Source organism: Amycolatopsis echigonensis, from assembly GCF_002846615.1.
Classification (GTDB): domain Bacteria; phylum Actinomycetota; class Actinomycetes; order Mycobacteriales; family Pseudonocardiaceae; genus Amycolatopsis; species Amycolatopsis echigonensis.
In genome coordinates, this window is record NZ_PJMY01000003.1 from 4,401,677 (window position 1) to 4,626,193 (window position 224,517).

Consider the following 224,517-nt stretch of genomic DNA (forward strand, 5'->3'; position numbering starts at 1 on the left):
GGGCAGTGCTGGCTACCTGGCAGCGCGGCGGTTCGGCGATGCCCGCGGCGTGGTTGCCGAAGGTGCTGGCCGTGGCTGGCGTTGTGGTGGTGGCCGCGCTGGCTGCCGGTGCGGTCGCGACTGGTTCGGAGGGACCGCTGACTGCAGGGCCGCGTCCGCAGCTCGCGCCTGAGGTGGCCGCGGATGTCGCTGCGACGGGGCGGTCGGTGCTGGACGTCAGTTCCGCGCAGGTGCGGCAGACCGGTGGCCGGCTGGCGCTCTTCGGCGACGACGAGCTCGCGCCGGTCAAGGGCACGCCGGAGCGGCTGGCCGAGTGGCGGCGCGGGCTCGGCCAGGGCGACGTCGCGGCGCTCAAAAGGGTTTACGCGGCTGCCGCGGCGTCTGGGGTCCAGTACGTGGTGTTGCCGGTCGGGACGGACGCGCGGGCTTTTGCCGCGGCGGCCAGTGACCTTGCCGCGGTGGCGGCGCCGATGTCGGACGGGCGTCCGACGTTGCGGTTGCTGCCTAAGTCCGGACAGGTGGCGTTGATTTCGCCGGAGCTGGCCAAACAGGCGGTGACCGGCGGGGGCGCACCGGGGACGAATCCGGGGATTTCGCCGGTGACCGCGCAGTTGCCGGATGTGCGGGTGCGGGCGTCGGAGGGGCCGACTGGGCGGTTGCTGGTGCTGGCCGCGGAGCAGGAGGCTGGGTGGCAGGCGAGTGTGAACGGGAAGGCCGTGCCGATCGTGCCTGCTTGGGGGCATCAGGTGGCGGTGTCGGTGCCTGCGCAGCCTTCGGAGGTCTCGGTGACTTTCCCGGGGACTGAGCGGGGATTGTTGCTTTTGGTGCAGTTGGCGGCGGTGTTGTTTACGGCTTTGACTGCGATTCCGTCGCGGAAGCGGGTGGGGTAGTCGCGGGCGGCTCGTCGCCTGGCGGCGACATCGCCCGGTCCTCGCGTGGGGCACCCCGAAGCTTGATTGTGCAGGGAGGCTTCGTATCGGGGTGCAGGGCGGGGGCTGGGCGCCTCGTTGTGCGTGGGTCAGTCGCCTTCGATGACGTCTGGTTCTACGCCTAGGTAGCCGGCGACTTGTTCTACCAGGACGTCGTGTACTAGGTCTGCTAGTTCTGAGGGGTCTTTCGCGCGTGCTTCCAGGGGGCGCCGGTACAGCACGATGCGGGCTCGGGTGGGCAGGCCGGATCGGTCGACTCCTGCCGGGACCAGGCGTGACAGCGGGACTGCGCCGTCGTGGAGTACGCCGTCTGCCGGGGCTCGGCCGTCCAGGGGGACTTCGGGTACGTCGTCTACTGCGACGTCCAGTTTCGTCAGCTCGTGCCGCCAGCGCGCTTCGATCGGCTCCAGTGCGTCCAGCACCAGCGCGTCGAAGCGTTCCGCCCGGCTCGCGGCCGCGGGCAGGGACGCCGGATAGAGCGTCCCGCGCAGGCCCCGGCCATGCCGGTCCCGCCGCATTCGCTGCCGTTGTCGGTAGTCACGAGCCGTCGCCACCGCCCAAGTCTATGCGGTCGCCAGGACGACGCGCGTGTCGCCGGTACTTCGCTCGCGGCGACGCGCTATCGTTTCCGATCGTGCGGAGCGTACGGAAATGTTCGCGAACGGGTTGCCTCGAACCCGCTGTCGCCACGCTCACGTATGCCTACCAGGACTCGACCGCGGTCGTCGGACCGCTGGCCACCGCTTCCGAACCGCATTCCTACGATCTCTGCGAGGCCCACGCGCTGCGGCTGACCGTCCCGAAGGGCTGGGAAGTCGTCCGCCACGAGGGGGCCTTCGCCGCTCCGGAACAGTCCGCCGACGAGCTGACCGCGCTGGCCGAGGCGGTCCGCGAGGCCGGTCGCTCCGACGTCCCGGCCGTGCAGCCCGAGCCCGAAGGGCCCTCCGGCAGGCGCGGCCATCTGCGCGTCCTCCCGGGGCGCGCCTGAGCTGTCCTCCCGCCCGGTAGGCTTTCGCCCGCGGCGCGAGTGGCGTCGCCACGGAACTAGCGGCGGGGAGAAGGCGTGCCAGACCTTTCGGGCATCGTGAAGGCCTACGACATTCGCGGCGTGGTCGGCGACCAGCTCGACGCCGCCCTCGTCCGGGACTTCGGGGCCGCGTTCGCGCTGCTCATCAAACCCGAGGCACCGGCTGTGGTGATCGGCCACGACATGCGCGATTCGTCGCCGGGCCTGGCCGAGGCGTTCGCCGACGGGGTGACCTCTCAGGGCCTCGACGTGGTGTCGATCGGCCTGGCCAGCACCGACCAGCTCTACTTCGCCTCCGGTTCGCTCAACCTGCCGGGCGCGATGTTCACCGCGAGCCACAACCCCGCGAAGTACAACGGCATCAAGATGTGCCGCGCCGGAGCCTCGCCGGTCGGACAGGACACCGGACTCGCGGAGATCCGCGACACCGTCGAGCAGGGCGTTCCCGCCTTCGACGGCCAGCGCGGCACCGTCTCCGAGCGCGACGTCCTCGGCGATTACGCCGCCTACCTGCGCAACCTCGTCGACCTCTCCGGCTCGCGGCCGCTCAAGATCGTGGTCGACGCGGGCAACGGCATGGGCGGGCACACCGTCCCGACCGTTTTCGAGGGCCTGCCGATCGAGATCGTGCCGATGTACTTCGAGCTCGACGGCACCTTCCCGAACCACGAGGCCAATCCGCTCGACCCGGCGAACATCGTCGACCTGCAGGCCAAGGTGCGCGAGGTCGGCGCGGACGCCGGGCTGGCGTTCGACGGCGACGCGGACCGCTGCTTCGTCGTGGACGAGCGCGGCGAGCCGGTGTCGCCGAGCGCGATCACCGCGCTGGTCGCGGTGCGCGAGCTGGCCAAGGAGCCGGGCGGCACGATCATCCACAACCTGATCACGTCGAAGGGCGTGCCGGAGATCGTCTCCGAACACGGCGGCAATCCGGTGCGCACGCGGGTCGGGCACTCGTTCATCAAGGCCGAGATGGCTCGTACCGGGGCGATTTTCGGCGGCGAGCACTCCGCGCACTACTACTTCCGCGACTTCTGGCGCGCCGACACCGGCATGCTGGCCGCGCTGCACGTGCTCGCCGCGCTCGGCGAGCAGAACGGCCCGCTGTCCGCGCTCACCCAGGACTTCTCGCGCTACGCGGCGTCCGGCGAGATCAACTCGACGGTCAGCGACCAGGTGGCGCGGATGATCGCGGTGAAGGACGCCTACGCGGACAAGCCCGGCGTCGAGATCGACGAGCTGGACGGGCTCACGGTGCAGCTGCCCGGCGGCGCGTGGTTCAACCTGCGCCCCTCCAACACCGAACCGCTGCTGCGGCTCAACGTGGAGGCCGCCGACCGGGCCGCGGTCGAGGCGCTCACCGCCGAGGTGCTGGCCATTGTCCGGGCCTGACCGGCTGGCGCCGGATTGTGTCCGGAAGGCGCCCTCAACACCCCAACGACGCGTGGTATGGAGGAACCATGGCCATCACGCTTGACGCACAGCTGCTGGAGATCCTCGCGTGCCCGTCGCCGGATCACGCGCCGCTGCGTCCCGGCACGCCGGACGACGCCGAGGCCGACGCGCTGACCTGCACCGAATGCGGCCGGGTGTACCCGGTCCGCGACGGGATCCCGGTGCTGCTGCTCGACGAGGCGACGCTGCCCGGCTCGGCCGGGCCCGACGCTGATCACGGCGACAGTGCTTGACCATGCTTGACGATTCCCTGCTCGACGACTCCGCGCGGCTGGCCGATGCCGACCGCGCGGGGTTGCTGCGCGCCGCCGCGATGGCCGGCGCGCAGGTGCGAGCCACCGCCGAGGCAGCGGCCGAACTGGAGCTGAGCGAACGGCTGGACGTCGGGCGTCCGCGTTCGCTCGTGCTCATCGACCGGCCAGGGGTGAGCCGCACGCTCACCCGGCTGCTGGCCGCGTTGCTCGCGCCGTCGTGCCCGGTGCCGGTCGTGGTGGCCGAATCGGTTCCGGCCTGGATCGGCGCGCTGGACGTGGTGTTCGCGCACACCGACGACGCGGGAGACCGCGAGCTGGCCGCTTCGCTGGAGCGCGCCGCCCGGTTCGGCGCGTCGGTGGTGCTGTCCGCGCCGGCGGAGGGGCCGGTCGCGGCGGCGGTCGCGGGCAAGGGCGTCCTGCTCGCGCCGCGCGTGCCGGTGCCGCCGGAGCTGGCGTTCCCGCGCGGGCTGGCCGCCGGGCTGCTCACCGCGAACGCGCTCGGCCTGCTGGTCGCCGACGTGCAGGAGCTCGCCGACCAGCTCGACCTCGAAGCGGAGAAGGACTACCTGGCACGCGAGTCGTTCGCCAACCCGGCGAAGGCGCTCGCGCTGCGGGTCGCGGACCGGGTGCCGTTGCTGTGGGGGCTCGACCCGGTCGCGGTGGCGGTCGGCGAGCACGCGGCGCACGCCTTCGCCGCGTATGCCGCGCTGGTGTGCGACGTGGAGGACTACCGGCAGGCGCTGGCCCGCCCGGCCTTGCGCCGGGCCGCCCAATCAGGCGGCGCGGAGCGAGACATTTTCGCCGATCCGGACGACTCCCCTGGTGGAGTCGCGACGCGGGTGCTGCTGCTGTCGGTGCGGACCGGTCCGGCCACCGAGGCGGCCCGGTACCAAGCCGAGGAGTACCTGCCCGGCGCGGACCTGATCGCGCCCGCCGAGGAGATCGAGGCCGACGAGATCGTCCGCGCCGCGGTGCTGGCGCTGCGGTTCGAGCTGGCCGCGGTGTACCTGGGGCTGGCGGCGGGCAGCATCGGCGGGGCCGGGAGATACGAACCGGCCTCCGCCTGAGGGAGCAGGGGGGAACGCGGGCAGGCGGTTCCGCCGCCGCGTGCGTCGGCCCAGCGCCGACGGGAAGGATTGGGAGTTGACAGTGGAGCTGTTGCGCAACGCCGTACGGCCCTACGCCTGGGGATCGCGAACGGCCATCCCGCAGCTGCAGGGACGTCCGGTGCCGGCGCCGCACCCCGAGGCCGAGCTGTGGATGGGAGCGCACCCAGGGGACCCGTCGCACGTGCTCGGCCCGGACGGCACCGAACTGAGCCTGCTCGAACTCGTCGACGCCGATCCGGTCGGCCAGCTCGGCGAAGAGTGTGCACGGCGCTGGGGCAACCGGCTGCCGTTCCTGCTGAAGATCCTCGCCGCGGAAGAACCGCTGTCGATGCAGGCCCACCCGTCGGCGGCGCAGGCCGCGGAAGGCCACGCCCGCGAGGAGAAGCTGGGCATCCCGCGCGACGCCGCGAACCGCAACTACCCGGACCCGACGGCGAAGCCGGAGCTGGTCTGCGCGCTGACGGAGTTCCACGCGCTGGCCGGGTTCCGCGACCCGCACCGGACGGTCAAGCTGCTCAAGGCGATCGAGACGCCCGGGCTGGGCAAGTACACCGGCCTGCTCGAAGCCCAACCGGACCCGGCCGGTCTGCGCGCGCTGTTCACCACCTGGATCACGCTGCCGCAGTCCTCGCTCGACGAACTGCTGCCGGAAGTGCTCGACGCGTGCGTCCGGCACGTCCAGGACCACGGCGAGTTCGCGACCGAATGCCGCACGATCCTGGAACTCGGCGAGGCGCACCCGCGCGACGCCGGCGTGCTGGCCGCGCTGTTGCTCAACCGCCTGACTCTGCGTGCCGGAGAGGCGATCTACCTGCCCGCCGGGAACCTGCACCTGTACCTGCACGGCACCGCGGTGGAAATCCTGGCGAACTCGGACAACATCCTGCGCTGCGGCCTCACCCCGAAGCACGTGGACGTGCCCGAACTGCTGCGCGTGGTCGACTTCGCGTGCGGCGAAATGCCGGTGCAGCACGGAGAATGCGCCGGCCAGCGGATGGCGGTGTACCACACGGACGCCCCGGAATTCGAACTGTCGCGAATGGAATGGGCGGCCGGAGACGACGCCGAGCTGGAGGTCGACTCGGCCGGGCCGCAGATTTTGTTGTGCACCGAAGGAGACCTGCTGGTGGTCGCCTCGGACGGCGAACAGGTGGAACTGCGGCGGGGACAGTCGGTGTGGCTGCCCGCAGCGGATCCGGCGGTGCGGGTGCGTCCGTTGGGCGGAGCGCGCTCGCAACTGTTCCGGGCCACTGCCGGGGCTTGCGACTTGTGATCTGACCGGCTGGTTTCCGGACCCAGCGCTTCCCGGCGCCAAGGCTCCTCTAGGCTCCCTCCGGGCAATTCGGGCGCGGAGCAGGGGAGCGGGAAGTGTCAGCTGGCGGGGGTACCAAGGCGATCATCGCGGCGCTCGCCGCCAATGCCGGGATCGCGGTGGCCAAGTTCGTCGGCTTCCTGGTCACCGGGTCGTCGTCGATGCTCGCGGAGGCGGTGCACTCGCTGGCTGACACGTCGAACCAGGGGTTGCTGCTGCTCGGGCAGAAGACGTCCAAACGGCGCGCCACCCGGGAGCATCCGTTCGGGTTCGGCCGCGACCGGTACTTCTACTCGTTCATCGTCGCGCTCATGCTGTTCACGCTCGGTGCGGCGTTCGCTCTCTACGAGGGCATTCACAAGATCATCGAGCCGCAGCCGCTGGAGACGCCGGTCGTCGCGGTGGTCATTCTCCTCGTCGCGATCTGTCTCGAGGGCTACAGCTTCTTCACCGCGATGGGCGAATCGCGCAAGATCAAGGGCAACGCGAGCTGGTGGCGGTTCATCCGGCAGGCCAAGGAACCCGAGCTGCCGGTCGTGCTGCTGGAGGACTCCGGCGCGCTGCTCGGCCTCGTGTTCGCGTTGCTCGGCGTCGGGCTGTCGGTGCTCACCGGCGACCCGGTGTTCGACGGCATCGGCACCGTCCTCATCGGCGTGCTGCTCGGCGTGATCGCGATCATCCTGATCGTCGAGATGAAGAGCCTGCTGATCGGCGAGGGCGCTACCGACACCGATCTCGCGACCATTGTGGACGAACTGGCCGCGGGCAAGGTCGAGCGCGTCATCCACATCCGCACCCAGTACCTCGGCCCGGACGAACTGCTCGTCGCCGCGAAGCTCGCGCTCGTGCCCGGTCTCGACACCGCCGCGATCGCCACCGCGATCGACGACGCCGAGGCTCGCGTGCGCGCGAAGGTCCCCGTCGCGACGCTGATTTACCTGGAGCCCGACCTCGACCGCGAGACCCGCTGAGCTGTCCGGACAGCTGGCGCCCAACTGACACGCTAGGGTGGCGCCCGGTCCCCACGAAGGTCACCGCAGGAGGTCAACGTTGCCCGGCACTGGTTTGTGGCGCACGAAGTCAATCGAGCAGTCCATTTCGGACACCGATGAACCGGAGACGAAACTCCGCAGGAACCTGAGCGCTTGGGACCTCACGGTCTTCGGCGTCGCGGTGGTCATCGGCGCCGGCATCTTCACGCTCACCGCGCGCACAGCGGGCGACTACGCCGGTCCGTCCGTGTCCGTCGCGTTCGTGATCGCGGCTATCGCCTGTGCGCTCGCCGCGTTGTGCTACGCCGAATTCGCTTCCACCGTCCCGGTCGCGGGCAGCGCGTACACGTTTTCCTACGCCACCTTCGGCGAGTTCATGGCGTGGATCATCGGCTGGGATCTGATCCTGGAGCTGGCCGTCGGCGCCGCCGCGGTCGCCAAGGGCTGGTCGTCTTATCTGCAGACGGTGCTGGAGTACATCTTCGGCAAGGGCACCAAGACGTCGATCGATCTCGGCGGCGGCTTCGGCATCGACTGGGGCGCGCTCCTCGTCGTGGCCGCACTGGTGACGCTGCTGGTGCTCGGAACGAAGCTGTCGTCGCGTTTCTCGATGGTGATCACCGGCATCAAGGTCGCCGTCGTGTTGTTCGTGGTCATTCTCGGCATCTTCTACGTCAAGGCCAGCAACTACACGCCGTTCGTTCCCGAGGGCAAGTCCGCCGGATCCGGGTCGAGCGGCGTCGACCAGTCGCTGTTCTCGCTCATCGCGGGCGGTGCCAGCAGCTCCTTCGGCATCTTCGGCCTGCTGGCCGGCGCGTCGATCGTGTTCTTCGCGTTCATCGGGTTCGACATCGTCGCGACCACCGCGGAGGAGACCCGCAACCCGCAGAAGGCCGTGCCGCGCGGCATTTTCGGCTCGCTGGCGATCGTGACCGTGCTGTACGTGGCGGTGTCGCTCGTGGTCGTCGGCATGGTGCCCTACACCGATCTGTCGACCAAGGCGGGCGACGGCAGCCACAAGACGCTCGCCACCGCGTTCTCCGCGAACGGCGTCGACTGGGCCGCGAACATCATCTCCGTCGGCGCGCTGGCCGGACTCACCACCGTCGTCATGGTCCTGATGCTCGGCCAGGTGCGGATCATCTTCGCGATGTCCCGCGACGGTCTCATGCCGCGTTCGCTGGCCAAGACGAGCGACCGCGGGACGCCGAAGCGCGCGACCCTCGTGGTCGGCGCACTGGTCGCGGCGGGCGCGACGTTCTTCCCGGCCGACAAGCTCGAGGAAATGGTCAACGTCGGCACGCTGTTCGCGTTCATCCTCGTGTCCGCGGGCGTGCTGGTGCTGCGCAAGACCCGCCCGGACCTGACGCGTGCGTTCCGGGTGCCGGGCGTGTGGATCATCGCGCCGCTGGCGATCCTGGCCTGCCTGTGGCTGATGCTGAACCTGACCGTGCTGACCTGGCTGCGGTTCGTCGTCTGGATGGTGGTCGGCGTGGTCATCTACTTCGCCTACAGCCGGCGGCACTCGCTGCTCGGGAAGCGGCAGTCGGGTGTCGACCAGGGCGGGGTGGTCGCCGATCCCGCGCCGCCCGTCGCCGACTGACCTGTTTTCGCTGTTCAACGGCCCGTCGCCCAGGTTGGGCGGCGGGCCGTTTCGCGTGCGTGGTCACGAGTCCGCAACTCGCCGATTTCGGTTCGGGCGGCGACTCGAACCCAGGGTGATCAGGCACTGCGGGTGCGATACTCTCCGCGTCGTCTTCCCTCTGACGGGTTAATCACTCTCGGGTAATTCGCACGAACAGTGGTCGGGGTTCCTACGGAGGGTCGCAGTTCTCCGCGTGTGTTATCCCCCGTTCGGATTTTCCTCTGAGGAGTAACTCCATGCCCATCAGCACCAGACTGCGTGCCGGTTTCACCGTCGCCGCCGTGGCCGGACTCGCTCTGCTCGGCACCGCGACCTCTGCGCTCGCCTGCACCACGGACGACAGCCGGGCGAAGCCGGTCGAGGGCAACGCGACCACCTGTGCCGAGGCGAAGGTGGCCGGCGACCTGCTCGGCGAGGGTGACCTCACCGTCACCGGCGGCACGGAGAAGGACCAGTACCTGAACGTCACGGCAGTGGGCGAGGGCGTCACGGTCACCGCGATCGTGGTCAAGGGCGGCCCCGGTTTCAACGTGTACGTGCCGGGCAGCCGAGGTATGTCGGCCACGCCGCCGTGGGAGAAGCTGCGCTCGCCGATCAACCGCGGCGAGCAGCTGCCGACGATCAGCCACTGGTTCGCCTGCGGAACCAAGACCGCGCCGACCAAGCCGCCGGTTTCGGAGACCCCGACCACGACTCCGGGACAGCCGACTTCCGAGGCGCCGAGCACCACGCCGGGCGCTCCGGCGACCTCCTCGGCCCCGGCCGGCGCGACCTCCGCTCCCGCCACGACCAGCGCTCCGGCCGTGGTCCCGGCGGGCAACCAGAACGGCACCGGCGGCGGCCTGGCCAACACCGGATTCGACAACGCCTGGTTGTTCTGGGTCGCCGGCGTGCTGATCGTCGCTGGCGGCGGTCTGCTCGCACTGCTGAAGCTGCGTCGCCGCGGGACCAACTGATCAGCTAGTCCGTGCCGGGTCTTCGGAAGGAATCTTCTTCCGAAGACCCGGCGTCGTCAGCGGGGGCGGGGAAGGTCGCCGAACAGGGAGCCTTGTTCGCCCAGCGTCCGGGCGCGGCCGTTGGGGCGGCCCAGGCCCGCGGCCATGGCTACGGCGTTGTCCCACTCCGGATCGGCCAGGTATTCGGTGTGTTTGAGGACTCCGGGGGCCCAGCGGCGGCGGCCGTCGGGGGCTCGCAGCGGGTCGGGGACCCAGTGGTCGCCGCCCAGGACCAGGACCCCCGCGTCGTCTGGGGTCGCTTCCAGGGCTCCCCATTTGCCTTCCGGGAGATAGCCCTCGCCGAGCAGGTGGCCACCGCTTGTCTGGTGGCGCCAGGTGGTGACGCCGCCGCCGAAGATGTCGGTGCCTCGGCACAGTGCGCGCCAGCGACCGTCCAGCGAGGAGAACAGGTCGGCCAGCGAGTCTTGCGGCAGGACCGCGGGGAAAGCGCGTTGGTAACCCCATTGCAGCGGGGATCCGGCGGTGAGCAGGCCGACTCGGTCGCGTTCGTCTGGCGGGAGCTCGGCGCACAGTTGAGCCGCCGTGAGCACGGTGAGGATGCTGCCCAGGTTTAGACCGGACAGGACCACTCGGGTACCTGGCTCGGCGAGGTGTTCCTTGACTCGCGCCGCCAGTTCGGGGACGACCTTGAGGGCGTAGCAAGGCGGTACGCCGGGGTGGGCGGCCCGCGGCCAGAAGGACACAAGGTCAGCCAGCGCGCCCAGGTGCCGGCTTCGCTGGGGGGAGCGGGCGGCGGAGTAGACCACTCGCAGCAGTCCCGCGGCCAGCGCGCCCAGAGCGAACACACCGATCGCCGAGGCTGTGGTGAACCAGCCTGGCTGCAGGTTGAAGCCGAACCGCACGACGAGCAGTGCGATCGCACCGACGCAGAGCCCCAGGGAGACGATCACAGCCAGGTGGTGCAGGTGACGGCGTTCCCAGGCTGAGCGTGCCCACGCTCGCGCGGCGTCTTGTTCTTGCTGTTCGTCGTGTTCCATCAGTTCGACGATCGGCGGGATGCCGCGCCGGCGGCGGCGCAGCGGGACGGCGATGGCGTACCCGGCGATGGCGAGCAGGGCCATCAGACCGAGCCCGCCGCCCCACAGGACGGTGACCAGGTCGTACGTCGTGGGCAGGGCGAGCTTGTCCGCGCGGAGCAGTTTTCGGATGGCGATCGCCAGCCCGGCGCCGAAACCGCCGCCGAGCAGGCCGGCCAGGGCGAGTACCGGGGCCGCTGCCCAGCCGCCCAGCCACGGGCGGAGCCGGCGCGGGCGGTCGCGCCAGGTTGGGCGGGCCAGCAGAGCCGACGGGATCAGCGCGAGCGCGAACAGCAGGGTGACTACGAGTAAGGCGCCGCCGAGACCTTCGACAGTGGTGTCGACGCCGGGGAGCCGGTTGCCGACCGGATTGGCCAGCACGGTGGCGAAGATGACCAGCAGCGTCGCGAAAGTGATCAGGCTCCGGCGCGCGACGGGACCGGCGTCGCTGCCGATCGCGCCCCCGGCCAAAACCGCGAGGACCAGGGCGAGGGTGCAGATCCACGCGATCAATTGCGGGATTTTCGTGGGCACGTGGAATGGTCCGCCCAGCAAGAGCAGGGAGATGCAGGCGAGCGCGGCAACCGCGTGTGTCGCGGACATTCCGGGCGCTTCCGGATCGGCGCGCAACCGCATCGGGACGCCTTTGCGGCCGGGATGCGCGGGCGGCCGCACCCGCCAGTTCGTGGACGAGATCCGGTGCAAGGCGTAGACCAGCGCCAGGAGCACCGCCACGCCGACGCCGATCCGCAGCGGCCCGTTGCGCAGTTCGGGGGTCACCCAGGCGAGGCAGGCGCGCCCGGGGGCGAGACATTGCGTCGCGACGAGGTCCAGTACCGCTGCCGCGACCTGGCTGACCAGCAGCATGGTGAGCAGCACGGCGGCGATCCGCAGCAGGCCGCGGCACAGGCCGCCGAGCCAGCGGCCGCGGTGCACCGGCGGCAGCATCCAGAACGCGACGTTGGCCAGTGAGAAAGGGAACAGCAGCGCCCAGGCGGCCTTCGCGACGCCGCCGGACGTCATGCCGCTCCACAGGTAGCCTTCGACGGTGCGCGGAATCGACCGGCCGAGCGCGGGCACCACCGGACCGGGAGCCGGACGCCGCAGCCGGTCGGCCGGGCGTACCACGCGGCCGAGTCCGTCGCCGGCGACGTCAACGGTCTGGACCGTGTCGAGGAGCGTCTCGCCGCTCGTGCCCACGAGTCCGGACACCCTCATTTCGACGATGCGGGTGTCAGGGCCGGGGAGCGGGGCGGGCACGGTGATTCTCTCCTCATCCGTTCGAGTCAGGGTCGAGCCGACAACGGTACTGTTCAGGTGCCATCAAACCTTGGAGGAACCGCACTATGACCCCCGAAAGCGTTGTCAAGCGGCACGACACCCGGGGCGGCATCGAATTCGCCGTCGCCGATCTCGACGCCGCCGAGTTCGGCCGGAAGGAGATCCGCCTCGCCGAGCACGAGATGCCGGGGCTGATGGCGCTGCGCCGCGAATACGCTGAGGTCTACCCGCTGCGCGGGGCGCGGATCGCGGGTTCGCTGCACATGACCGTGCAGACCGCGGTGCTGATCGAGACGCTGGTGGCGCTCGGCGCGGAGGTGCGCTGGGCCTCGTGCAACATTTTCTCCACCCAGGACCACGCCGCGGCCGCGGTCGTCGTCGGCCCGCACGGCACGCCCGAGGAGCCCAAGGGCGTCCCGGTGTTCGCGTGGAAGGGCGAAACGCTCGAGGAGTACTGGTGGTGCACTGAGCGGATGCTCACGTGGGAGGGCGAAGGCCCGAACATGATCCTCGACGACGGCGGCGACGCCACCATGCTGGTGCACAAGGGCACCGAGTACGAGAAGGCGGGCGTGGTTCCGCCCGCCGACGACGAGGACCCCGAGGAGTGGAAGGTCTTCCTGGAGCTGCTGCGCGCGTCGGTCGCGGCGGACAAGGGCAAGTGGACCGCCATCGGGCAGGGCGTCAAGGGCGTCACCGAGGAAACCACCACCGGCGTGCTGCGGCTGTACCAGCTGGCGGCCGCGGGCGAGCTGCTGTTCCCGGCGATCAACGTCAACGACTCGGTGACGAAGTCGAAGTTCGACAACCGCTACGGCATCCGGCACTCGCTGATCGACGGCATCAACCGCGGCACCGACGTGCTGATCGGCGGCAAGGTCGCGGTGGTCTGCGGCTACGGCGACGTCGGCAAGGGCGCGGCCGAATCGCTGCGCGGCCAGGGCGCGCGGGTGATCATCACCGAGATCGACCCGATCTGCGCGCTGCAGGCGATGATGGACGGCTACGAGGTCAAGCGCCTGGAGTCGGTGCTGGACGAGGGCGACATCTACGTGACCACCACCGGCAACAAGAACGTGGTGATGGTCGAGCACATGGCGCGGATGAAGCACCAGGCGATCGTCGGCAACATCGGCCACTTCGACAACGAACTCGACATGGCGGGTCTCGCCCGCTACCCCGGCATCCGGCGCGTGAACATCAAGCCGCAGGTCGACGAGTGGGTGTTCCCGGACGGCAAGAGCATCCTCGTGCTGTCCGAAGGCCGGCTCCTGAACCTCGGCAACGCGACCGGGCACCCGAGCTTCGTGATGTCGAACAGCTTCGCGAACCAGGTCATCGCGCAGGTCGAACTCTTCACCAAGACCGAGGAGTACGACAAGGAGGTCTACCGCCTCCCGAAGAAGCTGGACGAAAAGGTCGCTCGCATCCACCTGGAAGCACTGGGCGGCGAGCTGACGAAGCTGTCGAAGGAACAGGCGGAATACATCGACGTGGACGTCGAGGGCCCGTTCAAGTCGGAGCATTACCGTTACTGATCGCTGACCCGGAAGCCGCCTCGAAATGCTTTTCGAGGCGGCTTTTGTCTGCAAAAGAAAACACGTGATAACTCTAACGGGTGACGTGTTATCATGGTGAAGTGAAGCAATTGATCACTCGCGTCGACGACGAGCTGCATGCGCGGCTGAAGGCCAGGGCCGAGGCTGAGGGGCGCAGCATGAACGACCTGGTCACCGAGGCCCTCCGAGGGGTCGTCCAGAAGGGCGAGTCACGAGCCGAGTGGAAACGCCGGTTGATCGCCGAGGGCAAGGCCGCGTATGTCGAGCCTCCAGCCCGGGTGGCGTCGCTGGACGAAATCGAAGAGTTCTCCAGCGGCTGGGGAGCGACCGTTGGCGAGTATCTCGACTGGACTCGGGGTGAATGGTGACCGAGTGTTACTACGCTGACACCAGCGCGTTGGCTACCGCGTACCTCAAAGACGAGCCTGGTCACCGTGAAATGCGTGAACTGCTGCTCGAGGGGCCGGATCTGGTGTTCAGCAGTGAACTGACCCGAATCGAGTTCACCAGTGCGCTCACTGCGGCGAAGCGTGCTGGCCGGATCCCCGACGCCCGGATCGTCCTCGAGCATTTCGACCGGCTCGCGTCTCCGGAGGGTGCGCTCGTGCTGATCCCTTTCCGGCCGGAGCGGGTTTTTTCGGCGGCGCAGCGACTGGTTGCCGAGAACTATCCGATTCGCACTCTGGATGCTCTTCATCTGGCTGTCGTAATGAGGGAAACTGCCGAACTGACCGGCGGCCAGCCGATTACTGTCGTGACGCGTGACGCGCGTCAGGCCGAGGCGGCGAAAGCCAACGGGCTCCTCGTCCGCTAACGCGGATACCGCATCGTCAACACCGCACTAGCCGGTCCGCCGATTCCGCGATACACATGGTCCGTTTCCGCGATGAACGTATGCGTCCCCGCCGCGGAAACCGTCACCGGTGCGTCAACCGGGCCGACCTCCGCCGTTCCGGTCAGTACCGTCAGCACTTCCCGGACCCCGGGGCTGTGCGGGTGCGATACCTGGACCCGCTCGTGGATCGTCAGCCGGTACACCTCGGTCACGCCGTCGGGGTCCTCCCAGCGGCCGAGCAGGGTCGCGGCCACGCTCTCGCCGTGTGCTTCGGCCACTCCGTCATCACCGAAGAGCAGGTCGCTCAACGGGATCGACAGTGCGGTGGCGATGGCGAACAGCGTGTCCAGCGTCGGGTTGCGGCGGCCGTTTTCCAGCTCTGACAGTGTTCCCTTGCCGAGGCCGCTGTCAGTGGCGAGCGCGGTCAGGCCGACGCCCGCGCGGGTGCGCAGCGTCCGGATGCGGGTGCCGACCGCCGCGGCGAGGGCGCGGCCGTCCGGGGCGGGTGACGGGGACACCCGGCCTAGTCTAGTGTTCTGTTTACAGAACAGTTGGAGGTGTGCAGATGTCGGCAGTGCGGAACGTGCAGGACGCGCTCGACGAGGCGGGGGTCGAAGGCCGGGCGCGGACCCTCCGCAGTCCACGCGGACGGCGGCCGAGGCGGCGGACGCGCTGGGCTGTCCGGTCGGCGCGATCGCGAACAGCCTGGTGTTCCTGGCCGACGACGCCCCGCTGCTGGTCTTGACCAGCGGCGCGCACCGGGTGGACGTCGAGGCGCTCGCCGCGCGACTCGGGCGCGGCCGGATCCGCCGGGCCAAGCCGGACGAGGTGCGCGCGGCCACCGGGCAGGTGATCGGCGGGGTGTCGCCGGTCGGGCATCCGGCTCCGCTGGAGACGGTGGTCGACGAGGCGTTGCGGCAGTACAGCCAGGTGTGGGCCGCCGCGGGAACGCCGAACGCCGTCTTCCCGACGACGTTCGACGAACTCGTGCGGATCACCAAGGGCACGCCGCAGCGGGTGGACGGATAAAGCTCAGTTCCATTCCACCGCGATGCCGGCCAGCCCGGGGCCGGTGTCGCGGAAATACCCGCTCGTCACGCCGCCGGTGTCGCACGGCAATTCCTCCGCCTCGACCGGCAGCGCGTCGTCGCGGGCGCGGACCTCGCGGGTGATCCGGGCGGGCATCGCGGTCGGCGCGAATTGCAGTTGCAGCAGATAGCTCGCGCACTGGTCGCGCAGCATCCGGTAGTACCCGGGGAACGTCACGGCGGAATTGTCGTGGATTTCGAAGCAGAAAACGTGGATCTCGCCCTCGGCGAGCTTCCGGTCGAAAAGCAGCTCCGTCGCCATCGTCTCGCGCGCCGGATGCCGGCGGATCCGGCCGACGCGGCAGCCTTCCGCGGTGATCAGCTCGACGTCGTCGATCCGGCAGCCGGGATCGCCGTTGTAGACCGCCACGTACCGGTCCGGGCCGTGCCGCCGTGCGCGGGTGACCAGCCGGGTCCGGAATTTCACCTGGTGTTTCTGCTCGTCGATGGTGATCTGGTCGTGCACCGACAGCATTTCCAGGTCGGAGTTGGACTGCCGCGACGCCGGCGCCGCGCCGAGGTCGCTCATCAGCTGCTCGACGATCGCGCCCATCTCGCCCGAGCGCAGGTCGTGGAACGACGCCGCGGCCTGGTGCCCGCGCGGGCGCGCGGTGCGCGGGCCGATCAGCACCACGAGCGCGTCCGCGGGCAGTTGCAGCACCGACTCCAGCGCGCGGACCGCCGGCAGCGCCTTCGGCACCTCCGGCTGGCGCAGCCCGCGCTGCCAGTAGCTCAGCGTCGACTGTCCGATGTGGACCCCGCGGAGCGCGAGGTGTGCCCGCAGCCGGGCGAGCGACAGGCCGCGATGCGCGATCGCGAGCCGCAGCGCGTGGTGGAATTCTCCGGATCGCAGTGCTTCGCCGAGCTCGGGCGGCAGTTCACCCGCACCGCGCCGGCCAGGTTCCATGATCAGTGGGCCATCCCCGTCTCGTGCCACCGCTGTCCCTTCAACGCCGCCCGTGCGCTGGGCGTGAATGCCGCGGAACGTTCACGTTAGCAGCGCGCGGTAACGGGTCCGGCCCCCGTTTGGTGTGCTTGGCCACGGAAGGGTAACCGTTCCGTGTTCCACCGCCGACCCGGAACACCCTCGTCGCCGGACGGGCATCTTGCTCGGAGTGATCGGCCGGTTCACCGTTGTGACCACCACTGGCCACGTCTAGGCGGGAGGTGCGTCGTGGGTCTGGGGAAACCGAATCACGTGGGGAGCACTGCCGGGCAGGTCCGGTGGTCCTCGGCCACTTGCCGAAGGCACGTCGGACGCTTGGTGTTTCTCGTGGCGTTCACGGGCCTGGCGTTGCCGGTGTCGGCTCCGGGCGCGGGCGCGGCGCAGCCCGTCGACACCGGCAACGCCCACCTCACGATCGTGCCGCGCGGCGAGGTGGTGCCGAGGGACGGCCAGAGCACGCCCGCTCAGCCGCACGGCGACGAATGGATTCCGCTGTTCTGCCTCGCCGGGCTGCTGGTCGCGGTGCCGGCGGGGTACTTCGGCTACGTCCGCGCGCGCCGCGAGACGGCCTGAGCACGCCACCCAGTATCTTCGACGGTGTGGGGCGACTGGTCGTAATCGAAGGTCTGGACGGCGCGGGCAAGCGCACGCTGTCCGAGGGGCTGACCGCTGCGCTGGAAGACACCGGCGCGAGCGTCGGCAGTCTCGCCTTCCCCCGTTACGGCCGCAGCGTGCACGCCGATCTGGTGCGGGAAACGCTGCATCGAGGACACGGCGATCTCGCCGACTCGGTGTACGGGATGGCGATGCTCTACGCCCTCGACCGCGCCGGTGCGGCCGACGAGATCCGCGGGCTGCTCGCGGCCAACGACGTGGTCCTGCTGGATCGCTACGTCGCCTCGAACGCCGCGTACGCCGCCGCGCGCCTGCGCGAGCACGCGGATGGCGCGGTGGTGCAGTGGGTTTGGGACCTCGAGGTGACGCGGTTCGGGTTGCCGCGGCCGGACGCCCATCTGCTGCTGCGGGTGAGCCCGGAGGTCGCCGCCGAGCGGGCAGTGCGCCGGGCGGAGTCGGACACGGCGAGGGCGCGGGACGCGTTCGAGTCCGACGACTCGCTGCAGCAGCGTTGTGCCGCGGTGTACGACGAGCTGGCCGCGGCTTCGTGGCTCGCGCCGTGGCAGGTGCTGGACGGCGTGGCCGGCGTCGATCTGCCGACGCTGGCGAAATCCCTGCTCGCTTAGCCCAGGGCCGCGGTCGCGGTGCGCAATTCGTCGAGCGCTTCGGCCGCGAGCGCGCCGAACTCCCGCCGATTTCCGGCGTCGACCCAGCGGAAGAACGTCGTCCCGAACGCGAGGCAGCCCAATTCCGCCGCGACACGGGCGGTCGGTTCGCTGATCCCGTGTGCGGCGAGCGCGTCGTGCATGGCCTGGACCATCTTGGCGCGTTTGAGCAATTCGCGTTCGAGCAGTTCGCTGTTCGCCGCCACGACCGCCTGCCGGGCTCGGGCCTGAGCCAGCCGCTCGCCGGTGAAAATCGCCGCGACGGCGTCCAATGCCGCGCCGACCGCTTCGAACGGCGTGGCGTCCGCTGGGGTCGCGGCGATGCCTTCGGAGAACAGCCGGGCCAGTTCCTCCTGCCCGCCGAACAGCACTTCCCGCTTGTCGGCGAAATAGCGGAAGAACGTGCGTTTCGTGAGTCCGGCGCGTTCGGCGATTTCGGCGACCGTGGTCTGGTCGTAGCCGCGTTCGGCGAACAGGTCGAGCGCGGCCTCAGCCAGGCGTTGGCGTGCGTTCGGTTCCCAGCGGCCCATGCCGTTCAGTCTAGGTGATGACACCAGATGACATCCGGCGTATGGTGATGTCACCAGGTGTCATCAACTGTGGAAGGACCATCCCATGCGGGTTTTCGTCACCGGGGGCAGCGGCCACGTCGGCTCGGCCCTCGTTCCCGAACTGCTCTCCGCCGGACACGAGGTGGTCGGCCTCGCCCGGTCGGACGCCTCCGCCGCGGTGCTCGCCGAACGCGGCGCGCAGGTGCGGCGCGGCGACCTCGACGATCTCGACGGCCTGCGCGAAGCGGCCGCCGAGGCGGACGGCGTCGTGCATCTGGCGTTCAAACACGACCTGATGGCCAGCGGCGAGTTCGCCGGCGCGGTCGAAGCGGACTTCGCCGCGCTGAAGGCTCTTGGCGAAACTCTCGCCGGCACCGGCAAGCCACTGGTCTCGACCTCCGGAACCTTGATGCTCACCGGGCTCGGCCGCACCGCGACCGAGGAGGACCGCCTTCCCGGCGGCCCGCGAGTCGATGCGGAGAACTACGTGCTCGGGCTCGCCGGACGCGGCGTCCGGTCGTCAGTCGTGCGGCTGCCGCCGTCGGTGCACAGTTCGCTCGACAAGCACGGGTTCGTCCCGACCATGATCCGGTTGGCCCGCTCGGCCGGGGTCTCGCCGTACGTCGGCGAAGGGGCCAGCCGCTGGGCCGCGGGCCACACGCTCGACGCGGCCCGCCTGTACCGGCTGGCGCTGGAGAAAGCTCCGGCCGGATCGATGCTGCACGCAGTCGGCGACGAAGCCATCTCGCTCCGGCAGATCGCCGAGACGATCGGTACGCGGCTCGGTGTCCCGGCGAAGTCCATCACGCCGGAGGAAGCCCCCGCGCACTTTGGGTTCCTCGCGCCGATGGTGCAGGCAGACGCCCCGACGTCCGCCGCGCGCACGCGCGAGCTGCTGGACTGGAAGCCGGAACACCCTGGCCTGCTTGAGGATCTGGCTGAAGAGCACTACTTCGCTACGGAGTGAACCTCGCCGGATCGAACAGCGAGATCGGGTGCCGCGTCGTGCCGTCGACGATCAGGTCGGCGAGAATCTCGCCGACCACCGGCACGAATTTGAAGCCGTGCCCGGAAAATCCGCACGCCACCACCACGCGCGGATGCCTCGGGTGCGGGGCGATCACGAAATGCTCGTCCGGCGTGTTGGTGTAGAGGCAGGTCGCCGCGCGGCGGAAGGTCGCCGGGAGCGTCGGCATCCGGGAGCCGACAACGGCCGCGACCTCGCGTACCTCGTCGTCGCGGATCCGCCGGTCGACAGTGTCGGCGCTGCACGGCGTGCCGCCGAGGTGCATGGCGACTTTGACGCCTTGTGCGGTGTGCGCGGGGAATCCGTAGAACTGGTCGCCTTCAGCGGTTTCCCACAGGTAGACGGGATGCTCGGCGAACGGCCGCACGTCCGTTGGTTCGAACCAGTACTGGACCTGGCGTCGTACGTCGAAGTCGACGCCTAGGTCAGCGAGCAGCACGGGTGCCCACGCGCCGGGGCACAGCACGAGCCGCTCGGCGGTGTAGTAGCTCGAAGCGGTGCCGACGCGCACGCCGGATTCCGTGCTGGTCCACGTGAATACCTGCTCTTCGTGGTGCAGTTCGGCGCCGTGGCGCGCGGCGAGCCGCAGGTGTGCGGCGACGCTTCCTTCGGGCGACACGAAACCGGCGCCGGGTTCCCACAACGCCACCTCGTCCTCGGCCGGGGTGATGGTGGGGAACCGGCGCCGGATCTCGGCCGCGTCCAGGATCTCGTGCGGGATGTCGAACTTCTCCGCGGAAAGCGTGCTGCCCGCGATCGTGCGCGACTCCGGCGGTCCGCCCATCACCGCACCGCAGCGGGTGAACAGCGACCGCCCGGAGTCGCGTTCGAGTTCGTCCCACATCTCGTGCGCGCGCAGCAGCAGCGGCACGTAATCGGGGCCTTCGAGGTATGCCTGCCGCGTGATCCGCGAGCCGCCGTGGCTCGAACCGAGGTTGTGCACCGGCGCGAACTGGTCGATCCCGAGCACCTTCTGGCCCCGTCGCGCCAGCCGGTAGGCAGCGGCGCTGCCCATTCCGCCGAGACCGATCACGATCACGTCGTAGTGCGTCATTCACTGCCCCTCAACGGCTCGGCGGCCACCCGCGCCGCGAGCCGTTTCCCGAAGTGCTCGATTTCCACCGGCGTGCGCGGCCGGGCGTCCGCGACGGGAAGCCAGGCGTAGGCCAGGTTTTTGTCGATGGTGTAGCCGTACGCCCCGCTCGTGACATACCCCGAGGGGCGGCCGTCGACGTACACCGGTTCCCGGCCCTGCATGACGGAACGCGAGTTGTCGACGGTCAAGCACACCAGCTTCCGGCGCGCCGTCGCGGGAGAAAGGTGGAGAAGCGTGTCCCGGCCGAGGAAGTAGCCCTTGTCCATCCGCACCGCGAACCCGAGACCGGCCTCGTACGGATCGTGCTCGGTGGTCACGTCGATGCCGCAGCTTCGGTGCCCTTCCTCCATCCGGAGGCTGCGCAGCGCGTCTTCGCCGGCCGCGACGATCCCGTACGGCTGCCCGGCCGACCAGAGCGTGTCCCACAGCGACCGGCCGAGGTCCGCGCCGGTGTGCAGCTCCCAGCCGGATTCGCCCACGTCGGACACTCGCAGCACGGTCACCGGCACGTCGCCGACGTACGTCCGCCGAACGCGGGAGTCCGATGTGGACAGTTCGGGCAGCACCTGCTCGGCGAGCGGTCCCCACAAGCCGAGACAGCAGGTGCCGCCGGTCGTTTCGCGCAGCTGGACCGAGCCGTCGCCGGGCAGATGACGGCGCAGCCAGGCGACGTCCCGGTGATGGTGCGCGGCGACGTGGAACTGCTCCGCGCCGAGCCGGGCGACGGTGAGATCGCTGCGGACGCCGCCGTCTTCGCCGAGCAGCAACGTGGTGGTGACCGAGCCGGACGGCCGGTCGAGCTGGTTCGTGGTCATCGTCTGCAGGAACGGCAGCGCGCCGCGGCCGGTGATCTCCAGCCGTCGCCTCGGGGTCAGGTCGAACAACGCCACCCGGCTCCGAGCCGCGACGGCCTCCGTGCGGGCATCGGCGTACCGCTGAGGCCGCGCCCAACCGTCTTCCTCGCGAAACTCCGCGCCCAGCGCGACTTCGCGCTCGTAGCAGGGAGTGGTCCGCAGCAGTTCCGGCGCTGGCCGCGGATGGCCCGCCGCCGCCAAGCTCCGCTCCCGCACCCGGCCGGGGGCGAGCTGCAGCCGATCGAACCGGGCAAGGTCGACGGAGTGCAGGTCGAGGTGTGCTTGCCCCTCGATGAGCCAGCGCGCCAGCTCCCGGGCGACCCCGGCGGACCACGCGCAGTCCACCGCCTCGGCGACCCAGAACCCGTCGAGATCCGGATGCTCGCCCAGCAGCGGCAATCCGTCCGGCGTGCCCGGGACCAGCTGCCGGACGCCCTCCTCGACCTTCGCGTCGGCGAGTGCGGGCACCAAGCCGAGCGCGGCCGTCCACGACTCCTCGAAGCCCGCCGGAGCGAACGCGGCGTCGGTGTCGACCGGACCGAGCGCGCTGATGCCCAGCCGGTCGATGTGCTCGCGCAGCGCCAGCCCGGCCCCGCGCAAGATCGGCTTGTCCGCCTCGGTGAACGGGTCGTTGTCTCCGGCGAGCCGCGCCAACGGCGTGGTCAGCGCGTGCTCGACGGCGATCGGCACCACCGGCACGGAGAGGTCGGCCAGCCGCCCGAGCCGCGGTCCGCGTACTCCGGCGCAGGAGACGACCACGTCGGCGCGGAACCGGTCGGTCGCGGTCGCCACCGCGGTCACCCGGCCCGCCGTGCGCACGATCTCGACAATCTCTTGCCCAGTAAGGAATTTCGCGCCCCGCTCCGTCGCGCGGCGAGCTTGGGCGAGGGCCGCGCGGAGCGGTTTGATCAGCCCGTCGCCGGGGACGTGCAGGCCGCCGGCCACCTTCGCGGAATCGAGCAGCGGGTGCAGTTGAGCGCATTCGCCCGGTTCGCGCAGATAGCCGCGCACGCCGGACGACGTCGCCCAGCCCAGCCGTTGCCGCAGCCGGGAAAGCTGCTCGGGAGTGGTCGCCAGTTCGAGGCTCCCGACCGGCTGGAAGCACCAGCCGCCGTCGACGGTCAGCCCGCTGTACTTCTCCGCCGTGTACTTCGCGAACTCGGACGCCGTGCGATCGGCGTGCGTGCGGAAGAGCAGTCCCGGCCCGGGCGAGGCGATCGCCGGTTCCGGTTCGAGGACGGTGACGTCCGTCCAGCCTCGTTCGGTCAGCTCGTCGGCGACCGCGCAACCGAGGAGTCCGGCGCCGAGCACAACGACCCGCGGTCGCACCGCCATCGCGAGGTACCTCCTGCCTGCCGGCCGTCGCGGACGGCCCGGCTCGGGACGAGACAGGCATGCCGGAACGCCCCCGCCGGGGATCGGACGCGTTGCGGATGGAGATCGGTGTTCCGTCTGCTGCAACTCACAAATTGCGGGATCGCGGGCGCGCTGTCAAGAGAGCCGCCGCGGCCGCCCGGTTCACGCGGAGAAGTAGCCGAGCTGAGCGGAAAGTTCCCGGGCCGCCTCGGCCATCGGCGCGACGATCTGCCGGATCCGCTGTTTGGACAGCCGGTAGGACGGACCGGACGCGCTCATCGCCGCGACGACCTCGCCGCCAGGCCCGCGCACCGGCACCGCGACCGCGTGCATGCCCAGTTCCAGCTCCTCGAAGGAGGCCGCGTAACCGTCCTCGGCGACGCGGTCCAGTTCGGCCGCCAGCTCGTCCCGGTCGACCGTGGTGCGCGGCGTGTACTGCTCCAGCTCGTGCGCGAGCATCCGCTTCCGCTCGGCCTCGTCCATCGCCGCCAGCAGGACCTTGCCGCTGGACGTGGCGTGCAGCGGTGTGCGCTGCCCGGTCCAGTTCTGCGTGGTGATCGCCGCCGACCCGCGGGCCTGGCTGATGTTGATCGCGACCCCGGCGTCGGCGATCGCGATGTTGACCGTCTCGCCCAGTTCCTCGGCGAGCGCCTGGCAGGTCTGCCTGCCGAGCTTCGCCAGATCCATCCGGCCGGTCGCGGCGCCGGCCAGCCGGACCACGCCGAACCCGATCGCGTACTTGCCGCGTTCGCCCAGCTGCTCGACCAGCCCGTGCGCCTCCAGCACGCTCAGCAGCCGGGACGCGGTGGACTTGTGCACGCCCAGCTCGCCCGCGATCTCGGTGATGCCGGTTTCGCCGTTGCGGGCCAGCAGCTCCAGGACGTTGATCGCCCGGTCGACGGACTGCACCGCGCTTCCCGTTGCGTTTCCCGAGTCCTGGTTCCGCATAGCGCAACAGTAACGGCTCGGCTGCGATCTGTTCGGCTGAGCGGGCGAATCCGCCCGCCACCGGGGCGCCGGACGCGTCCGGATGGCCCAACCGGGCCGGTGATCTTGATCTTTCCGGTGGTCAAACGCGCGGGTCGTGCGCACGGGTGCGGGCGGTAGTGCGAACATGTGGTCATGAAGGCACGTGTCTTGGTGGTCGACGACGACCCGGCGCTCGCGGAGATGCTCACCATCGTGCTCCGCGGCGAGGGGTTCGACACCGCGGTGGTCGCGGACGGTTCGCGCGCGCTTCCCGCGCTGCGGGAGCTGAAACCGGACCTGGTCCTGCTCGACCTCATGCTGCCGGGCATGAACGGCATCGACGTGTGCAAGGCGATCCGCGCCGAGTCCGGCGTGCCCATCGTGATGCTCACCGCCAAGAGCGACACCGTGGATATCGTGCTGGGGCTCGAGTCCGGGGCCGACGACTACGTGGTCAAGCCGTTCAAGCCGAAGGAACTGGTCGCCCGCGTGCGCGCCCGGATGCGCCGCACCGAGGCCGAGCCCGCCGAATCGCTCACCATCGGCGATCTCGCGATCGACGTTCCCGGACACGAGGTCACCCGCGACGGCAAGGCGATCCCGCTGACCCCGCTCGAATTCGACCTGCTCGTGGCGCTGGCCCGCAAGCCGCGCCAGGTGTTCACCCGCGAGGTGCTGCTCGAACAGGTCTGGGGCTACCGGCACGCGGCCGACACCCGGCTGGTGAACGTGCACGTCCAGCGCCTTCGCTCGAAGGTGGAGAAGGACCCGGAGCACCCGGAGGTGGTGCTGACGGTGCGCGGGGTCGGGTACAAGGCCGGCCCGCCGTGATCCGCCGATGACCGGTTTCGCGGGGCGGCTTCGCGCCGCCGCCCGCGCCGCGGCTCGGCTTTCGGCCCGGGTCGTGGTTTTCGCACGCCGCCGCGCGGTGGCGTTCAACGAGCTGTGGAAGCACTCGCTGCAGTTCCGCGTCACGATCTCGACGCTCGCGTTGTCCTCTGCCGTGGTGTTCGTGCTGGGCATGGTCCTGCAGAACCAGATCACCGAACGGCTGCTGGACACCAAACGCCGCGCCGCGGTCGAGCAGACCCAGGCGCTCGCCGACACCGCCGCGCGCGAACTGGTCGGCGTCGGCGGCGAGTCCGCGGACGCGCTGCACACGCGGTTGCAGAACGCGCTCAAGAAGATCTCCACCACTTCCTCGTCGCGCGCGGGTTCCACCGCGGGCACCTTCGAACCGGTGTTGGCCAGCGTCGGACGCGGCCAGTCGGACACCGACCCGGTGTACGTCGGGCCGTTCAACTCGGTGCCGGAGCGGCTGCGCCAGTTCGTCGAGGCCGACCACCTCGCGCGGCTCGAGCACACAGTCGACGAGAACGGCGTACGGACCACGTACCTGATCGTCGGCACTCCGCTCGCGACCGCGGCCAGCCCGCTGCAGCTGTACTTGCTCTTCCCGCTCACCAGCGAGCAGACCACCGTCTCGACCGTGCAGAACACCTTGTTCGTCGCCGGCATCGTGTTGCTGCTGCTGCTCGCCGGCATCACGAACCTGGTGGTCCGGCAGGTGGTGCGGCCGGTCCGGCAAGCCGTCGCGGCGGCCGAACAGTTCGCCGGCGGCGACCTCGACCAGCGGCTCGCCGTCGTGGGCGAGGACGACCTCGCCAAACTCGCGGTGTCCTACAACAGCATGGCGGCCAGCATTCAGAACCAGATCCGTCAGCTCGAGGAATTCGGCGGCCTGCAGCGCCGGTTCACCTCCGACGTGTCGCACGAGCTGCGCACCCCGCTGACCACCGTGCGGATGGCCGCCGACGTGCTGCACGCGTCCCGCGAACAGTTCCCGCCCGGCCTCGCCCGCTCGACCGAACTGCTGGTCGACGAGCTGGACCGGTTCGAAGCGCTGCTCGGCGACCTGCTGGAGATCAGCCGGCTCGACGCGGGCGTCGAGGAGCTGTCCGCCGAATACATCGACGTGCGGCCGATCGCGACGCGTGCGGTCGAGCAGGTGCGGGTGCTCGCCGGAACCGCCGGCAGCGCAGTCGAACTGGTGCTGCCGGACGAGGACGCCTCGGCCGAGGTGGACGCGCGGCGCATCGAACGGATCCTGCGCAACCTGCTGGCCAACGCCGTCGACCACAGTGAGGGCAAACCGGTGGTGCTGACGGTCGCGGTGAACGAGTCCGCGGTCGCGATCACCGTCCGGGACTACGGCGTCGGCTTGCGGGCGGGGGAGGCCGAACTGGTGTTCAACCGGTTCTGGCGCGCCGACCCGTCGCGCAACCGGCGCACCGGCGGCACCGGGCTCGGCCTCGCGATCAGCCAGGAGGACGCGCGGCTGCACGGCGGCGTTCTCGACGCGTGGGGCGAACCGGGACACGGCGCGTGCTTCCGGCTCGTGGTGCCGCGCCGGCAGGGCGTGCCGATCGCGGACAGCCCGCTGGTGCTGCCGCCGCCGGACGCCGTTTCGGAAATCACGCTCTCGCCGTCGTCGGTCGCCGAACTGCATCCCGCGCCGGAGGCGATCCTCGCCGATCCGGGGCCGGACCGGGAGGAGGTCGGCCAGTGAGGCGAGCGCTTCTCTTTCTCGCCTGCGCTCTGGTGCTCGTGAGCTGCGCGAACGTTCCGCAGGAATCGCTGCCGGTCGTGGTGTCCGCCGAAAAGGCCCCGCAGCAGGCCAACGACGCTCCGGAGCCGCCGGCCAACGCCGACCCCCTCGACATCGTGCGGCTGTTCATCAAGGCCAACGCCGATCCGCGATCGGGCAACGCGGCCTCGCGCGCGTTCCTCGACGACAAACAGCGCGGCGCGTGGCGGCCGAACCGCTCGTTCACGATCATCGACAAGACCTTCAGCACGGTCTACGACACCGCCGCCAGCACCAGTCCAACCGCGACGCCCACCCCGTCGTCGACGGCGCCGGACCCGAACGTCCGCACGGTTTCGGTGCGCGGTTCGGTGCTCGGCACGCTGAGCGCGGACTCCGCGTTCATCCCCGGCAGCGGCCCGGCCGAGCAGACCTTCCAGGTGCGCAAGCAGGCCGACGGCCAATGGCGGATCTCCAGCCCGCCCCCGCCGGTGCTGCTGGTGACCGACGACGAGTTCGACGGGAACTACAACCCGGTCTCGGTGAGCTTCTACTCGGCCGACTCCGGCTCCTTCGTGCCCGACCTGCGCTACGTCCCGGCGAAACCGCAGTCGGGCATGCCGGGCCGCGTGATGGACCTGATCCTGCAGGGCCCGTCCGCCGGGCTGACCGGCGCGGTGAAGAACCTGTTCGGCGACGGGGTGTCGCTCGAAAACAACGTGAAGAACAACGACGACGGCTCGCTGACCGTGCAGCTGACGGGACTCGCCGGGACCAGCCCCGAGACGCGGTCGCTGATCGCCGCGCAGATCGTGCTGTCGATGCAGACCGTCACGTCCACCCGGATCCGGCTGCTCGCCGACGGCGCGCCGCTCGTGCAGGGCCACGAGTACTGGCGCAGCAGCGACGTCCCCGCGTACAACGCCGCTTCGTCGCCGAGTTCGGACCTGCAGGGCCTGATGACGATCGGCGGGCGCATCCGTTCGCTCGGCGACGGCGCTCCGATCGCGGGCGCGGCGGGCAACGGCGCGTACGCGGTGGTGAGCGCGGCCCAGTCGATCGACGGCAAACGCCTCGCGGTGGTCGAGCAGGACGGCGACCGCGTGCGGCTGCGCATCGGCGATCTCGGCCGCGACCTCCCGACAGTCGACCTCGGCGGCGGTTCGCTGAGCCGTCCGACCTGGCGTCCGGCCCAGACCGGAGCCGGGCCGTCGAACGAGGTGTGGACGGTCGTCGACCACTCGATCATCGCGCGAATGGTGCTCGACCCGAACGGCCATTGGCTGCGCCAGAGCGTCAACGCGAACGACCTGCTGGCGTTGGGGCCGATCGGCGTCCTGCGGCTTTCCCGGGACGGCGCTCGCGTGGCCGCGACGGTGAACGGCCAGCTGGTCGTGGCGTCGGTGGTGCGCAGTGGCGACACGGTCACCTTGCGCGAGCCTCGGGTGCTGCAGCCGGGCGTGCTGTCGGACGTCTCGGATGTGGACTGGGGTTCGACGCCGGACACCCTCGTGGCCGCGACGTCTTCGCCCTCGCAGCCGGTTCAGCGGCTGTCGGTGGACGGTCGGCGGATGGACGCTTACAACAGCTCGAACCTCACCGCGCCGGTGCGTGCGGTCGCGGCGGCTCCGAGCCGGCCGATCGTGGTCGCGGACGCCGGGGGGCTGTGGACGGCGACCGAACTGGGCGAAGTCTGGCGGCCGCAGGCGCACTCGATGCAGAACGCGGATCCGTTCTATCCGGGGTGATTCCGGGGCTCCGGGGTGCGCGCGGCCCGAAACTGTCGGTGGTCGGGTGCACACTCGGAGTCATGTTCCTGAGACTGCTGGTGAACCTGCTCCTGCCGACCTACTGCGCGGGCTGTGACACCCGCGGCGCGCCCGTGTGCGCCGCGTGCTCCACGACGTGGGGGTCCCCCACTGCGGTATTCCGCGCGCCGCTGGCCGGGTTGGCTCCGGCCTATGCCTTGGCGCGTTACGCGGGGGTCGCCCAGCGAACCTTGATCGCCTGCAAGGAACGTCGACGTCGCGACATAGTCCCGTTTTTGGGCCGCGTGCTGGCGGCTGGGCTGGCGGCGTTGCCTTCCGGCGGGCCTCGCGCCAGTCCGTGGTGCCTCGTCCCGGCACCGAGCCGACGGACCGCTTCGCGGGTGCGCGGAGGCCCGCACGTCCAGCGGATCGCTTCGGAAGCCGCTCGGCTGACGGGGGCGTATGTCGCGCCTGCCCTGGTGGTGAAGGGCGGACGGGACGCGGTCGGCCTGAGCCGGGCGGAACGCGTGGCCAATCTGGAAGGCCGCCTGCGGTTCGCCGCGGCCGGTCGTCCGCCGCCGGACGCCCGGGTCGTGGTGGTGGACGACGTGATCACCACAGGCGCCACGTCCGCCGCATGCGTCACGGCGTTGAAAAACGCGGGTGTGCCGGTGGTGGCGGTACTCGCCTTGCTGGCGACAGTCTGAAGGGAGCCTGTCCCCACGTCCGAAACCTGAACCCGCCCTGGTCCGGTCCGCCCGCCGCGAATCCGCCGCCGTGCCAAGACCCGGCGGCCGCCGAAAACCGAAATCCGGCGGCGCGGAAACCGGTCCTCCGCCGCGCCCTGAGCCGAAAACGGAACGATTCCCCGAACCGTCCGCCCGAAGAATTCCGCCCGCATTCTTGCCAGGGAGGCAATCACGCTCCACCGCCCACTACCGCCAGGTGTCACCTACACGAGTGATGTCAAGAGGGAACCTCCCGCCGTCGTCGCCCGTTGTCCGGACATGAGGGTCGAGGCCGGAATCACCCCAGCGTCGGGGCAGTCCACCGAGGTGGCGGCTGTGCCGGGCGGGCCGGTCACCCTCGGCGTCCGAGGTGCCGCTGGGTTGAGCCGTCCGCGTGAAACTTGGGCGCGCGCGCTCGGCCTTCCGAGCGGCGGTTCCGGGCTGCGCACGCATGATTCACTGCGCGCCGTGACGAGTTCCCGGATCGTGACATCCCCCGGCTCGGGGGCTGTTGCGGACGGCGTGATGAAGCTAACGTGCTCCGCTATCAGCAAAACCCGCAGGCAGGGAGGTGTGCAGCCCATGTCCCTGGCGCCGGCGGCCCGCTGAGTTCGCGTTCGAGCTTCCGCCACGAGACGTCGTGATCCGGTCGCCGAATTCTTTTCAGCCCGCCGAATCCGTGCAGCAGCCGCTGCGGCACCGGTGCCGTGAGAACACACAACAGCTCGCAGTTTCCTCAGCGAGGGAGGTCGTGTATGGACATCGTCGTTAAGGGCCGCAACGTGGAGGTGCCCGAGCATTACCGGGCGCTTGTCAGCGAAAAGCTGGCCCGCCTTGAGCGCTACGACAAGAAGGTCATCCGCTACGACGTGGAGCTCTTCCACGAGCCCAACCGCAGGCAGGCCAAGAGCTGCCAGCGCGTCGAGATCACCGGGAAGGGCCGCGGTCCGGCTGTTCGCGCCGAAGCGAGCGCAGCCGACTTCTACGCAGCGCTCGACTCCGCCGTCACCAAGCTGGAAAACCGGCTCCGGCGGACACACGACCGCAGGCGTGTGCATTACGGACGCAGCCGTCCCGAGTCCGTCGCCGAGGCGACGTCGATGGCAGGCGGATCCGATGCCGTCGCCGGGCCCGCCATGGGCACGGCCGTCCTGGACGCACCCGACGCGACCGAATCCATGGCGAACGGTTTCGCGGCGACGAGTGCGGGCGACATTCCCCGGCAGGGGCGCTGGGAAGACGAGGACCTGGGCCATCAGCCCGGCCGCGTCGTCCGCGAGAAGCAACACGACGCGGATCCCATGACGGTGGACCAGGCTCTCTACGAGATGGAGCTGGTCGGCCACGACTTCTACTTGTTCAACGACTCCGAGGCCGGCCGGCCGAGTGTCGTCTACCGGCGAAAGGGCTTCGACTACGGCGTGATCCGGCTGGGCTGACCCCTCCGGAACGACTCCACCGGCGGCCCGCACGCGTTCGCGTGCGGGCCGCCGCCGTGCCCGGAGCGCGACTCGCGGCACGACCTTCGTCGGGACCTGTGGAAACCTCCCGTGACCTTCTGCGACGACGTGCGTGCGCGGACCAGTCCGCGTTCCCTACGATGGGGGAGACGGCGGCGGCGCACACGGGCGCCAGCCGTGGCGATTTACTGCCCGGGAACGGCCTGGGCGCGATCATGATCAGCTAGTGAGGTCGACCGGATGGTGCTGAACCGCCTGCTCCGCGCGGGCGAGGGCAAGATGGTGAAGCGGCTGCGCAACATCGCCGATCACATCAACACCCTCGAAGACGACGTGAAGGACCTGTCGGACGCCGAACTGCGGGCCAAGACCGACGAGTTCCGCGAGCGGTACGGCAAGGGCGAATCCCTGGACGAGCTCCTGCCGGAGGCGTTCGCCGTCGCGAGGGAAGCCGCGCACCGGGTGCTCGGCCAGCGGCCGTACGACGTCCAGCTCATGGGCGGGGCCGCGCTGCACCTCGGCCAGGTCGCCGAGATGAAGACCGGCGAGGGCAAGACGCTGACCTGTGTCCTCGCGGCCTATCTGAACGCCATCCCCGGGGACGGCGTGCACGTCGTCACCACGAACGACTACCTCGCCAAGCGCGACGCGGAGTGGATGGGCCGCATCCACCGCTTCCTCGGCCTCGAGGTCGGCGTCATCGTCGCGGAGCAGGACCCGCAGGAGCGCCGCAAGCACTACAACGCCGACGTCACCTACGGCACGAACAACGAGTTCGGCTTCGACTACCTGCGCGACAACATGACCTGGTCGCTCGACGAATGCGTGCAGCGCGGGCACAACTTCGCGATCGTCGACGAGGTCGACTCGATCCTCATCGACGAGGCGCGCACCCCGCTGATCATCTCCGGCCCCGCGGACCAGTCGTCGCGGTGGTACGTCGAGTTCGCCCGGCTCGCGCCGCTGATGCAGGGCATCGACACCACCACCATGGGCACGCGCGAGCGGGTCGAGAAGGCCAACCTGATCAACTCGAAGTACCACTACGAGGTCGACGTCCGCAAGCGCACCGTCGCGGTCACCGAGAAGGGCGTCCGGTTCGTCGAGGACCAGCTCGGCATCGAGAACCTCTACGAGGCGGCGAACACCCCGCTGGTCGGCTACTTGAACAACGCGCTGAAGGTCAAGGAGCTCTACCACAAGGACAAGGACTACATCGTCCGCGACGGCGAGGTCATGATCGTCGACGAGTTCACCGGGCGCATCCTCGTCGGCCGCCGTTACAACGAGGGCATGCACCAGGCGATCGAGGCCAAGGAAGGCGTCGAGATCAAGGCGGAGAACCAGACGCTCGCCACGATCACGCTGCAGAACTACTTCCGGCTCTACAAGAAGCTGGCCGGCATGACCGGTACCGCCGAGACCGAGGCGGCCGAGTTCCACCAGACCTACAAGCTCGGCGTGGTGCCGATCCCGACGAACCGGCCGATGATCCGCGCCGACCGCGCCGACCTGATCTACAAGAACGAGCAGGCCAAGTTCGAGGCGGTCGCCGAGGACATCGCCGAGCGGCACGAAAAGGGCCAGCCGGTGCTGGTCGGCACCACGAGCGTGGAGAAGTCCGAGCACCTGTCGAAGCTGCTGCTCAAGCTGGGCGTGCCGCACGAGGTGCTGAACGCGAAGTACCACGACAAGGAAGCGCTGATCGTCGCGCGCGCCGGCCGGAAGGGCGCGGTCACCGTCGCCACGAACATGGCGGGCCGCGGTACCGACATCGTGCTCGGCGGCAACCCGGACATCATCGCCGACGAGGTGCTGCGCGAGCGCGGCCTCGACCCGGTCGAGAACTCCGAGGAGTACGAGGCCGCGTGGCCGAAGGTGCTCGAGGAGATCAAGGAAGAGGCGCGCGTCGAAGCCGACGAGGTCCGCGAGGCGGGCGGGCTCTACGTGCTCGGCACTGAGCGGCACGAGTCGCGGCGCATCGACAACCAGCTGCGCGGTCGTTCCGGACGACAGGGCGACCCCGGCGAATCGCGGTTCTACCTGTCGCTGGGCGACGACCTGATGCGCCGGTTCAACGCGGTGCTGGTCGAACGCATCATGACGACCATGCGGCTGCCGGACGACGTGCCGATCGAGCACAAGATGGTCTCCAAGGCGATCAAGAGCGCGCAGACCCAGGTCGAGCAGCTCAACATGGAGACCCGCAAGAACGTCCTCAAGTACGACGAGGTCATGAACGAGCAGCGCAAGGTGATCTACGCCGAGCGGCACCGCGTGCTCGAGGGCGAGGACCTGCGCGAGCAGATCGAGCACATGATCGTCGACGTGGTGAAGGCGTACGTCGCGGGCGCCACGTCCCAGGGCTACGCCGAGGACTGGGACCACGAGCAGCTGTGGACCGCGCTGAAGACGCTGTACCCGGTGAGCCTCGACTGGAACGACCTGATCGAAGACGGCGACCTCGACGCGGAAAGCCTGAGCCAGGCGCTGGTCGACGACGCGCTCGCGGCGTACGCCAAGCGCGAGGCCGAGATCGACGAACTGGTCGGCGAGGAAGGCTCGATGCGCCGCCTCGAGCGCCAGGTCATGCTCACCGTGCTGGACCGCAAGTGGCGCGAGCACCTCTACGAGATGGACTATCTCAAGGAGGGCATCGGCATGCGGGCGCTCGCGCAGCGCGACCCGCTGATCGAGTACCAGCGCGAGGGCTTCGACATGTTCCGCGCGATGCTCGACTCGCTGAAGGAGGAGGCCGTCGGCTTCCTGTTCAACCTGCAGGTCGAGCGCGCCGAGCCGGAAACCGTGCAGCAGCCGGAACCGTCGGCGCTCCCGGGCGGCGTCACGTCCGCCACCGCCGCGGCGGCCGGGGCTTTCGGCGCCAAGAGCGAGAACGAGGGCAAGCACGCCCGCCCGGCCCCGCCGCAGCCCCCGGCCACCGACTCCGATTCGGTCCCGTCCGCCTTGCGCGGCAAGGGACTCGGCGGCGGTGTCCAATCCGGACTGACCATGTCCGGCCCGTCCGAGGGCGGCGGTGTCGAGTCCCATTCGGACAGTGCCAGCGACTCGGACGCCGGAGCCGCGGGCGGCACCCGTCGCGAGCGGCGGGCCGCTGAGCGGGCGCAGGCGAAGAAGGGCAAGAAGGGGCCGCGTCGCTGACGCGTCCCTGATGCTGTCCTCTGTGGACGGCACGGCTGAGAACGGCAGCACGAGAACTTCTCGTGCTGCCGTTCTGTCGTCTGGGGTCCACAGTGGACCTGCGCGGGCGGCGGTGCCCCGCTCGGCTGATCGGCTTCAATGCCGGTTAACGCACCGAACGGCTGTCCCAGGAGTTAGGACAGCTGTCCTGAACCCAGCTAGGCGACCGAAGGCCGTCCGGCCTGCACCCCCTCGGTGCGCGGTGCGAGCACGTGAAACCGCGTGCACACCCAGCCCGTCCGCGTGCGCTCGAACCGGGCCGCCAATGCCAGCACGCGGGGTCCGGAATGGATGATCGTGCTGGTTTCCAGCGCGGTCTCGGTCGGACGGCACACCCGCAGATCCCCGGCGACGTGGTGGCGGATGCCCGGCATCAGTCCCTGACTGCTGAGCCGGGAAAACAACGCCTCGTCCACGAGCGGGCGAATCTGCCCGGCCGCGCGCCGACCCGCGAGGACTTCGAGGATGGCGTTGAGCCGCTGGGTGAGCCGCCGTCCTGTGGGCGGGTCTGTGAGCCGCAGCAGCCGATGCCCAGCGGGCGGCAGGTCGTACGGCGACGGCCACGCGGTGCGGCGATGCGTACGTCGGCCCTTGACCTCCGGGACAGCGGACAGCGGCCGGAGGCTGTGGTTCGTCATTGAGTTCCCTCCCCGAAACATGGACGTCCACCCGCGGGTTAGTGCGCCCGGCGGCCGGAGGATGGGACGTTGTGTGCCTGATCCGGCGAAAAGGGCAGAACGGCGCACACGGGATCTCTCGGATGCGCTAATGGGGCCTCGTCGCGGTGGCGGTGAGCGCGCTGGTGATGCCGCGGCGGAGACCTTGCGCGACCGAGAGCGGATAGGCTGGCGAAGTGCTGAAAGGCTTGCTCGTCGACTACGCCGGAGTGCTCACCGACCAGGACGCCGCGCTGCTCTACGAGTACCTGCGCGACGCCCGGGCGAACGGCATGCGCACCGCGCTGGTCTCGAACGCGCCAGGAGCCGCACCAGAGATGAAAACCGAGCTAGCGCGATACTTTGACGCGCTCGTCTTCTCCGGTGAGGTCGGGGTGGCCAAGCCGAACCGCGAGATCTATCTCGTCGCGGCCGAGCGGATCGGGCTGGCCGCGCCCCGCTGTGTGTTCGTGGACGACGCCGAGCGGAATGTGCGCGGGGCCGTCGCCGCGGGCATGGTCGGCGTGCACCACCGCACCATCGCCGAAACTCTCGACGAACTGGCGGCGTTGTTCAGCTGACCCCGCGCCGCACGAGTTCGAAGGACAGCACCGCGGCCGCGGCGGAGACGTTCAGCGATTCGACGTCGCCGGGCATCGGGATCGACACCCACTCCGTCACCAGTTCAGCGACCGCCTCGCCGACGCCTTCGGTTTCGCCGCCCAGCACGAACGCCGACCGCTGCGGCAGCTCCACGTCGAACAGCGACGTCGGTGCCGAGGCACCCAGCGCGAACAGGCTGTACCCGGCCTCCACCAGCATTTCCGCCGCCTCGCGGGCCGATCCGCAGCGCAGCATCGGTGCGCGAAAGGCGACACCCGCGGAGGACTTCACCACCATCGGGTCCAGTGCGGCGACACCCCGGCGCGGCACGATCACGCCAGCGAGCCCGGCGGCCGTCGCGGTGCGCAGGATCATGCCCACGTTGGCCGGGGTGGTGATGCCGTCGAGGAGCAGCAGCCGGGCGGGCGGGCGGCGGTCGTCGAGGGCGGCGGCGAGGGCGCGCATCCGGGGCGCGACGACGTCGGCCAGTACGCCCTGGTCCTGTTTTCCGTTGCCGGCCAGCACTTTCACCCGATGCGCGCTCGCCCGCTGCACCGGAACCCCGGCGGCTTTAGCGGCGCGCTGGATCTCCGCGGCGGCGGGGCCGCGGGCGGTGTCGGCGAGGATCACCTTGTCCACGCGCAGGTCCGGATCGCCCAGCGCCTCCAGCACGGGCTTGCGCCCGTAGACGGTCAGGAAGCGGTCTTTCGGCGAACCCGCCAGCTCATCACCCACACCGGCCAGTCTCGCATTGTGTAAGGATCGGCTCATGCCCGACCGCCTGTCCGCGCTGGACGCCTCGTTCCTGTACGTCGAGGACCAGACGACGCCCATGCACGTCGGGGGCGTGGCGATCTTCGAACGGCCGTCGTCTGGATTCACCTACGAGCAGGTGCTCGACCTCGTCGCCGCGCGGCTGGCGTTCCTGCCCCGCTACCGCCAGCGCGTGCTCGCCGTGCCGGGGCACCTCGCGCGCCCGGTGTGGGTGGACGACGTCGACTTCGACCTGAACTACCACGTCCGCCGCTCCGCGCTGCCCCAGCCGGGCAGCGACGACCAGCTGTTCGACCTGGTCGCGCGGCTGATGTCGCGGCGGCTCGCGCCGGAACGCCCGCTCTGGGAGGCGTATTTCGTCGAGGGGATGGCCGGCGACCGGGTCGCGATGGTGACGAAAACGCACCAGTCCGTTGTGGACGGTGTCGGCACGATCGACCTCGGCCAGCTGATCCTCGACGAGACCCCTGAACCGCCCGAGCCGTTCGAGGACAGGTGGGTGCCGCGGCGCGAGCCGAGCCGCACGCAGCTGGTCCTCGACGCGATGAGCGAGACCGTGCAACGGCCCGGCGAGCTGATCGAAAACGTGCGCGCGGTCGCCGGCGACGCGGCGACCACGGTGAGCAAGGCCGTCGAGACGCTCAGTGGCGTCGCGGCGACGATCACCCGGCCCGCTCCGCCCGGGCCGCTGAACGTCCGGGTGTCCGGCGGCCGCGTGTTCTCGGTCGTGCGCACGCGGCTGGAGGATTTCCGCAAGATCCGCGCGGACCACGGCGGCACGGTCAACGACGTGATCCTCGCCGCGATCACCGGTGCGCTGCGGGAATGGCTGCTGTCGCGCGGGGAGAACCTCACGCCGACCGAGACCGTGCGGGCGCTCGTGCCGATGGCGGTCACCGACGCCGAAACCGCCGAGTTCGCCACGCCCGCGCTGGTCGGCAACGAGGTCGCGGCGTACCTGATCGACCTGCCGGTCGGCGAGCCGAGCGCGGTGCTGCGGCTGCAGCACATCGGCCACGCGATGGCCGAGCACCTGAACTCGGGAAGATCGGTGGCCGCGCGCGGGTTGCTGAAGGTGAGCGGGTTCGCACCGGCGACGCTGCATTCGCTCGGCGCGCGGGCCGGCGGATCGCTGTCCGGACGGATTTTCAACCTGATGATCACGAATTCGCCGGGGCCGCAGGTGCCCGTGTACGCCGGAGAGGCGAGACTGGTGGAGATGTTCCCGGTGATGCCGCTGATGCGCACGCAGGCGCTGGCGATCGGGGTCACCTCCTACCACGGCGGGGTCTACTTCGGACTCAACGGCGACCGCAAGGCCGCGTTCGACGTCGGGCTGCTCGGCGGGATGATCGAAGAAGCGCTTGAAGAGCTGAAGGGTGCGCACTGGTGAGGGTTTATCTGCCTGCGACGATCGCGATGCTGAGAGACCTGGAGGCCAACGGCGAGTTCCGCGCTCGCAGCGGCACCGGTTTCGCGCTGACGCCCGCTCTGCGCGAGGCGTACGCGAGCGGTTCCGACGAGGAACTGGAATACGCGGCATTGCTGGACGCGGCCCGGGCTTCGCTGCGCCTGATCGCGGCCGAGGAAAAGGCCGAGCCGCGGCGAGCCGTGGTGTCGGTGGACGTCGAAGACGCGACGCTGCGGCCGGACTTGGACGCGGCCGTCGTGCGGCTCGCCGGTCCGGTGCCGAAGTCCCAGATCGCGGCGATCCACGTGGACTCGGCCGAAGCGGAAGACGCGGTGGCGGCCGCGGCGGCGGTGATCGACGCCGCGGATTTGGGCGACGAGGACGCCGAGTTCGCCCTCGGCGACGCCGAGGACCACGAGCTGGCCTGGTACGCGTTGCAGGAGTTGCCCTTCCTGCTCGAACTGCTTTAGCCGGTCCGGGAAGGGCTCCTTCACGGACTTCGATTCAGCACCAGGGACTTACGGCGGCCCGATGGGCGCGGCTGAGGCGCGTCTAGCGGGATCCGCCGTGGTGGCCGGCGACGCCGATCCCGCGGCTGGCGGAATCAGCCGCCGGTGAGGGTGCCGATGTCGGCTGGGGCGGGGGCGTCGACCGTGACCGGGGTGTTCCAGTCCGTGTAGTGCGCCTTGACCGTGGCGACGCCGGTCTGGCCGGTGGCCTGCATGATCGGCGTGAGGTCGAGGACGAGTTGCATCGGCCGGTGCTGCGGGTCCAGCCAGAGGTCGAACGGGACCGTCTTGCCGCGGTCGCCGAGCCGGGCCAGTGCTTCGGCGGGAAGGCCGCCGGGCAGTTCGGAACCGAGTTTCCCCAGGTCGACGGTCAGGTGGTAGTGCGCGGCCGAAGCTCCGTCGAGGGTGGTCTGCTCGCTGGAGGCCACCGTCCCCGCCGTGCGGACCTGGGCCAGGGTGCGCGTCGGGTCGTTCTGCTCGGCCAGTTGCGCCAGGCTGCCGCCCAGCACCTGTGAAAGCGGATCGGTGCCGTCCGGCGACACCTTCACCCACGCCTTGTGGTCGCTGACCTGGTCTCGCGCGCTTTCCGGGACCTTCGCGTACAGCGTTTTGTCGACAAGCCGCAGTTCGAGCGGTTCGCCGACGTAGTCCGTCGTCATCGACAGCGACGTTCCGGACGGGTCGAATTTCGCTTGGCCCTGTCCGTGGGACACCACGGTGCCGGTGGTGACGTCCGCGGTGAACTTCGCGGTGTGCCCGGCCAGGGTCGCGGCCGAGGCGGCGTCGGCGAGCGCGCGGGCGTCGGTGAAACGCTGTGGTTCCGGCGTGCTGGAACACCCCGCCGAGGCGATCGCCAGCAGCGCGGCGACACCTGCCACGGCCGTCCTGTGCATCCGAAAACCCTCTCTGACCGGCCGTAAGTGCCTCCAGCCAAGCACAGCGGGCGAGGCCGACCCGTTCGGGGGAACGCGTGCTACCGGCAGTAGCGCGCGAAAAACGGGCCCCGAGCCGGAGTGGCTCGGGGCCCGCGAAAAGCTCCGGGGATCAGTGCCCCATCTTCTTCATGACCTCGCCGAAGTCGGTGACCTGGTCGGCGGGCGGCGCGGCCACGTCGACCGGCTTGCCCCAGTCGGTGTACTTGACGGTGATCTTGCCGCCCGTGGCGCCCGAGCCGGTCGAGGCGCCGAGCGACTTCATCATCTCCGACTGGTCCATCGTGACCTGCAGCGGAAGCTGGTCCTTGTCGATCCAGATCTCGGCCGGGATCTTGATGTTCTTGCCCGCGAGCATCTTCTTCATCTGCTCCTGGACCTCGGCGGGCTGGCCCTTCGCGTAGGTCTCGATGGACTTGCTGACGTCCAGCTCGACCTTGTAGTGGTTGACCTTCTCGCCGTTCAGCTCGACCTGGTCGGCCCCGGTGATCTGGCCGGTCTTGGAGACCTGGTCGAGGATCTGCGTCGGGTCGCTCTGCTGGGTCGACTGCGCCATGGCCTTGCTGAACGACTGCGACATCGGGTCGGTGGCGTCGGGCGAGATCTTCAGCCACGGCTTGTCGGTGCCGAACTGGGTGGCCTGCGCGGCCGGGACCTTCATGTAGAGGGTCTTGTCGACGTAGCGCATCTCGGTGGTGCCCTGCGGCGTGTTCATGGTCATCGTCATGGCGGAGTTCTCGCCGTCGAAGCGCATCGAACCCTCGGCCTGCATGGACTGGCCGCCCATGGACATGTCCATCGACATCTTCGCCGACTTGGCCTTCTCCGTGCCCTGCTTGGCCGCGTCGGCCAGCTTGAGCGCGTCGCTGAACGGCGACGCCAGGCCGGACCCGCCGTCCTTCGCCTGCTGCCCGGCCGGCACCGCGGTGCCGTTCTCGGCGCTCGAGCCGCAGCCCGTCAGCACCAGCGCCAGCGCCGCACCCGCGGCGACAGCGAACGTCGTGGTCTTGCGCATGGTTCTCCCCCTAGGAAGGAATCGGTCTTTGCCCTGCGTTGTCGCCGGCCGGCCTGGAAGGCCGCGTCCTTGCGGTCCGGCGCGCGGGCCACTGGCGGGGTGACTCCGCGAGGTTGCTTCTGAGACGCCGTCCGGCGGGAAGAGGTTCCCTCCGGACGGAGGAATTTTGCTCCGGTTCGTCCCCGCCCGGGGCACTCGCCTGCGTATCGGTGACGGCCGCGCGAAGTTACCGTTTCCAGGTCACGATTCGGCGCGAATTTCCCCGCCGCCGCCCGCTCGCGACACCAGCAGCCTGCGCAGCGACGCCAGCCGCTCCGGTCCGGCGTTCCCGTCGGCGACCACGTCGTCCAGCGCGCAGTCCGGGTCCTCGGGCGGTCCGAGGTGGCCGCAGTTCGGCGGGCATTCCTCGGCGGCCTCGGCGAACTCCTCGAAGGCGTTCACGATGTCGTCCGCGGTCACGTGCGCGAGCCCGAACGACCGGACGCCGGGGGTGTCGACCACCCAGCCCCCGCCCGCGAGCGGCAGCGCGACCGCGGCCACCGAGGTGTGCCGCCCCTTGCCGACCGAGCTGACGTCGCCGGTAGCGAGTTCGGCGGCGGGCACCAGGCGGTTGACCAATGTCGACTTGCCGACTCCGGAATGCCCGACGAGCGCGGTGATCCGGCCGGCGAGGCGTTCGCGCAGGCCCGTGGGTTCCTCGTCGTGCCGGGTGACGATGGCCGGGACGTCCAGGCCCGCGTAGCCGGCGAGCAGCGAATCCGGGCTGGCGAGGTCGGATTTCGTCAGGCACAGCACGGGTTCCAGGCCGCCCGCGTAGCACGCGACGAGGCAGCGGTCGATGAATCCGGGCCGGGGCGGGGGATCGGCGAGCGAGGTGACGATCAGCAGCTGCGCGGCGTTCGCGACCACCACGCGTTCGTACGGGTCGGTGTCGTCGGCGGTGCGGCGCAGCACGCTGGTGCGGTCGTCGACACGGACGATCCGGGCGAGCGTGTCCGGCCGTCCGGAAACGTCGCCGACCAGCCCGACCATGTCCCCGACGACCACCGACACGCGGCCCATTTCGCGGGCCCGCATGGCCATCACGACGCGGTCCGGGTCGGAGTCGACCGCGCACGTCCAGCGTCCGCGGTCCTTGCCGATCACCATCGCGGTGACCGCGTCGGCGTGCTCGGGCCTGCGCTTGCTGCGTGGCCTGGTGCCCTTGCCGGGACGCACCCGCACGTCGGATTCGTCCAGCCGCCTCCAGTCGCCTCGCCCCAAGCCGCCCACGTCCTCCCGGTCGCTCCATGCCTGGTCGAATGATCCCATGCCAGTCGCGCCGGGCCTGGTTTGCGTGCGACGATGGCCGCGAGGCACCCCGAGGAGGTTGGCATGTGCGGCCGTTACGCCGCGACGAAAGACCCGGCGAAGCTGGTCGAGGAGTTCGCCGCGGTCGACCTGACCGAGGGCCGGGCGCGGGCGGACCACAACGTCGCGCCGACCAAGAACGTCGTGACCGTGGTGCAGCGGCATCCCCGCGACGCCGACGGGCTCGTCCTCGAAGACGAACCGGCGGAACGCTCGCTGCGGATCATGCGGTGGGGCCTGGTTCCGTTCTGGGCCAAGGATCCCTCGGCGGGTTCGCGGATGATCAACACCCGCGCGGAGACCGCGAAGGAAAAGCCCGCGTTCAAGCGCGCGCTGGCGTCGCGGCGCTGCCTGGTTCCCGCCGACGGCTGGTTCGAGTGGCGGCGCACGGGCAAGGAGAAGGAGCCGTTCTACATGACGGATCCCTCCGGGAAATCGCTCGCGTTCGGCGGGATCTGGGAAACCTGGCGGCCGAAGGACGACGCCGACGCCGAACCGCTGATCACCTTCTCGATCCTGACGACGGACGCCGCGGGCCAGCTCACCGACGTCCACCACCGGATGCCGCTGATCGTGCCGCGCGACAACTGGGCGGGCTGGCTCGACCCGGACCGGTCCGAAGTGGACGAACTGATGGTGCCGACGCCGCCCTCGGTCGTCGAATCGCTGGAGCTGCGGCCGGTGTCCAGCCTGGTGAACAACGTCCGCAACAACGGTCCCGAGCTGGTGCGGCGGGTGGACACCGGGCAGCCCGTCGACTCGCTGTTCGACCTGCCATGACCACGCTCGAGATCGACACCGAACACGGGCCCGCGCGAGTCGAGCTGCATTGCGCGCCCGACGGCGACGCGGTGCTCATGCTCGGCCACGGCGCGGGCGGCGGCATCGGGGCGAAGGATCTCGTGGCGGTAGCCCAGGCGGCGAAGGCGGCCGGGATGCATGTGGCGCTGGTGGAACAGCCGTACCGGGTGGCCGGCCGTCGGGCTCCGGCTCCGGCCAAGCAGCTGGACACGGCGTGGCTGACGGTGGCGGACGAGATTTCCGCTCGGTTCGACGACCTTCCGCTGGTGTTCGGCGGTCGTTCTTCCGGTGCCAGGGTGGCCTGCCGGACGGCGTCGGCCGGGCAGGCGGTCGCGGTGCTGTGCTTGGCTTTCCCGGAACATCCGCCGGGGAAGCCGGAAAAGTCGCGGCAGGCGGAGCTGGACGCGGTCGAGGTGCCCGCGCTGGTGATCCAGGGGGAGCGGGATCCGTTCGGGCGGCCTTCGGCTGCTCCGCACCACGAGATCGTCGTGGTGGCGGGGGACCACACGTTGTCCAGTGATCTGGACGCGGTGGCGCGGGCCGCCGCCGAGTGGTTGGGACGGGTTGTCCGGCCGCATCTGTGACAGTGCTGGCTGTGGATAGTTCGAGGACGCGTTTCTGCTGCTCAGGACTGGTTTTGTGGAGTTATCCACAACTTGGCTGGCCTGTGGGCAACTCGGGGTGAGGGCCGGTTCCGGCCGATCGAGCCGGATAGTCTGGGCGTGGGCGGCGCGGGATCAGGTGTTCAAGGACCAGTCTTGCGCGATGCGCATGATCGCGGGCGCGTCCGGGCGGTAAGCGGGCCAGCCCGGGTCGCCGTTCGTGACGTAAGCGACCCAGGCCGCGTGGGTGCGGGCGGCCAGCTCGGGATCCGGTCGTTCCCGGCCGAGCACGCCCGACTGGCCGTAGAGGTCCGGCAGAGCGGCGTGGTCGAACACGAACGGCAGCTCGACGCAGTGGCACGCCCCCAGCGGGTGGTCCGGGCCGGGCGGCGGCCAGGCGAACTCGTAGACGTGGGTGGGATTCCCAGCCCGGCTGTGCCCGTCGGCGAGGAGCCGGTTGCTCGCGATGTACGCCTCGGTCATCACATGCGCGGCCAGTTCGGCTGGGGACGCGCCGGGACGGTGCGCCCGGGCGCGGGCGATGGCCTCGGCGGGGTCCGGGAACCGGCGGGCCGCCGCGGCATGGAGCCCGGCTTCGTCGAGGCTCGCGGTGTAGAGGTTCGCCTCGTCGGCGTTGGTGCCGATCAGGAGGCTGACCGGGGCAGTGGGGCCAGACGCGGGCTGGGCGGGCAGCGTCTCCTCGTCCAGGACTGGCTTGTACGGGCTGTTGCCCAGTGACGTGTCGCGGAATCCGGCGATCGCTGCCGCGGGCATCGCGGCCGGGGCGGTCGCCAACTGCTCGTCGTCCAGTTCGCTCAGCGCGGCCGCGGTGGGCGCCACCCCGAGCGCGTCGGCCGTCGCCCGCGTGATCAGGTCGGCCTTCTCGACGGGGAAAGCGCACTCGCCGCTGCCGCTCTGGCTGATCGCCCGGCGGAACAAGCCCGCGGCTCCAGGCGCGACGAGCAGCGCGTCGACCAGCATGGCTCCGGCGGACTGTCCGGCCACCGTGACGTCGCCGGGGTCGCCGCCGAACGCCGCGATGTTCCCGGCCACCCAGCGCAGGGCCGCGAGCGCGTCGAGCAGGCCGCGGTTGGCCGGGGCGTCCGGGAGCCGCAACCATCCGGCGACGCCGAGGCGGTACTGCACGGTGACCAGTACGACGCCGTCGCGGGCGAAGGTGTCGCCGTCGTAGAGCTCGGCCTGCCCAGTGCCCGCGGTGAACCCGCCGCCGTGGAAGAAGACCAGCACCGGCAGCCCGCTGGTCGCCGGGTCGGGCGTGCTGACCGTGACCGACAGGTAGTCCGCGCCGGGAACCCAGCCCGAACCCAGCACCGGCCGCAGGTCGATGCCGCCGAAATCGCGCCGCGCGGCCGGTGCCGTCGGGCCGGGCCGGGTGGCGTCGCGGACGCCGTCCCAGCTCGGTGCCGGAGCCGGTGCCTGGAACCGCGCGGCACCGGACATCGGTGCGGCGTAAGGAATCGCGCGAAAGGTGTGTACCCCGTTCCGCGCCGTGCCCCGGACTCGCCCGGAGGCGGTGGAAACCACGGTCATGTGTCGGACCTCCATCGAGTCACGGTGAACTTCGAGCCGTCGCGAACGATTTCCGCGGCCGGTGCGGCGCCGACGTGTGCGGGGAAAACCAGGGCGCGGTCGTCGGCGGCCCGGCCGAGCAGCCGGTGCCGGGTCGCCGCGGCCTGTGCCGGGTCTTCGCAGAAGCAGCTGCTGAGACTGGGTTCGGCGATTTGCAGCGGGTGGTGGAGCAGATCGCCGACGAACAGCGCCCGGTCAGCGCCGGAACGCACGGTCAGCACGCACGACCCGGGAGTGTGGCCGGGTGCCGGTTCGAGCCGCAGGTCGCCGTCGATGTCGTAGCTGTCCTCCCACAACCGGGCCTGTCCACTGTGGACGACCGGGGCGACGCTGTCGGCGAAGACGTTTTCGTTGGCGCGGGCCAGTTTCGGCCGGTGCGGGCCGGCCGGGTCCCAGAAGTCGTAGTCGGCGCGCGGCAGCAGGTAGGTCGCGTTGGGGAACGTCGGGCGCCACTCGCCGTTGTCGAGACGCGTGTTCCAGCCGACGTGATCGGCGTGCAGGTGCGTGTTCACGACGAAGTCGACCTCTTCGGGCGCGACGCCCGCCGCGGCCAGCCGGTCGAGGAACCCCGTGCGCAGCTGGTGAAACGCCGGGGTGCCGGGCCGGTCCTTGCCGTCGCCGGCCCCGGTGTCGACCAGGATCGTGGCGCCCCCGCTGCGCAGCACCCAGGTTTGCACGCAGGTGCGCAGCAGCCCGGACTCGCGGTCCCAGGAGTCCGGTGGCAACCGGGATTCGTGCGCCTGCCACGTTCCTTCGGCGAGGCCGGGGAACATCGCTTCGGGCAGGCGGGTGGTTCCTTCGTACTCCAGGACGCGGGTCGCGGTCACTGAGCCCAAGGCGATCGTGGCGGTCATGCGGTCACCTTTTCTCCGTCCGAGTCAAGCTCGATACCCCCATCGGTCTGCGGGTCTCATGCATCAAGCTGGCATGGGACGCCGTATTTCGGCAACAAGATGTGAAATACGCCTGATTCAGTCAGGATCCAGCTTGAGTAGGCTGCGCCTGCACGAACCCGAAGGAGGACGCTCGGTGGCCGACGACGGCGTACTGGACGACACCGACCTCGACCTGGTGGCCGCGCTGCAGCACGCGCCCCGCGCGCCCTTCGACGTGCTGGCCCGCGTCCTGGACAGTTCGGCGCGCACGATCGGGCGGCGCTACAGCCGGATGCTGGACGACGGCCTGCTCCGCGTCATCTGCGAGGTCGACTGGTCGCTGCTCGCCGAGGGGCCGCCTGCGCATGTGTGGATCGGTGCCGAGCCTGGCCGGGCGCGCGCAGTCGCGAAGGCGTTGGCGCGGCGCGACGACACCACGCACGTCGCGCTCGCTTCAGGGCGTGGAGAGGTTTACGCCGTGGTCCACGGGATGACTCGCGCCGCGACGGCCCGCGCGTTGCTCGACGAGATCCCCGCTGTGTCTGGCATCCGTTCGGTGCGCGCGGAGTCGGCCTTGCGCAGGCTCACCAGCTCCGCGGCGTGGCGGCTGCGGAGGTTGACCAACGAGCAGGAAGAAGCGCTCGCCTCGCACGCGGGGGCAGCGGCGGAAGAACCCGGCACCGAGCTAGGTCCGCTGGAGCGCGAAGTCGCGGCGGTCCTGCGCGATGACGCGCGGACGCCGTACTCGGACGTCGCTCGCGTGCTCGACATCTCCGAGTCCCGGGCCCGGCGCGTCGCGACCGCGATGTTCGGTTCCGGGCTGCTGCGGCCTCGCGTCGAGATCGAGCCGGGAAAGCTCGGGTACCGGATCGAGGCCGTCCTCGGCATTTCCTGTCCGCCGCCGGCGACGGCCCGGCTCGGCGCCGCGATCGCCGCGCATCCGACCACGCGGTTCCTCGCGCTCACCGCGGCGTCGTCCACCTTCGTCTACGACGGCGTCTTCCGCGGCGAAGACGACCTGGCCGATTTCGTCAGCGGCGGTTTCCCCGGCAGCGACGACGTCACCGCCGTCGAGTGCACCCTTCAGCTGGAAGTCCTGAAACGCTACTGGCGCGCACCGGCCTCCTGACCCGAGGTCGTGCCAGGGTGGATTCCATGACTGCCAACGATTACGACACTTTCGGCGAGGCCTACGCGATCGAAACCGAGCACAGTCTCATCAACGCCTACTACACCCGCCCAGCGATTCTGGACCTCGCCGGAGACGTAGCGGGCAGACGGATCCTCGACGCGGGCTGCGGTGCTGGCCCGCTGTTCGCCTCGCTGCGGGACCGCGGCGCGCGCGTGAGCGGCTTCGACTTCAGCTCCACCATGGTCGGGCTGGCCCGGAAAAGACTCGGCGAAGACGCGGATCTCCGGGTCGCCGACCTCAGCCAGCCGCTGCCCTACGCCGACCAGGCGTTCGACGACGTCATCTTGGCACTCGTGCTGCACTACCTGGAGGACTGGACCGCTCCGCTGGCCGAACTGCGGCGGATCATCCGGCCCGGCGGACGGCTGATCCTGGCCGTGAACCACCCGATCCTTTACAAAATGGCCCACCCGGAGGGCAACTACTTCGCCGTCGAACGATGGTCCGAGGAGTACACCTTCAACGGCCAAAAGGGCGTGCTCGCGTACTGGCATCGCCCGCTGCACGCGATGACCGACGCGTTCACCACGGCCGGGTTCCGCGTCTCAGTGATCAGCGAGCCGTACCCGGCAGAGGGTGCGCGCGAGAAGTTCCCCGAGGAATTCGGAGACAAGGAAGCCTTCCTCTGCTTCCTGTTCTTCGTCCTCGAAGTACCCGAGGCCGCTTAACCCGCCGCGATCCCGGCCACGACCGCGCCGGTCAGCCGGACCAGTTCGGCCGGGTCCAGTTCCACCTCGAGTCCGCGCCGGCCGCCGGAGCAGAACATCGTCGGATAATCCAGCGCCGAGCCGTCCAGCACGACGGGCAGGCGGCTCCGGTGGCCGAGCGGCGATATCCCGCCGAGCACGTATCCGGTTGCCCGCTGGGCAGCGGCCGGGTCGGCCATCTTCGCTTTTTTGCCCCCGGCCGCCGCGGCGAGGGCTTTCAGGTCCAGCTGGCCGGTGACCGGAACCACACCGACGACGAGCTTCCCGTCCACGTCCGCGACCAGCGTTTTGAACACCCGTCCCGGCTCCAGGCCCAGCGCTTCCACCGCTTCCAGGCCGAACGACTCCGCCCGGGGGTCGTGGTCGTAGGTGTGCACGGTGTGCGCCACCTTCTGCTTCTGCAGCAACGCCGTCGCCGGAGTGCCCTTGCCCGCCATGCGGGCGAGTCTACGAAACCCGCCGGGAATGCCCGGTCGGCACGCTCTGTTGTAGACAGCGTGACCACCACGCTCGCCACTCCCCGCCCCGGCAGGAGCCGTCCCGGGACCGGCTTCCCGAACCCCCGCGTAAACTCGGTGCTGCCGTATGCGCAGACGCGCATCGACGCCGAACGGGAAGGGAACGGTTTGCCGAGCACCCCCAACTCCGCGCCGGAGACGGCGGCCGACGAACTGGAGCTCGCGGAGCGCTTCGAGCGCGACGCGATGCCCCTGCTCGACCAGCTCTACGCGGCCGCGATGCGGATGACCCGCAACCCGTCCGACGCCGAGGACCTGGTCCAGGAAACCTACCTGAAGGCGTACGCGGCGTTCGCGTCCTTCAAGGCGGGCACGAACCTCAAGGCGTGGATGTACCGCATCCTCACCAACACCTACATCAACGGCTACCGCAAGCGTCAGCGGCAGCCGGTGCAGCAGCCCACGGACGAGATCAGCGACTGGCAGATCGCCCGCGCGGAAAGCCACACCTCGAGCGGCCTTCGCTCGGCCGAGGTCGAGGCGATGGACAATCTCCCGGACACCGACGTCAAGGCGGCTTTGCAGAAGCTGCCCGAGGAGTTCCGGCTCGCGGTTTACCTCGCCGACGTCGAGGGCTTCGCGTACAAGGAGATCGCCGAGATCATGGACACTCCGATCGGCACCGTGATGTCCAGGCTGCACCGCGGCCGCGCCCAGCTGCGCGACCTGCTGGCCGACGTCGCGCGCGAGCGCGGCTTCATCCGGGGGACCCGCGAGGAGGTGGCGAAGCGATGAGCTCGGAAGACGCGCCCGCGGAGAAGATGCCCTGCGAGGACGCCCTCGCCGAGATCTACCTGCTGCTGGACCGCGAATGCAGTCCGGAGCGGGACGCGGAACTGCGCAGGCACATCGAGGACTGCCCGCCGTGCCTCGAGGAATACGGCATCGACGAGCAGATCAAGCACCTGCTGGCCCGCAAGTGCGGCGGCGACCTCGCCCCGGCGGAGCTGAAGAGCAGGCTGCGCGCGTCCATCCGGCAGACCGTCGCCACGCAGGGCGGCGTCACCGTGGAGCGCACCGAGATCACCGTGGACCAGCGCACCACTCGCGACTGACCGCACGACAACGGCCCCCGTACCGATCCGGTGCGGGGGCCGTGTCACGTCCGGGCGCGGACTCAGGCGTTGGGCTTCTTGCCGTGGTTCGCGCCGTTCTTCTTGCGGTCGCGACGCTTGCGGGCGCGCTTCGACATGTTCTCTCCTCGGGTGTCCGCTGAGTGTCCCGGGGCGGGGTGCGACACACCGGCCGGGAACGGGTCAACCGTTCCAGTGTGTCATGCGGCCCCCGCGCTCCTCGGCGGCACCCGCGCCTACGCTCTGGTTGGATGGACTCAGGAGGTGCGCAGGCATGAACGAACCCACCGCATTCGAGGGCGGCCGGTAGCCGTGTCGACCCTTTCCGACCTGCTCGCCGAGAACACCGGCCTCCCCGGCGAAGCGGCCGACCACCTGCAGACCGTCGTCGCGGAGTGGCAGCTGCTGGCCGACCTGTCGTTCGCCGATTTCCTGCTCTGGGTTCCGGTTTCCGCGGAGCATCAGCCCGACGGCGGCGATTTCGTGTGCGTCGCGCACGCGCGGCCGACCACCGCGCCCACCGCGCATCCCGAGGACGTCGTCGGCACCCGGTTCACCGTGGACGAGCACCCGCAGCTGGCCAAGGCCATGCGCGAGGTCAAGATCTGCCGCGAGGAAGACCCGCATTGGTACCGCGACCTGCCGATGCGCCGCGAAGCGGTGCCGGTGAGCTTCGGCGGCGAGGTGATCGCCGTGCTGAGCCGCGAGACCAACCTCGCCGCGCCGCGCGTGCCGAGCCCGCTGGAGATCGCGTACCTCGGCAGTGCGGGCGACCTGTGCCAGATGATCGTGGACGGCACCTTCCCGCCCGCCGGCGGCAACCAGACCGACACGCACACCAGCCCGCGCGTCGGCGACGGCCTCGTCCGGCTCGACCAGGCCGGCACCGTCGTGTTCGCCAGCCCCAACGGCCTGTCCGCCTACCACCGGATGGGCCACGAATCCGACCTCGTCGGGCAGCGGCTGGCCCCGCTCACTCGGTCGCTGATCCGCGACCCGTTCGACGCGACCGAGGTGTCGCACCGGATCCTCGAGGCCCTTGACGGCAAGCCGTCCACGCGCACCGAGGCCGACTCGAAACGCGGCGCGGTCGTCTTGTTCCGTGCGCTGCCGCTGCGCCCGGCCGGACAGCCGGCGGGTGCGTTGGTGCTGGTCCGCGACGTGACCGAGGTCAAGCGCCGCGACCGCGCGCTGATGTCGAAGGACGCCACGATCCGCGAGATCCACCACCGCGTGAAGAACAACCTGCAGACCGTCGCCGCGCTGCTGCGGTTGCAGTCGCGGCGCACGACGAGCGACGAGGCCCGGCTGGCGCTGGGCGAATCGGTGCGGCGCGTGTCGTCGATCGCCATGGTGCACGAGGCGCTGTCGATCTCCGTCGACGAGCGCGTGGACCTGGACAAACTGCTCGACAACGTGCTCCCGATGGTCGGCGAGGTCGCGACCGCGGAATCGAAGGTCGGCATGACCCGCAAGGGCTCGTTCGGCGTGGTCGTGGCCGAGATCGCGACGCCGCTGGTGATGGTGCTCGCCGAACTGGTGCAGAACGCGATCGAGCACGCCTTCCCGCAGGGCCGGCCGGGCAAGGTCGAGCTGATCGTGGAACGGTCGGCGCGCTGGCTGGACATCCTGATCCGCGACAACGGCCGCGGCCTGCCGTCCGGGTTCTCGCTGGAGCGCAGCGACGGGCTGGGGCTGCAGATCGTGCGGACGCTGGTGGAATCGGAACTGCGCGGATCGCTTTCGCTGCGCCAGGTCCGGACCGACGAGGCGGGCAACCGGGTGCCGGGCACCGAAGCGGCGCTGCGGATCCCGTTGTCGCGGCGGCTCTAGAAACCCGGCGACAGTCCGGGCACGCCGGATTACTGTCCGGCGCATGCCGGACCTCACGTGGCGGCCGCTCACGAAGGCGGACGCCCAGTCCTCGGCCGATCTGCTCAACGCCATCGAGGTGGTCGACCGGATCGGCGAGAACTACACCGCGGACGACACTCTGCAGGAGCTGATCGACCCGTACGCCGATCTCGAACGCGCCAGCCTCGCCGCGTTCGACCGCGACGAGATGGTCGGCTACCTGAAGATCCGCTACCAGCGGTTCGCGGAAGAAGTCCATCGGGTCTTGCTCGACGGCGGCGTCCGTCCGGCCTACCGCCGCCGCGGGATCGGGAGCAGGCTGGTGAAGGCGGGGATCGAAGCGGCGAAGACCCTGCACGCGGTGCATCATCCGGCGCTGAAGCTCGTGGTCGATGTCCACAAAGCCGAGCACATCGCCGGGGTGCCGGAACTTGTCCGCTTGCAAGGGTTCGCGCCGGTCCGCTATTTCCAGCGGATGGAGCATCTGCTCGGCGGCGGCGCACCGGCGATTCCCGCGGGTTTCAGCTCGAACAGTGGACGGCGGGGACCGACGAGGACTTCCGGTTCGTCCGCAACGAGTCCTTTGTAGACCATTGGGGTGCGCCTCCGCTGCCCGCGGACGCGTGGCAGAACAAGTTCACGAACCACACGCTTCAGCCCGAGATCAGTTTTCTGCTGCGGGACAAGGAGACCGGCGCTCCGGTGAGTCTTGTGCTGACCCTGTCCTGGGCAGCCGACACCGAGACGACCGGCATTCGCGACGCGCACTTCATGGTGGTCGGCACGATTCCCGGCTACCGGAACCGCGGACTCGCCGGCGCGGCGATCGGTTCCGCGTTGCGTGCCGCAGCCGAGCACGGGTACGACCAAGCCAGCCTGGTCGTCGATTCGGCGAACCCCACTGGCGCGGCGGGGATTTTCGCGCGGGCCGGGTTCACCGCGAAGATGCGCTACGTGCGATGGGCGCTCGAAGCCTGAAGTGTCCACAGTGGACCCCAGACGCGCTGAAGGGCCGGTACCAGTGAAGCGGTACCGGCCCGTTCAACGTTCCGCGGGAGGACTTGGATAGTCCTGGGCGAGGCGGCACCCGGATGCGGGGTGTCCGACCTCGGTTGTTACGCTCGAACCGGGTATGTGTCGCCATGTGCGGCACGGGCACGCGAATGCCCGCCGGGCGAAAGTCCGGTTCGAGGTGGTGCTTGCGATTCTGGGTGCTGCAGCTGAGTCGAAAAGACTCAGGCGGTGGTACGCGTGCCGATGTGCGTACGGCGGCGCTTGAGCGCGCGTCGCTCGTCTTCGCTCATTCCGCCCCAGACGCCGGCGTCCTGGCCGCTGGCCAAAGCCCAGGCCAGGCAGTCGGAAGCCGCGGGGCAGCGGTGGCACACGGCCTTCGCCTCGGAGACCTGCAACAGAGCCGGACCGCTGGTTCCCACCGGGAAGAACAGCTCGGGGTCCTCGTCTCGGCAGGCCGCGTCGTGGCGCCAGTCCATGTTCGTGAGCTCCTTCACAGTGACGCGGGAGGGCCGCGCCACAGTAGTGGCGGTCGTGTTTTTGGGTGCTTGTGAATGCTTTCACGAAGCACCGCGTTCGACAAGGGTTTGGACAAGATCGGTGAGTCAGCTCACCCGGCCGAGCTATGCCTCTGACCTGCGGTTTCGTTCTGAAAAGCTCCGCTCGCCGGAAGGCCGGTGCGGTGAACGGAGGGTTTGCGTCGCCGAGCGGCAGAACGCACTTTGCCGCGGGCGATCAGAGGTCGTTCGGCTATCCGACTACGGTGAGTGCATCGGGAACGCTCTGGAACTCGACCCGGGTGCGTTGCCCGACGAGGTCGCCGTCGACCTGGAAGTTGACCGGTTCAGCTGCGTCGATGCGGATCAGAGGCACATCGTCGCGGCGGAGCAGACGGCGGCCGTGCTGATCGCTCTCCGTGAGCAGAGCTTGCCGTACATGCGTGAACACGGTGGGCAATCGCAGACCGTTCAACGCGAACAGGCCCAATCCGGTCTCGAACGAGCAGCCGGAGTTGAGGTGGATCGGACGTTCCCCGAGGTAAGTCCACGGATCGGTGTTGGACACGAACGCCGTCACCGCCTCGGCCGGTTCCTCGCCCGGGATCCGGACGGTCAGCGCCGGCCGCCCGAGCGGCGGGCGGAAGTAGGAGCGCACCGCGGCCCGCAGATAGAGGCTCGCGCTGGTTTGCTTGCCGCGCCGTTTTGCCACGCGACCGACGACATCGGCGTCCCAGCCGAGGCCCGCGTTGAAGGTGAACCAGTGCCCGTCGGCCAGTCCGAGGCCGATCCGCCGGGTCCGTTCGGTTTCCAGCGCGGTGAGCAATTGGTGGGTCGCCTCGACCGGATCGGCGGGGAGGCCGACCGCGCGGGCGAACACGTTGGCCGAGCCGCCCGGCACGACGCCGAGCATCGGGACGGACCCGGAGCGTCCGGGAGCGCCCGCGGCGAGCAGGCCGTTGACGACCTCGTTGACCGTGCCGTCGCCGCCGTGCGCCACGACCAGGTCGAAACCGTCGCGAGCCGCCGAACGGGCCACCGCGAGCGCGTGCCCGCGGTAGTCGGTTTCGACGACGTCGAGCTTCACCTGGCTGGCCAGCGCGTGCGCCAGCACGTCCCGGCCACCCGCGGTGGTCGAGGTGGCCTGGGGGTTCACGACGAGGATGGCGCGCACTACCGCAGGGTAAGTGCTTTTCGGCCGGCGGACGTACCTCCAGCGCCACATGGTGACGCGAAGCTCAGCCGCTCGCGTACGCCGTCCTCTGCTCGGTGACCTGTGGCGACCCTGTGCTGGGCGGTCCTCCTCTGCAGACGGCGAACACTCCGCGCGTCGTGACAAGTGCACCCGGGCCGACCGCCCGCTCATCGACGACTACCCCGATTTTCTCTTCGGCCGCCGCCCCGGAAAACGGCCGACCGGGTGGCATACGATCAGTAGTGCTCACGCACGGTGACTCGCGCTGGTCGGGTGGCTGTGCCGCGGCAAGCTCCCGCCCCCGCACAGCAGCTGAAAGGGCCGCGCCCGTGTCGCATCCCGAGAACCCGCCGCCCGCCCCGCTCGAGGTCCGCCTCGCCGGCGTCCTGACCGGACTGCCCGGGCTGGGCCTGCTGGTCTTCGGCGTGGTGCTGCTGGTGCACGGGCTGCGGACCCCGCCGATCCCGGGCAACAACGTGTGGGCCGAATTCGGCACCTACGCGGTGCTCGCGCTGATCTTTCTCGCCGCCTCCGTCGGGCTGCTGCTCGGCCAGACGTGGGCGCGTTCGCCAGGTGTCGTCGTGGCGCTGCTGTTGATCGGGGTCGGCTGGTATCTGCTCGGGCCGTCCGGGCAGCCGCTGTGGGGCGTGCCGATCGGACTGTGCGGGCTGGCGGCGCTGGTATTGCTGTTCCGCCGTCCGTCGCGGGCGTGGGCGCTCGGGATGCACGAGGGCGAGACCGAGGAAGAAGCGGCCGAGCGCGGCGGTCTCGCGGGCCGGCGCGCCGAGCGGGAGCGGCGCGAACAGGACTGAGCGACAATGCCGCCACGTCATCGCGGGCAGGTGACGCGGCGGCACTGGCAGCGGTGGGCGTCGTGAGTGCTGATCGCGGTTAGAACCGTGATCAGCACTCACGAGCTCTATGCCTCTTTGGCCAGCACCTTCAACGGTTCGTCGGTCAGCCGGTACACCGACCACTCGTCCTGCGGCAGCGCCCCCAGCGCCCGATAGAACCCCACCGCCGGGTTCCAGTTCAGCACCGACCATTCCAGCCGGTGGTAGCCCTTGTCGACGCATTCCGCGGCCAGCGTCGCCAGCAGCACCTTGCCAAGGCCCGAACCGCGGTGTTCCTCGCGCACGTACAGGTCTTCCAGGTAAATCCCGTGCGTGCCGCGCCAGGTGGAGAAGTTCAAGAACCACAAGGCGAATCCGGCGATCTCACCGTCCACTTCGGCCACATGGCCGAACAGCGCCGGGGCCTCGCCGAACAGCGCGCCGTGCAGTTGCTCGGAGGTGAGGTGGCATTCCTGCGGGGCGCGTTCGTACTCGGCCAGCGCGTAGACGAGTTCCACGACGGCGTCGACGTCTTCCGGCCGGATCCGCCGTACGCGGGGGTCGGTCACTTCATCCCTCCAACGCGGGCAGCAGGTTCAGGTGCTCGATCTGCGGTTCGCCGCGCTCGTCGCCGAGCACCGCGAGACCGGCCGGGTCCAGTCCGAAGTGGACACCCGAGGTGCCGGGAAGGCCGAGCCAGCGCGCGACGAGCACGCGGCTGAAGTGCCCGTGCCCGACCAGGACGACGTCGCCGTTCTCGATTTCGCGGCGGGCCCGGTCGAGCACCTTGTCCGCGCGCGCCTGCACGTCTTCCGCGCTCTCGCCGCCGGGGACCGGGTGGGTCCAGACCGTCCAGTCCGGAACCGTCTCGCGGATCGTCGGCGTGGTGACGCCTTCGTAGTCGCCGTAGTCCCATTCGGCCAGGTCTTCGGTGACCTCGTCCACGCGCAGGCCGGCGAGTTCCGCCGTGCGCAGCGCGCGGCCGCGCGGGCTGGAAAGCACCAGACCAGGCCCGCCGAGCAGGGTGCGCAGGGTGCCGCCCGCCGCGCGCGCCTGGTCCTCGCCCGCCGGAGTCAGCGGGATGTCGGTGCGCCCAGTGTGCCTGCCGTTCGACGACCACTCGGTCTGGCCGTGCCGGAGAAGAAAGAGCCGATGTGCCACGCGGCCGAATATAGCCGGGGCGGGTTTGCCCGGCAGGCTCGTCGTGTGCTTGGCTACTGGAGAGTAACTTCACCTGGGAGGTGTGCGATGGGTACGCCGTCGACGTACGGGCTGTGGCGCAAGCTGGTCGCCAAACCAGGCGGCAAGCAGCTGTTTTCCGCCGCGATGTGCCTGCGCGTGCCCTACTTCGGCACCGTGCTGCCGACCATCCGGGAGATCCGCCCCGGCCACTGTTCGGTGACCGCGCCGAAGTGGTGGGGTGTCCACAACCACATCCGGACCTTCCACGCGATCGCCGCCTGCAACCTCGCCGAGATCGCGATGGGCATGCTGGCCGAGGCCACTGTCCCGGCCACGCACCGGTGGCTGCCCAAGGGCATGGAAGTGAGTTACGTCGCGAAAGCCGAAACCGGGCTGCGGGCGATCGCCGAATTGCCGGAGATTCCGGAGTTCGGCTCCGAGGGCTTCGATCTTCCGGTTCCGGTGCGGATCGTGGACGCGCGCGGGACCGAGGTCGTCACCGCGACGATCACGGTGTGGGTCACGCCCCGGAAAGCCGCCTGACCCGGCGAAACCTGTCTGCCGCGTTACCCCGGCCGAGTGAAACTTAACGCCGTTTACTGGGCAAACGCGAATGACGTTCGTTTTAGCCTTGCCAGGGTGCTCGGCGGCGGGTCAGCATGCCGGGCATGGCCTCCCTCAACCGTCGCCGATTTCTCGGCCTCGCCGCGCTGAACTCCGCCGCGGCCCTTGGACTGACCAGCATTTCGGCGACAACCGCGCGTGCCGCGACGTCTTCGCCGCTGCCGGACTACTCGCCTGCGGTGGTGATCGGAACCGGGTACGGCGCGGCGGTCACCGCGCTGCGGCTCGGCGAGGCGGGCGTGCCGACGGTGATGCTCGAAATGGGCCAGTTGTGGAACGAAGCGGGGCCCGACGGCAAGGTCTTCTGCGACATGCTGAAGCCGGACCGGCGGTCGATGTGGTTCAAGAAGCGCACTGAAGCGCCGCTCGCGTCGTTCCTGTGGCTGGACGTCGCGAACCACGACATCGATCCGTACGCCGGGGTCCTGGACCGGGTGAACTACGGCGGGATGTCGGTGTACGTCGGCCGCGGCGTCGGCGGCGGATCGCTGGTGAACGGCGCGATGGCGGTGCAGCCGAAGCGTTCGTACTTCGAGGAAATCCTGCCGCAGGTGGACGCCGACGAGATGTACGGCAAGTACTACCCGCGCGCCAACGCGGGACTCGGCGTGAACCACATCGACGAGGACTGGTTCGAGACCTGCAAGTCCTACCAATTCGCCCGCGTTTCCCGGAAAGCCGCGCAGAAAACCGGGCTGAAGACCACGTTCGTGCCGAGCGTCTACGACTTCGAGTACATGAAGAAGGAAGAGGCGGGCACGGTCGAACGCTCGGCGCTGGCGTCCGAGGTCATCTACGGCAACAACCACGGAAAACGCTCGCTGGACAAGACGTATCTCGCCGCCGCGCTCGGCACCGGGCACGTGACCATCCAGACGCTGCACCAGGTCCGCGAGATCATTCAGCAGCCGGACGGCACGTACACGCTCGTCGTCCGCGAATCCGACGCGCTCGGGAATGTGCTCGCCACCAAGCATTTGTCGACGAAGTACCTCTTCCTCGGCGCGGGCAGCCTCGGATCCACCGAACTGCTGGTGCGCGCCCGCGACACCGGACGGCTGCCGCGCCTGTCCGAGGCCGTCGGGCAGGGCTGGGGCACCAACGGCAACGTCATGCTCGGCCGCGCCAACCACGTGTGGGACACGACCGGCAGCCTCGAGGCCGGGATGCCCGCGCTCGGCATCGACGACTGGGACAACCCGACGCATCCGGTGTTCGCCGAGATCGCGCCGGTGCCCGCCGGGCTCGAAACGTGGGCGAGCCTGTATCTGGCGATCACCAAGAACCCCGAACGCGGCCACTTCACCTATGACGCCGCGAGCGATTCGGCCAAACTGCAGTGGACGCCGGATCAGGGGCAGCCGTCGATCGACGCGGCGAAGTCGCTGTTCGACCGGATCAACAAGGCGAACTCCACGATCTACCGCTACGACCTCTTCGGCGACACGCGAGCGTTCGAGAACCGCTTCACCTACCACCCGCTCGGCGGATTGGTGCTCGGCGAAGCGACCGACAATTACGGGCGCGTGAAGGGGTACCGGAACCTGTACGTGACGGACGGTTCGCTGATTCCGGGCAGCACCGGCGTGAACCCGTTCGTGACGATCACCGCGCTGGCCGAGCGCAATATCGAACGGGTCATCGCCGAGGACGGCGTGCGCGCCTAGCGGTGCGCTGAGCGCAGCTTTTCGTAGTACGCCACGCAATCGGCGTACGAGGGCAGCAGGCCCTGGTCGAGCGCTTCGGCCAGGGTCGGCGCTGCTTTGTCCTTTTCGGACACGATCGGCGTCAGTTCGGCGGGCCAGGGCAGGCCGAGCGCGGGGTCGAGCGGGTTGACGCCGTGCTCGCCGGCCGGGTTGTAGGGCTCCGAGCAGAGATACGCCATCACGGTGTTGTCTTCCAGCGCGATGAAGGCGTGCCCGATTCCTTCGGCCACGTACACCGCGCGGAACTCGGCCGAGTCGAGCCGCACCGCGTCCCATTCGCCGAACGTCGGCGAGCCGACGCGCAGGTCGACCACCACGTCCAGCAGCGACCCGCCCGGGCAGTAGACGTACTTCGCCTGGCCCGGCGGCGTGTCGGCGAAATGCACGCCGCGGATCGTTCCCGCGCGGGAAACGCTGTGGTTCGTCTGCGCGACGCGCAGCGGATGCCCGGCCGCGCGGACGATCGCCTCCTCCTGGAACGGCGCTACGAACAGTCCGCGTTCGTCGGGGAAGACGCGCGGGACGAACTCGAAAGCGCCGGAGACCTTGAGCGGGCGGAAGTCCATGGCCGCCACCCTATCGAGTGCGTTCTCCGGAGCCGGAACGGAACTGCTTCCGAAACCGGACGGACGTCTTGGGAATCGCGAATCTGTGACATGAGCCGCACCGAGGGGTCGGGCCCGGCCGGGGGCCTGTCATGATTGACGGACCGCAGCGTCGGCGGCCATCGCCACACCCCACGGATCGGATGGCCGCGCAGACGCCTCGCCGACAGGCCGGCGCTACCGCGCTGGGCTGCCGTCCGGAGGACGAGTTCCCACTCTCGACGGGCGCTTCTCCGCCCGTCGACCAGGTGGTCCCCCGCTCGCAGTCCCAGGAGTACGTTCGATGACCCAGACCCATCCGCCCGCTTCCGTCATTCCCACGACAGGAACCCCGATGACCGACCAGGCCAGCACCGTCGCGGCCGTGACCGACGCCGAGATCTTCGCCGGGCACGAGGGCGGCAAGCTCTCCGTGGCGGCGACCCGGCCGATCTCCGACCCGCGCGACCTCTCGATCGCCTACACGCCTGGTGTGGCGAAGGTCAGCCGGGCGATCGCCGAGGACGCGGCCAAGGCGAAGCGGTACACCTGGGCGGACCGGCTGGTGGCGGTGGTCAGCGACGGCACCGCGGTGCTCGGCCTCGGGGACATCGGCGCGAGCGCGTCGTTGCCGGTCATGGAGGGCAAATCGGTGCTCTTCAAGACCTTCGGCGGGCTGGACTCGATCCCGCTGGTGCTCGACACCACCGACGTCGACGAGATCGTCGAGACCCTGGTCCGGCTGCGCCCGTCGTTCGGCGCGGTCAACCTCGAGGACATTTCGGCGCCGCGCTGCTTCGAGCTGGAGGACAAGCTCAAGGAAGCGCTGGACTGCCCGGTCATGCACGACGACCAGCACGGCACCGCGATCGTCACCCTCGCCGCCCTGCGCGGCGCGAACCTGGTCCTCGGCCGCGACATCGCCGGCGAGCGGGTCGTGGTGTCCGGGGCCGGCGCGGCCGGGGTGGCCTGCGCGAAGATCCTGCTCGCGGCGGGGGTCGCGGACGTGACGGTGCTCGACTCGCGCGGCATCGTCCACGCCGGACGCGACGACCTGAACCCGATCAAGCGACAGCTGGTGGAGACCACGAACAAGGCCGGGCTGACCGGCGGTCTCGCCGAGGCGCTGCGCGGGGCGGACGTGTTCCTCGGCCTGTCCGGCGCGACGATCGATCCCTCGCTGCTGTCGACGATGGCGGATGACTCGATCGTGTTCGCACTGTCCAATCCGGACCCCGAGGTGCACCCGGCGGTCGCCGCGCAGCACGCGGCGATTGTCGCGACCGGGCGGAGCGACTTCCCGAACCAGATCAACAACGTGCTGGCGTTCCCCGGCGTGTTCCGCGGGGCGCTGGACGCCGGGGCGCGGGCGATCACGGAGAACATGAAGCTGGCCGCCGCGGAGGCGATCGTGGCGGTGGCCTCGGACGATCTCGGGCCGGACCGGATCGTGCCCAGCCCGCTGGACCCGCGGGTCGCGCCCGAGGTGGCGGCTGCGGTGGCCAAGGCGGCTGAGCAGGACGGCGTGGCTGGCTGAGGTTTCTTCTCGGGAGGGGCTCCTCGGCTTTCGGGCTGGGGAGCCTTTTCTTCGGGCTGATTTTGGACTTGCTGGTCCATTTTTGGGGCGCCACGGCGGGGGCGGGTTGCGCGGGTGCGGCGTTTGGCGGGTTGGGGCGTTGACGGCTCTGGTGATGGCTGCCGAAGATGCTGGAGTTGGCCGCGGAGCGGGCTGGAACTCGTCAATCGACCGATCAGGCCCAGCCAAATCCGCATCCGGATATCCCGACTGCCGCGAATTGCTCCGGTGATTCATTAGCTTCAACTAAGGATGCTCCGCCCGAGGTCGAGTCACGTCGTGCCCGCCTCAAATCAGAATCCAGCGCCGCCTTCTGCTCCGGGGCTGCAAGCCGGAGTCCCTCAATGCTTCCCGCGTCAGCCGGGTATGTCGAGGCGGAACCGGGTAGCTATGGAGGTTGGGGGTGGATCATGTTGTGGTGCGGGTGGTTACGGGGAAGTGCCAGATCCATCCGCATTCGCTTGGGGTGCGTTTGCAGGTTTATGACGATGAGGCGATGGCGGTTTAGCGGGAATTGGTTTTGGGGTTGTTTTGGGGCGGCTCGTCGCCTGGCGGCGACATTGCGCCCGGTGGTTGCGTGGGGCACCCCGAAGCTTGATTGTGCAGGGGGGCTTCGTATCGGGGTGCGGGGGTGGTGTGGGTGCCTCGATGCGTTGGGTGCGTTGGTGGCGGTTTGGCGGTGGGGTTGGCGCACCGATTGTTAGGGAGCGGCGAGTGCGTGAGCTGGGTCGGTGGCTAGTGCGAGTGGCTGCTGCGGTGCACGCGGAGGATCAGCCGGGGAGCAGTTCTGGCAGGCGGTGGCGGGGGACGTCTACCAGGCGCAGGTCCGCCAACTCCTCGGGGACGTTCAGGGCTGCGTTCGCCAGGCGGGCGTGGGCTCGGGTGAGCAGGTCGGATGGGTGGTCGACCAGGTCGGCGACGACGATGGCGTGGCGGTTGTCCGGGGTGCTGCGCAGCAGGCGAAGGCGGTACTTGTCCGCGACCAGCGAGGTGAGCGACGCCTGCGCGGCTGCGTCCGCGAGGTCTGGGTGGTTGTTCGGCAGCAGCAGCGCCAGGCGGCGGGCGTTGGTGCCCAGCAGGGTGCGCAGGAGCCAGGGGCCGGGGTCTGCGGTGAGGTCCATTGCGACCGCGTCGCCTTCTGGGGCGGACGTGGCCCAGCCGACGGGGCGGGTTTCCAAGGCCAGGCCGCCTTCGGAGGCGATTTCTCGGGCGGCGGCCAGCAGACCCGGTTTGGTGGCGGCCGATTCGACTGACTGCGGGCCGTGGGTGTAGATCGCGGAGCTTCCCTTGCGGGCGAACGATTTCTTCGCCTTCGCGGTCGGCTGGCAGACGTACAGGTCCGCTGCGCTGCCGATTGCTTGTGCGCCGGTGTAGCGGTTGAAGTCCGGGAGGATTGCTTCGAACGTCAGGCCCAGGGTGGCCAGCGAACGTTGCACCTGTGCGCCTAGGGCGGGATGGCGCGGGCTGTAGCCGTACGCCAGGAGGATTCGGCCTTCGGTGGGTTCGCGCAGGGCTTGCACCGCGCGTGCGGCGAAGAGGCCCATGCCTTCCGGTGTGTAGGGCGGGTCGCTGAAGACCAGGTCCGCCTTGCCGGTCAGGGCCGGTGGCAGGCCGACGCGCAGGTCCGCGTGTGCGGTGAAGATGCCGCGTTCGCCGGTTGTGTCCAGGTAGGACAGAACGCGTTCGTCGAGGTCCACTACGGACAGTTCGGCTTCCGGGCACACCGCGCGCACAGCCAGGGACGTCAGGTCGTGGTCGCCCAGGAAGAGCACCTTGCAGCGGCGGAGGTCGTAGCGAGAGTTCAGCCACAATGCGCGGCGCAGCACGGTCTCCGGGGTCGCCTGCACGTGGTCCAGCGCGGCGAGCGGCGGCGGGACGGCCGCGATCCGTTCGGCCAGCATGGTGAGCAGGGCGGGTTGGGCGGCGACCGCTGCGTCGAGGGGGTCGGGCAGGGGCGGCAAGGAGTACGCGGCGTAGGTGGCGCGTGCGTGCGGGGCGATCCGGATGCCTGCGGGGGAGCGTTCCAGGTCGGGTTCCAGCGCCGCCAAGAGGTCTTCGACGCTCCGGCGCGGGGCAGCGGTGAGCCGCACCAGGTCGGCCAGCTCGTACGAGCCGCTGCGCAGCAGGGCGAGCACGTCGTACAGCGGGCGGACGGCGGCACCGTGTGCGGCGAGGACGTCGTCTAGGGCGGTCACGGGGTCCGAGAGTAGTAGGCCACCCTGCGGGACAGGCTGCCAAGGCCGCGCGAGTCGGCTACCGTCGGAATCTGTACCGGACGTGGGGAGAAGTCTGTGACCATCGAATTCCGAGATGTCGTCAAACGCTATCCGGACGGAACGGTCGCGGTCGACGGCCTCTCGCTGACCGTGGAAGACGGCACGATCACGGTGTTCGTCGGCCCGTCCGGCTGCGGCAAGACGACCTCGTTGCGGATGATCAACCGGATGGTCGAGCCCACCTCGGGCACGGTGCTGCTGGACGGCAAGGACGTCAGCGACGGCGACCCGGCGGTGCTGCGCCGCGGCATCGGCTATGTGATCCAGCACGCCGGGCTTTTCCCCCACCGGACAGTGCTCGACAACATCGCCACCGTGCCGCTGCTGTCCGGATGGGACAAACGCAAAGCGCGCGCCCGTGCGGCCGAACTGCTCGAGACGGTCGGCCTGCCCACGGAACTCGGGAAGCGGTATCCGGCGCAGCTGTCCGGCGGGCAGCAGCAGCGCGTCGGCGTGGCTCGTGCGCTCGCCGCCGATTCGCCGGTGCTGCTCATGGACGAGCCGTTCTCCGCGGTCGACCCGGTGGTTCGCGAAGGGCTGCAGGACGAGCTGCTGCGGCTGCAATCCCAGCTGGGCAAGACAATCGTCTTCGTCACGCACGACATCGACGAGGCCGTGCGGCTCGGGGACAAGGTCGCGGTGATGCGCGTCGGCGGGAAGCTCGCGCAGTACGGCACGCCGGCCGAGGTGCTGCGGCATCCGGTGGACGATTTCGTCGCGTCGTTCGTCGGCCGCGACCGCGGGTATCGCGGGCTTTCCTTCCTTCCGGCGAGCGGCGTCGAGGTGTCGCCCGCCAACACCATCGAGCTCGGCAGCACGGTTTCCGGTCCGTCGGAGGGCTGGCTGCTCGCGGTGAACGACGAGAAGCAGCCCCGCGGCTGGCTTCCGCCAGGCTCCACTGTGGACGGCCCGTTGGCCGAAACCGACCTCGTGGCAGGCGGATCGCTGTATGTCCAGGGCACGCCGATCCGCGGTGCGCTCGACGCGGCGCTGTCGTCGCCGGCCAGTCTCGGCGTCGTGGTGGACGACGAGAACCGCGTGCTCGGGACGGTGGTCGCGCACCAGGTCCTGGACGTAATCGAGGCCTCCCCGCAGGCGTCCTGATGGGCGGCTTCTTCGGCGAACTCGGCCGGTACCTGTCGAGCTCCAACAACCGCGGCGAAATCCTCGCCAACCTTCTCGAGAACATCTACCTCGCGCTGGTGCCGCTGGTCGCGGGCATCGTGCTGGCGATCCTGCTCGGCTGGCTCGGCCACCGCTGGCGGCCCGCGCGCAGTGTGCTGCTGGTGGTGGGGAACCTGCTGTACACGATTCCGTCGCTCGCGCTGTTCGTGGTGATTCCCGGCATTATCGGCACGAAGATCCTCGACAGCGTCAACGTGATCGTCGCGCTGACCGTCTACACCACCGCGCTGCTGGTGCGTCCGGTGCTCGACGCGCTGGAAGCCGTGCCGCCGCACATCGTCGCGGCCGCCACGGCGATCGGGTATCGCTCGCCGCGCCGGTTCTTCAGCGTCGAACTGCCGCTCGCGGTGCCGGTGCTCGCGGCGGGGGTCCGGGTGGCTTCGGTGAGCAATATCAGCCTGGTCAGCGTCGGCGCGCTGATCGGGACCGGGGCGCTCGGCGTGCTGTTCACCGACGGGTTCCAGCGGGAGTACTTCTCGCCGATCGTGGTCGGGATCGTGCTGACGATGCTGCTCGCGCTTATCGTCGACCTGCTGCTGGTGTTGCTGCGCAACCTGCTCACGCCTTGGGACAGAGCGAGTCGCGCCCCGGCCGCGGAGGTGGCGGGATGATCGGCGACGTTTTCACCTGGTTCACCACCGCCGCGAACTGGCAGGGTACGGGCGGCATTCTCGCGCGGCTCGCCCAGCACGTCGGCTACATCGCGCTGGCGCTCGTCATCGCGCTGGTGATCGCGATCCCGATCGGACTGTTCGTCGGCCACACCGGCCGCGGCGGCGTCGTGCTGGTCGGAGCGGGCAACGCGATCCGCGCGCTGCCGACGCTCGGGCTCGTCACGTTCCTGTTCCTGCTCTTCACCGAAAGCACCACGGCGACGATCATCGGCCTGGTGGTGCTGGCGATCCCGCCGGTGCTGGCCGGCACGTACGCCGGCCTGCAGGCGGCCGAGCACGACGTGGTCGACGCCGCGCAGGGCATCGGGATGACCGGCTGGCAGCGGTTGTGGCAAGTCGAGGTGCCGATCGCGCTTCCGTTGGTGCTGGGCGGGATCCGCAACGCCGTCCTGCAGCTGATCGCGACCGCCGCGGTGGCCGCGTACGTCGGTCTCGGCGGCCTCGGCCGGTTCCTGCTCGACGGACTGGCCATTTTGGACTACACCGAGGTCGTCGCGGGCGCGATTCTCACCGCCCTGCTGGCGATTGTGGTCGACCTGCTGCTCGCCGCGGCGCAGCGGGCGTTGGTGCCCAAGGGCGTTCGGCTGGCCGCGCGGGCGGCGTCCGGCCGGGCAGTGGCTGCGGGAGGAGCGGCGTGAAACGGTGGGGGATCCTGGTGGCCGGGCTGGCACTGCTGGCGTCGGCGTGCGGAAACCCGCTGTCCGGCGGCGGCGAGGGCGGCAATACCGGCGATATCATCATCGGCGCGTCCGATGTCGGGGAAAGTTCTTTGCTGGCCCAGATTTACGCCGGTGCGCTGCGGAATGTCGGCGCGCACAACGTGACCGTGCGGCCGCCGGTCGGCAGTCGCGAGGTCGTCGTGAAAGCGTTGCAGGACAAGTCTTTGTCCGTGGTTCCGGATTACTCGGGGAACTTGCTGCGGTACTTCGACAAGAATACTCCGGCGACCACTTCGGAAGACGTTTACGCACAACTCAAGCAGAAGATTCCGGCCGGGTTCACGGTTCTCGACCAGTCGCCCGCGCAGGACAAGGATTTGCTCGTGGTGGGCAAGGAACTCGCGGCCACCGGGGTGAAGACGTTCTCCGATCTCGGGCCGCGGTGCAAAGACCTGGTGATGGGCGGTCCGGGGCAGTGGAGCAGCCGGTGGAAGGAGCGGATCAAGCAGCTGTACGGGTGCGAGTTCAAGGAAATCCGCACCACGGACACCGGCGGACCGGTCACGGTGGCGGCGTTGAAGTCGGGTGAGGTGCAGGTCGCGGACCTGTTCAGCACGTCGGCGACTATCGCGTCGAACGGGTTTGTGCCGTTGGACGACGACAAGCACATGTTCCCGGCGCAGAACATCGTGCCGCTGGTCGCCAAGGGGACGCTGAACGATGCCGAGACGGCCGCCTTGAACCGGGTTTCGGCGGCGTTGACCACGGAACAGTTGACTGAGCTGAACGTGCAGTACACGGACGAGAAGCGGAACGCGAAGGACATCGCGGAGGAGTTCCTGCGGCGGAACGGACTGAAGTCGTCGTGAGTGGCGATCGCGGTTCTAACCGGGATCGCCACTCACGACGCGTCAGAGCCGGTCAAAGGCCGCCGCATAGCGAAAAGCCCCGCGGTTCTCCGGGTTGTACGCCGCCAGCGGCAGGGCTTGGAAGTGCGGAGCCCATTCCGCCACCGGCGGGGTGATGCCGAGCTTTTCGGCCAGCACGAAGCCGAAGCGGGAGTAGTAGCCCGGGTCGCCCAGGAGCACGATCAGGCTGTAGCCGAGTGCGTTGGCGGCGCCGATCGTCGCATGGACCAAGGCTGAGCCCGCGCCGCTGCGTTGCTGGTCGGGGAGGACGCCTAGCGGGCCGAAGCCGATGGCGGATTCTGGATCTTCGCCGAGGCGGCTCGGGCTGCAGCAGGAGTGGCCGATGACTTCGCCGTCGAGCAGGGCGACGAACGAGAGCGCGGGGAGCAGATCGCCGTCAGCGGTGAGTTCGGTGACTAGCTTCGCTTCCGGCATTTCGCCGGTGACGCCGGGGTTGCGGGCGCGGAACGCGGCGGTGTGCACGGCGTGGATCGCGGGTGCGTCGGCAGCGGCGGACTGGCGGATCTGCATGTCGCTCAGTCTCCCGGAGCGGCGGCTTGCGCGGAAACTGATTTCCGGACGGGACGGTCGTCGCGCATGAAGAGCAGGACCAGCGCACCTACGAGCGGACCGGCGGCCAGGGTGAGGAAAGCTGCGTAGAACGAGCCGGTCGCGTGGAAGACCGGGCCTACTACGGCGGGCACGATTACGCTGCCGAGTTGCCAGAAGGCGTTCACCGCACCGGCGGCGGAACCGGCTAAGCGCGCGCCGGTCAAGGCGGGGATCATCGCGGCGGTGAGCGGGCTGTAGGCGTAAGCGCCGATGCCGAGAATCGGGGCTACCACTAGGAAAGCGGCGTAGCTGCTCAGAGAGCCGAAGACCAGCAGGGCGGCACCGAAAAGGATCAGGACCGCGATGATGGGGATTCGCCTGCCTAGGCCGATTTTGTCGGTGAGCCAGCCGATCAGCGGTTTGATAACGACCGCCGTGCCGGAAAAGATCACCACGACTACGCCAGCCCGTACCGGGTCGATGTGTTCGCCGCGGATCATCAGGGTGTTGGACCACGTGACGAAACCGTAGGTGCCCCACAGTCCGCCGAAACCGGCTAATCCCAGCAGCAGCAGGTCGCGGTTGCGGAAGAGCGGGCGGGGATCCGGCAACCCGCTGCGGGCGGAGGCGGTGCCGTTGCGGAGGAAGGCCAGGCACAGCAGGCCGAGGACGACGGTGACTCCACCGAAGAGGTGGTACGAGACTGGCCAGCCGCTGTTTTTCACGAGCGTCGGCACGACGGCGTTGGCTACGACGGTGCCCAGCGACGTCGCGGTCATGAAGATGCCGCTCGCCAACCCGTGCTCCTCGGGGCGGAACCAGGAGGTGATCAGCTTCAGCCCGGCGGAGAAGTCGACTCCGGCGAAGAGGCCCAGCAACCCCTGCAGGACCAGGCCCCAGGCGATGGACGTGGTGGAGCCGAACAGGACCATCAGCACACCCGCCACCAGCGAGCTGATGCCGAGGACCGAGCGGCTGCCCAGCCAGTCGGAGAGGAAGCCGCCGGCGGTGTTGGAGATGACGTAGCCGATGTAGTAGCAGGTGGCGAAGATCCCGAGCGCGGCGAGCGGGACGCCGAGGGAGTCGCTGACCGCCGACGACGCCGGCCCCCAGGTCGAGCGGTCTACCGAAGTCATCGTGAACACTGCCCAGCAGAGCAGCAGCACAACCCAGCGATAGCGGCTCGGCATGGGGACTCCTTCGGCCTGAGGGATGATCAGGGAAGGTTCCCGTCACCGGCCGTGGCGGGTCAAGCCAAAGCGTGCTGGCGGTGCAATTCAGCCCGAATTGCCCGGACATCGTGGGCTCGGCCGTCGACGTACTGCGCGGCGGCGATCCCTCCGGCGTGGCCGGTCGCGAAGGCGGTGCCCATGACGCGGACCGAGGCGTACGCGTCGTCGTCGGAACTCGTCAAACGGCCGACCGCCCACAGGTTCGTGGTGTCAGCGGAGCAGATCGCGCCGTACGGGAGGTCGTACCAGCCTCGGTCGGCGATCGGTTCGTAGCGGGTGACGCCTGGGCCCGCGTGGTCTTCGATCGGCCAGCCACAGCGGCCGATGGACGCGTCGGGACGCTTGCGGGCGGTCAGGACGTCGCGGCCGGTGAGTTCTTCGCGGCCTACCAGGTGCCGGCCTTCGCGGATGCCCAGCTGAGGGCCGGTTTCCTCGAGGCGTGCCGAGGACCAGCCGCGGAGGTGTTTGCGCAGTGCGTCCAGGTATTGCCACGCCTGGCGCCGCGCGTTGGCTTCGTCGCGGCTCAGCGAGGCGGCGTCGAGGACGTCGGTTTGTTCGTCTACCAGGAGTGCGATGACGTTGCGGGTCACTGGAAGGTGGACCGCGATGCCGTAGTCGCGGGGCAGCCGGACACCGGTTTCTCGGTGGTACGCGGCGACGGCGGCGCGCAAGCCCTCTCGCGAGAGGTCGGCATCTTCGGGGACTCCGGAGAAGCGGCAGACGAGCGTGCTGGTTTGCCGGTCGCGCAGCGGGGCGACGCGGACGGCCGCTCCGGCGGCGGCCAGGAGTGCGCCGTCGCCGCTGGCGTCGATGAACGCACCGGCGGTGACCCGCTCCAGGCCGCCACGATGATGGAGCTCGACCTCGGTGACGACTCCGTGCGTCCGCCTGGCACCGATGAGTTTGGTGTGCAGGAGGACGTCCACGCCGGCATCGGCGGTGAGTTCGTCGTAGACGAGTTTGGTGGTTTCCAGATCGAGCAAGACGATCTTGTTGCCGGTCCAGCCCATCGTCTTCTCTTCGTAGGCGCCGCGGTGGCGCAGCCGCCGCAGCACCTCCTCGCCGACGCCCGCGACGACCTGCTCGCCGGTCTGGTCGAAGAAACCGCAGAAGGTCAGCACGGAGCTGATCGTCGCCGCGCCGCCCAGGTACGGGTACTGCTCGACCAGCAGCACCCGCGCCCCGGTCCGCGCCGCCCCGGCAGCGGAGGCGATACCCCCAGCACCGCCTCCGACTACGACGACGTCGTAGTGCACTCAGCCCTCCTCGGGTGTTTGTCACCCAGTGAACTGGGTCCGGCGGAGGCGCCGCCACTGCCGTTCCGGCACCCCGGGCATACCCGGAAGGTATGTATATGAGTCCAAGAAAGTATGAAACTCATATAAGTTGGCGTACGCTCGAGACCATGGACACGAAAGCAGCCGGATACCGGCGCAAGGTCAACACGATCAACCGGGTCATCACCGCCCTGCAGCGCGCGGGGCTGGCGTTCGGGCCGACGGAGCTGCTCACCGTCCCGGGGCGGCGCAGCGGTGAGCCGCGGACGTTTCCGTTGGCAGTATTGAAAGTCCAGGGCGAGCAGTACCTGATCCAGGCGTTCCCGAAGGCGGCGTGGGTCGCGAACGTGCGCGCGGCCAAGGAGGGCACGTTGTCGCGCGGCCGTCGGTCGCGGCGGGTGCGGTTCACGGAGTTGCCGGTCGCGGAGCGGGGGCCGGTGTTGCGGGAGGTCGTGGCGGCCGGACCGCCGAGCGTGGGGCGGCGTTACGTCACGACGGGGCTGGCGGAGTCCCCGACGCCGGACGGGGTCGCGGCGGCCGCGGGAAAGATCGCAGTGTTCCGGCTGGAAACGGTCTGACAACGGCGAAGGCCGCCGCGGGAACGTGCCCCGCGGCGGCCTGCCGAGAAAACGCGGATCAGTCGAACGCCTTGGCGATCAACGCCTTCTGCTCGACCTCGTGCACCTTGGACGAACCGGCCGACGGGGCGGCCATCGGACGCCGCGCCACCACGTCGAGCCCGGTGAAGAACTCCGGGAACTTCCGCGGCAGGTTGAGGCCGAAGAACGGCCACGCGCCCTGGTTTTCCGGCTCCTCCTGGACCCAGCTGATCTGCTGCGCGTTCGCATAGCGCTCCACCGCGGCCAGCAGCTTCTTCTTCGGCAGCGGGTAGTACTGCTCGATCCGCACGATCGCGACGTCGTCCGCGCCGCGCTTCTCGCGCTCGGCCACCAGCTCCCAGTAGAGCTTGCCCGAGGTGAGCAGCACCTTGCGGACCTTCGCCGGGTCCTGCGTGGCGTCGTCGATCACCGACATGAACCGGCTCTGGCCGGTGAAGTCCTCGACCGACGAGGTCGCCGCCTTGTTGCGCAGCATCGACTTCGGGGTGAAGACGATCAGCGGACGCTGGATGCCGTCGAGGGCGTGGCGGCGCAGCAGGTGGAAGTAGTTCGCCGGGGTCGACGGCACCGCGACGGTCATCGACGCTTCCGCGCACAGCGACAGGAACCGCTCGATCCGGCCGGACGTGTGGTCCGGGCCCTGGCCCTCGTGGCCGTGCGGCAGCAGCAGCACGACGTCCGAGCGCTGGCCCCACTTGGCCTCGCCGGAGGAGATGTACTCGTCGATCACGGTCTGCGCGCCGTTGACGAAGTCGCCGAACTGCGCTTCCCACATCACCAGCGCGTCGGAGTTCGCCACCGAGTAGCCGTACTCGAAGCCGACGGCCGCGTACTCCGACAGCGCCGAGTCGTAGATCATCACGCGGCCCTGGCCGTCGGCCAGGTGCTGCAGCGGCGAGTACTCCTGGCCGTTCTTGCGGTCGATGAACACCGAGTGCCGCTGGGTGAAGGTGCCGCGCCGGGAGTCCTGGCCGGACAGCCGCACGAGACGGCCTTCCAGCGCCAGCGACCCGAACGCGAGCAGCTCGCCGAACGCCCAGTCGATGCCGCCCTCGCGCGACATCTTGTGCCGGCGCTCCATGACCGGCTTGACCCGCGGGTGCGGGGTGAAGCCCTCGGGCAGGTTGACGAACGCGTCGCCGATCTTCTCGACGACCTCGCGCGACACGGAGGTGGTGACCTTCGCCGGGATCTGCTGCTCGCCCTCGACCGACGGGCTCGCCTTCGCCGGGTGCTTCTCCAGTTCGCGCACCTCGTTGAAGACGTGCTCGAGCTGGCTGGAGAAGTCGCGCAGCGCGGCCTCGGCCTCTTCGACGGAGATGTCGCCCCGGCCGATCAGCGATTCGGTGTAGGTCTTCCGGACCGAGCGCTTGGAATCGATGATGTCGTACATCGCCGGCTGCGTCATCGACGGGTCGTCGCCCTCGTTGTGCCCGCGGCGGCGGTAGCAGACCAGGTCGATCACGACGTCCTTGTGGAACGCCTGCCGGTAGTCGACCGCCAGCTTCGCGACCCAGTGCGCGGCCTCCGGGTCGTCGCCGTTCACGTGGAAGACCGGCGCGCCGATCATCTTCGCGACGTCGGTGGCGTACTGGCTGGACCGCGAGTGCTCCGGCGCGGTGGTGAAGCCGACCTGGTTGTTGACGATGACATGCACGGTGCCGCCGGTGCGGTAGCCGCGCAGCAGCGCCAGGTTCAGGGTCTCGGCCACGACGCCCTGGCCGGCGAACGCCGCGTCGCCGTGCATCAGGACCGGCAGCACGGTGTAGCCCTCGCCGCCCTTGTCGAGGATGTCCTGCTTGGCGCGGACGATGCCCTCGAGAACCGGGTCGACGGTCTCCAGGTGCGACGGGTTGGACGCCAGCGACACCCGGGTCTCCCCGTCGCCGAACATCCGGAAGTACTTGCCCTCGGCGCCGAGGTGGTACTTCACGTCGCCGGAGCCGTGCGCCTGGCCCGGGTCGAGGTTGCCCTCGAACTCCTGGAAGATCTGGCTGATCGGCTTGCCGACGATGTTCGCCAGCACGTTCAGCCGGCCGCGGTGCGGCATGCCGATGACGACCTCGTCGAGTTCGTGCTCGGCCGCCTTGTCCAGGATCGTGTCGAGCAGCGGGATCGCGGTCTCGCCGCCCTCCAGGGAGAACCGCTTCTGGCCGACGTACTTGGTCTGCAGGAAGGTCTCGAACGCCTCGGCGGCGTTGAGCTTCGACAGGATGTACTTCTGCACCGACGGCTCCGGCTTGCTGTGCCGGACCTCGACGCGCTCCTGGATCCAGCCCCGCTCCTCGGGGTCGAGGATGTGCGTGTACTCCACGCCGACCGTGCGGCAGTAGGAATCGCGCAGAACGCCGAGGATGTCGCGCAGCTTCATCCGCTCGCGGCTGGAGAAGTCGCCGACGGCGAACTCGCGGTCCAGGTCCCACAGGGTCAGGCCGTGGCTGAGCACGTCCAGGTCGTGGTGGCTGCGCTGGCGGTAGTTCAGCGGGTCGGTGTCGGCCATCAGGTGGCCGCGCATCCGGAACGCCTCGATCAGCTCCATGACGCGCGCGGTCTTGTCGACCGGGCCGTCCGGGATGTCGGCGACCCAGCGGATCGGCTCGTACGGCAGCCGCAGGCTGGTGAAGACGTCGTCGTAGAAGCCGTCCTCGCCGAGCAGCAGTTCGTGAATGCGCTTCAGGAACTCGCCGGACTCCGCGCCCTGGATGATGCGGTGGTCATAGGTCGAGGTCAGCGTCATGATCTTGCTGACCGCGAGGTCGACGAGGGTCTTTTCGCTGGTGCCCTCGAACGACGCCGGGTACTGCATCGCGCCGACGCCGATGATCGCGCCCTGGCCCGCCTGCAGCCGCGGCACCGAGTGGTTGGTGCCGATGCCGCCCGGGTTGGTGAGCGAGATGGTGGTGCCCGCGAAGTCGTCCGCGGTGAGCTTGTTCGTGCGGGCCTTCTTGACGATCTCCTCGTAGGCCTGCCAGAACTGCATGAAGGTCATGTTCTCGGTGGCCTTGATGGAGGCCACGACGAGAGTGCGGGAGTCGTCCTTGCCCTTCATGTCGATGGCGAGGCCGAAGTTCACGTGCTCCGGCGTGACCGCGAACGGCTTCCCGTCGATCAGCTGGTAGTGCCGGTTCATGTTCGGGAAGTCCTTCAGCGCCCGCACCATGGCGTAGCCGATGAGGTGCGTGAAGGAGATCTTGCCGCCGCGGGTGCGCTTGAGGTGGTTGTTGATGACGATGCGGTTGTCCGCCATCAGCTTCGCCGGGACCGCGCGCACGCTGGTCGCGGTCGGCACCGCGAGCGAGGCGTCCATGTTCTTGGCGATCGCCGCCGCGGCGCCGCGCAGCTGCTTGGATTCCGGCGCGGTCTTGGCGGCCGGAGCGGCCGGGGCCGGCTTCGCGGCCGGTGCGGTCTTGGCCGCCGGGGCCTTCCCGGCGGGAGCCTTCTCCGCCGGGGCGGCCGCGGACTTCCCGGCCGGAGACTTGGCGGCCGGTGCGGTCTTGGCGGCGGCCGGAGCGGAGGCCTTGACCTCCCCGTTCTCTCCCGCTTGCGTGCCGTTGCCGCCCGGAGTGGGCTTGTAGTCGGCGAAGAAATCGTGCCAGGCGGCGTCTACCGACTGGGGGTCCGCGAGAAACCGCTCGTACATTTCCTCGACGAGCCACTCATTGGCACCGAACTGCGATGCGGGACTGCTGCTGGCCACGGCTGGCTCTCGCCTCTATCCATTCTCGATCCGATATCACAAGCATCTGCTGACCGCCAGGCTAGTCCCCTGCCGGTGGCCCGAAACACGCCGCCTGGACGCTCGTGAGACAGGTCATTGTCTGGATCGGTTGAGAGGCCCAGCCTGACAGACAGCAGGGACCACCGTACGCGTCGCAAGGGCCGAATGCCCTCACCTCGGCTGGTTTGGAGTGATCTCGGCCACAGCCCCTGCCCGTGCCGCCGTCCGCTCGGCTGGTTGCGGCGGGTGCCTGGGTTGGTCCGGACCATGCGCTCCGGCTTCGGCGCAGGTCGACGGAGCGGGTGGCTCTCGTCCAGTCGCCTCCGGTGCCTCTCCCCGGTCGAGGCTCTGCCGGGTTCGAGGTCGAGGTGGGTGCTCCGTCGAGTGGCCTGTCGGCGGGGCGGGCGAGTGTGCCGACGGGCCGGTTGCCGCGCTTGTCGGCGGTGGTCGGCCGTCGCGGGGTTCGGGCTCAGGGTGGCCCGAAGCGGCCTCGGGCCATTTCGTCGCGACGATGAGGTGTTCGGCCGTCCGGCATCGTCCGCGCCTGTTCCGGCCGAGTTGGCATTTGCGTAGCGACTCGTTCACTGAGCGGTGTTGTGCTGTCGAAAGGCTGCGGCCTCACTCGGGGCGCAGCGGTTTCCGAGGCGCGAGGCGGTGGTGACGCGATGTGGCTGGTCGAATGTCCGTCGTTCTGGGACCAGGGGTTGATCCGCCCGCTCGTCACCGAGCACGGCAAGGTCGTGCTGATGTGCGATTCCTGCACCGCGGTGTGGCGGACCCCGTCCTGCATCGAGGAGTTCGACCACGTCGAGCCGGAGGCGCCGGAGTGGTCCATCGGCTCGGACACGCATGTCCGTCCGGGAACGACCCGGTGGGCCGAACTGGCCGACGTCACCTCGGCTGGGTGGGGCGACCTCCGCTGGCGCGAACTGCCCTGAACCTCGGGCGGCGCGGACTCTCGAGAAGTCCTGCACGCCCGTAGGCGGCGGGCCGAATCGCCGTGCTCGCGGGTGGACGACCGCTGCGCGAGCTTTCCTTTTCCCGGACGTCGTGCGGTCGTCTCGATCCTGTTGCAGGTCGCCGAAGCTGTGAAATTCTCCGGCTGCCCGCTGTGCTCCAGCCATCTCGGCACCACCGGCCAGGGCTGGTTCGCGCCGGTCCGGCCCTTCCTCCCGTGTTCCCTCAATTCGCTCCCTCCCCGCCGGCGGTAGTCAGTGTTACTATCTACCGGTACTCAACATCACTGACTAGCTGAAGGGCGTTCGATGGGCAAGCAGGCGACGGAGATGCTCAAGGGGACCTTGGAGGGCATCGTCCTCGCGATTCTTGCCGGGCGGCCTGCCTACGGGTACGAGATCACCTCCTGGTTGCGCGAACGGGGGTTCACGGATCTCGCCGAGGGCACCGTTTACGCGTTGCTTGTGCGGATTGAGCAGCGCGGGCTCGTCGACGTCGAGAAAGTGCCGTCCGAGAAAGGGCCGCCGCGGAAGGTTTACACGTTGAACGCTCCGGGGAGAGCGAGTCTCGACGAGTTCTGGCGGAACTGGCGGTTTCTCTCGGACCGGCTCGAACAGCTGCGCAAGGAGGGGATCGATCATGGGGAATGAAGGCAAGAGCAGATACCTGCATTATCTGGAAGTCGTCACCGGGCCGTTGGAGGACAAGAAGCGGTATCGGCGGTACAAGGCGCGCGTCGAGGAGCTGCCGCCGGATTACCGCGCGGCGATCAAGGCGTTGCACCGGTATCTGCAGTATTTCGGGCCGGGGACGGCGGAGAGCCATCTGCGGATGCTGGACGACCTGATCGACCTGTTCGAGCAGAGCGTGGCGAACGGGACGACCGTGCGGGACATCGTCGGTGCCGAACCGGTCGAGTTCGCGGAGGAGTTTCTCCGGAGCTATCCCGAGGGGAACTGGATTTCCCGGGAGCGGGCGCGGCTGACCGAATCGATCGACCGGGCCGTGGCAGGTGCGGAATGACCACGCCGGCGATTCGGGTGCGGGGGTTGCGAAAGTCCTACGGCAAGCTGGAAGTATTGCGCGGCGTCGATTTCGAGGTGGCGCGCGGCAGTATTTTCGCCTTGCTCGGGTCGAATGGGGCGGGCAAGACCACGGTCGTGCGGATTTTGTCCACGTTGCTCAAGGCTGACGCGGGGGAGGCGGAGGTCAACGGGTTCGCGGTGGCGAGCCAGGGGGCGGAGGTGCGCGAGTCGATCAGCCTCACCGGACAGTTCGCGGCGGTCGACGAAATCCTTACTGGGCGCGAGAATCTCGTGCTGGTCGCCAAGCTGCGGCATCTGAAGAATCCCGGCGGGATCGCGGACCGGTTGCTGGAGAGGTTCGCGTTGACCGACGCCGGTGCGCGGAAGGTGTCGACGTACTCCGGCGGCATGCGCCGTCGTCTCGACATCGCGATGAGCCTGATCGGGGACCCGCAGGTCATTTTCCTCGACGAGCCGACGACGGGCCTCGACCCGCAAGCGCGCAACGACGTCTGGCGCGCGGTCGAAGAGCTCGCTGAGCAGGGCGCGACGGTGCTGCTCACCACGCAGTACCTGGACGAGGCCGAACACCTCGCCGACCGGATCGCGATCCTGCACGAGGGGCGGGTGCTCGTGAACGGGACGCTGGCCGAGCTCAAGCAGCTGCTTCCGCCGGCCAAGGTCGAGTACGTCGAGAAGCAGCCGACGCTGGAAGACGTCTTCTTTTCCCTGGTCGGGGCCGGAAACAAGGGGGACGGGCAATGAGCAGCCACTTCGTCGCGGACAGCTCAGTCCTGTTAGGACGGTCGCTGCGGCACATCACCCGCAGCCTGGACACGATCATCACCACGACGATCACGCCGATCGTGATGCTGCTGCTCTTCACCTACGTCCTCGGCGGCGCGATCAACGCGGGCTCCGACTCGTACGTGACCTACCTGCTGCCCGGCATCCTGCTGATCACCATCGCGTCCGGGATCGCCTACACCGCGTTCCGGCTCTTCCTGGACCTGAAGGGCGGCATCTTCGAACGCTTCCAGTCCATGCCGATCGCGCGCTCGGCGGTGCTGTGGGCGCACGTGCTCACCTCGGTGATCGCGAACCTGATCTCGGTCGCCGTCGTGGTGGTGGTCGCGTTCGCGATGGGTTTCCGCACCAGCGCGGGACCGCTGGCGTGGCTCGCGGTGCTCGGCATTCTGGTTCTGTTCACCCTGGCGCTGACCTGGATCGCGGTGATCCCCGGTCTGACCGCCAAATCCGCGGACGGCGCGAGCGCGTTCTCCTACCCGCTCATCTTCCTGCCGTTCGTCAGCTCGGCCTTCGTGCCTACCGGCACCATGCCCGGACCGGTACGCGCCTTCGCCGAACACCAGCCGGTGACGTCGATCGTCAACACCATCCGCGACCTGTTCGCGCAGCGCCCGGTCGGCAGCGGCATCTGGACCGCACTGGCGTGGTGCGTGGGGATTCTGGTGGTGGCGTATGTCTTCGCGAACGTGATTTATCGTCGCAAGATCGCTTGAGTTACCCCGGCGCGCGGTCGTGCGGTGAAGGCTTGTCCTGAGGCTCCGCACGACCGCTACGGGACAGCGCGACGGGACAGGGTGCGTGACAGGCCGTCGCCCGACGCGTCGAACCGAGGAACGCGCCCTGCTCCCGTGCCTGCCGACGACGAGCAGCGCCTCGGCCACGCTTCCGAGCGCGACCACCGGTGCATTGGGGTGGTGGCTGGGTATCGCGCGAGCGCCGGGTAGGTGGCGGCGCTCGCGCGGTGGGTGGGGGTCCTTGGTTGTTGACGGTTGCTGGTTCGGTGCGGCTTGTCTGGCACCGGGGGCGGTGGCTAGGTATCGCGCGGGCACCAGGTGGGTGGCGGTGCTCGTGCGCTGGTCAGGGTCCTTGTGGTGGCGTGCTGGTTTGCAACCTGACTGTCGCCGCAGGATCTCGTGAGTTGCCCGAGCATGCGCGGTCGGGCGTCGTTGGCCGCCGCGGTGGCTGGTGGGTGCCGTCCGCCTGGCATCGGGGCAATGGAGGGGCACCGCGCGAGCGTCGGTGAGTGGCGGCGTTCGCGCGGTGCATGCCCGCCCGGCGTGGTGGCGGGCCGTGATCTACCGCCGCGGGATCTCTTGGCTCATCCCAAGGCCCACAGCCGTGCGTAGTGGCCGCCTGCGGCGACCAGTTCGGCGTGGGTTCCCTGTTCGACGATGCGTCCGTGGTCGAGCACCACGATCCGGTCGGCCTTCGCGGCGGTTGCGAGGCGGTGGGCGACCACGAAGGTGGTGCGGCGGCGGGCCAGGTGTTCGGTGGCGCGGAGGACGGTGGCTTCGGTGGAGGGGTCCAGGGCGGCGGTGGCTTCGTCGAGCAGGAGCACGTCCGGGTCGACGAGTTCGGCTCGGGCCAGTGCGACGAGTTGTCGCTGCCCGGCGGAGAGCGAGCGGCCTCGTTCGCCTACTGGTTGACGGAAGCCGGCGGGCAGTGCGGCTACTCCGTCCAGCGCGCCGACTGCGCGTACGGCGGCCTCGACCTCCGCGTCGGTGGCTTCCGGACGTCCATACCGCACGTTGTCCGCGACGGTGCCGGAGAACAGGTGCGCTTCCTGCGGCACCACGCCCATCCGGGCGCGCAGCGCGGGCAGGTCGTACTCGCGTACGTCGACCCCGTCGATCAACACCGCGCCGCCAGTCGCGTCGTAATAACGCGCGACGAGCTTCACCGCGGTGGACTTGCCTGCGCCGGTCGCGCCGACCAGTGCGACGGTTTCGCCTGCCGCGACGTCGAGCGTCAGGTTCTCCAAGGCCGGCTTTTCCGCACCGGCGTACGAGAAATCGACGTCCTTGAACCGCACTTCGCCGGACAGACGGGCCGGCAGTTCGACCGGCTGCTCGGCCGGGGGCACCGACGTCGGCGTGCGCAGCAGGTCGCCGATGCGGCTCAGGCCGACGCGCGCCTGCTGGTAGCCGTCGAATACCGACGACAGCTGCTGGATCGGCGAGAAGAACTGCTGCAGGTACAACAGGAAGCCCAGCAGCACACCGGCTTCGAGCGTGCCGGCCGCTACTCGGTGGGCACCGACGACCAGCACTGTGGTGGTCGCGAGATCCGAGAGCAGCGAGACGAGCGGGAAGTACGTCGCGATGTACCGCTGCGCGCGCAGCCGCGACCGGCGGTAGTCGTCGCTGCGCGACGCGAAGACCTCCGCCGAACGCTCTTCGCGCGTGTACGCCTGGGCGACGCGCAGACCGCTGACGTTCTCCTGCATGTCCGCGTTGACGACGCTCACCTTCTCGCGCGCCTCGCTGTACGCACGCGAAGCGAGCCGCCGGAACACCAGCGTGGCCACGAGCAGGATCGGCAGCATGCCCAGCGCGTACACGGCCAGCGCGGCATCGGTGACCAGCAGCGCGACCGTGATGCCCACCAACGTGAGCGCGCTGACGACCGCGGTGGCGAGGCCGGTCTGCAGGAACGTGGACAACGCGTCGACGTCCGTGGTCATCCGGGTCATGATCTTCCCGGACAGCTCGCGCTCGTAGTAGTCCAGCCCGAGCCGTTGCAGGTGCGCGTAACTGCGCACGCGCAGCGAGTACAGCACCGTCTCGCCGACGCGCGCGGTGAGCCGCGTCTGCCAGCGCACGACGAACCAGTCGGCCGCCACCACCAGCGCGCCGATCCCGGCCAGCAGCCACACCACGCTCGCCACCCCGGGCAGCACACCGTGGTCGACGCCGCGCTGGTACAGCGCGGGCAGGGCGAGCGAGGCCAGCGCGTCGGCCGCGACCAGACCGATCACCCCGACGAGCGGCCACCGCACCGGCCGCAGGATCCGGGACAGCCGGAAGCCGGGGTCCGGGGCCGTGACGTCCACATCGGACAGTCGCGGCCGGTCCGTCGCCGGGGGCAGCCGGCGCACGCCTTCCAGCAGTTCCGGGGTCGGCGGCACGTCCGCGCCGCCGCTGCCGACGAACCCGGTCCCGCCGCCGGGCGTACCGCCGCGGGACTGCGCGGCCTCGGCGAGAGCGTCGACCTCGTCGCGTTCGTCCCGCGGCCACAGGACTGCCGTGGTGCCGTCCGCGCCGGGCTCGAGGTTGTCGCAACGGTGCGGTTCTTCGACGTCGTCGCCCGGCCCGGCGACCAGCTCGCGGAACAGCGCGCACCGCGCCAGCAGCTCCTCCTCGGTGCCGACGTCGACCACTCGGCCCTGGTCCATCACCGCGATCCGGTCGGCGAGTTGCAACGTCGACCGGCGGTGCGCGATGAGCAACGTGGTGCGCTCGGCGGTGACCGCGCGCAGCGTGTCGTGGATCGCGGCTTCGGTGACGGTGTCGATCGCCGACGTCGCGTCGTCCAGGATCAGCACGCGCGGGTCCGTGAGCAGTGCACGGGCCAGTCCGAGTCGTTGCCGCTGCCCGCCGGACAGCGTGAGCCCGCGCTCGCCGACCTCGGTGGCGTACCCGTCCGGCAGTGCGCGGATGAACTCGTCCGCCTCCGCCGCGCGGGCGGCCGCGAAGACCTCCTCGTCGCTCGCGTCCGGGCGGCCGTAAGCGATGTTGTCGCGCACCGACGTGGAGAACAGGAACGCTTCCTCGAAGACCACGCCGATCGCCTGCCGCAGGTCCTTCAGCGGCACGTCGCGCACGTCCAGCCCGCCTACCCGCACCGAACCCGAGTGCACGTCGTAAAACCGGGGCAGCAGCATGGAAATCGTGGACTTGCCGGACCCCGCCGTGCCGACCAGCGCGAGCGTTTCGCCGGGGCGCGCTTCCAGGGTGAGCCCGTCGAGCACCGGGTCGCTGCGGGTGTAGCCGAATTTCACGTCGTTCAGCTCGACGCCCAGCGTGCCGGGCGGCAACGGCCGCGCGTCGGGGCTGTCTGTGACCTCCGGCTGCGCGTCGATCAGCTCGTACACCCGCTCCGCACCAGCACGCGTGAGCTGCGCCTGCACGACCAGACTGGACAGGAACCGCGCCGGTCCGATCAACGCCGCGAGATAGGTGGCGAACGCGAGGAACGTGCCGAGGCTGATCTGCCCGTTCAACGCCAGCATGCCGCCGATCGCCAGCACCGCGACCTGACCCGCGGCGGGCAGTGCCGACGTGGTCGCTGTCGGCAACGCGGACAGCTTGGCCGCGCGCAACCGCTCCGCGAAAAGCTTCCGCGCCGTGCGCTCCAGGCGCGCGACCTCGCGCGCCTCCTGCCCGAAACCCTTCACCACGCGCACGCCGGTGACGGTTTCCTCGACGTGCTGCGCGACATCCGCCGCGCGCTGCTGCGCCGACCAGGTCGCCGGGAACAACCGCCGCCTGCTCAGCGCCACGACGATCCCGACCGCGGGCGCGACCACCAACGCGATGAGCGTGAGCAGCGGCGACATCCACAGCATCGCGCCCAGCGCCAGCACCGCGAAAATCACCGAACCCGCCGACAGCGGAACCTGCATCAGCAACCCGGTGACCAGCTGCAGATCCGAGATCGCGCGCGACACGACCTGCCCGGTGCGCAACGCGTCCTGCTTCCCGCCGTCCAGCCGCGACACCGCGCCGAACACCCGGTTCCGCAGATCGTGCTGCACGTCCAACGCCAGCCGCCCGCCGACATACCGGCGCAGGAACGCCGACCCGAACGCGACGAGCTGCAACGCCACCAGCCCCACCGCGAGCCCGGCCAGCTGCGACGTATGCCCGGCCACCGCGTCGTCCACCGCCGACCGCACCAGCAACGGACTCGCCGCCTGTACGCCGACGCTCAGAATCGCCGCTGTCATCGCGAGCAAGACAACGCCGCGGTGCTCCCAGCAGGCAGCGGACAACCGGCGCACCCAGCCGACCGGTCGGGGCGCCGTCTCAGCGATCGGACGGTCTTGACGCGCAGGCGTCGCAGTGGTGGTCACATCACAAGGTTAGGGAGAGGCACCGACAATTTATTCCCGCGAGAGCCGTCGGCCCGGACCAAACGGGCACAACCGGCGCTCCCCGCGGCAGAGGTGACGAACGGCACGCCAGCGAGCCGCGAAGCACCCCGGAGGCCTCGTGGAGCAGGGAAACCCTGGTCCCGGCGGCAAACGTGAAAAGTTGAACGTTCACCTGGTCACGGGTGAGAACCCCGCCGAAATCCACCCCCGAACGAGCGCTCCCGCCCAATGTTCTTTAAGCTAGTACCCGGCGACCCGCTCCCAGTGACCCCCAGGCTGGTTGAGCGGGTCGCCCCTTCTTCCCTCCCTGTGCTCGCGCGTGGCCGCGCTTCGCCCGGGAAGGGGCGTCGTCGTACCCGGGGGCCGAGCCCCCGGACCCCCGCGGTGCCTCTGGCGGCAGTTGGGTGGTGGGTGTGGTTGGAACAAAAGAGTTGTGGGGCAACAGGAAGCGGCGAGGACCGGTCGGTCCTCGCCGCTTCCTGTTCTTGGTGGTTACGCCAGGGCGGTTTCTACTGGGGTGTGGGGGAGGTTGTGGGCCGTGGCGACTGGGGCGTTCGTCAGGGCGCCGGAGTGGGTGTTCAGGCCCAGGGCGAGGGACGGGTCCGCGGACAGCGCTTGCTTCCAGCCCTTGTCCGCCAACTGCACCGCGTAGGGGAGCGTGACGTTGGTGAGGCCGTAGGTGCTCGTGCGCGGGACTGCGCCGGGCATGTTGGCCACGCAGTAGAAGACCGAGTTGTGGACCGTGTAGGTCGGGTCGTCGTGCGTGGTCGGGCGCGAGTCGGCGAAGCAGCCGCCTTGGTCGATGGCGATGTCCACGAGGACGCTGCCCGGCTTCATCCGGGAGACCAGGTCGTTGGAGACCAGCTTCGGGGCCTTCGCACCCGGGACCAGGACCGCGCCGATGACCATGTCCGCCTCGAGGACCGATTCCTCCACGGAGAGGCGGTTCGAAGTCACGGTGCGGATGCGGCCGCCGAAGTCGTTGTCGATCTGGCGGAGGCGGTCGACGTTCGTGTCCAGGATCTCGACGTCCGAGCCGAGGCCCAGTGCGACGCGGGCGGCGTTGAGGCCCGCCACCCCGCCGCCGATGACGACCACACGGGCCGGGTGCACGCCGGGGATGCCGCCGGGCAGGACGCCCCGGCCGCCGCGCGGCTTCATCAGGGCGTAGGCACCGACCTGCGGGGCCAGGCGGCCCGCGACCTCCGACATCGGGGCCAGCAGCGGCAGCGCGCCGTTCGGCTTCTGCACCGTCTCGTAGGCGATCGCGGTGGTTCCCGCCGCCAGCAGCGCGTCGGTCAGCGGACGGTCCGCGGCGATGTGCAGGTAGGTGAACAGCACCAGATCCTTGCGCAGGCGCGGGTACTCCTCGGCGATCGGCTCCTTGACCTTCAGCACGAGCTCGCCCTCGGACCACGTCTCCTCCGCGGTGGCGAGCACCTTGGCGCCCGCGGCGACGTACTCCTCGTCCGTGATGGACGACCCGATCCCGGCACCCGTCTCGACGAAGACGTCGTGCCCGCGACCGACCAGTTCGTGCACGCCGGCCGGGGTCAACGCGACCCGGTACTCGTGCTTCTTGATCTCACGGGGAACGGCGATGCGCACTGCTTGCCTCCTGGCGGCGGTTCTGTCGAAGGTGTTGCCACTCACGGTGATCTACCCGGACGGCGGTGTCATCATTCCGCCGCCACAGTCTTGCGCGGGGTCGATAGTGCTACCAGAACAATGCGCTTGACCTCGACCGCACTCGAGGTAGTTGGCTGGCTCCCGGCGGAGAATCGAGGAAGGGCTTACATGCGAGCGGTGTGGCTGCGGGAGTTCGGCGGGCCGGCGGTGCTGGAAGCGGGGGAGGCCCCCGATCCGGCTCCCGGGCCGGGGCAGGTGCTGATCGAGGTGGCGTTCGCGAACGTCACCTTCGTGGAAACGCAGTTCCGGGCGACGGGGTCGGGGCCGTACCAGGCCGCGCTGCCGATGGTGCCCGGCAACGGAGTCGGGGGTGTGATCAGCCGCGCCGGGGAGGGCGTGGACCTGTCACTGGTCGGAAAACGCGTGGTGACGTCGACTGGCGGCAGCGGCGGTTACGCCCAGCGCGTGGTCGTGGACGCGGAGCTGGTCTTCCCGGTGCCGCACGCGCTGAGCCTCGACGCGGCGGTCGCGTTGCTGGCCGACGGCCGCACCGCGACCGGGCTGGTGCACACGACGGAGGTAGCGCCAGGGGAACGGGTGCTCGTCGAGGCTGCCGCAGGAGGGGTCGGCAGCCTCCTGGTGCAACTGGCGAAGGCCGCGGGCGCGGAGGTCGTGGCAGCGGCGGGCGGCCCGGAAAAGCTTGCCCAAGCCCGGGAATTGGGCGCGGATTTGGCGGTCGACTACACCGATCCGCAGTGGACCGCGGAGGTCGGGGAGGTGGACGTGGTGTTCGACGGCGTGGGAGGCGCGGTCGGCACCGCCGCCTTCACCCTGGTGCGACCCGGCGGCCGGATGGCGCTTTACGGTCTGGCAAGCGGTTCATGGTCCGAAGTGTCCGAAGCGGACGCTGCCGCGCGCGGCGTCAAACTGGTCCGGTCTATCGGCGACGCGGCGGCGATGCGCGGCTACACCGAATCAGCGCTGGCGGCCGCCGCGTCCGGACAGCTCACGCCGGTGATCGGGCAGCGGTTCCCGCTGGAACGCGCGGCCGACGCGCACGCGGCGATCGAATCGCGCGGCACGATCGGGAAGACGCTGCTGGTCGCGTGACGCGGTTTCGCTGCGGCTTGTGCGGTGGGCACCCCGAAGTTGATTGTGACTACGGCGCGGGGGTGGGGTGGGTGCCTGGTTGGCCGGGTGCGTCGGCTGCGGTTGGCGGTGGGGACTCATGCGGAAGCGTTGCGCGGCAACGATCTCAGCTATCAGGTCAGCTCCAGCGGAGCGCGATCAGCTGGGTGAGCAGGGCGAGCCGGACGTCGGGGTCGTCGAGGTTCAGCGGGACCAGTTCCAGCAGCCGTTTCATTCGGTATCGCAACGTGTTCGGGTGAATCCGCAGCCGTTCCGCGGCGGCGCGGGGGTCGCCGGGGTGGCGGAGCCATTCGTACAGGGTGTCGACGTACCCGGCGTTGCTCGCTTCGTCGTGCGCCTGCAGCACGCCGAGCGGGCCGAGTTCGGACACCTGTGCCGTTGCTGCCCCAGCGGCGGCACGGTGCAAAACCAGCGCGGTCCAGGCCTCGTCGTAAGCCACGACGCGACCCTCGACCAGTCCCGCCCGCAGCAGTCCCAGCGCTTCGTCGGCCTGGGCTCGCGACGCGGCCAGCGCAGTCGGATCGCCCGGCGCGCCCGCTGCCGCGCGCGGAAGCCCGCCCCGGCGAGACGCGGGTTGGGCGAGCAGCGCCTCCCGCAGTTCCGGCCAGCCGCCCTCGCCGGGACGATCCGGCACCACGACGTACAGCAACCCGCCCAAGTCGGCCGCGACCGGACGCCGTCCGAAACCCTGCGAAATCCGTTCCAGCAACGCCAGCAACAGGCCCTCGGCGTCCCGGCTGTCGCCACCGCTGACGTCCACGACAACTACTCGGTGCGGCTCGTCGGCCAGGTCCAGTTCGGCGACCACCCGGCGCGGCGGGACCTGTCCTTCCAGGACCGCGCGCAACAGTTCGGCGGAAGCCCGGCGCTGCGCGTCCGTGTGCGCGCGCCGCCGCAGCAGATGCAGTGCGACCACCGGGGCCGCGTCCGCGAAAGCCGCCGCGCGTTCCTCCGAGACCGGGCCCGGGACGACGGCCCACATCGAGCCCAGCAGTTCGCCGCCCATCCGGATAGGCACGATCAGCCGCGGCAGGGTGCCGTCGCGCTGGGCCGGGACGAAGATCGTTTGCCTGCCGCGGGAAAGCTCGCGGAAAACGCCGCGCGAACGGAACCGGGCCAGCACGTCGTCCGGGATGCGGCGGCCCATGATCGTCGCCACGCGCGCCGGGTCGGTGAGGTCCTGGCGCGCGGAGTAGGCGAGGACGCGCGAGTTGGTGTCCTCGATCGTCACCGACGCGTCGACCACCGCGGCCACCGCGTCGGCGAGCCGGAAAAGATCGCCGGAACCCGGATCGCCGCCTTCTTCGAGCGCTTCGGATTCGTCGGCGAGCGCGTCCAGAACCGTGCGCAACAGCCAGACCAGCTGAGCCCACGACGTCGCCGCGTGCACCTGGATCAACGCGATCCCAGCCGACTTCGCCGCGCGCCGCACCGACTGTTTCGCGGCCAGCGGCGGTTTCAGCAACACCGCTGCCGCACCCTGCCCGGCGCTCATCCGGATGAGCGCAGCGGCATCGGCCGACTCGATCGTGGCGACGCCCAGCACCAGGTCACCCGCCGCGATGGAGGACTCGGCGCCCGGCTCGGCGATCACCACGTCGCCGACCGCCGGACAGTCCTCCGGCACGAGAAGCGCGTGGAGCAGCGTGGGACCGACCCGGTCCACCACGCTGCGCACCGAAACCACAGCTACCTCCACCGCTTCTGACGTTCTTGCTGGAACGGTAGAAGACCGCGCCGGTTTCGCCACCCGCGGCACTAGATTAGGGCGATCGGGACGGAGCGGAGGACCGGATGAGCATTCAAGGCGTGCACAAGATCCTGGTCGAGGTGACCGACCTGCAGCGCGCGAAGACGTTCTGGAGCGAGATCGCGGGGTTCGAAGTGACCACCGACGTGCCCTACGACGACCAGGGCAACCGCTGGGTCGAACTGACCTCGCCGGACGGGACGGTCTTCGTGCTGAACGTGGTGCCGGAGGTCGGCCGCGGGAGCCGTCCGGAGCTGCCGACCGCCGGTTATTTCTTCTACGCCGACGACGTGGAGCGCACCTACCGCGAATTGTCCGCCAAAGGAGTGGATTTCCCGGCGAAACCGGAGAAGCAGCCATGGGGCTGGTGGGCCATGTTCACCGACTCGGAAGGGAACCGGTTCGCCTTGCAGCAGCGCGAGTGAACACCGTGGACCACGGCTTGAAGTACGACACCAGCGTCGCCAGCAAAAGCAGCGTCAGCCCGACACTCATCGCCCCCGTGCCCGACACCGCGTTCGCACCGACGATCTCGCCGCGCGACGCCTGCTCGCCGTGCGCGACGAAAGACGGGACCACCAGCAGGTTTCCGCCGGCGAACAGGGCAAGCGTCGCCAGCAGCTTCCACAGCACCCAGTGGTAGCGCACCAGCTTCCACTTCGTGCCGAGTCCGAGCACGACCCCGGTGGCCAGGGCGAGCAGGCTGGCCGGGAAATAGAGCGTCCCGGCGAGCACCCCGGCGATGACGTTCGCGCTGCGCGTGGTCACCGGATCGGAGCCGGCGATCGCGAGAATGCTGCACACCAGCACCGCGAGTTCGGCTCCGATCCAGCCGACCGACGTGACGACGTGGCCGAACAGGAACCACTTCCGGGTCGCCGGCCGCATTCTCCAGTCCATGCGCCTGAGCGTGCGCCGCACCGCGGGGTCGCGTCGTCCGTCAGCGTTCGGCATTTGTTCCTACGTCCGGGTGCGTAGGGCTCTCATCCCGTGAGACCTGTTGGGCGTTTCGTCCGGCCTGGTTAGCGTCGGCGCCCAGCCGACCCGTTCACGACCGCTAGGAGCGAGCACATGCCGGAAGACGCCACGAGCTGGTCCTTCGAGACCAAGCAGATCCACGCGGGGGCGGCGCCCGACCCGACCACCGGCGCCCGCGCGACGCCGATCTACCAGACGACCTCGTACGTCTTCCGCGACACGCAGCACGGGGCGGATCTGTTCAGCCTCGCCGAGCCCGGCCACATCTACACGCGCATCAACAACCCGACTCAGGACGTGCTGGAGCAGCGCGTCGCCACTCTCGAAGGCGGCGTCGCCGGGCTCGCGTTCGCTTCCGGCTCGGCGGCGGTCACCGCGGCGATCCTGACCCTGGCCAGCGCGGGCGACCACTTCGTCACCAGCCCGTCGCTGTACGGCGGCACTTACAACCTGTTCCACTACACGCTGCCGAAGCTCGGCATCGAGGTCACCTTCATCGACGACCAGGACGACGCGGAGCAGTGGCGGGCCGCGGTCCGGCCGAACACCAAGCTGTTCTTCGCCGAGACGCTGGCCAACCCGAGCAGCGCCGTCCTCGACATCCGCAAGGTCGCCGACGTCGCGCACGAAGCCGGGGTCCCGCTGGTCGTGGACAACACGGTGCCGACGCCGTACCTGGTTCGCCCGATCGAGCACGGCGCGGACATCGTCGTGCACTCGGCGACCAAGTACCTCGGCGGTCACGGAACGGCGGTCGCCGGTGTGCTGGTCGACGGCGGCACCTTCGACTTCGGCAAGGACCCGGCCCGCTTCCCGGGCTTCAACGAGCCCGACCCGAGCTACCACGGTCTCAAGTACTGGGAGGCGCTCGGCCCGGGCGCGTTCGCGGCCAAGGCGCGCGTGCAGATCCTGCGCGACACCGGCGCGGCGATCGCCCCGCTGAACACCTTCCTCATCCTGCAGGGCATCGAGACGCTCTCGCTGCGGCTGGAGCGGCACACCGCCAACGCGCAGGCTCTCGCGGAATGGCTGGAAGAGCGCGACGAGGTCGAGAAGGTCTACTACGCCGGTCTGCCGTCGAGCCCGTACCACGCGGCGGCGCAGAAATACCTGCCGCGCGGCGTCGGCGCGGTGCTGTCGTTCGAGCTGCGCGGCGGCGTCGAGGCGGGACGGAAGTTCGTCGACGGCACCGAACTGCACAGCCAGCTGGTGAACCTCGGCGACGTCCGCAGCCTGATCGTGCACCCGGCCTCGACCACGCACAGCCAGCTCGGCCCCGAGGAACAGGTCGCCGCCGGCGTCACGCCGGGCCTCGTGCGGCTCGCCGTCGGACTGGAAGGAATCGAGGACCTGAAGGCCGACCTCGAGGCGGGCTTCCGGGCCGCCAAGGCGGCGCTGTGACGGATCCCGGCGCGAGTCCCCCGCCCGTCACCGGCGCGTGGCGGGCAGGGGACCCACCCGGCAGACGGCACTGGTCCACCGGCCCCGGCGCACTCGCGCTGGAGGCCGGTGCGACCCTGCCCAGCTACACCCTCGCGTACGAAACGTGGGGAACGCTCAACTCCGACGGGTCCAACGCCGTCCTCGTCGAGCACGCTCTCACCGGCGACAGCCACGCCGCCGGCCCCGCGGAACCCGGGCATCCGAGTCCCGGATGGTGGGACGGCCTGATCGGCCCCGGCAAGGCTTTCGACACCGACGAACTGTTCGTCGTTGCCCCTAACGTCCTAGGCGGCTGTCAGGGCTCGACCGGACCGTCCTCGCCCGCGCCGGACGGCGAGGCGTGGGGCAGCCGATTCCCGACCCTGACCGTCCGAGACCAGGTCAACGCCGAAGCTGCACTCGCGGACGCACTCGGCATCGAACGCTGGGCCGCGGTCGCCGGCGGTTCGATGGGTGGGATGCGCGCCCTCGAATGGGCAGTAAGTCAACCCGAACGGGTGGCCTCCGCGCTCGTTCTCGCTTCGACCGCCCGCGCGTCCGCCGAGCAAATCGCCTGGGCCGCACCGCAACTGCACGCGATCCGAGGCGACCTGGCCTGGCGCGGCGGCGACTACTACGCCGCAGCCGAAGGCCCTTACCGAGGACTGGGCGTGGCCCGGCGGATCGCGCACGTGACTTACCGCTGCGAACCCGAACTGGAGACGCGTTTCGGGAACCGTCCGCAGCAAGACGAGGATCCGCTGGCCGGCGGCCGGTTCGCGGTCGAGTCCTATCTGGACCATCACGCGGACAAGCTCGCCCACCGCTTCGACGCGGGTTCCTACGTGGTGCTCACCGAATCCATGAACACCCACGACGTCGGACGCGGCCGGGGCGGGGTAGCTGCCGCCTTGAGCCGGGTCACCGCGCGCACCGTGGTCGCCGCGGTGGACAGCGACCGGCTTTACCCGCCATACCAATCGCACGAGATCGCGGCGGGTGTCGGCGCCGAGGCCACGGTGCTGGCTTCGCCGTACGGCCACGACTCGTTCCTCATCGAGACCGAGCAGATCGCGGCGCTGGTCAAGTCCCTGCTGGGCTGACCTCGCCCGCCGGACGTTCCGTGAAGGACTCCTTGAGGGAATCAGATTCCCTCAAGGAGCCCTTCACGGACTTCGATCCGGCCCTGCGAATGGTCAGCCGATAGCCGAGGTCAACGGCGAGTAATACCCGCCCCGCTGCCCGGCGGCGGTCGGGTGGTACGACTCGTCCACCGGCCAGGTCAAGCTGTGCAGGTAGTCGCTGGCCGCCGAGCAGATGTTGTGCCCGTCGAACGCCGGACGGACGTCCACGAACTTCCCGCCAGCGGCGGAAACCCGGGACGAAATCACCGAAGCGAGCGTGTCCGCCCCGGAGTTGATCGCCGACCGCTTGGTGTCGCTCAGCCCGACGTTGCACGATCCGGGCACGGTGTAGAACCGCGGATAGGACAGCACGACCAGCTGAGCTGCGGGGGCCTTGCTCTTGGCCGCCGAGTACACCTTGTCCAGCAGCCCAGGCAGGGTGTTCTGGGCGTAGGTCTTGGCGGTGTTGACCCGGTCCACGCAGGTCTGGTCGGTTCCCAGCGTGCAGGTCTTGATCACGTCGGTGAACCCGGCGTCGTTGCCGCCCACGGTGAGCGTGATCAAGGTGGCGTTGGACGGCATCGAGCTGATCTGGGTCAGCACGTCGCTGGTCTTCGCGCCCGAGCAGGCGAGGAAGGTGAAGGTGGTGCCGGAGTGGGCGTTGGCCCACAGCTGGCCGTACGCGTTGGCACTGCGTTTGCAGCTGCCGGAATCGCCGTAGCTCCCGGCGCCCACTCCGGAGGAGTAGGAGTCGCCGAGCGCGACGTAGTTTTGCGACGCAGCGCTCGCACCGGTGGCGAAGCCGAGCGAGGCAGCGAGAGCGACCCCCAGGGCCGCGCACATCCGAAGGACGCGTCGTGATGGTTGACGGGTGTTTGCAGCCATAGGTCACTCCTGTCGTGACAGCTTGACGCGGTAAAGCTTTACCAGGTGCAATCCCCACGAGACACCCCTGAAATCCGGGTGCGTCCACTTGGCTCAAGCAGGAAGTAGGACGGTAAGTTAGCGTTCGCTAACCGGGGGACCTACTATGTGCGGATGTCGGCGAATTCCCTCCCACTGGTGAACGGCGCGAAGCCGAACAGGCGGGAACAGATTCTCTCCGCCGCCGCCGAGCTGTTCGCCCATCACGGTTTCCACGGCGTCGGCATCGACGACATCGGCGCGGCCGTCGGCATCTCCGGTCCCGCGCTGTACCGGCATTTCCGCAGCAAGGACGCGATCCTCGGGGAAATGCTCAACTCGATCAGCCACTACCTGCTCGAAGGCGGCACCGCGCGCGCCGAGGCGGGCGGCACCCCGGACGAGCTGCTGGCCGCGCTCGTACGGTTCCACGTCGACTTCGCGCTCGAGCATCCGGCGCTCATCACCGTGCAGGAGCGCAATCTCGCGAACCTCACCGACGGTGACCGGAAACAGGTGCGCGCGCTTCAGCGCCAGTACGTCGAGGTGTGGGTGCGGGCGATTCGCGAAGCTGTGCCCGGTCTCGGCGAACGCCAGGCGCGGTCAGCGGCACACGCCGTGTTCGGCTTGATCAACTCGACGCCCTACAACCGCCATCTCGGTGACGGCGCGCTCGCCGATCTGCTGTGCCGTCTTGCGCTGGGTGCGCTTTCCGCGGCGGGCTGAGGCCGCGATCCGGGGTATCCCGCCGGCCGCCGGTCTGGTGTTTGATAGGCACGTGACCGCGGACCGGAGCGAAGGCGAGCAGCGGCTCGTCGAGAAGGCGCAGCGCGCGCTCGTCGCCATCAGCCTTGGCGAGGACACGGAGGCGCTGGAAGAGGTCACGCCCACGTCCGGGGAGCCCGCCGAACGCGACGAGGAAACCAAAGAGCTGATGCTGCTGCTCTTCGGCGAGTGCAGCGCGATGGTGTCCACCCTCGGCGACGGCGGCACCGCCCCGGTCAAGGTGCAGGTTTTCGACGAGGCGGGCGAAGAGGTTTCGATCGACCAGGCCGACCCGCCGGTCCGCACCGCGGTCCGCACGCTGCTCGCCGAGGTGCACGGCAACACCGCCGCCGCGCGCGAGCAGGTCGAGATCGCGTTGGCCAGCGCCGCCCCGAACGAGGTGGACAGCCTTCTGCTGCAGGCGCTGCGCTGGACGATCCGGCTGTCGGTCGCATGCCTCGAACGGGATCTGCCGGTGGCCGGCTGGATCTCCGACGCCGTCGCGGGCTGACTGTTCCCTCTTTCACCCGGTCGCGTGGCCGGGTGCTTCGTGCTGGGCTGGACAGCCGCGTTAACGAGCACTAACATCTCCGGCGGAGTTAACGACCGCTAACGTCTCGACGGAGAGCCATGGACACGCCGGTACTGCGCAGTTCCGCGGATCCGAACAGCGACACCTTCGCCCGCAGCGTCACCTCGCACGGAGAATTGGTCGAGGATCTGCACAAGCGGCTCGCCGCCGCCCGGCTCGGCGGGCCGGAGAAGTCGCGCGCCCGCCATGTGGAACGCGGCAAGCTGCTGCCCCGTGACCGGGTGGACACGCTGCTCGACCCGGGATCCCCGTTCCTCGAGCTTTCCCCGCTCGCGGCCACCGGGCTGTACGACGACGAGGCCCCGTCCGCGGGCATCATCACCGGGATCGGGCGGGTGTCCGGCCGCGAATGCGTGATCGTGGCCAACGACGCCACGGTCAAGGGCGGCACGTACTACCCGATGACGGTGAAGAAGCACCTGCGGGCGCAGGAAGTCGCACTGCACAACAACTTGCCGTGCATTTACCTGGTGGACTCGGGCGGCGCGTTCCTTCCGCGACAGGACGAGGTCTTCCCGGACCGCGAGCACTTCGGCCGGATCTTCTACAACCAGGCCACTATGTCCGCGCGCGGGATCCCGCAGATCGCCGCAGTGCTCGGCTCGTGCACCGCGGGCGGCGCGTATGTCCCGGCAATGAGCGACGAAGCGGTCATCGTGCGCAATCAGGGCACGATTTTCCTCGGCGGCCCGCCGCTGGTGAAGGCCGCGACCGGCGAGGTCGTCACGGCCGAGGAACTGGGCGGCGGCGATGTGCACGCGCGCCAGTCCGGCGTCGCCGACCACCTCGCGGACGACGACGCGCACGCCTTGCGCATCGTCCGCGACATCGTTTCCACCCTCGGCCCGCGGACGCCGCGGCCGTGGGACGTCAAAGCGGTCGAACCGCCCGAGGTGGACGAACGCGAGCTGTACGGCGTGGTGCCGACGGATTCGCGCACCCCGTACGACGTGCGCGAGGTCATCGCCCGCGTCGTCGACGGCAGCCGGTTCGCGGAGTTCAAGAAGGAATACGGCTCGACGCTCGTCACCGGGTTCGCGCACATCCACGGCCACCCGGTCGGCATCATCGCGAACAACGGCGTGCTGTTCGCCGAGTCCGCGATGAAGGGCGCGCACTTCATCGAACTGTGCGACCGGCGTTCGATCCCGCTGGTGTTCCTGCAGAACATCACCGGCTTCATGGTCGGGCGCGCGTACGAGGCGGGCGGCATCGCCAAGCACGGCGCGAAAATGGTCACCGCGGTGGCCTGCGCGCGGGTGCCGAAGTTCACCGTGATCATCGGCGGCTCCTTCGGCGCGGGCAACTACTCCATGTGCGGCCGCGCGTATTCGCCGCGGTTCCTGTGGATGTGGCCGAACGCGCGGATTTCCGTGATGGGCGGCGAGCAGGCGGCTTCGGTGCTGTCGACGGTGCGCCGCGACGCGATCGAGGGTCGCGGCGGCGAATGGTCCACAGAGGACGAAGAAGCCTTCAAGGACCCGATCCGCGAGCAGTACGAGGAACAAGGCAGCCCGTACTACTCCACTGCGCGGCTGTGGGACGACGGCGTGATCGACCCGGCGGACACCCGCACGGTGCTCGGGCTCGCGCTGTCGGCCGCGGCCAACGCGCCTTTGCCTGAGGTCAACTACGGCGTCTTCCGGATGTGATGAGCGTGTTCGACACTGTTTTGGTCGCCAACCGCGGGGAGATCGCGGTTCGCGTAATCCGGTCGCTGCGGGCGCTCGGAATCCGCTCGGTCGCGGTGTACAGCGACGCGGACGCCGACGCCCGGCACGTGCGCGAGGCGGACACCGCGGTGCGCCTCGGCCCGGCCGAAGCGGCGAAGAGCTACCTGTCGATCCCGGCGATTGTCTCGGCGGCAAAGGAAACCGGCGCGCAGGCGGTACATCCCGGATACGGCTTCCTCGCCGAAAACACCGCGTTCGCGCGGGCCTGCGCGGAGGCGGGGCTGGTGTTCATCGGCCCGCCGCCGGAAGCGATCGACAAGATGGGCGACAAGATCCGGGCGAAGGCCACGGTGTCCGCGGCCGGTGTTCCGGTGGTGCCCGGTGCGTCCGATATGGACATTCCGGAGGGCGGATTCGCCGAAGCGGCGGCGAAGGTCGGTTATCCGCTGCTGCTGAAGCCGTCCGCCGGTGGTGGCGGCAAGGGCATGCGCCTGGTGCACCAAGAGTCCGAATTGGAGGCTGCGGTCGAGTCCGCTCGCCGGGAGGCGAAGAGTTCGTTCGGCGACGACACCCTGCTCATGGAGCGGTTCGTCACCACGCCGCGGCACATCGAGATCCAGGTGCTGGCCGACACGCACGGCACCGTGCTGCACCTCGGCGAACGCGAATGCAGTCTGCAGCGGCGGCACCAGAAGATCATCGAGGAAGCGCCGTCGGTGCTGCTGGACGAGGCGACGCGGGCGAAAATGGGCGCGGCGGCCGCCGAAGCCGCGCGGTCCGTTGGGTACGTCGGAGCCGGCACGGTCGAGTTCATCATGTCCGCGCACAACCCGGACGAGTTCTTCTTCATGGAGATGAACACCCGGCTGCAGGTCGAGCACCCGGTCACCGAGATGGTGACCGGCCTCGACCTGGTGTCCTGGCAGGTGCGGGTGGCGGCGGGGGAGCCGCTCGGGCTGACGCAGGACGACGTGCGCCTCGACGGGCACGCGGTCGAAGCCCGGGTGTACGCCGAGGACCCGGCGCGCGGGTTCATCCCGACCGGCGGCACGGTGCTGGCGGTGCACGAGCCTTCCGGCGATGGGGTGCGAGTCGACTCGTGGATGTCGGTCGGCGCGGTGGTCGGTTCCAACTACGACCCGATGCTGGCGAAGATCATCGCGCACGGCCCGGACCGGGCGTCGGCCCTGCAAAAGCTGGATCGCGCACTCGCCGACACCGCGTTGCTCGGCCTCGGCACGAACATCGCGTTCCTGCGCGGCCTGCTCGCCGACGAGGACGTCCGCGCCGGACGGCTGGACACCGAACTGGTGGACCGGCGACTGTCCGCATTGGTCTCCTCGGACGTCCCGCCGGAGTTTTTCGTCGCCGCGGCGATGGATCGGCTGATCTCGCTGCAGCCCACCGGCGCGATCGTGGACCCGTGGGACATCCCGAGCGGGTGGCGGCTCAGCGGCCCTGGCGGGGTCACTTTCCGCTTGCGGACGGGGGAAACCCAGGCCGTGGTGCGGGTCGAGGGCACCCCGGCGGACGCTTCGGTGCGGGTGGACGACGCCGAACCGGTGCGCGTTTCCGCCCGCCGGGAAGGTGATCTGCTGGAAGTCCGCCGGGCGAACGGCGTGGAGCGGTACCGCTGCGCCGACGGTCCACAACGGACAGTGTGGCTGGCCCGCGAAGGCCGGTCGTTCGCGTTCGCCGACCAGGAGGTGACGCTGTCCTCGCGCGGCGAGGCGGCGGGCGCCGGTCCGGTGAAGAGCCCGATGCCGGGAACGGTGCTGGTGGTGAAGGCCTCCGAAGGCGACGTGGTGAGCGCGGGGACTCCGCTGCTGGTCGTCGAGGCGATGAAGATGGAGCACACCGTGACCGCGCCGATCGACGGTGTGGTGACTGAGCTTTCGGTGCGGGTCGGCCAGCAGGTCGCGCTCGACGAGACGCTGGCCGTGGTGAGCGCAGCAGAGGAGAAGCAGTGATCGACTTCCGGCTGGACGAGGAATACGAAGCGCTTCGCAAAACGGTCGAGGACTTCGCGCAGGCGGAGGTCGCGCCGGTGATCGGCCCGCTGTACGAGAAGGAAGAATTCCCGTACGAGCTGGTCGCCAAGATGGGCGAGATGGGCCTGTTCGGCCTGCCGTTCCCGGAGGAATTCGGCGGCATGGGCGGGGATTACTTCGCGCTGTGCCTCGCGCTGGAGGAACTCGCGCGGGTCGATTCCTCGGTCGCGATCACGCTGGAGGCGGGGGTTTCGCTCGGCGCGATGCCCATCTACCGCTTCGGCACCCAGGAGCAGAAGGAAACCTGGCTGCCCATGCTGACCACGGCCGAGGCGCTCGGCGGCTTCGGCCTCACCGAGCCCGGCGGCGGCTCCGACGCCGGGGCCACGCGCACGCGCGCCCGGCTCGACGGCGACGAGTGGGTCATCAACGGCAGCAAGGCGTTCATCACCAACTCCGGCACCGACATCACGAAGCTGGTCACGGTCACCGCGGTCACCGACGTGATGGAGAACGGCCGCAAGGAGATCTCGGCGATCATCGTCCCGTCCGGCACGCCGGGCTTCACGGTGGCCCCGAAGTACTCGAAGGTCGGCTGGAACTGCTCGGACACCCACGAACTGTCCTTTTCGGACGTCCGGGTCCCGGCGGAGAACCTGGTCGGCAAGCGGGGCCGCGGCTACGCGCAGTTCCTGTCCATTTTGGACGAGGGCCGCGTGGCGATCGCCGCGCTGAGCGTCGGACTCGCGCAGGGCTGCGTGGACGAATGCCTCAAGTACGCGAAGGACCGCGTCGCGTTCGGCCACCGGATCGGCGAGTACCAGGCGATCCAGTTCAAGATCGCGGACATGGAGGTCCGCGCGCACACCGCCCGGCTGGCGTACTACCAGGCGGCGTCGAAGATGCTGCGCGGCGAACCGTTCAAGAAGGAAGCGTCGATCGCGAAACTGGTGGCGTCGAACGCGGCGATGGACAATGCCCGCGACGCGACGCAGATCTTCGGCGGATACGGCTTCATGAACGAATTCCCGGTCAGCCGCTTCTACCGCGACGCGAAGATCCTGGAAATCGGCGAGGGCACCAGCGAGGTCCAGCGGATGCTCATCGCGCGCCACCTCGGGGTCGGCGCCTGAGACCCAGCGTCGCCGGGGCGTCCGGGCGGAGTCCCGGCGGCGCTGCTTCATTCGTCCCAGTGGTGGTTTCCCGTTCGCGTCGGCTGGGCCGCGCCCATCGACCAGGGACAACTCCGCCGCGCGGTCGCCACGGCACCCACCACCGAGAAGTCCTTATTGCGGGCTTATGGCGTTCACGGTCCGGCCTGGGGTCGCCGGAGACGCAGACGTGTTGCTGGGGTTCTTTGACGACGCCGTCGAGTCGCGGCTGCTTGAGTACTCGATGGACGAGGCGAAGCGGCGCGGGATCGACCTCGTGCGCGTCGACTGCTGGGCGGGCGGCGACGGCGATCTGCCGCGCTACTACGAGAGCCAGGGCTTCAAGCCGACCGAACAGTTCACCGTCGACGGCTGGCTCGGCCAGGTCCTGGAACAGCGGGTTGGGGGATAGCGGCACGTCCTGATCCGGAGGACGATATTGGCTAAGTGTCAATAGAGCCGAGGAGTCCTCCATGGCCAGGCAGTCGCTCTCCGGAAAGGTCGTTGTCGTCACGGGCGGCGCGCAGGGCATCGGGGCGGCCACCGCCGCCGCGCTGCGCCGGCGCGGCTGCCGCCTCGTGCTTGGCGACCTAGACCGGATCCGCGCGGAAAAGACCGCGGGCGAGCTAGGTCCGGACGTGGTCGCGTCGCCGCTGGACGTCACCGACACGGCCGCTTTCACCGCGTTCCTGGACGACGTCGAACGCACCATCGGGCCGATCGACGTGCTGATCAACAACGCCGGCATCATGCCTCTCGCGCCGCTGGACGAGGAGGACGACGCGGCCACGCGGCGGCTGCTGGAGATCAACGTGCACGCGGTCGTGCACGGCACGCGCGAGGCCGTCAAACGGATGAAGCCGCGCGGTCGCGGGCACATCGTGAACGTGGCGTCGATGGCCGGAAAGTCCGGATTCCCCGGGGCGGCCACGTACTGCGCTACGAAACACGCCGTGGTCGGGCTGTCCGAGGCGGTGCGGCTGGAGCTGCGCGGCACCGGCGTCGAAGTGTCGTGCGTGATGCCCGCGGTGGTGCGCACGGAACTCGCGTCCGGGCTGGGCGAAGCGCGGTTCATCAAGTCGGTGGGGCCGGACGATGTCGCGGCGGCGATCGTCGACGCGCTGGAGCGGCCGAAGTTTGACGTCTTCGTCCCGAAATCGCTCGATCTGACCGGCCGGATCACCCGGCTGTTCCCGCGCGCGTTCGGCGAATGGCTGGTGCGCGCGCTCGGCGGCGACCAGCTGCTGGCGTCGGCCGCGCATTCGCCCGAGCGCGCCGAGTACGAGGGCCGGGCCGCCCGGAGCGCGCCGTCGTCCGTCCCGCCTGGTGGGAGCGTCTGATGTGGACGTGCGCTTGCCGGGTGCTTGCGGGAGTGGCGTGTTGATGCCGCGCCCGCGCGCAAGGCAAGATGCCCGGCAGATGACGAGCTCCAGGAGGCACTAGATGGTTTCCCCACCGGCCCGGTTGGCTGCCGCGGCGGCCAATGTCGTGGGCAAGGTGTTCCAGGGTGGGGTCGCCGATCTGCGGCCGATGCCGAGGGTGCTGATCGACCAGGGGCCCAACCGGTCGGTGTACCGGATGACGCACGGAGTGAGCGAGACGTCGGGCCTGCCGGTGCTGCTGGTGCCGCCGCTGGCCGCGCCCGCGCTGTGCTTCGACCTGCGCCGCGGCTGCAGCCTCATCGAGCACCTGGTCGAGGGCGGACGGCCGACCTACCTCGTGGACTACGGCATGGTCGCCTTCTCCGACCGCCGCCTCGGCATCGAGCACTGGATCGACGAGGTGCTGCCGAGGGCGATCCGGAAGGTCAGCCAGGACGCCGGCGGACAGCGCGTGCACCTGGTGTCGTGGTCGCTCGGCGGGATCTTCTCCATGCTGGTCAGCGCCGATCAGCCGGACCTGCCGATCGAATCGATCACCGCGGTCGGCTCGCCGGTCGACTTCACCGCGATCCCGATCGTCGCGCCGTTCCGCCCGCTCGTGGACCTCACCGGCGGGCATCTGCTCACCCCGGTGTACCGGGTGTTCGGCGGCGCACCGTCCTATTTGGTCACGCGCGTGTTCCGGGCCACCGGGATCTCCAAGGAGATCACGAAACCGCTGGCGATCCTGAAAAACCTCGACGATCGCGACTACCTCGCGCAGATCGAGGCGGTGGACCACTTCATGGACAACATGTACGCCTACCCCGGGCGGACGTTCGGCCAGCTGTACCACCGGTTGTTCCGCACCAACGACCTCGCCGAGGGGACCGTCGACCTGAACGGGCGCAAGATCAGCCTGTCCGACGTGAAGAAGCCGATGCTGGTGGTGGCGGGCGAAAACGACACCATCGCGCCGCGGGCGTCGGTGGAACGCGTGGTGCACCTGCTGGAAAACGCGCCGGAGGTCCGGTTCCGCACCGCGCCCGGCGGGCACCTCGGCGTCCTGACCGGCCGCCGCGCGCGGGGCACGACCTGGCGTTACCTCGACGAGTTCCTGGACGATCTGGTCGGCTGACCGGCGGAGAGCACTCCGACATCCGCCGCGAAGTCGGTAAAAAACCGGCGGTACCGTGGGCTGGTGATCGCTGCATACGTGACGTCGCTCGGCGACAGTTCCGAGATCAAGGTCGGTCAGCTTCCGGACCCCGCGCCGGGTCCGCGCGAGGTGCTGGTGAAGGTCTCCGCGGTGGCGGTGAACCACGTCGACACCTTTGTCCGCTCCGGCGCGTATCCCACCGCGGTTTCGTTCCCGTTCGTCATCGGCCGGGATCTGGTGGGCACTGTTGTCTCCTCGCCAGTGAACCGCTTCGCTCCCGGCGACCGCGTGTGGTGCAACAGCCTCGGCCACGACGGCCGGCAGGGTTCCTTCTCCGAGTACTGCACGGTGCCCGAAGACCGGCTTTATCGCTTGCCGGACGGGGTTTCCGACGACGCCGTCGCTGTCCTGCACACCGCCGCCACGGCGTACCTGGGCCTCTTCGAGCACGCCGACGCCGGTTACGGCGAAACGATCGCAGTGCTCGGCGCGGCCGGCGGCGTCGGCAGCGCGGTCGTCCAACTTGCTTCGACCGCTGGCCTGCGGGTCATCGCGACCGCCCGCGCCGAGGACGCGGAATGGTGCCGGGAATGCGGTGCCGACGAGGTTTTCGACTATTCCGATCCCGACCTCTACCGCAAACTCCCCGCAGTGGATCTGTTGTGGGACAACGCGGGCCGCCACGACCTGGTCTCCGCGGTGCCGCTGTTGTCTCGCGGCGGCCGTATCGTGGCGATGTCCGGAATGCAGTCGACACCGACGCTGCCGATCGGCGAGCTGTACACGCGCGACGCCAGCATTCGCGGTTTCGCCATCAGCAACGCCGGTGTCTCCGCCTTGGGTTCGGCTGCCCGAGTGATCAACCGGGCCCTGTCCACCGGAATCCTTCGCCCCCGGATCGGCACTCGCCTGCCCCTGGCCTCGGCCGCCGAGGCGCACCGATTGCAGGAATCAGGCGAGGCGCGCGGCCGGATCGTGCTGGAGGTCTGAGCCGGGGTCAGACGGTGAGCACGAGCTTGCCCTGGAGATGACCGCGGTCAAGCAGCCGGTGCGCGTCGGCAATGCGCTCGAACGGGAACGTCTCCTGCACGTGGACCCGCAGCTTGCCCTGCTCGACGAGGGCGACCAGCTCACGCAGCCCGGCCGGATCCGGGTCGACCGCGATGCCGCTGAACCGCATCCCGGCCGCCTCGAACTTCGCGATGAGCTCGGTGTCCTCTTCCGCGACCGCCGTCACCAGATGCCCGCCGGGACGGAGCACGCCGAGCGACCGTTCGACGGCGTCGCCGCCGAGAGTGTCGAGCACAACGTCGATCTCGCGGACCACCCCGGCGAAGTCGGTCGTCTGATAGTCGATGACCTCGTCGGCGCCGAGCGCTTCGGCGAACTCCCGCTTGCTCCCGCTGGCGGTCGTAATCACGTGCGCGCCAAGGGCTTTCGCGATCTGGATCGCGACGTGCCCGACCCCGCCGCCACCGCCGTGGATCAGCACGCGATCGCCCGCCGTCACGCCGCCGAGGTAGACCAGCCCTTGCCACGCCGTTAGCCCGACCACCGGCAACGCCGCGGCCTCGACGTGCGAAAGCTCCTTCGGCTTGCGCACCAAATGCAACGCCGGTGCCGCCACGACTTCGGCGTACGCGTTGGCCGCGCGGGGAAACAGCGGCATCCCGAACACTTCGTCGCCAGGCCGGAACCGCCAGGTCAGCGCCTCTTCGACCACGCCGCTGACATCCCAGCCGAGCACGAACGGCGGCTGGCCGAGCAACGGAAACTCGCCTTCGCGCAGCCGTGCCTCCAACGGATTGAGCCCGATCGCCTTGACGCGGACGAGGACCTCGGTCGGCACTGCGCGGGGCTCGGGCGCGTCCACGATCGTGAGCACTTCGGGACCGCCGAGCTTGTGCTGGGTGATGACTCGCATGACTCTCCTGGTTTTTTGGAGGGGAACGAAAACCAGGCTAGGATTCCGATAGGTACCAGCAGGTACCTTTGACTCCATGAGCGATTACGGCCCCGGCGGGGTCTTTCTCGCCGACTGCCCGGCGCGCCTGGCAGCCGAGCTGATTGCCGACAAATGGACGGTGGTCGTGCTCGCCGGCCTCAGCGAGGGCCCGGTCCGCCACGGCGAACTGGTCGAGATGATCGGCGGAATTTCCCGGAAGGTGCTCACCCAGACGCTGCGCCGGCTGGAGGCGCACGGGCTGGTCCGTCGTCAGGCGTATGCCGAGGCACCGCCGCGGGTCGAGTACGAGCTGACGCCGCTGGGAGTGACGCTGGTCGAGCCGATCCACACCCTGACGGAGTGGGCGCGGGCAAATGGGGACGCGGTTTTGGACGCGCTGGATTCGGCCTCGCAAAGCGGCGACGACAAACTGCGACGGCAGGTGGTCGAGCACGCTGGAACTAAGGAGTAATTCCACCGGCCGGAAGATCGCTGAGGTCGAGGCGCGGAAATTCGAGAAGCAACTGGACTGACAAGACCGCTCGGCCCGCCTCGGTGAAGCGGGCCGAGCGGCTGGACTACTTCAGTTCGGCCGACGTCTTCCCCAGCACCCGCCGCGCCACGATCAGCTGCTGAATCTGCTGCGTCCCCTCGAAGATGTCCAGGATCTTGGCGTCCCGGGACCACTTCTCCAGCAGCGATTCCTCCGTGTACCCGTACGCGCCAGCGAGTTCGACGCACTTCAGCGTCACATCGACCACCGTCCGGCCTGCCTTGGCTTTCGCCATGGAGGCCTGCAGCGAGTTCGGCTGACGGTTGTCCGCCATCCACGCCGACTCCAGCGTCAGCAGATATGCCGCCTCGTAATCCGCTTCCAGCTGCAGGAAGGTCGCGGCCGCGGCGTGCTGGGTCAGCGCTGGGCGGTCGTAGTCGATGACGACGCCGGCTTCGGTCAGGATGCGACGGGTTTCGTCCAGTGCCGCGCGGGCGACGCCGATCGCCATCGCGGCCACCAGCGGGCGGGTGTTGTCGAAGGTCTGCATGACCCCGGCGAAGCCCTTGGCCGTGTCGATGTCCGGCGTGCCCAAGAGGTTTTCCTTGGGGACGCGGCAGTTCTCGAAGCGCAGCACGGCGGTGTCGGACGCGCGGATGCCCAGTTTGTGCTCCACGCGCACGACCTCGAAGCCAGGCGTGCCCTTCTCCACCACAAACGACTTGATCGCGGCGCGGCCCTTCGTGCGGTCCAGCGTCGCCCAGACCACGACGGCGTCGGCGCGCTGGCCGGACGTCACGAAGATTTTTTCGCCGTTCAGGATGTAGTCGTCGCCGTCCTTGGTGGCCGTCGTGGTGATGGCGGCCGAGTCCGAACCGCAGCCGGGTTCGGTGATCGCCATCGCGGCCCACAGGCCCTTGAAGCGCTCGAGCTGCTCGTCGGTCGCCACGGAGCTGATCGCGGCGTTGCCGAGGCCCTGGCGCGGCATGGACAGCAGCAGGCCGACGTCGCCCCAGCACATTTCGATCGTGCCGAGCACCACGTTCAGGTTGGCGCCGTTGCGGTTCCCCTTGGGGCCGCCGTCGTCCTTTTCGGACCGGCGCACGCCGGCCGCGCCCGCGCCGCCTTCGCCGGAGGAGTTCAGGCCGTCCAGCAGCGCGGCGAACATGTCCAATTCGGACGGATAGGTGTGCTCGGCGCGGTCGTACTTGCGCGAGATCGGCCGGAACACCTCGGCCGCGGCCTGGTACGCCTGGTTGATCAGCGCGCCGGCCTTCTTCGGAGCTTCCAGGTTGATCATGAGTTGCCTTTCACCGCAAGGAAAAGATCAGAGGAGGACGGCGCCTTCCATCACGCCGATCGCCCGCAGGTCGCGGTACCAGCGCTCCACCGGGTGCTCCTTCACGAACCCGTGCCCGCCCAGGAGCTGCACGCCGGCGTTGCCGATCTGCATGCCCTTGTCCGTCGCGAGCTTCCGGGCGAGCGCCGCTTCCCGTGCGTATTCCTTGCCCTGCTCGGCTCGGGCCGCCGCGCGCAGCGTGACCAGGCGCAGGCCCTCCAGCTCGATCGCGATGTCCGCCACCGAGAAAGCGACTGCCTGCCGGTGGCTGATCGGCTCGCCGAACGCGGTGCGCTCGTTCACGTAAGGCACGACGTAGTCCAGCACGGCCTTGCCGACGCCGGCGGCGAGCGCCGCCCAGCCGAGCCGGGAAAGCCGGACCACCTCGGTGAAAACGTCCGCCTTGCCGCCGCCGAGCAGCGCGCCCGCGGGCAGCGAGACCTTCTCCAGGTGCAGCTTTCCGGTGGCCGCGCCGCGCAGGCCCATCGCGGGTTCGGACTCGATCGTCACGCCCGCGTTGGACGATTCCACCAGGAACAGCGCCGGGCCGCGGCCTTCCAGATCGGCCGAGACCAGGAACAGTTCGGCCTCCGCCGCGCGCGGGACGAGCGACTTCACGCCGTCGAGCTGGTAGCCCTTCGGGGTCCGCTTCGCCTTGGTGGCGGGCTTGAACGGGTCGAACAACGGCGTCCGCTCCAGCAGCGCGAGCGCGGCGGCGGGCACCTGCTCGCCGGTGAACGCGGGCACGTAGTCGGCCTGCTGCTGCTCGTCGCCCCACGCGACCAGCGCGGTGCTCACCGCCGACGGGGCCAGCACGGCCACCGCGAGTCCCAGGTCGCCGTGCGCGAGCGCCTCCGCGACCAGCGCGTTCGTGACGACCGAACGCTCCGTTCCCGCGCCGCCCAGTTCCTCCGGAATGCCGACGAGGCTGACGCCCAGCTCGGCCGCGCGGGTCAGCAGGCCCTCCGGCGCGGCGAGCTTCTCGTCGGCGTCCGCGGCGGCCGGACGCAGCTGTTCGGCGGCGAATTCGCTGACCGTCTCGACGATGAGCTTCTGGTCCTCGTCCGGCGTCAGGTCGAACAGCCCGCGGTCGTCCGGTTTCGCCAGCCGTGCCGGTTTGCCCAGCCGCTGGACCGAGGTGAACGACCGGGTCGCCGCCCCCGCCGCGCGGAAACCGTTGCGGGTCCCCGTCTTGACCAGGTTCTGCACCGGCCCGCGCAGCCCGACCCGGTCGATCGCCTTGCTCCCGGCCAACCGGGTGAGCGCGGCCAGGCCGAGGCCCATCGCGTCTCGTTTCCTTGGCGCAGCCATGCAGCATCTCCCTCGCGTTACCTACTCACGAGTAGGTTAGCGCGGCATCGGCCAATCCGCCAGTGCGGCCCGCCTCACTCCGCGGCCGGCCGCCTGGCCAGCGACGTGCGTTCGAACGCGATGAGCAGCAGGACCGAGGCCGTGACGATCAGCAGCAACAGGGCTGCGGGCACGTGCCCGAGGAGCGGCGTGAGCGCGAGCAGAACCGCCGCGAGCACGAGCCGTTGCCGGTTCCAGCTGCCGAGGTTGCGCCGCCGCAGCGAACTGAGCGCGACCAGGTAGAGCGCGAGCCCGCCGGTCAGCGCCCACAACGCGACGCCGTGCAGTGCGTCCACTGGGCTGTGGTTCACGCTGCCGGACAGCGTGACGAACGTCTTCTTCAAACCGAGCGCGACGAGGACGATGCCAGCGATGAGCGGCAGGTGCAGATAGGTGTAGGAATCGGTGGCGATCTTGGTGCGCGCGACGCCTTCGGCGCGGGCCAGCCGGCTCTCGGCGACGTGCGCGACCAGGTCGAAGTACGTCCACCACATCCCGGCCGACAGCGCGATCCCGCAGATCGCCGACCCGGCGACGAGCCACGTGATCGGCACGTGCCCGATCCCGATGCCGATCGCCACGATCGATTCGCCCAGCGCGATAATCACGATCAGCCCGAACCGTTCGGCGAAATGCGCCGGCGAGTGCAGCCGCCAGCCGGCGGGGCCGGTCAGGTAGACGTTGAGGTAGTCGACCGCCAGCGCGACCACCCAGAGCGCGGGCTGCCACGGCCCGCCCACGACGTCGGCGATCACGAGCAGCGCCAGGCTCGGGACCAGCCCGCGCAGCATCTTCAGCAGTACCAGGCGCAATTCGGCGTCGTGCCGCGCGGCCCCGAGGTAGGCGACGAGATGCAGCATCCGCACGACGCCGTAACACGCGACGAACAGCAACGGCCCGTCAAGCCCGCCGGGTTGGTTGGTCAGCGCCTGCGGCACCGCGAGCGCGACGAGGAACATCACCGCCATCGCGCCGAACATCGCCAGCCGTGCGATGCCGTGGTCGACGTGGATCATGGTGCCGAGCCACGCGTAACTGCACCAGCACCACCACAGCACCATCAGCACCAGCAGTCCCTCGCCCAGACCGAGCAGGCTCAGGCGTCCGGACATCAGTTCGGTGGTCTGGGTGATGGCGTAGACGAAGACCAGGTCGAAAAACAGCTCGATGGTCGTGACGCGGTGGCCTTCGTCCGCGCGAACCAGATGCAACCGTCTCGTGGGCACGGCAGATGTTTACCCGGCCGAGGGGATCGGTGGGGCAAGTTTCGCGGAGAGCGTTCAGCCGAGCCCGAGAACCGCGTGCAGCACCGTCGTCAGCTCCGCCTGCAGATGCGGCCTGTTCTTGATCCGCCCAGTCCGGCTGAGATCGTTCGCGATAGTCAGCGCGGCATGCACCCGGATCTTCGCCTCGCGCGCCGGAAGCTCCGGAAACACCGCGCACAGCAAGGAAACCCACTGGTCGACGTAATCGCGCTGGACACGGCGCAGATCGGCCTTGTCGCGCTCCGGCATGGTCGCGCGATCCGCGGTGAAGGACACCAGCAGCTCCGGCGTGCGCAGCAAAACATGCACGTACGACGCGGCGAGCCGGCCGAGCGCGGACCGTTCGTCGGGAGCCTGCAGCGCCTGCTCGGCGGCCAGTGCGAGCCGGTCGGCCGCGCGGTGTCCGATCGCGACCATCAGCGCGGCCTTGCTGGGGAAGTGCCGGTACACGCTGGGTCCGGCGATGCCCGCCGCCGCACCGATGTCCTCCATGCTCACCGTGTGGAAGCCGCGTTCGGCGAACAGGCCGGTCGCGGCGGTCAGCACCTGTTCGCGGCGGGACGGCGTGCCGAGGCTGCTCGCGACCGGCGGCGCGGGCTCTTCCGGGACCGGCAGCGAGACGTCGAGCACAGTCCGGGCCAGTTCGACCAGCAGCGGCACGAAGCGTTTGCGCGCCACCGTCGTGTGGTGCACCGCGACGCTCCCGAACACCGACAGCGCGGCCCAGCACAACAGCTCGGCGTCATCCGCGGATAGTTCCGGACGCAGCGTGAGCAGGGCTTTCGTCCACGCGTCGAGCACCGCACCGGACCGGCGGCGGATCTCCCGGCGTTGCTCGCGCGGCAGATGCGGGCCTTCCCAGCGCCACAGCGCGGCGATCTCCCGGCGCTCGACCGCCTGTGTCGCGAGGCCGGTGAGCAGGGCGTTCAGCTGCTCTGGAGGCGGTGCGGAATCGGCGAGGGCGGCCGCGGTCGCCGACTCCATGTCGTCGATCCCGGCGAGCACGACGTAGGCGAGGATCGCCTGCTTGTCGGCGAAATGCCGGTACAGCGCGGGGCCGGTGACGCCCGCCGAAGCGGCGATGTCGTTGATCCCGACGCCGTGGAACCCCCGCGCGCGGAACAGCTCGGCCGCGACGGCGGCGAGCTGGGCCTTGCGGTCGCGAGGCCGCGAGCCGCGGGCGGAAGACGTACTCATGGTGAACTGACCATAGCGCTTATCGGAACTAGAGCAACCCATTGACACCATGGGATTCTTCGGGCTTATGTTAATGGCCATTAGCACCTACCGGCCGGTATAGTCGGCCGCGAGATACACCGCAGTGTCCAACCATGCCGCTTCGCGGAGGAGTGTTCAGTGAGTAGCGAGGCCTACATCTACGAGGCGTTGCGCACGCCCCGGGGCAAGAACAAGGGCGGTGCCCTGCACGGCACCAAGCCGGTCGACCTGGTGGTCGGCCTCATCCAGGAGCTGAAGGTCCGCCACCCGAACCTCGATCCGCAGGCGATCGACGACATCGTGCTCGGCGTCGTGTCCCCGGTGGGCGAGCAGGGCGCGGACATCGCGCGCACCGCCGCGCTCGTCGCGGGCCTGCCGCAGACGGTCGCGGGCGTGCAGCTCAACCGGTTCTGCGCGTCCGGCCTCGAGGCCACGAACGTCGCGGCGCAGAAGGTCCGCTCCGGCTGGGACCAGCTGATCATCGCGGGCGGCGTGGAGTCGATGTCGCGCGTGCCGATGGGTTCCGACGGCGGCGCGCTGTTCATGGACCCGGCCACCGCCTACGACCACTACATCACCCCGCAGGGCATCGGCGCGGACCTGATCGCGACGATGGAGGGCTTCTCCCGCGAGGACGTCGACGCCTTCGCCGTCCGCTCGCAGGAGAAGGCCGAGGCGGCCTGGTCCGGCGGCTACTTCGCGAAGTCCGTCGTGCCGGTGAAGGACATCAACGGCGTCACGATCCTCGACCACGACGAGCACCGCCGTCCGGGGACCACCCTGGAGGGTCTGGCGAAGCTCAAGCCGGCCTTCACCACGATCGGCGAGATGGGCGGGTTCGACGCCGTCGCGCTCCAGAAGTACCACCAGGTCGAGAAGATCGACCACGTGCACACCGGCGGCAACTCGTCCGGCATCGTCGACGGGTCGGCCATCGTCCTGGTCGGTTCCGAGCAGGCGGGCAAGACCTTCGGCCTCACGCCGCGGGCGCGCATCGTCGCCACCGCCTCGATCGGCTCCGAGCCCACGATCATGCTGACCGGTCCCACGCCGGCCACCGAGAAGGTGCTGAAGACCGCGGGCCTGACCCCGGACGACATCGACCTGTGGGAGCTCAACGAGGCGTTCGCGTCCGTCGTGCTCAAGTGGCAGAAGGACCTGAACCTTCCGGACGAGAAGGTCAACGTCAACGGCGGCGCGATCGCCATGGGCCACCCGCTCGGCGCCACCGGCGCGATGCTGGTCGGCACCGTGGTCGACGAGCTGGAACGCCGTCAGGCGCGCCGGGCGCTGGTGACCTTGTGCATCGGCGGCGGCATGGGTGTCGCGACCATCATCGAGCGGGTGTGAGGATCGAGATGACCGAGAGCAAGACCATCCGTTGGGACAAGGACTCCGACGGCATCGTCACGCTGACCCTGGACGACCCGGACCAGTCGGCGAACACGATGAACCAGGCCTTCCGCGAGTCGCTCGCCGCGACCGTGGACCGGCTGGAGGCGGAGAAGGACGACATCGCCGGTGTCGTGCTGACCTCGGCGAAGAAGACCTTCTTCGCCGGCGGCGACCTGCGCGACCTGATCCAGGCCAAGCCGGAGCACGCGGCCGAGATCACCGCGTCCAGCACCGCGATGAAGGGCCAGATGCGCCGGCTCGAGCAGCTCGGCAAGCCGGTCGTCGCGGCCATCAACGGCGCGGCGCTCGGCGGCGGCCTCGAACTCGCGCTCGCGACGCACCACCGCATCGCGGCCGACGTCAAGGGCAGCCAGATCGGCCTGCCCGAGGTCACCCTGGGCCTGCTCCCCGGCGGCGGCGGCGTGGTCCGCACCGTGCGGCTGCTCGGCATCCAGAGCGCGCTGCTGAACGTGCTGCTGCAGGGTCAGCGGATGAAGCCGCGCAAGGCGCTGGAGCTGGGCCTGGTGCACGAGGTCGTGGACACGGTCGACGAGCTGGTGCCCGCGGCGAAGGCGTGGATCAAGGCCAACCCCGAGGGCGGCGTGCAGCCGTGGGACGTCAAGGGCTACAAGATCCCGGGCGGCACCCCGTCGAACCCGAGCTTCGCGGCGAACCTGCCCGCGTTCCCGGCGAATCTGCGCAAGCAGCTCAAGGGCGCGCCGATGCCCGCGCCGCGCGCGATCCTCGCCGCCGCGATCGAGGGTTCGCAGGTCGACTTCGACACCGCGATCCAGATCGAGACCCGGTACTTCGTGAACCTGGCCATCGGGCAGGTCTCGAAGAACATGACCAAGGCGTTCTTCTTCGACCTGCAGACGATCAACTCCGGCGGTTCGCGTCCGGACGGGTTCGAGAAGTTCACCGCCAAGAAGGTCGGCGTGCTCGGCGCCGGGATGATGGGCGCCGCGATCGCCTACGTGTCCGCGAAGGCGGGCATCGACGTGGTCCTCAAGGACGTCTCGCAGGAGGCGGCCGAGAAGGGCAAGGGCTACGCGGTCAAGCTCGAGGAGAAGGCGCTCTCGCGCGGCAAGACCACGCAGGAGAAGTCGGACGCGCTGCTGGCGCGGATCAAGCCGACCGCCGACCCGGCCGACTTCGCGGGCGTCGACTTCGTCATCGAGGCCGTGTTCGAGAGCGTCGAGCTGAAGCACAAGGTGTTCGGCGAGATCGAGAACATCGTCAACGCGGACGCGGTGCTGGGTTCCAACACCTCGACGCTGCCGATCACCACCCTCGCCGAGGGCGTGCAGCGGACCGAGGACTTCATCGGGATCCACTTCTTCTCGCCGGTGGACAAGATGCCGCTGGTCGAGATCATCTGCGGCGAGAAGACTTCGCCTGCCACGCTGGCCAAGGTCTTCGACTACACGCTGCAGATCCGCAAGACCCCGATCGTCGTCAACGACAGCCGCGGCTTCTTCACCTCGCGGGTCATCGGCACCTTCATCAACGAGGCGGTCGCCGCGCTGGGCGAGGGTGTCGAGCCGGCGTCGATCGAGCAGGCGGGTTCGCAGGCCGGTTACCCGGCGCCGCCGCTGCAGCTGATGGACGAGCTGACCCTGACGCTGCCGCGCAAGATCCGGCAGGAGACCCGCGCCGCGATCGAGGCCGCGGGCGGCACCTGGACGCCGCACGCGTCCGAGGCCGTCATCGACACGATGCTCGACAAGTACGACCGCAAGGGCCGCAGCAGCGGGGCGGGCTTCTACGAGTACGACGAGAACGGCAAGCGCACCGGTCTGTGGCCGGGCCTGCGCGAGGCGTTCAACTCGGGTTCGGCGGACGTGCCGTTCGAGGACCTCAAGGAGCGCATGCTCTTCGCCGAGGCGCTGGAAACGGTGAAGTGCTTCGACGAGGGCGTCCTGACCTCGATCGCGGACGCCAACATCGGGTCCATCTTCGGCATCGGCTTCCCGGCCTGGACCGGTGGCGTGATCCAGTACATCAACCAGTACGAGGGCGGCCTGCAGGGCTTCGTGGACCGCGCCCGCGAACTGGCAGCGCGGTACGGCAGCCACTTCGAGCCGCCGCAGTCGCTGGTGGAGAAGGCCGCCAAGGGCGAGATCTACGAATAGAGCATGCTCTTGTGACGGCGGGGCCGCTCCGGGGATTTCCCCGGGGCGGCCCCGTTTCCGTGTTGGGAGGGGACGATGACGGAACCGCAACTGCCGGTCTTGGACGAACATCGGATCGTCGTGGACGCTGACGCCGAGACCGCCTGGCGTGCGGTCAACGAGGTCGCCGACCGGGTTTCCGGCCGAGTGGCCACCGGATACGCCTGGGCGGTGGGCGCCGCCGACTGGAAGGCGACCGGTCCTCGTCCCCTCGCCGAGGGCTCGACTGTTCCGGGGTTCCGGGTCGTCGCCGCTGAACCGCCCAGGTTGCTCGCGCTCGCCGGACGTCATCGGTTCTCCGAGTACCGTCTCACCTTCCGGCTCGAACCCGGTGCTGAAGGGCAGACCTTGATCCGAGCCGAGAGCCGAGCCCGGTTTCCCGGGGTGCTCGGGGCTGGCTACCGCTTGCTCGTCGTGGGAAGCGGCGGGCATGTCTTCAGCATGCGGAGGATGCTGGGAACGATCGCGCGCCTGGCGAACGGTTGATTCCCTAATTTCTGAAGCGCTGTTTCTACGTTTTTCGCGGCAACGGATTCTTGCTCCATTCGTGGCAGCCGGGCAGCCCGCGCATCTGCGATACGGCGACCGGACTGTGGGCAACGCAGGCGCTGCGGGACGGGACACCTGCTCCTACGACGGATACGCGTTCTTCGCCGGGCGAGGCGTTCCCGACTTCGGTGCGTTCCTCGCCGGAGCCGCGCAATGCGGCAGCACCGCGACGATCATCGGTGACGACGACGTCTCCCGCTAGGTCGCGGATTCCGTTGCGCGGGAACGTAATCGCGCACTGCCGTACTACTATCTCGCGCTCGCGAGCGCCCCTGCCACGCCCGCGAAAGGCCTCGCACACGACTTCTACGCCACGCTCAACGCCAAGACAAACCACTCGCGGTACTGCGCGTTCAGGGCGGCGAGGTCGATCCGCAACTGGAGGGTTTCTGCGGGAAGGCGGTCGCCCGTGCGTCAGACCCGTGGTGCCCGGCGGACGGCTGAGCCGTTGTAACAGTTTTCCGCGCTTTGTCGACTCCTCGCATTGGATCGCGAGGAGGTGCCGCATGCTGCGGAAACTGGGGATGGCATTGGCTGCCGGCGTTCTGGTCGCCGGATGCGGAGCGGCACCGGCCGGAAACGCCCCGTCGGCTGTCACGAGCGAGTACTCGCCGCCGCCGACAACCTCCAGCGCGCCCGAAACGTGGGTCACGCCAACGACACCGGCGACGTCGATCGCGGCACCGGTGACCGCCCCGCCGACCACGGCGGCCAAGCCCAAGACCCAGGCCGCTCCGCGGACCACGACGTCCCAGGCCGACGTGCCGGATCAGGGCGCGCCGGATCCCGGCCCCGCCGACTGCGGTTCCGACTACTACCGCAACTCCTCCGGAAACTGCGTCCACCGCCCGGACTCGAACCCCTCCGGCGCGACCGCCCAGTGCAATGACGGCAGCTACAGCTACAGCCAGCACCGCTCCGGCACCTGCTCGCGCCACGGCGGCGTCAAACAATGGCTCTGAAGCCCGGCATTCGGCCAAACGGACCAGCCCGGTAAGTCGGATCGATCACGAACCGCCCGTTCCGCCCGCCCCGGCCGGTAGCGTGCGAATCCGGTACGGCATACGGAGCGGGGGACGTGGTGGCGCGGGCGGGTTCGGGGCCGATCATCGTGGTGCTCGCCTCGTGCGGGCTGGTCGCGTCGTTCATGCAGACGCTGGTCATCCCGTTGATCCCGGCGTTCCCGAGACTGCTGAACACCACGCCGACGGACGCGTCGTGGGTCGTCACCGTCACGCTGCTCGCGGCGGCGGTGTGCACCCCGGTCGCCGGGCGGCTCGGCGATCTTTACGGCAAGCGCCGCGTGCTGCTGGTGAGCCTGGCGGTGCTGATCGCCGGATCCGTGGTCTCGGCGCTCACCAGCTCGCTCGCGCTGATGATCGTCGGCCGCGGGCTGCAGGGATGCGCGATGGGCGTCATCCCGCTCGGAATCAGCATCATGCGCGACGAACTGCCGCCGGAACGCGTCAGCGGCGCGATTTCGCTGATGAGCGCGACGCTCGGCGTCGGCGGCGCGATCGGCCTGCCGGTCGCGGCGATCGTGGCCGAGCACGCGGACTGGCACGTCCTGTTCTGGGGTGCGGCCGGGCTCGGGCTCGGTTGTGCGCTGCTGATCCTGCGGTTCGTTCCGGAATCGCCGGTCCGCACGCCCGCACCCTTCGATTTCCTTGGCACGCTCGGGTTGATCGTCGGCCTCACCAGCCTGTTGCTGCCGATCGTCAAGGGCGGCGAGTGGGGCTGGGGCAGCCCGGCGACGCTCGGGTTCGCCGCGACGGCAGTGGTCGTTCTCGCTGCCTGGGGCTGGCATCAGCTGCGCCGCCGTGACCCGCTGGTCGATCTGCGCGTTTCGGCGCGGCGGCCGGTGCTGTTCACGAACCTCGCGTCGGTCATGGTCGGCTTCGCGATGTACGCGATGTCGTTGTCGTTCCCGCAGTTGCTGCAGGCGCCGTCGGTTACCGGCTACGGCCTCGGGCTCAGCATGGTGCAAGCCGGGCTTTGCCTCGCGCCGAACGGTCTGGTGATGATGGCGCTGTCCCCGGTGTCCGCACGGCTGACCAACCGCTACGGCGCCCGCGTCACGCTCATGACCGGGGCGACCGTGATCGCGGTCGGGTACCTCTTCGCGATTTTCCTGATGGCCAACGCGATCGAGCTGATCATCGCGTCGGTGATCATCGGGGCGGGCGTCGGAATCGCTTACGCCGCAATGCCCGCGCTGATCATGAGCGCGGTGCCGGTCACCGAAACGGCGTCGGCGAACGGGCTCAACTCGCTCATGCGTTCCGTCGGCACCTCGACCTCCAGCGCGGTGATGGCCACGATGCTCGCCCATCTGACGATCACCGTCGGCTCGTTCACCGTGCCGTCGCTCGCCGGTTTCCGCGCGACGTTCGCGGTCGCCGCGGTCGCGGCGGTGGCCGGGCTGGCGTTGACCGCGGTGGTGCCGCGGTTCCGTGCCGCCAGCCCGGACCTCGCCCGCGTCTAGAGCTTCGTGAGTGGAAATCCCGGTTCTAACCGGGATTGCCACTCACGAGTCAGAGCAGCGGCGGAACAGCCGCGTCGATCAAATGCGGTCCCGGCTCGGCGACTGCCCGCCGGAACTGCTCGGCCAGTTCCTCCGCGGTTGTCGCCCGGGTGGCCGGAACGCCCATGCCCTCGGCGATCTTGACGAAGTCCAGGTCCGGACGGCCGATGTCCAGCAGGTCCTTCGCTCGCGGTCCGTCCCCGGACGCACCGACGCGCTGCAACTCCATCCGCAGGATCGCGTACGCGTTGTTGTTGAGCACCACCGTGGTCACGTCGAGGTTCTCGCGCGCCTGCGTCCACAGCGCCGAGATCGTGTACATCGCGCTGCCGTCGGATTCGAGGTTGATCACCGGCCGCTTCGGTGCCGCGATCGCCGCGCCGACCGCCACCGGCATCCCGTAGCCGATCGCGCCGCCGGTCAGGGTCAGCACGTCGTGCCGCGGCGCGCCTGCCGTCGCGGCGGGGAGCATGAGCCCGGACGTGTTCGCCTCGTCCACGATGATCGCGTTCTCCGGCAGCAGCGCACCGATCACGTCGACCCAGTTCTGCACGGTGAGCGGACCGCTCGGCAGCTCCGGCCGTCCGGGCCCCTGCAGGACCGGTTCGGTGTCCGCGGCGACCAAGGCGGCGACCGCTTCCAGCGCGGCCGGGATGTCCTGGCCGACCGTCGCGAGGACGTGGACGTCCGCGCCTTCCGGGGTCAGCTCGCTCGGCATGCCGGGGTAGGCGAAGAACGACACCGGCGCCTTCGTGCCCGCGACGATCAGGTGCTTGATCCCGTCCAGCTGGTATTTGGCCTGTTCGGCGAGATACCCCAGCCGTTCGATGTTCGGCAGGCCGGCCCCGCGTTCGAGCCGCGCCGGGAACGTTTCGGCGAACGCCTTCACCCCGGTCGCGGCGACGATCCGGCTGGTCGCGCGCAAACCGGCTTCGCGGCAAGCGGATCCGCCGATCAGCAACGCCACGGGCTCGCCGCTGCGCAGCACGTCCGCGATCTTCTGCACGGTCGTCGCGTCGACCGTCTGCGGCACGCGCGGCGGAATCGGCGCGCACGTTTCGCCGCCCTCGCCCCACGACGCGTCGGCGGGAAGGATCAGCGTCGCGACCCGGCCCGGCGCGTCCTGCGCGGCCGCGACCGCTGCCGCGGCGTCCGCGCCGACGTCCTTCGTGTGCCCGGACCGGCGCACCCAGCCTTCGAGCGAGCCCGCGACGGCGTCGATGTCCGACTCCAGCGGGGCGTCGTACTGCTTGTGATAGGTGGCGTGGTCGCCGATCACGTTGACCACCGGCGTGTGCGCGCGGCGCGCGTTGTGCAGGTTCGCCAGGCCGTTCCCCAGACCCGGACCGAGGTGCAGCAGCGTCGCGGCAGGCTTGCCGGCGACCCGCGCGTACCCGTCCGCGGCACCGGTCACGACCCCCTCGAACAGTGCGAGCACGCCGCGCATCTCCGGCACCGAATCGAGCGCGGCGACGAAGTGCATCTCCGACGTGCCGGGGTTGGAGAAGCACACGTCGACCCCGCTGTCGACGAGCGTGCGGATGAGGGACTGGGCGCCGTTGAGCGTGGTCACTGTGCTCACTTTCCGGTTCGCGCGAACAGAACGCCGGGGTTCAGGATCCCGGTCGGGTCGAAGCTGTCCTTGACCCGGCGCAGCAGATCGAGCTTCGCCGGGTTTTCGAGCTTTTCGTAGTACTTCGTCTTGGTGCGGCCGAGGCCGTGCTCGCCGGAGATCGCGCCGCCCAGTTCGTACGCGTAGCCGAAGATGTCGGTCAGCAACTGGGAGCGCGTGTCCGGGTCCTTGCAGAAGATCGCCAGGTGGACGTTGCCGTCGCCGGCGTGCCCGCAGCCGATCGCGCCGCCGCCGGTCGTCATCGCCAGCGCGCGTGCTTTGGCCAGGAAGGGCGGCATCGCGGTCCTCGGCACCACCACGTCGATCACGTCGTCCGCGCCCGCGGCTTTGGCGTTCCAGAAGGCTTTTTCGCGAGCTTCGATCAGCTTGCGCGCGGCCCCGCCTTCGAGCACGTACGCGTCGACCGCGCCGAGTTCGGTGAGCAGTTCGCCGAGCGCTTCGACGTCCTCGTCGAGCCGGTCGGCCACCCGGTTTTCCAGCGCCACGGCCAGATACGCCTGGGTCCGGTCCCGGATTTCCGCCGGGACGCCCAGCTCGAGCTTGTCGTTGTAGACCATCGCGGCCATCGTCATGTTGTCGATGTACTCGAGGATCTGCGGGGCGAGACCGCTCGCGGCGATCTTCGGCACCGCCGCCATGACCTGCTCGAAGTCGTCGAACGGGGCGAGCACGGTCGCGCCGTGCGGCAGCCGGGGCTGCAGCTTCACGGTCACCTCGGTCACCAGCGCGAGCGTGCCCTCGGAGCCGATGATCAGCTGGGTGAGGTCGTAGCCGCTGGAGATCTTCGACATCCGGCCGCCGGTGCGGATGATCTCGCCGGTCGCGAGCACCGCCTGCAGGCCGGAGACGTTGCCCCGGGTGATGCCGTAGCGGATCGCGCGCATCCCGCCGGCGTTGGTGCCGACGGTGCCGCCGACGCTCGCGCTCAGCTCGCCGGGATAAACCGGGTAGGTGAGGCCGTGCTCGGCGGTCTTCGCGTCGAGTTCGGCCAGCGTGACGCCCGGCTGGACGACGGCGACGTGGTTGCCGGTGTCGATCTCGAGCACCGAATTCATCCGCTCGAACGAGACGACCAGCCCGCCCTCGACCGGCCGTGCCGCGGCGGACAGCCCGCTGCCGGACCCGCGCGCGGTCACCGGGATGCCCTCGGCCGCGGCGATCTTCAGCAGTGCGGAGACCTCTTCGGCGCTGGCTGGCTTCGCGACGTACGCCGGTTTCTGGCCCGGCGTGCTGAGCGCCTCGTCGTGCGCGTAGTCGTCGGAAATCGCGTCACCGGTCAACAGGTTCCCCGCTCCGACGGCACCTGCCAGCTGTGTTGCGATCTCGCTCATGCCACTCCCTCGTGCGCGCGCGTACGTCGTGGCCGCAGCCTAGCCGCTCTGCCGCGGAGCTGGCCATGAATAGTTTTCACGTTAGCGCACGCGGGCGCGAAAAAGGCCACGCCGCGCGCGTGGCCAGGAGGGAGAGAACCCAAGCAGGGACCGGCCCGCGCCAACAGGCCGGCCCCTGGGTTAATCCTCGGTGCCGGTCAGACGAGCCAGCCGAGCACGTGCGCCAGGTGCGCGAGCAGACCCGAGATCAGGTCGTGGCCGTGGTGCGCGTGCTGGGTGAACATCTGCATTGAGGGGCTCCTTGTTCGGATTGTTCTTCCTTGGTGCTCTCGCGAGGAGCGAACGCAGATTTCCACCGGCGCGCTCACGGTGTCAAAACGCGGATTTCCCTGTGCTGGCAAGGAATCGGCGGCCGGGGAATCTTCCCATGTTAAACATGTAAGGCTTTCGTGTTTGCCGCCGGGGGTGCACTGTGGACTCTTCGCCACGGTTCGTAGCGGGCGCCGGCTCCGATCACCGTGGGTAGCAGAAACGCGCTGCGGCAACCGGGCGGCGTCGCCCCTCGAACCGGTGAAGGCGAAGCCACGATTGGTGAGTTCCCGAGGTTCACACCGCCGGGTGATCAACAGGCCGGGATCCCTTGTCCGGCAGGGGATCCGGGTCTCGTCCATGATCGCGGAGGGTTAACCCGGCTTCACTCTGGCGGGACAATCCGCCCGATCGGATCGCGAAAAAGGCCGGTCCCTCCGCAGTGGAGGAACCGGCCCTTGCCGGGTGACTCGTCAGTCCGCGCGCGCGAACGACAGCGTTTCGCCTTCGACGCCGCGCAGCCACAGATCCTGCGCGGCCGCGGCCATCTCGGACAGGCCTTCCTCGATCGTCGCGAACACGTTGCCGGGCACCCAGCCCGCGTCGCCGTTGATCAGGAGGTTGTTGCGGCCGTAGAAAATCGCGAGATCCGTGGCACCCTGGTCGCTGTGCGCCTCGCTGCCCTCGTCGTAGCCGTACGCCGGGTTGCCGATTTCCCACGCCTCGAATCCGAAGTAGACAACATCGCCCGGGATCGGGGTGATGGTCGGATTCTCGCGGCCCGGCTTGGGTTCCGCGAAGGGCGGCACGAGCGTGTAGACCTCGTTGCGCGCGTACTTCGCGTGGTAGGCCGAACCGCTCTGCGGCAGTGCGTCCCACACTGCCTTGCAGGTGCGCGGTGCTTCGTCGTCGAGCAGCCGTGCGCGGCAGGTGACGCCGCGCTTGTCGAGGCTGATGGTGATGTAGCGCGCCATGCCTCAGCTCCCCGTAACCGAAGTGACGACGTCGCCCCAGATGCGCAGCGCGTCGTCGACCTGTTCCGCGTTGACGACCAGCGGCGGCACCATGCGCACGACGTTCGAGTACGCGCCACAGGTGAGCAACAGCAACCCGCTCTTCGCGGCTGCCTGCTGCGCGGCCTGCGCCGTGGCCGTGTCGGGTTCGCCGTCCGCAGTGGTGAACTCGGTGCCCACGAGAAGCCCGAGACCGCGTACGTCGCCGATAGCCGGCGTCTTGTCCGCGATGAGGCGCGCGCCCTCCAGCAGCTGACGGCCGCGCTCCGCGGCGTTCTCGACCAAGCCTTCGTCCTTGATGACGTCGAGCGTCGCGATAGCCGCCGCGCACGACACCGCGTTGCCGCCGTACGTACCGCCCTGCGAACCCGGGTACGCCTTCGCCATCAGCTCTTCCGAAGCGGCGATGCCGGAGAGCGGGAAGCCGCTGGCGAGGCCCTTCGCGATCAGCACGACGTCCGGGTGGACGTCGAAGTGGTCGTGGCCCCAGAACTTGCCGGTGCGGCCGAACCCGGCCTGCACCTCGTCGAGCACCAGCAGGATCCCGTGCCGGTCGGCGCGCTCGCGCAGTCCGGCCATGAACTCGGTGTTGGACGGGACGTAGCCGCCCTCGCCGAGCACCGGCTCGATGAAGAACGCGGCCGTCTCGTTCGGCGCGGAGACGGTCTGGAACAGGTAGTCCAGCTCGCGCAGAGCGAATTTCGTCGCCGTTTCCTCGTCCCAGCCGTAGTGGTAGGCGTACGGGAACGGCGCGACGTGCACGCCGGACATCAGCGGCGAGATGCCCGCGCTGAACCGCGTGCCGGAGGTGGTCATGGACGCCGCGGCGACCGTGCGGCCGTGGAAACCTCCCTGGAAGACGATGACGTTCGGCCGCTTCGTCGCCTGCCGGGCCAGCCGCAGCGCTGCCTCCACGGCCTCGCTGCCGGAGTTGGCGTAGAAGAGCGAATCGAGCCCGGACGGCAGCACTTCGCCGAGCTTGCGGGTCAGTTCGAGCAGCGGCTGGTGCATCACCGTCGTGTACTGGCCGTGCACGAGTTTGCCGATCTGCTCGCGCGCGGCTTCGACCACGCGCGGGTGACAGTGCCCGGTGCTGGTCACCCCGATGCCCGCGGTGAAGTCGAGATGACGTTTCCCGTCCACGTCGTAGAGGTAAACCCCTTCACCGTGGTCGACGACGACGGGCGTTGCCTGCTTGAGCAGCGGGGAAAGCTGGGCCATGCGGCGCCCTCCTGGATGCGGGTGGAGACGGTTGTCGATTGTTGACAATATCCATAGCATGGGGTTCGGGACAACAGGAACAGGAGCAACCTGGATGAGCGGGATCACCGAGAACGGCGTCGTCGACGCGGTCGGCAAGGAACTCTTCATCGGCGGCAAGTGGGTCTCCGCGCGCAGCGGGAAGACCTTCGACGTGCAGGACCCCTCCACCGGCGAGGTGCTGTGCCAGGTCGCGGACGCCGGGCCGGAGGACGGTCTCGCGGCGCTCGACGCGGCGTGCGCGGCACAGGCCGACTGGGCCGCCGTCGCCCCTCGGGAGCGCGGCGAGATCCTGCGCCGGGCGTACGACAAGCTCATCGAGCGCCGCGACGAGCTGGCGCTGCTGATGACCCTGGAAATGGGCAAGCCGCTGGCCGAGGCCGCCGGGGAAATCACGTACGCCGCCGAGTTCTTCCGGTGGTTCGCCGAGGAGGCCGTGCGGATCGACGGCGGCTACGCGGTGGCCCCGAACGGTTCCGGCCGGTTCCTGATCACGCGCCAGCCGGTCGGTCCGACGCTGCTCATCACGCCGTGGAACTTCCCGATGGCGATGGGCACGCGCAAGATCGGCCCGGCCGTCGCCGCCGGCTGCACGATGGTGATCAAGCCCGCCGCGCAGACGCCGCTCTCGATGCTCGCGCTCACCCAGATCCTCGCCGACGCCGGGCTGCCCGAAGGCGTGCTGAACGTCGTCACCACCAAGGACGCGGGCGGCGTGATGGAGCCGCTGATCCGCGACGGACGCGCCCGCAAGCTGTCCTTCACCGGTTCGACCGCGGTCGGGCGCAAGCTGCTGGAGCAGTGCGCGGAGAAGGTGCTGCGCACGTCGATGGAGCTGGGCGGCAACGCGCCGTTCGTCGTGTTCGACGACGCGGACCTGGACGCCGCGGTCGAGGGCGCGATGCAGGCCAAGATGCGCAACATCGGCGAGGCGTGCACCGCGGCCAACCGGTTCTACGTGCAGCGCGGCGTGGCCGAGGAGTTCTCCCGCCGGCTCACCGAGCGGATGCAGGCGCTGCCGATGGGCCGCGGCACGGATGAAGGCGTCGTGGTCGGTCCGCTCATCGACGAGGCCGCGGTGAAGAAGGTGACCGAACTGGTCAAGGACGCCACGGACAAGGGCGCGCGGGTGCTCACTGGCGGCTCGCGGGTCGACGGACCGGGACACTTCTACCCGGCGACGGTGCTCACCGACGTGCCGGTCGACGCCCGGCTGGCCAGCGAGGAAATCTTCGGCCCGGTCGCGCCGATCACGCCGTTCGACACCGAGGACGAGGCGGTCGAGAAGGCCAACGACACCGAATACGGCCTGGTGTCCTACCTGTTCACCAGCGACCTGAAGCGCGCGCTGCGGGTGTCGGAACGCTTGGAGGCAGGCATGATCGGCCTCAACCAGGGCATCGTGTCCAACCCGGCGGCTCCGTTCGGCGGCGTCAAGCAGTCCGGCCTCGGCCGCGAAGGCGGCACGGTCGGCATCGACGAGTTCCTGGAGACCAAGTACATCGCGGTGAACCTGTGACACACCGGATTGCGAGCATCCCGGGCGACGGCATCGGGGTCGACGTCACGATCGAGGCGCGCCGGGTCCTCGACGCGGCCGCGGAGAAGTACGGCTTCTCCTTGGAGTGGACCGAATTCGACTGGAGCTGCGAGCGATACGCGAAGACCGGCGCGATGATGCCGGAGGACGGTGTCGAGCAGCTGTCGGGGTTCGACGGAATCCTGCTCGGCGCGGTCGGTTTCCCCGGCGTCGCCGACCATGTTTCGTTGTGGGGCCTGCTGATCCCGTTGCGGCGGGCTTTCCAGCAGTACGTCAACCTGCGGCCGGTCCGGTTGCTCCCGGGGACCACCTCGGTGCTGGCCGGGCGGAAGGCCGACGAGCTGGAAATGGTGATCGTCCGGGAGAATTCCGAGGGCGAGTACTCGGCGATCGGCGGACGGCACAACGCCGGGCGGCCGGACGAGTTCGTGCTGCAGGAGTCGGTGTTCACGCGGGTCGGGGTGGAACGGATCATCCGGTACGCCTTCGATCTCGCGCGCACGCGGACGAAGCACGTCACGTCGGCGACGAAGTCCAACGGGCTGATCCACTCGATGCCGTACTGGGACGAGATTTTCGCCGAGGTCGCGGCGCGGTACCCGGACGTCCGGGCGGAACAGTGCCATGTGGACGCTCTCGCCGCGCGGATGGTGCAGGCCCCGGACCGGCTCGACGTGGTGGTGGCGTCGAACCTGTTCGGCGACATCCTGAGCGACCTCGCGGCCGCGATCACCGGCGGACTGGGCATGGCCCCGTCGGGAAACATCAACCCATCAGGTGAGTTTCCGTCGATGTTCGAGGCGGTCCACGGGAGTGCTCCGGACATCGCCGGACAGGGCATCGCGAACCCGGTCGCCCAGATCCTCGCCGGGGCGATGCTCCTCGACCACCTCGGGGAAACCGTTGCCGCACAAGCGATCCGCGCCTCGGTCGACGAGGTGCTGACCGCGGGCGAAACGCTCACCCCCGACCTCGGCGGAACCTCTACCACAACCGCGCTCGGCACCGCGGTGGCCGCTTCGCTCCGCTGATTTTTCGTCGGTGCCGCGCGGTTGACTCTTCCCTGACCCGGTGACGGGTCCCCGAGGGGAGGAGGGCACCGATGTGCCAGAGGTGCGAGGAACCGGAAAGACCGGAGGAAGAGCGGTACCTGATCGAGGTGCTGGACCAGATCAGGGAGAACGGCTGGTGCGTCCAGGGCGTGCTGGGAACGGGTTCCCGGCCGTCCTGGGCGTACACCGCGGGCCTGACCGCGCAGGGCTTGCCGGAGCTGGTCGTCACCGGATTGCTGCCGCACCACGCGGCGCGGCTGCTCAACGCCGCGGCCGAACAGACGCTGCACACCGGCCCGCCGGTGCCCGGCGAACAGTGGTTGCTGCCCCGGTTGCCGAAGCTGGAGATCGTCCAGCTCAGCGCGCCCGCGGCACACCTGCACATCGCGGTGTGCTGCTATGGCGCGGGAATCGAAGCCAGGCAGCTGGTCTACGCCGACTCCGCGGGCCGGTTCCCGTGGTCGCCGCAGTACAACTCCGGCCGCGGCGGACAGCCCGTGCTGGGGGTGCGGCATGCCTGAGTTTTCCTTGCTGCGCCAAGGTTTCCGGTGCCTTTGGGCGGTAGAGTCTCGTCATGCCCGAACTGCTGGCCCCGACCGTCCGCCTGCACCGCGCCTGGTTGGAAGCACACACCGAATGGGGTCCGGGCTCGCACGAGGACGGCTTCGGCCTGTCCCCGTCGGACGAAGTCGTTTCCCCAGCTGGGTTCGCCGCCTGGGTCGCCTGTTTGCCGCGGTGCCGCGCGGTATGCCGCTGGCTAGTCGAGGACGGACAGGTACTCGGCGGAATCGCCCTGCGCACTGGGCCGGTCGAGTACGTCCGCTGGGCCGGACACCTCGGCTTCGGCATTCGTCCGTCAGCGCGCGGCCGTGGTCTCGCTTCCTGGGCCCTGAGCCAGACGCTGGCCGAGGCTCGGCGGCTGGACCTGTCTCGCGTGCTCTTGGTGTGCGCGGAGGAAAACCTGGCGTCCGCCAAGACGATCGAACGCGCGGGCGGCGTGCTGGAGGGACTTCGCCAGACCGGCCACGGTCCGGTGCGCCGATACTGGATCGCGCTGGAACCGTTGCCGAGCTGACCTGTTCAGCTGGCGCGCTCAGTCGCCGCGATCGCCGCGCGGAGCGTCCGCCGCGCCTGCGCGATGTCCTCCGCCCGGCGGTCGAGTTCGGTGAGCTGAGTGCGCAGCGCCCCCAGCACTCCCGGGCACGGCCGCAACGAGCCATCCGCTTCGGCGCACGGCAGCATGCGCTTGATCAAGCTGGTCGGCAGTCCCGCCGCCAGCAACGCGCGAATCTGCCGCACCGTCTGCTCGGCGGCCGGGGCGTAGTCGCGGTAGCCGTTGGGCAGCCGGTCCGCGGTCAGCAGCCCGACGCGTTCGTAGTACCGCAGAAGCCGTTCGCTGGTCCCGGTGCACTCGGCCAGCTGCCCGATCCGCATCGTCCCTCCGCTGAGCTTGACCTTGGCATGGTGTCAACGTTCAACACTGGTCCCGGCGGCCGCATTCCGCGCGCCCAACCCGACCGGGAGTTTGCGTTGATCATCGATGCCCACAGCCACGTCCACGACCCAGTGCATCAGCACCTCGCCCTGCTGGACGAAGCGGGCGTTGACCGCGCCGTACTGTTCGCGACCAGGCCGCATCCCGAACGAGCCACCGATCTGGCTTCGTTCCGCCGGGAAATGAGCGTGCTGGACGCCGCACTGAACGGCCAGTCCGACGACGGCTATGAGTCGGCCTGGCAAGAACTGGACACCGCCTTGGCCGCGCACCCCGACCGTTTCCTGGGCTTCCGCTCAGTCCGCCTGGACCTTCCTGCGGACCAGATCGCCACCGAAGTCGACCACGCCGCCCAGGTTTTCCACGGAATCGGCGAGCTGACCCCGCCTCCAGGCGCGGCCGCGCGGATCGAACCAGTCCTGCGGGCCGCCACCGACCACAATGGACTCCCGGTCGTCGTGCACGGCTCCGCCCCGACGACCGAAGGAGACCTGTCCACCCTGGCCGCACTGGCCCGCGGCTACCCGGCCGTGCCGCTGGTGATCAGCCAACTGGGCGGCGCACACTGGCTCACCGCGATCGACCTGGCCCGCGAAACGCCGAACATCTACCTGGAACTGTCGACAGCCAGCCTCGTCTTCGCGGTCCGGCTGGCCATCGCCGAACTCCCAGACCGCACCATGTTCGGCTCGGACGCCCCTTACGGCGACCCACTCCTGTCCCGCACGACGATCGAACGCGTAACCCCGCCCGGAGAACTACGAGCCCGCGTCCTGGGCGGCACGCTCGCGGAGGTGTTGGGGCTGTGAACTTCGCATCCGAGCGCGAGCTGGGCAGAGGAGGCTGATTGCCGAGCCCCAGGGCGCACTCACGAGTCCGGCGTCGCTCGGTGACGCGGGGGAGACAAGCCACCCGCCTCGCTCGGCAGGCATCGAACCGCCAGCTAGGCCGGAGAATGACTCCAGTGCCCTTGCAACGCAATCGCGAGTCCTGCGCGGAGGTCGGCGTCGCCGCTCGGCGGGTAGGGGAACCACCTCACCCAGAAAGCCTGGACGCGTCCTTGACAGGCAGTTCGATCGCCGTGCTCCACACCGAAATCGCCTTACCCGTAAGGAAGCCAGCTTCACCACTCGCCTGCGCTGAGGTCAACCCGCGTCAGTCGGCGAGCGTCGGCGTGCGGCCCGGCCGGGAGACGATCGCGGAGCAATCGCAACTTCCCCGCAGGGGCTGGTCCCGCTGCGCGGCAGCGGCGGTGAAGGAGCCGTCCGCTTCACTCGGCGGTCGTGGCACCCGAGCCGAGCACAGTGGTTGATCGCCGTGCTCGGAATGGCGATCGCCAGTCCTGCGGGGAGGCTGGCGTCGCTGCTAGGCGGTGCGGGGTTGAGGAGCCGTCCGGCTTGCTCGGCGGTCGTCGGTGCGCGAATGGGGCCGGGTGGGTGGTTGCCATGCTTGGCATGGCGATTGCAGGCCCGGCGAGGAGGCTTGCGTCGCTGCCCGGGGACGCGGTTGGCGGCGAAGCCCGCGCGCGAGCCGCGTGGGGCGGGTTGGTTGCCGTGCTCGGCGTGGCGATCCCAGTCCTGTGGCGAGGCCAGCGTCGCTGATCGGTGGCGCGGTGGTGAAGAAGCCGCCGACCTCGCTCGGCAGTCGTCGGTGCGCGACCGGGGATGCTCGGCAAGGCGACTGCGAGTCCGGCGCAGAGACTGGCGTCGCTACTCAGCGCCGCGCAGGTAACAGCCGTGCCTCACTCGCCATGCCTCGGAGCGCGGCCCGACCCCATCCTCGACACCGCGACCGCGACTCCCACTCGGAACCTGCCTCGCCACGCGGCGGCTGCGGAAGCCAAGCCGTCACTCCCCAGCCGCGACCCCGTTCCTCAAGCTCCGCCCCGGAAGCAACCGGCTGATCGCGTCCTCCATGTGCGCGTCCAGCAGGTGCAGCGCAGTCTCCTCGTCACCCGAGCGCAGGGCTTCGATGATTCGCGTGTGCTCCTCCAGCCGGTCCTCCACGCCCTGATACGTGCTCTGCAGCAGCGTCAGGCACATCCGCGTCTCGATCAGCAGCGTCCGGGCCATGCGCACCAGTCGTTTGCTGCCCGACGCGTTGATCAGCGCCTCGTGGAACCGCAGGTCCGCCTCCGACAGCGCGGCCGGGTCGTCGGCAGCGGCTGCCATGTCGGCCACGTTCTGTTCCAGTGCCGCGGCCACCGCCTCCCGATCACCGCGGAACGCGCACAGCAGCGCAGCTCTTTCCACGGCCGAGCGGGCGAGGTAAATGTCGAACACGTCCGCCGGTTCGAGGTCGATTACGAACAGGCCTCGGTGGCGTTCGCTGCGCAGCAGGCCTTCGGACACGAGATGCTGCATCGCCTCGCGCAGCGGGCCTCGCGAGACCTGGAAGCGGGCGGCCAGATCGGTTTCGCCGAGCTGCGTGCCGGGCGGCAGCGCGCCGGTCATGATCGCGTCGCGCAGCTGGCGGGCGATCACGGCGGCGGTCGATTCCCGGCTGACCGGCTCTATGTCAGGCAGTGCGACCACGGTCAGCCCCTCGTCCGGAACAACGCGCCCAGCGAACGCACCAGCCGCGTCGTGCCGGTCAGTCGCAGGCCTTCCCACACGGTCACCTGGTTGGCGGTCAGCACTGGCTTGCCGAGCTTCTCCTCGATCGCGGTGATCTCGCCGAGCGTGCGCATCGCGGTGTCGGGCACCAGCACCGCGTCGGCGTCCGGGTGGTCGTGGCTCACCGCCAGATCGACTACTGCCTCGGGCGCGAGCTGGCCTACCTCGGCGGCCGTGTCGATGTCCGCGCTCGACATCGAGAGCACCTCGACGCCTCCCGCGGCGAGGAAGTCCACGAACAGCCGCGCGACGTCGTCGGGGTAGCTCGCGGCCACCGCGACTCGTTTCACGCCAAGGGCTTTCGCCGCGTTCACGAAGGCGAACGACGTGCTCGAAGCCGGCACTCCGGCGACCTTGGCGAGCTGGTCGGCCTGGTTGCGCGCGCCGTCCCAGCCGTACACGAAGCTGCCGGACGTGCAGGCCCACACCACCGCTTCCGGCTGGTGCTTCGCGAGCAGCCGGGCTCCTTCGGCGAGCCGGGCTTCGCTGCCGAGGTCGAGCAGTTCCGGCACGGCGTGCAGGTCGGTGCCGTAGATGTGCGCGACCGGCAGGCCGATGTCGCCGTCAGAGCCGCCGAGAAGCTGTTCCGCGAGCGGGTAGTCGTCCTCGGCCGCGTGGTCGGGGTAGATGAAGCCGATCGTGGTCACGAAACCTCCGGGATGCGCAAATTGTCGACAATATTAGCGGGACGGGTCAAGAGACCTCCCGCAGCCACTGGCCGGGACCCACGATGGGCAGCCGCATCCGGCGCAGGCAGGCCCACATGGTCAGCTGGTTGGCGGTCAGCACGGGTTTGCCGAGCGCCTTCTCCAGCGGTTCGATCAGGTCGAACGTGGGGAGGTTGGTGCAGCTGACGAAGATCGCCTCGGCCTCGCGGTGGTCCGCGGCGAGGATCCGCTCGGCGATGGTGCGGTAGCTGACCTTCCAGATGCCGCCGCCCAGCCCGAGATGGTCGCTGGACACGGTGTCCACGCCGACCTCGGCGAGGAAGTCGTGGAGTTTGCCGGTGAGATCGGCGTCGTACGGCGTGAGCACCGAGACCCGGTGCAGGTCGAGCTGGTGCAGCACCTCGACGAGGGCACCGGAAGTGGTGACCGCGTCCGGCGCGCCCGCTTCGCAGATCGCCTTGGTGAGGGAGCGTTCGTAGTCGATGCCGTTCACGAAGCTGCCCGACGTGCACAGGTACGCGACCACCTCGGGCTCCACGTGCAGCACGTCGCGCGTGGCCGTGGCGAGGTGCCGGCTGTCGCTCACCAGCTGGGCCATCTCCATGCTGACCGGGACCGGTTCGTAGGGGGTGCGGGCAAGATGCAGGGACACCTCCATCGGCACCCAGCGCCACAGTTCGCGCTCGAGCGCGAGGTCGAACGGCGCGATCACGCCGATGCCGCGCTGGGCTAGCGGGCCCTCGAACGCGAGAAAGTCCAGATCCAAGGTTCAGCCTCCGGAATACGCCTGTGCAGATGCCCCGTCCGGTGCTCCGGGGGTAGTCCTCGGATTGTTGACAATCATACGAGCCACTTTTACCGTGTCAATCGTGATCGCCCCGGAAACCCCCGTACTGGCAGTGCTCTGCGGGGCAGACCAACCACCGGACATGGCCGCTATCGAAGACGCGGCAGTAGTTCGTTACACCGACGAGCGCGGGCTCGCCGGTGCGTTGTCCGGTGCCGACGCCCTGTTTGTCTACGATTTCCTTTCCGGTGCGGTCCCCGGGGCCTGGCACGCCGCGGACCGGTTGCAGTGGCTGCACATCGCGAGCGCCGGCGTCGACCCGGTGCTGTTCCCGGGGCTGCGCGACAGCGACGTCGTGCTCACGAACTCGCGCGGGGTGTTCGACGACGCCATCGCGGAGTACGTGCTCGGCGTCGTGCTGTCGTTCGCCAAGGACTTCGCGCGCTCGCTCGACCTGCAGCGCGCCGGCACGTGGAAGCACCGCGAGACCGAGCGGATCGCCGGGCGGGAAGCGCTGGTGGTGGGCACCGGGCCGATCGGAAGGGCCATCGCGCGGATGCTGCGCGCGGCCGGCATGCGCGTGTCCGGGGCGGGCCGGCGGGCCCGGGTCGGGGATCCGGATTTCGGTGTCGTGCACGAATCCGCCGAACTGACACGGTATCTGCCCGAATTCGACTACGTGGTCGCGGTCGCGCCGCTCACCGACCAGACCAAGGGCCTGTTCGACGCCGCCGCGTTCGCCGCGATGAAACCGTCCGCGCGGTTCGTGAACGTGGGCCGCGGCGAACTGGTGGTCACCTCCGATCTGATCGCGGCGCTGAAGGCGGGGGAGATCGCCGGCGCCGCGCTCGACGTCTTCGAAACCGAGCCGCTGCCCGCCGAGAGTCCACTGTGGACCATGCCGGACGTGCTGCTGTCCCCGCACATGTCGGGTGACTTCCACGGCTGGCGGCGGACGCTGGTCGAGGTGTTCGCGGGCAATTTCCGGCGCTGGCTCGCCGGGGAACCGCTGTGGAACGTCGTGGACAAACGGCTCGGCTACGTGCCGTCCGAATCGCAGGGAGGCGCCGGATGGGCGACCGGGAATTGACCGCCAGCGAACTCGTCGCCGCCTACGCCACCGGCGAGCTGTCGCCGGTCGAAGCGACGAAGAGCGCCCTGCAGAACATCGAGGACCGCGACGGCGAGGTCAACGCGTACTGCCTCGTCGACGCCGAGCGTGCGCTCGACCAGGCGAAAGCGGCCGAGGCCCGCTGGCGCGACGGGAATCCGATCGGCGCGCTCGACGGCGTCCCGGCTTCGATCAAGGACATCTTCCTCACCCAGGGCTGGCCGACGCTGCGCGGTTCCGCGAGCATCCCGGCGGACCAGCCGTGGGACGTCGACAGCCCGGTGATGGCGCGGATGCGCGAAGCGGGCATGGTCGTGCTGGGCAAGACGACCACGCCGGAGATCGCCTGGAAGGGCGTCACCGACAGCGCGCTCTCGGGCATCACGCGCAATCCGGTGAACCCGCGGATGACGGCGGGCGGGTCCAGCGGCGGCAGCGCGGCCGCGGTCGCGGCGGCGATGGGCGAGCTGTCCGTCGGCACCGACGGCGGCGGCTCGATCCGGATTCCCGCGTCGTTCTGCGGAATCGTCGGCATGAAGCCGACGCACGGCCGGGTCCCGCTGTTCCCGGCGAGCCCGTTCGGCCCGCTCGCGCACGCCGGGCCGATGGCGCGCAGCGTGGACGACACGGCGCTCCTGCTGGACGTCCTCGCGCTGCCGGACCACCGCGACCCGACCGGGCTCGAGCCGCCGATCAGCGCGTACCGCGAAGCAGTGCGGCGCGACGTCCGCGGGCTGATCGCCGCCTTCTCGCCGACGCTCGGTTTCGTCGACGTGGACCCGGAAGTCGCGGCGATCGTCTCCTCGGCGGTGCAATCGCTCGCCGACGCCGGACTGCAGGTGGAACAGGCCGACCCCGGATTCGCCGACCCGAAACCCGCCTTCGACGTGCTGTGGTCGGCCGGTGCGGCGAAGTCGCTCGAAGCGTTCCCTCCGGGCAGCGAACAGCGAGTCGACCCGGGCCTGCGCCGCGTGTGGGAAAAGGGCCGCACCTATTCCGCGAGCGATTACCTCGACGCCACGGCGGAACGTGCCGCGCTCGGCATCCTGATGGGCGAGTTCCACACCCGCTACGACGTGCTGCTCACGCCGACCGTCCCGATCCCGCCGTTCGAGGCGGGCCACGACGTGCCGCCGGGCAGCGGGATGACCGAATGGCCGGAGTGGACGCCGTTCACCTACCCGTTCAACATGACGCAGCAGCCGGCGATCAGCGTCCCAGCCGGGCGTACCGAAACGGGCCTTCCGGTGGGCCTGCAGATCGTCGGCCCTCGGCATTCGGACGATCTGGTGCTGGCGGTGGCGAAGCTGCTGGAGGAGGTCCGGCCCTGGGCCGCGCCGTAAACCCGGCGGACCTCGGCGCGTTTGCGGCGCGGCCGGCTGTGGCAGGCTGGCACGCATGACCGAGTTCACCGCGCCCATCGACGACCGCTGGTTCGAGGACTACCCCGAGGGAGCGGTATACGAGTTCGGCGACACGACCGTCAGCGAGGCGGAGATCGTCGAGTTCGCGGAGAAGTACGACCCGCAGAGCTTCCACGTCGACCCGGTGGCGGCGAAGGAGGGCCCGTTCGGCGGCCTGGTCGCGAGCGGCTGGCACACCTCCAGCCTGATGATGCGGATGTTCGCCGACCACTACCTGTCATCGGTCGCGAGCCTCGGCAGCCCGGGCGTCGACGAGCTGCGCTGGCCGCGTCCGGTGCGGCCGGGGGACCGGCTGCGGATGCGGGCGACCGTGACCGAAGCGCGGCTGTCGAAGTCGAAGCCCGACCGCGGCCTCGTGCGCACCCGGATGGAACTGTTCAACGGCGACGACGAGCTGGTGTTCAGCGCGAGCGCGGTCAACTTCCTGTCGGTACGGCCGGTGCCGCCTGCCGGGTCGTGAACTGCCGGACCACGCGACGCTGAACTGCTCCATCGCCAGCCCGGCGACCAGCATCGCGATCAGCACCGGGACCAGCGATGGCCGCCAGTCAGCGCGCCCGCGGTCTGCACCCCGAGCGCCAGGCCCCAGCCAGACCGCCAGAAGAACAGCGATGAGAGTCCACAAAGGACACTCGTGGCGCGGAAACTGCGGTGCCCGCAACCCGGTGGTGAGCACCGGGCCAGAAGAACGTCCGCGGGCCCAGCCCGGAAGACCTCGATCGACCGGCTACACCCGAGTCGCGAATTCCAGCTCGGCGAGTGCCGTGTCCAGGTGCGTCAGGATCCGCTGCAGGTGCGGGACACTGCGCCGGCACCCGGTGACGCCGAAGTCGAGATTGTCTCCGTTGCTGGTCAGCGTGATGTTCAAGGCCTGCCCGTCGAGGAGCACCGACGCCGGGTAGATGCCGTCGAGCGCCGCGCCGTTCCAGTACATCTGCTTGCGCGGGCCGGGGACGTTCGAGATCACCAGGTTGAACGGCGGCCGCGTGTTGCCGACGAAACCGGGGATCGGCGACGCGCCGAGCTGGGCCACGTTGATCCCGGACAGCAGCAGCGTCTGCAACGGCGACAGCTGCGAGAACAGCTTCTTGCCGTTCGACATCGATTCGGAGATCGCGGCCAGCCGCGCCGCCGGGTCGGTCAGATCGGTGGCCAGATTGCACAGCAGCGCGCCGATGTTGTTGCCGGTCGCGTCGCCGGAGTCGCGGCGGCGCAGCGACACCGGGACCATCGCGACCAGCGGCGCGTCCGGCAGCGCGCTCTGTTCGATCAGGTAATCCCGCAGCGCGCCGGAGCACATGGCGAGCACGACGTCGTTGCGGGACACGCCCGCGGCGGTCGCGACCTCGCGCACCCGGTCGAGCGGCCAGGACTGCGCGGCGAACCGGCGCGCGCCGCCGATCGGCACGTTCAGCATCGTCTTCGGCGCCTGCATCGGCAGCGTGAGCCGATGCTCGCGGAACGCCTCGCGCGCCACTTTCGCCGCGGCCGGCGCGATCCCCGCGACCTGCTCGAACGTCTTGCCCACCAGGGCGAACGGCGACGTCGAGGCGCGGCCGTTGCGGTTCGTGGCCGGCTTCTCGCGCGAACCCCACGGCGGCGGGCAGTCCAGGTCAGCCGGGTCGTCCGACAGCGTGCCCTGCAGGTGCCGCAGCGCCGAAACACCGTCCATCAGCGCGTGGTGGATCTTCGAGTACACCGCGAACCGGCCGTCGCGCAGTCCTTCGATGAGGTGCGTTTCCCACAGCGGCCGGTGCCGGTCGAGCAGCGTGCTGTGCCAGCGCGAGGTGAGTTCGAGCAGTTCGCGGATCCGGCCCGGCTGCGGCAGCGCGGAATGCCGGAAGTGGTAGTCGAGTTCGAGATCGGTGTCGCGCGACCAGCGCACGTGCCCGACGGTGTTCACCGGACGGCTCGGCCGCATCCGGAACACGCTGCGCATGTTGTCCGATTCCAGCAGCGAGCGGCGCAGGTCGCGGAGATAGTCCTCGCCCGCGCCCTCGGGTTTGCGGAACAGCTGAAGCCCGCCGACGTGCATCGGGTGCTCGCGGGTCTCGACCATCAGGAACATCGAGTCGGTCACCGGCATCAACGGCATTGCGCCACCCCTTTCCGCCGCGCCGGGAACCTCGGCGTCCCCGGCACCCGGAGTGTACGCACGAAAAAGCCGGTGATTCAGATCGCGCGGCCAGGTGGGGGACAACCGGGCCGCGCGGCGATGACAAACCCTGTCCGGTGACGTGTCTGCAGCTGCTTACGCGAGGCGGATACCATCGCGGTCGTGGCAGGACGGACTGGAGCTCAGCAGCTGGGGGACGCGCTCACGGCTCTCGGGACCGAGGTGGTGTTCGGCCTGCCTGGCGTCCACAACCTGCCGCTGTGGGAGGCGTTGGCGGACACCGGGATCCGGCTCGTCAACGTCCGGCACGAACAGACCGCGGGGTACGCCGCCGACGGTTATGCCCGCAGGACGGGAAAACTCGGCGTCGCGCTCGTGACCACCGGTCCCGGCGCGGCGAACACGCTCGGCGCGGTCGGCGAAGCGATGGCGTCCGCGGCTCCGGTGCTCGTGATCGCCACGGACATTCCGTCGACGTTGCGCCGTCCGGGTGTCGTGCGCGGGGTACTGCACGAAACTTCCGACCAGCAGGCGATGTTCGCGCCGGTGACCAAGGCGGGCTTCACCGTGCACCGCGCGGACCAGATCGCCGCGACGCTGCACCGCGCCGCCCGGCTCGCGCTGATGCCGCAAAGCGGTCCGGTCTATTTGGGCATTCCGACCGATTTTCTCCGCGAAACCACGCCGCCGCGCGAACCGCCCGCGCCGCCCGCGGAACGCGTGCTCGATCTGCCGGATCTGCCTCGCGCGGCGGAACTGCTGGCGTCCGCACGCCGTCCGCTGATCTGGGCGGGCGGCGGTGCGTTGCGCTCCGAAGCGGGGGAAGCGATCGGGAAACTCGCGCAGCGGCTGGCCGCGCCGGTGCTCACCACGTTCGGCGCGCGCGGCCTGCTTCCGCTCGATCATCCTTGCCTGGCCCCGAATCCGGTGCACGCGCCGGAGGTCGGGCAGCTGTGGGACGAGGCCGACGTGGTGCTCGCGATCGGCACCGACTTCGACGGCCTGATGACCCAGAACTGGCTGATGCCCGCGCCGCCGAAGCTGATCGCGGTCAACGTCGACGCGGGCGACGCGGCGAAGAACTACCGGCCGGACGTCACCCTGGTCGGCGACGCCCGCCGCGTCGTCGAATCCCTGCATCCGGAACAGCGTCCCGGCCTGGACGAACTGACCGCGCGGCTGGCCGGCATCGGCCGCCGGGTGCGCGGGCGCATCCGCGACGAGGAACCGCAGGCCGCCGACTTTCTGTCCACTTTGGAGGAGGTGCTCCCGGCGGACGGGACGATCGTCGCCGACATGTGTGTCGCCGGGTACTGGATTGGCGGCTTCCACCGGGTCCGCGCGCCGCGGCGGCTGGCGTATCCGATGGGCTGGGGCACGCTCGGCTACGGCTTCCCGGCGTCGCTCGGCGCGGGCGCGGCGGCCGAGGCAGCTGGTGGCGGGCGCGTCTTGTGCGTGACTGGTGACGGCGGTTTCCTTTACGCAGTAGGGGATTTGGCGACGCTCGCCGAGGAGCAGCTGCCGGTGACGGTCGTGGTCGTGGACGACGGCGGCTACGGCATGCTGCGCTTCGACCAGGACCAGGAAGGCCTGCCGCATCGCGGAGTCGACTGGGACAGCCCGGATTTCGTCGGACTGGCCCGTTCGTTCGGTGTGCACGCGGACCGGGTGTCGGGCTTCGGTCGCGCGTTTCGCCGGCTGCTGAGCGAATTCGTCGAATCGGACGAGCCGAACGTGCTGGTGGTGCGGGCGAAGCTCAAGCCGCCGCTGAACACTTCGCCGCGGTGGTACCGGAAATCGCGCGGCTGAGCTAGGCGCCGTCCCGCAGGGAACGGGCCATGCTCCGCAGGATCCGGAACGCGTCCGCCTGCTCGGCCGCAGTCAGCCCGGACAGCATCCTGACCTCGACGGCCCGGACCGCGGCGCTCGCCTTCTCGAGGCTTCGCCGTCCGCGAGGCGTGAGCCGGGTGGGAAGAGCCTTGCCGACCGGCGCCGCCGCGGGCCTGGTCACGTAACCGTCCCGTTCCAGGGCTTGGAGCAGCACGTTCATCGATTGCCGGGTCACGAACGCGCCCCGCGCGAGCTCGGAATTCGACAGGCCTGGCCGCTGAGCCAGCAGTTCCAGGCAGGAGTAGTGCGTCACCGTCATCCCGAGCGGACGCAGCACTTCCTCCATGGCTGCCCGCAGCGCGCTCGAGGTTTCTTTCAGCAGATAGCCCAGTGACTTGTCCAGGTCGACGCCGCCGCGGTCTTGACTCATGTCAGGATTCTGACATACAGTCGAGTGTGTCAGGAACCTGACATGATGAAAAGGAGCAGCACCGTGCCCGCCATCGGCCCCGATTTCCTCTCGCTCCAGGCGCGTGACCTGGAAGCTTCACAGGCGTTCTACGAGCGCTACCTCGGCCTGGTCCGCTCGCCGGCCGGACCGCCGCACGCCGTCGTCTTCGCAACGAAGCCGATCGCGTTCGCCCTCCGCGAGGTCGTTCCCGGCACCGATCTCGCCTCGGCCGCCCACCCGGGCATCGGCGCCGCGATCTGGCTGCTCGCCACCGACGTCCAGGCCATTCACGACGCGCTCGTCGCCGACGGGCATCCCATCGTCTCCGCGCCGATCGACGGTCCCTTCGGCCGGACGTTCACCTTCGCCGACCCCGACGGCTACCACGTCACCCTCCACGACCGTGGCTGAGCCGAGCAGCCTGGTTTTCGGGGCGACCGGAGCGCTCGGCCAGCGCGAAGCGAGGTCGGTCGTAGTGGAGCGGGAAGTCGCTCGCCAACCGGTCTCGTGGAGGAGGTGACGGCGAAATGAACGACGTCCCCTCCGGTCAGCGGTTCTGGATCAACACCGTCAGCCTGGACCACGTCGAAGCGGCCATCGAGGGCGGTTTCACGCAAGCGGACCACGGTGCGGGCACACGTCTTCGCCAGCCAAGTCCAGGCGACGAGATGATTTTCTACTCGCCGCGCACGAGCTTGCGGGGAGGCGCACCGGTCCGGCAGTTCACCGCATGGGCCACCATTACCGGCGAAAAGCCTTACCAGGCCTACGTGAGCGACGACTTCCGACCGTGGCGGCTCGCGGCTTCCTTCCACGCCTGCACGCGAGTGGACGCCAAGCCGCTGGTCGGCCAGTTGTCCTTCGTCGCCGACCCGGCGCATTGGGGTTTGCCGTTCCGCCGCGGCTTGTTTGCCATTCCGCAGCAGGATTTCGCGACGATCCTCGCGCACATGACCGCCTGACGGCACCGCCGTTCTCTTCCCACGGCTCGCCGCGCGTCGCGAAGGTCCGTGCGGGAAATCCTGACTGAAGGCTCCCCTCGCGGACGTCCGGGGGCACGCGCCCGTCTCGCCTCAGCTGTGGTGCGTTTCCGCTTGCCAGCTGAGGAACGCGTCCAGCGTCGCGGACCGGTGCGCCCGCGCGCAGTGCTCGATCCATTCGGCTCCGGAGCCGGAGCGGATCAGGTCCAGCAGCTGGTCGTGTTCGGCGACCGAGGCGAGCGCGCGGGCGGGCACGAACGAGAACGTCGAATCGCGGATCGCGGCGAGCTGGGCCCAGCCCTTGTTGACCAGGTCGACCAGGCTGGGGTTGGGGCAGCGGGTGTAGAGCACCTCGTGGAACTCGTGGTTGAGCCGGGTGAACTCGACCGGTTCGAGCTGGTCGAGACCGGCGCGCAGGCGGTCGTTGAGTTCGGCGGCCTCGGCGAGGTCGTCGGCCGTCAGATGCGGCGCGGCGAGCGCGGTGGCCGCGCTTTCCACGATCGCGAGCGTTTGCATCGTGTGCTCGTAGCCGACCGGGTCGATCGCCGCGACGGTCGCGCCGACGTTGCGCTCGAAGTGCACCAGCCCCTCGGCCTGCAGCAGCCGCACCGCTTCCCGCACCGGGACCGTGCTCACGTCGAATTCCTTGGCCAGCGAACCGAGCACCAGCCGGTGTCCGGCCGGGTACGCGCCGGCGGTGATCCGGGATTTCAGCACCTGATACGTGTGCTGGCTCTTGCTGAGCCCGCCGGCCTGCTCGTGCGTTGTGGACATCCCTGACGCCTCCCCTTCGCAACCCGCCGGGGCGGGGTGTCCAGGTCACGGTAACCGGTCCGTTGCTTGCGCTAAATAATATACTATCCAGTTGTCAGGGCTGCTGGCTGGAATTGCCGCGCACGCAGCGTTTTCGCCTGATGTAGACAAAACTGCTGCTCAGTCGCCGCGGTGAGGCTTGTCGGAATGGTGCCTAATTATATACGATCTGGCTCCAGTCTGGGAGCACCGTCAGCAGGGAGGCGCAATGCCGCGCACCGCCGGGATCAGCAGAGAGCACCGCCGTGTCGTGCTGGCGGCCATGGTCGGCACGACCATCGAATGGTTCGACTTCTTCATCTACGCGATCTGCGCCGGCCTGGTCTTCGCGACGCAGTACTTCGCGGTGCTCGGCAAGGACGCGCTGATCCTGTCCTTCGCGACGGTCGGCATCAGCTTCTTCTTCCGCCCGATCGGCGCGGTGATCGCCGGGCATCTCGGCGACCGGCTGGGCAGGCGCGCGATGCTGATCCTGACCCTGCTGCTGATGGGGATTTCGACGGTGCTGATCGGCCTGGTGCCGAACACCGCGTCGATCGGGGCGTGGGCCCCGATCATCCTGGTGCTGCTGCGCGTCGTGCAGGGGCTGTCGGCTGGCGGCGAATGGGGCGGCGCGGCCCTGCTCGCGGTCGAGCACGCTCCCGCGGAACGGCGCGGGCTGTACGGTGCGTTCCCGCAGATCGGCGTGCCGATCGGGCTGCTGCTGGCCAACGGCGTCCTCGCGCTGGTCACCGCGGTGACGACGCCGGAGCAGTTCCTCGCGTGGGGCTGGCGGATCCCGTTCCTGCTGAGCGTGGTGCTGATCGTCGCGGGTCTGATGATCCGGTCCCGGGTCGCGGAAAGCCCGGTGTTCGAGGAGGTCCGCGAGAAGAAGGCGCGGTCGAGCATGCCGCTGGTGCAGTTGTTCCGGCATCACTGGAAGCTGGTCGTCGCGGGTGCGCTGCTGTTCGCGGCCAACAACGCCGTCGGCTACATGACCACCGGCGGATACGTGCAGTCGTACGCGACCAAATCGCTGCACCTGGACCGTTCGACGGTGCTCATCGCGGTGATGATTTCCGCCGTCGCCTGGCTGGTGAGCACGCTCGCCGGTGGCTGGCTCGCCGACCGGGTCGGCCGAGTGCGCACCTACCAGATCGGGTTCGTGCTGCAGCTGGTCTGGATGTTCCCGTTCTTCGCGCTGGTCAACACGGGAAGCGTCGGGATGCTCGTGCTCGCGCTGGTGCTGTTCTCGGTCGGGCTCGGGTTGACCTACGGTCCGCAGTCGGCGCTGTACGCGGAGATGTACCCGACGACGGTCCGCTACAGCGGCGCGGCGATCTCGTACGCGATCGGCGCGGTGCTCGGCGGAGCGTTCGCGCCGACTATCGCCGAGGCACTGCAGACCAGCACCGGAACGGTCTACGCGGTCGGCGGCTACCTCGCTGTGATGACCGTGATCGGCCTGGTCACAAGCTTCTTCGTCAAGGACCGAAAGGGCGCGTCGCTCAGTTCCGCGCTCGCGGACGCACCGGCGGCAACAGTCGAAAACGTCTGAGCGGGGGGCGCGCGATGCGGACCCAGAGCCGGAACGACTACTGCGCGTGGCTCGACGCGGCCGCCCGGGACGCGCACGACGCGATCAACCGGATCCACGTCGAGGCCTACGCCGATCTGGTCCGCGCCGCCGAGCTGTACAAGGGCGAGCTGGCGTGCCGCCGTCCGGTGCGGCGGTCCGCGCCCGGTCTGCCCGGCCGGGGACATCGCCATCGGGGCGCCGGCCTGCGGAGTTCCGCGACGGCGCGCGTCGAGGGGCCGCGGTTCGCCGATCCCCGGCCGGGCGGGTAGAAAGGGCGGCGGCGGCCGGTCGCCGCTTCCCGCGGCGCCGGCCGGTTGAGCCGACCCCGAGGAGGAGCAATGCCGGACCAGCAGCCGAACCCGCTGTGGCACCCGTTCGCGGACATGGGCGCGGTCGACGGAAACCGGTTCGTGGTGACCCGCGGCGAGGGGTCCTATGTGTGGGACGACGCCGGCCGTCGCTACTTCGACGCTTCCGCGTCGCTGTGGTACTCGAACCTCGGCCACGGCCGTCCCGAGATCACCCGCGCGGTCACCGAGCAGCTGGAGAAGCTCGACGCGTACAACCTGTTCGGCGGGGTCGCGAACGAACCGGCGCTGAAGCTGGCGTCGCGGCTGTCCGAGCTGGCTCCGGTGCCGGGGTCGAAGGTGTTCCTCGGCTCGGGCGGCGGCGACATGGTGGACACCGCGGTGAAGATCGCGCGCTCCTACTTCGTCCACACTGGACGCCCGGACAAGACCCACGTCATCAGCCGGACCCAGGGTTACCACGGCACCCACGGATTCGGGACCGCCGCGGCCGGGATCCCGGCGAACGCGGAGGGCTGGGGCCCGCCGGCCGCGGATTTCTCGCAGGTGCCGTACGACAACGCGGCGGCGCTGGAGGAGGAAATCCTCCGCGTGGGGCCGGAGCGGGTCGCCGCGTTCTTCTGCGAACCGGTCATCGGCGCGGGCGGCGTGCTGCTGCCGCCGGACGGGTACATCGAGGAAGTGGCGGCGATCTGCCGCAAGCACGAGGTGCTGTTCGTCGCCGACTGCGTGATCTGCGCGTGGGGTCGCCTCGGCACCTGGTACGGCATCGACCGCTGGTCGGTGCAGCCGGACCTGGTGACCACCGCGAAGGGCGTGACGAGCGGGACGATCCCGCTGGGCGTGCTGCTGGCGGCACCGCACGTGGCGGAGCCGTTCTTCACCGGCCGCCCGGGCGCGCCGATCCTGCGCCACGGCGCGACGTACGCCGGGCATCCGGTCGCTTGCGCCGCGGCGAACGCGACGCTGGACATCTACGAGCGCGACGACATCATCCCGCGCGGCAAGGCGCTGGAGAAGCCGCTCGCGGACGCGCTTTCCGGTGCCGTCGGGCATCCGGCGGTGGCGGAAGTCCGGGCCGGGCTGGGATTCCTGGCCGCGGTGGAACTCGCGCCGGACCTGCTGGCCGCGGACCCGGGTGCGCCCGGCCGGCTGCACAAGTTCCTGCTCGAGGAGGGCGTCATCGTGCGCTCGCTCGGCAAGGGAATGGCGGTGTCGCCGCCGCTGGTGGCCGAGGAAGCGGAGCTGGACCTGCTGGCCGCGGCCGTTCCGCGGGCGCTGGACCGGTTGCTGAAGAACTGACGTCTTGCCGACACCGCGGCGGCGCCGGGATTCCCGGTGCCGCCGCGGTCGTCTGTCTGCAAAGGACTACTTACAGGCGAGCGTCCCGGTGCGCAGGGCGTGGTTGTCGTCGTTGTCGTCGTCGGACCACACGACCTGCTTGGTCCCGTTCGCGCACGTCGACTGCGGCGCGATCGCGAAACCCTCGTTGTTGTAGTTCGCCATCCCGGACGGGCGGTCGTATTGCGCGGTGACCGCGAACGCGCCCGTCGCGTTGACGTCGAGCGTCGTGGTGCGGCCCTTGCACGTGTTGTCGCATTCGGCCCACAGATGGCCGGTCGCCGGTTCGTACTCGAGGTCCATCACCGCCGGGAACCCGCTGTCGATGGTGGCGACGCGCGTGTACTTGCTCCCGGACTGGTCGAGCGCGTACGCGTAGACCTTGCCGTTGGCCTCCAGCCCGACGAAGTACAGGCCGGTCCCGTGGTTCGGGTAGCTCGCCGGGTTGTAGGCGGCTTTCGTGTGCTCGTCCCGGAATTTGTGCGCGGTGAGCGCCGAGTCGGGCACCCAGGCGATGGCCTCGAGCCCCTTGTTGGGCTCGACCGACGGCAGATCCGACGTGAGGTCCCATTCCCCGGTCGCGTTCAGCGCCTTGCCCGACCCGGAGACGGCGTAGCGGAGCACGGCGGGCTTGCTCGTGTCGCCGTTGTCGTTGTCGCGCTCGGTGGAGGTGAAGACCCCGTCCGGGGTGACGACGACTCCTTCGGCGTCCGGGTCGCCACTGCCGTCGGCGTAGTGCAGGGCCTTGCCCTCGGACCAGCCGTTGGTGGTGTCGGGCCGCCATTTGCTTCCGTCCTGCACCAGCCGGTACAGGGTGCTCGGGCCGTTCTTTACTGCCCACAGCACGGAGGGCGATTCGTAGGACACGCCGCTGAGGTTGCTGCCGAAAACCCCGGCGTCGTCGGCGATGGAGACCTTCGACCCGCCGGGCCACGCCGTGGCTTTCGGGGTGGCTGCTGCTGGGGTAGCTGCCGCCGGGGCAGCTGTCGGCGCCGCGTGGGCCGCCCCGGCCCCGGCCGCGAGTGCGAGGACCGACAACGCGACAGTGACCCGGATTTTTCCACGCCGAGGTAGGGCACGCTGGTGCGCAAGCAAAGGAGCCGCTCCTTCTGTCCGTCGGGCACGGGTGCAGGGCCGTGCCGAGGTGGTCGCTGCTGACAAGCGGCGGTCCCGCTTCACGGGACTTACAGCAGTGGGTGATCGACAGTGGAGCACAAGGCGTGGCCAGTAAGCAACAAACAGCAGGTGATGTTGTCCCGATGACCGGCACGGCGGTTCCGCACCGGGCCGATCACCGTGCGGCCAACGGTAAACGGTCATCCGGCGACAGCGACCGGTTGCCGAGCGGCAATCACTGAGCGTCGGTCGCCGGGCTTGCGGTTCCACCACGCCGGGCGGCGGTCACCGGCCACCGGGCGGCAGTTGCCGACTTGCAGTTCCGCCACACCCGGCGGCGGTCATCGGCCACCCGGGTGGCGGGCTGCCACGCCGGGCGGCGGTCGCCGGGTGCTGGGCAGAGTCACTGGGCTTGCGGTTCGACCACGCCGGGCAGCGGTCAGCGGTCGGCGGGCTGCGGTTCCGCAACGCCGGGCGGCGATCAGCTATCGCCGGGCGGCGGTCCGCCACACCGGCGGCGGTCACCGGTCACCGGGCGGCAGTCGCCGGGCTTGCGGTTGCGCCAAACCCGGCGGCGGCCACCGGGCGGCGGCAGTCACGCCGGGCGGCGGTCACCGGGCTACCACGCTGGGCGGTGCCGCCGCGTGCTGGGCGAGAGTCACTGGGCTTGCGGTCCTCCACACCGGGCGGCGATCACCGGCCGCCGGGCGGCAGTTGCCGACTTGCAGTGCGCCAAACCCGGCGGCGGTCACCAGGCGGCGGGCAGCCACGCCGAGCGACAGTCACCGCGTGGCGGTCGCCGGGCTTGTGGTTCCGCCACACCGGGCGGCGTCACCGAGTGCCGGGCGACAGTCACCGCACGGCAGTCACCGTGCGGCAGTCGCCGGGCTTGCGGGTTCCGCCACACCGGGCGGCGTCACCGAGTGCCGGGCGACAGTCACCGCACGGCAGTCACCGTGCGGCGGTCGCCGGGCTTGCGGTCCGCCGCAACGGGCGGCGTCACCGGGTGCCGGGCGGCAGTTACCGCGCGGCGGTCCGCCACACCGGCACGTTGACGACCGCCGCTGGCATTCCGGGGGTCCCGGTGTCGCCGGGGACGATCGTGAAGCGCCATTTGTCCACGCCGCCGCCCATGATCTCGGCATAGCGGCGGGCGCCGTCCGCGTTCGCGAAGCGGACTTGCTGACCACTGGCGAGGTGGGTGATCTTGACCGCCACACTGCCTCCTGGGATCGATCGACGGACGGGTTCTGCCTGGGCGCCGGCCCGCGGAGCTTCCCCCTCCGGGGCCGGCCCAACCAGTAGAACACGTGTTCGATTCGCGGGGCAATCCAGGTCCCCCTCCCGAGCGACCCGGGACCGTGCCCGTGGGTCGAGTCCGCCGGAGCAGCGGCGGGAATCGGAAGTTCGTAGCGGGATCTCGGACGGAGCGCGGCCGAGGCGCAGGGTCGAGCCAGAGCGGCCAGCGTTCTTCCCTCGGGCGGCCCGGCGTTCGCCGCGGCCGAGCATCGAACGCTATGCGGTGCGGGCGACCTCAGCGTAATCGACGCGAAACCGCTTGTGCCCCAACAGAAACCCAAGCCAACCGGGCAGTCGTCACCACGCCCGCACCATCGCCACCCGAGGCCACCGGTCCAGTCCTCGCGCGATTTCCGCCCGCCGGATCTCTCGCAGTGCCGGACCCTGCTCCTCGTCGGCCAGCACGCGGAACCCCAGCCGCTCGTAGTAGGGCGCGTTCCACGGCACCTCGGAGAACGTCGTCAGCGTCAGCCCGGCCAGCCCGCGCTCCGCGGCCCAGTCGCCGACCGTCTCGATCAGCGCCCGGCCCAGCCTGCGGCGCGCGTGGCTCGGCAGCAGCGAAACCTGTTCCACGTGGCCGAAACCGTCGACTTCCTCGGCGAGCACGTACGCCGCGATCGTCCCGTCGTCGTCCCAGACCCAGCATCGGCCCGCGGCCTGGAACGCCGCGAGGTCCTCGACCGAAGGCGGTGTGTCGTCGGCGATCTCGGCCATGCCGACGGTCCGGAACGGTTCTCCGGCGGCACGTTCGAGATCGGGCAGCACCGGAAGGTCGGCCGAAGCGGCGAGACGGATCACTGTCCCGATTTTACGGCTACACCGAGTATTCGGAAATCGCATTTCCGATCTGCTCGGCGTAAGAGCGCAACGCCGCGATCGCCCGCTGGCGCTCGCCGTCGCCGATGCGGGTGGCCGGCCCGACGAAGGTCAGCACGCTCGGCCGGTGCCGGTCGGCGCTGACCGGCACCGAGCAGCACCATACGCCGTCCTCGATCTCGCCCCAGCTTTGCATAAAGCGATTGGCCAGCGCGTCCTTGAGGGCGTCGCGCACCTCGGCACCGCGTTCGCGGGCGATCCGGGCGACCTGGCGTTCGCGTTCACCGTCGGGCAGGAGGGCGAGCAGCATCTTCCCGGTCGCGCCGACGCCGAGCGGGATCGAATGCCCCGGCTGGAACGTGAACCGCATCGGGCGGTCGCATTCGACCAGGTCGCTGCAGACCGCGGCCTCGCCGAAGTGCTGGAACAGCAGGACGGTCTCGCCGAGTTCGCGCACGGCCTCTTCCATCACCGGCCGCGCGACCCGGGCCAGGTCGTTCGCGAGCCGGGCGGCGCGCGCGAGCGGCATGACGCGGCTGGTGACGTGATAGCGCCCGGACCGGGACTCTTCGAGCAGCTGCAATTCTTTCAGCAACTGCACGTAACGGTAGGTAGTGGCGACCGGACTGCCTATTACCTCGGCGAGTTCCGCCACGCTGGCTTCCCAGCGCTGCTCGGTGAACGACAACAGCAACTGGAGCACTTTCCGGGAACTGTTGGCCCCGGCCGTGCGACGGAGACCGGGCTCAGACATCGTGAAACCTCTTCGCGAGTTCACCTAATCCAGTTACGAACGCGTCGGTAAATTACCACAGGTCACGGTTTTTCCGCCCGAGGCGAGAAACGGGGTCAGCAATCCGGGGACGGCGGTGTCCGCGAGAGCGAGTCCGGCGCCCTCGTCGACGTCCAGCACGCGGTAGTGCCCCCGGCCGGCGGCAACGGGCGCGATGACGGTGACCAGTCCGGCCCGCCGCTGGAACAGCGACTGGTGCACGACGATCCCAGTCAGCCGGTCCCTCCGGACGGCGACCGTCGCCCTGGCCAGTGACCCGGAACGGGTGACGAGGTAGCGGCCAGTGATCGCGTGGCCGAGCGAGCGGTACCGGTCGAAGCCGACCAGGACCGCGAACGGCAGCAGCACGAGCGCGGCCTGCCACGGCCATTCCGGCAGTACATCCAGCCAGGCCAGCGCGAACAGCGCGGCCGACAGCGCCAGCACGGCGAACACGGCGCGGGTGATCCGGCGGGTCAGCGCGCGCCGGGAATGCCGCACGAGGGGGACATTCGCGAAGTCCTCGCCGAGCACCTCGCTCGCGATCTCCCGGGCCTTCCCGGCCGGAGCAGGCGGCAGCAGCAGGCCTCCGCCGCGGTCCGCGCCCTTGCCCTCGCGCAGCCCGGCCGCGACCGCGACACATTTCGCGCCGCCGACCATCCGCAGCGGCAACGGTTCCTTGATCTCGACGCCGCGCAGCCGGTCTTCCTCGATCGACACCGACCGCGTCGTGATCAGCCCGCGCCGGATGTGCAGCGTGCCGCCCGGTTCCCGGGTGAGGCGGAAGTTCCAAAAGGACAACACGTATCCGCCGACCGACAGCACCGACACCAGCACGAGCAGTCCGGCCGCCGCGAGCACCACGGTGAGCCACACCGGTTGTTCGAGCGCGCGGTTGGTGAGGTCGCGCAGCGGCCCGAAACTCGTCGGATCGAAGTGCAGTTCGTGGGCGAAGTGATAGACGGTGCCGAGGATCGCGGCGACCACCGCGAGCCCGGACAACGTGAACGGCGCGTACCGCACCCAGCGCTTGTCGACCTCGGCGACGAGCGACTCCGGCGGTTGCGGCGCTTCGGTTTCCGCGGTTTTCCGGTGCAGCAACAGGGCCCGCAGCCGCTCGGCCTCCGCGTGGGTGACCGCGTCCAGCACCAGCTGGTCCTTGCCAGGGCCTTTTCCGTGATCGTGCCTTCCGGTACCGATTCGTACCGCGGACAGCGAGAAAAGCCGATGTTTCGGTTCCGAAAGCACGTCTACGGTACGGATTCGATCGCGTGGAATCGCGCGTTGCTTGCGCAGCAGCAGCCCGGTGTGCCATTCGATCTGGGTCGCGGTGACGCGGTAGCGCGAGGTGAGGCAGTGCGAAATGCCGACGCCGATCGTCACCGCGGTGGCGGCGAGACCGATCCACTGCCAGTTGTTTCCGTGGCCGAGCAGCAGCGCACCAACGAGCACCGGCAGCGACTTCACGAGGTCGAGAACCGGGCGGATCAGCAACATTCGGCGGTCGAGGCGATGCCAGGGCGTGTCGCCGGCGCCTTCGGCGGCCACCGGCGGGGAAGGCGCGGCGGCGTTCACGTCGCGTCCCCGCGCACGGCCTGCGTGGTGTGGGTCAGCTCGTCGACCAGCGAGACCGCGACGTCACGGTCGAGCCCGGAGATGCGCAGCGGCCCGGCGGCGGACGCGGTGGTGACGGTGAGCCGGGACAGCCCGAACAACTGCTCCAGCGGGCCGCGTTCGACGTCCACCGTCTGGATCCGCGAGATCGGCGCGATCCGCCACTCCTGCTTCAGCCAGCCGGACTGGGTGTAGACGGCCTCGCCGGTGACTTCCCAGCGGTGCACGCGGTAGCGCCACTGCGGCATGACGAGCAGGTGCAGCGGGGCCAGCACGCAGGAGAGCAGCAGCGTCACGGTGAGCCACGACGGCGGGTCGTCCGCGGTCGCGACCACCACCGCCTGCACCGCGACCACGAGCAGCCAGCCGGCCCCCGCCGACGCCGCCCAGTGGCCGATCGCCCGGCGGCTCACCCGGTGTTCGGGCGGGCGCAGCCGCAGTTCAAGCGTGGTGGATTTTTCGATGTTCACCTGCTCAGAGTGCCCGACCGGACGCGTCGATGCCCACGACAAGTGTCACGATGCCCCGATCCGGGGTGGCCGACGAGTGCGGGGCGTTACTATTTCCGCCGCGAGCGGGATGGATTCGCAGCCGGGCCGCGTTGTACCGCGTACGTCCGTGCAAGCGAGAAGCAGCAGGAGGATCCGGTGGGACTCGATCCCGAGGAACTGTACGAGGTGGACTCGGACGTCCCCGACCTGAACGGAGCGGTGCTCCTGCACTTCTTCGAGGGCTTCATGGACGCGGGTTCGGCCGGGCGCCTGGTCACCGACCACCTCACCGGCGAGGTCGAGAACCGGATCGTCGCGCGGTTCGACGTCGACCGGCTCATCGACTACCGGTCGCGCCGCCCGGCGATGATCTACGCGGTCGACCACTGGGAGGAATACGAGACCCCCGAGCTGGTCGTGCGCCTGCTGCACGACGACGACGGCATCCCGTTCCTGCTGCTGTCCGGCCTGGAGCCGGACCGCGAATGGGAGCTGTTCGCGGCCGCCGTGCGCCAGCTGGTGGAGCGCTGGGGCGTCCGGCTCACCGTCGGCTACCACGGGATCCCGATGGGGGCCCCGCACACGCGCCCGCTCGGAGTCACCGCGCACGCGACCCGCGAGCACCTGATCGGCGAGCACCAGCCGCTGCCGAACCGCATGCAGGTCCCGGGCAGCATCGCCGCCATGCTGGAGTACCGCTTCGGCGAATGGGGCCACGACGCGATGGGCTTCGCCGCGCACGTGCCGCACTACCTGGCGCAGTCGACCTACCCGGCCGCCGCGCTGACGATCCTCGACTCGATCGGCAAGGCCACCGGCCTGCGCCTGCCCGACGGCGAACTGCGCACCGCGGCCGAGGTGGCCAAGGCGGAAATCGACCGCCAGGTCGCGGAATCCGAGGAATCCGCGGACGTGGTGCGCGCGCTGGAGCGTCAGTACGACACGTTCACCGAAGCTTCCGGGCACAGCCTGCTCGCCGAATCGCAGGAACACATGCCGACAGCGGAAGAGCTGGGCTCGCAGTTCGAGCGATTTCTCGCCGAACAGGGCGGGGACGGCTCCGAACGCTGAGCCGAGAGGTAAGCGACGCCTGCGGATCGGACCGTCTGCCAGGCCCACCAGAGCCGGGCTGTCATGATCGCCACGCCGGACATGGTGCGGCCCGCACGTTGCCGCAAGGCTGCGGTGGCGGGTGTGGTGGATGACATCTGCGTTCAGGCTAGCTGTTCGGCTCGGTTGTCGCTTGGCGGCATCCGTGCCGCTCAGGTCTGAAGCGGCCCGATGCGGTGTGGGGCGCTCGGCTGGGGCGCGACGTGACCAGCGCCTGCTCGGCCCCGCCCAGGCTCGGCGAGCGTGAAGAGCTTCCGCGCCAGCCTCCGTAGCAAGGCGCTCCCCCGAAACGGGTTTCTCCGCAGCGGCCTGGGCGGCGGGTTCGGCGGCGCGTTGCTCGCCAGGGCGCGGAGCACCGGCTGAGCGGAGGCGGACCCGCATGGTTCAGCTCCCGCGAAGGCTCGTGGGGGACCCCTGAAGGACTCTGATTCCCACGGGGTTCCCCTCGCGAACCTCGGGCATCTCAGCCCGGCCACCCCGCCAGGTGGCGCAGCGCTTCGCTGGTCGGCCCGAACGCGTCGCCCAGCAGCGCGTGCAGTTCGCGGTTGAACGATTCGATCACCGGCCGCAACCGGGTGATCGTCGCGCTTCCCTCCGGGGTCAGGTCCAGCACCAGCGCCCGGTGCTGTTCCGGATGCGGCTGCCGGACGATCAGTCCCGCCTCGATCAGCCGTCCGGTCATCGCGGTGATCGCCGATTCGCGCTGGCCCAGTTCCGCGGCCAGTTCCCGCTGGGTGAGCCCCGGCCGGTCGTGCACCGCGAACAGCGCGCCGAGCTGCGCGGTCGTCACGCCGGCCGCGGCGAGACAGCGCCGGTCGCCCTCGACTCGCAGCCGGTGCGCCGCGCTCTGCAGCAGGAAGAAAAGACGTTCGTCGGCGGCCATGCGGGGATCTTGACAGTGTTCTCCTCTCGCCGCCATCCTCACTTCACTACTGAAGTACTTCACTACTGAAGTGAGGATCGGGAATGAACCTGGACTTCGCGCGCGCCGCACTCGCCGCGCAACCGTTCAGCGTCCTGCTCGGCGCGCGGGTCGAGGAGTTCGGCGACGGACGCGCGGTGCTGGAACTGGACGTCCGCGACGACCTTCGACAGCAGAACGGCTACCTGCACGGCGGCGTCCTCGCCTACGCCGCCGACAACGCGCTCACCTTCGCCGCCGGAACAGTGCTCGGTCCGCAGCTGCTGACGAGCGGCTTCTCCATCGACTATCTCGTGCCCGCCGACGGCACGGTGCTGCGGGCGGAGGCGACCGTCGTCCAAGCGAGCCGTTCGCGGGCCACCTGCCGCTGCGATCTGTACACAGTGGACGGAGAAGGCAATTCGACATTGTGCGCCGCCGCGCAGGGATCCGCGGTGCTCAGGCGGCCGGCTACTCCCGGGTAAACCGGGCGGTGCCGGATGGTGTCCGGTTGTCGGCTATCGTCCCGGAATGAACCAGGAAAGCCAAGATCGGCTGACGACAAGGACTTTGGGCCCTGCGCTGCGCCGGAAGGCCGGCCTGGTGCTGCGCCGGGCCGCGGCCAGGCTGCACGATCCGCACACCGACCAGCTCGCCGAACTGCGCGCGGAACTGGAGCGGACGCGGGAGGAACTGCGGTCCGAGATCCTCCGGCAGGGGGACCGCCTGCTGGACCGCGTGGTCGAGTTCGAAATCCGCAGCCGCCGCGACATCGTGTACGCCGGCGATCAGGACGCGGCGTTGGAGAGCAACGTCTTCGCGCGCGAAAACCTGATCGGGGCCAAGCATTTCGGGAGCCCGAAGGAAACGCTGCAGTACGCGCTTTCCCTCGCGCCCACCGGCGGGTTGGCACTGGAGTTCGGCGTCGCGTCCGGCAACACCCTGCGCACCATCACCGCCGCACGCGGGGCCACCGAGGTGTACGGCTTCGATTCGTTCGACGGCCTGCCCGAAGCGTGGCTCAACGGCATGCCCGCCGGTGCCTTCGCCCGCGACGACCTGCCTGACGTGCCGGGAGCCGAACTGGTCGTCGGCCTGTTCGCCGACAGCCTGCCCGGTTTTCTGGAGAAGCACCCCGGTCCGGTCGATTTCCTGCACATCGACGGGGATCTCTACAGCTCCGCGAAGACCGTGCTGGACAACGTCGGCCCGCGGCTGCGCGTCGGCAGCATCGTGCACTTCGACGAGTTCTTCAACTTCCCCGGCTGGAAACGGCACGAATACCGGGCGTGGACCGAGCACGTCGAGAAGACCGGCGTCGAGTTCGCTTACGAGGCCTACACGTACAACGACAACCAGGTCACCGTGCGGATCACCGGCGGACCGGGGCTCATGGAGTGAAGCAGCCGTCCTCGTTGACCGGTCCGATCGCGGGGAGGATCAGGCCGCACAGATAACCGTCGATCCACCGGCCGTTGCCGGTGAGATTCGCGGCGAAACGGACGAGCGGGGCCAGTTTCCGGATTCCTTCCGCGAGCGATGCGCGGTTGCGTTCGAGCAGCGCGGTGAGCCGGTCGAGCTGGGCGAGCACCGGGCCGAGCTCGCGGTCGTTGTCGGCGACCAGCCCGGACACTTCGGTGCCTAACCGGCGGGCTCCGGCGAGCAGCGACTGGATGGCCGACTCGCGTTTCTGCACCTCGGCCAGCAACTGGTTGCCGTCGGTGAGAAGCCGGGACAGCTGGGCGTCGCGGTCGGCGAGCGTGCCGGAAATCGTCCGCGCCTGAGTCAAAAGGTGAGCCAGTTTCGCGTCGCGGGTGGAGAGGGAATCGGACAGCCGCGACAGTCCGGTCAGCGTGCCGCGGACGTCCGCCGGGGTGTGCGCGAACGTGTCGGAAAGAGCGCGAAAGCTCTGCGACAGCTGCGTGGTGTCGATCGCGTCGACGGTCGTGGCCAGCTGCCGGAACGCGGGCAGCACGTCATACGGAACAGTGGTCCGGTCGCGCGGGATCGGCGTGTCGGGATCCAGCGACCCGGCGCCGACCGGGTCGAGCGCGAGATATTTCTGGCCGAGCACCGTTTTGATCCGGATCGAAGCGGATGTCCGGTCCCCGAGCCACGCTCCCGACACCCGGAAGGACACGCGGACGGACGCGCCGTCGAGCGCAACCTGAGACACCCGGCCGACTTTCACTCCCGCGATCCGCACGTCATTGCCGGTTTCGAGTCCGGCGGCCTCGCTGAACTCGGCGGCATACGCGGTGCCGTCGCCGATGATCGGCAGATTCGGCGCCTGGAGGGCGGCGAGGACCCCGAGGACGAGCACAGTCATCCCGACGAGAGCGGTGCGCACAGGGTGCCGGGCGGGATGCACAGCGTGGATAGTGGCTCGCCCAGCCGGGTGAGGCCACTCATGCCACCCGAATGGGCGCTTTCCGGCCGGTGTCCACTTAGGACGATCAGTGCTCCCGCCCTGCGCACGCCCCGTTTTCCGGCACCGCACCGGCGTCGCTCGACGTGTGCCATTCTGGCCTGGCCGGCAGACGTGATCGGAGTCATCGGAACATCCGGTGCCGCTCGGCCGTTGAAGGGGTGTGCAGCGAGCGCGGAAGACCCGCGCCCACGCCAATCGGGGAGGAGCCACCATGCGAGACCTGACCACCGGATTGCACCCGGCGCCGGACCTCGTGGACGACACCGACGCGGCCCGCCAGGAGGAACGCCGCCGCAAGGCAGCGCTGGCCGTCGCGTCCCGGGCCAAGGACGCACAGGAATGCGCCCTGCTGCTGGACATGCTGGGCCTGCACGCCCCGGGCAGCAGCCGGACCGAGGTCGCCTGAGGCGCTCCGGTTCCGCCGGAGTGTTCCGAGGTATTCGGGGGAAGAACACGCCCCGGCCGGTGTGCGGACCGGTTGCGCGTGAGCTTTGTGCCAGCCTGGCCCTGGGAGGGCCAGGCTGTTCGTGTCTGAGCGATAGCGGGCTGGGCGGCTCGGTTGCGGGGGGTGGCCGGGCCGTGGTGGCGAGAGGTTTGGGCGCTGGCTGGTCGGGTAATCGCCGGGCGATGGGCTTGAGTTTGACGTGTAGACGGTCTGGCGACCGGACGGGCTGACCGTGTGTGCGAGCCTGCCCCGCGACGTGTTGCCCTGTCTGGGCAAATCGAGTCCTGTGCCGCGTCATTCTGCGTGCCGCGCGAGGCGGGGAATGGTGGCCGCCGTAGGCGGCTCAAGAGGCTTTCTCTCCCATCGCTTCACCGTGCACCCGAGAGCAACCCGCCACCTCGATCCCACGATCCCGATTGGGCCGAACGGGTGAAAGCGCGACGGGAAAGCGCACTGGAAGCCCGCGCCGCCCACGGGTAGTTGAAGCGTGCATCGCCCGGAGGCCCGCTCCGCTTGGGCAGAACAACACCTTGGTATGAAAGCGATTCGCAACCGTCGCCCCTGCGCACTGCTGGGTGTCCACTTGGGCCAGTCGCCGCGGAATGCGGATTCCGCAGCAACTCGTCCCGGCCGCGCCGACAAGCCGACCCGCGGCGCGAAACTGCTGCGGAAACCGACTCGCGCCAGGAAATCCCGCAACCCCGCCGATAGGCTCGATTCCTGAGGAACACCAAGGATTCCCCGGCTTGCGCGGTCGAGTACTGTCGATTCCCCTGGGTGATATTTTGCTCCGAACGGCTGAGTGTCGCCGACGTATCTGTCACTCTGGTGGAGCATCCTGTACCGCGAAACGGCCTGGGTCGGGACCGGGCGCAGGGGAGGAAACGCTGTGCAGTACCTGCGGGAAGACGAATACCTCACTCGTCAGCAGCGAGCGCTGGCGGAAATGGTGCGCCGGGGACGGCGGAAGCGCAGTTTTCAGCTGGCGGAACATCTGGCCGCGGAGGGCGGGGTGCACCGGTCGGACATCCTTGCCGTGACGGCGCTTTTCCTTGCCTGTCAGGCGTTCCGACGAGGTGACGCGGCGGCCGTGCAAAGATTTTCGAGTGCGTTTCGCGGGTGCGAGCGAAGCAGCGTGGATCTCGCTCGGCAGCTCATGCGTTTGGAAGCGGGCCGGGAACAGGGCTGGCTTCCGCGCGTGCATTATGACGAGCTTTTTTCCTACGCTTGGCGAGAAAACCGGCCCGACATTCTGGTCAAAGCGTCGTTGATTCAGCCGCGAGATGTTCCGGCGGCCGGATGGTGGGCCGAGATGGAGCGGAACCTCAGCCTGTTATCGGTCTGAACCCGGTTCTCGCGACCAGTCGATCCGGGAGAACAGACCGCGCAATTTCGCGCCGCGGGTCGCGTTCGTGGCGCTGATCCACGCGATCCGGCCCAGCAGGTGCGCGCGGAAATCCGGGTGCCCAGCGCGGTTCTGCGGCCCCGGCCCGGTGCGGGTGCAGTTGTGCAGCACAGCCCGCAGCTCGTCGTACTCGGCTCGGGCGACGGCTGGCGCGGCGTTCACCACCAAACCCGCGACGCGTTGCTGCCGGTAAGCCGGTTTGACTGACGTCTTGTCGTTGCGCAAGCGGAAGCCCTCGTCGGTCACGATGCGCCGGACGCCCGGCAGCAAGCGATGCAACGGCAAAGTCGCGTCGCCGGAGAAGGCGAGGTCGTCGGCGTAGCGGGTGTAGTTCGCGCCCAGCACCGCGGCGAGGCCGGAGAGCCTGCGGTCCAGATGAAGGGTGACGGCGTTCGCCACCGAAGGCGACGACGGTGCGCCTTGCGGGAGGTGCGTTCCGGCGAGATGGCTCAGCATGGCCGAGCGGGCGGGGGCGGAGCGCAGGACGTCGACCGGAGTGCGGGTGGTGAGGATTCCGGCGATGGCGGCCGCGACGGCTGGTGGGTAACCGGCCAGATCGAGAATTGAGCGCACGCGGGTCGCGGAGACCGTCGGGAAGAAGCCGGCCAGATCCAGTCGCACCACCAGGTCTTGTCCGGCGTGCGGACGGGCGCAGGTGTGAATCGAGCGGCCGCGGCGGAAACCGTGCGCTGCCTCGTGGACCGGCAGCGCGTCGAGCACGTGCCCGCGGACCCGGCGCTGCAGCTCGGCCAGCCGGGGTTTCGGCCGTTCGATCAGCCGCGCGCCGCCGGTGGACGTCGGGATCCAGCGGTAGCTGTAATGCCGCAGCACCGGCCGGGACCGCCGGTGCCAGCCGCGTTCGTCGGCGAACCAGGACAGCTCGCCGGGCGTGAGGTCGAGGGCGGCGGCGCATTCGTCGAACGTGGTCCACCGAGCGACCGGCCAGCGCCACACCGGCATCGGTTCGGGCAGCGACGCGGAGGCGACTCGTTCTCCGTTCATCCGCGCTGTCTTGTACGCGGAGCGTGCCGCCGCTGCGCGGGGCGCTGTGGGTACGTGTCGTGCTGCTCCCCGGGGTTGCCCCGGAGTGGGTGGTCCTCCACCGGCTCACCTCCGCGTCGCCGGAACCCACCCTAGCCAAGATCACCGACAAAACGGGCAGCCGGGGCAGAACCCCTGGTGACCGAGCACACCCTTGACCCAGAGTCGTGATTATAGCAACTTTTGCACTATGCAAGGTTTGCCGGACGACGTGGCCGATCTCGAGCGGCTGACTCGCGTGCTCGTGGCCGTGGCCTGGGACAGCGCGCACGCCGCCCCGCGCGGCGTCACCTTCCCGCAGGTGCGGTTGCTGGTGGTGCTCGACAGCCTGGGACGCGTGCCGTGTTCGCGGCTCGCCGAGGCGATGGGCGTGAACGCGTCCTCGGTCACGCGGCTGGCCGACAAACTGGAGGCGCACGGGTACGTCGTGCGCGGCGAAGACGAGCACCGCCGCACGGTGGTGACGATCGAGGTCACCGCCGCCGGGCGGGAAGTCGTCGCGGGCGTAGTGGAGCGACGGCACCGCGCGCTGTCCGAGCTGCTGGCGCAAGTGCCGGCTGCCCGGGTCCAGGCGGTCTCGACGGCGGTCTGCGACCTGGTCGTGGCGGCGGAATCGGCACCGGGCGTGCCCACGGCCGGGCCGGGCCGGCTGTGAAGGTTCCGGCGCGGGCCGCGCACCTCGGCGACTTCGCGGTCAATCCGCGGATGCTGCTGATCACCGCGATCGCGCTGCCGGTGGGCGGCGCGGCCGCGGTGGCGGCGTTCGCGCTGCTCAAGCTCATCGGCTTGATCACCAATCTGGTGTTCTACCAACGCGTCGCCACGGATCTCGTCGCGCCGGGCGCGCAGCAGCATCCGTGGTGGCTCGTGCTGCTCGCGCCGGTCGCCGGCGGCCTCGTGATCGGCTTGATGGCGCGCTACGGCTCGGAGAAGATCCGCGGCCACGGCATGCCGGAGGCGATCGAAGCGATTCTCACCGGCGGCAGCCGGGTGGCCCCGCGCGTCGCGGTGCTGAAGCCGGTGTCGGCGGCGGTCAGCATCGGCACCGGAGGTCCGTTCGGCGCCGAGGGGCCGATCATCATGACCGGCGGCGCCGTCGGTTCGATCCTCGCGCAGCTGCTGAAACTGTCCGCGGACGAACGCAAGACGCTGCTGGTCGCCGGTGCCGCGGGCGGGATGGCGGCGACGTTCAACGCGCCGCTGGCGTCCGTCCTGCTCGCAGTGGAGTTGCTGCTCTTCGAGTGGCGGCCGCGCAGTCTCGTGCCGGTGGCCGCCGCGGTGTCGGTCGCGACGGTGTGCCGCGGCTTTCTGCTCGGCACCGGACCGGTCTTCGGGGTCCCCTTCGCCGGGGCCAACCCTGGCCCGGCCGCGGACGGTCTCGCGCTCATCCCCGGCCTGACCGGCGGATTGCTGGCGATCGGCGCGACCGCGCTCGTCTACTTCGCCGAGGATCTTTTCGGACGGCTGCCGGTGCATTGGATGTGGTGGCCCGCGATCGGGGGCCTGGTGATCGGCATCGGCGGCCTGATCGAACCGCACGCGCTCGGCGTCGGCTACGACGTGATCGACACGCTGCTCACCGGGCACGCGACCGCGTCGCTGATCGTCGGAATCCTGGTCGTGAAGACCTTGATCTGGGCACTGTCGCTGGGATCCGGGACGTCCGGCGGGGTGCTGGCGCCGGTCTTCATGATCGGTGCCGCGCTGGGTGCCGCGGAAGGCGGTTTGCTGCCGCACGTCGCGCCGGGGTTTTGGGCGACGTGCGGACTGGCCGCGGTGGTCGGCGGCGTGATGCGGTCGCCGTTGACCGGCATCGTGTTCACTTTGGAGCTGACGCACGCGTGGAGCTATCTGCTGCCGCTCGTCGTCGCGTCATTCTCGGCGTACGCGCTTTCGGTGTTGCTGCTCAAGCGTTCTGTGCTCACGGAGAAGATCGCGCGGCGACGTCTGCACCTCACTCGCGAGTACACGACTGATCCACTTGAGACGTTCTTCGTGCATGAGGTGATGACGCACCAACCGGATGTGCAGATGTCGGCTGATGTCGTCGTGTACGCGGACGACACGCTGCGCGACGTCGCGAACGAACTCGCGCTTGGGCATACGACGCAGGCGCTGGTGGTCGACCGGCACGAGCCCTCGCGGGTGCTCGGCAAGGTGACGCTGGCGCAACTGCTGCATGCCCGGCGGCGGGACCTGCACGAGGAGCATCACCGGGAACGGTTGCTGGGCCGGTCCATCACCGCTTGAGCCGCTGTTTGTCCACTTTGCCCACCGGAGTCAGCGGCAACTCGTCGCGGAACTCCACAGTGGACGGTACGAAGTGCTCGCCGCCGAGTTCTTCGCGAACCCGCTCGCGCAGGTCGCTCGCCGTTGTTCCATCGGCGACCACCACCGCGTGCAGCAGGGTTCCGTCTGGTCCTGGTGCGGGGACTACCGCGGCGGCTTTCACCTTGGGGTGGCTGAGAAGTGCGTGCTCCACTGTGGTCGACGAGACTTTCGTGCCATGCTCGCCGGTGACGATGACGTCGTCGACCCGGTCCTCCAGATAGAGGTAACCGTCCTCGTCGAAGCGGCCGAGGTCGCCGGTGCGCAGCCAGCCGTCGCCGATCGGCGGTTGCCCGTGGTAGCCGTCCATCATGGACAGTCCGCGGACAAGTACCTCGCCGTCCTCGATCCGGGCTTCCATCCCTGGCACGATGCGGCCGACGGAACCGAGAAGTTCCGGCCGGGCAAGGACTTCGTCCGCGGAGATGCTGGCGATCATCGGCGCTTCGGTGAGTCCGTAACCCTGTCCGACGACCGGACCGAACACCTTGAGCGCTTCGGCCAACCGGCGCGGCGGCAGCGGCGCGGCACCGAGAGAAAGCTGCTGCACGCTCGATACGTCCGTAGTGGACAGATGCGGATGGTCGAGCACCGCGGCGAGCCGGGGCGGGGTAAGAGAAAGCGTCGTGACGCGATGACGCTCGACATCGGCGAGAAGTTTCTCGGCATTGAACTCTCGGTGCAGTACCACGGTGTTGCCGCAACAGAGCGCACCGAGAACGGCGGCGTTGCCGGTCATATGCGTGAGCGGCGCGGTGACGAGGGCCGTCTTGGTGCCGTCCGGCTGGAAGATGTGGGCGACGCCGTCGTAGATTCCGCTGTGCCGGATCAGTTTCGGAGCCCCGGTGGTGCCGCCGCTGGGGAAAATCGCCGTGACGCTATTCGGTAACATGTCCGGAGTGGACGGACGCGCGGCGGCGAGCGTGTCGAGTTCGGCGTCGGTGAGCAAGGTCGCCCCGGTGGCCGCGAGCGTCGCCGCCCGCGCCGGACGGCTCGCGGACGCCGCGATCAGCACCACTTCCAGTCCCCGCAGCTGTGCGGCAAGCTGGGTGAGCACCACTTCCGGCCGGTTCGCGGCGTCGATCGCCACCATGCCGCGCACCTCGGCGAGTCCGCTGTACAGCCGCGACAGCAGCTCTGACGCCGCTCGGTACGTCATCGTGGTGTCGTCGTGGTGGAACAGCACGGTGTCGCCGCCGTCGCGGAGCGCGGAAAGGACGCGGGACAGGAAAAAGCTCACCCGGCACACCGTAGTCGTGTGTTGGCCGAGAACGGCGATCGCGGCTAGGTTCGCTGTCATGACCGCTCCACCCGCGATCGCCGCGGACCCGAGAAGCTGGCGTCGCGCCTTCGCTGACCTGCTGGCTGGGCTGCGTGCCCGGGAACTGTGGGCGTTGCTCGCGTGGCAGGATATCAAGCAGCGCTACCGGCGTTCGTCGCTAGGACCGTTGTGGATCACCGTCGGGATGGCGGTCACCGCGCTCGCGCTGGGTGTCGTGAACTCAGCGCTGTTCGGCAGTTCCATCTCGACGTTGCTGCCGAGCATCACCACCGGGCTCATCCTGTGGAACTTCATGAACGGCTGCATCGTTGAGGGCTCGGAAACGTTCATCGTCAACGAAGGGATGATCAAGCAGCTTCCGGCTCCGGTGTCGGTGTACGCGCTGCGCACGGTGTGGCGGCAGGCGTTGTACCTGGCGCACAACCTCGTCGTGTACGTGCTGGTGCTGGCGATCTTCTTCGGCAAGCTGTCGCAGCCGTACCGCTTGGTGGACAAGGACGGCGCGCTGCTGCACCCTGGGCTCGGCTGGGGGATGCTGCTCGCGGTGCCCGCGCTGATGCTGGTCCTGCTGAACGGCGCCTGGGTCGTGCTGCTGTTCGGCGTGGTGTCCACGCGGTTTCGCGACATTCCGCCGGTGATCCAGAGCTTCATCACGATGCTCTTCTACGCGACGCCGATCATGTGGTCGATGGACCAGGTGCGGGTGATGAACCAGAGTTCGCACGAAGGATTTGGTTCCGTCGCGGTGAATTTGCTGCAGCTCAATCCGGTGTACCACTTCGTCGAGATCGTGCGCGCACCGCTGGTCGGGCAGCAGCAGAGCTGGACGCATTGGCTCGTCGCGGGAGTGGTGACCGTGGTCGGCTGGTCGCTGGCGATGCTGGTGCTCCGCAATTACCGGGCCCGGGTCGCTTACTGGGTCTGACATTCTCTTCGCTCGTGAAGCACCGCCGCGGTCGCTTCGGCCGTAACGGCTTCGGATCGGAAGCCACGGGAATTGCTCCTTGTTTCGCCACGCTCTTGTGCACCGTGCTGGTTCCTGCGGGCCCTAACCGCGCACACCCGCTCGCCGGGGGTTAGCGTTGTGTCACGGCTCGCGAACGGAGGTCGCATGAAGCGTCGGAAGGCATTGCAGGCTCTGGCCGTGGCGGTGCTCGCGATGAGCACGGTCGCCGCCGCCCCGTCCGGACTCACGCCGCGGCAGCTGGCCGGACAGCGGGTGATCTACTCCTATCCTGGTCTGACCCCGCCTGCCTCGTTGCTGCAACGCATCCGCGCCGGCGAGGCGGCAGGCGTGATCTTCTTCGGCGAGAATATCTCGAGTTCTCAACAGATTAGCGGCGTCGTACGACAATTACGGGACGCGAACGCACAAAGCCCGGTGCACCGCCCGTTGCTGCTGATGACCGACCAGGAAGGCGGCAAGGTCCGCCGGTTGCCCGGCGAGCCAGTTCTGTCGGAGAAGCAGGTCGGCCAGTCCGCGGATCCCTCCGCCGCGGCCAAAGCGGCAGGCACCGGCGCTGGTCAGAACCTCGCGGGGGTAGGCATGAACCTCAACCTCGCGCCGGTTCTGGATGTCTACCGCCAACCGGGGAATTTCATCGACAAATACGGCCGTTCCTACAGTCAGGACCCCCAGGTGGCTGGCGCACTGGGCCAGGATTTCGTCACGGCTCAGCAGGCAACCGGCGTCGCCGCGACGGCCAAGCACTTCCCCGGCCTGGGCGCCGCGCCCGCCGGAAGCAACACAGACGTCGGTCCGGTGACGCTGAACGTGCCCTTGCCTGAACTGCGCGCCAAGGACGAGGCTCCCTACCACCCGGTGGTCGACGCTGGCGTGAAGCTCGTGATGCTTTCGTGGGCCGTCTATCCCGCGCTTGACCCCTCCCGCCCCGCCGGACTTTCGCCCGCGGCGGTGCAGGAACTCCGAAACGGCACGAAGTTCGCCGGGGTGACCGTGACGGACGCCTTGGAGGCCGGCGCGCTGAAGTCCTATGGCGGATCGGGAAACCGCGCCGTGCTGGCGGCGAAGGCGGGGATGGACCTGATCCTGGCTTCGGCCCGCGAGGTGAGCCAGGGGGACGACGCCGCTTCCGCGCTGGCCGCCGGATTGTCGAACGGATCGTTGCCGAGCGGGGAGTTCACCGCGGCGGTGGACCGGGTGTCGGCGTTGCGGGATGGGGTGAAGTGACGCTTCCGACGGGGCTTGGGTGAGTGCTGGCGTCGTGCTCGGTCACGGCCGCTGGTGTCCATGCCCGCGCAAGGCGGCTCTCGGCGCCGCGCTTAGGTATTGCTAGTGCCTTCTCCTCGCGGCGAGGTGCTCGCGGAAGGTGGCCCGGCCCTCCGCGATTACCCAGCGAGCAACCCCCGTTCCGGTGACACCCGGCGGTGTGGATATCGGGCTGTCCCCGGGCTGAGCGGGCACCCTTGCGTGCGACCCACCCACGACGGGAGGACGAATGCAAGCTTGGTGGCTCCTCGTGGCCGTCGCCGCGGTGTTCGTGGTGCTGGCCGTCGTGTTCCTGCGCCGCGCCGCCCGGCGTCGCTCCTCCGCCCCGCCGCCGAATGCTTCTCCGGCCTCTCCTCCGGACGACTCCACCCGCCGCTGGGTCTCCCCGTCGGATGACTTGCCCCGCCGCGCCCGCCACCGGCTGGACGAGGCGCACCCCCTCGCTCGCTACCCAGTCGCCCGGCAGCGCCCGATGCGGCATCCGCGACCGTCGACACGGCAGGAGTCCGCACGGGAACGGCGCGATTCGTAGTTCTGCGCGAATTCGGGACAGCCGAGATGAACCGCGGCGGGAACATTCCTCGAGGAGCAACGATCGATTTCATCGCTGAATCGAAGCGAAAACAGGCGTTGGACTGGAAGGTCGACGCGAGCCAATACTCAGCCCATGACGTCTGTGCCTGGCGATTCCGCCGAGAACTCGGGCCGGAACGACGACCGGTGTCTCGCCGGTGCCGAGTCGGCGGACCGCTCCGGCGGTGATACCGGGACCGGCCCGAGCACTGAGCGAGTCCTCGACGGTCGCGGGATCGCTCCGGACGCCGCTGTCCCGGGTGCGGTGGGCGACGAGTCGGCGGCCAGCGTCAACCGAGCGGCGGGCGACGAGTCGGCGGCCAGCTTTCTCCGATCGGCTACCGCCGAGCCTGCGACCAACGTCAACTCGGCGGTGGCCGACGTCGGACCGGCGGGCGGCAGCCGGGCGGCTGAGCCTCCGGCGAACGCCGACTGGGCAGCCAGTGCCGGTCTGGTGGCGAGCATCGAGTCGGTGGCCAACGCCAGCCCGGCAGCCGAGGTCGAGTCAGTCGATGGCGAGACTCGGGATGTCGTCCGGCTGCTGCGGCGGTTTGGCGGCAGGGCGTTCGCGCTGGCGTTCGTTGCTGGGATTACCGGATTGACGACCGTCGCATTGGTGTTGGGTTTGATCGGCTTCGCGTTGGTGCTGGCACCGGTGCGTGGGATCAGGCGAGGAGATGGGCCAGCAGCGCGCGTGCCGCCGGGTTGGTGAGGTTTGCCGAGCGGCCGGTCAGGTAGATGGTGCGGGCCAGCGTCGGCTGGGTGAGGTGGGCGAACGGCAGTCCGGATCGGGCGGCGACCTGCTCGGGCACCACGGTGACGCCTAGTCCAGCCGCGACGAGGTCGACCAGCAGCGGGACGTTCGTCGCTTCGCAGACCTGGTCGCGGCGGACTCCAGCCTCGGTGAAGGCGCGGTCGACCAAGGCTTGCAGGCCGCTGCCGGTGAAATCTACGAAGGGTTCGTCGTCCAGTTCCGCCAGCCGGACTCGGCGGCGGGTCGACAGGCGGTGTCCGGGGTGGGTGAGCAGGACGAGGTTTTGCTGCCAGCTCGCGAACTCGGCCAGGTCCTCCGGCAGCGGACCGCCCACATAGGACAGATCCAGCTCGCCGTCGGACACCGCGGCAGTCAGTCCGGGGATGGTGCCTTCCCGGACGCGCAGCCGGATTCCCGGGTAGCGGGCGCGGAATTCGCCGAGCTTCGCGGGCAGATCGAGGACGGTCAGGGTCTGGATGGTCCCCATCGACACCCGGCCGCGCGCGAGGCCGGTCACCGCGGCTACCTCGCCCCGGGCGGAGTCGACGTCCGCGGCGATTTGCCGGGCAAGGGGGAGCAGGGCCTCGCCCGCGGGGGTGAGTGTCACACGGCGGGTGGTGCGGTCGAACAGTTCCGCGCCGAGGTCGGTCTCCAGTTTCCGGATGGATGCGCTGAGAGCGGACTGTACGACGTGCACGTCCTGGGCGGCGCGGGTGAAGTTGCGGTGCCGGACTACGGCGAGGAAGTGTTCGACCTGCCTCAGCTCCATCGGCTTCGCCTCCGTCTCGCCACCGGGGAGTGATCCGGTCAACGTACCGCGCGGTCGAGTCGGGGACGGCGGATCGAGGAGCCCGCGCGCCAGACAACGCAGGAGGGGGCTCCCGCCGGAGCCGCAGACAACCGCGGGAGCCCCCAAGAAACGCCTACTGGGCCGTGAAGCCCCCGTCGACCACGATCTCCACCCCGGTCACATACGAGGACTCCGAGGAAGCCAAGAACAAGATCACGTCGGCGACCTCCTGCACCTCCCCAGTCCGTCCCATTGGCACCCCCGCGACCTGCTTCGCTCGCCACACCGGATCGGTCGAGCCGCGGGAGGTGCGCATCGGCGGCAGGAAGCCGGGTGCTACCGCGTTGACTCGGATGCCTTCGCCCGCGTAGTGGACTGACGCGGCGGTCGTCATCGCCTTGATCGCGCCCTTTGAAGCGGCGTAGCCCAGGTGCACGCCGAGCTGACCGATCGACGCCGCGATCGACGTCAGGTTCACGATCGAACCTCCGCCCCGGCCGGACATCGCTGCCACGCCGTGTTTGATGCCCAGGAACACTCCGCGGGCGTTGACCTGCAGCAAACGGTCGTAGAACGCCGTGCTGGTCAGGTCCGGGTCGAAGGTGCCGCTGATGCCGGCACTGTTGACCAGCACGTCGAGCTTGCCGTGCCGGTCCAGGACACCGGCGATCGCTGCCGTCCAGGACTCCTCGTCCGTGACGTCCAGGCGGCGGTAGTCGGCCTGGCCGCCGTTGGCGCGGATCTCCTCGGCCACGGCGGTGCCGTCAGCGTCTTCGACGTCGGTGACGACGACCGTCGCGCCTTCGCGGGCGAAGGTGAGGGCGGCTGCCCGGCCCATTCCGCTCGAAGCGCCGGTGATCAGGGCGATCTTGTCCGCCAATCGCATGTGGGTCCCTTTCGCTGGTGGGGACCCCAGTCTGACGCCGGGCCGGCGGACGGACCGACTCAGGCCAGCTCGGCGGAGACGACCGACGAGAGGTCGCGCAGCGCGTCCAGCAGGGCGTCGAGCGCGTCGGGGCTGACCAGGACCGTGCTGACCATGCTGCTTTCCCGGACCCCCTCGCGGACGTCGACGGACAGCTCGTGGATCAGCTTCCCGTGCTGGGTCAGCGTGGCGACCAAGCCGGGGATCTGGTCGATGCCGCCGACGAAATACGTCGCGATCCGGCGGCGGACCAGCATGGCCGGGGCGGAGGTGTACGGGGCGGAGGAAAAGGTGCTCAGGGACATGGCGTTCTCCGGGAACTCATGAGAGGTCTGGCGGGAAAAGGGCCAGGTCCCGAAGCAAAACCGCATACCGGCATCGCGCGCCGGCAGCCTGGTTCAGCCGGCGCGCCGGGTTACGAGTCGCTCGGACGTCATGAGGCGCAGCACGGCGACAGGTTAACACGGGGACGCGCGAAGGCAAATCAATCCACAAAGGACAGACAGGTCAGCCGGGTTCGTTCCACGGCAGCCGCTTGCGCAGCAAAGTGGCCGCACGCAGGGCGACCTCCACTTCCAGCCGGTGTTCGGCAAGCGGCCGTCCGCACAGTTCCTCGGCCTTGCGGACGCGATAGTGGACGGTGTTCTTGTGCAGGTGCAGCCGGGCGGCGGCGTGCGTGTAGCTGCCGTCGGTGTCGAGGAAGACCCGCAGCGTCTCGCGCAGCTGCTCGGTGCCGGGATCGTCGGCGACCAGGTCTCCGAGAACCCGCGCGATCCAGCGGTACACGTCGTCGGAGTGTTCGGTGAGCAGCGCGGCGATCGCGACGTCGTCGAACAGCACCACGTTCTGGCTCTGGTCCTCGTCGGTCTCGGCGACCGCTCGTGCCCGCACCGCCTCGCGCAGGGACCCGCGGAACCCGGGCAGCCCGTAGCCCGGCGCGCCCAAGGCCAGCCGCAGGCCGCCGCCGATTTCCGCCACGCCGGCGCGGAGCCGTTCGACCTCGATGTCGTCACGTTCCGTGCTGACCGTCCAGCTCCACAGCGTGCGGTCGTCGGCCAGCATGGTGAGCGCCGGACCGCGCCCGCACACCTCCTGCAGCAGCCGCGCCGCTGCCTGCAGTTCGCCCGCGCCCTCGGCGGGCAACCAGGCGACGGCCGCGCAGTGCCACTGCCGCATCGGGAAGGCGAGCAACTGCTGCGCGGCGTCCTCGGTCAGCGTGTCCGAGTCCAGCACCAGCCGGATCTGCGCCGCCCGCGCCGCACCGGTGCGGCTGCTCCAGCGCCGGCGTTCGGTCTCGAAGATGTCGATCAGGCCCTCGATGACCTGGTCGATGTAGCGGTTGGTGCGCCGCGACAGTTCGGCGAGCACGCCGAGCGCGAGCTGGGTGTCGATGTTCGGCTGCCGCTCCAGCGCCTCGATCGCCCACTGTTCGAACCGGTGCTCGCCGAGCCGGTACGCCCGGAGCAGCGCTTCCAGCGACAGCTCGTGCTGGGCGAACCGGCGCGCGTACTCGGCCGCGGCGGGCGGGACGGTGATCCGGTCGAGCGGGATGGAATGCGACAGCATGTCGAGGATCGCGACCAGATTCGCCGACGTGCTGGCGATCATCAGTTTGCGGACCGTCTCGTCGTGCCGGAACTCCGGGATCATCTCGACGAACCAGTCGGTCAGCTCGGTGGTGCGCGCGGCGAGGTCGGCGTCGATGGCGTGCGCGATCTCTGCCACGACGGCGTCGACGGCGTCGGACATGGCGGTCAGGGTAGCCACCGGACCGCCCCGGCGACAGGCGAGCGGCGTCGTTCACCCCCTCGGTGCAGGCGGTTGTGACCCCGGCACAACGACCCGCGGCACCTTCGGTTCTGCGGCCTATGGCCTGGGTCACTACGCGTCCTTACCGTCATTTCCCACTAAGCCGCCCTGGGAAAGGACTTCGACGATGCACCTCGCGGCGCTGCCTGAAGAGCGGGCCCGGCGGAATCCGAACCTGCCGTGTCTGGCCGACGAATACGGCGAACTCGGCAACGCCGGCTTCGCGGTACGGGTGCGCAGCGCGGCGGCCGCGTTGCGGGCCCGAGGGGTCGGTGCGGGCGACGTCGTCGCGGTGCTGCTGCCGAATCGCGTCGAGTTCGCGGTGGTGTTGTTCGCCGCCTGGCGGCTCGGTGCCGCGGTCGCGCCGGTGAACCCGGAGCTGACCGACGGCGAGGCCTCGTTCCAGATCGCCGACGCGAAAGCGAAAGTCGTAGTGGGACAAGGTGATTCGGATCTGGTGACGATGCGGATCGAGGAGCTGTCGACGGCCGCACCCGACGACGGTCCAGTGGCCGAGGACGATCACGCGGTCGCCCTGCTCATCTACACCAGCGGCACCACCGGACAGCCGAAAGGCGTGGTGCTCGACCACGCCAACATCGCGGCGATGACGTCGATGATCGTCGACGCGCTCGAACTCGGCCCAGCGGACCACAGTTTGCTGATCCTCCCGCTGTTCCATGTCAACGGGATCGTGGTCAGCGTGCTCGCGCCGCTGCTCGCTGGTGGTCGCTCGACCATTGCCGGGAGATTCCGCGCCGACGACTTCTTCACCGTGGTCGAACGCGTCCGTCCGACGTATTTCTCTGCTGTGCCAGCGATTTACGCGCGGCTGGCCGGTCTCCCGGACGCCGTGCGGCCGGACACTTCGTCGCTGCGGCTGGTGGTGTGCGGTGCCGCGCCGATGCCCGCCGAGCTGATCCAGCGCGTCGAGCAGCGGTTCGGAGTAGTGGTGGTCGAGGGCTACGGCCTGTCCGAAGGAACCTGCGCTTCGACGCTGAATCCGCTGGCCGGGCCGCGTAAACCGGGCACCGTCGGGCGTCCGCTGCCCGGTCAGGAAGTCGCCCTGATGGATCCGGACGGGCGGCTGGTGACCGACGGTCCCGGCGAGGTCGTGGTCCGCGGCCCGAACGTGATGCGCGGCTACCTCAACCGGCCGGAAGCCACCGCCGCGACGATCGTCGACGGCTGGCTGCACACCGGCGACGTCGGACGGTTCGACGAGGACGGTTACCTCGTCCTGGTCGACCGCATCAAGGACATGATCATCCGGGGCGGGGAGAACCTCTATCCCAAGGAGATCGAGAACGCACTGCACGCACACCCGGCGGTGCTGGAAGCCGCGGTGGTCGGCGCGCCGCATCCGGTGCTCGGCGAACTGCCGGTCGCGACCGTGACGCTGTACCCGGGAGCGGTCGCGAGCGAGGCCGAGCTGCTCGAACACTGCCGGGCCCGGCTGACGCGGGTGAAGGTGCCGGCGCGGATCGATATCGTCCCCGCATTGCCGCGGAACCCGGTCGGCAAGATCGACAAACCCGCGCTGCGCCGGGAACTCGCCGCGGCGGGTTGATTCCACTCTTCTGAAAGAAACCATCCGTGCCCGCATTCGCGGGTCCGGTCGATGCTGCCCGGAGAAAGGCGGAGAACAATGGGGTTCAAGACAGGGGACTTTCCCCCGGTCGATCCGGAAACCTTCCTGCGCAAGCCACTGTTCGAACGAACCAAGGCGCTCGCGCTGCACTGGGTCCAGTTCGGCTTCGGCTCGCCCAAGATGATCCCGGCGACATACGTGGTGAAGCTGCTTTTCCTGTACGTGCTGGCCGGGGTGGCGCTGGCGACCGCGACGTCCGGCGTCAGCCCGTTCTGGGATGTCGCCGCGTGGTGGCACGAACCGGTCGTCTATCAAAAGCTCGTGCTGTGGACGGTATTGCTGGAAACGATCGGGGTCGCCGGTTCCTGGGGCCCGATCGCGGGCAAGTTCAAGCCGATGACCGGCGGGATCCTGTTCTGGGCGCGGCCCGGCACGATCCGGTTGCGGCCGTGGAAACGCGTGCCGTTCACCGCGGGCGACCGGCGAACCGGCTTCGACGTGCTGCTGTACCTGGCGTTCCTCGCCACCCTGCTGACCGCGATCGTGCTGCCCGGCGTCCCGGACTCCGCGCTGTCGGCCGCGCTGCCCGGCAACACCTCGGGTCTGGTGCGTCCGGCGCTGCTGATCGCGCCGATCGTGCTGTACGTGCTGAATGGCTTGCGGGACAAGACGATTTTCCTCGCTGCCCGCGGTGAACAGTATCTGCCTGCGTTGGTGTTCTTCGCCTTCCTTCCGTTCGTCAACATGATCATCGCCGCAAAACTGCTGATCTGCATTGTCTGGATCGGCGCGGGCGTTTCGAAGTTCGGCAAGCATTTCACGAATGTGGTGCCGCCGATGGTGTCCAACAGTCCGTGTGTTCCGTTCAAGTGGCTGAAGCGGGCGCATTACCGCGATTTCCCGAACGACATCCGGCCGTCGAAGCTCGCGACGTTCATGGCGCATGTCGGCGGGACGACGGTGGAAATCATCACGCCGCTGGTGCTGCTGTTTTCGACCAATCACTGGGTCACGCTCGCCGGTGTCGCGCTGATGGTGGTGTTCCACCTGTTCATCACGTCCACGTTCCCGCTGGCGGTGCCGCTGGAGTGGAACATCCTGTTCGGCTACCTCGCGATCTTCCTGTTCCTCGGCTTCCCGGCGAGCGCTGGATACGGCGTCGGCGACATGACGCCGGGCTGGCTCGCCGTCGTGATCGCCGCCGCGCTGCTGTTCTTCCCGATCCTGGGCAATCTGCGGCCGGACCTGGTGTCGTTCCTGCCGTCGATGCGGCAGTACGCGGGCAACTGGGCGTCGGCGCTGTGGGCGTTCGCCCCGGGTGCCGAGGCGAAGCTGAACACGCTGCCGCACCGGCCGACGAAGAACCAGGTCGACCAGTTGCAGGCGATGGGTTATCCGGCGGAGGTCGCCGAGATCACCATGCAGCAGACGATCGCGTGGCGGTCGATGCACAGCCAGGGCCGCGGGTTGTTCTCGGTGCTCGCGAAGAAGCTGCCGGACCTCGAAACGCGGACCGTGCGGGAGGCCGAGTTCGGCTGCAACTCGATCCTCGGGTTCAACTTCGGCGACGGGCACATGCACAATCTCGACTTCGTCAACGCGGTACAGAAGCGGGTCGGATTCGCGCCCGGCGAGTGGATCGTCGTGTGGGTCGAATCGCAGGCCATCCACTCGAAGGTGCAGCATTACCAGGTGATCGACGCGGCGCTGGGCGTGATCGAGCGCGGCCACTGGACGGTGGCCGACGCGGTCAACGAGCAGCCGTGGCTGCCGAACGGCCCGATCCCGCTCACCGTGACCTGGACCGCTCAGCAAGCCGAGACCGGCAGCGTGCTGGCATGACTACCGCGGTGGTGGTCGGCAGCGGACCGAACGGGCTCGCCGCGGCGGCCGTGCTGGCGCGCGCCGGGGTCGACGTGACGGTGCTGGAGGCCGCCGACGAGATCGGCGGCGGCACCCGCACCTACGAGGCGATCGTCCCCGGCCTGCGCCACGACCACTGCTCGGCGACCCATCCGATGGCGGTCGGCTCGCCGGTGCTGACCGACCTCGGGCTCGACCGGTACGGCCTGCGCTGGCGGCTGCCGGAGATCGACTGCGTGCACCCGCTCGACGACGGCACCGCCGGAGTCCTGCGGCGCTCGGTCTCCGACACCGCCGCCGGGCTCGGTCCGGACGAGCGTCGCTGGTCAGCTCTGTTTTCCTCGCCGGCGCAGAACTACGACGCGCTGAGCGAGGACATCCTCGGCCCGCTGCTGCGTGTCCCGAAACACCCGTTGCTGCTGGGCCGGTTCGGCCTGCCGACGGTCGCGCCGGCGACCGTGCTGGCCCGGTACTTCCGCACCGAGCAAGCCCGAGCGCTGTGGCTCGGCGTGGCAGCGCACGCGTTTCGTCCGCTGGATCGGCCGCTTTCGTCGGCGATCGGGCTGGGCATCCTCACCGCCGGCCATCGGCACGGCTGGGCGGTCGCCGAGGGCGGGTCGCGGGCGATCAGCGACGCGCTTGCCGCGCTGGTGGCCGATTTCGGCGGGAAAATCGAGACTGGCGTGCGGGTGGAGTCGGTTTCGCAGTTGCCGCGGGCGGATGTGGTGGTGTGGGACGTCGGACCGAACACGCTGGCGTCGGTGCTCGGAGACCGCTTGCCGCCGCGGATCCGACGTTCGTACGAGCGGTTCCGCTACGGCCCCGGTGCGTTCAAAGTGGACTTCGCGGTGCAGGGCGGGATTCCGTGGCGTTCGCCGGAAGCACGCGTCGCCGGGACTGTCCATTTGGGAGGCTCGGCGGAGGAGGTGGCTGAGGGAGAGCGACTTGTCCACAACGGACGGATGCCGGAGCGGCCGTTTGTATTGCTGGGTCAGCAGTATCTGGCTGATCCGTCGCGTTCGGTCGGCGATGTGCATCCTGTGTGGGCGTACGCGCATGTGCCGCATGGGTACACCGGTGACGCCACCGAGGCGATCACCGCGCAGATTGAACGGTTCGCGCCGGGGTTTCGGGAGCGGGTTATTGGTTCGGTGAGCACCTCTTCGGCGGAATTCGCGGCGGGGAACCCGAATTTTGTCGGTGGGAACATTCTTACTGGGGCGAAGGATGTGCGGCAGTTGGTGTTCGGTCCGCGGGTGACTTTGCAGCCGTACGACGTGGGGGTTCCGGGGCATTTCGTGTGTTCCGCGGCCGCGCCGCCGGGGCCGGGGGCGCATGGGATGTGTGGGGGGAAGGCAGCTGAGAGGGCGTTGCGGTATTTGTGGAGGGGGTAGCCCCGGGGGGGGTGTCCCTATGTTGTTGTCAAGCGGCAGCGGGGGTACTGGTCGGTTCGGGGTGCCGGTAGTTGGTGCGGCTGCGGAGCATGGCGAACAGGACGTCGCAGCGGCGGCGGGCGAGGCAGATCAGCGCGGCGTTGTGTTTCTTGCCCTCGGCTCTCTTCCGGTCGTAGTAGGTCCGGCTGGTGGGGTCGGACAGGGCTGCGAAAGCGGCGAGGAAGAAGGCGCGTTTGAGTCTGCGGTTGCCTGTTCTGGCGGGGTGTTCGCCCTTGATCGAGGTTCCGGAGCGGTGGGTGACCGGGGCGATGCCGGCGTAGGCGGCGAGGTGTCCGGAGGTTTTGAAACCGGAGGCGTCGCCGATTTCGAGGAGGATGCGGGCGGCGGTCCTGACGCCGATGCCGGGCATCGATGTCAGGACCTGGGCAAGAGGGTGTGCATCGAGTATCTCCTCGACTTCGGCGGCGACGGTTTTCCGTTGCTGCAGCACGGTTTTCAGGCTGTCGGCGAGTCTGGGCAGGATCTTGTCCGCGGCGGCGGTGCCCGCGACGGTGACGGTCTGCTCGTCCAGTGCGGCGAGGATGTCCTCGACCAGTTTTGTGCCCATGCGTGGGGCGTGGGTGGTGGCGATCGCCGCGAGTTTGCGGCAACCGGCCTTGCGGATCCCGATAGGGCCGCCGCAGCGGGACAGGATTTCCAGCACGGCAGAGTGACTGATTTTGGGGCCGAGGACGCGTTCGAGGGCGGGGTGGATGCCGGTGAGCAGGCCGCGGATGCGGTTGCTGACCCGGGTCGCTTCGGCGGCGAGGTCGTCGTCGAATCCGACGAGCACGTCCAGCTCGGCCAGGGCTTCGTCGTCGACGTTGAGCCGGCGCAGGGTGTGGGGCAGGGTGCGGGCGGCGTCGGCGATGACATAGGCGTCGCGGGCGTCGGTTTTGGCGTTGCCCGGGTAGAGGTCGGCGATGCGGCGCATCGCCAGCCCTGGCAGGTAGGCCACCTCGTGCCCGCAGGCGCGGGCCACCGCCACGGGCAGTGCGCCGATCGTGGCGGGCTGGTCCACCACGACCAGGACTGGGCCGTGAACAGTGAGTTTGTCGAACATCGCCCGCAACTTCGGCTCACTGTTGGGCAGCGGAGCGTCGTGCAGCCGTTTCCCGGCCGGATCCAGACCGACCGCGTGATGCTCGCCCTTGCCGACGTCCAAGCCGAGGAACACGGCGTATTCGCTGGTCATCGAAGGTATCTTCCGTCTTGTCGTGCATGGTCACCAGTCGAGCATCAAAGGCCGGCAGCCACGTTACGACGAGACCTACCCAGCGGGCGGCCGTGTCCCTATCAGCGGTCCCTCGATGCCACCAAACCCGGTGACACCACCCCCCGGATCATGAACGCGACTGGGGGACTCAGTCATGCCGGGCCTGGCGACCACGAACTCCTTGATCAGGAGCTACGAAAAAGGTAACGGGGGGCTGCGGGTGGTTTGGTGGGCGGCTCGTCGCCTGGCGGCGACATTGCCGGTGGGTGGTTGCGTGGGGCACCCCGAAGCCTGAGTGTGCTGACGGTTCGGGGGTGCTTGTCAAGGCGGGAAAGATGCCTTGACAAGCACCCCCGAACCGCAGGGGGGCTTCGTATCGGGGTGCGGGGGAGGGTCTGGGTGCCTCGATTGTGGGTGCATCGGCTGCGGCTGGGGCGGGCCGTGGAGGGGGCCTTCAACGGACGGCGGCGGTCCGTGACGGGAACCCCGCTGAAGGAGCCCCTCCGGCCGTTGGCTCCACCTCGATAGCTGTGAAGGGGCCCTTGAGGGAATTCGTCTTTGTGAAGGTGGCCCTCACTGGCTTCGGCGGGGTTGGGTGCGCGCGGATTGGCAAGACCTCTGCCTGCGGCGACAAGGGCCATCGGCGTCCTGGCACGCACACTGGGGCGCGCGGGGCAACGGGCGCCCTGTTGCGGATCGGGAGGCCTGGATGGCACAGCAGTCGACATCGGAGGCCGTCGGGGGGCGGCTTCGTGCTGATGCGCTCGGTACTGGCGGGATCGCGTTTCTCGTGCTCGCTGCCGTCGCGCCGTTGACCGGGATGGTGGTGATCGCGGGGCTCGGGATCGCGCTGGGCAACGGCGGTGGGATGCCTGCGTCGTTCCTCATCGCCGGGGTCGTGTTGCTGTTGTTCGGTGTCGGGTACGCGCGGATGAGCCGGTATGTCTCCAACGCGGGCGGCTTCTACGCCTACCTCACCGTGGCGTTGGGGCGTCCGGCTGGGCTTGCTGGGGCGTTTGTCGCGTTGGCGGGGTACAACTGTTTCGTCGCGGGGGCGGTCGGGACATCTGGTGCGTTGACAGGTGGTGTCGTCAACCGGGTTTTTCATCTTGACTTGCCGTGGGAGTTGTGGGCTGGGCTGTCCGTCGTCGCGGTGTTCTTGCTGAGTCGCCGTGGGGTGGACGTTTCGGCGAAGGTGCTTGCGGTGTCGCTGATTCTCGAGGTCAGCATTCTGGTCGTGTTCGACGTCGCGGTGCTCGTGAAGTCTGGGTATTCGCTCAGCGCGTTGTCGCCCGCGGTGGTGACGTCTGGGTCGATCGGGCTCGGATTGTTGTTCGCTGCCACGTGTTTCATCGGGTTCGAGGCGACGGCGTTGTTCAGTGAGGAAGCGCGCGACCCGAACAAGTCGGTGCCGCGGGCTACTTATATCGCGGTGACTTCGATCGGCGTCTTCGCAGCAGTCACGTCGCTCGCGCTGGTGAGTGCTATCGGTGTGGAGAACGCGAAATCCGTGGCGCAGGACCATCTTGCGGCGGGCGATCTGCTCCTCGCTACCTCGCAGGACGTTCTCGGAACCGTGCTTACCGATGTGATGCAGTTGTTGCTCGTGGTGAGCCTGTTTGCTGCGCTGCTGGCGCTGCACAACTCCGCGAGTCGCTACATTTACGCGCTGGCGCGGGATGGCGTCCTGCCGAAGGCGTTGGGACGTACGGTTTCTGGTGCGCCGCGCAATGCCAGTGCTGCGCAGATCGGGTTCGCTACGGCCGTTGCGGCGATCTTCGCGGCGCTCGGGCTCGACCCGGTTGCGTTTCTGACTTCGTCGATGACGGGGTTTGGGACGTTGGCGATCCTCGTGTTGCAGGCGATGGCGTCCATCGCGGTGGTGGTGTTCTTCCGGCAACGGCGTGATCCGCATTGGTGGAGCACGTTTGTCGCACCGGGGCTGGGCGGGGCCGGGCTGATCGGCGTGATTGTGCTGGCGGTGCTGAATTTCCCGACGATGGCCGGGTCTGACGCGGCGTGGATCGGGTTGTTGCCGTGGTTGTTGCCGATCCTGATTGTCGCTGGGCTGGCGACGGCGGGCTATCTGCGACGGAGGCGCCCGGAGACGTATGCGGCGCTCGGGCCCGAGGTGCGTTGAGTCCGCAGTGGACTCAGCTTTTCTCCTTGGCTCGGTCGTGGGCCCAGCCGGCGAGCGCCATTCCGGCAAGCGTCAGCACGACCAGCGCGGCTAGCTGTCCGCCCCAGCCGCCGGGGACCCAGTCGAACGCGCCCCACAATTGACGTGCGTCGTGGTCGAAGAAACTGCGGATCGCGGCCTGTGCGCATACGACGGTGATCACCATGCCGACGATTTGCACCGCTGAATAGCCGCCCTTGCTCATGTGCTCTCCCCGAGTTCGTGGTGGTCTCAGTGTGTCGGCTTCGAATACGGCGCACATCGGACCTGCGGAGCGAACCGGGGCCGACCAAAGTCGAGGGTTACGACTTTGGTCTGGGACGCGGGGTGTGCCGAGGGCGGCTGCGCGGCGGGCACGGATCGGCGAAGATGGGCTGGTGATCGTTTCGCAGGCCAAGCTCAAGCCGTGGCAGCAGGGGTGGCGGCTGGCCGCGGCCGCGCTGATCGGCGGGTTCGCGTGGCTGGCGGTCGCGTCCCAATTGCCGCCGGGGGCTGACGACCCGCGGACCGAATGGCTGATCTTCGGCGACCCGATCGTCGGGCTCGGCTGCCTGGTCGCGTCCCTGTGGCGGCGGAAGTATCCGCTTTCGATCGCGACCGGGGTGGTGATCGTTTCGGCGGTGTCGACGTCCGCCGGGGGAGCCGCGCTGTTGGTGCTCGGGTCGCTCGCGACCCGGCGGCGGCCGGTCGAGACCACGTTCATCGGGCTCGCCTGCGTCGCGACCGGGGCGATCACCGAAGGCCTCTACCCGCGCGGCAACGATCCGGACCCGTGGTGGCTGTCGGTTTCGTTCATCGTCCTGATCACCGGCATCGTCGTGGCCGTCGGAGCTGCGATCGGGGCGCGGCGCGAGGAGCTGCAGTCGCTGCGGCAACGGGCGGAGAGCGCGGAACGCGAGCAGGTCGCGCGGGCGGCCGAGGCGCGGATTGTCGAGCGGCATCGAATCGCGCGCGAGATGCACGACGTCCTCGCGCACCGGGTTTCGCTGGTCGCGATGCAGGCGGGGGTGCTGGGGCACCGCACGGACTTGCCTGCGGAGCAGGTTTCACTGCTGGCCAGGGGGATCGCGGACGGCGCGCACCAGGCGCTGGAGGAGCTGCGGGAGGTGCTCGGGGTGCTGCGGGCCAGTCCGGGCGGGCTCGAGCCGCCGCAGCCGTCGCTCGCTAATCTGCCCGCGCTGGTCGCCGACGCGCGGGCGCTGGGGGTCAACGTCGTCTATCGGCCGGAATCCGTCGGGACGCCGCCGGATCTGCTGGCCCGCACGGTGTACCGGATTGTCCAAGAAGGACTGACCAATGCCGGGAAACACGCGCCTGGCGCGGAAGTGTGTGTCACTGTCGAGGGCGGGGAGGGCGAAGGATTGCGCGTGACGGTGTGCGATTCCGGCGCGGCCAGGGGCGACACGCCGCCGCCGTCGGCCGGGTTCGGGTTGCTGGGGCTCTCCGAGCGGGTCGAGCTCGCCGGTGGTGAACTTGACCATCACGCGGACCCGGACGGCGGGTTCGTGCTGACCGCGTGGCTGCCGTGGCCTGCCCGCGGCGAAGGGAGCGAGTGAGTGGACCGGGTGCGCGTCGTGCTCGTCGACGACGATCAGCTGGTGCGGATGTCGCTGCGGCTCATGCTCGGCGGCGAAGCCGACCTGGAGGTCATTGGCGAGGCCGCGGACGGCGACGCCGCGATCGCCGAGGTCCGCCGGCTCCAGCCGGACGTCGTGCTGATGGACGTGCGGATGCCCGGCCGCGACGGGCTCTCCGCGACCGAGGCGATCCTCAGCTGGCCGGACCCGCCGCGGATCCTGGTGCTCACCACGTTCGATTCCGACGAGATGGTGCTCGGCGCGCTGCGCGCCGGGGCGCTCGGGTTCGTGCTCAAGGACACCCCGCCGCCGGACATCCTGGCCGCGGTGCGCACGGTCGCCGACGGAAACCCCGCGCTCTCCCCGGCCGCCACCAGCCGGTTGATCACCGCGGCGACGGGGCCGCGGTCGTCCGAGACCCGGCGTGCCGCGCGGGAGGCGGCGCGGGCGCGGCTGGCCGCGTTGACCGAACGCGAACGGGACACCGCGCGGGCGATCGCGGAAGGGCTGTCGAACGCCGAGGTGGGCGCGCGGCTGCACATCAGCGTGGCGACGGTGAAGGCCCATACGAGCAGCCTGTTCGCGAAGCTCGGCGTGGTCAACCGGGTGCAGATCGCGCTACTGGTGCGCGACAGCGAGGAGTGATGCGCTGAGCCCGGCTGCGAGACACGGCACGGGGTCAGGCTGTCGCCTGCGCGTGCTCCGGACAGTCGGTGCGCAATTCCGTCAGCGCCAAGGGTTTCCGCATCAAATGACAGTGGTGCGGAGCCCTCGGGTCGGGGTGTTCGTCCGGCCCGAAGAACCGGCACGTCGTGCACACCCGGGCGACGCTGATCGCCCCGCCGCGCTGCAAATCCGCGATCACCCGGAGCAGCGTGTGCAGCGTCGTGGCGCGGTCCGTCTCCGGCAGTGCCGCCAGCGAGCCCACCAATTGCGCATCCCACGCCGACAATTCGGCGGAAACCTGGAAGCCGCGGTCGGTCAGGGTGAGCAGGCGGCGGCGTCCGTCCGAACCGGGCGAGCGGGTGAGGAGTCCCTTGCGTTCCAGGGCGCTGACCGCGTCGGACATCGTCGGTGTGGTCACGTCGAACTCGGCGGCCAGTGCGTTCACCTCGCGGCGCGGCGCGGGCTGACGGGACAGGGACAGCACGGCGTGTTGCTGCAGCGGCGAAAGGCCCTGCGTGCGGGCGCTGCGCTGGGACAGCGCGCGCAGACCGTTCCCGAGCCGCTCGATGGCGTCGGCCAGCCGCCGGTCGAGGCCGGGTTCGTGCTCGGGCATGCGCGCCGCCTCGCGGTGAGGACTCCTGGTCACTCATGATAAGCGACCGCACGGAAGAAGGCCGGGTCCAGACGGCCCCGGCCTCCTCCCTCGCCAGGCGGCTCAAACGAGTTTCTGCGCCTCGAGCAGCGCGTCCCGCAGGATCTGTTCCATTTCGTCGAACTCCGCCTGCCCCGCGATCAGCGGCGGGGCGAACTGGACGACGACGTCGCCCCGGTCGTCCGGACGGCAGTAGAGACCGCGGTCGAACAGCGCTCCCGGCAGGAAGCCGCGGACGAGGCGTTCGCGCTCGTCGGCGTTGAACGTCTCGCGGGTCGCCTTGTCCTTGACGAGTTCGACCGCCCAGAAGTAGCCGTCGCCGCGGACGTCGCCGACGATCGGCAGGTCCAGCAGCTTGCCCAGCGTGGCGCGGAACGCGTCCTGATTGTCCAGTACGCGCTGGTTGAGTCCCTCGCGTTCCATCAGGTCAAGGTTCGCGAGCGCGACCGCGGCCGACACCGGGTGCCCGCCGAAGGTGTACCCGTGCGGGAAGCCGACCTTGGGCCCGAGGAACGGTTCCATCACCCGGTCCGACGCAATCAGCGCGGCGATCGGGCTGTACCCGGAGCTGAGGCCCTTGGCGCAGGTCAGCAGGTCCGGCTGGAGGCCGAACTTCTCGCTGGCGAACGTCGCGCCGTGCCTGCCGAACGCGCAGATCACCTCGTCGGCGACCAGCAGCACGTCGTGCCGGTCGCAGATTTCCCGCACCCGTTCGAAGTACCCGGGCGGCGGCGTGAGGCAGCCGCCGGAGTTCTGCACCGGTTCGAGCACGACCGCGGCGACCGTGTCCGCGCCCTCGAACAGGATCGCCTCCTCGATCCGGTCGGCGGCCCAGCGGCCGAACGCTTCGAGATCGTCGGCGAACTCCGGATGCCGGTACAGGTTGGTGTTCGGCACGCGGTGCCCGCCCGGCGCGAGCGGTTCGAAGTCCTTCTTCATCGCGGGCAGGCCGGTGATCGCGAGCGCGCCGTGCGGGGTGCCGTGGTAGGCCACCGCGCGGCTGATCACCTTGTGCTTGCCGGGCTTTCCGGTCAGTTTGAAGTACTGTTTCGCGACCTTCCACGCGGACTCGACCGCCTCGCCGCCGCCGGTGGTGAAGAAGACGCGGTTGAGGTCGCCCGGGGCGAGATGCGCGAGCCGTTCGGCCAGTTCCGCCGCCGGTTTCGTGGCATAGCCCCAAATCGGGAAGTACGCCAGCTCGTTCGCCTGCTGTGCGGCGACCTCCACGAGTTCGCGGCGGCCGTGTCCGGCCTGCACGACGAAGAGCCCGGCCAGGCCGTCGAGGATGCGGCGGCCGCGGTCGTCCCACACGTGCACGCCCTCGCCGCGAGTGATCACCGGGACCGGCGAGTCGGGGTAATTTCCCATGCGGGAGAAGTGCATCCACAGGTGCCGGGCTGCTGCCGACTGAGTGTCCATCGCTGATCCCTCTCAGACGTTCCGCGGGAAGCCGAGGTCGAGCCCGCCCTGGCCGGCGCCCGGCCAGCGGGTGGTGACGACCTTGGCTCGGGTGAAGAAGTGCACGCCCTCGCTGCCGTGCGCGTGGGTGTCGCCGAACAGCGAGTTCTTGCGGCCGCCGAACGAGTGGTAGGCCACCGGGACCGGCACCGGGACGTTCACGCCGACCATGCCCGCCTCGACGTCGGCGGAGAACCGGCGGGCCGCGCCGCCGTCGTTGGTGAAGATCGCCGCGCCATTGCCGTACGGGCCCGCGTTGATCAGCTCGATCGCCTCGGCGAACGTTTCCACGCGCACCACCGAAAGCACTGGGCCGAAGATTTCGTCGGTGTAGATCGGCATGTCGGGGCGGACGTGGTCGAACACCGTGGGGCCGACGAAGAATCCCTCGCCGTCCGCGTCGAACTCGCCTTCGCGGCCATCCAGCACGAGCGTCGCGCCGGCTTCGGCACCCGCGGCGATGTAACCGGATACCCGGTCCTTCGCCGCGGCGGTGACCAACGGGCCCATGTCGCACGAGCGAGTGCCGTCGCCGGTCACCAGCGTCTTCGCGCGGTCGGCGATTCGCGGCACCAGCGCGTCGGCGACGTCTCCCACCGCGACCACGACGGACACCGCCATGCAGCGTTCGCCCGCTGAACCGAAACCGGCGCTGACCGCCTGGTCGGCGACCAGGTCCAGGTCGGCGTCGGGCAACACCACCATGTGGTTCTTCGCGCCGCCGAGCGCCTGGACGCGCTTGCCGTTCGCGGTGCCCGTCTCGTAGACGTACTGCGCGATGGGCGTCGATCCGACGAACGAAACCGCCTCGATGTCCGGGCTGTGCAGCAGCGCGTCGACCGCGGTTTTGTCGCCGTGCAGCACGTTGAACACGCCTTCGGGCAGACCCGCTTCGCGCCACAGCTCGGCGAGCCAGTTTGCGGCGGTCGGCACCTTCTCCGACGGCTTCAGCACGACGGTGTTCCCGGCCGCGATCGCGATGGGGAAGAACCACATCGGGACCATGGCGGGGAAGTTGAACGGCGAGATGATCGCGACCGGGCCGAGCGGCTCGCGCAGCGACGTGACGTCGATGTCGGTCGACGCGTTGGCCGTCGCCGCGCCCTTGAGCAGCTGCGGGATCCCGCAGGCGAACTCGACGACCTCCAGGCCGCGCGCGACCTCGCCCGCCGCGTCGGAGAGCACCTTGCCGTGCTCGGCGGTGATGATCTTCGCGAGTTCTTCCGACCGCGCGTCGAGCAGTTCGCGGAACCGGAACAGCGTCCGGCTGCGCTTCGCCAGGGAAGTCTTGCGCCAAGCGGGAAACGCGGCTTTCGCGGCGGCGATCGCGGCCTCGGCGTCCGCGGCCGAGCCGAGCGGCACGCGCGCGGTGACCTTCCCGGTCGCCGGGTTCGTGACGTCCCCGTAGCCGTCCGGAGTGCCTGCCACCTCGCCGCCGGCGATCCACTGGGACAGCGTCGGCACGGAATCGCTCATCGAGCCACCTTTCTTCCGGGTATTCGCCCTCCGAGGGTCCCTTCCGCACCGGGCGCGGGTAACCGACGAATCGTCGGTTTGTCAGGGCTTTGCTTGACATTTCGTCGGGTTATGCTGACGTTGTGCACCTGACCCTGCGAGACGTCCTCGAGCTGCCGGTGATGGCCGCCGGGTCACCCGTCGTGCGCTCGGCGGCGGACGCGGTCGACGTGCCGGTGCGCTCGGTGCACGTGAGCGAGCTGAGCGATGTCGCCGGGACGCTGACCAGCGACGTCCTGGTGCTGTCGATCGGGCGCGCGTTCACCGAACCCGGCTTTGACCCAGTGGCCTACGTGCGCTCGCTGCGGGACGCCGGTGCGATCGGGCTGGTCGTGGAGCCGGGGCAGCATCTGAAGTCGTTGCCCGACTCGTTGGTGCAGGCCGCTCGCGCCGCGCGGTTTCCGCTGGTGGAGCTGCGCAGCACGGTGCGCTTCATCGAGGTGACCGAGATCGTGCACGCGCGGATCGTCAACGCGCATTACGAGCGGTTGCGGTTGGCCGAGCGCGCGCACGAGGCGTTCAGCACGGTGGGTTCGGCGTCGCAGGCACCGGACGCGGTCCTCGCGCATGCGGCGGATTTGATCGGGCTGCCGGTGGTGCTGGAGGACCGGACCCACCGGGCGCTCGCGTTCGCTGGCGTCGGTTCGGCGGAATCGCTGCTGCGGGATTGGCCTGCCCGGTCGCGGCGGGTGCCGTTTTCCGCGGCGACCGAGGTAGGCGGTCCGGAGGGCTGGCTGTGCACGCCGGTCGGGCCGCCGCGCGAACGCTGGGGCCGGCTGGTCGTGCCCGCGCGGTCGGCGGAACAACCCTCGGCGTGGATGGTGCTCGAACGCGCGGCCGAGGCGCTGACCGTCGGGAAGCTGCTGGAACGCTCACCGCTGTCGGTGGAAATCGAAGCGCAAGGCGATTTGCTGCGGGATCTGTTGCACGGCGCGGACGAGGGTTCGGTGCGCGCGCGGGCTCGGGCGTTGGGGCTGGCCTCGGCGGCGTACTACACGGTGCTGGTGTGCCGTCCGGCTCGGGCTGGGCAGGAGCGGGCGCTGCTGGACGCGGTGCTGACCAGCGACGGGATCGGCGGCGTGCTCGCGGAAGGCCGGGTCGCCGCGGTGTTCCCGTGTTCCTCGACGGCCGCGGAGAAAGCGTTGCTGGAGCGGGTGGTCGCCGGGGTTCCGGAGGGGTTGGCAGCCGCGTTCGGAGCGGCTGGGCCAGTGCGTCGGCTCGGCGAATTACCGGGGGCACTGCAGGAGGCGGTGCACGTCGCGGACGTCGAATCGCCTGGGGCGCCTGGACTTCGGCGCGCTGGAGACTTGGGCGTGCGCGGGTTGCTGTGGTGGTTGCGGGACCATCCGCGGCTGCACGAGTTCACCGAGGCGCAGCTGCGGCCGTTGCTGACGTTGCCGGAACCGCGCGCCAGCCGGGCGTTCGCGACGTTGCGGGCGTTTGTCGAATCGGGCTATTCGATGACGGAATTCGCGAAGGCGCTGAACCTCAGCCGTCCGGCGGCGTACTCGCGGCTGGCGACGATCGAACGGCTGCTCGGCGTCGATCTGTCCAATCCGGACACTCGGCTTTCGGTGCACCTGGCCGTTCTGGCGCACGGCCACCGCGATTCAGCTTCCGGCTCCCCAGCGCAGTGACAGCCGGTCGGCGGCGCGTTCGGTGCTGATGTGCATCATGCTGCCGAGGATGGTCGCGCGGTCGATGACGACGATCGTGCCGTCCGGAGTGCTGGTGGTGCGCTCGCTGACCAGCACCGGGGTGTTGACGGGTTCGTCGAGCAGGCGGGCGAGTTTGTCGTCGAGGGCGTCGGGGCGGATGGTTTCGGCGGCCCGATCCACCACGACGTCCAATTCGGACAGTGCGGTGTAGAGCGAGGTTGCGGTGAAATCGATGTCTCGTAAGCGTTCCCCGTGCGGGGGAGCGACCCAGGACACCTGATGGATCGCCCGGCGACCGCCGAACTCGCGCACCCGCTCCAGCCGCAGGCCGGAATCGGTGGTCCGGGCTTGCAGCCGTGCGGCGACGCGAGTGGGCAGCCGCCGCACCGCCTGGCTGACGACCTCGGTGCGCACGACGTAACCCTGATCGCGCAGGTCCTCGGTGAAGCTGCGCAAGGAGCCCAGCTGATACGAGGCTGGTGTCGGCGCCACGAAGGTGCCGCGGCCGGGTTGTTGCACGATCAGGGCTTCGTCGCTGAGTTCGCGCAGCGCCTGCCGGAGCGTCATGAGCGTGACGCCGTAGGACGCGCTGAGCTCCCGCTGCGGCGGCAGGGCCTCGCCGGGCGCGTACTCCCCGGCACGGATCTTCGCGGCTAGATCCGCGGCGATCGCTCGGTATCGGGCCATGCGCGTCCGTTCTGGTCCAGTTCTGGCTTGACCAGCGGATTCTAGTCCAGCGCGGCCCGCATGGTCGCGACGTACCCGCCGACCTGCTCTGGACCGGCGCCGTCGAGCACCCGCCGCATGATCGCCGCGCCCACGATCACGCCGTCGGCCACGCGGGCCGCCTCGGCGGCGTGCGCTGGCTGCGAGATGCCGAAACCGACCAGGATCGGCAGGTCGGCGGCGTCCTTCAACCGGGCGGCCAGCTCGATCGCGGAGGCAGGCAGGTGGTCGCGTTCGCCGGTCGTGCTCATCGACGAGACGGCGTAGACGAAACCTCGGCTCCGCGCGGCGATCTCGTGTGCGCGGTCGGCTGGCGTCGCGGGGGAGACCAGCAATGCCAGCTCGATTCCGGCGTCGACGGCGTCCGTCTCGATCGCGGGTACTTCCTCCAGCGGCAGGTCCGGAACGATCAGCCCGGTGACTCCGGCTTCTTTCAACTCGGCACAGAACCCCTTGCGGACGGCAAAGTTTGCGTAGGTGCTCACGATGACCGGAACGTCCACTGTGGTCTCTCGCAGGGCATTGAGGACGCTCTGCGGAGTCGTTCCGTTGGCGAGTGCGACGTTCGACGCCTCCTGAATGGTCGCGCCGTCCAAAGTGGGGTCGGAGAACGGGATTCCGACTTCGATCGCGTCCGCACCGGCTTGCGCCAACGCCGGAAGATAGCTAGTCCACTGTGGATTGATTCCGCCAGTGACATACGGCATCAGGATCTTGCGGTCGGTTTTCATGCGCGGGACTCCTCGGAGCGGGCGATCAGCGTGGCGATGTCCTTGTCGCCGCGGCCGGACAGGGTGAGCAGAACCGTCGAGCCAGCCGGAAGTTCCGGCGTGCCAGCGGCTTCGGCCACCCAGGCGAGCGCGTGCGCGGATTCGAGCGCCGGGATGATTCCTTCAGTGCGAGCCAATTGCGCGGCCGCGGCGACTGCGGCTTCGTCGTTGACCGCGACATACCGCGCCCGGCCCAGGTCGCGCAGATGCGCGTGTTCCGGTCCGACACCGGGGTAATCCAGCCCGGCCGCGATCGAATGTGCTTCGAGGATCTGCCCGTGCTCGTCCTGCAGGAACAGCGACCGTGACCCGTGCAGCACCCCGGCCTGGCCGGACGTCGCGCCCGATCCGCCGACCGCTTCCACTCCGACCAATCGTGCGCTGGTGTCGGCGAATCCCGCGAAAGTCCCCGCCGCGTTGGACCCGCCGCCGACGCACGCGACGACGAAATCCGGCACGGTTCCGTGCTGCTCGCGAGCTTCGTCGCCGATCACGCGCTGGAATTCCCGCACCATCCACGGGTACGGATGCGGTCCGACGACCGAGCCGAGGCAGTAGTGGGCTTCCTCGGTCGAGCTGACCCAGTGCCGCATCGCCTCGCTGGTCGCGTCCTTGAGCGTGCGGCTGCCGGAGCGGACCGGGACGACCTCCGCGCCGAGGTAGCGCATGCGGAACACGTTGTGCGACTGGCGTTCGACGTCCTGCTCGCCCATGAACACCGTGACCGGCAGGTCGAGCAGCGCGCCCGCGGTGGCCGTCGCGACGCCATGCATCCCGGCCCCGGTCTCGGCGATCAGCCGGTGCTTGCCCATCCGCTTCGCGAGCAGTGCCTGCCCGATCGCGTTGTTGATTTTGTGCGATCCGGTGTGCGTGAGGTCTTCCCGTTTGAGCACGACGCGCACGCCGAGTTCCGCGGACAACCGCTCGGCCGGCGTCACCGGCGTGGGCCGGCCGACGTGCCGGGCGAGCATCGTCTGGAGCTGCTCCCGGAAGCCGGGGTCGACCCAGGCCTTCTCGAACGCGTCGGCGACTTCGAGGCAGGCGGGCACCAGGGATTCCGGCACCCAACGCCCGCCGTACTCCCCGAAGCGTCCTTTCTGGGTTGGGGTGCGCATGAGCATCTCCTTAGAGTTCTATAACTGTCTCCACTGTTATAGAACTCTTGGCGGTGGAGTGCAAGCCCGTCAGCGCCCCCGCAGGACCTCGACGCCGTCGCCGTCCAGGTCGTCGAGGAACCGGGAACGGCCGGTCATGGCCATGATCAGCGCGAGCGTCGGGCCGGACACGAGTGGTCCCGAGCCGCCGGAAAGATCACTGTCGGTGGCTTCGAGGCGGAGGCCGCGGACGCGTCCTTTGGCGAGTACGACGAGGTCGGAACCGAGGTAGTAGCGGGCCACCGCGGTGAGCGTGCCGACCGGATACTCGTGGCGGATTCCGAGCGGACGGCGGATGTCCTCGCCGTGCACGACGGTTTCTCCGAGCATCGCCACGACCGGCAACGGCGGCTTGGTCGTGCTGGTGACGACCCGGCGGAAGCGGGCCGCGGTGTCGGCCGGGCTGTCGCCGAGGTGCTCGGCCAAACGCATCGCGACCTGGCGATCGAAGTCGAAACGGCAGCGGAGCACGCCTGCCATCCAGCGCGCCGGCGTGAGCGAAGCGCCCGCGGTGAGGTGGGCCAGCACCTCGCGGACGGAGAGGCCCGCGCACAGCGACGGCGTGCTCCAGCGGGTGTCGGACAGGTGGGCCAGGTCGTCGGCCAGCGCGGCGCGTTCGGCGTGGATCTGCGGCCAGAGTGCGGTCATGCCAGGTCTCCTCGGTAGTCGTTGCCAGGTGAGACCGGCCGGATGCGGCAGAATCGTCGGGCGTGGGGGAATTTTCTTCGGAAGCCGCGTTCACCCGGGCGGTGGCCCCGTTGCGTGCGGAACTGCGTGCGCACTGTTACCGGATGCTCGGCTCGATCCACGATGCCGACGACGCCGTGCAGGAGGCGTTGTTGCGGGCGTGGCGCGGGCTGCCGGGATTCGAGGGCCGGAGCGCGCTTCGGACCTGGCTGTACACAGTCGCCACGCGCACCTGCCTGGACCTCATCGACCAGCGCGGCCGTCGTGCGTTGCCGGTCGACCTGGGGCCGTCGAGCGAACAGGTCGTGCTCGACTCGGTTCCGCGCACCGACGTGGCTTGGCTCGGTCCGTACCCCGACGTGCCGGGGGCTAGCTACGAACAACGCGAGGCGGTCGAACTCGCTTTCGTCGCCGCGTGCCGTCATCTGCCGGGGAACCAGCGGGCGGCGCTGCTGCTGTTCGACGTCCTCGGCTTCTCCGCCGCCGAGATCGCCACGATGATGGAGACGTCCGTGACCTCGGTGAATTCCGCCCTGGCCCGCGCCCGCCGGACCATCTCGACCCGCGTCCCCGCTCGCACTCAGCAGCAGACGCTCCGCACCCTCGACGACGCCCGCCTGCAGGAACTCGTGACTGGTTTCGCGACCGCCCTTGCCGAAGGCGATGTCGACGGCCTGGTGAACCTGCTGACCGAGGACGTCACCTGGTCGATGCCGCCGCTGCCGCATTGGTACCGCGGCCGCGACGCCGTCGTCGAGTTCGCATTCCAGGTTCCGATGACGCGTTGCCCGAGCTGGCGGTTCCGGCTGACCAGCGCGAACGCCCAACCCGCGGTCGCGTTCTACCTCGGCGGTTCACCTGCGGCGCCGCACGAGGCGTGGTCCATCACCGTCCTGACCCTGGGCGAGGATCGGATCTCCGACCTCACGTCCTTCCTCGGCGGAGAGCATTTCCCGGCCTTCGGACTGCCCGCGTCGGTTACGCCTTAGGCGCGGCCCGCACGTGCGCGCGCTGGCCCTGCCGTCCGATCAGGCACAGGTACTCGACCGGCTCCGCCGACGCCGCGCCGAACCAGTGCGGCACCCGGGTGTCGAATTCCGCTGCCTCGCCGGGAGAAAGTGTCAGGTCGTGCTCGCCGAGGAGCAGCCTTAACTGTCCATTGAGGACATATGTCCACTCGTAGCCCTCGTGGGTCTTGGGATCGGGTTCCGGTGGCTTCCGTTGTCCGGGCACGATGAATTTGTACGCCTGGATTCCGCCCGGACGGCGCGTCAACGGCAGGATCGTCACGCCGTCGGCGCAGCTGATCGGACGGAGGTGGATGCGCGGGTCGCCGGTTTGCGGAGCGTCGACCAGCTCGTCAAGGGTCACGCCGTGCGCGCGGGCGAGCGGCAGCAGTTGTTCGAGGGTGGGCCGCCGGTGGCCGGACTCGAGCCGGGACAGGGTGCTGGTCGCGATGCCGGTCCGCGCGGACAGCTCGGCCAGCGTGACCTCCCGTTTCCGGCGCAGCTCGCGCAACCGGGGGCCGACTGCGTCCAAGGCGCGTTCGTCGTCCATCTGCCGAGTTTGACAGATTGGCAAGGTTGCTTGCCAGTTGTGCCCGAGGGCTCGCAGGGTGGAACGGGAACCAGGAAAGGAACCGTTGTGCCGCACGCATTCGATCAGGCGTATTGGGACGAGCACTGGGCTGGCGCCGCCGGGCACGCGCAGCTCGGACCGCATCCGCAGCTCGTCGAGGAGGCGGGGAAACTCCCGCCCGGACGAGCGCTGGACGCGGGCTGCGGGGAGGGTGCGGAAGCGCACTGGCTCGCCGAGAACGGATGGCAGGTGACGGCCGTCGACCTGTCGGAGGAAGTGCTGCGACATGCGCGCGAACGCTCGAGCAAGGTCGAGTGGGTCTGCGCTGACCTGCTGAACTGGACCCCGTCCGGGCAGTTCGACCTGGTCGCCACGCACTACGTGCACGCCGCCGGCCCGTTGTTCGGGCGGCTCGCGGAGTGGGTCGCGCCGGGCGGGACCTTGCTGGTGGTCGGGCATCACCACGGGGAACTGCATCCCCCGGAGTCGACGATCACCGCCCACGACGTCGGGCTGGACGATGAGCAGTGGGTGATCACGGTCGCCGAGAACCGCACCCGGAAGGTCCCCGGCGGGGAACTGCACGACACGATCCTCTGTGCGCGAAAGGTTTCTTCGCCGAACGCGTAATGAGTGGCGGCCCGGGGCTGGTCGGCAGTGCACTGGAGCGGTGGCGGCATACGACGAGATCGCCCGGCTGCCGATCGCCCAGGCCGACGCCGCGCGGCTGCCGGTTCCGGACAGCAGCGTCGCCGCGGTCGTCTCGGTGCTCGCGCACACCGACATGCCCGCGTATTTCGCCGTGCTGCGCGAGGTGGCGAGAGTACTGCGGCCGGGCGGAGTGTTCGTGAACCTCGGCGTCCATCCGTGCTTCTGCGGTGGGTTCGCCGACCGCGGCGACCCGGCCGCGGTGCTCGTCCGCCCTGGCTACCTCGACGGGCACTGGACCAAGGAATCCTGGACCGACCAGGGAATCCGCGCCAAAGTCGGGGCGACGCACCGGCCGTTGCCAGCATTGCTGAACGCGTTCCTCGACGCCGGTCTGACTTTCGATCGGTGCGCCGAGACCGGGGCCCCGCTCCCGATCGTGCTGGCGGTTCGCGCGGTGAACCGCTAATTCGGATGCGCGCCGCCGGGAAGATCTTTACCCTGGCGATCGTGATACAGCACCAGCTCTACCTCTGAGGGAGCACCGCCTCCACCGGTGCCGCGCGCGTTCGCGGCACCGGCCCTCGTCCTTGTTGCTGATCACGTTTCCTCGGAGGCATTTCCTTCATGACATCTCCGCTTTCGCCTGCGCTGGTGCGCACGGCGCATGTCCGGCTGTCCGACGTCCACGTCGCCTTCGGCGGCCGTCCGGTGCTTGCCGGGGTCGATCTGGTCGCGGCGGCCGGCGACCGGGTCGCCGTTGTCGGCGAGAACGGGCGGGGCAAGACCACCCTGTTGCGCGTGCTGGCCGGGACTCAGCCGGTCGACCGCGGCGAGGTCCGCCGCGCGGGCACGATCGGTGTTGCCGACCAGCAGATTCCCTTGGGAGAGCAGGAAACCGTCGGTGATCTGATCGATCTCGAACTGGCGGCTGTCCGCAATGCGTTGGCCTGTTTGGAAGCCGCGACGACCGCGCTCGCCGAAGGACAGTCCGGTGCGGACGACGCCTTCGCCGCCGCGCTCTCGGCCGCCGAAGCCCTCGAGGCGTGGGACGCGGACCGGCGCGTCGAGGTTTCGCTGGCCGCGCTGAACGCGGTCGACGATCGGAACCGGCCGCTCGGCACGTTGTCGGTCGGGCAGCGGCATCGGGTCCGGCTGGCGTGCCTGCTCGGCGCGGGGCATTCCGTGCTGCTGCTGGACGAGCCGACCAACCACCTCGACGCGTCCGGTCTCGCGCACCTGACCGAGCGGCTGCGCGCGTACCCGGGCGTGGTCGTGCTGGTGAGCCACGACCGCGCGTTGCTCGCCGATATCGCGACGTCCGTGCTGGACCTCGACCCGTCGAGCGATGGCCGGCCGCGCGGTTACGGCGGCGGCTATGCGGCGTATGTCGAGGCCAGGCAGGCCGAACGGGCTCGGTGGGAGGCACTGCACGCCGAGCAGCTCGCGGAACGACAGCGGCTGGCGGACGACCTTTCCGCTGCACAGAACCGATTGCGCGACAACTGGCGTCCGGAAAAGGGCCACGGCAGGCACACCCGCGCGACCCGTGCGCCCGGGTTGGTCCGCGCCGTGCACCGGCGGCAGGAGGAGCTGAGCGCGCACGTGGTGGCTGTTCCGCCGCCACCGGCTAGGTTCACCATGCCGGAACTGCCGCAGCACCAAGGAACAGTCGCGCTGCGGGCGTCCGGGGTGGCCGTCGCCGGACGGCTGGACCACCCCGTCGACCTCACCCTCGGCGGCGCGGACCGGCTTGTCGTCACCGGCCGGAACGGGGCGGGAAAGTCGACCCTGCTGGCGGCTCTGGCCGGGGCGCTGGAGCCGACGTCGGGCACCGTCACGCGCGCCCGCTCGGTGCGGATCGGCTGGCTGGGCCAGGAATCCGGCCTCCCCGCCCGGCGGACTGCTGCCGAACTGCTCGAACAACGGTTCCCGGGCGCGGTTGACCTGGGCTTGCTCAGCGGATACGACCGCCACCGCCCGATCGCCGAGCTGTCGACCGGAGCCAGGCGACGGCTGGATCTGGCACTGGTTCTGACCGCGCGCCCGCAGGTACTACTGCTGGACGAGCCGACGAACCACCTGTCCGCGACGCTGGTGGACGAGCTGACCGACGCCCTGCACTCGACCCCGGCCGCGGTGGTGCTGGCCACGCACGACCGACAGTTGTTGCGCGACACGGCTTCCTGGCCGCGGTTGGCGCTCTAGCCCGGACCGCACCCGATGTGACGCACCGAACGGCACATTGGGTGCGGCCGCAACAACCGCGAAACATCCGCGAGGCAGCCTGGGGTCATGCCGCTGCTGATCGACCGAGCCGACTTCGCGAACCCGCAACTCCGGGCCTTCCTCCAGGCGCACTTGGACGACCTCGCACCGACCGCCCCCGCGGAGAGCAGGCACGCCCTCGACCTGGCCGCGCTCCAGCGTCCCGAGGTCCGACTCTGGACCGTCCAGGACGACCAGCGCATCGTCGGCACCGCAGCCCTGGCGGCACTGGAACCGCGGCACGAGGAACTGAAAAGCATGCGCACCGACCCCGCCCGCCGCGGGGAAGGCATCGCCCGCAGGCTCCTGGATCACCTGCTCCAGGACGCCAAAGACCGCGGCATCGAACGTATCTCCCTGGAGACCGGCAGCATGGAGTTCTTCGCCCCGGCCCGCGCTTTGTACCGGCGAGCGGGCTTCACCCCGTGCGCACCGTTCGGAAGCTACCGGGACGACCCGAACAGCACCTACTTGTCTCGTCGCCTCTGAGCTGTCACAGATGTCCGCGGAGGACAGCGACCCTGACCGCCGTCAGTCTCGCCTGGCCGCGATCCCGTCGTACATCATCCGCCGCACGGCCTCGCTCAGCCGGCGCTGGTCGTCGGGATCCGGGTTGCGCAGCGAGGCGATCGCCGACGCCAGGATCATCCCGTTGATCGCCCGCGCGCTGTTCTCGATGTCGAGATCCGCGCGCAGGTACCCGAGTTCCACGCCGTGCGACAGATACGCCGCGGTCAGCTCCGTGGCCAGCTCGAAGAAGTCCAGCACCCGCGCCGCCATCGCTTTGTCGATACCGGCGGCTTCGAACAGCAGGAGCCGCGGCACGCGCGGGTCCTCGCCGAAGATCTGCGCCAGCGCGTCGCCGATCCGGGCGGTCTGCTCGCGGTAGGCGTCCAAAGTAGACACCGCGTCCGGCGCGTTCTCCGCGGTGAGCGCGGTGACGATGCGGGCGACCAGGTCGTCGATGACGTGGTCGACGATGTCGCGCTTGTTCTGGAAGTAGCGGTAGAAGGTGCCGTGCCCGATGCCGAGCTTCGTGGCGATGTCGGAGATGCCGGTGGCGTGGTAGCCGAGGTCGGCGAAGCAGTCGAACGCCGCGTCGATGATCTCGCGGCGCAGTTCCTGCTTCTTGCGCTCGGCGCGCGTGGTGCGGGCGCTCTCCTGGGACTCGGCTGTCACGCACTGCAGTGTATTGCCAAGCTCGCCGGAGTGACATACCGTTCCGTTACTGACAAGTAGTTCCGGACGAGAGGCCAGGCATGGACGCGCAGTACGACGCAGTCATCGTCGGCGCGGGCTTCGGCGGCATGGGGGCGGCCATCCAGCTCCGCCGCCTCGGCTACCGCGACCTGCTGATTCTCGACCGCGAGGACGACCTCGGCGGGACCTGGCACGTGAACCGGTACCCGGGGCTGGCCGTCGACATCCCGTCGTCCACCTACTCCTACTCGTTCGAACCCAATCCCTACTGGTCGCGGCTGTTCGCGCCGGGCGCGGAGCTGAAGAAGTACGCCGAGCACGTCGCGGACAAATACGGCCTGCGCGGCTCGATGCGCTTCCGCACCGTGGTGACCGGCGCGACCTGGGACGGCTCTTGCTGGCGGGTCAGCATCGAGGGCGGCGAGACGGTCACCGCGAAGTACCTGCTCACCGCCACCGGGTTCCTGTCGCAGCCGAAGATGCCGGACATCGAGGGCATCGACCGGTTCGCCGGCAAGGTCATCCACACCACCGCGTGGGACGACAGCTACGACCTCGCCGGCAAACGCGCCGCGGTCATCGGCACCGGCGCGACGGCCGTCCAGCTGATCCCGGAGATCGCCAAGGTCGCCGCGGAGCTCACGGTCTACCAGCGCACGCCGATCTGGGTCAGCCCGAAGCCGGACTACGCCGTGCCGAAGCCGCTGCAGCAGGCGTTCGCGAAGCTGCCGCTGGTGCAGCGCGCGGTGCGGCTGGCGGGCAGTTCGGTGCTGGAGCTGATGATGATCTCCGGCGTCGTGCAGTACCGGCAGTTCCGCGGAGCCAACCGGATCGCCGAACGCTGGTGCCGCGCGCACCTGTACCGCCAGGTCCGCGACCCCGAACTGCGCCGCAAGCTCACCCCCGACTACTCCTTCGGCTGCAAGCGGCCGACGTTCTCCAACGACTACTTCCCGGCCTTCACCCGTCCGCACGTGCACCTCGAAACCACCAGCATCGAGCGGATCGACGAGACCGGGATCGTGACCGCGGACGGCAAGCGCACCGAGATCGACACGCTCGTGCTGGCCACCGGCTTCAACCTGTGGGACACGAACTTCCCGGCGATCGAGATCATCGGCCGGGACGGCAAGAACCTCGGGAAGTGGTGGCGCGACAACCGGTTCCAGGCCTACGAGGGCGTCACCGTGCCCGGGTTCCCGAACCTGGTTTCGCTCAACAGCCCGTATTCCTACAGCGGCCTGTCGTACTTCACGACCATCGAATGCCAGATGAAGCACCTCGACCGGCTGTTCAAGGGGATGCGCGCCCGCGGTGCGGACACCTTCGAGGTGACCCAGCGGGCGAACGACGAGTTCCTGGACCGGATGAAGCACAAGGTCGGGCACTCGGTGTTCGCGCTCGGCCAGTGCGCGACGGCCAACAGCTACTACTTCAACCAGCACGGCGAGGCGACCCTGCTGCGGCCGACGTCGACGATCAGCGCGCATCGGGAGGCGGCGCGGTTCCCGCTGGAGGATTACAGTTTCGCCTGAACCCGGGTGAGGTGCGCCCGCCAGGGGAACCTTCGGCGCACGAGCGGCGTCGAGTGTGGCGTGAAGACTGAGCAAGACGTCCTGGCCCGCGTCCGTACGCAGGCCGAACCCGTCCTCGGCAAGGGCGTGGCGGCGCGGATTCGCGCGTTCGAGAACGGCGACCTGTACGTCGAGGCGCGCACCGCGTCCACGATCTGGGCCTGGCTGGTCGACGTCCTGCTGGTCACCGGTCTCTCCGTGGCCGCGGCGGTGGCGTACTACTTCAGATCGACCGCCGTCGACGCCGCGGCCGGGGCGAGCGTGATCGGCGTGGCGGGCCTGTTCGTGCTGCCGCTGCTGTACGGCTGGTTTTACGGCAACGGCCGCGGCCTCGGCGCGTTGTTCAACGGGATCCGTCTCGTCCGGCTCCGCGACGGCGGCCGGATCGGGCTCGGCAAGGCGGGCTGGGCGATGCTGGTCCGCACGCTCGGCTTCGTGATCATCGCGCTCGGTGTGCTCAACGGCGACGTCACGGTGGCGAACGGGGTCCGCACGAGCATCGACGTCCGCGAGACCGAACGGCTTCGCGCGGCCGGTTTGGTCGGGAAACCGTGAGCGGATACGAGGTCCGCGCGGTCGCCGACACTCCCGAACAACGGCTGCGCGACTACACCGCGCGGCTGCAGGCGATCGTCACTATGCGGCGGGTCTACCGGGTGATGACGGCCAGCCTCGCCGGGCTCTTCGGCATCAGCGGGCTTCTGGTCGGGGTACTGGCGCACTCCGCCGCGGGAGGTTTCAGCCTGGCGGGCGGCGGGGTCTTCTTCGCGGTGCTGTGGCTCGGCGGGGTCTTGATCTGGCGGGGCAGGCCCGCCACTGAACGGGCGTTGCACCCGGGTTCGCGTCCGCCCGCCGGCCGTACGCCGGGGAACGTGCGCGGGGCTTTCTTCGCCGCAGCGGGCATGGGCGGCTTGGCCGCTGTCGTATGTGGACTGTCCTTTATGTCCAGCCACGCGCCGGACGCTGTGCTGAAGCTGGCGATTGCCGGGGTCGGTACCTTCGTGGTCTTCGCCGTGTTGTTCGTCCCGCCGGGATACGTGTACGCCCAGTCCGACCAGTACTTCGCGAAGTGGCTCAACCGCAACCGCGCGGCTTACGAGGCCGCGGCGAGGCGGCTTTAAGGCGTACGACGGCGCAGCGTCGCCGCTCCGAGACCCAACGCCAGCACCGCGCAGCCGAGCACGACGAGGATGTTGCGGGTCAACGTCGTCGTCCAATCCGCGCTGTGCGTCACCTGGGTCAGCGCTTCGACGGCATAAGACAGCGGCATCACGTCCGACAGCCAGTGCAGCACCCAGCTCATCTGGTCGCGAGGCTGGAAAAGCCCGCACAGCAACGTTTGCGGCAGCACGAACAACGGCATGAACTGCACGGCCTGGAACTCGCTCGTCGCGAACGCGCTCACGAACAGGCCCAGCGCCATGCCGAGCAACGCGTCGAGCACGGTGATCAGCAGCAGCGACCACACCGAACCGGCCACCGACAGTCCGAGCCACCACAGGCTGACCGCCGTCGCGACCGCCACCTGCAGCACCGCGACCAGGCCGAACGCCAGTGCGTACCCGGCGAGCAGGTCGAATTTCCCGAGCGGCATCGTCATCAGCCGTTCCAGGGTGCCCGCGGTGCGTTCGCGCAGGGTCGTGATCGAGGCGATCAGGAACATGATCACGAACGGGAACACGCCGAGCAGCGCGGGCGCGATCCGGCTGAACACCTCGGCCGAGTTGAACACGAAGCGCAGCAACAACATCAGCAGCGTCGGCACGAGCACGAGCATCACGACGGTGCGCGGGTCGTGCCGCAGCTGGGCGAGGATGCGGCGAGTGGTGGCGAGGGTGATCGAGACAGTCATCGCTGGGCCTTCACCAGGTGCAGGAACGCGCGTTCGAGGTCTTGTTCGCCGGTGGCCGCGCGCAGGGCGTCCGGCGAATCGTCGGCGAGCAGCGCGCCGTCGCGCATCAGCAGCAACCGGGTGCAGCGGGCGGCCTCGTCCATGACGTGGCTGGACACCAGAAGCGTGGTGCCGTCCGCGGCGAGGCGATGGAAGACATTCCACAAATGCTCGCGCAGCAACGGATCCAGTCCGACGGTCGGCTCGTCGAGCACGAGCAGTTCGGGTTTGCCGAGCAGTGCGACGGCGAGACTCGCCCGGCTGCGCTGGCCGCCGGAGAGGCGGCCGACCAGTGCGTCGGCGTGCGAACCGAGACCGACCTGCTCGATCGCCTCGGCAATCGACCGGGACGGCGCGCCCAGCACGGAGGCGAAGTAGCGCAGGGATTCGGTGACCGTGAGGTCGGCGTAGACCGCCGGCGCCTGCGTGGCGTACCCGATCCGTCTGCGCAGCCGACGGCTTCCGGCGGGTTCGCCGAGCACCGTGACCGTGCCGCCGTGGGTCACCTGCACGCCTACGACAGCGCGCATCAACGTGGTCTTCCCGCAGCCGCTCGGCCCGAGCAGCCCGGTGACCGACCCGGGCTCGACGCGGAAACTCACGTCGCGCAGCACCTCCCGGCCACCCCGGACGACGCGCAGGCCGTCGATGACCACCGCGGAATTAGTCATGTGTTTAATTCTGCGCGCGCGGAATTTCCCTGTCAAGCACGGGAGCGGTGCGGGCGGCGCCAGGGGCGGGTGGTCAGGCGCGGTCGACGTACTGCTGCACCGCGGGGGCGATCAACGCGACGACGTCCTCGTGCGAGGCTCGGGCGAGGGGGTCGACCTGGACGACGTAGCGGACCATGGCCAGACCGACCAGCTGGGCGGCGATGCCGGTGACCCGCAGGGGCGGGATGTCAAGCGCGTCGGCGATCTTGTCCAGCAGCGCGCCCTGGATGAAGCCGCGCAGCATGTCCGCGGCCTGTTCGGTGGTGGACACCGAACGCAGCACGCCGAAGAACGCGTCGCGGGAAGCCGGGGTTTCCCAGAGTGTCAGGAACAGCCGGACAAGGCGTTCGCCGACCTGCGGCCGCGGGCCGTCGAGGATGGCGGAAACCACGGCGCCGGGGTCGGCCGGGAGGTGCAGCGCGGTCGCGAAGACCTGGTCCTTGCTGCCGAAGAAATGGTGCACGAGCGCGGGATTCACGCCCGCCTCGGCGGCGATCGCGCGGATCGTCGCGCCCTCGTACCCGTTCCGGCCGAACAGGTCGCGCGCGGCGGCCAGAATGGCCTCCCGCGTCTCGGTCTGCCCAGGGCGGCGTCCCGTCCGTGCCATCGGCGTCCTTTCGTCCGCTCCAGTATCGCGGGACCACCGGCGGTACAGCTGGCCGTGCCTGATCTTTTCCGTGAAGACCGACGAGGCGGCGCGGCCGGGCTGGTATCGGTCGACGTGACGCACGCGGTCACCTGCGCACTCCGGAACCGCCCGGTCTAAAGGCTCAGATGATGCCGGTCCTCAGCGCGTACGCGACCGCGTGCGAGCGGTTCCGCAGGTCGAACCGCACCAGCAGCGTGCTGATGATGGGCCTCGCCCTCACTGGCGTGGAACTCGTTCGTCAACCTGGTCGCGCGGACGTCCTCCGGTTCGGCCGCCGGCACCCGAGCGGCCAGTGCGTCGAGGATGTTCTCGCGCGTCGCGGAACCTCGGTGCAGCACTGCGGACAGGCCGAATCCGCCGAGCCTGCTCAGTTCGGCTTCCTTGATCCGGTCCGCGACCAGCACCGTGCGCACGTCTGGAATCAGCGCCGTCCGGCGGATCCGCGCCAGGTCGGCCAGGGTTTTCTCCCGGAGCTCCGGCACGATCACGAGCAGGATGTCCGCACGCGGAACCTCGCCGGGAGCCAGCACTGCGTAGCCGGGCGTGCCGCGCAGATACGCGGCGGCGCCCCCGCCGCTGATGGGATCGTGGGCGATGATCGCCACGCGTTCGGGCAATGCGCTCAGGTCAGCTCACAGACCAGTCGTTCCCGGCGGCAGCGCCGCGTCCCCTCCGCTTCAGCCGAGGATCCGTGGTTCGGCGGGCATGGTCGATCCCCCGCGCTGCCGAAACGCGGTAGTGCCTGCGGTACCTCGGCAGCCCAGCATCCAGTGAAGGAGCCAATCGAACGTTAGTGCTTGTAACCGCAGTTGCACCATAGCACTGGACGCGAGTCCAATGTTGATGATTGCCGCACGACCGGGTGGCATTCATGGGCCGCTTCGCCGCGCTGAGCATTCCGGGACCAGCCCCGCGCGCACCGCGCTACCTTCGCCGCGCGCCGGCTAAACGGTCTTGAACGTGGCCATCATCCCCATGTCCTCGTGTTCGGCGTTGTGGCAATGGAACATGTACCGTCCCCGGTAGCCGTCGAACCGCGCGATCACCTCGACCGCTTCCCCAGGCTGAAGGTCCACAGTGTCCTTTCGGCCGACGTCGTGCGGCGCGGGATCCTTGCCACCGCGGGAAAGCACCTGGAAGTGCACCAGATGCAGGTGGATCGGATGGTGCAGGTCGGCGACGAACCGCCAGATCTCGACGTCGCCGAGCTTCGGCTGGGCCGCGACCTTGGTCGGGGTGAATGCTTCGCCGCCGATGGTCCAGCCGTGCCTGCCGTTGAACTGTCCACTTCGGAACGCGAACTCGCGCGTCACCGTCGCTTGTGCACGGTCAAGCCGCTCCACTTCGGACAGTTTGGCCGGGACATGACTGTCGTCGTTCGCTCGCCGGGTGACCCGGAAACGCATTACCTGCGCGGTGGACCCGGTGCCAAGACGGTTGACCAACGTGACCTCGGTGCCGAGTGGATAGGCCCCGAAATCGACCACCGTGTCGTACCGTTCGGCGGGTGCGATCGGCAGATGCTCGTGTGCGCGCGGGGCGTCGAGCAAGCCCTGATCCGAGCCGATCTGCGTGAACGAGGGTCCGCTCGGCGGCGGTGGGGTGAGCGCGAGGTCGTAGCGGCGGGCGTTGGAACCGTTGAGGAAGCGCAGCCGGTACCGGGTCGCTGACACTTCCGCGACCGGCCACGGCGCGCCGTTCACCAACAGCACGTCGCCGAGAACTCCTGCCGCGTAAGCATCTTCGACCCCCGGCACGATCCGCAAGGACGGATCCAGCGACGGGTACCGCATCGACCCGTCCTCGGCGAACGCGCGATCGGTGATCATCAGCGGCAGTTCCCGCTCACCGCGCGGCAGCGGCAGGGCGTCTTCCTCGGCGTCGCGGACGATGTGCAATCCGGCGAGTCCGCGATACACGGCCGGACCGGTGAAATCCATCCGGTGGTCGTGGTACCAGAGCATCGCGGCCTTCTGCCGCAACGGGTACGTGTACTCGCGGGTGCCGGTGGTGACCACGGCGTCGGGGTCGGCCATTCCCGAATGCCCGTGCCCGGCGCTGGCGAGATACCGGCCGTCGGCGGGCAGGACGAGGTCGGTGGCGTATCCGTCGGACTCCGGTGGCGTGCGTCCGCCGTGCAGGTGCACGACAGTCGGTACCGGAAGTTCGTTGCGATGCCGGACTATCGTGGTCCGGCCGCTGCGTGATTCGATTGTCGGTCCGGGGAAAATGCCTTCGTAGCCCCAAATCGGTGTGCGCAGCCCAGGCAGGATTTCGGCGGTGCTCGCCCGTTGCACGATCTCGTATCGATCGACGCCGCCGTCCCGGGACACCGGTTTCAGCACCGGCGGCAGCGGCAACGGCACCTGAAACGGTTGCGGCAGTGGCACTTCGCTGGTCAGCAGTTGACCGGTGGTGGCGGCCGGCCGCAACAACCGAGGGGTGACGAACCCGGCGGTGAGCACCACTCCCGCACCACCGGCCAGCCCGAGAAACCGGCGGCGCGACATCCCGCTCATCGCCGCGCCCCGGTCCGCCAGATGCCGAACAGCACCCCGAGCGCGATCGCGACCAGTGCGACGCCGAGCGGAATGTGCAGGTCAAGCGCACCTGCTTGCCCCGCGAAGTACTGCGCGGTTTCGCCGCCGGCGAGCAGCAGGCTCGCCCAGAAGGGCCACTGGACGCCGCCGCGCCACCAGTACAGCGCGGCAGGCACGAGCTGCGCCAACGCGACCGTCGACACGATGTTCGCGCCGAGTTCGTGCATCGCCAGCATGCCGTAATCGCCGATCAGATACCGTCCGGCGAACACCGGCTGGCCCAGGATCGCGACGGCGTGCACCGTCACGAAAACCCGCAGCACCACCAGCAACGTCCGCCCGCGTGTCAGGACCGCTTCGGCCACCGCTTCCCCCTTGTGCGCGTAAGTCTTCCCCCGAACAGACGCTAAGCTGAAGTTCTCATGCCGTCCAAGACCAAATTCGCCATGCATTCATGACCTCGGAGCTATGAGATGGACCTGCTGCAGTTGCGCTACTTCCAGGCGGTCGCCTACCGCGGCCATCTCAGCCAGGCGGCGGCCGACCTGCGGATCGCCCAGCCGTCGCTGAGCCGGGCGATCGCGCGGCTGGAGGCGGATCTCGGCGTGCCGCTGTTCGAACGGGCCGGGCGGGGGCTGCGGCTCAACCACTTCGGCGCCACGTTCCTGCGCCGCGTCGACCGGGCGCTGCGCGAACTCGACGACGCCCGCCAGGAACTCGTCGACCTGGCTGGTCTGGACCATGGCCGGGTCGCGGTCGCGTCGGAAACCCTGCTCACGCTCACCGGCCTGATGAGCGCCTTCCGCGCGGAGTACCCCGGCGTCGAATTGCGGCTGTATCAATCGTCGGCGGAAACCATGGCGCAGCAGCTGTGCGCGGGCGAGGTCGACCTGTGCTTCGCTTCGCAACCGCTGCTGCAGCCCGGCCTGCAAACGCGGGAACTGCTGCGCGAGGAGGTGCTGCTCGCCGTGCCCAGCACGCACCGGCTGGCGCGGCGCAAGCGCGTGCGGATGGCGGATCTCGCGGACGAACCGATGGTGACCACCCGTCCCGGCTACTGGCCGCGCACCCTCGCTGACCGCCTCTTCGCCGAGGCCGGACTGGAACCGAACTACTCCTGCGAGAGCGACGAACCCGGCGCGACCGGCCAGCTGATCGCGAGCGGGCTGGGAATCGGTTTGGTGCCAGACGTTGCCCGGCAGTCCGTCAAGAGCGGGGCGGCGGTCGGGCTGCGGCTGGATGTCCCGGATTGCTCTCGGACGTTGTCGGTGGTGCGGCGTGCGGACACCTATCTGTCCGCGGCGGCGCAACGGCTGACGGAGTTCGCGACGGATTACTTCGCGGCCTGAGGACCTGCGGACGCTGCTCTTCGACCGGCTGGCCGACGAGCAGTTGCGCCGTCTGGCGGGGTCGAGGGGGTGGCTGAGCCTCCCCGGGGCGGGATGATTTGCCCGATTCTCGACCATGGACGGTTGTTGCCCGGTCACGAACTGCTCATGCTGAACAGTTATTCGGCACGAGCAGGGGAAGCCAGATGCAGCAGCAGAGCTTGGCGGTCCGGTGGTCGGCGCGAACAGTCCGGTCCGGCCCGTTTCATCGCGCGTTGTCCGAGGCCGTCGACCGGCGCGGGTTGTCCCTTTCGCGGCTCCGCGCGCATCTCGCCGCGCACGGGGTTTCGGTCGCCGAGTCCACGCTGAGCTACTGGCAGCGCGGCCTGCGCAGTCCGTCCGCGCCCCGGTCGCTCGATGTCGTGCGCGCTCTGGAGTCGGTGCTGAACCTGCCGCCGGACAGTCTGGTCGTGCTGATCGGGCCGCACCGGACCACGGACGCCGACCGCCGTCCGTCGCTTCCGGAACTCCAGCAGAGCTGGGCCGAGACGTTCGCCCTGCGCGACGAGCTGAGCGGAATGCCCGGCAGCGAGGAGAACGCGGACCTTGACGTCGCGACGGTGGTCGACGTGCTGACGCTCGGTGCGCAAGGGCGGACCGAGGAGATTTCGTCGACCATGGTGGTGCGGGCGCGAAGACCCGGCCCGGACAGTTTCCTGGTGACGCACCAGGACGAGGACGGCAGCGACGTCATGGCGACGGAGATCGTCGCGGTCGACGGCTGCCGGGTCGGGCGGGTGCGGCGCAGCGCGCGGTCGGCGGGGATGGTGTTCGAGCTGCTCTTCGACCGGGGCCTCGCCGAGGGGGAGACGCACACGTTCGGGTTCACGCTGCGTCCCTCCGCCTCGGTCCGGCCGGGGAATTTCCACCGGGTCGTGCGCTCCCGCATGTCGGCGTACCTGCTGCGGCTGCGCTTCCACCCGGCCGCGCTGCCCGCGCGCTGCCTGCGGACCATCCGGCCTCGGGAAGACCTGGAGCTGCTGGTCCGCGAGCCGCTGTTCTGCGGGCCGGGGAACACGGTGAGCGCCTATTTCGAGGAACTCGGCGTGGGCATCGCCGGGGTCGATCTCATTTGGGAGTGATCCGGCGTTTCGTCCAGCGCCACACCAGGAATCCGCCGCCGAGGGCCACCGCGGAGCCGAACACGATCAGCCCGGCGGTCAGCGAACCAGGCGGCCCGGAGTCGCGCTGCTGGAGAACGGCCTGCTTGAACCCGATCCCGCCGCTGTGCTGGTAATCCGACCCGGGCAGTTTGTTGGCATACCGGGAACGCACCTGCTGCTGGTATTCGGCGATCGGGGTGAACTGGCCGACCGGCGACTGCGGAAGGCTCGCCTGCAACAGCACGACGCCGTCGCGGCCGAGGTCGTACCACCCGTTGATCTGTGGTTCGTTCAACAGCACCGAACCGGGGCGCAGCCGAGCGCTGAGCGTCTCCTCGTCGTTGCCGGACAACACGTTCCCGACCGACCAGCCGCTCGGCGCGGAGTGGTCGGGCGCGGCGCGGAGGGTGGCCTTCGCTCCCGTGGCCGCGGTGGCCGTCACCGCGATCGCCCGCAGCACTCCGGCCGGTGCGCCCGGTTTCGCCGTGACGAAGTCGGGATTGAGCGTGTAGACCGGGATTGCCTTGTGCCCCACCGTGATCCGGCCCGGGTCGGCGTGGCCGGCCTGCCGGAAGTTCGACTTGGCGAAACTGATCGCGCGTGCCGTTTCCGCGGCTTTGACCGCGGCCGCGACGTCCTGCTCCGACGGCGGCGCGACCCACGAGGCCCCGGCGGCCTCGGCGGGACCGGCGGACAGGAGCGCCGCGACCGCGATCGCCGCGCCGGCGGCGAACCTCCGGCAGATCTCACCCATGGCGGCCGGTCAGCCCTTCCTGATGTTGACGATGGTGTCGTTCCAGGTGAACTGGGCGTTGCTCTGGTACTGGTTGTAGTCCCAGGTCTGGTACCGCTGGTAGCTCGGCCACGGGTCGCCGATCATGATCGAGTTGTTCGAGCTGTCGTATCCGTAGATCACCTCGGCGTGGCCGCCGCCGGAGGTCCAGTAGATGCCGGTCAGGTTCAGGATCCCGGAGTCGACCTGGTTCTGGATCGACGAATAGCTGATCGGCCCGTTCGCGCTCTCCGCGGAGAATCCGGTGCCCTGGAAACCCTGCACGATCTCCGAGATCTGCCCGCCCTCGTTCGGGCAGTAGCCGACCTGGGTGCCCTTGCCCGCCGCGCAGAATTCCTCCTGCGAGGCGGTGCCGCCCTGCGACTGCTCGATGCTGGAGCCGTCCGCGGCCCAGCACCATTGGTCGTTTTGCTGCACCTGCTGGGTGTAGTCGAGCTGCTTCGCCGAGGGCAGCGCGTACGCGGCGCGGACGCCGACCGGCTGGATCTCGCGCACCTGGGTGTGCGTGGCGGTCTTGACGAGGCCGTTCGGCTGGTGCGCGTCATTGGTCGACTGGGCCAGCGCGGTACCCGGCAGCAGCGCCACGGCAAGCGCGGCTGCCCCGGTCGCCACCGTGATCCGGACGGTCCTCCGGGCGGGTCGGTAATCCATCGAATCTCCTTGTGCCAGACGGGGAAGGGAGCTCGCCGGGGTCGACCCGGCCGAGCATCACTGTGTGCTCGCCCGCTCCCGCAGAGCAACGGCTCCGGCACGCGGTGTGAGTGTTCACAGCCGCTTTCGCGGGAAAATGACTGGCACCGCCGCGGTTTCGCTCACCGCGGCGACAGGTAATTCGCAATATTCACAGCGCGTTCACCTCCGTTGAACCGCTGCGCTCAGGACAATTCGGCCTGCCGCCGCCGTAGTTCGTCGATGATCTGGTCGACCACGGCGCGGTGGGCTTCGAGCCGGGCGAGCGTCAGGCTGATCGCCTCCCGCACCTGTTCGACGTCCTCGGCCGCGATCTCGACGTGGTCCGCCCGTTCGGCGGTGGTCGTCCCGACGGTCACCGGACGGTCGGCGCGGGGGAGAGGCCGCCCTTGCGGTTCCCGGTCGAGCCAGGACGCCAGGTCCCGGATCTCGTCCTCCAACCGCACCGTCCACGACTGCCGGCACCGTTCTGACCGTCCGGGATCGCGGCGTTCCCAGCCCGCCACGACCATGTCCTCGATCGCCTTGGCCGCGGTGCGGCACGCGACTTCCAAGCGGGGCAACGGATCCAGCCCGACCGTTGAGATCTCCTCCAGGATCGGTTCGCCCGCGGTCCACACCCCGTCGACGGTGTGGGTTTCGGCGACGTCGTGCGCCGTGGCGAGCAAGGCGCTGATCGCCTCGCGCACCTTCGCCACGTCGGCCGGGTCCAGGTCTTCGTCGGTCAGGCGGTGCGGCGACTCGGCGCGCGGCGGGCGTTCCTTGCCCGGCCAGGAACGTTTCCCGCCGCGCCGCCGGTAGTGCTGCTGCATCGCCTGTTTGGACCGGTTGCCGTACTCGGCCCCCAGCTGTTCCCAGGTCCAGCCGCGGTCGAGAACCGCTTCGATCAGCGTGACCTCGGCGCGGTCCAGATCGTGCCGGACGTCCGGGACCAGGTGCAACGCCCCCGCCGCGTCGTCGGCGCTGAGGTCTTCGCCGCGGTGGCGTCCGGATCTCGCCGCGCGCACCAGTTCGCTGAGGAAGGGGTTTTCGCGGTGCCGGAAGTACCGGGTGGCCATCGCCTGCACGGAGTCCGTCATGTACGTCAACGTATAGGTTGACGACGAAATCCGTCAACTGATCCGTTGACGGGTGCGCGTCACCAGGTCACGGGCAGCTCGTGGACGCCGTAGATGTTCATGCCGGTCCGCAGCGGCACCTCGCTCGGCGGGACCGCGAGCGCGAGCGTCGGGAAGCGGCGCAGCAGTCCGGCGAACCCGGCGCGCATTTCGATCCGGGCGAGCTGCTGGCCGAGGCATTGGTGCACGCCGTGGCCGAACGACAAATGCGTGCGCGCTTTCCGCTCGACGTCGAGTGCGTCGCCCTCGGGGAAATGCGAAGGATCGCGGTTCGCGGCCAGCATCGAAACGAGCACGGTCGACCCCTGGGGATCTTTTCGCCGCCGAGTTCGAGGTCTTCGGACGCGTAACGGAACAGGACGTCGACCACCGCGAGATACCGCAGCAATTCCTCGACCGCGCCGGGAATCAGGCCCGGATCGGCGCGCAGCGCGGCCAGCTGCTCCGGGTTTTCCAGCAGCGCGAAAGTGCCGAGCGCCAGCATGTTCGCCGTCGTTTCGTGCCCGGCGAGCAGCAGCAGAAACCCGATCCCGACCAATTCCTCGAGGCTGAGATCGTCGCCGCGGGCCAGCCCGGACAGGATGTCCGAGCCGGGGTCCGCGCGCTTGTCGGCCGCCAGTTTCCCGAGATACGACGTCATCGCGGTCCAGGCGGCCATTTTGTCTTCGATGCTCTGGTCCCGGAGCATGATTTGCGCGGAGTTCTTCTGGAACATGTCCCGGTCCGCATACGGGACGCCGAGCATTCCGCAGATCACCAGCGACGGCACCGGAAGCGCGAATTCGGCGACCAGATCGACCGGCTTCGGGCAGGCGGCGAGGTGATCGAGCTGCTGTTCGGCGATTTCGACGATGTGCTCCTCGAGCCGTTTCATCCGGTTGACGGTGAACGTGCCGGTGAGCTTCCGGCGCAACCGGGTGTGGTCCGGCGGATCCATCGTGAGGAACAGGCCGGGCACCTGCGGCGACGGGTCGAACTCTTCCTGCGCCTCGGGCATGCTCGGCGTTTCGTAGGGCACGTGCACCGGGCCGAGGTCCTGGCGCGAGCTGAACCGCGGATCGGCGAGCGCCTGGCGGACCTCGGCGTAGCCGGTGACCAGCCAGCCGTCGTGCCCGTCCGGGAACTTCAGCGGGCTCACCGGCCGGGTCTCCCGCAGCCGGGTGATGGCGGACGGCGGGGCGAACGGGCCTGCGTCGCGGTCGAGCGGCAGGCCGGGCGGGCGGGTCATCTTCGTGGTCCCCTCTCCGGTGGTGGTGCGACCAGCGTCACCGCGGCGGCTGACATCCCGCTGACACGGAGCCGGCTCGACTAACATCGGCAGGCATGCCGGACACGCAGTACGAAGACCTGCTTCAGCACGTGCTCGACACCGGAGCCCGCAAGGGGGACCGCACCGGTACGGGCACGCGGTCGATTTTCGGGCACCAGCTGCGCTACCGGCTGGCCGACGGGTTCCCGCTGATCACCACGAAAAAGGTGCACTTCCGCTCCATCGCCTACGAATTGCTGTGGTTCCTGCGCGGAGACTCGAACGTCACCTGGCTGCGTGACCACGGCGTCACGATCTGGGACGAATGGGCGGCCCCGGACGGCGACCTCGGCCCGGTGTACGGCGTGCAGTGGCGGTCCTGGCCGACGCCCGACGGCGGGCACATCGACCAGATCAGCGAGGTCCTGCGCACGCTGCGCGAGAACCCGGATTCGCGGCGGATCATCGTGTCGGCCTGGAACGTCGCGGACATCCCGCGGATGGCGCTGCCGCCGTGCCACGCGTTCTTCCAGTTCTACGTCGCCGACGGCGAACTGTCCTGCCAGCTGTACCAGCGCAGCGCGGACCTGTTCCTCGGCGTGCCGTTCAACATCGCGAGCTACGCCCTGCTGACGCACATGATCGCCGACCAGGTCGGCCTGCGCGTCGGCGATTTCATCTGGACCGGCGGGGACTGCCACATCTACGACAACCACGTCGAGCAGGTGCGCAAGCAGCTTTCCCGGGACGCGCGGCCGTTCCCGTCGCTGAGCCTGAAACCGGCGGAGAGCCTGTTCGACTACCGCTACGAGGACATCTCGCTGGAAGGCTACGACCCGCACCCCGGAATCAAGGCTCCGGTGGCCGTCTGATGATCGGACTCATCTGGGCGCAGGCGGCGAACCGCGTCATCGGCCGCGACAACGCCTTGCCGTGGCACATCCCGGAAGACATGAAGCATTTCCGCACCGTGACCGCGGGCGCGACGGTGCTCATGGGACGGCGCACCTGGGAGTCGCTGCCGGAGCGCGTCCGGCCGCTTCCGGGACGGCGGAACCTGGTGGTGTCCCGCACGCCGCAGGAGGGCGCGGAAACGTTCCCCAGCCTGGAGCAAGCGTTTGCGGCCGCCGACGGCGACGTCTGGGTGATCGGCGGCGCGCGGATCTACCAGGAGTCGCTGCCGTTCGCCGACCGGATCGAAGTGACCGAACTGCGCGAGCCCTTCGAGGGCGACGTCTACGCGCCGGAGATCGGCCGGGAGCCGGACACGGTCGGCGAATGGCAGGAGTCGAAGAACGGCCTGCACTACCGGCACCTGAGCTGGGGGTCCTAGCTGACCGCGGGCCCGACCGTGCGCGTGTCTCCGTCGAGGTTCGCGACCGGCCCGAGCGGGACCGACAGCGGGGAGCCGCCGTGGCCGAGCCCGATCGCGCGCGGGGCTTCGAGGAACAGCATCCCGGCGATCCGGTGCGCCCGGCGCCGCCGCGAGCGGCGATGACCGCGCGCACGCCGGGATCGCGGTAGCCGTCGTTGGATCGCGAGCCGGATTCGCTGCGGCAGCACGACGTCGGTCATCCGGACCCTCGGCTTGCCCGGCCGCGGACGATGGGCGGCACATAACCCGAGGCGACCACCTCGCCGTCGAACCAGGCGGTCAGCTTTGCCGCTTCTTCTTCCAACGCCGCCGCGGCAGCGAGAGACAGCGGCTCGATCGGCACGACCCGCACCGTCCCGTCCGGCTGCTGAGTCCAGGTCCCGACGATCCGCCCGTTCCACCACGCGGTCGGACCGGCGTTGCCCGCGCCGTCGAAGAGGTGCGGTCCGTGGTCGCCGAGGTAGAAGTCGCGGCGGCGCCAGCCCATCGTCGTCGGGTCGAGGGCCGGAAGAAGCGCCGCCCAGTCCTCGCCGAGCCGGACCTGCTCTTCATCGTCGGGATGCAGCCACGCCGGGGTTCCGTCCTCCAGCAGGGCGGGCATCGCACCGACGTCGTCCAGCGCCCGGCGGACGGCGGTTTTCGTCGCGCCGAGCCACCACCCGAGGTCGTCCTCGATCCCCGGCCCGAACGACCACAGCCACCGCCGCACCAGCTCGCGGTAGCCCTCCCGTTCGTCCAGCACGCCCGGATCCTCGCCGAGCCACTGCTCGACAGCCGTCCACACTGGACGCGACACCTGCCAGCGCCCGGCGTTGTCCCCGCGAATCACCGAACCGCCCGCCGCGAGCACGGACAGCACTCTGGATCCCACCGGGGCGAGCTCGGTGGGCCGTCCCTCGGCGGCGATTCGTGCGTTCAGCTCGGGAAGGCGAGCGCGTAGCTGCGCGGTGGTCCCGGGTGCTTCCCGGATCGCTGCTAGCGCCTCGGCGCACCGGTCAGCGACCCACGCCGGACCATTGTCGATCCCGGCTAGCTCGGCGTCTTTGGCCAGCCGCGCGGTCAGCTGCCGAACCACTCTGGCGGAGGCGCTTCCCCTTGCGGCGGCGAGCAAATCGACCGGGAAGGCGAAGACGGTCCGGCGCATCGCCAACTGCCGCACCACAGTCCGTCGGCCGAACAAAGCGTCCGAAATGGACTCTCGGTCGGCACGGGACCGGGCGTACGCGGACAAGTAGATGCTGCTGGACTCAGTGGCGTGCAAACACGTGACCGCGCGGACGGCGTCCTCCACGCAGGCCGCGGCGCTCGCCAGTGCGTGCCGCAGCCCGATCCGGTCTCGTCGCTCGTCGTCGGTCACCTTGCGCATGGTTTTCGATCATGCCGGAAGTAGCGGTCACTCCCTGACCGCTACTGCTGCGAACCTCGGTTCTGGCGCGGGAACGACTCCGGCGCGGGAATCGAGGAGTCGAAATCATGGCAGTGCACGCCGTCGCCCACTTGAACTTCCGGGGCGAGGCCAGGGAGGCGCTCGAGTTTTACCGGTCGGTGTTCGGCGGGGACGTCCGGATCGCCACGTACGGCGACTTCGGCATGCCCCAGGACGCGCCCGGCTCGGACCACGTGGTGTTCGGCCAGGTCGTCGGCGAAAACGGGTTCCAGGTGATGGCCTACGACGTCCCCGGCGGGGCCGCCGCGGCGCCAGTCGGCGAAACCACGCGCGAGAACGGGATGACGATCACCACGGAGAAGTTCTTCCTGTCCGTCGACGGCGATTCCGTCGACGAGGTCGGCGAGTTCTGGAAGAAACTGTCCGAGGACGCGACGGTGATCGAGCCGTTCGGCCCGTCGCAGTGGGCCCCGGCGTTCGGCATGCTCCGGGACCGCTTCGGGATCACCTGGATCCTGCAGGTCGCCGCCTAGCCCGCCGGTCCGCGGCCGGAGTTCTGCGCCGGCCGCAGACCGGCTTCTCACACCCGGGCGCGTCCGCTCACTCGGCTGGCTCGGCGCGCGCGATGGTCTCGTCGGCCCACGATCGGATGGCCTCGAGCTGCGAGGGGCTCAGCGTGTCCAGGAAGTGGCGGCGAATGTTGGCGCCGTGGACCACCAAAGCCTCCTGAATGACCGAACGGCCGTGCGCGGTGAGGCTGATTCCGGTCCGCCGCCGGCTGGGGCCGCTGCGGGTCGGGGTGACCAGGTCGCGCGCCTCCATCCTGGTCAGCTGATGCGAGACGCGGCTCTTCTCCCAGCCGAGGGATTCGACCAGGTCGGCGACGCGCGCCTCGTGGCCGGGGATGCGCCACAGGGTCACGAGGACGCTGAACTCGGCCTTCGAGATGCCGCATTCGCGCTGCAGTCCACGATCCAGTTCCCGGGTGAGCAGGCGTTGCGCGCGCACCCAGGCGTTCCACAGCTCCCAGTCATCGGGCGTCATGGGCAGAGAGCGTACCTGGAGAGTTGACTCATCAACTCCGACGGGCCTAGAGTTGATGTATCAACTTCTGGGAGGGTTCATGCGGACATTGCTCAAGAACGGGACCGTCGTCAGCCTTGATCCGGCGGTGGGGGATCTCCGGCGCGGAGACGTGCTGATCGAGGACGGCCGGATCGCGGCGGTCGGCGCGGCGATCCAGGCCGAGGCCGAAATCGTGGACGCGACCGGCAAGATCGTCCTGCCCGGGTTCGTCGACACCCACCGGCACACCTGGCAGACGGCGTTCCGGGGGATCGGCGCGGACTGGACGTTCGCCGAATATCGCGACGCCATGCACGGCGTGCTCCGGCCGCACTACCAGCCGGAGGACGTGTACCTCGGCAACCTGCTGGGCCGTCTCGAAGCGCTGAACTCGGGCGTGACGACCCTGCTCGACTGGTTCCACTGCTCCGACCGGCCAGAGAACGCCGACGCGGCGATCGACGCGCTCCAGGAGGCCTCGGGAAGGTCGATCTTCTGTTACTGCGCAACGGAGCCCGACGACGTGGCCCGGGTGCGGAAGCGGCTGCCCGCCGACGAAATGACGTTCGGATTGCGCGGGCCGATGTTGACCACAATGGACACCACGGCCGCGGACGTCGCGTTGGCGCGGGAACTCGGGCTCCGGGTGAGCATGCACGTCCACGGCGCGGTGTGCGATTCGCTTCCCGAGATGCACGAACGAAACCTGCTTGACGACCGGACGACGATAGTTCACGGCAACGGCCTCACCGACGCACAGCTGGCGATCCTCGCGGACGCGGGCTGTTCGGTGACGGTCAGCCCGGACGTCGAGCTGAAGATGGGGTTCGGGTGGCCGGAAACGGGACGGCTGCTGGCCGCCGGGATCCGGCCGTCGTTGTCCATTGACGACTGTCCGTCCGCTGGGGGTGACATGTTTTCGGCCATGCGTACCGCGTTCGCCGCGCAGCGCGGTCTGGACGGCGGACTCGTCGCGCGCGATCTGCTCGAGTTCGCGACCCTGGACGGTGCGCGGACCTGCGGGCGGGAAGACCGGGCGGGCAGCATCAGCGTCGGAAAGGACGCGGATCTGGTGCTCATCGACGCGGAGGACCTGTCGGTGTTTCCGGTCAGCGACCCGGTGTCCACAGTGGTCACCGCGGGGCATCCGGGGTTGGTGGACAGCGTTTTCGTGGGGGGACGGCCGGTCAAGCGGGACGGCCGGTTGCTGGGCGTCGATCTGCCGAAGCTCAGGGCCCGGGTGCTGGAATCGCGCGACCGGATCGCGGCGGCGGCCGGATTGGTGCTCGCGTGAAGGTTCTGGAGACGGACCGGTTGCTGCTGCGGCGCTTCACCGAGGCGGACATCGAGCACCTGGTCCAGCTCGACAGCGACCCGCGCGTGATGCGGTTCCTCACCGGCGAGCCGACGCCTCGCGCCGAGATCGAGCAGAAGGTGCTGCCCGCCATCCTCGGCGATTACGAGAAAGGCCCGGCGGGCCGGTGGGCGGCGATCGAGCGGGCAACGAGCGAGTTCATCGGCTGGATTTCCCTGCAGCCGCCGGAAGACGGCAGCACGACTGAGCTGGAACTCGGCTATCGGCTGAGGGCGCGGGCCTGGGGCCGCGGCTACGCGACGGAGGGCGCCCGGGCGGCGATCCACAAAGGATTCGCCGAACTGGGCACGCAACGGGTCTGGGCACAGACAATGGCGGTGAACACCCCGTCGCGCCGGGTGATGGAGCGGGCCGGGCTGAAGTACGTCCGCACCTTCCACTTGCACTTCGACGATCCGTTGCCGGGCACGGAACACGGTGAGGTCGAGTACGAACTGACCCGGGAGGAGTGGACCGCCAAGAACGGACGCTTTGCCGGTCACCTTGACGGAGCGGGTCGACGACCGGCTGCTGCGGACGAGTTCTCTGTCGCGGCTGGCACCGCAGAGCGGGAATCTGGAGCTCGCGCTCTCGTATCACTTGCGAGCGCTCGGCGCGTTTGACCGACCAGAGGTCGCCGCCGGCGGAGATCGAGGTTCGGAACCGGCTTGGCGCCTGCCGCGGTGACGACCGAGGCGAACTGATCGGCCCGCCCGGCCGGGTCGGCCACCGCGCCGACCCGGCCGGTCCGCTTCCCGATCAGACGGAGCGGATCGCCTCGACCTCGAGGACGAGTTCGATTTCCTTGGAGACGAGCAGACCGCCCGATTCGAGCACCATGTTCCAGACCAGTCCCCAATCCTCGCGGTTGATCTTGCCGCGGGCGGAGAACACCGCGCGATCGTTTCCCCACGGATCGCGCGCGTGGCCGAGATACTCCACGGCGAGGGCGACCGGATGCGAGACGTCCTTGATGGTCAGGTTTCCGACCATGGTCGCCTCGCTGCCGGACGCGGTGACCGACACCGATTCGAACGTCGCTCGCGGATGATGTTCCACGTCGAAGAAATCGCCGGAACGGAGATGCTCGTCTCGGGTCTGATCGCCACTGTCCACAGTGGCCATGTCAATGACCGCGCGCACGGTGGTGTCTTCGATTTCCTCGCCGATCTCCAGTGTGGCGTCCACCCCGGTAAACCGGCCGCGGACCTTGGTGAGCAGGAAATGTCTGCCCACGAACCCGACCTCGGCGTGCCCGGGGTCGACCTTCCAGGTCCCCGCGGCGGGAAGTTCCGTTCCGGCGACTACGCGAGTTGCGTCTGTCATGGTCTGCTTCAGTCCCTTCTGGTGCTCAGTTTCCGGATTCGGTCGGCAGTCCGGCCGCGATCCAGTCGGCTTTGCCCTCGTCGTAGTCGAAGACCTGGGTGTAGCCGAGTTCCGCCAGATGCTTCGCGACGGTGCCCGAGTTCTGGCAAGGCGAGTCGGCGCAGTAGACGATCACCGCGGAGTCCTTGTCCGGCAACAAGGTCGGCGCGAGCTTCTCGACGTCGTCGACCGGCAGGTTGAGCGCGCCGGGAAGATGCGCCTTCGCGTAGTAGCCGGCGGGCAGGGCCTCGACCACGATCGCCGAGCCGGCGTCGATCCGCTTCTTGACCTCGCCGCGCGTGATGGGTTCGACCATCGTTCCTCCTCGAGGGATTTAAGTGCGTACGCACGCACTCTACGTGTTAGGTGCGCCCGCACGCAATGACCTACACTGGGGGACGTGAGCGACCCGAAGATCGGCCTGGAGGCGTGGCGGGCGATGCTGCTCGCGCACAGCGCCGCGGTGCGAGCCATCGAAACCGACGTGCAGCGGGGCGGAACCGTGCCGCTGGCCTGGTACGACGTTCTGCTGGAGCTGAACGCGGAGGGGAAGAAGGGGCTGCGGATGGCGGAGGTCGCCGACCGGGTGGTGCTCAGCCGGACGCGGGTGAGCCGCTTGGTGGACGAGATGGTGCGCGCCGGGCTCGTGACGAAGCGTCCGGAGCCGGACGACCGGCGGGTCAGCTGGGCGGTGATCACCGACGAGGGCGTCCGCGCGCTGCGCAAGACCGCGCCGGTCTACCTGCGGAGCATCGAGCGGCATTTCTCCGCGCACGTCAGCGACGAGGAGGCCGCGGTGATCGGGAAGGCGCTGCTGCGGGTCGCCGAAAGCGGAAAGACCGTGCGGCCGGTTTAGCGCAACCTCCACCGATGGTCCGCGGTCCCGTTGTCGCTGAACTGCACGACTTGGGCACTGTCCGCAGTGGACATCCGGTCGACGCCGAGCACCTTGCCGGAGTTGCGGTTCACGATCCGGAACCAGCCGCTGCCGTCGTCGAGCAGCCGCCAGTCGTGGTCCGGGGTGCCGTTGTCCGTGTACTGCACGATGATCGCGCTGTCCGCAGTGGACATCTGATCGACGCCGAGCACCTTGCCCGAATTGACGTTGCGGATTCGCAGCCATCCTCCGGCCGCCTCGAAGGTCCACAAGTGATCGGCGGTGCCGGTGTCGCCGAACTGGACGACCCGGGCGCTGTCGGCGGTCGACATCCCGTCGACGCCCAGCACCTTCGCCGAATTCTGGTTCTCGATCCGTACCTGGCCGTCCGGCGCCAGCTGCCACAGATGGTCGGCGGTCCCGCTGTCGGTGTACTGGACCACTCGGGCACTGTCCGCAGTGGACATCTGGTCCACGCCGAGCACCTTGCCGGAGTTGCGGTTCGCGATCCGGAACCAGCCGTCGCCGTTGTCGACGAGCCGCCAGAGATGATCCGCGGTGCCATTGTCCGTGTACTGCACCACCTGGGCACTGTCCGCAGTGGACATTTGATCGACGCCGAGCACCTTGCCGGAGTTGTGGTTGCGGATCCGGTACCAGCCGTCGCCGTTCGGGATCAGGTGCCACACGTGGTCAGCGGTGCCGTTGTCGGTGTATTGCACGACCTGTGCACTGTCTGCCGTGGACATGCGGTCCACGCCAAGCACCTTGCCCGAGTTGAGATTCACGATCCGGAAACCGGCCCCGCCGCCGCCGGGCAACCACGGAGTACCGTCCGGCTCCGCTGTCGGGAAGGACGTGATCCGCAGCCGCGCCGCACCCATCGGGATCAGCGTGACCGATTCGACTTCCGCGGTGCTTCGTGCCGGTGAGGACTGCAGCGGGGTAACGACATGCTGGTCGTCCGCGGTCCATTCGGCGATTTTCCGGGCCGGCGCGGTGATCCGGACCGGCGCGGTGTCCGGGGTGAACGGATTGTCCGGCAGCGGCCCGCCGGTCGCGACGAAGGTCATCGCCGAAGCGTCGCCAGCCAGGCCGTAATTCCAGGGCGTAGTCGCGTGCACGGCGTACTCCGGGAACTGCGCGGTACCACCGAGCTGCTCGTACTGTTCCCCGACCCGCAGCGAATACGTCAGCGGACCGTGGTCGACCGACAGGGAATCGTGGTTCGCGTGCCAGGTTCGCACGGAGGTTCGCTGCGGCAGGGTCAACGTGACGACGTCGCCGTTGCGCCATACTCGCTGGACTTTCGCATACGCAGGCCCGGCCGGAATCGTGACCGGTGCGCCCGCCACGATGAGCCGCGGAGCCGCGCACCAAGCCGGAACCCGGAAATGCCAAGGGAAATTCACCGGCTTCGGCGTCCGGACAGTGAACGTGATCGTCTCCGAGAACGGATACGTGGTGTCCTCGTCGATGGTTACGGAAGTGCCGTCGCCGACCTTCGCCGTGACGCTGCTCGCCGAGTACATCGACGCCGCGAGCCCCTTGTCCGGGGTCGCCAGCCAGAGTTCCTCGGTGAAATACGGCCAGCCCATGCCGTAGTTGTGCGGGCAGCAGCGGTACTGGTCGACGCCGGGCAGATAGGCCTGCATCGCGAAGCCGTTCTGGAATTGGCCTTCGGTCTTGGGCACGTTGTCGAGGTCGATGCTGTTCGCGCTGGTGATGTAATGCACCGCGCGTCCGGCCGGATCGAGCGCGGCGGGCAGCGAATTGAACGCGAGGTCCTCGCAGCGGTCGGCCCACACCGGGTCGCCGGTCAGCCGGGTGAGCAGCTGGTGACTCGCCATGAACTCGACGATCCCGCAGGTTTCGAAGCCCTGTCGCGGATCGCCGAAGCCCGGTCGCGCGTTCTCGTCCCCGGCGAACCCGCCGCCGGCGAATTGGCCGTAGGCCGCCATGATCCGGTCATAGTCCTGATAGGTCGCTTGGACCAGGTTCGCGTCGCCGGAGCGCAGCGAGTACTGGGCGGGTTCGCGGAATCCCTGCGCCACGTTGACGTTGTGCAGACTCGGCAGATTGTCGACCCAGTTCGCCCCGTAGCGGTGGATCTTGTCGGCCAGGTCGAGGAGGAACGCGTCGCCGGTGCGGTTGTACAGCCAGAAAATACTGTCCAGGCCGTCGCCCCAGCGCATGGTCAGCCAGTCCGCGTCGAAGATGTCGGTGCTTTGCGCGTTCATGTACCGGAAGAACCGGGTCAGCATCGGGACGATGCGCGTGTCGCCGGTGTATTCCTGCCAGGACCGCAGCGCTTGGCTCATCGGCAGATACGGCCAGAAGTGCGGCCCGCCCCGGAATCGGGTGCGCAGTTCGCTCGGTCCGAAGAACCCGTCGGCCTGCTGGGTGGCGATGACCGCGTCGATCCAGCGCCGGGCCGAGGCCAGCGCGGTGCTGTCCCCGGTCACGATGGCGAGATCGACGTACCCGCGCAGCCAGTACGGCAGCTCCTCCCAGCCGCTGCGTTCGGGATGCACCCAGCCGGTGGTGTCGAAGTCGAGGAAGTGCGAGGTCTCGGGGTAATGGCCGCAGAGACCGTCGAGCTGAAGCCGCAATTGCCCAGCGAGCCAGCCTTTCGGCTGGACCGCGCCGGGAGGGAGCCGGAGGAACGCGGCGGGGGCGAGCGGGGCCGCGTTGGACGGGTAGAACCCGCCGCGCCTTCGGTCGCCCACGGCCTCGGCAGTCCCGGCGGACGCCGTGGCGAGCAGCGTGGCGACGGCCCCGGTGACGAAGTGCCTGCGGTTCAGCGGCATGGGAGACCAGCCTCCACTCGGCGTTACAACGTTGTAAAAACAGAAGTACCGGGTGGCACAGCGACAGACAACCGCCGTTCGGCGCAGTGGAGAGTGCGGTTGCCGTCCGAGACAGGACAGCCCTGAGACAATGACCATGAAGCACGGAAAATGCTGTGGCCGGAGAAAAAAGTGTGCCCTCGGCAGGACTGCCCAAGGATGGGAACGGGGCTGACCAGGAGGTTCTCGCCGGGACGTTGGTGGTGGAGGCCACCTTCGGACTCAGGTCCGCGAGGAGTTCGTCGTGAGTGCCAATTCGCGAACGGTGGCGCAGTTTGTCACGGTCACCATGGGATCAGTCGTTGGACTCACGTTCACGTTCGGCTTCGGGAATGTCTTGACTTTGGCGCTGAAGCTGCAGGTTCCAGTGTTCGTGGCCCCGCTGGTGGCGCCCGCTGTCGACCTGACCGTCCTTGGGTTGCTGGTGGGTACGCGGCATCTGGCGTTGTCGGGCGTTGGCGACGACGTGCTGCGCCCGGCGCGTCGCCTGCTGCTGGCCGCGAGTGTGGTGACTCTGCTGTTGAATGTCGCTGATCCGGTATGTGCTGGTCAATGGGGCAGAGCAGCGTTCGACTCGGTAGGCCCGCTGCTCCTGGTCGGCTGGGCTGAGGCTGGCCCCGGCCTGCTTCGGGCGTTGAGCGCTGCCAGCACCGGTGCCGGATCAGCGTGGTTGCCCGGGTCTTGCGCTGTGGGCCACCGGGATGAAGGCGTGGAGCGGGCGATGTGCGAGCCGTTGGCGCCGGACAGCCGGGAGCGGCTGGGGGCCGCGGCCGGGGGCGCTGGTGATCTTGACGGGGAGTTGGTGGAGCGGGCCCGTCGGGCCGATGCTGAGCACTGGCGACTGCACAGGCGTCCGATTTCTGCGGAGACGTTGCGGAAGGAGCTTCGAGTCGGGGCGACGACATCGCGGGCATTGGTGGCGATGGTTCGTCTGGGGAACGCGTCGGCACTGGGGAAAGGGTATGCGGGCGACGCGCACGGTGCTTAGGTGTCGCCTGCCGGGACCTCACCTCAACCATCGCTAGAGCTCAAAGTGCCGAACCGGGGCCAATTCGGCTTGCCGAAATGACCGGCACGTTCGCTTCGACCGTGCGTCGACCTGGCAGGGAGGGATAGCGTTGGGCATAGTGACCCGAGCTTGCCGGCAGGGTGGCGGCGGTGAGGAAGTGATCGTGATGCGCTCGGAGGAATCGTCGTTGCCCGCGCGGCGTCCGTGATGCGGGCCCGAGCGTTCCTGCATCCGGCGCTGTTCTACCGGGGTGCCGCCGAGTTCTTGGCGGGCGTCGTCCCGTTCGTCCGGGACGGGCTGGCCGCGGACGAGCCAGCAGCGGTCGCCGCGCCGCCGGAGCACGTGGACCTGGTGCGGGCCGAGCTGGGTGCGGACGCGGATCGGGCGCTGCTGGTCGACATGACCGAGGCAGGCCGCAACCCGGGGCGGATCATTCCGGGCGTGCTGCGCGCGTTCGCCGACGCGCATCCGGACGAGCATGTGCGGATCGTCGGGGAGCCGGTCTGGGCGGGCCGGTCGTCGGCGGAGTATCCGGCGTGCGCTCAGCACGAGGCGTTGATCAACCTGGCTTTCCATGGCCGGTGGGCGACCATCCTGTGTCCTTACGACGCCGAAGCGCTGGGCGCGACCGAGCTGGCGGATGCTCTCCGGACGCATCCCTGGCTGATCGAGGGCGCGGGGGAGTGGCGCGAGAGCGGCGATTACGCGCCCGACGCGGTGGTCGCCGACTACAACCGTGAGCTGCCGCCGCCGCTCGGCGCGCGGTCCTTTGCCGTCGCCGAACCCGATCTTGGCGACCTCCGTCTGGTGACGGCAGAGACGGCGCGGCGGCACGGCCTGCCCGAGGACCGGGTCGAGGACGCGGTGATGGCGGTGTCGGAGCTGGCGGTCAACAGCGTGGAGCACGGCAGCGGATCCGCGGTGGTGCGGCTGGGGTTCGCGGACGGCGAACTGGTGTGCCAGGTCCGGGACGAGGGGTGGCTGGCGGATCCGATGGCCGGCCGCCTCCCGGCTCCGCCGGACCAGGTCCGCGGCCGCGGATTGCTGCTGGTGAACCATCTCGCGGACCTGGTGCGGATGCACTCCGACCCGGCCGGGTCGACGGTCGAGGCCCGGTTCGCCGCCGGGTGACCGAGGGTCGCGGGCGGCTGTGCGTGCCTGCCGGAGGACGGCACCCGGACCGGACTGGTGAAGGCTGTGCGGGCGACCGCGGCGGCTGGCGACATCGGGAAAGCGGCCGGGGCGCTGCGCGACGGGGGCTCGCTGACCCTCCGATCGAAACGGTCTTCGTCCTCGGCGTCGACGCCGAGTCCCGGCTGTCGTCTCCCGCGTCGTCCGGGCGAAGGGACGCCCGCTCTCGGATCCGGGTCAGTCACGAGAAGAAACCCGGCCAGGGCCACCGGAATTGATTCTTGTGCTTTTCGGCTGCGGCGGGTTCACCGCTGAATACCGGGGGAGAAGAGGTCTGAAGCCCGGCATGGAACAGACCTGGGGCGGCCGTGAGCGGCGGGCAAGCCGGGTCCGTGGTCGCGGGCGGAGCCGGTCGGTTCTCCCGGACGGCGGGCGAGCGGTCCCCGCGCTCAGCGACCGGTGGTCGGCAGGGTGAGGACCTGACCGGTGTCTCCGGTGCTCACCGTGACAGGCGCCGCGACCAGGCCCGCCCGGTAGTTGAGGTCGCCGCTGGCGAGCATGACGCGGATCGCGTGCCCGGCCGGGAACTGGTGCACGACGGCGGGCAGTGTGATGCGCGCGGACTTGGCCGGATCGGACAGCCGGACCGGGGCGATCAGGTTGTGCACGAGGCTTTCCGTGCCGTCCGGCGCCACGTCGTACAGCTTGGCGAACAGCACGAGCTGGCCGGCTGGACCGAGCGTGCTGCTGACCGCCGTGGTGGGCGCCTGCACCTTCACCTCGAGCTGCGGCTCGCCGACCACTTCGAGTGGCGCGGCCAGTGGGCGGCCGGTCCAGGAAGCGTAAGTCCCAGGGAGATTCTCGTCGGGCGGCAGGTTCGGCGAAAACGCGTCGATTCCGGACGAACTGGTCGGGAATCCGGCCGGGGGTGTGAGGAAGCTTTGTGCCCCGGCCCGGACACCGCTCGGATCGGTGACCAGGTCGCCGCTGCCGGAGAGGAAGAACTTCATGCCCGTGCCCACCGGGTAGGCGGGGGCGCTGCCGTAGGCCGGGGTGGCGATGCCGGTGTAGTCGATCCAGTCGCGGAAATAGGCGAATCCGGGGTATGCGTCCGGCTGGCCGCCGCGCAAGTACTGGTTGAACCAGCTGGTCACGCGGGCGGCTTCGTACTGGGCGGCCGGGTCCGGGCCGGCGAGGTCCAGCTCGCCGGGCGCGGGGGTGGCACCGGAGTGACCCCAGGACTGCCAGATCATCTTCACCGGCGTGCCCTGGGCCCTGAGCGCTCGGTACGTGGCGGCCGCCTCGTTGAGGTTGAACAGCGTGTCGTTCTCGCCCTGCGCCAGCAGGACCGGAACGCGGATCCGGTTGACGTAGGCGGACACCGACGCATGCCGCGTCAGCGCGAGCGTGTCCGGTGTCGGATAGCCCAGCGTCCCGGACGCCGCGAGGTCCGCGCAGATGTCAGTGGTGAAGTTGGGGCAGCCGATCACCCTCGACGGGTCGCTGGTGAAGCCCGTCGCGCTGTCCAAGACCGCGCCCTCGGTGAAGAACAGCAGCGGCCAGGTCAGCTTGGTGACCCCGGGGGTGGCCGAGGTGACGCCAGTGCGGAGATCGGTGTTGTTCGGGGCCAGCGAGTAGGACAGGTCGTTCCAGGTGATCAGCGGGACGAGGGTGTCGATCCTCGGGTCGACCGAAGCGGCCGCGAACTGCACCTCGCCGCCGTAGGAACCGCCGATCATGCCGACCCGGGGATCCGCGGCGTCAGTCCGGCCGGCGTGGTCCACCGGATCGCGCACCACGTAGTCGGCGCCCGCGACCGGCTGCGCGTGTGCCGCATCCGCGTAGGCGATCCCGTCGGCGCCGCCGAGGAAGCTCACCAGCTGGCTCGCGGCCTGCCCGTCCCAATCCGGGTCGTCCAGTGTGATCTTGCAGCCCGAACCGCCGAAGCCGAGGCCGGAATAGGACAATACCGCGTAATCGTGCGCGGCGAAGTATCGCGCGATTCCGGCCTGATCGTCCTTGGACCCGCCGAACCCGTTGGTGGTGAGGATGGACGGCACGCGGTGGCCCGGACCGGCGTCGGCTGGCGTGTACAGGTCGCCGACGATGTCGCAGCGCTGCACCCCGCCGGGCCCGACCAGCACGTCGAAGTGCAGGGTGCGCACGGTGTACGCCCCGGCCCCGGCCCCGGCCGTAGCGTCAGCCACTCCCGAAGGTGCGGTCAACAGCACTGCTGCCGCGATCAGGGCCACTCGGCGCGCACACGACGTCATCAGAAGACCTCCCGAAATGCGGTCCATGCCCGCTGTTAGGCAACGAGCTTCGACAGATTCGGTGACGCACGTCATAGTCGTCGCCGAGTTCCCTCTCCTTTGTCAGGCCGTCTGGCATCGAGGCTGGAGGAAACCATGCGGAACTCCGAGAACCGGCTGTCCAAGACGACGGTGTTCGCCGCGGCGGTCCTCCTGGCAGTGGCGGCACCGGCAGCGGCGAGCCGTCATCGGGCGGAGGCGGCCGGCTCCGCTTTCGCCACCGGTCAGTTGCAGGTGCAGAACGCGGGTGCGAGCGGGTGCGGCGCCAACGCGGCCGGCGAGCCGTCGATCCACGTGTCGAAGGCCGGTCTGGTGGGGCTCAGCTCCGAGAACGGCCTCGGCGGCGGCAGCCAGTACTGGCAGGGCCCGAGCACCGCGGCCGCGTGCGGGCTGACCTACGCGGGCCAGCCCAACGCGATCGGCGGCATCGGCCTGTCGGGCGGGGACACCGACAGCGCTTTCGCACCGGAGAAATCCGCCGCCGGCACCTACCGGATCTACGTCGCGAGCCTGAACCTCGCCTCGGTCAACGTCGCGGTGTCCGACGACAACGGCCGCACTTTCAGCCAAACCCCGGTCCAGGCCGGCTTGCCGCTCGACGACCGGGAATGGATCGCCGCCTACGGCGCCGACACCTCGCTGCTGACCTACCACGACATCCTCACCAACAACATCGATGTACTTCGCTCCGACAACGGCGGCACTCTCTACACGCACGTCGCCCGCGTAATCCCGGACACCGACTACAAAGCAATGAACAACGAACTCGGCAACCTGGCGATCGACCACCGCAATGCCTCTCCGGTGTCCGGCGGCTTCTGGGCCTACCAATCGTTCGTCGCGCCCAGCTCATCCTCCGGCAGCGAGTTCAACGAAGCGTTCCTCGGCGTCTCCGCCGACGGCGGGCACACCTGGACCAGCAAACCGATCCCCTGCACGACGGCCTTCGGCGCAGCCGGGCTGGGCCACAACTTCCCCAACGTCTCGGTCGCACCGAACGGCACCCTGTCCTACGTCGTCTCCAACGACACCGCCGTCTACGTCGCCACCTCGGCCGACCACGGCGACACCTGGAGCTGTTCCGGTCCGGTAAGCACTTCCAAGCGGGCTGTCTTTCCCTGGCACGTCGCCACCAGCGCGGGCACCGACCTCGTCTACTACGGCACCCCCGACGGGCAGACCTGGTACGTCTACTTCGCGCAGAACACCGGCAGCGGCTGGTCGACCACCCAGGTTGTCCCCGTGCACAAGGGTGCCATCTGCGAGGGCGGCGTCAGCTGCACCGGAGGCCGTCAGCTGCTCGACGACTTCGGCGTCGACACCGACCAAAACGGGTTCGCGCACATCGCCTACACCCAGGACAGCCCCGCCCTCGGCGGCTCGGGCAGCGCCACCGGCTACGCCGTGCAGACCGCAGGGACACCGGCGGGCTACCCGAACTGATCGATCGGGGCAGATCGCCGACGCGGACGTCGCAGTGCCGGATCGGTGCGGCGCGCCGCGGCAGCGCGAGGATGCGGGCGTCGAGCAGCGGCTTCGTCACGTAGGCGCCGGCACCGGCAATCCTCCGGCGGGGCCGGGCGAGGCGGTGCTCTTACCCGCCGCTGCCCGGACCCGGACCGTGGTGCCGCCGGCCGGGCGTGGTGGTCGGGCAACTGGGGCCGCACGCAGCGGTGGGTTGCGGGCTCGTCGGCTGGTCGGACGTGGTCGGCGCGGCGGTGGTGGAGGGCGTGGTTGCCGGGGCGGTCGTCGGCGTGTCCGGTGTGGTCTGGTTCGAGGTGGCCGGCGCCGGGTTGCCGGTCGTGGCCGGGGCGGCGGTGCCCGCGGGGGCGGGCGGGAAGTCGCGCGCGGGCTGCCCGGCGAGGTAGGCGTTCATGAAGTCCTGCCAGATGTAACCGGGTTCTTCGCGTCCGTAGACGTCGTAGCCGTGATCGGAGCCGATGCCGTTGTGGTAGTTGCCGTAGATCGGTGCGGGCTGCTGGGTGTTGCCGAACCAGACGGCGGTGACGTTTTGCGGGGTGTAGCCGACCATCCAGGCTTCCGAGTTGTGCCCGGTGTTGTTGAATTGGGCCGTTCCGGTTTTGGCCGCGTTCGGGCGGCCGCCTCGCAAGCCGTCGCCGGACGACGAGGCGACGTCGGTCATCGACGCGGTGACGGTGTGCGCGATCGCGGCGCTGGCGGCGGGGTCGGAGCCGAATGCCGGAACGGCCGCGGTGTCGAACCGGTACAGCTGGCTTCCGGTCCCGTCCGTCACTTTCGTGACGAAGTGCGCCGGGAGGTACTTCCCGTCGTTCGCGAAGGTGGCGTAGCCCTGGGCTTGGTCGATCGGCCGGACCGGGTACTGGCCGATCGAGATCCCGAGCTGGGTGCTGCCGGTTCCGTTGCCGGTGACCGGGTCGTCTTGCTGGAGCGAGTCGAAGGCGGACCCCAGCGAGGAAGTGATGCGTTTCGGGATTCCCGCGTCCCAGGCGGCTTGCCGCACGTTGTTGACTCCGGCCTGCGCGCCCATGCGGTAGAAGACGGTGTTGACGGACTTGGTCATGGCGTCCTTGACGGTGATCCGGCTGGCGCCCTCGCCGTCGGAGTTGTGCACCAATTGCCCGTCGATGGTCTGGTTGTCGCTGCCGTCGTAGACGGTGTTCAGCCCGATGCGGCCCGGGTCGGTGCGCAGGCCGGCGGCGAGGACATAGGGCTTGAACGAGGAACCGGGCTGTTGCGGGGTTCTGGCCAGATCGTAGGAGGTCGAGCCGTCCCCTCCGTAGTACGCCACGATCCCGCCGGTGGACGGGTCGACCGAAACCAGTGCGGCGCCTTCGTGCGGATAGCCGCGGTCGGCTGAGGTGATCTTCGCGACCGCGTGTTCGGCGTCGGTCTGCGCGGGGGGCTGGATCGAGGTGTAGATCTTGGCTCTGGACCGGGACAACGCCTGTTCCGGGAGGCCCTTCTTGGCCAGCTCGTCGAACACCGCGGCGACGATGTACTGGCGGGTGGGGGAAAGGGCCGGGCCGGATCCCGCGCTCGTCTGGGCGATCGGCGCCGGAAAGGCGGCCGAGTCGTATTCCGCCTGGCTGAGCCAGTGGTTGGCGAGCATCCGCCCCAGCACGTAGCGGTAGCGCTGTTGCTCGTAGGCGGGCTTGTCCGCGTAGGACGGCAGCTGGACCATCCCGGCCAGCAGCGCGGCCTGTTCGTTGGTGAGCTTGCTGACGTCTTCCCCGTAGAACGCTTTGGCCGCCGCCTTGATCCCGTACGCGCCGCGTCCGAAGTAGACGGTGTTCAGGTAGGCGGTCAGGATGTCCTGTTTGGAATAGGTGTTCGTCATCTTGTAGGACTCGACCATCTCGGCCATCTTGCGGGCGAGCGTCGGCTGGTCGTTGCCGGTGGCCTTCTTGACGTACTCCTGCCCGATGGTGGAGCCGCCGCCGGTGCCGCCGTTGAGCCGGTTCCAGACCGTGCGCACGATCGCGTTGAGGTCGAAGCCCGAGTTGGTCATGAAGGTCTCGTCCTCGGCGGCCATCTGCGCGTTCTTCATCGACTGCGGGATCTGGTCCCAGGTGGCCAGCTGGCGATTGCCTGCGGTTCCGGTCTTGGTGTACATCACGGAGCCGTCCGCGTAGTACAGGGTGACCGGCTGGTTGAGCGCGGCGGCGAGCGCTGTCGGATCGGGCACCCGCACGAACTGGTACGCGACGACGAAGGCGATGACCGGGCCGAGCAGGCACACGCCGGCCAGGACGTAGAGGCCGCGCCGGATGCGCCGCCAGAGCTTCTTCCGCGGCACTCGCGGCCGGGCGGGCCCGCTCGGCGGCGGCGGGTTGCGTGGGCCGGCCGGCCTGGGCCGGGCGGCCGGCAGCGGGGGCGGGGCGGGCAGCCGATGCGTGAGCAGTTCCGGCTCCGGCTGGTTGCGCGGATCCGCGGGCCGCCCCGGCCCGGCCGACCGCCGGGGCGGGATCGGCCCCGGGTGGCGGCCGCGGGGCCAGTGCGGCGGCTCGCCGGGCGGGTACGGGCGGTTCACGAGCGGTTCTCCGGCACCGCGGCGAAGGCGTCCCCTCGGGCTCGACGTGGTCGTGTTCCCGCTGCCGGGAACGCGAGGAGGTGAGGGCCGGGCGCGGGGAGAGAGGGCATGGGCTCGATTCCTGACGGTCAACGCTTCTACATTATTGTAGAAGTCGTGCTTGTGTGTTCCGCGTGACCGCGAGACGAATGCCAGGTCCGGAGTGCGGCGAGGAGGTCCGGTGTATCGCGGGAAACGGGTGAGCCGGGCGGCGGCGCTGGGCGGTGCGCTGCTTCTGCTGGCCGGGTGCGCCTCGTCCGGACCGACGCCGTACCCGCGGGCGCACCCGTCGGCAGCCGCCGCTGCTCCGGCAAGCCTTCCCCGGCCGGACCACGTCGTCGTGGCGATCTTCGAGAACGAGGGCGAGACCGAGGTCGACGGGGCGGCCGGCGCTCCCTATCTCTCCTCGCTCGCGGCAGCGGGGGCGAGCCTGTCCGATTCGCACGGCATCGCGCATCCCAGCCAGCCGAACTACGTGGCGTTGTTCTCCGGCTCTCCGCAGGGCGTCGCCGACGATTCCTGCCCGCGGGACCTCGGTGCGCGGCCCAACCTGGCGAGCCAGTTGACCGATGCCGGATTCCGGTTCGCCGGGTTCGCGGAAGGCATGCCGCGCGACGGATTCGCCGGGTGTTCCTCGGCTGACGGCGCCTACCGTCGCAAACACAACCCCTTGCCCGATTTCAGCAACGTGCCGCCCAGCGCGAACCGGACCTATCGGCATTTCCCCGCCGATTACTCGACGCTGCCCACGGTGTCGTTCGTGATCCCCGACATGTGCCACGACATGCACGATTGCCCGGTTTCCGCGGGAGACGGCTGGGCGGCCGGGAATCTGTCCGGATACGCCCGGTGGGCGCAGGCGCACAACAGCCTCCTCATCGTGACCTTCGACGAGGACACCGGGACCCCCGCCAATCGGATCCCGACGATCCTGTCCGGGCCGATGGTGCGCACGACGCGCAGCGCCCAGCCGATCGACCACTACAGCGTTCTTCGCACCGTCGAGGACATGTACGGCCTGGCACCGCTCGGAGAGGCCGCTTCCGCCCGGCCGATCACCGGCGTCTGGAAGCGGTGAGCCTCGGGCGTTTCCAGGACCGGGACGAATCCCGGGCGGTGCCCGGAGACGGTCCGCCGTCCGGCGACAGCAGCCGGGCGGCGGCGTCCGGCAGGTACCCTCGTGGTGCTCGCGGCCGGCGAGCCGAGCGGGCGCGCGGGCGGGGCCGTGCCGCGAGAACGGACTGAGGAGGACCATGCCCGGCGGAGACGGATCGCGGGCACGGCGCGCGGCGGGCGCGCTGGAGTCGGAAGTGATGGCCGCGCTGTGGGCTGCTCCGGCGCCGCTGTCCGGTGCGGCGGTGCACGAGGCGGTGGGGACGGATCTCTCGTACAAGACGGTGCTGACCGTGCTGACCAGATTGCACGAGAAGGGCCTGGCCGAACGGGCGGCATCGGGGCGCGGGCACGTGTACTCGCCGCGGCGGGCGCATGCCGAGCTCACTGCCGAACGGATGAACGTGGCGTTGCGCGAGGCCCGGGACCGGGGGGCCGCGTTGCAGAAGTTCGTGACGACCCTCGGGCCCGAGGACGCGGCGGCGCTGCGCGAGATGCTCGACGAGGGCGATCGTCCCCAGGGCGGCCGGCGGTGAGAGTCGACGTGTATCTGGCTTTGCTGCTTCCGGTGCTGGCGGTGCGCGGCCTTCCGCTGGCGGGCAGGCGGCTGGCGCCGCCTGCCGCGGTGCGCCTTCTTTGCGCGGTGGCGACCGCGGTCGGCGCGGGGACTCTGTGGGGATTGGTCATGGTCGCCGGTGCGGGGTTGAGCCATCTCGGGGAGATTCTCGAGCATTCGCCGATCTCGGCGGCCCAGTTGCGCCGGCTGGACCCGGTGCCGCGGATCGCCGGCCTGGTCGCGGCCGTGCTGCTCGCGGCGATCGTGGTCCGGGTGGCCAGTGCGCTGTACCGCCGCGGCCGGGTGCGGCGGGCGATGAACGGCGTCGTCGCCGGCGCGCGCGGCGAGCTGGTGGTGTTCACCGATCCCAGTCCGCACGCCTATGCCGTCGCGGGCGGCATCGGCCGGCCTGGCCGGATCGTGGTCTCCGACGGCATGCTGCGGGCGCTCGACGCCGAGGAGCGCCGCGTGCTGCTGGCCCACGAGCGCGCGCATCTCGCGCACCGGCACCATCGGTATCAGGCGGTCGCGGCCGTCGCGGTCGCGATCAATCCGGTCCTGATCCGCCTGCGCGGCCAAATCGCGTTTCAGCTCGAGCGCTGGGCGGACGAAGATGCCGCGACCGCGGTGGCCGACCGTGAACTCGCCGCGCGGTCGCTGGCCCGGGCGGCGCTGGCCGCCGTCCCGCCCGCCCCGCCCGCGCTCGCGTTCAGCGACCGCGGAGTCGGGGGCCGCGTCCGCGCTCTGCGAAGCGCTCCGACTGTGACGCGCCCGCTGTCGCTGCTGCCCACTGTGGCCGTGCTCGGTGCGGGCGTCGCGGTCCTGGCGGACGCCACCATCGCGTTCCTGCGGGTCGCCGGCGCGGTGCTCGGCTGACTGCCGGTTGCGAGCCTTTCCGCTCGCTCTTCCTACAAGCTGTAGGATCACCGGTCTGTGCCGTATCCGCTTTCCGCCGGAAGGACCAGCCAAGCCCGTGCCGTGGAATCTCGCCCTGTTCTGGGACATCAATCAGCTGGCCGCTCGCACCGGGTGGGCGCATCCGTTCATGGCCGCCTTCGCGTTGTGGGGCGGCCCGGTGATTCTCGTGCTGCTGCTGGCTCTGGGGTGGTGGACGCGCCGCGGCCGTGGCGGCGCCGCCCGCGCGCTGGCGGCGGCGGTGCTGACCGGAGTCGCGACCCTCGTCTCGCTGGGTCTGAACCAGTTTTTCGCCGCGCTGCACCAGGAGGTTCGCCCGTTCCTGGCTCTGCGCGGCGTCACTGTGCTGCTGAGCCATTCGGCGGACAACTCCTTCCCCAGCGATCACGCGGCGCTCGGCGCGGCACTGGCGGTGGGCGTTCTCGTGTTCGCGCGCGGCTGGGGGGTGCTCGCGTGCGCGGTCGCCGTATTCCTTGCCTTCTCGCGGGTGTACGCCGGGATGCACTACCCGCTCGACGTCCTGGCCGGGCTTGCCATCGGTGCGGTCGCCGCGTTGCTGCTCGTGCCGACGCTCGCCGGGCTGCTGGGCAGGCTCGTGCAGCGACGGATGCCGAACGTGCTGCGCCCGCTTCTTCTCGGCGTCGAGGCTCCGGCAGCGGGCGCGGCGGTGGAATGACGGCGGCGGTCAGCACTGCCCGCGGCGGGCCCCGGCCAGCAATGCCGGAGTCACGGCGGGCGGCGCCGCGCCGATGGCCGGACGGCCGCTCGGCGCGGCCGCCAGCAGCTGGAGCGCCCGGCGGGCATCGGGATTCGGGGTCACGTCGCTGAAGTCGCTGCCCAGCGCGAGATCGACGCTGCTGCCGGTCCGGCGATCGCGCACAAGTTGGGCACACGGTACGGCCAGGCTGAGAGTCCTGGCTGCCGCGGTGCCTGCCGGACCGAAGCGGATCTGGCCGAAACACCGCAAGTCGCCGGCCGGGTGCAACGGGTCGTCGGCAGGGGGCGACGCCTGCGGGAAACCGAGCTGGGCGAGTTCGCCCGCGGCGAGTCCGGCGCTTCCGCGCTGGCCGCTGCCGTTGAGCACGGTCACCGGACTGGCGGCGGCGGGCGCGGGAGCGACGCCGTCCAGCGCGTCGTAGGGCAGCGCGGCCAACGTCTGCGGCGCGGTGCCGGCGGCCGGGGGAGGACAGGCGACCAAGGCGGTGGCATCCGCGGCGCGCTGCAGTGTCGTGACCCAGACCGCGATCGCGGCGAGTATGAGGACGCTCAGCGCGGCGATTCCGGCGAAGGGCTTTCGCCGCCGGTAGCGCAGCGGATCGCGTCGTCCCGTCAAGGTCCGCATCGATCCCTTCCCGTCGTCTGGTTCGGCGCGGTCAGCCCGAAGCGGGCAAGCCTCATCCTACAACGTGTAGGATGAGGGCCAGGTCCCGCGACGAGCGCGGTGTCGTTCGCCGCGGGCCGGGCTCCGGCGCGGCGACGAGCGGCCGGGCGTCAGCGGTCCACTGTGGATTGGGGTTGCGCGATGGCACTCGGCTCGCGAAGACGCGCAGGCGCGAAACCGTTGTTCGGCCGCGTGGATCCCTACTGCTGGTTCGCCGTGCTCGGCCTCGTGGCCATCGCCGGGGTCGGGGTCGTCGCCCGCAGCGTAGTGATGACGATCATTTTTCTCGTTCTCGCGGCGGGCCTGGTGACGTTCGACGCGTGGGTCAACCGGCCGGAGCCGACGCGCCGCCCGGGACCGCCGCCGGTCGCGTCTCCGCGGGGGCGCAGGCCGGAAAGCCTTGGGCCGCAAGACCGGAGCCGCGCGGCGCCGCCCCGTCCGGCGGTTCCCAGGCCGCCCCAGCGGTTCGCCGCGCCGCCTCCGCGCGGCGAACGACTCCAGCGTCCGCAGCGTCCCCGTCGGATGCCGGACGGGCGATGAGCGCGGGCCGCGCGCGCGGAGTCAGGGATGCCGTTCGTGTCGCCGGACGGGAATCGGTTTTCGGCGTCCAGGACGGAAATGCTCTCATGGACTACACGAAGTCGGTCATCCGCGACCATCCGTCCGAAGCCGTCGTGGCAAAAGTGCGGCAGCCCTCGCGGCGGAGAGGTTCGGAGTCCTGATCGACGTGGCAGCGACGATCAAGGCGAAACTGGACGAGACCGTGCCCCCTCAGTTGATTCTCGGGGCCTCCAACCCGCAGCTGGCTCGCCGCAGATCGAGCCGCGGATCGGCGTGCCGCTGCCGTGCAATGTCGTGGTCAAAGCGCTCGACCCGGCAGTGATGGTCACGGTGCCCGGCCGTCAGGATCTGCGGCCTGTCACCGACGAAGCCGGGCAACGGTTGCACGCGGCCCTGGCCGCGGTGAGCACCGGTTAAACCGGGGGCGGGCCTTTCGCCGCCCCGGCGCTGTCGTCGCGCGGTCGCGCGGAGCGCCGCCGCCACAGCAGCGCTGCTGTCGCGGCGAGGAAAACGACCAGGGAAGTCCAGTCGTTGAGGCGCAGGCCGAGGAAGTGGTTCGCGTGGTCGACGCGCAGCGCTTCGACCCAGGCGCGTCCGACGGTGTATGCGGCCACGTACAGCGCGAACAGCTTGCCGGTGCGGAGGTCGAAGCGCTTGTCCGCCCAGAGCAACAGCACCGCGACGCCGACGTCCCAGAGGCATTCGTAAAGAAATGTCGGGTGGTACAGCCCGATGCCGGGGGTGTCGGGCGGGCGGTGCGCCGGATCGATGCGCAATGCCCAGGGCAAGGTGGTCGGAGCGCCGTAGAGTTCTTGGTTGAAGTAGTTGCCCCAGCGCCCGATGGCTTGCGCGAGGACCAGCCCGGGAGCGAGGGCGTCGGCGAACTCCAGCAGGCTGATTCCCCGCCGGCGGCAGGCGATCCAGGCGCCGAGGGCGCCGAGCGCTACGGCTCCCCAGATTCCGAGGCCGCCGTCCCAGATGTAGAGCGCCCGGACCGGATCGCGGCCGGGGGCGAAGTACAGTTCCG

215 protein-coding genes and 3 pseudogenes (2 of these 218 only partly in view) are annotated in these 224,517 nt (G+C 69.5%); 125 read left to right on the top strand and 93 right to left on the bottom strand.

From position 1 onward, the window contains the following. Nucleotides 1-890, top strand: partial view of a glycosyltransferase family 2 protein gene (locus ATK30_RS25940; protein ID WP_101437806.1) — the final stretch only. 2,416 nt of this gene lie to the left of the window's left edge; the window shows 890 of its 3,306 coding nt (coding positions 2,417-3,306); the start codon falls outside the window, past its left edge; the stop codon is at nt 888-890. A gap of 128 nt (nt 891-1,018) precedes the next feature. Here ATK30_RS25940 and ATK30_RS25945 read toward each other — a convergent pair whose 3' ends face one another. Further along, nucleotides 1,019-1,447, bottom strand: a complete 429-nt coding sequence (locus ATK30_RS25945) for a metallopeptidase family protein (protein WP_101437807.1) — start codon at nt 1,445-1,447, stop codon at nt 1,019-1,021. 116 nt (nt 1,448-1,563) lie between these two features. On the opposite strand from ATK30_RS25945, the gene ATK30_RS25950 reads away from it, so the two are divergent. From ATK30_RS25950 to ATK30_RS25985, 8 genes are all read left to right on the top strand, one after another. Further along, nucleotides 1,564-1,917, top strand: coding sequence for a DUF3499 domain-containing protein (locus ATK30_RS25950; protein WP_101437808.1), 354 nt, complete (start codon nt 1,564-1,566; stop codon nt 1,915-1,917). A 75-nt stretch (nt 1,918-1,992) separates the two neighbouring features. Next, nucleotides 1,993-3,348 (top strand): phosphomannomutase/phosphoglucomutase, encoded by a 1,356-nt coding sequence (locus ATK30_RS25955; protein WP_101437809.1) that lies wholly within the window; start codon nt 1,993-1,995, stop codon nt 3,346-3,348. A gap of 68 nt (nt 3,349-3,416) precedes the next feature. Further along, nucleotides 3,417-3,644, top strand: a complete 228-nt coding sequence (locus tag ATK30_RS25960; RefSeq protein WP_101437810.1) for a Trm112 family protein — start codon at nt 3,417-3,419, stop codon at nt 3,642-3,644. 2 nt (nt 3,645-3,646) lie between these two features. Beyond that, complete coding sequence (locus tag ATK30_RS25965; protein WP_101437811.1) at nt 3,647-4,732, top strand: hypothetical protein; 1,086 nt, start codon at nt 3,647-3,649, stop codon at nt 4,730-4,732. A gap of 82 nt (nt 4,733-4,814) precedes the next feature. Further along, entirely contained in the window at nt 4,815-6,047 is a 1,233-nt protein-coding gene (manA, locus tag ATK30_RS25970) for a mannose-6-phosphate isomerase, class I (protein ID WP_101437812.1), read from the top strand. 95 nt (nt 6,048-6,142) lie between these two features. Next, on the top strand, nt 6,143-7,057 hold the full coding sequence (locus ATK30_RS25975) for a cation diffusion facilitator family transporter (RefSeq protein ID WP_101437813.1): 915 nt from the start codon (nt 6,143-6,145) through the stop codon (nt 7,055-7,057). 79 nt (nt 7,058-7,136) lie between these two features. Then, entirely contained in the window at nt 7,137-8,681 is a 1,545-nt protein-coding gene (locus ATK30_RS25980) for an amino acid permease (protein ID WP_101437814.1), read from the top strand. 278 nt (nt 8,682-8,959) lie between these two features. Next, nucleotides 8,960-9,679, top strand: a complete 720-nt coding sequence (locus tag ATK30_RS25985) for a hypothetical protein (RefSeq protein WP_101437815.1) — start codon at nt 8,960-8,962, stop codon at nt 9,677-9,679. Between the two features lie 56 nt (nt 9,680-9,735). Here ATK30_RS25985 and ATK30_RS25990 read toward each other — a convergent pair whose 3' ends face one another. After that, nucleotides 9,736-11,973: a hypothetical protein gene (locus ATK30_RS25990; RefSeq protein WP_101441080.1), complete on the bottom strand. Its 2,238-nt coding sequence runs from the start codon at nt 11,971-11,973 to the stop codon at nt 9,736-9,738. A 128-nt stretch (nt 11,974-12,101) separates the two neighbouring features. On the opposite strand from ATK30_RS25990, the gene ahcY reads away from it, so the two are divergent. From ahcY to ATK30_RS26005, 3 genes are all read left to right on the top strand, one after another. Next, entirely contained in the window at nt 12,102-13,574 is a 1,473-nt protein-coding gene (gene ahcY, locus ATK30_RS25995) for an adenosylhomocysteinase (protein ID WP_101437816.1), read from the top strand. A gap of 101 nt (nt 13,575-13,675) precedes the next feature. Next, nucleotides 13,676-13,963 (top strand): FitA-like ribbon-helix-helix domain-containing protein, encoded by a 288-nt coding sequence (locus ATK30_RS26000; protein WP_167442010.1) that lies wholly within the window; start codon nt 13,676-13,678, stop codon nt 13,961-13,963. Further along, nucleotides 13,957-14,409 carry a type II toxin-antitoxin system VapC family toxin gene (locus ATK30_RS26005; RefSeq protein ID WP_101437818.1) on the top strand — a complete coding sequence of 151 codons (453 nt, stop codon included), beginning with the start codon at nt 13,957-13,959 and terminating at the stop codon, nt 14,407-14,409. The genes ATK30_RS26000 and ATK30_RS26005 overlap by 7 nt, the downstream gene beginning before the upstream one ends. Here the strand turns inward: ATK30_RS26005 and ATK30_RS26010 are convergent. Next, complete coding sequence (locus ATK30_RS26010; RefSeq protein WP_101437819.1) at nt 14,406-14,948, bottom strand: helix-turn-helix domain-containing protein; 543 nt, start codon at nt 14,946-14,948, stop codon at nt 14,406-14,408. The genes ATK30_RS26005 and ATK30_RS26010 overlap by 4 nt on opposite strands. Before the next feature lie 13 nt (nt 14,949-14,961). Between ATK30_RS26010 and ATK30_RS26015 the strand changes: the two genes are divergently transcribed. Next, nucleotides 14,962-15,459 carry a YbaK/EbsC family protein gene (locus ATK30_RS26015; RefSeq protein WP_463672410.1) on the top strand — a complete coding sequence of 166 codons (498 nt, stop codon included), beginning with the start codon at nt 14,962-14,964 and terminating at the stop codon, nt 15,457-15,459. Nucleotides 15,460-15,462: 3 nt separating this feature from the next. Here the strand turns inward: ATK30_RS26015 and ATK30_RS26020 are convergent, their stop codons facing one another. Further along, nucleotides 15,463-16,425, bottom strand: coding sequence for a hypothetical protein (locus ATK30_RS26020; protein ID WP_220817345.1), 963 nt, complete (start codon nt 16,423-16,425; stop codon nt 15,463-15,465). 366 nt (nt 16,426-16,791) lie between these two features. Between ATK30_RS26020 and ATK30_RS26025 the strand changes: the two genes are divergently transcribed. Together ATK30_RS26025 and ATK30_RS26030 are read left to right on the top strand one after the other, a co-directional pair. Next, nucleotides 16,792-17,037, top strand: a complete 246-nt coding sequence (locus ATK30_RS26025; RefSeq protein WP_244194729.1) for a hypothetical protein — start codon at nt 16,792-16,794, stop codon at nt 17,035-17,037. A 26-nt stretch (nt 17,038-17,063) separates the two neighbouring features. Further along, nucleotides 17,064-17,705, top strand: coding sequence for a dTMP kinase (locus ATK30_RS26030; protein WP_101437822.1), 642 nt, complete (start codon nt 17,064-17,066; stop codon nt 17,703-17,705). Here ATK30_RS26030 and ATK30_RS26035 read toward each other — a convergent pair. After that, nucleotides 17,702-18,274, bottom strand: coding sequence for a TetR family transcriptional regulator (locus ATK30_RS26035; protein ID WP_101437823.1), 573 nt, complete (start codon nt 18,272-18,274; stop codon nt 17,702-17,704). The two genes, ATK30_RS26030 and ATK30_RS26035, sit on opposite strands and share 4 nt — an antisense overlap. An 85-nt stretch (nt 18,275-18,359) precedes the next feature. Between ATK30_RS26035 and ATK30_RS26040 the strand changes: the two genes are divergently transcribed. Continuing rightward, on the top strand, nt 18,360-19,262 hold the full coding sequence (locus tag ATK30_RS26040; protein ID WP_101437824.1) for an SDR family oxidoreductase: 903 nt from the start codon (nt 18,360-18,362) through the stop codon (nt 19,260-19,262). Here ATK30_RS26040 and solA read toward each other — a convergent pair. The 3 genes from solA to ATK30_RS26055 all read right to left on the bottom strand — a co-directional run bounded on the left by solA (nt 19,252) and on the right by ATK30_RS26055 (nt 23,576). Then, nucleotides 19,252-20,376, bottom strand: a complete 1,125-nt coding sequence (gene solA / locus ATK30_RS26045; protein WP_101437825.1) for an N-methyl-L-tryptophan oxidase — start codon at nt 20,374-20,376, stop codon at nt 19,252-19,254. The genes ATK30_RS26040 and solA overlap by 11 nt on opposite strands. Continuing rightward, nucleotides 20,373-22,607 (bottom strand): FAD-dependent oxidoreductase, encoded by a 2,235-nt coding sequence (locus tag ATK30_RS26050; RefSeq protein ID WP_101437826.1) that lies wholly within the window; start codon nt 22,605-22,607, stop codon nt 20,373-20,375. The genes solA and ATK30_RS26050 overlap by 4 nt, the downstream gene beginning before the upstream one ends. 183 nt (nt 22,608-22,790) lie before the next feature. After that, nucleotides 22,791-23,576, bottom strand: a complete 786-nt coding sequence (locus ATK30_RS26055) for an IclR family transcriptional regulator (protein WP_101437827.1) — start codon at nt 23,574-23,576, stop codon at nt 22,791-22,793. A gap of 174 nt (nt 23,577-23,750) precedes the next feature. Between ATK30_RS26055 and mtrA the strand changes: the two genes are divergently transcribed. The 6 genes and pseudogenes from mtrA to secA form a co-directional block, all read left to right on the top strand. Continuing rightward, nucleotides 23,751-24,428, top strand: coding sequence for an MtrAB system response regulator MtrA (gene mtrA, locus ATK30_RS26060; RefSeq protein ID WP_037355684.1), 678 nt, complete (start codon nt 23,751-23,753; stop codon nt 24,426-24,428). Between the two features lie 7 nt (nt 24,429-24,435). Next, nucleotides 24,436-26,166, top strand: coding sequence for an MtrAB system histidine kinase MtrB (gene mtrB, locus ATK30_RS26065; protein ID WP_101437828.1), 1,731 nt, complete (start codon nt 24,436-24,438; stop codon nt 26,164-26,166). After that, entirely contained in the window at nt 26,163-27,932 is a 1,770-nt protein-coding gene (locus tag ATK30_RS26070) for an LpqB family beta-propeller domain-containing protein (RefSeq protein ID WP_101437829.1), read from the top strand. The genes mtrB and ATK30_RS26070 overlap by 4 nt, the downstream gene beginning before the upstream one ends. A gap of 62 nt (nt 27,933-27,994) precedes the next feature. Beyond that, a complete protein-coding gene (locus ATK30_RS26075) occupies nt 27,995-28,639 on the top strand; it encodes a ComF family protein (RefSeq protein WP_101441081.1) in 645 nt (214 codons plus the stop codon). Between the two features lie 776 nt (nt 28,640-29,415). After that, nucleotides 29,416-30,099, top strand: a complete 684-nt coding sequence (hpf, locus tag ATK30_RS26080; protein WP_101437830.1) for a ribosome hibernation-promoting factor, HPF/YfiA family — start codon at nt 29,416-29,418, stop codon at nt 30,097-30,099. 261 nt (nt 30,100-30,360) lie between these two features. Next, nucleotides 30,361-32,916 (top strand): annotated as a pseudogene (secA, locus tag ATK30_RS26085) (preprotein translocase subunit SecA); the annotation flags it as partial. Nucleotides 32,917-33,476: 560 nt separating this feature from the next. Here the strand turns inward: secA and ATK30_RS26090 are convergent. Continuing rightward, nucleotides 33,477-33,956, bottom strand: a complete 480-nt coding sequence (locus tag ATK30_RS26090) for an Rv3235 family protein (RefSeq protein WP_208637427.1) — start codon at nt 33,954-33,956, stop codon at nt 33,477-33,479. Between the two features lie 215 nt (nt 33,957-34,171). Here ATK30_RS26090 and ATK30_RS26095 point away from each other — a divergent pair, with 215 nt between their 5' ends. Next, nucleotides 34,172-34,555: an HAD-IA family hydrolase gene (locus ATK30_RS26095; protein ID WP_101437833.1), complete on the top strand. Its 384-nt coding sequence runs from the start codon at nt 34,172-34,174 to the stop codon at nt 34,553-34,555. Here ATK30_RS26095 and ATK30_RS26100 read toward each other — a convergent pair. Further along, nucleotides 34,548-35,312: a TrmH family RNA methyltransferase gene (locus ATK30_RS26100; RefSeq protein ID WP_101437834.1), complete on the bottom strand. Its 765-nt coding sequence runs from the start codon at nt 35,310-35,312 to the stop codon at nt 34,548-34,550. The genes ATK30_RS26095 and ATK30_RS26100 overlap by 8 nt on opposite strands. Nucleotides 35,313-35,346: 34 nt before the next feature. On the opposite strand from ATK30_RS26100, the gene ATK30_RS26105 reads away from it, so the two are divergent. After that, entirely contained in the window at nt 35,347-36,744 is a 1,398-nt protein-coding gene (locus ATK30_RS26105) for a WS/DGAT/MGAT family O-acyltransferase (protein ID WP_101437835.1), read from the top strand. Beyond that, nucleotides 36,741-37,232, top strand: a complete 492-nt coding sequence (locus ATK30_RS26110) for a DUF6912 family protein (protein WP_101437836.1) — start codon at nt 36,741-36,743, stop codon at nt 37,230-37,232. The genes ATK30_RS26105 and ATK30_RS26110 overlap by 4 nt, the downstream gene beginning before the upstream one ends. A gap of 134 nt (nt 37,233-37,366) precedes the next feature. Here ATK30_RS26110 and ATK30_RS26115 read toward each other — a convergent pair whose 3' ends face one another. From ATK30_RS26115 to rsgA, 3 genes are all read right to left on the bottom strand, one after another. Next, nucleotides 37,367-38,164 carry an SCO4651 family lipoprotein gene (locus tag ATK30_RS26115; RefSeq protein ID WP_101437837.1) on the bottom strand — a complete coding sequence of 266 codons (798 nt, stop codon included), beginning with the start codon at nt 38,162-38,164 and terminating at the stop codon, nt 37,367-37,369. 151 nt (nt 38,165-38,315) lie between these two features. Continuing rightward, entirely contained in the window at nt 38,316-39,218 is a 903-nt protein-coding gene (locus tag ATK30_RS26120; RefSeq protein ID WP_101437838.1) for an SCO4651 family lipoprotein, read from the bottom strand. 240 nt (nt 39,219-39,458) lie between these two features. Then, nucleotides 39,459-40,481 (bottom strand): ribosome small subunit-dependent GTPase A, encoded by a 1,023-nt coding sequence (rsgA, locus tag ATK30_RS26125; protein ID WP_101441082.1) that lies wholly within the window; start codon nt 40,479-40,481, stop codon nt 39,459-39,461. A gap of 111 nt (nt 40,482-40,592) precedes the next feature. Between rsgA and ATK30_RS26130 the strand changes: the two genes are divergently transcribed. After that, nucleotides 40,593-41,348, top strand: coding sequence for an SOS response-associated peptidase (locus tag ATK30_RS26130; protein ID WP_101437839.1), 756 nt, complete (start codon nt 40,593-40,595; stop codon nt 41,346-41,348). Further along, the gene (locus ATK30_RS26135) at nt 41,345-41,953 is read left to right on the top strand and encodes an alpha/beta hydrolase family protein (protein ID WP_101437840.1); all 609 of its coding nucleotides are present in this window, start codon (nt 41,345-41,347) and stop codon (nt 41,951-41,953) included. Before ATK30_RS26130 ends, ATK30_RS26135 begins: the two co-directional genes overlap by 4 nt. A 153-nt stretch (nt 41,954-42,106) precedes the next feature. Here ATK30_RS26135 and ATK30_RS26140 read toward each other — a convergent pair whose 3' ends face one another. Together ATK30_RS26140 and ATK30_RS26145 are read right to left on the bottom strand one after the other, a co-directional pair. Then, nucleotides 42,107-43,522, bottom strand: a complete 1,416-nt coding sequence (locus tag ATK30_RS26140; protein ID WP_244194730.1) for a carboxylesterase/lipase family protein — start codon at nt 43,520-43,522, stop codon at nt 42,107-42,109. Beyond that, complete coding sequence (locus ATK30_RS26145) at nt 43,519-44,415, bottom strand: MBL fold metallo-hydrolase (RefSeq protein WP_101437842.1); 897 nt, start codon at nt 44,413-44,415, stop codon at nt 43,519-43,521. The genes ATK30_RS26140 and ATK30_RS26145 overlap by 4 nt, the downstream gene beginning before the upstream one ends. Before the next feature lie 175 nt (nt 44,416-44,590). On the opposite strand from ATK30_RS26145, the gene ATK30_RS26150 reads away from it, so the two are divergent. Further along, nucleotides 44,591-45,565 (top strand): Lrp/AsnC family transcriptional regulator, encoded by a 975-nt coding sequence (locus ATK30_RS26150; RefSeq protein ID WP_101437843.1) that lies wholly within the window; start codon nt 44,591-44,593, stop codon nt 45,563-45,565. A gap of 26 nt (nt 45,566-45,591) precedes the next feature. Next, nucleotides 45,592-46,296 (top strand): class I SAM-dependent methyltransferase, encoded by a 705-nt coding sequence (locus ATK30_RS26155; protein WP_101437844.1) that lies wholly within the window; start codon nt 45,592-45,594, stop codon nt 46,294-46,296. Here the strand turns inward: ATK30_RS26155 and ybaK are convergent. Then, nucleotides 46,293-46,772, bottom strand: coding sequence for a Cys-tRNA(Pro) deacylase (gene ybaK / locus ATK30_RS26160; protein WP_009082959.1), 480 nt, complete (start codon nt 46,770-46,772; stop codon nt 46,293-46,295). The two genes, ATK30_RS26155 and ybaK, sit on opposite strands and share 4 nt — an antisense overlap. A gap of 189 nt (nt 46,773-46,961) precedes the next feature. Here ybaK and ATK30_RS26165 point away from each other — a divergent pair, with 189 nt between their 5' ends. Next, on the top strand, nt 46,962-47,588 hold the full coding sequence (locus ATK30_RS26165) for a sigma-70 family RNA polymerase sigma factor (RefSeq protein WP_101441083.1): 627 nt from the start codon (nt 46,962-46,964) through the stop codon (nt 47,586-47,588). Further along, nucleotides 47,585-47,908, top strand: coding sequence for a mycothiol system anti-sigma-R factor (gene rsrA, locus ATK30_RS26170; RefSeq protein ID WP_101437845.1), 324 nt, complete (start codon nt 47,585-47,587; stop codon nt 47,906-47,908). Before ATK30_RS26165 ends, rsrA begins: the two co-directional genes overlap by 4 nt. Before the next feature lie 62 nt (nt 47,909-47,970). Here the strand turns inward: rsrA and ATK30_RS47535 are convergent, their stop codons facing one another. After that, on the bottom strand, nt 47,971-48,045 hold the full coding sequence (locus tag ATK30_RS47535; RefSeq protein ID WP_098515123.1) for a 50S ribosomal protein bL37: 75 nt from the start codon (nt 48,043-48,045) through the stop codon (nt 47,971-47,973). Nucleotides 48,046-48,238: 193 nt separating this feature from the next. On the opposite strand from ATK30_RS47535, the gene ATK30_RS26175 reads away from it, so the two are divergent. The 3 genes from ATK30_RS26175 (at nt 48,239) to ATK30_RS46360 (ending at nt 50,758) form a co-directional block, all read left to right on the top strand. Further along, nucleotides 48,239-49,759 (top strand): sensor histidine kinase, encoded by a 1,521-nt coding sequence (locus tag ATK30_RS26175; protein ID WP_101437846.1) that lies wholly within the window; start codon nt 48,239-48,241, stop codon nt 49,757-49,759. A 43-nt stretch (nt 49,760-49,802) separates the two neighbouring features. Then, nucleotides 49,803-50,369, top strand: coding sequence for a GNAT family N-acetyltransferase (locus ATK30_RS46355; protein ID WP_244194731.1), 567 nt, complete (start codon nt 49,803-49,805; stop codon nt 50,367-50,369). Between the two features lie 113 nt (nt 50,370-50,482). Continuing rightward, on the top strand, nt 50,483-50,758 hold the full coding sequence (locus tag ATK30_RS46360; protein ID WP_244194732.1) for a GNAT family N-acetyltransferase: 276 nt from the start codon (nt 50,483-50,485) through the stop codon (nt 50,756-50,758). Nucleotides 50,759-51,015: 257 nt separating this feature from the next. Here ATK30_RS46360 and ATK30_RS26185 read toward each other — a convergent pair whose 3' ends face one another. Next, a complete protein-coding gene (locus ATK30_RS26185; RefSeq protein WP_009082948.1) occupies nt 51,016-51,270 on the bottom strand; it encodes a WhiB family transcriptional regulator in 255 nt (84 codons plus the stop codon). Nucleotides 51,271-51,541: 271 nt separating this feature from the next. Next, nucleotides 51,542-52,462 carry a diacylglycerol/lipid kinase family protein gene (locus tag ATK30_RS26190; protein ID WP_101437847.1) on the bottom strand — a complete coding sequence of 307 codons (921 nt, stop codon included), beginning with the start codon at nt 52,460-52,462 and terminating at the stop codon, nt 51,542-51,544. 350 nt (nt 52,463-52,812) lie between these two features. Here ATK30_RS26190 and ATK30_RS26195 point away from each other — a divergent pair, with 350 nt between their 5' ends. Next, nucleotides 52,813-53,295 carry a hypothetical protein gene (locus ATK30_RS26195; RefSeq protein WP_101437848.1) on the top strand — a complete coding sequence of 161 codons (483 nt, stop codon included), beginning with the start codon at nt 52,813-52,815 and terminating at the stop codon, nt 53,293-53,295. A 107-nt stretch (nt 53,296-53,402) separates the two neighbouring features. Here ATK30_RS26195 and ATK30_RS26200 read toward each other — a convergent pair whose 3' ends face one another. Further along, entirely contained in the window at nt 53,403-53,885 is a 483-nt protein-coding gene (locus ATK30_RS26200) for a GNAT family N-acetyltransferase (RefSeq protein ID WP_101437849.1), read from the bottom strand. A gap of 1 nt (nt 53,886) precedes the next feature. Then, a complete protein-coding gene (locus ATK30_RS26205; protein ID WP_101437850.1) occupies nt 53,887-54,477 on the bottom strand; it encodes an acid phosphatase in 591 nt (196 codons plus the stop codon). A gap of 87 nt (nt 54,478-54,564) precedes the next feature. Here ATK30_RS26205 and ATK30_RS26210 point away from each other — a divergent pair, with 87 nt between their 5' ends. Together ATK30_RS26210 and ATK30_RS26215 are read left to right on the top strand one after the other, a co-directional pair. Then, entirely contained in the window at nt 54,565-55,041 is a 477-nt protein-coding gene (locus ATK30_RS26210) for a hotdog fold domain-containing protein (protein WP_101437851.1), read from the top strand. Between the two features lie 125 nt (nt 55,042-55,166). Next, complete coding sequence (locus tag ATK30_RS26215) at nt 55,167-56,789, top strand: GMC oxidoreductase (protein ID WP_101437852.1); 1,623 nt, start codon at nt 55,167-55,169, stop codon at nt 56,787-56,789. Here ATK30_RS26215 and ATK30_RS26220 read toward each other — a convergent pair. Then, nucleotides 56,786-57,394 (bottom strand): dTDP-4-dehydrorhamnose 3,5-epimerase family protein, encoded by a 609-nt coding sequence (locus ATK30_RS26220; protein WP_101437853.1) that lies wholly within the window; start codon nt 57,392-57,394, stop codon nt 56,786-56,788. The two genes, ATK30_RS26215 and ATK30_RS26220, sit on opposite strands and share 4 nt — an antisense overlap. A gap of 373 nt (nt 57,395-57,767) precedes the next feature. Here ATK30_RS26220 and ATK30_RS26225 point away from each other — a divergent pair, with 373 nt between their 5' ends. Further along, nucleotides 57,768-58,949 (top strand): NAD(P)-dependent malic enzyme, encoded by a 1,182-nt coding sequence (locus ATK30_RS26225; RefSeq protein ID WP_101437854.1) that lies wholly within the window; start codon nt 57,768-57,770, stop codon nt 58,947-58,949. A gap of 809 nt (nt 58,950-59,758) precedes the next feature. Here the strand turns inward: ATK30_RS26225 and ATK30_RS26230 are convergent. Then, nucleotides 59,759-61,183 carry a bis-aminopropyl spermidine synthase family protein gene (locus tag ATK30_RS26230; protein ID WP_101437855.1) on the bottom strand — a complete coding sequence of 475 codons (1,425 nt, stop codon included), beginning with the start codon at nt 61,181-61,183 and terminating at the stop codon, nt 59,759-59,761. Between the two features lie 96 nt (nt 61,184-61,279). On the opposite strand from ATK30_RS26230, the gene ATK30_RS26235 reads away from it, so the two are divergent. Genes ATK30_RS26235 through ATK30_RS26250 form a run of 4 tightly spaced genes read left to right on the top strand, consistent with a single transcriptional unit; the run spans nt 61,280 to nt 64,651 of the window. Then, nucleotides 61,280-62,368, top strand: a complete 1,089-nt coding sequence (locus ATK30_RS26235; RefSeq protein WP_101437856.1) for an ABC transporter ATP-binding protein — start codon at nt 61,280-61,282, stop codon at nt 62,366-62,368. Then, a complete protein-coding gene (locus tag ATK30_RS26240; protein WP_101437857.1) occupies nt 62,368-63,060 on the top strand; it encodes an ABC transporter permease in 693 nt (230 codons plus the stop codon). The genes ATK30_RS26235 and ATK30_RS26240 overlap by 1 nt, the downstream gene beginning before the upstream one ends. Continuing rightward, nucleotides 63,057-63,761, top strand: coding sequence for an ABC transporter permease (locus ATK30_RS26245; protein ID WP_101437858.1), 705 nt, complete (start codon nt 63,057-63,059; stop codon nt 63,759-63,761). Before ATK30_RS26240 ends, ATK30_RS26245 begins: the two co-directional genes overlap by 4 nt. Then, on the top strand, nt 63,758-64,651 hold the full coding sequence (locus tag ATK30_RS26250) for an ABC transporter substrate-binding protein (protein ID WP_101437859.1): 894 nt from the start codon (nt 63,758-63,760) through the stop codon (nt 64,649-64,651). The genes ATK30_RS26245 and ATK30_RS26250 overlap by 4 nt, the downstream gene beginning before the upstream one ends. A 42-nt stretch (nt 64,652-64,693) precedes the next feature. On the opposite strand, the gene ATK30_RS26255 is transcribed toward ATK30_RS26250, so the two are convergent. From ATK30_RS26255 to ATK30_RS26265, 3 genes are read right to left on the bottom strand one after another with little or no spacing between them, the layout of a single operon-like run. After that, the gene (locus ATK30_RS26255) at nt 64,694-65,221 is read right to left on the bottom strand and encodes a GNAT family N-acetyltransferase (RefSeq protein ID WP_101437860.1); all 528 of its coding nucleotides are present in this window, start codon (nt 65,219-65,221) and stop codon (nt 64,694-64,696) included. A gap of 5 nt (nt 65,222-65,226) precedes the next feature. Further along, nucleotides 65,227-66,432, bottom strand: a complete 1,206-nt coding sequence (locus ATK30_RS26260) for an MFS transporter (RefSeq protein WP_101437861.1) — start codon at nt 66,430-66,432, stop codon at nt 65,227-65,229. Nucleotides 66,433-66,491: 59 nt separating this feature from the next. Continuing rightward, nucleotides 66,492-67,730, bottom strand: coding sequence for an FAD-dependent oxidoreductase (locus ATK30_RS26265; RefSeq protein ID WP_101437862.1), 1,239 nt, complete (start codon nt 67,728-67,730; stop codon nt 66,492-66,494). Nucleotides 67,731-67,879: 149 nt separating this feature from the next. On the opposite strand from ATK30_RS26265, the gene ATK30_RS26270 reads away from it, so the two are divergent. After that, nucleotides 67,880-68,329, top strand: coding sequence for a nitroreductase family deazaflavin-dependent oxidoreductase (locus tag ATK30_RS26270; protein ID WP_101437863.1), 450 nt, complete (start codon nt 67,880-67,882; stop codon nt 68,327-68,329). A 58-nt stretch (nt 68,330-68,387) separates the two neighbouring features. On the opposite strand, the gene ATK30_RS26275 is transcribed toward ATK30_RS26270, so the two are convergent. Beyond that, nucleotides 68,388-72,068, bottom strand: a complete 3,681-nt coding sequence (locus ATK30_RS26275) for a multifunctional oxoglutarate decarboxylase/oxoglutarate dehydrogenase thiamine pyrophosphate-binding subunit/dihydrolipoyllysine-residue succinyltransferase subunit (RefSeq protein WP_101437864.1) — start codon at nt 72,066-72,068, stop codon at nt 68,388-68,390. A 686-nt stretch (nt 72,069-72,754) separates the two neighbouring features. Between ATK30_RS26275 and ATK30_RS26280 the strand changes: the two genes are divergently transcribed. The 5 genes from ATK30_RS26280 to ATK30_RS26305 all read left to right on the top strand — a co-directional run bounded on the left by ATK30_RS26280 (nt 72,755) and on the right by ATK30_RS26305 (nt 75,594). Beyond that, nucleotides 72,755-73,027, top strand: a complete 273-nt coding sequence (locus ATK30_RS26280; protein ID WP_101437865.1) for a hypothetical protein — start codon at nt 72,755-72,757, stop codon at nt 73,025-73,027. Between the two features lie 327 nt (nt 73,028-73,354). Beyond that, the gene (locus tag ATK30_RS26290; protein ID WP_037355521.1) at nt 73,355-73,696 is read left to right on the top strand and encodes a PadR family transcriptional regulator; all 342 of its coding nucleotides are present in this window, start codon (nt 73,355-73,357) and stop codon (nt 73,694-73,696) included. After that, nucleotides 73,686-74,069: a DUF1048 domain-containing protein gene (locus ATK30_RS26295; RefSeq protein ID WP_101437867.1), complete on the top strand. Its 384-nt coding sequence runs from the start codon at nt 73,686-73,688 to the stop codon at nt 74,067-74,069. Before ATK30_RS26290 ends, ATK30_RS26295 begins: the two co-directional genes overlap by 11 nt. After that, complete coding sequence (locus tag ATK30_RS26300; RefSeq protein WP_101437868.1) at nt 74,066-74,836, top strand: ABC transporter ATP-binding protein; 771 nt, start codon at nt 74,066-74,068, stop codon at nt 74,834-74,836. Before ATK30_RS26295 ends, ATK30_RS26300 begins: the two co-directional genes overlap by 4 nt. After that, nucleotides 74,833-75,594, top strand: coding sequence for an ABC transporter permease (locus tag ATK30_RS26305; RefSeq protein ID WP_101437869.1), 762 nt, complete (start codon nt 74,833-74,835; stop codon nt 75,592-75,594). The genes ATK30_RS26300 and ATK30_RS26305 overlap by 4 nt, the downstream gene beginning before the upstream one ends. A gap of 605 nt (nt 75,595-76,199) precedes the next feature. Here ATK30_RS26305 and ATK30_RS26310 read toward each other — a convergent pair. Next, entirely contained in the window at nt 76,200-79,829 is a 3,630-nt protein-coding gene (locus tag ATK30_RS26310) for an ABC transporter ATP-binding protein (RefSeq protein WP_244194733.1), read from the bottom strand. A 639-nt stretch (nt 79,830-80,468) separates the two neighbouring features. Then, a complete protein-coding gene (gene ald / locus ATK30_RS26315) occupies nt 80,469-81,584 on the bottom strand; it encodes an alanine dehydrogenase (protein ID WP_101437871.1) in 1,116 nt (371 codons plus the stop codon). A 189-nt stretch (nt 81,585-81,773) separates the two neighbouring features. Between ald and ATK30_RS26320 the strand changes: the two genes are divergently transcribed. Next, nucleotides 81,774-82,715 (top strand): zinc-binding dehydrogenase, encoded by a 942-nt coding sequence (locus ATK30_RS26320; RefSeq protein ID WP_101437872.1) that lies wholly within the window; start codon nt 81,774-81,776, stop codon nt 82,713-82,715. Nucleotides 82,716-82,872: 157 nt separating this feature from the next. On the opposite strand, the gene ATK30_RS26325 is transcribed toward ATK30_RS26320, so the two are convergent. Continuing rightward, nucleotides 82,873-84,441, bottom strand: coding sequence for a PucR family transcriptional regulator (locus ATK30_RS26325; RefSeq protein ID WP_101437873.1), 1,569 nt, complete (start codon nt 84,439-84,441; stop codon nt 82,873-82,875). Nucleotides 84,442-84,548: 107 nt separating this feature from the next. Here ATK30_RS26325 and ATK30_RS26330 point away from each other — a divergent pair, with 107 nt between their 5' ends. Then, nucleotides 84,549-84,929, top strand: coding sequence for a VOC family protein (locus ATK30_RS26330; protein WP_101437874.1), 381 nt, complete (start codon nt 84,549-84,551; stop codon nt 84,927-84,929). Here the strand turns inward: ATK30_RS26330 and ATK30_RS26335 are convergent. Beyond that, complete coding sequence (locus ATK30_RS26335) at nt 84,883-85,404, bottom strand: hypothetical protein (RefSeq protein WP_101441084.1); 522 nt, start codon at nt 85,402-85,404, stop codon at nt 84,883-84,885. The two genes, ATK30_RS26330 and ATK30_RS26335, sit on opposite strands and share 47 nt — an antisense overlap. A gap of 171 nt (nt 85,405-85,575) precedes the next feature. Between ATK30_RS26335 and ATK30_RS26340 the strand changes: the two genes are divergently transcribed. Both ATK30_RS26340 and metX read left to right on the top strand, forming a co-directional pair. Next, nucleotides 85,576-86,883, top strand: coding sequence for a bifunctional o-acetylhomoserine/o-acetylserine sulfhydrylase (locus ATK30_RS26340; protein ID WP_101437875.1), 1,308 nt, complete (start codon nt 85,576-85,578; stop codon nt 86,881-86,883). Then, nucleotides 86,880-88,007, top strand: a complete 1,128-nt coding sequence (metX, locus tag ATK30_RS26345) for a homoserine O-acetyltransferase MetX (protein ID WP_101437876.1) — start codon at nt 86,880-86,882, stop codon at nt 88,005-88,007. Before ATK30_RS26340 ends, metX begins: the two co-directional genes overlap by 4 nt. Nucleotides 88,008-88,100: 93 nt before the next feature. On the opposite strand, the gene ATK30_RS26350 is transcribed toward metX, so the two are convergent. Next, entirely contained in the window at nt 88,101-88,871 is a 771-nt protein-coding gene (locus tag ATK30_RS26350; RefSeq protein ID WP_101437877.1) for an SGNH/GDSL hydrolase family protein, read from the bottom strand. Between the two features lie 195 nt (nt 88,872-89,066). On the opposite strand from ATK30_RS26350, the gene ATK30_RS26355 reads away from it, so the two are divergent. The 9 genes and pseudogenes from ATK30_RS26355 to ATK30_RS26395 all read left to right on the top strand — a co-directional run bounded on the left by ATK30_RS26355 (nt 89,067) and on the right by ATK30_RS26395 (nt 98,613). Then, nucleotides 89,067-89,657 (top strand): SACE_7040 family transcriptional regulator, encoded by a 591-nt coding sequence (locus tag ATK30_RS26355; protein ID WP_167442011.1) that lies wholly within the window; start codon nt 89,067-89,069, stop codon nt 89,655-89,657. A gap of 52 nt (nt 89,658-89,709) precedes the next feature. Next, complete coding sequence (locus ATK30_RS26360; protein ID WP_101437878.1) at nt 89,710-90,207, top strand: hypothetical protein; 498 nt, start codon at nt 89,710-89,712, stop codon at nt 90,205-90,207. Between the two features lie 119 nt (nt 90,208-90,326). After that, nucleotides 90,327-91,940, top strand: a complete 1,614-nt coding sequence (locus tag ATK30_RS26365; RefSeq protein ID WP_101437879.1) for a carboxyl transferase domain-containing protein — start codon at nt 90,327-90,329, stop codon at nt 91,938-91,940. Nucleotides 91,941-91,945: 5 nt separating this feature from the next. Beyond that, complete coding sequence (locus ATK30_RS26370) at nt 91,946-93,931, top strand: acetyl/propionyl/methylcrotonyl-CoA carboxylase subunit alpha (protein ID WP_101441086.1); 1,986 nt, start codon at nt 91,946-91,948, stop codon at nt 93,929-93,931. Next, entirely contained in the window at nt 93,928-95,085 is a 1,158-nt protein-coding gene (locus ATK30_RS26375) for an acyl-CoA dehydrogenase family protein (RefSeq protein ID WP_101437880.1), read from the top strand. Before ATK30_RS26370 ends, ATK30_RS26375 begins: the two co-directional genes overlap by 4 nt. A gap of 235 nt (nt 95,086-95,320) precedes the next feature. Continuing rightward, nucleotides 95,321-95,515 (top strand): annotated as a pseudogene (locus ATK30_RS26380) (GNAT family N-acetyltransferase); the annotation flags it as partial. A gap of 61 nt (nt 95,516-95,576) precedes the next feature. After that, the gene (locus ATK30_RS26385) at nt 95,577-96,443 is read left to right on the top strand and encodes an SDR family oxidoreductase (protein ID WP_101437882.1); all 867 of its coding nucleotides are present in this window, start codon (nt 95,577-95,579) and stop codon (nt 96,441-96,443) included. Nucleotides 96,444-96,546: 103 nt separating this feature from the next. Beyond that, nucleotides 96,547-97,602 carry an alpha/beta fold hydrolase gene (locus tag ATK30_RS26390; protein ID WP_101437883.1) on the top strand — a complete coding sequence of 352 codons (1,056 nt, stop codon included), beginning with the start codon at nt 96,547-96,549 and terminating at the stop codon, nt 97,600-97,602. 63 nt (nt 97,603-97,665) lie between these two features. After that, entirely contained in the window at nt 97,666-98,613 is a 948-nt protein-coding gene (locus ATK30_RS26395; protein ID WP_101437884.1) for an NADPH:quinone reductase, read from the top strand. 7 nt (nt 98,614-98,620) lie between these two features. On the opposite strand, the gene ATK30_RS26400 is transcribed toward ATK30_RS26395, so the two are convergent. Continuing rightward, nucleotides 98,621-99,547 carry an NADP-dependent oxidoreductase gene (locus ATK30_RS26400; RefSeq protein WP_101437885.1) on the bottom strand — a complete coding sequence of 309 codons (927 nt, stop codon included), beginning with the start codon at nt 99,545-99,547 and terminating at the stop codon, nt 98,621-98,623. A 76-nt stretch (nt 99,548-99,623) separates the two neighbouring features. On the opposite strand from ATK30_RS26400, the gene ATK30_RS26405 reads away from it, so the two are divergent. After that, complete coding sequence (locus ATK30_RS26405; protein ID WP_101437886.1) at nt 99,624-100,040, top strand: winged helix-turn-helix transcriptional regulator; 417 nt, start codon at nt 99,624-99,626, stop codon at nt 100,038-100,040. Between the two features lie 106 nt (nt 100,041-100,146). On the opposite strand, the gene ATK30_RS26410 is transcribed toward ATK30_RS26405, so the two are convergent. The 4 genes from ATK30_RS26410 to ATK30_RS26425 all read right to left on the bottom strand — a co-directional run bounded on the left by ATK30_RS26410 (nt 100,147) and on the right by ATK30_RS26425 (nt 105,212). After that, on the bottom strand, nt 100,147-101,361 hold the full coding sequence (locus tag ATK30_RS26410) for an acyl-CoA dehydrogenase family protein (protein ID WP_101437887.1): 1,215 nt from the start codon (nt 101,359-101,361) through the stop codon (nt 100,147-100,149). A gap of 27 nt (nt 101,362-101,388) precedes the next feature. Then, nucleotides 101,389-102,684 carry an acyl-CoA dehydrogenase family protein gene (locus ATK30_RS26415; protein ID WP_101437888.1) on the bottom strand — a complete coding sequence of 432 codons (1,296 nt, stop codon included), beginning with the start codon at nt 102,682-102,684 and terminating at the stop codon, nt 101,389-101,391. Nucleotides 102,685-102,785: 101 nt separating this feature from the next. Next, on the bottom strand, nt 102,786-103,976 hold the full coding sequence (locus ATK30_RS26420; protein WP_101437889.1) for a low temperature requirement protein A: 1,191 nt from the start codon (nt 103,974-103,976) through the stop codon (nt 102,786-102,788). Nucleotides 103,977-104,030: 54 nt separating this feature from the next. Further along, on the bottom strand, nt 104,031-105,212 hold the full coding sequence (locus ATK30_RS26425) for a TetR/AcrR family transcriptional regulator (protein ID WP_101437890.1): 1,182 nt from the start codon (nt 105,210-105,212) through the stop codon (nt 104,031-104,033). A gap of 159 nt (nt 105,213-105,371) precedes the next feature. Here ATK30_RS26425 and ATK30_RS26430 point away from each other — a divergent pair, with 159 nt between their 5' ends. From ATK30_RS26430 to ATK30_RS26455, 6 genes are all read left to right on the top strand, one after another. Beyond that, complete coding sequence (locus ATK30_RS26430; protein WP_101437891.1) at nt 105,372-106,583, top strand: acetyl-CoA C-acetyltransferase; 1,212 nt, start codon at nt 105,372-105,374, stop codon at nt 106,581-106,583. An 8-nt stretch (nt 106,584-106,591) separates the two neighbouring features. Next, complete coding sequence (locus ATK30_RS26435; protein WP_101437892.1) at nt 106,592-108,763, top strand: 3-hydroxyacyl-CoA dehydrogenase NAD-binding domain-containing protein; 2,172 nt, start codon at nt 106,592-106,594, stop codon at nt 108,761-108,763. A gap of 75 nt (nt 108,764-108,838) precedes the next feature. Beyond that, nucleotides 108,839-109,288 carry an SRPBCC family protein gene (locus ATK30_RS26440; RefSeq protein ID WP_101437893.1) on the top strand — a complete coding sequence of 150 codons (450 nt, stop codon included), beginning with the start codon at nt 108,839-108,841 and terminating at the stop codon, nt 109,286-109,288. A gap of 61 nt (nt 109,289-109,349) precedes the next feature. Beyond that, nucleotides 109,350-109,553 carry a hypothetical protein gene (locus tag ATK30_RS46365; protein ID WP_244194734.1) on the top strand — a complete coding sequence of 68 codons (204 nt, stop codon included), beginning with the start codon at nt 109,350-109,352 and terminating at the stop codon, nt 109,551-109,553. 304 nt (nt 109,554-109,857) lie between these two features. Beyond that, nucleotides 109,858-110,313, top strand: coding sequence for a DUF3761 domain-containing protein (locus ATK30_RS26450; RefSeq protein ID WP_101437894.1), 456 nt, complete (start codon nt 109,858-109,860; stop codon nt 110,311-110,313). Between the two features lie 44 nt (nt 110,314-110,357). Next, nucleotides 110,358-111,836: an MFS transporter gene (locus ATK30_RS26455; protein ID WP_341867392.1), complete on the top strand. Its 1,479-nt coding sequence runs from the start codon at nt 110,358-110,360 to the stop codon at nt 111,834-111,836. A 49-nt stretch (nt 111,837-111,885) separates the two neighbouring features. Here ATK30_RS26455 and ATK30_RS26460 read toward each other — a convergent pair whose 3' ends face one another. From ATK30_RS26460 to ATK30_RS26475, 4 genes are all read right to left on the bottom strand, one after another. Then, the gene (locus ATK30_RS26460) at nt 111,886-113,448 is read right to left on the bottom strand and encodes an acetolactate synthase large subunit (protein WP_101437896.1); all 1,563 of its coding nucleotides are present in this window, start codon (nt 113,446-113,448) and stop codon (nt 111,886-111,888) included. A gap of 5 nt (nt 113,449-113,453) precedes the next feature. Continuing rightward, nucleotides 113,454-114,839: an FAD-binding oxidoreductase gene (locus ATK30_RS26465; protein ID WP_101437897.1), complete on the bottom strand. Its 1,386-nt coding sequence runs from the start codon at nt 114,837-114,839 to the stop codon at nt 113,454-113,456. Between the two features lie 782 nt (nt 114,840-115,621). Next, nucleotides 115,622-116,122 carry a DUF3830 family protein gene (locus ATK30_RS26470; RefSeq protein ID WP_009082826.1) on the bottom strand — a complete coding sequence of 167 codons (501 nt, stop codon included), beginning with the start codon at nt 116,120-116,122 and terminating at the stop codon, nt 115,622-115,624. Between the two features lie 3 nt (nt 116,123-116,125). After that, nucleotides 116,126-117,382, bottom strand: coding sequence for an aspartate aminotransferase family protein (locus tag ATK30_RS26475; protein WP_101437898.1), 1,257 nt, complete (start codon nt 117,380-117,382; stop codon nt 116,126-116,128). Between the two features lie 94 nt (nt 117,383-117,476). On the opposite strand from ATK30_RS26475, the gene ATK30_RS26480 reads away from it, so the two are divergent. The 4 genes from ATK30_RS26480 to ATK30_RS26495 all read left to right on the top strand — a co-directional run bounded on the left by ATK30_RS26480 (nt 117,477) and on the right by ATK30_RS26495 (nt 121,088). After that, complete coding sequence (locus ATK30_RS26480; protein WP_101437899.1) at nt 117,477-118,940, top strand: NAD-dependent succinate-semialdehyde dehydrogenase; 1,464 nt, start codon at nt 117,477-117,479, stop codon at nt 118,938-118,940. Continuing rightward, on the top strand, nt 118,937-119,992 hold the full coding sequence (locus tag ATK30_RS26485) for a tartrate dehydrogenase (protein ID WP_101437900.1): 1,056 nt from the start codon (nt 118,937-118,939) through the stop codon (nt 119,990-119,992). Before ATK30_RS26480 ends, ATK30_RS26485 begins: the two co-directional genes overlap by 4 nt. A 71-nt stretch (nt 119,993-120,063) precedes the next feature. Next, nucleotides 120,064-120,534: a DUF4262 domain-containing protein gene (locus tag ATK30_RS26490; protein ID WP_101437901.1), complete on the top strand. Its 471-nt coding sequence runs from the start codon at nt 120,064-120,066 to the stop codon at nt 120,532-120,534. Nucleotides 120,535-120,587: 53 nt separating this feature from the next. After that, on the top strand, nt 120,588-121,088 hold the full coding sequence (locus tag ATK30_RS26495) for a GNAT family N-acetyltransferase (RefSeq protein ID WP_101437902.1): 501 nt from the start codon (nt 120,588-120,590) through the stop codon (nt 121,086-121,088). A 5-nt stretch (nt 121,089-121,093) separates the two neighbouring features. On the opposite strand, the gene ATK30_RS26500 is transcribed toward ATK30_RS26495, so the two are convergent. Then, nucleotides 121,094-121,447 (bottom strand): MerR family transcriptional regulator, encoded by a 354-nt coding sequence (locus ATK30_RS26500; RefSeq protein ID WP_101437903.1) that lies wholly within the window; start codon nt 121,445-121,447, stop codon nt 121,094-121,096. 96 nt (nt 121,448-121,543) lie between these two features. On the opposite strand from ATK30_RS26500, the gene ATK30_RS26505 reads away from it, so the two are divergent. Beyond that, nucleotides 121,544-122,317: an amidohydrolase family protein gene (locus ATK30_RS26505; RefSeq protein WP_101441087.1), complete on the top strand. Its 774-nt coding sequence runs from the start codon at nt 121,544-121,546 to the stop codon at nt 122,315-122,317. A gap of 1,038 nt (nt 122,318-123,355) precedes the next feature. Here the strand turns inward: ATK30_RS26505 and ATK30_RS26510 are convergent. The 3 genes from ATK30_RS26510 to ATK30_RS26520 are packed head-to-tail and all read right to left on the bottom strand — an operon-like array spanning nt 123,356 to nt 125,557. Continuing rightward, the gene (locus ATK30_RS26510; RefSeq protein WP_167442012.1) at nt 123,356-124,042 is read right to left on the bottom strand and encodes a GntR family transcriptional regulator; all 687 of its coding nucleotides are present in this window, start codon (nt 124,040-124,042) and stop codon (nt 123,356-123,358) included. 2 nt (nt 124,043-124,044) lie between these two features. Further along, nucleotides 124,045-124,770: a maleate cis-trans isomerase family protein gene (locus tag ATK30_RS26515; RefSeq protein ID WP_101437904.1), complete on the bottom strand. Its 726-nt coding sequence runs from the start codon at nt 124,768-124,770 to the stop codon at nt 124,045-124,047. A gap of 46 nt (nt 124,771-124,816) precedes the next feature. Continuing rightward, on the bottom strand, nt 124,817-125,557 hold the full coding sequence (locus tag ATK30_RS26520; protein ID WP_101437905.1) for a maleate cis-trans isomerase family protein: 741 nt from the start codon (nt 125,555-125,557) through the stop codon (nt 124,817-124,819). Nucleotides 125,558-125,720: 163 nt separating this feature from the next. Between ATK30_RS26520 and ATK30_RS26525 the strand changes: the two genes are divergently transcribed. From ATK30_RS26525 to ATK30_RS26535, 3 genes are read left to right on the top strand one after another with little or no spacing between them, the layout of a single operon-like run. Next, nucleotides 125,721-126,668, top strand: a complete 948-nt coding sequence (locus ATK30_RS26525; RefSeq protein ID WP_220817721.1) for a D-2-hydroxyacid dehydrogenase — start codon at nt 125,721-125,723, stop codon at nt 126,666-126,668. Next, nucleotides 126,650-128,032 (top strand): amidase, encoded by a 1,383-nt coding sequence (locus tag ATK30_RS26530; RefSeq protein WP_101437907.1) that lies wholly within the window; start codon nt 126,650-126,652, stop codon nt 128,030-128,032. The genes ATK30_RS26525 and ATK30_RS26530 overlap by 19 nt, the downstream gene beginning before the upstream one ends. 55 nt (nt 128,033-128,087) lie before the next feature. After that, nucleotides 128,088-128,573, top strand: a complete 486-nt coding sequence (locus tag ATK30_RS26535; RefSeq protein WP_101437908.1) for a MaoC family dehydratase — start codon at nt 128,088-128,090, stop codon at nt 128,571-128,573. A gap of 267 nt (nt 128,574-128,840) precedes the next feature. Here the strand turns inward: ATK30_RS26535 and ATK30_RS26540 are convergent, their stop codons facing one another. Continuing rightward, entirely contained in the window at nt 128,841-130,208 is a 1,368-nt protein-coding gene (locus tag ATK30_RS26540) for a WS/DGAT/MGAT family O-acyltransferase (protein WP_101437909.1), read from the bottom strand. A 183-nt stretch (nt 130,209-130,391) separates the two neighbouring features. Here ATK30_RS26540 and ATK30_RS26545 point away from each other — a divergent pair, with 183 nt between their 5' ends. After that, on the top strand, nt 130,392-132,038 hold the full coding sequence (locus ATK30_RS26545) for a thiamine pyrophosphate-binding protein (RefSeq protein WP_167442013.1): 1,647 nt from the start codon (nt 130,392-130,394) through the stop codon (nt 132,036-132,038). 1 nt (nt 132,039) lies between these two features. Here ATK30_RS26545 and ATK30_RS26550 read toward each other — a convergent pair whose 3' ends face one another. Then, a complete protein-coding gene (locus ATK30_RS26550) occupies nt 132,040-132,489 on the bottom strand; it encodes a MarR family winged helix-turn-helix transcriptional regulator (protein ID WP_101437910.1) in 450 nt (149 codons plus the stop codon). Nucleotides 132,490-132,552: 63 nt separating this feature from the next. Here ATK30_RS26550 and ATK30_RS26555 point away from each other — a divergent pair, with 63 nt between their 5' ends. Both ATK30_RS26555 and ATK30_RS26560 read left to right on the top strand, forming a co-directional pair. Beyond that, entirely contained in the window at nt 132,553-132,921 is a 369-nt protein-coding gene (locus tag ATK30_RS26555) for a VOC family protein (RefSeq protein WP_101441090.1), read from the top strand. Between the two features lie 116 nt (nt 132,922-133,037). Beyond that, nucleotides 133,038-133,472 carry an EVE domain-containing protein gene (locus ATK30_RS26560; RefSeq protein WP_101437911.1) on the top strand — a complete coding sequence of 145 codons (435 nt, stop codon included), beginning with the start codon at nt 133,038-133,040 and terminating at the stop codon, nt 133,470-133,472. Between the two features lie 111 nt (nt 133,473-133,583). Here ATK30_RS26560 and ATK30_RS26565 read toward each other — a convergent pair whose 3' ends face one another. Next, entirely contained in the window at nt 133,584-134,264 is a 681-nt protein-coding gene (locus tag ATK30_RS26565; RefSeq protein ID WP_101437912.1) for a GntR family transcriptional regulator, read from the bottom strand. Between the two features lie 247 nt (nt 134,265-134,511). Here ATK30_RS26565 and ATK30_RS26570 point away from each other — a divergent pair, with 247 nt between their 5' ends. The 3 genes from ATK30_RS26570 to ATK30_RS26580 all read left to right on the top strand — a co-directional run bounded on the left by ATK30_RS26570 (nt 134,512) and on the right by ATK30_RS26580 (nt 137,471). Continuing rightward, nucleotides 134,512-135,840, top strand: coding sequence for an MFS transporter (locus ATK30_RS26570; protein WP_101437913.1), 1,329 nt, complete (start codon nt 134,512-134,514; stop codon nt 135,838-135,840). A gap of 14 nt (nt 135,841-135,854) precedes the next feature. Beyond that, nucleotides 135,855-136,130, top strand: a complete 276-nt coding sequence (locus ATK30_RS26575) for a hypothetical protein (RefSeq protein WP_101437914.1) — start codon at nt 135,855-135,857, stop codon at nt 136,128-136,130. A 69-nt stretch (nt 136,131-136,199) separates the two neighbouring features. After that, on the top strand, nt 136,200-137,471 hold the full coding sequence (locus ATK30_RS26580; protein WP_101437915.1) for an aminotransferase family protein: 1,272 nt from the start codon (nt 136,200-136,202) through the stop codon (nt 137,469-137,471). Nucleotides 137,472-137,537: 66 nt separating this feature from the next. Here the strand turns inward: ATK30_RS26580 and ATK30_RS26585 are convergent, their stop codons facing one another. The 6 genes from ATK30_RS26585 to ATK30_RS26615 form a co-directional block, all read right to left on the bottom strand. Then, the gene (locus tag ATK30_RS26585; RefSeq protein WP_244194735.1) at nt 137,538-138,548 is read right to left on the bottom strand and encodes an esterase-like activity of phytase family protein; all 1,011 of its coding nucleotides are present in this window, start codon (nt 138,546-138,548) and stop codon (nt 137,538-137,540) included. Between the two features lie 1,098 nt (nt 138,549-139,646). Continuing rightward, nucleotides 139,647-139,844, bottom strand: a complete 198-nt coding sequence (locus ATK30_RS26595) for a hypothetical protein (protein ID WP_101437917.1) — start codon at nt 139,842-139,844, stop codon at nt 139,647-139,649. 378 nt (nt 139,845-140,222) lie between these two features. Beyond that, nucleotides 140,223-140,723, bottom strand: a complete 501-nt coding sequence (locus ATK30_RS26600; RefSeq protein ID WP_101437918.1) for a GNAT family N-acetyltransferase — start codon at nt 140,721-140,723, stop codon at nt 140,223-140,225. Between the two features lie 16 nt (nt 140,724-140,739). After that, the gene (locus ATK30_RS26605) at nt 140,740-141,495 is read right to left on the bottom strand and encodes an IclR family transcriptional regulator (RefSeq protein ID WP_101437919.1); all 756 of its coding nucleotides are present in this window, start codon (nt 141,493-141,495) and stop codon (nt 140,740-140,742) included. A gap of 33 nt (nt 141,496-141,528) precedes the next feature. Continuing rightward, the gene (locus ATK30_RS26610; protein WP_101437920.1) at nt 141,529-143,088 is read right to left on the bottom strand and encodes a PH domain-containing protein; all 1,560 of its coding nucleotides are present in this window, start codon (nt 143,086-143,088) and stop codon (nt 141,529-141,531) included. Beyond that, nucleotides 143,085-143,639 (bottom strand): PH domain-containing protein, encoded by a 555-nt coding sequence (locus ATK30_RS26615; protein WP_167442014.1) that lies wholly within the window; start codon nt 143,637-143,639, stop codon nt 143,085-143,087. Before ATK30_RS26615 ends, ATK30_RS26610 begins: the two co-directional genes overlap by 4 nt. Nucleotides 143,640-143,774: 135 nt before the next feature. Here ATK30_RS26615 and ATK30_RS26620 point away from each other — a divergent pair, with 135 nt between their 5' ends. Next, nucleotides 143,775-144,689: a proteasome assembly chaperone family protein gene (locus ATK30_RS26620; protein WP_101437921.1), complete on the top strand. Its 915-nt coding sequence runs from the start codon at nt 143,775-143,777 to the stop codon at nt 144,687-144,689. A 502-nt stretch (nt 144,690-145,191) separates the two neighbouring features. Here the strand turns inward: ATK30_RS26620 and ATK30_RS26625 are convergent. Continuing rightward, nucleotides 145,192-145,611: a MarR family winged helix-turn-helix transcriptional regulator gene (locus ATK30_RS26625; protein WP_208637429.1), complete on the bottom strand. Its 420-nt coding sequence runs from the start codon at nt 145,609-145,611 to the stop codon at nt 145,192-145,194. A gap of 83 nt (nt 145,612-145,694) precedes the next feature. Between ATK30_RS26625 and ATK30_RS26630 the strand changes: the two genes are divergently transcribed. After that, nucleotides 145,695-146,114: a PaaI family thioesterase gene (locus tag ATK30_RS26630; protein ID WP_101437923.1), complete on the top strand. Its 420-nt coding sequence runs from the start codon at nt 145,695-145,697 to the stop codon at nt 146,112-146,114. Between the two features lie 46 nt (nt 146,115-146,160). Continuing rightward, nucleotides 146,161-147,030, top strand: a complete 870-nt coding sequence (locus tag ATK30_RS26635) for a class I SAM-dependent methyltransferase (protein WP_244194736.1) — start codon at nt 146,161-146,163, stop codon at nt 147,028-147,030. Here ATK30_RS26635 and ATK30_RS26640 read toward each other — a convergent pair. After that, nucleotides 147,020-147,958 (bottom strand): MCE family protein, encoded by a 939-nt coding sequence (locus ATK30_RS26640; RefSeq protein WP_101441092.1) that lies wholly within the window; start codon nt 147,956-147,958, stop codon nt 147,020-147,022. The genes ATK30_RS26635 and ATK30_RS26640 overlap by 11 nt on opposite strands. Before the next feature lie 313 nt (nt 147,959-148,271). Between ATK30_RS26640 and ATK30_RS26645 the strand changes: the two genes are divergently transcribed. Continuing rightward, nucleotides 148,272-148,466: a hypothetical protein gene (locus ATK30_RS26645; RefSeq protein ID WP_101437925.1), complete on the top strand. Its 195-nt coding sequence runs from the start codon at nt 148,272-148,274 to the stop codon at nt 148,464-148,466. Nucleotides 148,467-149,394: 928 nt separating this feature from the next. Further along, complete coding sequence (locus ATK30_RS26650) at nt 149,395-149,850, top strand: hypothetical protein (protein WP_167442016.1); 456 nt, start codon at nt 149,395-149,397, stop codon at nt 149,848-149,850. On the opposite strand, the gene ATK30_RS26655 is transcribed toward ATK30_RS26650, so the two are convergent. Further along, nucleotides 149,839-150,912, bottom strand: a complete 1,074-nt coding sequence (locus tag ATK30_RS26655) for a reverse transcriptase family protein (protein WP_101437927.1) — start codon at nt 150,910-150,912, stop codon at nt 149,839-149,841. The two genes, ATK30_RS26650 and ATK30_RS26655, sit on opposite strands and share 12 nt — an antisense overlap. 229 nt (nt 150,913-151,141) lie before the next feature. On the opposite strand from ATK30_RS26655, the gene ATK30_RS26660 reads away from it, so the two are divergent. Next, nucleotides 151,142-151,606, top strand: a complete 465-nt coding sequence (locus ATK30_RS26660) for a MarR family winged helix-turn-helix transcriptional regulator (RefSeq protein WP_101437928.1) — start codon at nt 151,142-151,144, stop codon at nt 151,604-151,606. Next, nucleotides 151,603-153,201, top strand: a complete 1,599-nt coding sequence (locus tag ATK30_RS26665) for a chloride channel protein (protein WP_244194737.1) — start codon at nt 151,603-151,605, stop codon at nt 153,199-153,201. Before ATK30_RS26660 ends, ATK30_RS26665 begins: the two co-directional genes overlap by 4 nt. Here ATK30_RS26665 and ATK30_RS26670 read toward each other — a convergent pair. Further along, nucleotides 153,191-154,519, bottom strand: a complete 1,329-nt coding sequence (locus tag ATK30_RS26670) for a class I adenylate-forming enzyme family protein (RefSeq protein WP_101441094.1) — start codon at nt 154,517-154,519, stop codon at nt 153,191-153,193. The two genes, ATK30_RS26665 and ATK30_RS26670, sit on opposite strands and share 11 nt — an antisense overlap. A gap of 58 nt (nt 154,520-154,577) precedes the next feature. On the opposite strand from ATK30_RS26670, the gene wzm reads away from it, so the two are divergent. From wzm to ATK30_RS26690, 4 genes are all read left to right on the top strand, one after another. After that, entirely contained in the window at nt 154,578-155,486 is a 909-nt protein-coding gene (wzm, locus tag ATK30_RS26675) for a galactan export ABC transporter permease subunit Wzm/RfbD (RefSeq protein ID WP_101437929.1), read from the top strand. Nucleotides 155,487-155,672: 186 nt separating this feature from the next. Then, the gene (locus ATK30_RS26680; RefSeq protein ID WP_101437930.1) at nt 155,673-156,752 is read left to right on the top strand and encodes a glycoside hydrolase family 3 N-terminal domain-containing protein; all 1,080 of its coding nucleotides are present in this window, start codon (nt 155,673-155,675) and stop codon (nt 156,750-156,752) included. Between the two features lie 268 nt (nt 156,753-157,020). Beyond that, nucleotides 157,021-157,323 (top strand): hypothetical protein, encoded by a 303-nt coding sequence (locus ATK30_RS26685; RefSeq protein ID WP_101437931.1) that lies wholly within the window; start codon nt 157,021-157,023, stop codon nt 157,321-157,323. A gap of 135 nt (nt 157,324-157,458) precedes the next feature. Continuing rightward, nucleotides 157,459-158,076, top strand: a complete 618-nt coding sequence (locus ATK30_RS26690) for a hypothetical protein (protein WP_101437932.1) — start codon at nt 157,459-157,461, stop codon at nt 158,074-158,076. Here ATK30_RS26690 and ATK30_RS26695 read toward each other — a convergent pair. From ATK30_RS26695 to ATK30_RS26710, 4 genes are all read right to left on the bottom strand, one after another. Continuing rightward, on the bottom strand, nt 158,030-158,887 hold the full coding sequence (locus ATK30_RS26695) for a LysR family transcriptional regulator (protein ID WP_101437933.1): 858 nt from the start codon (nt 158,885-158,887) through the stop codon (nt 158,030-158,032). The two genes, ATK30_RS26690 and ATK30_RS26695, sit on opposite strands and share 47 nt — an antisense overlap. 154 nt (nt 158,888-159,041) lie before the next feature. Continuing rightward, nucleotides 159,042-159,794, bottom strand: coding sequence for an SDR family NAD(P)-dependent oxidoreductase (locus ATK30_RS26700; protein ID WP_101437934.1), 753 nt, complete (start codon nt 159,792-159,794; stop codon nt 159,042-159,044). A gap of 59 nt (nt 159,795-159,853) precedes the next feature. Then, the gene (locus ATK30_RS26705; RefSeq protein WP_101437935.1) at nt 159,854-160,138 is read right to left on the bottom strand and encodes a hypothetical protein; all 285 of its coding nucleotides are present in this window, start codon (nt 160,136-160,138) and stop codon (nt 159,854-159,856) included. A 202-nt stretch (nt 160,139-160,340) separates the two neighbouring features. Further along, nucleotides 160,341-161,582, bottom strand: coding sequence for a PucR family transcriptional regulator (locus ATK30_RS26710; RefSeq protein WP_101437936.1), 1,242 nt, complete (start codon nt 161,580-161,582; stop codon nt 160,341-160,343). Nucleotides 161,583-161,769: 187 nt separating this feature from the next. Here ATK30_RS26710 and ATK30_RS26715 point away from each other — a divergent pair, with 187 nt between their 5' ends. From ATK30_RS26715 to ATK30_RS26725, 3 genes are all read left to right on the top strand, one after another. Continuing rightward, nucleotides 161,770-163,212 carry a class I adenylate-forming enzyme family protein gene (locus ATK30_RS26715; RefSeq protein WP_101437937.1) on the top strand — a complete coding sequence of 481 codons (1,443 nt, stop codon included), beginning with the start codon at nt 161,770-161,772 and terminating at the stop codon, nt 163,210-163,212. 78 nt (nt 163,213-163,290) lie between these two features. Further along, entirely contained in the window at nt 163,291-165,075 is a 1,785-nt protein-coding gene (locus ATK30_RS26720; protein WP_101437938.1) for a DUF3556 domain-containing protein, read from the top strand. Continuing rightward, a complete protein-coding gene (locus ATK30_RS26725; RefSeq protein ID WP_101437939.1) occupies nt 165,072-166,490 on the top strand; it encodes a phytoene desaturase family protein in 1,419 nt (472 codons plus the stop codon). The genes ATK30_RS26720 and ATK30_RS26725 overlap by 4 nt, the downstream gene beginning before the upstream one ends. Before the next feature lie 28 nt (nt 166,491-166,518). On the opposite strand, the gene ATK30_RS26730 is transcribed toward ATK30_RS26725, so the two are convergent. Then, nucleotides 166,519-167,724, bottom strand: coding sequence for an IS110 family RNA-guided transposase (locus ATK30_RS26730; RefSeq protein ID WP_037361642.1), 1,206 nt, complete (start codon nt 167,722-167,724; stop codon nt 166,519-166,521). Between the two features lie 730 nt (nt 167,725-168,454). On the opposite strand from ATK30_RS26730, the gene ATK30_RS26735 reads away from it, so the two are divergent. Further along, entirely contained in the window at nt 168,455-169,885 is a 1,431-nt protein-coding gene (locus ATK30_RS26735) for an APC family permease (RefSeq protein WP_101437940.1), read from the top strand. Nucleotides 169,886-169,898: 13 nt separating this feature from the next. On the opposite strand, the gene ATK30_RS26740 is transcribed toward ATK30_RS26735, so the two are convergent. Then, on the bottom strand, nt 169,899-170,129 hold the full coding sequence (locus tag ATK30_RS26740; RefSeq protein WP_101437941.1) for a hypothetical protein: 231 nt from the start codon (nt 170,127-170,129) through the stop codon (nt 169,899-169,901). Between the two features lie 172 nt (nt 170,130-170,301). Here ATK30_RS26740 and ATK30_RS26745 point away from each other — a divergent pair, with 172 nt between their 5' ends. Then, nucleotides 170,302-171,480, top strand: coding sequence for a sensor histidine kinase (locus ATK30_RS26745; RefSeq protein WP_244194738.1), 1,179 nt, complete (start codon nt 170,302-170,304; stop codon nt 171,478-171,480). Continuing rightward, nucleotides 171,481-172,146: a response regulator transcription factor gene (locus ATK30_RS26750; RefSeq protein ID WP_101437942.1), complete on the top strand. Its 666-nt coding sequence runs from the start codon at nt 171,481-171,483 to the stop codon at nt 172,144-172,146. It begins immediately after the preceding gene. A gap of 34 nt (nt 172,147-172,180) precedes the next feature. On the opposite strand, the gene ATK30_RS26755 is transcribed toward ATK30_RS26750, so the two are convergent. The 3 genes from ATK30_RS26755 to ATK30_RS26765 form a co-directional block, all read right to left on the bottom strand. After that, nucleotides 172,181-172,780, bottom strand: coding sequence for a MarR family winged helix-turn-helix transcriptional regulator (locus ATK30_RS26755; RefSeq protein WP_208637430.1), 600 nt, complete (start codon nt 172,778-172,780; stop codon nt 172,181-172,183). A gap of 102 nt (nt 172,781-172,882) precedes the next feature. After that, nucleotides 172,883-174,238: an aspartate aminotransferase family protein gene (locus ATK30_RS26760; RefSeq protein ID WP_101437943.1), complete on the bottom strand. Its 1,356-nt coding sequence runs from the start codon at nt 174,236-174,238 to the stop codon at nt 172,883-172,885. Nucleotides 174,239-174,250: 12 nt separating this feature from the next. Then, the gene (locus ATK30_RS26765; RefSeq protein WP_101437944.1) at nt 174,251-175,753 is read right to left on the bottom strand and encodes a CoA-acylating methylmalonate-semialdehyde dehydrogenase; all 1,503 of its coding nucleotides are present in this window, start codon (nt 175,751-175,753) and stop codon (nt 174,251-174,253) included. Nucleotides 175,754-175,875: 122 nt separating this feature from the next. Here ATK30_RS26765 and ATK30_RS26770 point away from each other — a divergent pair, with 122 nt between their 5' ends. Next, nucleotides 175,876-177,429 carry a PucR family transcriptional regulator gene (locus ATK30_RS26770; RefSeq protein ID WP_101437945.1) on the top strand — a complete coding sequence of 518 codons (1,554 nt, stop codon included), beginning with the start codon at nt 175,876-175,878 and terminating at the stop codon, nt 177,427-177,429. Here ATK30_RS26770 and ATK30_RS26775 read toward each other — a convergent pair. From ATK30_RS26775 to ATK30_RS26790, 4 genes are all read right to left on the bottom strand, one after another. Then, nucleotides 177,403-178,137 carry a GntR family transcriptional regulator gene (locus tag ATK30_RS26775; protein ID WP_101437946.1) on the bottom strand — a complete coding sequence of 245 codons (735 nt, stop codon included), beginning with the start codon at nt 178,135-178,137 and terminating at the stop codon, nt 177,403-177,405. The genes ATK30_RS26770 and ATK30_RS26775 overlap by 27 nt on opposite strands. 41 nt (nt 178,138-178,178) lie before the next feature. Continuing rightward, nucleotides 178,179-178,907, bottom strand: coding sequence for a tryptophan synthase subunit alpha (trpA, locus tag ATK30_RS26780; protein WP_101437947.1), 729 nt, complete (start codon nt 178,905-178,907; stop codon nt 178,179-178,181). Continuing rightward, nucleotides 178,904-180,061: a tryptophan synthase subunit beta gene (trpB, locus tag ATK30_RS26785; protein ID WP_463672411.1), complete on the bottom strand. Its 1,158-nt coding sequence runs from the start codon at nt 180,059-180,061 to the stop codon at nt 178,904-178,906. The genes trpA and trpB overlap by 4 nt, the downstream gene beginning before the upstream one ends. 69 nt (nt 180,062-180,130) lie before the next feature. Next, nucleotides 180,131-180,748, bottom strand: a complete 618-nt coding sequence (locus ATK30_RS26790; protein ID WP_101437949.1) for a maleylpyruvate isomerase family mycothiol-dependent enzyme — start codon at nt 180,746-180,748, stop codon at nt 180,131-180,133. Nucleotides 180,749-180,810: 62 nt separating this feature from the next. Here ATK30_RS26790 and ATK30_RS26795 point away from each other — a divergent pair, with 62 nt between their 5' ends. Beyond that, nucleotides 180,811-181,776: a sigma-70 family RNA polymerase sigma factor gene (locus ATK30_RS26795; RefSeq protein ID WP_101437950.1), complete on the top strand. Its 966-nt coding sequence runs from the start codon at nt 180,811-180,813 to the stop codon at nt 181,774-181,776. On the opposite strand, the gene ATK30_RS26800 is transcribed toward ATK30_RS26795, so the two are convergent. Next, complete coding sequence (locus ATK30_RS26800; protein ID WP_101437951.1) at nt 181,766-182,344, bottom strand: helix-turn-helix domain-containing protein; 579 nt, start codon at nt 182,342-182,344, stop codon at nt 181,766-181,768. The two genes, ATK30_RS26795 and ATK30_RS26800, sit on opposite strands and share 11 nt — an antisense overlap. An 87-nt stretch (nt 182,345-182,431) precedes the next feature. Here ATK30_RS26800 and ATK30_RS26805 point away from each other — a divergent pair, with 87 nt between their 5' ends. From ATK30_RS26805 to ATK30_RS26820, 4 genes are all read left to right on the top strand, one after another. Next, nucleotides 182,432-182,995 carry a class I SAM-dependent methyltransferase gene (locus ATK30_RS26805; RefSeq protein ID WP_101437952.1) on the top strand — a complete coding sequence of 188 codons (564 nt, stop codon included), beginning with the start codon at nt 182,432-182,434 and terminating at the stop codon, nt 182,993-182,995. A 40-nt stretch (nt 182,996-183,035) separates the two neighbouring features. Continuing rightward, the gene (locus ATK30_RS26810) at nt 183,036-183,482 is read left to right on the top strand and encodes a class I SAM-dependent methyltransferase (protein ID WP_244194739.1); all 447 of its coding nucleotides are present in this window, start codon (nt 183,036-183,038) and stop codon (nt 183,480-183,482) included. Between the two features lie 158 nt (nt 183,483-183,640). Beyond that, complete coding sequence (locus ATK30_RS26815) at nt 183,641-185,221, top strand: ATP-binding cassette domain-containing protein (RefSeq protein WP_101437954.1); 1,581 nt, start codon at nt 183,641-183,643, stop codon at nt 185,219-185,221. 87 nt (nt 185,222-185,308) lie between these two features. Beyond that, complete coding sequence (locus ATK30_RS26820) at nt 185,309-185,770, top strand: GNAT family N-acetyltransferase (protein ID WP_101437955.1); 462 nt, start codon at nt 185,309-185,311, stop codon at nt 185,768-185,770. A gap of 42 nt (nt 185,771-185,812) precedes the next feature. Here the strand turns inward: ATK30_RS26820 and ATK30_RS26825 are convergent, their stop codons facing one another. Next, the gene (locus ATK30_RS26825) at nt 185,813-186,460 is read right to left on the bottom strand and encodes a TetR/AcrR family transcriptional regulator (RefSeq protein ID WP_101437956.1); all 648 of its coding nucleotides are present in this window, start codon (nt 186,458-186,460) and stop codon (nt 185,813-185,815) included. A gap of 80 nt (nt 186,461-186,540) precedes the next feature. On the opposite strand from ATK30_RS26825, the gene ATK30_RS26830 reads away from it, so the two are divergent. The 3 genes from ATK30_RS26830 to ATK30_RS26840 are packed head-to-tail and all read left to right on the top strand — an operon-like array spanning nt 186,541 to nt 189,176. Continuing rightward, nucleotides 186,541-188,016 (top strand): flavin-containing monooxygenase, encoded by a 1,476-nt coding sequence (locus ATK30_RS26830; RefSeq protein WP_101437957.1) that lies wholly within the window; start codon nt 186,541-186,543, stop codon nt 188,014-188,016. Between the two features lie 60 nt (nt 188,017-188,076). Further along, nucleotides 188,077-188,610 (top strand): RDD family protein, encoded by a 534-nt coding sequence (locus ATK30_RS26835; RefSeq protein WP_208637431.1) that lies wholly within the window; start codon nt 188,077-188,079, stop codon nt 188,608-188,610. After that, nucleotides 188,607-189,176, top strand: coding sequence for a hypothetical protein (locus ATK30_RS26840; RefSeq protein WP_101437959.1), 570 nt, complete (start codon nt 188,607-188,609; stop codon nt 189,174-189,176). Before ATK30_RS26835 ends, ATK30_RS26840 begins: the two co-directional genes overlap by 4 nt. On the opposite strand, the gene ATK30_RS26845 is transcribed toward ATK30_RS26840, so the two are convergent. The 6 genes from ATK30_RS26845 to ATK30_RS26870 form a co-directional block, all read right to left on the bottom strand. Further along, the gene (locus ATK30_RS26845; RefSeq protein WP_101437960.1) at nt 189,173-189,907 is read right to left on the bottom strand and encodes an ABC transporter permease; all 735 of its coding nucleotides are present in this window, start codon (nt 189,905-189,907) and stop codon (nt 189,173-189,175) included. The genes ATK30_RS26840 and ATK30_RS26845 overlap by 4 nt on opposite strands. Next, nucleotides 189,904-190,617, bottom strand: a complete 714-nt coding sequence (locus tag ATK30_RS26850) for an ABC transporter ATP-binding protein (RefSeq protein WP_101437961.1) — start codon at nt 190,615-190,617, stop codon at nt 189,904-189,906. Before ATK30_RS26850 ends, ATK30_RS26845 begins: the two co-directional genes overlap by 4 nt. A 73-nt stretch (nt 190,618-190,690) precedes the next feature. Next, entirely contained in the window at nt 190,691-191,266 is a 576-nt protein-coding gene (locus tag ATK30_RS26855) for a TetR/AcrR family transcriptional regulator (protein WP_101441097.1), read from the bottom strand. A 155-nt stretch (nt 191,267-191,421) separates the two neighbouring features. Then, on the bottom strand, nt 191,422-191,925 hold the full coding sequence (locus tag ATK30_RS26860) for a hypothetical protein (protein WP_101437962.1): 504 nt from the start codon (nt 191,923-191,925) through the stop codon (nt 191,422-191,424). Nucleotides 191,926-192,252: 327 nt separating this feature from the next. Next, nucleotides 192,253-193,827, bottom strand: a complete 1,575-nt coding sequence (locus ATK30_RS26865; RefSeq protein WP_101437963.1) for a multicopper oxidase family protein — start codon at nt 193,825-193,827, stop codon at nt 192,253-192,255. Further along, entirely contained in the window at nt 193,824-194,213 is a 390-nt protein-coding gene (locus ATK30_RS26870; protein WP_101437964.1) for a hypothetical protein, read from the bottom strand. The genes ATK30_RS26865 and ATK30_RS26870 overlap by 4 nt, the downstream gene beginning before the upstream one ends. A 108-nt stretch (nt 194,214-194,321) precedes the next feature. On the opposite strand from ATK30_RS26870, the gene ATK30_RS26875 reads away from it, so the two are divergent. Both ATK30_RS26875 and ATK30_RS26880 read left to right on the top strand, forming a co-directional pair. Then, the gene (locus ATK30_RS26875) at nt 194,322-195,197 is read left to right on the top strand and encodes a LysR family transcriptional regulator (protein WP_101437965.1); all 876 of its coding nucleotides are present in this window, start codon (nt 194,322-194,324) and stop codon (nt 195,195-195,197) included. Between the two features lie 185 nt (nt 195,198-195,382). After that, nucleotides 195,383-196,318, top strand: a complete 936-nt coding sequence (locus ATK30_RS26880) for a helix-turn-helix domain-containing protein (protein WP_101437966.1) — start codon at nt 195,383-195,385, stop codon at nt 196,316-196,318. Here the strand turns inward: ATK30_RS26880 and ATK30_RS26885 are convergent. From ATK30_RS26885 to ATK30_RS26900, 4 genes and pseudogenes are all read right to left on the bottom strand, one after another. Next, nucleotides 196,305-197,093, bottom strand: coding sequence for a hypothetical protein (locus ATK30_RS26885; RefSeq protein ID WP_101437967.1), 789 nt, complete (start codon nt 197,091-197,093; stop codon nt 196,305-196,307). The two genes, ATK30_RS26880 and ATK30_RS26885, sit on opposite strands and share 14 nt — an antisense overlap. A gap of 9 nt (nt 197,094-197,102) precedes the next feature. Then, complete coding sequence (locus ATK30_RS26890; RefSeq protein ID WP_101437968.1) at nt 197,103-197,783, bottom strand: papain-like cysteine protease family protein; 681 nt, start codon at nt 197,781-197,783, stop codon at nt 197,103-197,105. A gap of 224 nt (nt 197,784-198,007) precedes the next feature. After that, the gene (locus tag ATK30_RS26895) at nt 198,008-198,901 is read right to left on the bottom strand and encodes a hypothetical protein (protein WP_101437969.1); all 894 of its coding nucleotides are present in this window, start codon (nt 198,899-198,901) and stop codon (nt 198,008-198,010) included. 59 nt (nt 198,902-198,960) lie between these two features. Continuing rightward, a pseudogene (locus ATK30_RS26900) lies at nt 198,961-200,168 on the bottom strand (cytochrome P450). A gap of 95 nt (nt 200,169-200,263) precedes the next feature. On the opposite strand from ATK30_RS26900, the gene ATK30_RS26905 reads away from it, so the two are divergent. Together ATK30_RS26905 and ATK30_RS26910 are read left to right on the top strand one after the other, a co-directional pair. Beyond that, nucleotides 200,264-201,061, top strand: coding sequence for a thymidylate synthase (locus ATK30_RS26905; RefSeq protein ID WP_101437970.1), 798 nt, complete (start codon nt 200,264-200,266; stop codon nt 201,059-201,061). After that, the gene (locus tag ATK30_RS26910; RefSeq protein WP_101437971.1) at nt 201,061-201,522 is read left to right on the top strand and encodes a dihydrofolate reductase; all 462 of its coding nucleotides are present in this window, start codon (nt 201,061-201,063) and stop codon (nt 201,520-201,522) included. The genes ATK30_RS26905 and ATK30_RS26910 overlap by 1 nt, the downstream gene beginning before the upstream one ends. On the opposite strand, the gene ATK30_RS26915 is transcribed toward ATK30_RS26910, so the two are convergent. Together ATK30_RS26915 and ATK30_RS26920 are read right to left on the bottom strand one after the other, a co-directional pair. After that, entirely contained in the window at nt 201,519-201,764 is a 246-nt protein-coding gene (locus ATK30_RS26915) for a hypothetical protein (RefSeq protein WP_101437972.1), read from the bottom strand. The two genes, ATK30_RS26910 and ATK30_RS26915, sit on opposite strands and share 4 nt — an antisense overlap. Continuing rightward, a complete protein-coding gene (locus ATK30_RS26920; RefSeq protein ID WP_101437973.1) occupies nt 201,761-202,930 on the bottom strand; it encodes a winged helix DNA-binding domain-containing protein in 1,170 nt (389 codons plus the stop codon). Before ATK30_RS26920 ends, ATK30_RS26915 begins: the two co-directional genes overlap by 4 nt. Before the next feature lie 107 nt (nt 202,931-203,037). Between ATK30_RS26920 and ATK30_RS26925 the strand changes: the two genes are divergently transcribed. Then, nucleotides 203,038-203,484: a VOC family protein gene (locus ATK30_RS26925; RefSeq protein ID WP_101437974.1), complete on the top strand. Its 447-nt coding sequence runs from the start codon at nt 203,038-203,040 to the stop codon at nt 203,482-203,484. A gap of 67 nt (nt 203,485-203,551) precedes the next feature. Here the strand turns inward: ATK30_RS26925 and ATK30_RS26930 are convergent, their stop codons facing one another. Then, the gene (locus tag ATK30_RS26930; RefSeq protein ID WP_101437975.1) at nt 203,552-203,995 is read right to left on the bottom strand and encodes a MarR family winged helix-turn-helix transcriptional regulator; all 444 of its coding nucleotides are present in this window, start codon (nt 203,993-203,995) and stop codon (nt 203,552-203,554) included. A 79-nt stretch (nt 203,996-204,074) separates the two neighbouring features. Here ATK30_RS26930 and ATK30_RS26935 point away from each other — a divergent pair, with 79 nt between their 5' ends. Next, nucleotides 204,075-205,310, top strand: coding sequence for an amidohydrolase family protein (locus ATK30_RS26935; RefSeq protein WP_167442018.1), 1,236 nt, complete (start codon nt 204,075-204,077; stop codon nt 205,308-205,310). Then, entirely contained in the window at nt 205,307-205,993 is a 687-nt protein-coding gene (locus ATK30_RS26940; protein ID WP_101437977.1) for a GNAT family N-acetyltransferase, read from the top strand. Before ATK30_RS26935 ends, ATK30_RS26940 begins: the two co-directional genes overlap by 4 nt. Nucleotides 205,994-206,129: 136 nt before the next feature. Here ATK30_RS26940 and ATK30_RS26945 read toward each other — a convergent pair whose 3' ends face one another. Both ATK30_RS26945 and ATK30_RS26950 read right to left on the bottom strand, forming a co-directional pair. Further along, the gene (locus ATK30_RS26945) at nt 206,130-206,696 is read right to left on the bottom strand and encodes a YceI family protein (RefSeq protein ID WP_101437978.1); all 567 of its coding nucleotides are present in this window, start codon (nt 206,694-206,696) and stop codon (nt 206,130-206,132) included. Between the two features lie 25 nt (nt 206,697-206,721). Further along, on the bottom strand, nt 206,722-207,051 hold the full coding sequence (locus tag ATK30_RS26950; RefSeq protein WP_101437979.1) for a rhodanese-like domain-containing protein: 330 nt from the start codon (nt 207,049-207,051) through the stop codon (nt 206,722-206,724). Between the two features lie 84 nt (nt 207,052-207,135). Between ATK30_RS26950 and ATK30_RS26955 the strand changes: the two genes are divergently transcribed. Next, the gene (locus tag ATK30_RS26955) at nt 207,136-207,591 is read left to right on the top strand and encodes a MarR family winged helix-turn-helix transcriptional regulator (protein WP_244194740.1); all 456 of its coding nucleotides are present in this window, start codon (nt 207,136-207,138) and stop codon (nt 207,589-207,591) included. On the opposite strand, the gene ATK30_RS26960 is transcribed toward ATK30_RS26955, so the two are convergent. Beyond that, nucleotides 207,588-210,422 carry an RICIN domain-containing protein gene (locus ATK30_RS26960; protein ID WP_101437980.1) on the bottom strand — a complete coding sequence of 945 codons (2,835 nt, stop codon included), beginning with the start codon at nt 210,420-210,422 and terminating at the stop codon, nt 207,588-207,590. The genes ATK30_RS26955 and ATK30_RS26960 overlap by 4 nt on opposite strands. 283 nt (nt 210,423-210,705) lie before the next feature. Here ATK30_RS26960 and ATK30_RS26965 point away from each other — a divergent pair, with 283 nt between their 5' ends. After that, on the top strand, nt 210,706-211,449 hold the full coding sequence (locus ATK30_RS26965; protein ID WP_081655249.1) for a hypothetical protein: 744 nt from the start codon (nt 210,706-210,708) through the stop codon (nt 211,447-211,449). A gap of 228 nt (nt 211,450-211,677) precedes the next feature. After that, nucleotides 211,678-212,601 (top strand): sensor histidine kinase, encoded by a 924-nt coding sequence (locus ATK30_RS26970; protein WP_037365766.1) that lies wholly within the window; start codon nt 211,678-211,680, stop codon nt 212,599-212,601. Nucleotides 212,602-213,050: 449 nt separating this feature from the next. On the opposite strand, the gene ATK30_RS26975 is transcribed toward ATK30_RS26970, so the two are convergent. After that, nucleotides 213,051-214,808: a CocE/NonD family hydrolase gene (locus ATK30_RS26975; RefSeq protein ID WP_235079424.1), complete on the bottom strand. Its 1,758-nt coding sequence runs from the start codon at nt 214,806-214,808 to the stop codon at nt 213,051-213,053. Between the two features lie 201 nt (nt 214,809-215,009). On the opposite strand from ATK30_RS26975, the gene ATK30_RS26980 reads away from it, so the two are divergent. Continuing rightward, the gene (locus ATK30_RS26980; protein WP_037365768.1) at nt 215,010-216,356 is read left to right on the top strand and encodes a sialidase/neuraminidase family protein; all 1,347 of its coding nucleotides are present in this window, start codon (nt 215,010-215,012) and stop codon (nt 216,354-216,356) included. A 151-nt stretch (nt 216,357-216,507) separates the two neighbouring features. On the opposite strand, the gene ATK30_RS26990 is transcribed toward ATK30_RS26980, so the two are convergent. Further along, nucleotides 216,508-218,925, bottom strand: a complete 2,418-nt coding sequence (locus ATK30_RS26990) for a transglycosylase domain-containing protein (RefSeq protein WP_143271427.1) — start codon at nt 218,923-218,925, stop codon at nt 216,508-216,510. A gap of 220 nt (nt 218,926-219,145) precedes the next feature. Here ATK30_RS26990 and ATK30_RS26995 point away from each other — a divergent pair, with 220 nt between their 5' ends. From ATK30_RS26995 to ATK30_RS27010, 4 genes are all read left to right on the top strand, one after another. After that, on the top strand, nt 219,146-220,042 hold the full coding sequence (locus tag ATK30_RS26995) for an alkaline phosphatase family protein (RefSeq protein WP_101437981.1): 897 nt from the start codon (nt 219,146-219,148) through the stop codon (nt 220,040-220,042). 175 nt (nt 220,043-220,217) lie between these two features. After that, nucleotides 220,218-220,613, top strand: a complete 396-nt coding sequence (locus tag ATK30_RS27000; RefSeq protein ID WP_037365772.1) for a BlaI/MecI/CopY family transcriptional regulator — start codon at nt 220,218-220,220, stop codon at nt 220,611-220,613. Continuing rightward, the gene (locus ATK30_RS27005) at nt 220,610-221,509 is read left to right on the top strand and encodes a M48 family metalloprotease (protein ID WP_037365774.1); all 900 of its coding nucleotides are present in this window, start codon (nt 220,610-220,612) and stop codon (nt 221,507-221,509) included. The genes ATK30_RS27000 and ATK30_RS27005 overlap by 4 nt, the downstream gene beginning before the upstream one ends. A 97-nt stretch (nt 221,510-221,606) precedes the next feature. Then, nucleotides 221,607-222,224 carry a phosphatase PAP2 family protein gene (locus tag ATK30_RS27010; RefSeq protein WP_037365777.1) on the top strand — a complete coding sequence of 206 codons (618 nt, stop codon included), beginning with the start codon at nt 221,607-221,609 and terminating at the stop codon, nt 222,222-222,224. A gap of 9 nt (nt 222,225-222,233) precedes the next feature. Here the strand turns inward: ATK30_RS27010 and cei are convergent, their stop codons facing one another. Further along, nucleotides 222,234-222,890, bottom strand: a complete 657-nt coding sequence (cei, locus tag ATK30_RS27015) for an envelope integrity protein Cei (protein ID WP_051166272.1) — start codon at nt 222,888-222,890, stop codon at nt 222,234-222,236. Between the two features lie 802 nt (nt 222,891-223,692). On the opposite strand from cei, the gene ATK30_RS46370 reads away from it, so the two are divergent. Further along, complete coding sequence (locus ATK30_RS46370) at nt 223,693-223,812, top strand: hypothetical protein (protein ID WP_235079431.1); 120 nt, start codon at nt 223,693-223,695, stop codon at nt 223,810-223,812. Further along, nucleotides 223,764-223,907, top strand: a complete 144-nt coding sequence (locus tag ATK30_RS46375) for a hypothetical protein (RefSeq protein ID WP_235079432.1) — start codon at nt 223,764-223,766, stop codon at nt 223,905-223,907. Before ATK30_RS46370 ends, ATK30_RS46375 begins: the two co-directional genes overlap by 49 nt. Here ATK30_RS46375 and lgt read toward each other — a convergent pair. Further along, a protein-coding gene (gene lgt, locus ATK30_RS27030; RefSeq protein WP_051166273.1) for a prolipoprotein diacylglyceryl transferase crosses the window boundary here: on the bottom strand, nt 223,904-224,517 show its 3' portion. Its footprint extends 229 nt past the window's final position; 614 of the gene's 843 nt are visible here — the last part of the coding sequence; its start codon lies beyond the right edge, outside the window — the gene reads right to left on this strand; its stop codon occupies nt 223,904-223,906. The genes ATK30_RS46375 and lgt overlap by 4 nt on opposite strands.

What these genes read in the sequence shown, in the direction of transcription:
- ATK30_RS26885 (WP_101437967.1), bottom strand. Translation starts at nt 197,093, where the DNA reads ATGGGTGAGATCTGCCGGAGGTTCGCCGCCGGCGCGGCGATCGCGGTC.
- ATK30_RS26910 (WP_101437971.1), top strand. Translation starts at nt 201,061, where the DNA reads ATGATCGGACTCATCTGGGCGCAGGCGGCGAACCGCGTCATCGGCCGC.
- ATK30_RS26310 (WP_244194733.1), bottom strand. Translation starts at nt 79,829, where the DNA reads ATGACAGCGGCGATTCTGAGCGTCGGCGTACAGGCGGCGAGTCCGTTG.
- ATK30_RS26715 (WP_101437937.1), top strand. Translation starts at nt 161,770, where the DNA reads ATGCACCTCGCGGCGCTGCCTGAAGAGCGGGCCCGGCGGAATCCGAAC.
- ATK30_RS26240 (WP_101437857.1), top strand. Translation starts at nt 62,368, where the DNA reads ATGGGCGGCTTCTTCGGCGAACTCGGCCGGTACCTGTCGAGCTCCAAC.
- ATK30_RS26465 (WP_101437897.1), bottom strand. Translation starts at nt 114,839, where the DNA reads ATGAGCGAGATCGCAACACAGCTGGCAGGTGCCGTCGGAGCGGGGAAC.
- ATK30_RS26695 (WP_101437933.1), bottom strand. Translation starts at nt 158,887, where the DNA reads ATGGAGCTGAGGCAGGTCGAACACTTCCTCGCCGTAGTCCGGCACCGC.
- ATK30_RS26960 (WP_101437980.1), bottom strand. Translation starts at nt 210,422, where the DNA reads ATGCCGCTGAACCGCAGGCACTTCGTCACCGGGGCCGTCGCCACGCTG.
- ahcY (WP_101437816.1), top strand. Translation starts at nt 12,102, where the DNA reads ATGACCCCCGAAAGCGTTGTCAAGCGGCACGACACCCGGGGCGGCATC.
- ATK30_RS26090 (WP_208637427.1), bottom strand. Translation starts at nt 33,956, where the DNA reads ATGACGAACCACAGCCTCCGGCCGCTGTCCGCTGTCCCGGAGGTCAAG.
- ATK30_RS26305 (WP_101437869.1), top strand. Translation starts at nt 74,833, where the DNA reads ATGAGCAGCCACTTCGTCGCGGACAGCTCAGTCCTGTTAGGACGGTCG.
- ATK30_RS26855 (WP_101441097.1), bottom strand. Translation starts at nt 191,266, where the DNA reads ATGGCACGGACGGGACGCCGCCCTGGGCAGACCGAGACGCGGGAGGCC.
- ATK30_RS26535 (WP_101437908.1), top strand. Translation starts at nt 128,088, where the DNA reads ATGACCGAGTTCACCGCGCCCATCGACGACCGCTGGTTCGAGGACTAC.
- ATK30_RS26775 (WP_101437946.1), bottom strand. Translation starts at nt 178,137, where the DNA reads ATGGCCCGATACCGAGCGATCGCCGCGGATCTAGCCGCGAAGATCCGT.
- ATK30_RS26905 (WP_101437970.1), top strand. Translation starts at nt 200,264, where the DNA reads ATGCCGGACACGCAGTACGAAGACCTGCTTCAGCACGTGCTCGACACC.
- ATK30_RS26570 (WP_101437913.1), top strand. Translation starts at nt 134,512, where the DNA reads ATGCCGCGCACCGCCGGGATCAGCAGAGAGCACCGCCGTGTCGTGCTG.
- ATK30_RS26290 (WP_037355521.1), top strand. Translation starts at nt 73,355, where the DNA reads ATGGGCAAGCAGGCGACGGAGATGCTCAAGGGGACCTTGGAGGGCATC.
- ATK30_RS26500 (WP_101437903.1), bottom strand. Translation starts at nt 121,447, where the DNA reads ATGCGGATCGGGCAGCTGGCCGAGTGCACCGGGACCAGCGAACGGCTT.
- ATK30_RS26260 (WP_101437861.1), bottom strand. Translation starts at nt 66,432, where the DNA reads ATGCCGAGCCGCTATCGCTGGGTTGTGCTGCTGCTCTGCTGGGCAGTG.
- ATK30_RS26645 (WP_101437925.1), top strand. Translation starts at nt 148,272, where the DNA reads ATGCGAGACCTGACCACCGGATTGCACCCGGCGCCGGACCTCGTGGAC.
- ATK30_RS26725 (WP_101437939.1), top strand. Translation starts at nt 165,072, where the DNA reads ATGACTACCGCGGTGGTGGTCGGCAGCGGACCGAACGGGCTCGCCGCG.
- ATK30_RS26945 (WP_101437978.1), bottom strand. Translation starts at nt 206,696, where the DNA reads ATGACAGACGCAACTCGCGTAGTCGCCGGAACGGAACTTCCCGCCGCG.
- mtrB (WP_101437828.1), top strand. Translation starts at nt 24,436, where the DNA reads ATGACCGGTTTCGCGGGGCGGCTTCGCGCCGCCGCCCGCGCCGCGGCT.
- ATK30_RS26865 (WP_101437963.1), bottom strand. Translation starts at nt 193,827, where the DNA reads ATGAGCGGGATGTCGCGCCGCCGGTTTCTCGGGCTGGCCGGTGGTGCG.
- ATK30_RS26730 (WP_037361642.1), bottom strand. Translation starts at nt 167,724, where the DNA reads ATGACCAGCGAATACGCCGTGTTCCTCGGCTTGGACGTCGGCAAGGGC.
- ATK30_RS26575 (WP_101437914.1), top strand. Translation starts at nt 135,855, where the DNA reads ATGCGGACCCAGAGCCGGAACGACTACTGCGCGTGGCTCGACGCGGCC.
- ATK30_RS26425 (WP_101437890.1), bottom strand. Translation starts at nt 105,212, where the DNA reads ATGAGTACGTCTTCCGCCCGCGGCTCGCGGCCTCGCGACCGCAAGGCC.
- ATK30_RS25990 (WP_101441080.1), bottom strand. Translation starts at nt 11,973, where the DNA reads ATGAGGGTGTCCGGACTCGTGGGCACGAGCGGCGAGACGCTCCTCGAC.
- ATK30_RS26270 (WP_101437863.1), top strand. Translation starts at nt 67,880, where the DNA reads ATGGACACGAAAGCAGCCGGATACCGGCGCAAGGTCAACACGATCAAC.
- ATK30_RS26790 (WP_101437949.1), bottom strand. Translation starts at nt 180,748, where the DNA reads ATGACCGCACTCTGGCCGCAGATCCACGCCGAACGCGCCGCGCTGGCC.
- ATK30_RS26735 (WP_101437940.1), top strand. Translation starts at nt 168,455, where the DNA reads ATGGCACAGCAGTCGACATCGGAGGCCGTCGGGGGGCGGCTTCGTGCT.
- ATK30_RS26055 (WP_101437827.1), bottom strand. Translation starts at nt 23,576, where the DNA reads ATGCGGAACCAGGACTCGGGAAACGCAACGGGAAGCGCGGTGCAGTCC.
- ATK30_RS26040 (WP_101437824.1), top strand. Translation starts at nt 18,360, where the DNA reads ATGCGGGTTTTCGTCACCGGGGGCAGCGGCCACGTCGGCTCGGCCCTC.
- ATK30_RS26340 (WP_101437875.1), top strand. Translation starts at nt 85,576, where the DNA reads ATGCCGGAAGACGCCACGAGCTGGTCCTTCGAGACCAAGCAGATCCAC.
- ATK30_RS26215 (WP_101437852.1), top strand. Translation starts at nt 55,167, where the DNA reads ATGGCCTCCCTCAACCGTCGCCGATTTCTCGGCCTCGCCGCGCTGAAC.
- ATK30_RS27000 (WP_037365772.1), top strand. Translation starts at nt 220,218, where the DNA reads ATGCCCGGCGGAGACGGATCGCGGGCACGGCGCGCGGCGGGCGCGCTG.
- ATK30_RS26950 (WP_101437979.1), bottom strand. Translation starts at nt 207,051, where the DNA reads ATGGTCGAACCCATCACGCGCGGCGAGGTCAAGAAGCGGATCGACGCC.
- ATK30_RS26470 (WP_009082826.1), bottom strand. Translation starts at nt 116,122, where the DNA reads ATGGCGCGCTACATCACCATCAGCCTCGACAAGCGCGGCGTCACCTGC.
- ATK30_RS26335 (WP_101441084.1), bottom strand. Translation starts at nt 85,404, where the DNA reads ATGGACTGGAGAATGCGGCCGGCGACCCGGAAGTGGTTCCTGTTCGGC.
- ATK30_RS26565 (WP_101437912.1), bottom strand. Translation starts at nt 134,264, where the DNA reads ATGTCCACAACGCACGAGCAGGCCGGCGGGCTCAGCAAGAGCCAGCAC.
- ATK30_RS26970 (WP_037365766.1), top strand. Translation starts at nt 211,678, where the DNA reads ATGCGGGCCCGAGCGTTCCTGCATCCGGCGCTGTTCTACCGGGGTGCC.
- trpB (WP_463672411.1), bottom strand. Translation starts at nt 180,061, where the DNA reads ATGCGCACCCCAACCCAGAAAGGACGCTTCGGGGAGTACGGCGGGCGT.
- ATK30_RS26020 (WP_220817345.1), bottom strand. Translation starts at nt 16,425, where the DNA reads ATGGAACCTGGCCGGCGCGGTGCGGGTGAACTGCCGCCCGAGCTCGGC.
- ATK30_RS25960 (WP_101437810.1), top strand. Translation starts at nt 3,417, where the DNA reads ATGGCCATCACGCTTGACGCACAGCTGCTGGAGATCCTCGCGTGCCCG.
- ATK30_RS26400 (WP_101437885.1), bottom strand. Translation starts at nt 99,547, where the DNA reads ATGCGAGTCATCACCCAGCACAAGCTCGGCGGTCCCGAAGTGCTCACG.
- wzm (WP_101437929.1), top strand. Translation starts at nt 154,578, where the DNA reads ATGACCGCTCCACCCGCGATCGCCGCGGACCCGAGAAGCTGGCGTCGC.
- solA (WP_101437825.1), bottom strand. Translation starts at nt 20,376, where the DNA reads ATGACGCACTACGACGTGATCGTGATCGGTCTCGGCGGAATGGGCAGC.
- ATK30_RS26560 (WP_101437911.1), top strand. Translation starts at nt 133,038, where the DNA reads ATGAACGACGTCCCCTCCGGTCAGCGGTTCTGGATCAACACCGTCAGC.
- mtrA (WP_037355684.1), top strand. Translation starts at nt 23,751, where the DNA reads ATGAAGGCACGTGTCTTGGTGGTCGACGACGACCCGGCGCTCGCGGAG.
- ATK30_RS26295 (WP_101437867.1), top strand. Translation starts at nt 73,686, where the DNA reads ATGGGGAATGAAGGCAAGAGCAGATACCTGCATTATCTGGAAGTCGTC.
- ATK30_RS26350 (WP_101437877.1), bottom strand. Translation starts at nt 88,871, where the DNA reads ATGTGCGCGGCCCTGGGGGTCGCTCTCGCTGCCTCGCTCGGCTTCGCC.
- ATK30_RS26035 (WP_101437823.1), bottom strand. Translation starts at nt 18,274, where the DNA reads ATGGGCCGCTGGGAACCGAACGCACGCCAACGCCTGGCTGAGGCCGCG.
- ATK30_RS26540 (WP_101437909.1), bottom strand. Translation starts at nt 130,208, where the DNA reads ATGCCGTTGATGCCGGTGACCGACTCGATGTTCCTGATGGTCGAGACC.
- ATK30_RS26225 (WP_101437854.1), top strand. Translation starts at nt 57,768, where the DNA reads ATGACCGACCAGGCCAGCACCGTCGCGGCCGTGACCGACGCCGAGATC.
- ATK30_RS26680 (WP_101437930.1), top strand. Translation starts at nt 155,673, where the DNA reads ATGAAGCGTCGGAAGGCATTGCAGGCTCTGGCCGTGGCGGTGCTCGCG.
- ATK30_RS26525 (WP_220817721.1), top strand. Translation starts at nt 125,721, where the DNA reads ATGGCCGCTATCGAAGACGCGGCAGTAGTTCGTTACACCGACGAGCGC.
- ATK30_RS26815 (WP_101437954.1), top strand. Translation starts at nt 183,641, where the DNA reads ATGACATCTCCGCTTTCGCCTGCGCTGGTGCGCACGGCGCATGTCCGG.
- ATK30_RS26075 (WP_101441081.1), top strand. Translation starts at nt 27,995, where the DNA reads ATGTTCCTGAGACTGCTGGTGAACCTGCTCCTGCCGACCTACTGCGCG.
- ATK30_RS26220 (WP_101437853.1), bottom strand. Translation starts at nt 57,394, where the DNA reads ATGGACTTCCGCCCGCTCAAGGTCTCCGGCGCTTTCGAGTTCGTCCCG.
- ATK30_RS26880 (WP_101437966.1), top strand. Translation starts at nt 195,383, where the DNA reads ATGCAGCAGCAGAGCTTGGCGGTCCGGTGGTCGGCGCGAACAGTCCGG.
- ATK30_RS26135 (WP_101437840.1), top strand. Translation starts at nt 41,345, where the DNA reads ATGACCACGCTCGAGATCGACACCGAACACGGGCCCGCGCGAGTCGAG.
- ATK30_RS26895 (WP_101437969.1), bottom strand. Translation starts at nt 198,901, where the DNA reads ATGACGGACTCCGTGCAGGCGATGGCCACCCGGTACTTCCGGCACCGC.
- ATK30_RS26740 (WP_101437941.1), bottom strand. Translation starts at nt 170,129, where the DNA reads ATGAGCAAGGGCGGCTATTCAGCGGTGCAAATCGTCGGCATGGTGATC.
- ATK30_RS25965 (WP_101437811.1), top strand. Translation starts at nt 3,647, where the DNA reads ATGCTTGACGATTCCCTGCTCGACGACTCCGCGCGGCTGGCCGATGCC.
- ATK30_RS26245 (WP_101437858.1), top strand. Translation starts at nt 63,057, where the DNA reads ATGATCGGCGACGTTTTCACCTGGTTCACCACCGCCGCGAACTGGCAG.
- ATK30_RS26255 (WP_101437860.1), bottom strand. Translation starts at nt 65,221, where the DNA reads ATGCAGATCCGCCAGTCCGCCGCTGCCGACGCACCCGCGATCCACGCC.
- ATK30_RS26280 (WP_101437865.1), top strand. Translation starts at nt 72,755, where the DNA reads ATGTGGCTGGTCGAATGTCCGTCGTTCTGGGACCAGGGGTTGATCCGC.
- ATK30_RS26890 (WP_101437968.1), bottom strand. Translation starts at nt 197,783, where the DNA reads ATGGATTACCGACCCGCCCGGAGGACCGTCCGGATCACGGTGGCGACC.
- ATK30_RS26320 (WP_101437872.1), top strand. Translation starts at nt 81,774, where the DNA reads ATGCGAGCGGTGTGGCTGCGGGAGTTCGGCGGGCCGGCGGTGCTGGAA.
- ATK30_RS26130 (WP_101437839.1), top strand. Translation starts at nt 40,593, where the DNA reads ATGTGCGGCCGTTACGCCGCGACGAAAGACCCGGCGAAGCTGGTCGAG.
- ATK30_RS26105 (WP_101437835.1), top strand. Translation starts at nt 35,347, where the DNA reads ATGCCCGACCGCCTGTCCGCGCTGGACGCCTCGTTCCTGTACGTCGAG.
- ATK30_RS26850 (WP_101437961.1), bottom strand. Translation starts at nt 190,617, where the DNA reads ATGACTAATTCCGCGGTGGTCATCGACGGCCTGCGCGTCGTCCGGGGT.
- ATK30_RS26705 (WP_101437935.1), bottom strand. Translation starts at nt 160,138, where the DNA reads ATGTCCCTGAGCACCTTTTCCTCCGCCCCGTACACCTCCGCCCCGGCC.
- ATK30_RS26925 (WP_101437974.1), top strand. Translation starts at nt 203,038, where the DNA reads ATGGCAGTGCACGCCGTCGCCCACTTGAACTTCCGGGGCGAGGCCAGG.
- ATK30_RS26385 (WP_101437882.1), top strand. Translation starts at nt 95,577, where the DNA reads ATGGCCAGGCAGTCGCTCTCCGGAAAGGTCGTTGTCGTCACGGGCGGC.
- ATK30_RS26450 (WP_101437894.1), top strand. Translation starts at nt 109,858, where the DNA reads ATGCTGCGGAAACTGGGGATGGCATTGGCTGCCGGCGTTCTGGTCGCC.
- ATK30_RS26875 (WP_101437965.1), top strand. Translation starts at nt 194,322, where the DNA reads ATGGACCTGCTGCAGTTGCGCTACTTCCAGGCGGTCGCCTACCGCGGC.
- ATK30_RS26830 (WP_101437957.1), top strand. Translation starts at nt 186,541, where the DNA reads ATGGACGCGCAGTACGACGCAGTCATCGTCGGCGCGGGCTTCGGCGGC.
- ATK30_RS25985 (WP_101437815.1), top strand. Translation starts at nt 8,960, where the DNA reads ATGCCCATCAGCACCAGACTGCGTGCCGGTTTCACCGTCGCCGCCGTG.
- ATK30_RS26495 (WP_101437902.1), top strand. Translation starts at nt 120,588, where the DNA reads ATGCCCGAACTGCTGGCCCCGACCGTCCGCCTGCACCGCGCCTGGTTG.
- ATK30_RS25945 (WP_101437807.1), bottom strand. Translation starts at nt 1,447, where the DNA reads ATGCGGCGGGACCGGCATGGCCGGGGCCTGCGCGGGACGCTCTATCCG.
- ATK30_RS26550 (WP_101437910.1), bottom strand. Translation starts at nt 132,489, where the DNA reads ATGAGTCAAGACCGCGGCGGCGTCGACCTGGACAAGTCACTGGGCTAT.
- ATK30_RS26115 (WP_101437837.1), bottom strand. Translation starts at nt 38,164, where the DNA reads ATGCACAGGACGGCCGTGGCAGGTGTCGCCGCGCTGCTGGCGATCGCC.
- rsrA (WP_101437845.1), top strand. Translation starts at nt 47,585, where the DNA reads ATGAGCTCGGAAGACGCGCCCGCGGAGAAGATGCCCTGCGAGGACGCC.
- ATK30_RS26155 (WP_101437844.1), top strand. Translation starts at nt 45,592, where the DNA reads ATGACTGCCAACGATTACGACACTTTCGGCGAGGCCTACGCGATCGAA.
- ATK30_RS46355 (WP_244194731.1), top strand. Translation starts at nt 49,803, where the DNA reads ATGCCGGACCTCACGTGGCGGCCGCTCACGAAGGCGGACGCCCAGTCC.
- ATK30_RS26920 (WP_101437973.1), bottom strand. Translation starts at nt 202,930, where the DNA reads ATGCGCAAGGTGACCGACGACGAGCGACGAGACCGGATCGGGCTGCGG.
- ATK30_RS26300 (WP_101437868.1), top strand. Translation starts at nt 74,066, where the DNA reads ATGACCACGCCGGCGATTCGGGTGCGGGGGTTGCGAAAGTCCTACGGC.
- ATK30_RS26700 (WP_101437934.1), bottom strand. Translation starts at nt 159,794, where the DNA reads ATGCGATTGGCGGACAAGATCGCCCTGATCACCGGCGCTTCGAGCGGA.
- ATK30_RS26800 (WP_101437951.1), bottom strand. Translation starts at nt 182,344, where the DNA reads ATGGACGACGAACGCGCCTTGGACGCAGTCGGCCCCCGGTTGCGCGAG.
- ATK30_RS26605 (WP_101437919.1), bottom strand. Translation starts at nt 141,495, where the DNA reads ATGTCTGAGCCCGGTCTCCGTCGCACGGCCGGGGCCAACAGTTCCCGG.
- ATK30_RS26640 (WP_101441092.1), bottom strand. Translation starts at nt 147,958, where the DNA reads ATGACTGTGCTCGTCCTCGGGGTCCTCGCCGCCCTCCAGGCGCCGAAT.
- ATK30_RS26660 (WP_101437928.1), top strand. Translation starts at nt 151,142, where the DNA reads ATGCAAGGTTTGCCGGACGACGTGGCCGATCTCGAGCGGCTGACTCGC.
- ATK30_RS26720 (WP_101437938.1), top strand. Translation starts at nt 163,291, where the DNA reads ATGGGGTTCAAGACAGGGGACTTTCCCCCGGTCGATCCGGAAACCTTC.
- ATK30_RS26390 (WP_101437883.1), top strand. Translation starts at nt 96,547, where the DNA reads ATGGTTTCCCCACCGGCCCGGTTGGCTGCCGCGGCGGCCAATGTCGTG.
- ATK30_RS26820 (WP_101437955.1), top strand. Translation starts at nt 185,309, where the DNA reads ATGCCGCTGCTGATCGACCGAGCCGACTTCGCGAACCCGCAACTCCGG.
- ATK30_RS26710 (WP_101437936.1), bottom strand. Translation starts at nt 161,582, where the DNA reads ATGTCCGACGCCGTCGACGCCGTCGTGGCAGAGATCGCGCACGCCATC.
- ATK30_RS26210 (WP_101437851.1), top strand. Translation starts at nt 54,565, where the DNA reads ATGGGTACGCCGTCGACGTACGGGCTGTGGCGCAAGCTGGTCGCCAAA.
- ATK30_RS26050 (WP_101437826.1), bottom strand. Translation starts at nt 22,607, where the DNA reads ATGGCGGTGCGACCGCGGGTCGTTGTGCTCGGCGCCGGACTCCTCGGT.
- trpA (WP_101437947.1), bottom strand. Translation starts at nt 178,907, where the DNA reads ATGAAAACCGACCGCAAGATCCTGATGCCGTATGTCACTGGCGGAATC.
- ATK30_RS26630 (WP_101437923.1), top strand. Translation starts at nt 145,695, where the DNA reads ATGAACCTGGACTTCGCGCGCGCCGCACTCGCCGCGCAACCGTTCAGC.
- ATK30_RS26760 (WP_101437943.1), bottom strand. Translation starts at nt 174,238, where the DNA reads ATGGACACTCAGTCGGCAGCAGCCCGGCACCTGTGGATGCACTTCTCC.
- ATK30_RS26140 (WP_244194730.1), bottom strand. Translation starts at nt 43,522, where the DNA reads ATGACCGTGGTTTCCACCGCCTCCGGGCGAGTCCGGGGCACGGCGCGG.
- ATK30_RS26765 (WP_101437944.1), bottom strand. Translation starts at nt 175,753, where the DNA reads ATGAGCGATTCCGTGCCGACGCTGTCCCAGTGGATCGCCGGCGGCGAG.
- ATK30_RS26755 (WP_208637430.1), bottom strand. Translation starts at nt 172,780, where the DNA reads ATGCCCGAGCACGAACCCGGCCTCGACCGGCGGCTGGCCGACGCCATC.
- ATK30_RS26410 (WP_101437887.1), bottom strand. Translation starts at nt 101,361, where the DNA reads ATGATCAACCTGGAAGCTCCGAAGAAGGCCGGCGCGCTGATCAACCAG.
- ATK30_RS26355 (WP_167442011.1), top strand. Translation starts at nt 89,067, where the DNA reads ATGTCGGCGAATTCCCTCCCACTGGTGAACGGCGCGAAGCCGAACAGG.
- ATK30_RS26580 (WP_101437915.1), top strand. Translation starts at nt 136,200, where the DNA reads ATGCCGGACCAGCAGCCGAACCCGCTGTGGCACCCGTTCGCGGACATG.
- ATK30_RS26145 (WP_101437842.1), bottom strand. Translation starts at nt 44,415, where the DNA reads ATGACCGCCACGATCGCCTTGGGCTCAGTGACCGCGACCCGCGTCCTG.
- ATK30_RS26635 (WP_244194736.1), top strand. Translation starts at nt 146,161, where the DNA reads ATGAACCAGGAAAGCCAAGATCGGCTGACGACAAGGACTTTGGGCCCT.
- ATK30_RS26185 (WP_009082948.1), bottom strand. Translation starts at nt 51,270, where the DNA reads ATGGACTGGCGCCACGACGCGGCCTGCCGAGACGAGGACCCCGAGCTG.
- ATK30_RS26685 (WP_101437931.1), top strand. Translation starts at nt 157,021, where the DNA reads ATGCAAGCTTGGTGGCTCCTCGTGGCCGTCGCCGCGGTGTTCGTGGTG.
- ATK30_RS26625 (WP_208637429.1), bottom strand. Translation starts at nt 145,611, where the DNA reads ATGGCCGCCGACGAACGTCTTTTCTTCCTGCTGCAGAGCGCGGCGCAC.
- ATK30_RS26120 (WP_101437838.1), bottom strand. Translation starts at nt 39,218, where the DNA reads ATGCGCAAGACCACGACGTTCGCTGTCGCCGCGGGTGCGGCGCTGGCG.
- ATK30_RS26365 (WP_101437879.1), top strand. Translation starts at nt 90,327, where the DNA reads ATGGACACGCCGGTACTGCGCAGTTCCGCGGATCCGAACAGCGACACC.
- ATK30_RS26330 (WP_101437874.1), top strand. Translation starts at nt 84,549, where the DNA reads ATGAGCATTCAAGGCGTGCACAAGATCCTGGTCGAGGTGACCGACCTG.
- ATK30_RS26440 (WP_101437893.1), top strand. Translation starts at nt 108,839, where the DNA reads ATGACGGAACCGCAACTGCCGGTCTTGGACGAACATCGGATCGTCGTG.
- ATK30_RS26480 (WP_101437899.1), top strand. Translation starts at nt 117,477, where the DNA reads ATGAGCGGGATCACCGAGAACGGCGTCGTCGACGCGGTCGGCAAGGAA.
- ATK30_RS26435 (WP_101437892.1), top strand. Translation starts at nt 106,592, where the DNA reads ATGACCGAGAGCAAGACCATCCGTTGGGACAAGGACTCCGACGGCATC.
- ATK30_RS26005 (WP_101437818.1), top strand. Translation starts at nt 13,957, where the DNA reads ATGGTGACCGAGTGTTACTACGCTGACACCAGCGCGTTGGCTACCGCG.
- ATK30_RS26915 (WP_101437972.1), bottom strand. Translation starts at nt 201,764, where the DNA reads ATGACCGACGTCGTGCTGCCGCAGCGAATCCGGCTCGCGATCCAACGA.
- ATK30_RS26530 (WP_101437907.1), top strand. Translation starts at nt 126,650, where the DNA reads ATGGGCGACCGGGAATTGACCGCCAGCGAACTCGTCGCCGCCTACGCC.
- ATK30_RS26490 (WP_101437901.1), top strand. Translation starts at nt 120,064, where the DNA reads ATGTGCCAGAGGTGCGAGGAACCGGAAAGACCGGAGGAAGAGCGGTAC.
- ATK30_RS26845 (WP_101437960.1), bottom strand. Translation starts at nt 189,907, where the DNA reads ATGACTGTCTCGATCACCCTCGCCACCACTCGCCGCATCCTCGCCCAG.
- ATK30_RS26415 (WP_101437888.1), bottom strand. Translation starts at nt 102,684, where the DNA reads ATGGGCCTCGGCCTGGCCGCGCTCACCCGGTTGGCCGGGAGCAAGGCG.
- ATK30_RS26475 (WP_101437898.1), bottom strand. Translation starts at nt 117,382, where the DNA reads ATGGCCCAGCTTTCCCCGCTGCTCAAGCAGGCAACGCCCGTCGTCGTC.
- ATK30_RS26655 (WP_101437927.1), bottom strand. Translation starts at nt 150,912, where the DNA reads ATGAACGGAGAACGAGTCGCCTCCGCGTCGCTGCCCGAACCGATGCCG.
- ATK30_RS26690 (WP_101437932.1), top strand. Translation starts at nt 157,459, where the DNA reads ATGACGTCTGTGCCTGGCGATTCCGCCGAGAACTCGGGCCGGAACGAC.
- cei (WP_051166272.1), bottom strand. Translation starts at nt 222,890, where the DNA reads ATGCGGACCTTGACGGGACGACGCGATCCGCTGCGCTACCGGCGGCGA.
- hpf (WP_101437830.1), top strand. Translation starts at nt 29,416, where the DNA reads ATGGACATCGTCGTTAAGGGCCGCAACGTGGAGGTGCCCGAGCATTAC.
- ATK30_RS26935 (WP_167442018.1), top strand. Translation starts at nt 204,075, where the DNA reads ATGCGGACATTGCTCAAGAACGGGACCGTCGTCAGCCTTGATCCGGCG.
- ybaK (WP_009082959.1), bottom strand. Translation starts at nt 46,772, where the DNA reads ATGGCGGGCAAGGGCACTCCGGCGACGGCGTTGCTGCAGAAGCAGAAG.
- ATK30_RS26930 (WP_101437975.1), bottom strand. Translation starts at nt 203,995, where the DNA reads ATGACGCCCGATGACTGGGAGCTGTGGAACGCCTGGGTGCGCGCGCAA.
- ATK30_RS26405 (WP_101437886.1), top strand. Translation starts at nt 99,624, where the DNA reads ATGAGCGATTACGGCCCCGGCGGGGTCTTTCTCGCCGACTGCCCGGCG.
- ATK30_RS26980 (WP_037365768.1), top strand. Translation starts at nt 215,010, where the DNA reads ATGCGGAACTCCGAGAACCGGCTGTCCAAGACGACGGTGTTCGCCGCG.